Below are 194921 nucleotides of genomic sequence, written 5' to 3'. Positions count from 1 at the left end.
ACCACAATCTACTTAATTCGTTGATTTTTCCATTTTTGGGTGTAAAGCTTGTCACTCAGTTATCCTGAGTTACTTTGTCATGTGTTTAGTCTAAACTCCAGACCTTAAGTTAACACCGGTGAGTATTCCGTAGACTTAAAAAAAAGCTCATAGCTCAGTGCATCGCTGACTATTGACCATTGACAATTGACAATTGACTATTGACCATTGACAAATGAAAATTATTCGTTTAGAAAATATCTTTAAAATTTACGGTAGTGGAGAAACAGAAGTCAAAGCACTTAATAATGTGAATTTGACTATTGATGAAGGTGAATATTGTTCAATTATGGGGCCTTCTGGTTCTGGTAAATCTACAGCTATGAATATTATCGGCTGTTTAGATCGCCCCAGTTCTGGAAGCTACTATTTAGATAACGTCGATGTCGCGCAAATGAACGATAAAGCCTTGGCACATATTCGCAACAAAAAACTAGGGTTTGTCTTTCAACAATTCCATTTATTACCTCAACTGACAGCCCTAGAAAATGTCATTTTACCAATGGCTTATGCAGGAATCAATCCTCAAGAAAGACGCGATCGCGCTACTGAAGCTTTAATTAAAGTCGGCTTAGAAAAGCGTCTCAACAACAAACCCACCCAACTATCAGGCGGACAACAACAAAGAGTAGCGATCGCTCGTGCCATTGTCAACCGTCCCGTTGTTCTCCTTGCTGATGAACCCACTGGCGCACTCGATTCCCGCACTACCCAAGAAGTCATGGATATATTTAGTGAATTAAACGCCAGTGGAATTACAGTTGTCATGGTTACCCACGAACCAGAGGTAGCCCGTCAAACTCAGCGTATAGTCTGGTTCCGCGATGGTGAAGTCGTTCACTCCCACCTCACCCCAGCAGATTTAACTCAGATGGCTGTATCTTAGTGGGAAATAGCTAGGACTTACGCACCGAACACAAAAACCCTCACAAGGGTGGTCAAAAGTCAAAAGTCAATGGTCAAAATTCAAGTTTTTGGACTATGGACTATTGACCATTGACAAAAAGCATGAAAAATATCTGACACTGCGTAAGTCCTAATAGCTTACAAGCTAGGTGTTTTACCTGTCTGTGCTTGGGTTTCTACAGGTTTGACATCACTGTAGCCCATTTGGGATGCGATCGTCCGCAGCACAGACATTTGCGCTTCAAAATCTAATCCTTCTAGTTGGGAAAGCAGATTGTCAATTTTATCTGTAGTATCGTAATCTTCAGATAAATCAACTACCTTATCGCCCATTGCTTCCGCCCAAACATACCAAACCAACAGCTGATTATTTTCTTTTAACGCACCATAAGCACGAGAATAATCGCTAGCTTCACCATTAACAATTTGCCGCATAATTGCTAATTGTTCATCATCAGATAATTCCAAATAATCGCCTAGTAAAATTGGTGCTAAATTTGGTTCCGCAGCAGCAGGTGCAGCCGGAGTAATGGAATCTCCCATTTTTTCATAAACAAAATAAAACCAGGCTAATTTAGCATCAGTATCTAAGCTATTAAAATCTGCAACTACTTTTTGAGTTTCATTAGTTAAAGCTTGTGAAACGCTTTTATCTTTGCTTGCAGTCATGATTTATCTCCAAAGCAATTTAACATACTAAACTTAGGGTTAACAGAATTTAATAATCAGAATCCACTGCCAAGAGAAAGAGATTAATTTATAGCAATTTACAGTTTTTATCTACCTATTCATAGAGGTAAGAATATCTCTAAAGGAACCAAGAAGATCGGGGATCGTTTTGATACGATAACCTCAGCAATTGAAAAAATACTGAGGAGTAAATTTATGCCTGATGAAGTTAAGCCTAATGTTAACGAAGCTCCTACCCATGACGCACAGTTAGCAGCAGAAAACATCGCTGCTGGTGAAGAAAAAGCACCAACAGTAGATTTTGAAGCTGATTACGCCGCAGCACAGCAATTTAGCGTTAGTGAAATCGATCGCACAGGTGAAGGCGCAAAAGCCGCAGCAGCTGCAACAGCACCTAAATTAGAAGTTCCTAAGCCAGAAGAAACTAGATTAGAAACCCAAGCAACTGGTAATCCCGATGATTATGCAGATATGGCTAAGGAAGTCGCAGGTTCTAGAACAGAAGGTGTAGCCAGCATTGATGACGATTTAGTGCAAAAAGCTTTAGAAAAAGGGCAAGCAAAAAATTAATAATTCGTAATTCGTAATTCGTAATTAAAAACCAATACGGTTCAGTTAAGGATAATTGTAGGTTGGGTTGAACGAAGTGAAACCCAACAAACCGATGAACATGTTGGGTTACCCTGCGGGAAGCCGCTCCGCGTCTACGTTCCTCAACCCAACCTACGCAGCTTAAGGTTTTTGGCGCTAACTGAACTGTATTGAATTAAAAACTACCATTACGTAATTACGAATATACCAATTCAGTGGAAAATTTGAAATAATCTCCATATTTTCTCAATATTTTTTGGGTGGGCATTGCCCACCTATCTTATTATTTAAACAGGAATTATATATAGGATTACTATTTTATTTTTGAAAAAACTCAATACACTTTGATTCCTTCTTTCCTGTTCCCCGTTCCCTGTTCCCTGTTCCCCCCTATACAAATAATTTCAGCAATCAAAGCGTATTCTATACACAATTTGCAATCTCAACAGCTAATAAACCTCGCTAAAAATTACGAATTACGAATTACGAATTACGAATTACGAACTACATTTAAAAGCTCGCTGGGATGATGAATCAAAAAATCAGGTTTTTGTTTTTCTAGCACTTCTGGTGAATTAAAACCCCAACCTACTGCAATCACCTTAATATTAGCTTTTTTCGATGCTTCTATATCTCTAGTTTCATCGCCCACATAAATAACTTGTTGGGGTTTAATTTGCTTTTGTCTCAACACATTATTGATAATTGTTGTTTTCCCAAAAATTGTCACACCTGAATAAACAAAATCAAACAAACTTGCTAGCTCGTTAATTTTTAGGAACTCCGTTACATTATCTTGAGAATTAGAAGTAATAATCCCCAGTTTGTAACCATGCTGCTTGAGTTCTATCAATGCTTCTTGAATTCCAGAGATAGGTTTAAATTCGTGAATTTTATTTTTTAACTCTGATTTCACCTTTTTAACTAAAAAAGGTATCTTCAAAACCGAAATACCCGAATATTTAATAATCTCCCTTGATGTTAAATTCCTCAACAAAGCTAATTCTTGGGGAGAAATTTGCACATAACCAAACTCTAAAGCTAAACGATTAGCAATACCTACAAGCGCATCTAATGTATCTGCAATCGTGCCATCAAAATCAAAGATAATTACTTTCTGAGTCATTCTGTTGCCTGGATGCGTCTAGATTAGCACGGGCATTACGTCGTAACATTTCTGGTTTAATCCGCCGCAAAGCTGATGCTGGAAATTGTCGTTCCCACTCCTCATCTGTGATTTCTGCTAATTCTATCAGCTTCGGTGCCACATTCCCAGGATAAGGATGAAATTCTGCCACATCAGTCTCCTGAGAAAAACGGAGATTCCACGGACAAACATCTTGACAGATATCACAACCTGCAACCCAGCCATTTAAATGAGATTGGACGCTTTCAGGTAATGTTTCAGCGCGATTTTCAATTGTATGATAGGCAATGCAGCGATTAGCATCTACTACATAAGGACTAGTAATTGCACCAGTAGGACAAGCATCCAAACAGCGAGTACAGGTACCACAATGTTGCGTAGCGGGGCGATCGCTCTCTAATGATAAATTAGTGATAATCTCCCCTAAAAATACCCAAGAACCGTATTCTCGCGTAATTACATTCCCGTTTTTGGCAATCCAACCAATACCAGCCTTTTGCGCCCAAACTTTATCCTGTACCGGGCCTGTATCTGCATAATATATGGCTTTAACATCTTCACTTTGCGATCGCAACCAGATAGTCAAAGCCTTGAGTTTTTTATCCATCACCTTGTGATAATCTCTCCCCCAGCCATAACGCGAAATCTTAGCGTATTCCTCACCTTCTGGACGTTGATGTGGGGTGTAGTAATTTAATGCTACACAAATTAGCGATCGCCCTTCTGGCATCACTAAGTGTATATCCTGACGCTTGGGGTTCGCCATCCATCCCATATCGGCGTTGTAACCCAAGGCTATCCATGCTTGTAAACGTTGCGCTGCTATCTCGTCTACCCCATCTACAGCCGCAATCCCTACCTTATGAAATCCCAACTCCTGAGCTTTTTTCTTTACCACATCACTTGTGGTTATGCCAGAGTTATTCATTTATCTTATATAAATTTTGCCTAATGGCGGCACTTCAATTCTACTCTCTACAGTCAATACCTTAGTGTTTAATTTACTATCCATACCATTTGTAAATTTTATTTGCGGTTTATTAAGAAATGCTGCAAGATGTAAATCAAGAGGACAAGCAACCCAGAGTGATGCACGCCTCCTACTATTTTGCAGAAAACTTATAAAATTGACTGCGGTGCAATCATGACATTCACTTCTGATTCAGCCTCAACCCGTTTTTCTTCAGCTTTCAATTACAGCATCCAAGCAGGTGATGTTGTTACCTCCAGCATTGCTGTATTTAAAAGCCTCAATGTAGATGACCAACTAGCAGTACTGTGGTACGCATACACCGAAATGGGACGTTCCATCACTCCAGCCGCTACCGGTGCAGCTCGTTTACAATTCGCAGAAGGTCTGCTGCAACAAATTAAACAAATGTCTCATACACAGCAGTTAGAGGTAATGCGCGACTTAGCTGCTAAAAGAAATACTCAATTTTCTCGTTCTTATGGCGTTCTCGGTACCAATACTAAGTTGGCTTTCTGGTATGAATTATCAGAATTAATGGTTCAAGGAACAGTTGTACCCGTACCAGCAGGCTATCAAATCTCTCGTGATGCTGCACAAGTACTCAAAACATTAAGAGAACTAGATTTTGGTCAACAAATCACAGTCTTCCGCAAGGTAGTCTCCGACATGGGTATTGACCCTTTCGCTGACTAAACTTTTGGCAATTTGCAACTAAGAAAGGCAATGTTCGCCAGATTATAATTTGGAGAACATTGCCCAACCTACGGGTATATTAAAAATCACAGAGCAGTCTAGCATCAGTGAATTATTATTTTTCAGATCGTTAGCGAGAAACATAGATAACTTATTAAAACTACATCAAACGTCACGCCAAGACCCATATAAGTCTAGCGTTTGCGGATTATTTAATTAATGAGTAAAGTTAAACTATTACGAATTATTAATTATCCTACATTCAAGGTCTTAAGACTCTTTAGTCTACACCTAGTAGATTTTCAGTGGGGGTTTAAATCCCAGACTGAAAATGTCTTGAATTTTGAATTTTGAATTTTGAATTGTTATTCGCCTCTATCCGGAGAAAGACTTGCCAATAACAAAGCAATATATACCAATAGCAGCTTTTTTTTGTCTGGCTTTGTGATGAAGATGAATGTTTAGCTAGTCTAACAAAGGTAACTTTATGAAAGCTGCTGAATTCAAAGCGACAACAAAAACAGAAGAATTTTTTATCGAGGGAATTACAGAAACCACAATTGCGCGGTACTTTCAAACCCTCAACACCGGAGAATTTACAGCCACAGCAGCCTTGTTTGCTGAAGATGGTATCATGTATCCGCCATTTGAATCTGGTTTTGTGGGGACAGATGCGATCGCAACCTACCTAGAACAAGAAGCTCAAGGTATCAAAGCCGAGCCACAGCAAGGAATCACAGAAATTTTACCTAACGCACAAATTAAAGTCCAGGTAGCCGGAAAAGCCTTCACATCCTGGTGTGGCGTTAACGTCTTATGGCTATTTATTCTCAACCAGCAAAGACAAATAGTAGAAACTAGAATTAAACTCCTAGCTTCGCCGCAAGAGTTGCTGGCTATGCGTCGCGATTAAGCAGCTAACAGCCAATTCAAATCTTAATTTTCTTAGCTTTGAGAAACAGCAGTTTCCTGAAAAGCTCTAAATAACAATTTTCTCCCTAATTCCACATCAGATGGCGCACATTGCCAATCGGGGTGTGCTGTCATCAACAAACTATCTAAAGTTTCGCGATCAAATAAATGCCATACTGGTGCGCCATTGATTTTATCTTCTACTGCGTAACAATGATCGCTAACACAGTGAATTTGACAATCACTGGCCATTCTGGTCAAAGTCATTTGTTCTCCAGGCTCTAGAGAGCGGAAGCGCTCAATAGCTTGCTTCAGTTCACTTTTGCTAGATACTGTTAATCCCGGAATAGCTACTGTTAAATTACTGTTGCCATTCACTGCAACCCAATAGTGACGACTGGGGTCAATTCCCTCTAGCCAAGGTAATTCATCATCAAGGCGATAGCGTGGTGACAAACAAAATAAAACTTCCATAGGAAGAAACATGACTTAAGACTTTATTTCAGGTAAGTGTTAGCACCTAGCATGGTTGATCGATGCTAGATGCGATCGCAAGTCCTACCTTAAGTCTTAATAGTCTGATAAATAACACTAATAAATCAAATAAATTTAGCAAAAGTTATCAGTGTCGTTTACATTTCTCAATATTGGCAGAAAATTTAACTCACTAGTTCTGGTAAAGTAGCTTCTAACTTCAAGCAGTTAGCACCATCTACCTGTAACTGATACTCTACCTTATCCATTAACCGGTTCATAATTAGCCAACCATAGCCTCCTTCTTGTTTTTCCAGAGGATTTGGAGGAAAGTAGGTAGACATATCGAAACCTTCACCGTAATCCCAAACTTCCAAAGCAAGATCCCGGTTTTTCAATTCCAAACGCAGTAATACTGGTAAATTAGCCTGTTCCTTATGGGCATGACGTACCACATTAGAGTAAGCTTCTACCAAAGCTAGCCGCAAACGACTTGATTGTCGTGACCAATCAACCGATTCTCCTAACTGGATTTTTAAGCATCCTAACAACCAGTTTTCGACAATATTTAAAAAATTCAAGTCACTAGGTACATGTAGCTCACTTTTCATTACTTACAAAACCTCCAATGAAAGTATAGTTTGGTCATCTTCTTGAACTGGGCTGTTTGCCTGGATACGAGTCAATAAATCACTAAGATAAAGGGGTTTCGGTTGTTGTTGTAAAAGTTGCCAAAGACCGTCTTGATTTAGCATAGATCTGCTAGATACCTGACCATTATCTTCGGTATTTTTACATTTAAACACACTATTTGATACCATTGCTTCTGTAATTCCATCACTGGTTAGCAGCAATATATCATTGGAATTTAATACTAAGTTGCCAGACTGAGCTTGCCATTTCGGCAAGATACCTAAGGGAACGCTGCGAACCTTGAGATATTGTGGTTGTTCTAGTTCACTCCTAGACGACCAAAGTAAAGGATATATGTGCCCAGCATTAGCATAGACAAGTTCTTTAGTACTGGGGGTATAACATGCTAAGACGAGAGTGATAAAGCAATTGTTGCTAATCAAATCATCGGACATAGCATAATTCAGATTTTGCATGACTATATTTGGCGCAGCTGGTGTTTCTTGAGATAGTTCTCTGCGTAACACGGAAATCGCACTAGCCATAAACAAAGCTGCTGGTACGCCTTTACCCGAAACATCACCCACCGCTATCCATAAGTCGCCTTTGGGATGAACAAACACCTCAAAGAAATCTCCGCCTACTTCCCGCGCCGCATAGCAGCAAGCTTGTACTTTCGCCCCCTTAATATCAGGTAAACTTTGTCTGAGTAGGTTATTTTGAATTTGCCGAGCAACTTCTAATTCAGCGCGAATTTGGTGTTGTTTTTCTTGCAAGCGCTGATAGAGTTTTGCCTGAGACAAGGCTAAAGCCGCTTGTTCAGCCACACCCGCAATCAATTCGATGTCTTCATGCTGCCAAGAATGATCTTGCCCTTTTTGGTACAGAGCCAGTACAGCCAGCAGTTGTTGTTGGTAAGACAATGGCACAACTAATTGATGACAAGGATTTCCGTCATCTGTACCTTGAGTCAGTTGATACTGACGAGTTGCCAATACTTTTTCAATTAAAGAGCTAGGGTCAAATGTGTCTGTTAAGGCATTGAAATAAGGAGCTTGATAAGAGAAAACATCTGGCGTTAAGCAATCCCCCTCAACAGGCCTCAAGAAACAACAAGTAGTTTCAAATGTTTCGCCAATAGTTGCGACTATCTTTTGCAGCATACTGTCATAGTCTAAAGACTCGCGAATTGCTGTTGTCACGGCATTAAATAAAGATTCTCGCCGTAAAGCTCTGCGTAACTCTTGAGTTCTTTTTTTAACTAAGCGATAAGTATCAGTAGCTTGTTCAACCAGTGCCTTTAACCGTTGAGGATTCCAGGGTTTGGTGATGTACTTAAATACCTGACCTGAGTTAATTGCATCTACCAAGTCTTCGACATCAGTAAAACCAGTCAGCAAAATCCTGATTGTATCGGGAAAACGCTCTACCGTGCGGCTCAAGAATTCCGTGCCGTTCATTTCTGGCATTCTTTGGTCAGAAATAATCACAGCCATTTCGCCTTCTTTGTCTAATATTTCCAGTGCACTCAGGGCGTGATTGGCTTGATATACATCAAAATCCCGTCTAAAAGTGCGGTAGAGTAAATCTAAATTATCTGGCTCATCATCTACCACCATGAGCTTGAGTTTGCTTCCCTCGATTTCAGTCATATGTGACTTTAACTTTTTGGATACTGGTATTGAGCAAAAGTGTTATTTTTATGACACCTAATAAATAATGACATAATCAAAAATCAACACCATATAGTGTAGGCAAGCGATAACCACCAGAAAAGAAAGCTCTTTCCAGGGTATATAGCTAGCAGGCGCACAAATCAAATAGAAGTCCTATAGAAAAGATACCCACTTTGCACGCAAATATTTTGCTTGGGGTTGTAGATTTTTTATCATCCTTCGTTTCCGAACAGAAAATGGCTCAACTTCAACTTAGCCAACCAATCCCGAGCGCAAAGCACGAACTGCTGCTTGAGTGCGATCGTCAGCACATAGCTTGTTTAAAATATTTCGGACATGAGTTTTCACTGTCCCCACTGTGATGTAAAGCCTTTCTGCGATGACTGCATTGCTACAACCTTCGACAATCAACTGTAACACTTCTAATTCTCTTTCTGTCAGGATGTAAGGATCTATATGTTCTTGAGCCTCCCCAGTGCCAGAGTTATTAAAGTTATTTCGAGTCTCTAATGATACTAAATCTTGTTTAGCTGGATTTTGTTGTGCTTGTTGTAAGACAATCCTCGCGATCGCCGGATCTATCCAGGCATTGCCATTGTAAGTGACTCGCACTGCCTCTAGCAAATTATCAAATTTAATATCCTTCATGCAGTAAGAATCAGCGCCAGCCGCAAAAGCTGCAAGTACTGCTTCTTTATTATCTCTCAGTGTTAAAATTAATACCTTAGTTTTTAACTCTGAGCCATTACTCGTAGACTTTAACTCCCGCGTCAACTCAATACCATCTTTATCTGGTAAGCCAATGTCTACAATCGCAATATCCGGTTGTAGGGTTTTCAGCATTTTCAGACCTTCCGCAGCATTGGCAGCTTCTCCTACAATTTCAATTTCCTCTTTTTGCAGTAGTGCTGTCCGAATACCCACACGGGTGAGGTCATGATCTTCAATCAGAGCAATACGAATTTTACTCATAGTCAACTTCCGCCCGTTACACTACCTTAAACTGTAAAATCGAGTTTACTCAAAACTTGTAAGAAATGCAGTCACCAACATTTGTACAAAAATGTAGAAATGCTTTATGAGTAAGGCTAACACGTGAAGGTGCTACCAATGCCATAGGCATTCATTCTCTCAGGAAAGTGACAATCTCATCATAGAATTAAGAAAGCTAAACCCCAACTCAATGCAGTGGTTAGCAATTAAATTTATTGCGCTTCGGAGTCATTTGTCATTTGTCAGTAGTCAGTTGTTTTTGGATTGGTTTAATACCCCGTCCCCTTGTGAGTGGTATATATTTCTTTGCCACTGACAACTGACCACGCTCCTAAACTCCGCCCACAAGGGGATGGAGTTTTTATTTTGCTGATTATTGCTAGAGATTTACAACAATTACAGCACAAACACAACCACTAGGATCTTTAGGGAATAGGTAATTTTCAGATCCTTATTCTACCTTGCGCTGAGATATAGGAGTTGCGCTAGGCCCAAACACTAAAGCGATCGCTTCAAAATATCCACTGCCAGGAAAAGCTGGAAAGACTATTTTTTCAGGCTTTTAGCTCAAGCAGATACCACAAGGGGGTAACACACCTCTTTCTTATATCTTGCTGATACTGATAATTAATTTGGGATTAATGAAGGAGTTAAGATTTGCCTGGAGGTGACACTGATTACAGCCTGATAATAGAGAAGCTGCTACTTAAGTAGCTAGCATGAACTCTGAACCAGAGTTACATATACATACATTGCCCAATCTATCCAGAGCATTCTTTAGCGACTGGTAAATACTTACGAAGTTTGTACTTACCAAAAAGTATGAGTCATTGCCGATATTTCCAAAAATTTTCACCAGAGCGACTACCTATCTTAACATAAGATATTTTTCTTACTAAGAATAGGTAATATTTATGCTAATTCTCATTATTAGTTGGTAAAATCTATAGTATCTGGTATTAAAATCTAAGTTCACCCATCAAATAAAATTTCCATAGTTAGCATCAAATTTTTCCAATAAACTTATCAGAAAATTTATTGAGTATTATATGCATCACTATAAATTGCTGATAGCTAAAATAGCCTCAGACAATATATTAAAAAATTTGATAAACTAACCTTCGAGAGATTGTGGTGTGAGGCTAAAGTAAAAATCGTCTATGTCTAAATCGCCTAAAGCATTTTCAGTGTTGGGAATACCAGTTCATGTGATGCCTAACTATCCTGGCTGGTTGCTAGAATGCCTGCAACAAGGCAAAGGAACTCATGTAGTCACGCTCAATGCAGAAATGACTATGCAGGCAGAACGTAATAGTGCCTTAGCTAAAGTCATTCAAGATGCCGAGTTAGTGATTCCCGATGGAGCGGGAGTAGTTCTGTATTTGCGATGGTTGTTATGGCAAAAAGTGGAACGTTGCCCTGGAATTGAACTAGCAGAAACACTGTTGCGAGAATTGGGAAAACAACAGAACCCTGCTAAGGTATTTTTCTATGGTGGAGCGCCTGGAGTCGCGACAAAAGCCGCAGAATTCTGTCAACAAAAAACTCCTAGTTTAAATGTAGTCGGTACTCATTCCGGTTACCATTCTCCAGAAGAAGAAGAAAAATTACGGGAAACTCTCAGCCAATTACAGCCACAAGTAATTTTTGTAGGTTTAGGAGTACCGCGCCAAGAATTATGGATTGCTCAACACCGCTATTTATGTCCTCAAGCGATCTGGATTGGTGTTGGTGGTAGTTTTGATATTTGGTCAGGTACGAAAAATCGCGCTCCAGCTTGGTTAGGCAATAATAATTTAGAGTGGCTATATCGCCTTTATCAAGAACCTTGGCGCTGGCGTCGGATGTTAGCTTTGCCAGAGTTCGCCTTAAAAGCTTTTGTTTATCATTTGACGGCAAGAGGGGCAATTAGTTAGGCTTTCTCAAGCCATGAAACCGTAATACCAAAACTAGCACCAGCTGGTAGAGGCAAGATTCAGCCCAAGAATCACTGCCCTAAAAGTACGATGATTGTCAAAAGTGATTGCCGTTAGTGTAGCGGTAGCGACAGATGAGTATCACCCTTTTGGGGTGATAATTTTTTGGTGAATACATTTAGGCTTGTATATTCTTCAGCAGATAATTTCTGAGTAGTAATTTTTGCGTATTGCGGACAAAATAAATTTTTAATTTTGTATGGGAAATTTGAAATTCCCTGTTTCAATCTGGGAATCATTATTTTGTATGCAAATTCCCAGTTACACGATCTATATATTCCTAACTATTCAGTAATGCCGCTCTTAACAACTCAGGAAACCAATCACAACTTTATACATCCAGAAGGCAGAGAAACTGACCAGCCAAATAGTAGTACTAATCTCATATTGCAATTGCGTGCTGTCACAAAAACCTATGCTAATGGCTGTCACGCATTATTAGATGTGAACCTAGAGGTAAAACAAAAAGAATTTTTATTTATTACTGGCCCTAGCGGTTCTGGTAAATCAACTCTGTTGAAACTGTTTTATGGTGAAGAGTTAGCAACCCAAGGGGAAGTGATTGTAGATAATTGCAACATTGCCGCGTTGCGGGGCGATCGCTTGTCTTTATTAAGGCGACGTATTGGGATTGTCTTTCAAGACTATAAACTGATTCCCCAACGGACAGTAGCTGAAAATGTGACTTTTGTCCTGCAAGCTCAAGGATATACCAGAAAAGAAATTCAACGTCGTTTAGAACCTACATTAAAGCTGGTGGGTTTGGTTTCTAAAGCGAACTCCTTTCCCGATCAACTTTCTGGTGGAGAACAACAACGTGTAAGCATTGCACGAGCAATTGTTGGAACACCACCACTGCTTTTAGCGGATGAACCAACCGGAAACCTCGATCCAGATAATTCTTGGCAAGTGATACAGATTCTCCAAAAGTTAAATTCCTTTGGAGCAACAGTAATTGTAACTACTCATGATGAACAACTAGTACGTAGGTGCAATCATCCAGTAGTACAAGTCCGCAATGGTAGGGTATATCAAAAATAAGCCACAGTTATGAGTTAAATGGCTCTAGTTTGAAAATGGGCATGGGGCATTGGGCATCGGGCATGGGAAAGACAGATTTTTCTGTTTGGTTGTGGGTTTTTCCCATGAGGGACTAGCTTGAAAATAGCCTTGACTGTTGACTGTTGACTCTTAAGAGATGTTTTCATCCTTGGTTGTGTCAAAACCTGGAGTGAATAGCTGACTGGTAGTGAGTTGTTGACTGAATTTGTTCACTCATGCCTATATTTGGGCAATAAGAGAAGATTCTGAATTCTGTACAGAGGTTTCTAAGATGTCTGGGGATTCCCACCAACTGGGTTCAGAAAAATTTTCCTGCCGAATGGGAATCTCAATGACAAACTCTGCACCATTTCCTGGGCAAGAGATACAGTACAAAGAGCCACCATGTTTTTCAACCACAATTTGATGGCTAATTGACATCCCTAAGCCTGTTCCTTTACCAGCAGGCTTAGTTGTAAAGAATGGATCAAATACCCGCTTTTGTACTACTTCGGAAATTCCCGGCCCATTATCTGTAATCCGAATAGCAATGCGATCGCCTCCTACAACTTCTGTATGAATCCGAATTATCGGTGATAATTTATGGTCAAAATTCTGCTCATTTGCCATTAACTCTTCCAAAGCGTCAATTGCATTACTGAGTACATTCATAAATACTTGGTTCATTTTGCCAGCAAAGCACTCAACTGGCGGCAAATTCCCATAATCTTTAATCACTTGGATCGTTGGATAGCCTGGTTTCGCCTTCAAGCGATGGTCAATAAGCATCAGCGTACTGTTTAAACCATCGTGGATATTTACTTTTTTGACTTCAGCTTCATCATGACGGGAAAAGTTGCGGAAGGATTGCACGATTTCCTGAATCCGTTGAGTTCCAATTGCCATTGAAGAAACAATTTTAGGTAAATCTAAGCGGATAAACTCCAAGTCTATTTCTTTGGATTTCTTGGCAATCTCTGGCGAGGAATTAGGAAATTGAGTCTGGTAAAGGCTAATGAGGGCTAGCAAGTCTTCAATATAACAACTAGCGTGCTGAAGATTACCATGTATAAAGTTGACTGGATTATTGATTTCGTGTGCTACACCTGCTACTAACTGACCCAGTGTCGCTAATTTTTCTGATTGGATCAGTTTCACTTGAGCCTTTTGCAGATCGTGTAATGCTTGAGAAAGTTCTTTAGTTCTTTCGGATACTCGTTGCTCTAACTCTTGCGTTAACTTCTGTAATGCTAATTCTGCGGACACTCGTTCTTGAATTTCTTGTTGAAGACGTACATTTTGTTTCTCTAAAGCAATACTAATATTTTGTAGTTTCAAATGAATTTGGATACGAGCTAAAGCTTCCGCTTGCTGAAACGGCTTCGTAATATAATCTACAGCACCTAAAGAAAGTCCTTTAACTTTATCTACTGTGTCAGCCAGGGCAGTCATAAAAATGATGGGAATATGTTTTGTTTTAGGATTTGCCTTCAATCTCTTGCAAGTTTCAAATCCATCAATTCCTGGCATCATTACATCTAATAAAATTAGCTCTGGTGGTTCATATTCAATTTGCTTAATTGCGCTTTCACCACTAGTAGCAACCGCTACATCAAATCCCGCATCTGTTAAAGCTTCCGAAAGTACTTCTAAGTTTGTAGGAGTATCATCAACAATTAAAATTAAATTTGTGTCTGAATTCTGCATTATTTTATCTAATTTTTTTGTTAATAAATAGATTTTAGCAAACGCCAGGTAAAATTATTGATTTTTGATATATTTCTCCATAATAGTTTGAATTTTTTCTATTTGAAAGCTTTGCGCTAATTGTTGTAATTCTTGCACAAAAGGTCTAAATTTAGTATCTATTTTTTCAATTTGACTGAGTTGATTTTGTATAGCTTTAATGCGACCTTTTAAAGCTAGTTCATATAATTTTTGTAATTCATCAATTGGAGGTAGTACGACTTCTTGTGTAATTGGTGAATTTGTATCATTATCATCATAAATCCATTCTAATTCTAGATAGGTTTGTAGTTTTTCAAATAGCTCAGATGCTTGCACAGGCTTAGGAAGAAAGTCATCACCGCCTGCATCTAAACTCTTCTGTTTATCAGAGTCGAATACACTTGCGGATGAAACAATTATCTTGAGATGACTCCAATCAGGAGAATTTCGCAAGTGTTGGATCATCTCTAGCCCATTCATTCCTGGCATACTCACATCTGTAATAATTAAATTAGGTATAGATTCAGCTATTTTTTCTAATCCTTCTTGACCATCTTTTGCTTCTACAATTTCAAAACCAATAGGCTCAAGTAGATTCACTAATACAGAGCGATTTTCCCAACGATCGTCAACTACTAAAATTTTGCGTTTTTCACCTTGAAAACTAATAATCGTTCCTTGTTGCGAAACCTTAGATTTATCTGCCCATTCTCTAGATTCAGATATTTCTGCATCAAACCAGAAGATACTACCTTTTTCGGGTTGGCTTTCTACTTCTATAGTTCCGCCCATCATAGCCACAATTTTTTGGCTGATAGCTAAACCTAATCCAGTTCCCTCTGATTGTTTTTTAACGTTACCTACCTGCTCAAATGGTAAAAATATTTTCTCTAATTGCTCGCTAGTCATTCCTACACCAGTATCTTCCACCATAAAGCGAATTTGGTAGGTAGATGATTCATCTTGATAAGCATTTTTGATTTGCTGAATTTTGACTGTAAATGTAACACTACCTTTTTCCGTAAACTTAATAGCATTACCTAATAAATTAATTAAAACTTGGCGTAATCTTTTTTCATCAGCATGGATACCTATTGGAAGTAATCCGTCAGGCTGGTAAACAAAAGATATCCCTTTTTGCTCGGCTTTAATACGACAAATTTCAGAAACTGCTTGGAGGAAAGAAGGAAAATGAAAACTTGTAGGATACAACTCCATTTTCCGAGCTTCTATTTTCGATAGGTCAAGAATATCATTAATCAGAGTTAACAGATGTGAAGCGCATTGATTAATAATATTGATGCCTTTCTGCTGTTTATCTGATAAGCTTTTTGAAGCTTGCAAAATTTGGGCATAACCGAGAATTCCGTTGAGAGGAGTACGTAATTCATGACTCATATTAGCTAGGAATTCGCTTTTAGCACGATTGGCACTATCAGCTAATTCTTTAGCTTCCTTCAATTCCACAGTACGTTCTTCAACGCGCAGTTCTAAATCCTCAAAAGACTCTTTTAATTGAACCGCCATTTGGTTAAACGATTGTGCTAAAACATCTAATTCATCTGCATTTTCTAAATCTAATCTTTGTTTTTGAATACTATTAACTGCTACTTTGCTATCTTGAACCAAACGTAGTGTTCTCTGTGTATCTGCTTCTGCTAGTTTATGACATTCTTCTAGAATAGGTTGTAAACGTTTATTGAGTCTGCGAATAAACAGCGTGACAACTAATGCTAGTACCATACCAGCGCCTAAAGCACACCCAATAGTAATAAATAATACTGGAGTCAAAACAACTGATTTGGGTACTACAGCCAGCATCAACCAGTTTGTTTCTGGAACTCTTTGATATGCCCAGTAAGTACCCTCGGCTTGAATCAAACCAGCTTGATTTTTTCCGATTTTATGCCATATCTTTTTAAGATTGGGTAAATCCTGATATGTTGCTAAGATTTTGGCTTTTGTTGGATCGGGTGGATAAGCGAGAAGATTACCCTTCTCGCTGAAAATTGCGAAATAACTATTTCCCCAACTCGCAGGAACTTTCAGCTCGTTACTGAGGGCAGTTACGTTAATATCTAACCCAGCAACTCCAATTACTTTATGATTATCATTAAATATTGGAGCTGTAACAGTTGTCATAGTGACTCCTGTCCATTGATACGGCTCCAACCAAATAGTTTTTCCTGCTGCTACTGGTAATTGATAATATTCCTTCTCAAGGCAATCAAGGTCAACTTGGCAAACATCACCATATCGAATATGTTCGTATGGAAGTGGTAAAGTCTGACCTATTTGTCCAGGAGCGTTTTGGTCTAGCAAAAAATAAGGCCAATAAGATTGACGATCTGGCACTATTTGGAAGGCAGCTTGACCAAAGCCGAGAGCCATTGTTAAGGATGTTCTTTCCTGGAACATGTCAAAAATCATTTTTTTGTAGGCATCTGGATCTCTAGTACCCATGCGATCCATGCTCTTGACTACAGAAGCTAGATTTAGCATTGATTGTTTCGCCCTACCCAGTTGTCCTTCAATAGACAATACTTTTGTACTAAGATGACCTTGAATCTCTTCTTTAGCACGACTTTCCAAGGCTTGATAAAAGAAGTAGGACATACCACTTAACCCTATCAAAGCACTACTTAAGACATTGGTAAGTAGTGTTGAACCCAGAGACTTGGGTAAGTATCTTTTCATGCTTTTAAAATTGTGTATTGGATGCTGAATAGTTATTTTTTATCTAGGTTCTGGTACTCTCAAATCTCGCAATAGGTCATGTGGAACTGGGGCATGAATGAAGTTACTCTTAATAAAGTAGGAAAAATAAACAGAAAGTAGATCGTCATTGATTGGAAAATCGATAATTGAGCGGTTGATATCAGTACTAATATTGTTCCCAAAATCAAAATCAAATGCACCCAGTAATTCAAAAAAATTGTGATTTTTAAAGATATCTGCTATCGGAGCTAGAATATTTTCTGAGGACTGGCTGGAAATAATAAGTAACTTTTTATACCATTGTTTATAGGAGACCAACTGAAGTGGATAACCCATCCTACTAATTGCATCAACTAGATTTATCCACTCTATAGGTCTGCGATTGACTATATTGAAAGCTTGACCATAAATATTTTGCTGCTGTGACAGACTGACAATCATCTGACTGACATAGTCCACTGGTACTAAGTTCAATACTGCATCTATTTGAGGAGCAATACCCATTTGAATGCAACCTTTAATAATTTTTGTGACTAAGGAATTGGTTTGAGTAATACCTGTTTTGCTATGTCCCATAATATTGCTGGGTCTATATATTGATACAGGTAAACCTCTAGAATAGGCCATCATTACCAACTTCTCAGCAATGTATTTGCTTTGTGCATAACCACTAGAGTAAAATTTGCTGGGACTTATAAAATCTTGTTCTCTATAAGATTTAGTAATATGATTGCTATTGCCTGATGATAAAACATCTACTGTTGAGATAAAATGCACTGGCTTGATTTTAGTCTGGCTAGCTAAACGCAAAACCTCCTGTGTTCCCAAAACATTGACTGTTTTTAGAACTGGGTAGGGATAAATTAAGTTTACCCATGCTCCACAATGGTAAATCATATCAATCTTCTCTGTTAATCTGAAAAACTTTGCAGGTTCTATACCCATCTTTGGCTGACTTAAGTCTCCCAAGACAGGAATTATTCTGCTACTTAGGCTTTCCTCCCAGAGGTGGTAACGTTGTAAACTACTTTTAATTTTGGCTTGACCTTCTTCTATGCTGCTTGAACGGACAAGACAATGAATATCTGCACGAGTTTTATATAGTAGTTCATGCAGAAGAAAAGTTCCTAAAAAACCAGTAGCCCCTGTTAAGAAAAACTGTGGTATGGGATCTGCCAATATATTTTCAGGATAAATAGCTGGGTCTAGAGATAGCTCAGTTTCCATATCATTAAGTGGCTCAAGAGCATTTTTATCAAGTCTTATTGCATTAATAATTTCAATTAAACCTGCTATTGTAGGGTTTTGTAAAAACTTATCTAGAGGGATGTTTAGCTGAAACGCTTCGTTAACTTGAACAATTAGTTTAACGGCGAGAAATGAATATCCGCCTAATTCACAAAAGTTATCATAAACACCAACTTCTTCTATCCCTAGTAGCCGACTCCAAATCTGGGCAATTTGAATTTCTACAACAGTTACAGGTGCAACATAGCTTCCTTCCTGGGTTCGGTTCCATTGAGGAAGAGGTAGCGCGCGACGATCAACCTTGCCGTTAGGAGTCAAGGGTAATTTCTCTAATATGACGAAAGCTGAGGGTAACATATAATCTGGCAACTGCTTTTGTAGAAATTGCCTTAATTCTCTAGAAAAAGGAACTGAAAGCCTTTCAGGACTTGCCAACCCATTGGCAACAATATAAGCAACTAAGCGCTTGTTTCCAGTTGTAGCTTCTCTTGCTACAACTAATGACTCCTGCACATACGGATGTTTTTCTAGTACTGCTTCAACTTCACCAGGTTCAATTCGGAAGCCACGAATCTTTACTTGTTGATCGATTCGACCTAAATATTCAATATTGCCGTCTGGTAAATAACGAGCTAAATCACCTGTTTTATACAACCGCTCATCAGGGTTTGCGGAGAATGGATTATTGATGAACTTTTGTGCCGTCAGATTGGGATCGTTGAGATAGCCTCTTGCTAGACTGATGCCAGCAATATATAGTTCACCAGTAGCACCTACTGGAACAGCTTTTAATTGAGAATCTAGCAGATAAATTTGAGTGTTAGAAATTGGACGACCAATCGGCGGTAACAATTGCCAATCTTTAGGAGCGCCTACCAGCTTATAAGCAGTTACCACATGAGTCTCAGAAGGCCCATAGTGGTTATATAGAGTGCAATTAGGCAATTGATTAAACCAATTACATATTGCTTCAGTGATACGGAGTTGTTCGCCTGCTGTAATCACTTCTCGCAAACTTGCAGGTGCTATACCTCTAGACGCAGCAACATCTGCTAGATGTTGAAGTGCTACAAAGGGTACAAACAAACGCTCAATTCTAGCTTCATCGAGTAATTGCAATAAACATATCGTGTCGCGTCTGGTCTTTTCAGAGATCATCACAAGGATGCCTCCTGTTCCTAAAGTTGAAAAGATTTCTTGGAAAGAAACATCAAAACTGATAGGGGCAAACTGTAGCGTTTTTGCGCCCAAAGAGACAACTGATGTTTGAAATTGCCATTCTAGTAGATTAACTAGAGAGCAGTGGGTCATAGACACAGCTTTAGGTGTACCAGTGGAACCGGAGGTATGGATGACGTAGGCCAAATGGTCAGGAATGGTTTCACCAACAGGGTTAGTAATGCTGTATTTAGAGATTAATTCTCCATCAGTATCTAAACAGATAATGTTTGTCTGATATTTAGGCAAACTATTTATTAGATTACTTTCAGTAATCAGAATAGGTACTTGAGCATTTTCTAGCATGAAACGCAGGCGGTCTACTGGATAAGAGGAATCTATAGGTAGGTATGCTCCTCCTGCCTTTAGTATTCCTAACAGCGCAATTACCATATCTAGCGATCGCTCTATACAAACCCCTACTACAGTCTCTGGTTTTACCCCTAGAGTTCTTAGATAGTGTGCTAATTGATTAGCTTTTTGATTCAGCTGTTGATATGTCAGTTGCTCATTTTCAAAAACGACTGCTACAGCATCAGGGGTTTGTGATACTTGAAGTTCCACTAGTTGATGAATGGAAACATTTTTTACATTACGAAGCATGGATTTTTCCATATAACCAAATGTTGAACTGGAAATACTCAGAGTAATCAGCAGTAACCTTTTCAAGTCTGTGGCAGTGCATCCCTTAATTGTTTTCAGTACAGAGAATTTTTTTATTAGGCTACTTTGTATTATTTTTGACTTTGTTTATCGGTAATAATTTAAATACATCAATCAAAATAAAGAAAAAATCAATGTATGAATCATAGTATTACTAACTGGAATTAATAGCTTGAGTAATCTCACTAGATGCGGCGCAAACTAGCTTAGATACTATGGATATGAGATTTTGTGATAATTTTTCAGTGATTTTACGATTAAGAAAAAAGTGGTTTTCAAAAATCACTTAAAGTTTTTACTAGAATATTTAAAATCTTTATATTGAAGAATTCAAAAAAATGCCTGCAATTAAACTTCATGAAAATATTGTTGATAAATACAAAAAAATTATGTAAAACCTGATCTTATAACCAGGAATAATTTTCCCTATTTTTCACACCCTCTCCCTGGGGAAGTGAGTGAGTAATAGTTTATGGTGTGAGGCATTATCAAAAAGTCCTGGGGATTAGGGAGAAGGTATTTGGCAAAAATGTTTGAAAACTGCATAATTCTCAATTTTTACTGATTGAGAAGGTTTTTTTCAGCAATTTATCAATGATAAAGCCATGACTACTATTCTCAGAAGAGGCGAAAGCGGTAACCAGTGGGATCGTTTCTGTCAATGGATTACTAGCATTGAAAATCGGCTTTATATCGGCTGGTTTGGTGTATTAATGATTCCTACTTTGTTAACTGCAACAATTTGTTTCGTTATTGCCTTTATTGCGGCACCACCTGTGGATATTGACGGGATTCGCGAACCTGTCTCTGGTTCTTTGCTCTACGGTAATAATATTATTTCTGGTGCTGTTGTACCTACATCCAATGCGATTGGGTTGCATTTCTACCCACTTTGGGAAGCGGCTTCGATGGATGAGTGGCTATATAATGGCGGCCCTTATCAACTGATTGTTTTGCATTTTTTGATTGGCATCTTTTGTTGGTTGGGTCGGCAATGGGAGTTAAGCTATCGTCTGGGTATGCGTCCGTGGATTTGCGTGGCTTACTCAGCACCTGTAGCGGCTGCGACTTCTGTATTCTTAATTTACCCAATTGGTCAAGGTAGTTTTTCTGATGGGATGCCTTTAGGTATCAGTGGTACCTTTAACTTCATGCTTGTCTTCCAAGCAGAACATAACATTCTGTTCCACCCCTTCCACATGTTAGGGGTAGCAGGTGTATTCGGCGGTTCGTTATTCTGCGCGATGCATGGTTCCTTGGTATCTTCCTCTCTAGTTAGGGAAACAACTGAAGTTGAATCGATTAACTATGGCTATAGATTTGGGCAAGAACAAGAAACCTACAGCATTGTCGCGGCTCATGGTTACTTTGGACGTTTAATTTGGCAATATGCCAGCTTTAATAATTCTCGTTCTTTGCACTTTTTCTTGGCGGCTTGGCCTGTAGTTTGTATCTGGTTGACGGCTTTGGGTATCAGTACGATGGCATTTAATTTGAATGGTTTTAACTTTAACCAATCAGTGCTTGATTCTCAAGGTCGTACAGTTGCTACTTGGGCTGATGTGGTGAACCGTGCCAATTTAGGGATTGAAGTGATGCACGAACGCAATGCGCATAACTTCCCCCTAGATTTGGCTAGCGGTGAGGTAATACCTGTGGCTTTTGTAGATGCTGAGATTCAAGGTTAATCTTCGGTTAATATAATTTAACGGCGCTCTCTGATTAGAGGGCGCTTTTTTCGTGGAATCACAGATGCAGTCAGAGCAAGGAACGCTGTAGGCACAGGAATTACTCGGATGATGCTGAGTGATGAATAATCTGGGACAGCGATCGCATCTGGTGTCGCTGAGTACATTTCGGAAATTGTAACTGGCTTAGATTGATAAAATATGACATTTGCTATTTCAAAGGATTTTTAATCAACAATTCAATATAAGATGTGAAATTTAAATTCTCAAATCACAATGACCAACCTCACTCCTAATTCTAGTTTTAGTTTGACACTCCGCTTGCAGATTCCCAATCGTGTGGGGATGCTGGCTTCTGTTACCCAGGCGATCGCTGCTAATGGGGGACTATTAGGACAAATTGATTTAATCGAGCAAAGCCGCAAAGAGTCTACCCGCGATATTACTGTGGATGCAGCTAGCACTGAACACGCGGAAACTATTGTGCAAGCGGTAAAAGCATTACCTCACATTCAAATTGTGAATGTGTACGATCGCACTTTTAATTTACATCGTGGCGGTAAAATCAGCATTGCTAGCCGCATTCCCCTCAGAAGTGTTTCCGATTTAGCTATGGCTTACACTCCAGGGGTGGGGCGGATTTGTACAGCGATCGCCCAAAATCCTGAGGAAGTCTATAACTTAACCATCAAAAAGAATACGGTGGCCATTGTTACTGATGGTAGCGCTGTCTTGGGCTTGGGAAATTTGGGGCCAGATGCGGCTTTACCAGTAATGGAAGGTAAAGCGATGCTGTTTAAAGAATTCGCGGGTATCGATGCTTTCCCTATCTGCTTGGCAACCCAAGATACAGATGAGATTGTCCGTACAGTGAAAAATATTGCGCCGGTGTTTGGCGGTGTAAATTTGGAAGATATCGCCGCCCCGCGCTGTTTTGAAATTGAAGCGAGACTGCGGCGAGAATTAAATATCCCCGTATTTCATGATGACCAGCATGGTACAGCAATTGTCACCCTCGCAGCGTTATTTAATGCGTTGAAACTGGTTAACAAGTCACTTGCAGAAGTGCGGATTGTGATTAACGGTGCTGGGGCGGCGGGAGTAGCGATCGCGCGATTACTGCGTAAAGCTGGGGCTGAAAAAATTTGGATGTGCGATTCCAAAGGTATTCTCTCTCTGAGTCGGACTGACTTAACAGAGGAAAAGCGGGAATTTGCAGTTAAGGCTCAAGGTACCCTAGCTGGTGCTTTGCAAGGCGCAGATGTGTTTATTGGTGTGAGTGTACCCGGAGTTTTGACTCCAGAGATGTTGCAAGCAATGGCGAAAGATGCGATCGTGTTTGCAATGGCAAATCCGATCCCGGAAATTCAGCCGGAGCTAGTGACTAAAAATGTGGCGGTGATGGCGACTGGGCGTAGCGATTACCCGAATCAAATTAATAACGTGCTGGCTTTTCCGGGAGTCTTTCGTGGTGCCTTAGATTGTCAAGCACCGACAATTACCGCCACAATGTATTTAGAAGCGGCGAGTGCGATCGCGTCTTTAGTTAAGCCGGCAGATTTGGATCGGGAACATATTATTCCTTCAGTATTTGACGATCGCGTTGTCACTGCTGTATCTGCGGCGGTACAACAAGCAGCCCGTTTAGAAGGGATTGCGCAGAGTTGATTAATCAGGGGATGGGATGATTAGCCCATCCCCAAATGTTTATTCTGCGTTTACAAATTCTAAGTAGCTGTTACTGAGTTCTTTGACTGCTGCGTCGTAAAACTGCTTACCATGTTCTGGGGTAGCTAAGGCGGGATTGGAACCCATACGTCCATCTGGGTAATGCAGGCGAAAATCGGCTGCACTGTAAATTCTGTGTCCTTTGGCGACTTCTGGTGAGAGGGGTGCTTGCTTGATGGCTTCGGGATATACGAATTGGGTAACGGCTACTTCGCTAGGAGTGGCATGGGAGCCTTCTTGATCGCCGTATAATTCTTTAGCGAGTTTATATACTGAACTGCACATAAACCAGTTAGCAACTTGACATTGCACCTGATGTGCATTATGGATATGTAAGTCTTCTAAATGGGCGTAGGTTTCAGAGAAAGCGGCTTTGAGGGTGGCGATGTTACCGCCATGTCCGTTGATAAAGTAGAATTTGCGAAAACCTGCTTTACTCAAACAAGTGACATAATCTCGTACTACTTGAATTAAAGTACTGGGACGCAGACTTATAGTACCAGGGAAAGCGGTGTGATGTAGTGCCATGCCTACATTGATTGTCGGCCCTACCATAGCTTGAGTGGCTTCACCCACACCACGCGCGATCGCTTCTGCACAAATAGCATCTGTACCAATTAATCCGGTGGGGCCATGTTGTTCTGTGGAACCAATCGGCAGAATAATACCTGTAGACTGCTGTAAATAAGTTTCAACTTCAGGCCAGGTACTTAAATGTAGTAGCATTTTTAATTAACGTCCTCATCAAAATTGCTGTGGAAAGAAACATTGTTCTACTAAGTAGGATTGTGAATAATTAGCCTTCCACTAACATGATTGTCAATAACCCCACCTTACTTCGTTGAAGGTGGGGCTTGTAAGAACCAAATCTTACGTGTTTGACTAGCCCACTGAGGCACAACTTGGTACGCACTTCCGAATACTTCCCCAGTTCGGAGTATCTGCAAGACTATTTGGTTAGTCGTTGGGAAAGCCAAGCCATCTTAGTTGTGCTGGGCGAGGGGACTTAATACTTTACTCGGAGGTTTATCACCATGTTACGAGTACCAGTTTTATCGCCGTCAGGCAATCTATTAATGCCAACAAAAGCTAGTCGTGCTAGACGCTGGTTAAAAGAAGGGAAAGCGCGAGTTATATATAACGACCTTGGCATTTTTCAGATTCAACTAATTAGCTGCCCTAAAACTCAGAACACACAAGCTATTGCAGTTGGCATCGACCCTGGAAAGCTATACGCGGGTATTGGAGTGCAGTCTGCCAAATTTACTTTGTGGTTGGCTCATTTACATCTGCCATTCAAGACAGTTAAAGACCGCATGGAGCAACGCGCCATGATGCGGAGAGGACGTAGAGGCAGACGGATTAACCGCTCTATTGCGTTCAGTAAACGCGCCCATCGTCAAAAACGATTTGACAACCGTCGTCAATGGAAACTACCTCCAAGCATCCGGGCTAACCGCGAATTGGAATTACGAATCGTTGACGAATTATCGCTGATTTATCCCATTACCACAATTGCCTACGAAATAGTAAAAGCGCGTGGTGGCAAGGGATTTAGCCCTGTTATGGTTGGTCAAAAATGGCAATTAAAGAATCTGGCAGCTTATGCCAAGGTTAAAGAGGTTGAGGGTTGGCAGACCGCAAACATCAGACAGCAACTAGGATTGTGCAAACAAAAACATTCTAAGGGTGACGCAATCCCTGCAACTCATGCTGTAGACGGCGTTGCTTTAGCTTGTAGCACTTTCATCCAGTACGGCATGATTAACCGTCAAACAATGGGGTGGAGTGAGAAAGTACAAATCACGCCTGCGACCTTTACCATAATTCGCCGTCCCCCGGTATCGCGTCGCCAACTTCACCTTATGGTTCCAGCAAAGGGTGGAACTAGGAGAAAGTACGGTGGTACTGTAACTCGTCATGAATTCAGGAAAGGCGACTACGTTCAAGCCACTCAAGGGAACAAAGTCTATTTTGGTTGGGTGAGTGGCGATACCGAAAAACAAGTTTCCGTAAGTGATGCTTCTTGGAAGCGTCTTGGACAATTCACTGCCAAGAAAGTCCAGTTGGTTCAGCGAAGCACGGGATTAATCGTGCTGCCAACTAGGAAAATGTCAAGCTTGATGGCATCGAACCATCAAGTTTGACCCACTATCCCTCCCCACCCTGCTTCGCTGAGGGTGGGGCCTCTCGTGGAAAATTTGATGAGAATTGATGAATTTTAAGTACTGCTTGGTATAAGTGGGGAATTTTGTTAAACGCAGAGTCACGCGGAGGTTTACGCAAAGTTACGCTGAGTGTTTCTCTGGCGTTGCTATAAATTAATGAAATGGTGTATTTAGGATAAGAAGATGTGGGTTTTGAATTTGTGAGGAGATGAAGGCTAGTACATCACGGCGTAAATAAACATGCCATTCAAAATTAGCGAAATGCTTACTGTGTCTTAATTTTGAATTCCGGCTTGCGGTACTAGTAGTGTGATTTTGTGTTTAGTCAAAGTAATAATGCTTTTTGACATCGCTGATGATTTCCCAGGTACAGGACATTCCAGCTGGAAAGGTGACTAAATCTCCTTTACCCATTTGCACTGGTTGTCCGTTATCAGGTGTCACAATGACATCACCTGTCAAGAAGTAGCAAGTTTCTTGAGTATCATAAGTCCAAGGGAATTTGGACACTTCTTTTTCCCATATACCCCAGTTTGCTACTCCTAACTGTTGAAGGCGTTCTTGACTTGGTTGATGCTCAATTTTAATTTCCATGCGGCTATCTATCTAGTTTTAGCAATAAGATTGGATATCTTCTCCACATTTATCTACTAAATAGCATAGAGCGCGAAAACGCAAGCCAACAAATTGATCGTATAGGGGATTGAGCTTGCACATGGGGGGAATGTGGGCGATTTTGCGACCAAATACTACAACATCACGCTCAAAGGGACATTGAGCCGGAATTAGTTTAGCAATAAATTTGGCTAATTTTGGGTTTTGAATTTCTAGATTATCCAACCATTGACGTATTGGTTGCAATAAATCAAATTTTGGTTGTTCCGCGTTGCTAATGGGGCTAATAAAGGCGGAGAAAATAATAGGTTGATTAGTTGTTTTAATCATATTTATGAGTCACTTTTTTTGTTGTAGATGAACCAATAAGCAAGAGAAATTGTAGCTAGAAGTTCTAACTAGGTAATTTGATATTGTCCTTGGCAATAGAAATGCTGCAAGTACAACCAGCTACTTGGCGAGATAGCTGCTAGCAAATAGTGCAACTAATCATTATTTAAACGCACCATTCACTGGAGAACTGTCCAGTTAAATACAAAATAACAAAGAAATTATAAAGCTGGTATAGTTTAAAGTTATTGATTACTTATATTCTCCATACCAAACTTATATATTAAGTCTAAATCTCTAGTTAAGAAAATGCATAGTATCCTGAGATGGACTTATATCTATACAAGCGATGTTTTCCTCTTACTCTAGCCAGATTTCCTGGGGATTAGGCTAGATAATTCATCAGTTCTTAGCAGGCAAATATCTGGTTATTTGTTATCTTTATTACAAAACTTAATATAAAATTTATCTGGGGTACTAGTAAATAGACTTTTGCTTAGTTCTAGCTCATATAAGCTCATATAATACTTGGAATTAGGTAAGGGTATTCGGTTCAAAAAGTACATTTCTGTAACCATTAGGTTGTAGCTTGTGGAGTGATATTTTCTCAGTGTATACGGAGGTGAAAGTCAGAAGATGCAATGGAATAGATCCCCAGCTTTTTGAATCAGTCGGGGATCGTGCAGCTAGTTGAGGTGTGACTGCCGACTAATCTATAAATAATTGAAAAATTCAGTGGGAACTAGTCTTAATTCGCCGGATGTAAAGCGCTCAATGTTAATCCAGAGTGCGCGGTGGTGATGGTTTTCTGATTCAGAGAAGATTAAACTATCTAACTGATAAAATTTAGGGTCAACAAAATCGCATTGATAAAGTTGAATGATTTCATGTCCTTGTCTACCGTTGAAGATAAAAATATTTTCTAAACAACCTAAATAGTGAATATTAGTTAATTCTGCTTGAATTTCTTCTTGGAATTCTCGTTGTAAGGCTAAAATGCTAGGCTCGCCAAAGTCCACACCGCCTCCCAACGCGCGATAAAATGTAGATTGCTTTACAGGGTCGTAGCCTTCGGAGACAAAGATACGATCGCCATCTCGGATTAGTCCTAAGGCTAATACCCTGATTTCCCCTGATTTGCCCATTTTAGTCTCTTAATTAACTAATTATCGTAGATAGAGTAAGCCCGGCTATCACTATCTTCGACGGGCCAATCTTCGTTTTCACCGCCAATATACAATGCTTCAATAGTCACATATTCTTCACTAAGTTGGGTGAGGGCGTTAATTAAGATATCTATTGCGATCGCATCACTGGTTCCCAAATCAAACCAGCAACGCCCCCATTCACCTTCATACTCAAATTCACCCATATTATGCATTAGCGCTAGTAAGCTTTTGTCATAACCTTGGGCGTCATAATTCATGTAGCTGATTTCTAACCCGGTTTCCTGTACCTGAAGATTTTCGGCGTTAAATGCACCTAATTTACCCAGATAAAACCAGGAATTGAAAACTTCTTCTACATATTGTCTTTCTCGTGCTGAGGGAATAGTGGTGAATCTCAGCCAAATCCAAACATCAAAAGGATTAAATTCGCGAAATTGGATGTGCATTATCGGTATATATCTCCATCATCTGAAAATAAGCATAGCAGGTGAGGGGCATGGGGCATTGGGCATCCCTTCGGCTTCGCTCAGGGCGAGTGGGCATTGGGCATGGGCGATAAGAGGAATGAGGGTGACAACTTACAACTGTACGGGCGGGTTCACGGATATCTTCGCCGATCAACGATGATCTAAATAAACCCGCCCCTACTGACAACTGACAACTGACAACTGACAACTGACTAACCCAAACTTTTGAGGGTATCGTTGGCGCGGCTGCGTTCGGATTGGATTTGTTTGACTAAATCGGCGGGGAGTTGGGATTTTTTGCCTAAGGCTATGTCAAAATTGGCGATCGCATCTTGGAGTAGTTGACGACTGTTTTGTTGTCTTCCTTGTTCGTGGAGAATTTGCGCTTTTAGGTAATATACCTCTGGATTATCTGCTGTGGCTTTTACGGCACGATTGGCATAATCTAAGGCTTGGGAGTAATTTTTTAAGTCGCGGTAAGCAATGGCGATACCCCGATCTACTAAATACTGGGGTGCAGCATTTTTTTCTAGGCGTTGAATGGCTTCGTCTGGGTTAGTAAATGGGAGATTTACTGCTAACAGTAAATCCATATAGCCTTTAATGAGGTTCAATTCTGGATCGTTGGCAGAAATGGCTTCAGCTTTATCTAAATATTGATAGACTTGTCGCAGCTTACCTAAAGCTTGAGCCGCACCACCTGCACCTTCACGGGTAATAATTACTGCTCCCTCTAAAAAAGTGCCAACGGCTGTGTATAAATTACCGCGTAATGGATCGGTGGCAATTAATTTTTGTCCAGCTTCCAGGGTTTTTGTACTGTATGTAGCTAATGTAGCCACATCGTTATTGGTATAAGCTAAAGATGCCCGCATAGCATAGGCTAAGGGTTCGTTAGGTTCATTAGCTAGGGCTTGTTTGAGGTAATTTTCTGCTTCGGGATAGTTACCTTTTTGAAAAACTGCTCTAAAAGCTGCTTCTGTTTTGTCACCAATGGCGCGAGGGTTATTATCGCGGAAGGGATCGCCAGCAAAAGCCGGATTCATCGCCAGATGAAATGCGATCGCGGCGCTGAAAGTTGCTTGAGCCAAGCTGGTGATTCTCGCCAGTATGATTGATTGAGGAGCCGAAAGCCATTTAGTCATTTTCACCCTCAGAATAATTGCGGTTACTGTTTTGTTTTTCTAGTTGCTTATGTCACTTAGAATGCGAACAAATCTTTTTCTTAACCTTCTGCCTTTCTTAGCCAAAATTGCCTACAGAGATCGACTTTTGTAATTGTTGCAGGTTCCCTATAGCTTGTAACCATTGCTTGGGCGTAAGTCTGGCACAATGGAAAAGTTGGGCATTGGGCATTGGGCATTGGGCATGGGGAATGAATTATTCAAGCCTAAAGTTTAAAGCTCAAAGCTTAAAGCGGTAGGGTGCTGTGCTTTTCCACTCATCAAAGGATTGAGTATCTCGCCGGTTTCAATCAAGGATTCTAGCTGTTAGATTAAGGTTGGAAAGCAGGTTAGACTTATAAATTTTTGCGGAATTTTTGAGAATTTCCTGAATGCTCTTGTTGTAGTTAAGCCTAGTTGATTCAGTATATTCGGCAACTCTTTGGTAATTTTAACAAATGCTCTATCTTAGAAATCTGGTTTATCATCCCACAGCCTGCCCAACAGCGATTCTGAAAACAATTAACTTAGAATTAGCACCGCAACAGCTAGGTTTGATTATTGGGCCTAGTGGTTCTGGTAAAAGTACTTTATTAGAAATTTTATCTGGATTAGCTGAACCTACTTCTGGCGCAGTCTTCTGGCGCGAACAAGAATTGATTGCCGAACAGTTGCAACAATTGGCGGGGTTAGTCTTTCAGTTTCCCGAACGACATTTCTGTGGTGGTTCGATTTTAGAAGAATTACGCTTAGGACATCCGGAATTAGGCTCAGAGCGAGTGAGAGATGCGCTGAGTGAGGTAGGATTAGAGCATTTATCGCTATCTACACAACCCCATGCCTTGAGTGGGGGACAACAGCGACGTTTAGCTTTGGCGGTACAGTTAATTCGTCAGCCAAATTTACTATTACTCGATGAACCGACAGCCGGCTTGGATTGGTCAATGCGTCGTCAGTTAGTAAACTTATTAGCGAAACTGAAACAAGATTGGACTTTGTTAGTAGTCACCCATGATGCGGGGGATATGTTAGCGATCGCAGATTGTTGTTGGACACTGAATCATGGTGAACTAAAATCAGTCGATCCAATGGTATTGAAGGCGAAAGTGCAAGAACCACAACCTGCGGTGTAATTGGTTGATGGTTGACTGTTGACAGTTGACTGTTGACAGTTGACTGTTAACTAATGACCAATGACAAATGACCAATGACAAATGACAAATGACAATTTCCTAGAAATCTGGCAAGAAACTCTAAATTGGCAACCTAGTGCGCAGCAGCAATTAAAATTTCAGCAGCTTTATGAATTAATTCTCGAAGGGAATCGTCAGTTAAATTTAACTCGCATTACTGAACCGCAGGAGTTTTGGGAAAAGCATTTGTGGGATTCGCTGCGGGGAATTGTCTTAGAACAGCAATTTATTACTTCTGTTGATGAGGATGCATCTGTGATTGATATTGGCACGGGTGCAGGGTTTCCGGGTATTCCCATAGCGATCGCAGCGCCTAATTGGCAAGTTACACTGTTGGATTCGACGCGGAAGAAGATTAATTTTATTGACAAAGTCTTGACTGAATTAGCTTTAGATAATGCGAAAACTCTGGTAGGGAGAGTCGAAGAAATCGGCCAGGAAATTCAGCATCGCCAAAGTTATGATGTGGCTGTAATTCGTGCTGTGGGATCGCCATCTGCTTGTGCGGAATATACTTTACCATTGCTGAAGCGTGGCGGTTTAGCGGTGATTTATCGTGGTAATTGGATTGAGAAAGAAACCGCAGCTTTAAAAAAGGCAGTGAGTCAGTTAGGTGGTAAGGTAGAAGCGATCGCGCAATTTACCACGCCTTTAAGTCAAAGCATTCGCCATTGTGTGTACTTGCGCAAGATAGCCGCGACTCCTGCTAATTTTCCTCGCGCTGTTGGCGTACCGACACAAAAGCCGCTTTAAAATCATTCAAAATTCAATACACAGGCGTAAAATCCCTCGCTTATCCCGAAATATCGCCGTCACCCTACAAGGGTGCGGCTAATGAAACAAAGCCCACGGAGGTGGGCTTCGTAATGTTAGCCCCAGGCTTCTAGCCTGCGGGCGTTAATTCGGGTATGGGAGAGAATTTTTGGCTCTAAATTGAGCGATCGCAGTAACATTGAAATCTAACACAAGGGCGGGGAAACCCCGCCCCTACCAGAATCTTATTGAGATTACGTACAAAACCTCTCAAACTCTCATTCCTCTGTGGACTCTGCGTCCTCTGCGGTTTATTTATCCATTATTCTCATGTAAGTCCCATTACAAATTACTTAAATCTTGCGCATGACCGCAATGTTTACAATGCGGTAAGTGTTTGTAGGTTAACTCGTGACAATTTGGGCACTCCATATATTGGTAATAACCGCAGTGGGGACAATGGCGATCGCCACGGCGAATTTTCTTAGCGCAGTTGATACAGCGCGAGTTTTGGACTCGATTGGCTGCTTGTAATTTTGGGTTAAAAACAAATTGCTGAAAGAACTTGATAATGAGAAATCCTACCAGGGGAATCAGCAAGATGTAAATGTAACTGATGAGGAATAATAAGCCGCCAAAAATCGCGTTAATGATATCAAACAGGAATGTAAATAATGCACCTACTTGCAGAAATTCAAATATCTTGAGAATTAAGGGAATAAAAAAGATAATTAATAAATGCCAGCTAATTAAGGCAATTAATCCATATCTGCGGCGTTGTGCATAGCTGTGAACTAAGAACGCAATCAGAATTAGTGGCAGTAAAAAGAAAGATTGGAAACTTAGTTGAATGCTAGGATACCAAAAAGCTGCTTGCTTGTAGCCTTTTTCAACTTCAGCGAATTTATTCTCATCTTTGAGGAAAGCTAGATAACTAACACTCTCAGCTTTCGCTAATAATTGATTTTTGAGATTAGTAATTTCAGCTTTCAGCGTTGCAATTTGGCGGTTGTTTGCTTCTAAATTCTGTTTAGCTTTTTCTGCAGATACTTCATTAATTGACTGTGCAGAAGACTGTCCGGCAATTTTATCTAATAGTGTGGAGTCATATTGGGCGCGAATGTTCCGATTTTTTTGCTCTAGATTACTGATTTTATTTTGCTGTCCATCGATGGTTTTAATAATTTGTTGATTGGCAGAATTTTTTACCTTATCTTTGACATCAGCGTACTGTAAGCAAGTCGGAGAAACTTTACCTAAATGTCCGGTTTCAGCTTGTTGATAAATTTGCTGAAAACTCGGCTGATTTAAATTGTATGGTAATGCTGTACGAATAATTTCATAGTCTTTACTTTGATTAGTTTTCGTGCGGTAATTTTGCCATTCAGAATAACATGGGTAAGTTTGAGCGGGGCTGAGATGCCATCTACTGATATCATCTAACCCTGTAAAGACATTAACTAAGATAAAAATATCAATCAAGATAATAACAATCAAACTGACTGTATTTAAAGGTTGGTTGTTGATTGTTCTTGATTTACGAAATATTTGATTGAATAGACGGCGAATTCTGGCGAACATTTTATTTTTTTACATAAATAATAGATAAATTAGTAGCCAGTACTTGATTCCTGACTACTAATTTATGAGAACTTCAGCAATAAACGAATGTTATTTATTTAACAGAAGCTTGTCAATGCTCTGTTGTTACAGTTTGCCAACTATACCAATGTCTGACTGCTAGCCAAACGGCTGAAAGTAGCCCAGCTAGGCTGAGTGTTAGTCCGCTATATGGTACTAATAATCCCAATACTGGTATGACAGCGCCAGCAATTGTACATAGGATCGCAGCTAGGGAAGCACGACGGTTTCCTCCCAATCCCCACATTAAGCTGAGTAAGATGAGGGAAATCATTGTCCAAACTAACACAGGACTAATTAAGCGTCCTAAATAGGTGAGAGTCAATATACAAGCAAAGAATATTCCGGCGGCGATCGCTACATTTTTTAAACTCATTGGTAGCGATAAATAAAGCAAGATAATCCACCAAATAAATACGGCTGGCGCTAGCAATAATAAACGCGGGATAATCCCTGTATTGCGAACTGGTTCAGTGTTGGTAAATACACCAAAGGGATTTTTTACAGATACATTATCATCAAATACCCAAGTAAATACAGTGCTACCTTTTTCGGTTTTCTTATTAGTAGGTGCGATGCCACTAGCAAAATTAACTGGGCTAAAGTCGGCAATTGTAGTTAAACGAAACTTAGATAATAACTGTCCAGAAGCATTATAAACCCAACGCGGCCCCCCTTGGGCTTGATAGGTAACTTTTAAGGTTGTTTCTGCACCTGGTTCTAAACGAAAGGGAAAACCATAATCGCCAGGATTTTTTTGTGGTAATTGGGTTCCGTCTCGCTCTACTTTATATCTAGCTAGTAATGAGTAACCATTAGGCGGTGGTGCTTCAAAGAAAAAGCTATTAATATCTGTGAGTGGATTATTTACTTTATATTCAGCAGTGTAATCTACTTTATAAATAGAACTGCGTCCTTTCACATCTACATCTTGATTTAGCTTTACTTGAATTTGCGAGCCAGCTAATGTTAAATAGCGATTTACTTGTTGAGTATCGTTAACTTTAACTATTTTATCTTTAACTGTAGTTGTATAAGTGTATGGTTCTTTGACTACGTAGCGTATTTGTGGCGCTGTTTGTTCTAGTTTATCGCCAGCAACGGTTTCTGCAATTTGCGCAACTCTGGCTTGTTCCCAATGATGGTAACGATTGCTTAATGTGGAACAGAGAAAAAATCCGGGAATTAAGAGTATGATAATTAAGGCTAAATGCTGTAGTCCCTTGAGAATTTGTGCGTAGTTAATCGCCCATTCATTGAAGAAAACTGTTTGTGCTGTGGGATGTCGGCGTAAGGAGAAACTGATAAGTGCGATCGCTATTCCTAAGGCTATGACTAAAAATACAATTAAGAGCGAACCTTTAAGGGCTTGCGTACCAAATTGTATCAGCTCTTGCGGATGCGTTAAATCGGGTAATCCGGGGATACCTTGAGCAGAAGGATTCATTGATGAGTATTTGGATACTTTATATCACCAGACAGATGTATTCTGGTAAAAGTTTCTCCTAAATGTGACGATTTATATACGATAAGGTATGTGGTAGGGTTTGTTATTGCTGAGGGTACGTACTTTAATCTTGATGGTGCGTCGGTGCGTTGCGCTGCGCGACAACACACCCTACATTGACTTAATTTGTATTTCCTTGGCGTACTTGGCGTCTTTTCTGCGAGACGCTGCGCGTTCACGTAGTGTCTCGTAGAGAAGGCGGTTCATTTATTCAAATTACCTGCATCTCAGCAGAGAATTTATATAAAAAATTCCATTAAAAATAGGGGTAATTCTACAATTGAGAATTACCCCTATATTGATAAATATAACTGTATTTGCTTGTTGTTTATTCGCCCTAGTCGCCATCTTTGATTGACATACCGATGATGGAAAAAAGTGTTCTCTCTCACATAACGCACCTTGTGGATTAAAGAATTACTAATTAGACAATCAAGCTTTAGATACTGGTTTTAAAAATAGCCAAGCTACAAAAAATGTCGCAGCTGTGAATAGTTGCGTTAAATCTAAAGCTGATAAATAACCATCTGCAAAGGATGCAATACTGCGATCGGTAATTCCAAATACCCAAGATGAAAGGCCAAATAGCCAAATTCCATTCTTAAAGTATCCTAGAGCATCTTTAGAGTCTGATGTCTTTTGCTCTTCCATGTTCTTCTACTCCGTTGGTGAAGAATTTGTTGTTTCACCTGAACGGTGAATCTATATCTATATTAATAAATATTTCAGGCTATTGACTAAACTGCCAAAAGACACATATCCAATCTTTGACATTCCTCCTCATGGCCTTTTTATGGCGAAAGTGTGGCAAATGCTTGAGTCATCAGGCTTGTCAAGGCTGGAAGGGTGTAAAATTATTACAATATTTCTACAATAACTATATAAAAATTTAAATTTCTTAAGAAAACATGCCTCAACAGATAGATGTGTCAGAGAAAAGATTAGCGATGCAGCAAGTACGCAAGATATAGATAGCTGTTGCTTGCTTTCTTCATCTCTCAACTTTCAGAGTTCTGTCTTTAGATACTGAGCGCCTGCAGACAGAACTTAGTTAAATCAAAGAAGCGCCAAGATTTGAGCAATGACATCAATGACTGCAATCCAGTACCAAAATTTACCGCATTTTCCCCAAGCACAAGGTTTTGTACCAGAGTTAGGGCTGGTTTGCATTACCTTTGATAAACAAGTGCGTTTTCGGACGATGACGCGCACGCACTATTTAAAACTGACAAAGGAAGAACAAAAAAACGCGCTGAGAGAACTTTATCAAAATAATTTGCAGCGCTTGCATGATGCATTATCTTTTTGCGAGGAAAACAAGATTCGCTTGTATCGCATGTCTTCGGCGTTGTTTCCTCTCAGCGATATGGAAGATGAAATTGGCGCGCAGATTTTAGAAGAAATGAGTGCTGATTTAGGCAAAATTGGCGATCGCGCACAATCTTTAAATATTCGCATGGTGCTGCATCCCGATCAATTTGTCGTCTTGAGTTCTGATTCACCGCAAGTGTTACAAACTAGTATCAAAATTTTAGAACGACATGCCCGCACGTTAGATTTATTAAACTTACCGCGATCGCCTTTTTCGTTGATGAATATTCATGGCGGTAAATCGCAACGGATAGAACAACTGGTAAAGGTAATCTCGGAATTACCTCAAGCCATTAAAAGCCGCCTTACTTTTGAGAATGACGAATACGCCTACAGCGCTAGCGAGATTTTAACAGTCTGCAAGCAAGCTGGCGTACCAATGGTTTTTGATGCGCACCATCATGTTTGTCACGAAAATCTCGATAGTTACGACGATCCTAGTGTGGCTGAGATGTTTTACGCTGCTAGAGAAACCTGGGAAAATCCAGATTGGCAATTAGTCCATATTTCCAACGGTGAGACTGCTTTTAGAGATAGAAAGCACAGCGATATGATATCCGCTATGCCTACTGTTTATTATCAAGCACCTTGGATTGAAGTTGAAGCCAAACACAAAGAAGTAGCGATCGCTAATTTGCGCTCATGGTGGTTAATAGAGAATAATCACAAATGAGTAGTTTGTTCACAGGACAGTTTCACGGGGAATTGTCCTGGTCTTGGCGCGAAGTAATAATATAAAATATGGCGATCGCAATCGATTTTGGTACTAGCAACACAGTCATTGCTCGTTGGAACCCAGTCACCCAGCAGCCAGAAACCTTGAGTCTTCCTGGTTTATCAATACAACAAAGTCTCAATCCGCCACTAATTCCCAGCTTGGTGTATGTGGAAGACGCCAGCCAAGGTAAAGTATTAGTAGGGCAACAAGTACGCGATCGCGGTTTTGACTTAAAAGGCGAATCGCGTTTTTTCCGCAGTTTTAAACGTGGTATTGGTGCAGATATTCAAGGTTTCTTACCGGAATTAGACGGAGAAATCGTTACTTTTGAGAAAGTCGGTAACTGGTTTCTCAATCAAGTAATTGCAGAATTAGCACCTTTACAAGGCGGTTTAGATTCTCTAGTTTTAACCGTACCTGTAGATAGTTTTGAAACTTACCGTCACTGGTTAGGACAAGTTTGTCAAGCCCTTCCCGTGGAACAAGTGCGGATGATCGATGAACCGACAGCCGCAGCTTTAGGTTATGGTTTAGGCGATCAAGACATTCTCTTAGTGATTGATTTTGGCGGCGGTACTTTAGATTTATCTTTGGTAAGGTTGGATCGTAGCGCCCAAGCTAATACTAAACCTGTGGGATTTTTACTTAAATGGGGTAATAAATCCTTAGGGGAAGATTCCAAGCAAAAAGTCAAAACCGCCCGCGTACTTGCAAAAGCCGGACAAAATTTAGGCGGAACGGATATTGATACTTGGATTGTCGATTATTTCGCCAAAACGCAAGATTTAGCTGTAAGTCCTTTAACTACCAGATTAGCAGAACGAGTCAAAATTCAACTGTCAACCCAAACCCAAGCTAGTGAAGTCTATTTTGACGATGAAAGTTTTGAAAGTTACGAACTCGAACTTAACCGTGAGACTTTAGAAACTATTCTCAGAGAACACGCATTTTTTGACAGACTTGATGAGTCGATGACGAGTCTGTTACAGCAAGCGCGAAGACAGGGAATTGAACTGGCTGATATTAACGCCGTGTTGTTAGTTGGTGGTACAGTGCAGTTACCTGCTGTGCAGACATGGGTAAAACAATATTTTGACGCCGAGAAAATTCGCTGCGAACGTCCCTTTGAAGCGATCGCGCAAGGTGCATTACAAATTACCCAGGGAATCGAAATTAAAGACTTTCTCTATCATAGCTATGGCGTGCGCTACTGGGATAGACGCAACCAACGCCACAATTGGCATCCAATTATTAAAGCCGGACAAGCTTATCCCATGAGCCAACCAGTAGAATTAGTACTAGGCGCATCCTTAGAAAATCAGCCCAGCATCGAGTTAATCATGGGCGAATTAGGTGCAGAAACAGGCGGTACAGAAGTTTATTTCGATGGCGATCGCTTAATTACCCGGCGTCTCGACACTGGCGCAACTAGTGTCAAACCCTTGAACGATAAAGAAGGTGCGCGAAGCATCGCCCAACTATCACCCCCAGGATTTCCCGGAAGCGATCGCATTAAAATTCAATTTCAAGTTGACGAACAACGCTTTCTGCGGATCACCGTTGAAGACTTATTAACCAACGACACCGTATTAGAAAATCAACTTGTCGCTCAATTGAGTTAAGGTTGACGGTTGACGGTTGACTGTGAACTGATGTTTGGGGGTTTCCTTTGCGATGTCTACGCATCGCCTGACATTGTTAATGTAACGCCTGACATTGGGGACTTACAAAAAATAAATTACCCATATTCCGTAGTGCGAGCGTCTCGCTCGCTTTAGAACAGCAGCGAGCAAGACTTCGGCGTGAGCGCTCAGTCGAACGCTGCTCGCACTACAAATGGATTGGGTATTTAAAAAATTGGATGTCCCTTGTTAATGTATCGACTTACATTGTTAATGTAACGCCTGACATTGTTAATGTAACGCCTAAAAACAACAATGCAACAAATACACCCCGTAGGGGCGGGGTTTCCCCGCCCATTCGCCGCCCATTCGCCCCCATTCGCCCACATTAACCGCCCATTCCCTTATTACTAATCCGCAACCAGATGATGTGAAAATTTGGAAATTGATCAACCCTAGAAGCGATTAGGTTCATCCACTCCACATACATCTGGTTGATTTACACTACTTCATCGCCACGGCTTACCCCCACATCTAGATTACAAAGGGGGTAGGAAAGATGTATTCTTAGTTATCGCTGAGATATGGTTCAAATTGTACTAGGGGTAATTCAAGCGATCGCGTTACCTCCGGCGAAACTGTATTCACAGCATTCTCAGCCAACCAAGAATTACCTTCCAACCAAGGCGTCGCCAAAGTCGCTTCCGCAATCAGCAGCACCGACGCAATCATGAAGATGAGCGTAAACAACACAGTTTTCCACATACAAACTTTGCCATTTTGATGAGTGAGGTTTTATCTTTACTCTAAACCAACTATTAATTAAATCAAAAACTGGAAATAAATCATCATAACTTTGGTAGTCTACACAACTCTTATTTAATTTTTCGCAAACAAGCCAATATTATTTCATCATTTCTTCTTATAGTCTTATCCCCATTTGATTTATATAAAGCTAAATTTGTATTCCATTTACCAAACAGTCCACAGCCAGTTGATTTAAAAATTACAGTTAGAAAGTTGATAAAAATCTTTACACTCTTTTCATCTTGCCACTTTCTGCTAAAGTCTCTCATCCTCCAGAAATACTGTTAATTAATAAAATATATTTATATATAACTATAGTTATACATAAATTAAGCATCCCAGATATATAGCTCTATCGTTCTACTTTTTAGTGCTTCAGGATGAAGTAGAAACCACAAATCTAACCAATAAATTCAGTCGCCAGCCAGAGGCAAAGAAATTCCCTAATTTCTATAGTTATGTATAGATATTTGCAGTTGCTTTTATAAAATTTATGCCTCTACATAAACTCGAAGATTTTGAGCCTAATTACCGCGAAGTTTTTGGTGGTGAAGACGTTAAAGCCTTAGAACTCTATACTGAAGGTGGTGTGAGAGTAGGTTCTGTTGCTGATGCTTTAGTTGATGACAATGGACGCTTTCGTTATCTCGTAATTGACACCAGTTGGGATAGTGGTAACAAGAAAATATTACTACCTATCGGTTTAGCGCATATTCATTATGCTGAAAACCGAGTTTATGTTGATGGATTGAGCAAAGAACAGGTGACACGTTTACCTGAATATCGCGAAAACCTTGTTGTTAACGAAGATTACGAAAAAAATGTTCGTAATGTTTATCGTTCACCCAACAGCCAACTAGCTAACACACAAGAAACATCTAATTACGTTGCGCCTGAGTTATATGAATTGAACGCTCAGGATCAACAAACCTTTAAACTATACGAAGAACGATTAATCGCGAATAAAAATCGCGTCAAAGCCGGCGAAGTTTCCGTTGGTAAGCGCATAGAAACAGAAACCGCACAAGTTTCTGTACCCTTACAAAAAGAGCGCGTTGTTATTGAAAGAGTAAATCCCACCTCCGAAACCGTAGTAGATAGCCAAAATGTAAACTTCCAAGAAGGAGAAGTAGCACGCATAGAAGTTTACGAAGAAACTCCCGAAATTCGTAAAGAAACTTTTGTTCGCGAAGAAGTTCGAGTCACAAAAGTAGTAGATAGCAACATAGTAGAAGCACAAGAAACAATTCGCCGTGAAGAGTTAGACATTGATGCTTCCGGTAATCTCGATGTCAACGAAACAAATAAGTCTAGAGATACAGCTATTTAATTAAATTTCCATTTTGTCTCAGTACATCTAGCGGAAATTGTCATTTCAATAGTGCAGGTAAACTAGATTCTTGTTTTTACCTGCACTATTAACTATTGCAATCAACTTAATTCATTACCTAACAATAACTAAATCTTTAATTAATCGTAGGGTGTGTTGTCGCGCAGCGCAACGCACCAACAAAAAATTAAAAAATTCAGGTGCGTTAGCCTACTGGCGTGTCTAGACTAAAATAGTGCATTAATAAAACTCTTGTGGGATGGGCGTCTCGCCCGTCCTGGGCGGACAAGACTTCGGCGTGAGCGCTCAGTCGAACGCTGTCCACCCCACAAGAAAATTATATTGCAACATTTTAGGCGTGTCAGTCCACTACTAAATAATTAGCCTTTAAACATCAACAAAACTCCCAAACAAATACGTCTGAAGATGATATGTAATTCAGCCAAGGGAAAGAGGAATAAAAAATCACATCAAATTAATTTAGATAATAGCCAATGAAAAGTAAAAACCTGAGGGAGAAATAAAATGGCGCTTTATAAACTACAAGATTTTGACCCTAACTACCGCGATACTTTCCAAGGAGATGATATTAAAGGACTTGGCGTATATGCAGACGGTAGAGATGAAAAAATTGGTACAGTCAGCGATGTTTTAGTAGATGATGAAGGACATTTTCGTTATCTAGTTGTTGACTTAGGCTTCTGGATTTTTGGCAAAAAAGTATTGCTACCCATTGGACGCGCTCGCATTGACTATAACGTTGATCGCGTTTATGTAATTGGTATGACCAGAGAACAAGCTGAAAATTTACCAGAATTCAACGAACGTTCAACAGTTGATTACGATTATGAAGAACGGGTACGTGGTGTATATCGCAATCCTGTAGATGCAACATCTGCTGTTGATACATCAAGACCTTTAGATGCTTCTGCACCATTAGATACAGGTTATCAACCTAATTACAACCGCGATACTTACAATTACTCTCATGAACCTGCTTTGTACAACATTAATGAGGGTGATAATCAAACTTTGAAATTGTACGAAGAAAGACTAATTGCTAATAAGAAACGCCAAAAAGCTGGTGAAGTAGCAATTGGTAAACGTGTAGAAACAGAAACCGCAAGGATAGAAGTACCTTTAGAAAGAGAACGTGTAGTGATTGAGCGCGTCACCCCCACAGACGCAGGCCATCGTGTTGCTCCTGGGGAAGCTAATTTCCGCGAAGGTGAAGTAGCTCGCGTAGAAATTTATGAAGAAACTCCTGACATTCGCAAAGAAGCAGTTGTACGCGAAGAAGTAAGAGTAACAAAAGTTGTCGAACAAGAAACTTCTGAAGCTCAAGCTACTATTCGCCGCGAAGAATTAGATGTAGATACTACAGGTGGTCTACCAATTGAAGAACGTTAATCAACATATATCGATTGTTGACTGTTGACTGTTGACAAAATGTTGAGTGTTAGGGTGGGTATTCATCTACCGAAATATCAATATGGTAGGTATTGCTCACCTTACATATACTCTTATTTGTGTAAATTATAAAAATCATTTTTGAATTAAATTATCCAAAGTTAGCAAAATAAATTTGCCACATCATGAGCCAAACTCTACTAAATAAACCGGAACTAATTAATTCAGTAAATCAGAATCAAAGAGTTAATAAACTGATAAATAATTTGAGTAGTAAAGTCAAAAATTTCGCCGTACTAGATAAAAATGGCAAACTCATAGGCGAAGTCAAAAATTTAACTTTAGATGCGGAGAATCGCCTCAACTTAGTTATCTCTCAACGAGTAGCTAACGGTCAAGAATTAACAGATAAATATAAATCATTAAAATTACGCAGCAAAAGAATTCAGAGCATTGACAATCCTACGCAATCAATTTTTGTAGATTTAGAAAAATCAGAAATAGAAAATCTCCCAGAAAATTTCGCTAGTATTACACAAGGCGGGCAGATCATGTCAGATGGGTTTAATGGACAAGTGGCTCATAACACAGCTATAAATAGTAATCGAGAACAGAATTTAGCGACTACGAATAACTCGGAGATTCAAGAACAAGAAATTATTAAATTATTAGAAGAAAGATTAGTAGTTAACAGTAGTAAACGTAAAATTGGCGATGTCATTGTCCGCAAAGAAATTGAAACGCGGATGGTACAAGTCCCCGTGCGGCGTGAGAAGTTAATTGTTGAACAAGTGGGAGAAGAAACTACACAGCTAGCAGAAATTGATTTAGGCGGAGAGGAAATAGCTGGTATTGATTTGGCGCAAGCACAGACACCAGAAATTAACAATTTAGATAATGGTTTAAATAATGGTTTAACTGTTAACGGCTTGTTTAGTTCAGCGAAAATTGCTAGCTTGCTTTTAAATGCGATCGCTCTCGAAAAGCAACCCGGTTGTCAGCAGGTACGAGTCTCAATTGTGGTTGACAACGAGGAATACCGCCAAAAATACCAAGAATGGTTCGATCGCTGTTCTCAAAATCCAGCACCAAAAGCCTAGTCCGAATTTCTCAGTCAACAGTCAACCGTCAACAGTCAACCGTCAACAGTCAGCTAGTTATAGGGTGAGCATTGCTCGCCCTAATTTTTTGGTGTATATATTTGCTGAGTAGCGATCGCTAAAAACAAAACTAAAAATGTCAGCATTCCCGCTAAATATAAAGGATAGCCATAGGTGATCGGGTTTGATTGGTTAACGAGCATCGCTGCAATTACAGGCCCCACACCATTGGCAATGCTTAAATAAGAAGCATTCAATCCTAAAGCTGTTCCCTGTTGTTGAGGTTCAGCATTCAAAGAAATGAGCGCATTTACCATTGGCTGAACCAGAGAATTAAACAGAGAAAATAGGGCGCAGACGACAACAAAATAAATCAGATTTTGCCAAACTGGCATTAAACTAAATGAAAGACTACGGATAAATAAACCCAAAAATAATATTTTGGCTAAATTAAATTTGCGCGTGAGAATTGACACGCCCCAAGTCTGCATGATCACGCCCACTAAGCCAAACCAGAGAAACATCAGCGTTAAAGTTTGACTATTTTGCCCTAACACTTTTAAAAAGTATGGTTGAAAGGCGTAAGTGAAAATAGTAAAAGTCGTGCCAATAAAAAAGTTAGTAATTAATAAAATATTGATTTTGGGCATAAACAGACCTTTAACTAAATTCCCTAAACCAATATCAAAAATATTATGGGCTTTTTCTGCCTTATTTTTTAAAGTTTCTGGTAACAAGAAAATTGTCATTAACAAAGCTACAAATGCCACTAAACCAGAAACCACAAACCCAGCACCTAAGGAAATCTGCTGTGCTAATAAACTGGTAGCAGGCCCTAAAACAAAGCCTAGCCCTAAAGCTGCGCCATAAATGCCAAAACCTTTAGCACGATTCTCCGGCGTAGTGATATCAGAAATAATCGCTTGAGCTACCGAAGCATTCCCGCCTGTAATCCCATCGAGAAAGCGCCCGAAAAAGAGAATCGCTGCTGTTGGCGCTGTACCAGCGATGATATTAGCGATCGCAGTTCCCGCTAAACTAATAATCAATAACGGCTTTCTGCCAAAGCGATCTGAGAGTTTACCAATGACTGGAGTTGCAAAAAACTGTGAGATAGAATAAATCGAAAATAATAAACTAGTTTGCAAATCACTTAATTCAAATTGTTTGCCATAGAGATAGATAATAGGAATTAAAATCGTAAAACTGAGAGAATTAATAAAGGCGATTAAAGCAGTAATCCAAAAATATCGATTCATAAACGATAGATTAGCACCTGGTTGTAATTAGTTAATTCTTGTGGTCTCTTCCAATGAAATTTCGATTGCAGAAACTATTTCGCAAACAAGATTCACATCGACTCCAGCGAGTATACATCAAAATTCGGGACGGACAATTTAATATTGTAGGCTTGGGTGCTTGGTATTCTTACTGGCGCGACCCGTATCATCTTTTGTTGACAATTCCTTGGACGGGCTTTTTGTTACTAATTGCCGTGGCATATCTGGCGATTAATGCCATATTTGCTGTAGCTTATTTAGCAGGCGGAGACTGTATTGAAAATGCTCGACCTGGTTCTTTTGTAGATGTATTCTTTTTCAGCGTGCAGACGCTAGCCTCGATTGGCTACGGGGCGATGTATCCAAAAACACTGTATGCTAATACTATTGTCACCATTGAAGCGATCGCTGGTTTAATGGGTATTGCTCTCATGACAGGATTAGCCTTTGCACGATTCTCTCGTCCTACAGCGCGCGTAGTTTTTAGCCGTGTAGCCGTGATTACACCCCATGAAGGCGAACCAACATTCATGTTTCGTACAGCCAATCAACGGCGCAACCAAATTATAGAAGCACAGATGCGAGCTTACCTGATGCGCGATGAAGTCACAGCTGAAGGACACAAAATCCGCCGAATTTACGATCTCAAACTGCGACGGAATCAATCACCCAGCTTTGCATTAACTTGGTTAGCAATACATCACATCGATGAATCTAGCCCTTTGTATGGTATGACACCAGAAGTCTTAGCGAAAGCACATACTTCTGTTGTGATTTCTCTCAGTGGAATTGATGAAACAGTAGCACAGGTTGTTTATGCGCGTCATACCTATACTGCTAGCCAAATTCTTTGGAATTACGAGTTTGTTAATATCATGCACGATACAGAAGACGGACATCGCTATATTGATTACGAAGGGTTTCACGATATCTTAGCTCTCGATGCGTTAGAGGAAGAAAGTTAAATTTTAATCAGCCTTCTCAGTATTAACTTCTGGTAATGGTTTAACGACAACCCGACCATTTTCTACCACAGTACAATTTTTACCTACAGTTTTGCTGTGCTTATCGGCAATATCTTGACATTGCTTGTGGTGAGAGATGTTTTGTTCCTGTTGTTGATTGAGAGCAACTACACAACTAGGGCATGGTGTAGAGGACATAGAATTAATTTGATCTCTATATTTATTATCGCCTGCTTCACAAGTTACGGCGAAAAAATTTGCTCAAGCCCTCAAACACAAATAGGGGACTTCCAATTAAAAAAATACCCACGGGGGTAGGGGCACGGCACCGATAAAATATCGGTAATACCGAAAGTTTGTGTATGCCGTGCCCCTACAAGTTGGATAATTTATTTTTTGGAGTTCCCTAGTAGGGTGGGCATTGCCCAACGAAACTCTCCTATTTGCTCAGTGGACGCAGCGCTAATTAGGAAGCGTTTTGTAACTCAGCAGTGCGCACTGATAGCTGTTGTGTTTGGTTACCTCGTTGCACTTTCACCTGCAAAACTTGACCAAGGCGGCTATTGTCCACCACATTTTGCAACTGTTCCGCAGTGGTAATTGCTTGTCCATCAATTTGCACAATTACATCGCCGCGACGGATACCCGCAGATGCAGCCGGAGAGTTAGGTATAACTCGCATCACCAAAACTCCGTTAACTTCCGGAAGTTGAATGGAGGAGTTAGGGTCTGTATTGTTTTGTTTAGCTAGCTCTGATGTTAAACTTACCATTTGCACGCCTAAATAGGGGTGAGCAACTTTACCATCGCGTTGCAGTTGTGCGGCGATCGCTTTGGCTTTATCAATGGGAATTGCAAAACCAATCCCCATCGCGTCAGCACGAATAGCGGTGTTAATCCCAATCACTTCACCTGCGCCATTTAATAAAGGCCCGCCAGAGTTACCAGGGTTAATAGCGGCGTCAGTTTGAATAAATTCTAAGCGTTTATCTGTAATCCCTACTTGGGCGCTGGAACGCTTGAGGGTGCTGACAATCCCCAAAGTAACGGTATTATCAAAACCTAAAGGATTACCAACTGCGATCGCCCAGTCTCCTACCTGTACATTACTAGAAGAACCTAAAGGCGCAACTGGTAAATCGTTCCCAGCATTAATCTTAACTACCGCCAAATCTGTAACTTCATCAATACCTTGAACTTTACCGTCAAAGGTGCGACCATCTTTAAGTCTCACTGTCACGCGATCGGCTTTATCAACTACGTGAGCATTCGTAAGCACTAAGCCACTCTTGTCAAGAATAAAACCAGAGCCAAGACCGCGCAATTGCTCTCTAGATGGTTGTTGCGAGAAACCATCGCCGAAGAACTGGCGGAAAAAGGGGTCTTCCAAAAACGGATCGTTGCGACGAGTAATAGTGCGCTCTGTATCAATCCGCACCACTGCTGGCCCCACACGATTGACAGCTGCTGTCACAAAGCTGCTGCTACCAATCGCTGCTGTAGCTGGTGATTGACGTTGCGCCAGTAATTCAGGTTGATTTTCTGTAGTTAGCTTTGGTGCTGGTTCAGCTTCCGAAGGTAATACTCGCAGAGTACTAAAACTTAAGACAACTCCTAGAAATATGGCTAAAACATGGGAACTTAGTTGACGTATAGACAGGCGAAATTTGGCAAATCTCATAATCACAACCTAAATCTAGAAGCGTATTTGTTACTTAGTCGTGACAAATCTATTTAAACTTATTTTTACAGAATTGATGAGGGACTAGGGGCTAGAGGCTAGAGACTAGAGAATAAGTAATAAAAATATCACCTATCTGTTGTCATCCTTGCTATACCCAATCCTCAATTCTTAAATTGGGACGTAGCAGCAACTACCTGTAATCAAATTAATTGTATATTTAGCTCAAAAGCTATTATGGACATTCCCCATAGTCAGGTTCGGATTTCACGCCACTTTGTCAGTGGTCAGTGGTCAGTGGTCAGTTGTTAGTTGTTAGTTGTTAGTTGTCAGTTGTCTCCCTTGTCTCCCTTGTCCCCCTTGTCCCCCATCTCCCCATTCTCCCTTACCTTCTAGGCTAGTATCTTAGTTAGACCAACATTCTCATAACCCATGAATGGATTAAACAAATCACCGAAAAAATCCTTGACTACCTCCCAAACAGGGGAACATTCCCACAATCACAGCGCAGATAGCGAACATCTTCATTCTGAACATGAAGACTCAACTCATCCTCACGTTCATAGCGAAGAGTCTTTACGGCGGATTGTGAATCGGCTATCGCGTATAGAAGGACACATTCGCGGGATTAAGACAATGGTACAGCAGAATAGCCCTTGTCCTGATGTGTTATTGCAAATCGCCGCAGTTAGAGGTGCATTAGATCGGGTAGCGCGAATTGTCTTAGATGAACATCTAACTGAGTGTATTGCCAGAGCTGCAAAAGAAGGTAATATTGATACGGAAATTGAACAACTCAAAGCAGCTTTAGATCGGTTTTTGCCTTAGAAAATATTGGTCTATTTCCCAGAATCACACATTTATACTACATCTCTGGTAATTTATACTTATCAGGGTTATTGAGTATGCATAAAAAATGTCTTTAGCGAACTATCAATTTAACTACTCTTTAATTAAGAACGCCAATCAGCCAGTAATTCTGTTTTTACATGGCTTTATGGGTAAAATTGATGAATTTGATGAAGCGATCGCACTTTTATCTGGTGAGTATTCTTATTTAACCATTGACCTGCCTGGACATGGTCAAACTCAAGTTTTGGGTAGTGATGAATGCTATACAATGCCATACACTGCTCAAGCTTTAATTAATTTATTAGATGAATTACAAATTAATACTTGCTTTTTAGTGGGTTATTCAATGGGTGGAAGATTAGCTTTATATCTCACCCTCAATTTCCCCGAACGTTTTTCTAAAGTTGTATTAGAATCTGCTTGTCCCGGATTACCAACAGAAGCAGAAAGATTAGCACGCATTCAACAAGATTATCAAATTGGTAGAAAGTTAATCCGAAGTTTGGAACCAGAGGATTTTGCAGAGTTTTTAGCAAATTGGTATAGTCAACCAATTTTTGGTGATATCAAAAATCATCCCAAATATGAATTGATGCTCGAAAGTCGCTTGCAAAATTATCCTTTAGAATTGGATAAATCCCTACGCTTTATGGGTACTGGATATCAACCTTCTTTGTGGGATAAACTGAATAATCTCCAGAATCCTTTGCTTTTATTAGTTGGGGATTTAGATAAAAAATTTATCGATATCAATCAAAAAATGGCTGCAATTTGTCCATCTGCTGAGTTAAAAATAATTCCCAATTCTGGACATAATATTCATTTTGAAAATACCAGTGAATTTGTCCAAAATGTGAAAATGTTTTTCGGATAAATTGCATAGAGGGCATGGCAGTGCCAGTGCCCCTACAATATATCGTATTATTTATGCAAATTGGTATCACAAATAAGCGATGACAAATGACAAATCACAAATGACAAATCACAAATGACAAATGACAAGCTTCACCAAAAAATCCACAACTCAACGCGGATGATTAGACATATTTTCGCACTCTCTTTTTGTTACATAATGACGATAGCGAAACATGGCTTCGAGTTGTGCTTGAACTAACCAACCACTGAATAATTCTAATCCTTGTCCACCAGGCATAGCAAAAGAGATATCATCAGTTAACCGAGTTTTACCATTTTCATCGACAAATTCATGTCTGTGTATCCAACTTTCAAAAGGCCCGGATATTTGTTCATCAACAAATATGTGATTTTTTTCACATTGAGTATGACGCGCTAACCAAGTCAAGGGTAAAGGGCCGAGAAAAAGACGAAATTCTGTGATCGCACCTATCTCTAGTCCTCCTTCTCGACGCACAACTTGCACTGGTTGCCAAGGTGGAGTTAGCATTTGTAAAATATCTGTTCTTTCGTGAAATCTCCACACTACGTCTGGTGGTGCATTAATCACAGAGGTATGTTTAAAGTGCAGCATGGAAACAGAAACCTAAAATTCAACAAATAATTACTAATTTGTAATACCCTTCGGGAAGCCGCTACTCTTCGAGAACGCTCCGCGAACGCGTCTACGTAATTCGTAATTACAAACTGATAGCATCCCAAATTTATATTAAGTCACAACTTGATAATTGGGGACATCCAATTTTTTAAATACACAATAAATTTGTAGTGCGAGCATCTTGTTCGCTGGTGTTCACTCATCGTGCAAGATGCTCGCACTACGAAATATGGGTAATTTATTTTTGTAAGTCCCTTGGTGTAGTTGCTATTAAGTATTTACGAATTGTTAAGCTTCGGGTTCGCTGTCAATTTCAATATCCAAAGTATCTTCATCAATTCGCACATACAAAATATTTGGGTTACAGCAAACTTGACAATCTTCTACATAAGATTGTTGTCCGCCGGCGCTAAAATCTACAAAGGTTAAGTTTGGTTCACCGCAATAAGCGCAGTAATACTCAGCTGTTGTTTGCATTAATCTGTAAGCTAGGAATTTAATGGCTGAAGTTCTTTTGGCGATGAGTCAAAATAGCTTTTAGCTTCAGCCAAGTGTTTCAGTAGTGTAGACTGTGGTAGCGGCCCTTGCAAGTGATTCCAAGGTAAAATTTGCTCGGTTGACCAATTGGCATGGACATAAAAATCTAAGTCGGGAATTTGTCCTTTTAGCTGCTTAAAAGCGCGTTTGTAACTGCCTAAAGAATCGCCAAAGTTACGAGTAAGTTCTAGTAAGTGGGAGAGTCTGCGATCGCCTCTCGATAACAAAGCTTGGATAATAGACCAATTATAGCTTTCCGGGCGAAATTCTATACCCTGGGGTTTTAGCTGTTTTTGTAACATCTGCAACCGCTTTTCTGATTGTTTATTCACACCAAACCATTGAAATGGTGTATGAGATTTGGGTACAAAGGTGCTACATCCTAGTGTTAACCGCAATCCTGGCGCAGCTTTTTTAACATTGCGCATCATCGATACAGTTTGTTCTAAATCTTCCGGTTCCTCACCAGGTATTCCTACCATCCCGTAGAGTTTCAAACTCGTCAAACCACCAGCTTTGGCGTTAATTGCGGCTTGAATAATTTCGTCGTTATGCAACTTTTTATTGATGATGCGGCGTAATTTTTCCGAACCACTTTCTACAGCAATGGTAAGCGATCGCGTGTCTCGTTTGGCTAAAGTTTGCGCTAACTGCACGGTAACTGTATTGGTACGTACTGAAGCAATACTTAACCGCACATCATCATATTCAGGTTGACTGATATAATCGAGCAACGTCTCAAACTCTGGGTGCTGAGTCACAGAAGCGCCTAATAAACCTAACCGCTTGGTAACTTTTAAACCTCTCTCAATGGCTGGAATTAACGAACCTTCTAAACTCGCAGTTCTAAATGGTAAAGTAAGATAACTCGCTAAACAAAAGCGGCACATTTCTGGACAACTGCGTACCACTTCCACCATATAAATATTTTCCCATGCAGCCTTTTCTGTCACCACAGTTGAAGCTGAGAGAATATTTCCCCGATAAGTTTGCTTTTGTACTATAGCGGGAATTTCCCCAGATATGGGATTAATCGACTTTACAACACCATCTTGGCTGTGATATTCCACCGCATACAAACTCGGAACATAAATCCCTGGTACTTGCGCAAGTGCTTTTAGCTGAGTTTGGCGAGAAGCGTTTCTTACTTGCTTGTAAGCTGCGATAAAATCTCCTAACAGATTTTCCCCATCACCTAATAAAATCACATCAAAAAAATCTGCAAAAGGTTCAGGATTTGCAGTCAAAACTGGCCCCCCACCAAAAACTAGTGGATGCTTATCTTCTCGCAAAGATGCGCGAATCGGAACTTCTAAAAATTCCAGTAAATTTAAAATATTGACATAATCTAACTCCCAAGAAATCGAAAATCCCACAATTTCCGGATTTCTCGGAAGTTGTTCGTGAATATCAGTAAACAAGCGACTAACTTGTACATCATCACGCATCGCCAAATTTGCCCATACTACCTGATATCCCAAACTAGTAATTCCCACACTATACTCATTCGGAAAGGCGAAAATGAGCGGAATAGCATCAGTATTGGGAGTAGCGGGATTAAATAAAAGACGTTCAGCCGAAAATTTATCAATAGTCATTTGTTATTTGTTCTTTGTTCTTTATCTATCATTCCTATCCCTTAATTCCTCACCCTTGTATAGTATTTCATAAATTCCTCCCCGTACCTCTGCGTATACCTTTGCGTTCCTCTGCGTTTAAATTTCCCCCCTCAACACCCCACAACTTTCCCCAAAGCTGCACCTATCTCCTAACCTCATCTATATTTAATTTTAAGCCAGAGAATTATCAAATTAAAAAATAATGTCACAGCATTAGCCAAAATAATCGGCAATTGTTGGAGAATAATTCCATAGATCAACCATAAAAATATCCCCGTATTGAAACAAATTAACATAATAAACGAGACATCTTTTGCAGATTTATTTTGCCATATTTTCATCAATTGCGGTATGAATGAAACCGTAGTTATAGAAGCAGCCACTAATCCTAAGAATGTCACAAAATCCATTAATGCTACCCTTGAAAATATTGTGATGATTTGTTTTAGCTTGTTAAGCGCTCGCTCTTTCACGCCACTCTATAAATATTACTTATTTCAGCAAAATTTGCTACGCAGCCAGCCAAATTATTGAATTAACTGATATATTAATTTTTCTAGTTGGAAACATAATTTTTGTCCCTTTTCCCCCACTAGTCTGCCTCCTTGGCGAAAATCCACTATATAGTCGCGATTATTCATGTTTTGTATCATTTGCTCTGGGTATTTTTCCGCCAGTGGTGGTATCCTGAGAAATCATGCCTCTAATATCTACAAATCTATGTGACATCAACCAGCATTGTGATCTTAACCAAAGATTAACTACAGCATTTTACAACTGAGTACAGCCCAGAAATTAAACATCAATCTAGATGTTTGGCATTTCTTGGAGCAGTTTATCTTAGAGGATGTATGAGAAGTATTAAATATTGCGCTTGATCCCCCCTAGCCCCCCTTTTTAAGGGGGTAACCAGAGTTAAAGTCCCCCTTTTTAAGGGGGATTTAGGGGGATCTACAGGTCTTAAATATAACAGTAAAAAGTTTTCAGATATCCTTTTATGAAATTGTCTCCCATAGATCAAATTTAGCAGCTTTAAACAAGGTGCGAACCATCTACCTGTGCAAATTTTGTACATGGTTCCATAAAACTTGCTTCCAATATTCTTTCCTTTTTTCATCAATAAATTAAACTGGCTCAAAATCACCTACTCTTAGATGCTTTTCCAGAGCCTGCATATATCTTATTTTCGGTCATCAGGAGCATATTTTTGTTCAGTCCACAATTCTTGTTTGAAACATGCAAACAAAATATTTAGCCTCATTATTAACATTGGGTCTGACATTAACAACCGTACCTGTAATGTCATCTCCAGTCCAAGAAACAATAACACCAAACTTGTATGAACTGCAAAGTCCACTGATTAAGGTGATTTATTCAAAAGGTAGCTTGGTTGGTAAGCCTTATCTAAACTATCGAGACAGAAAACAAACATTAAACTTTTCTGGAGACCAAATCCGAACTACAGAAACAGAAATTGGTACACTGGTAACAGTGACTATTACTAAAACTGTAGATACTGGTTCTGTAACATTTAGCTTGCTTTTACCTGCTGTTAACTTAGGGACAAGCAAGCAAGCCAAAATAGAAACCAAAGGGATCACAACTGTGAACCTTTTTTCCACAATACCAGCATTTAAGCAAGGACAGAGACAGACATACACAGTTACCCCTTTGGTTGGTACAGCTAAATATGTCGCTTTTTAAAGTCATTTTCGGGCAAAAATAGGCTCTAGACATAGGGAGTAGAAATTCCCACTCCCTAATTTTTATGTTTCTATTGTTAAAACTACGTAAATTAGACAAGCCTCACCTACCTAATAGGTTTCACATTTTTACAATAAAACTTTGCCCAAGAATAGCGTTGTGGATCTTTTTTGAGTAGATAATTTACTACTTCTTGACGCTTATTCTCATCTTTAGTATTTTTTACTACTCGCCTGATTTCCGAATCCATATCTCTAGGATTAGCGCCTCGTTTGATTGCTTCTTCAAACCAATATTCTCCTTTTGAATATTGATATCGTTCAAAACAAATAGCGCCCATCAATGTGTAAGGATGATGACTTTTTGGTTGGTAATCAATTTCTAATTTCTTGATTTCTGCTGATTTATATTCCTGCTGCTGGTAAATATATTCATAAGTCTCAAAAAGTTCTCGCTCTTTTAACCAAGAAAACTCTATTTCGGTGATTTCAATTCCTAAATCAAATTTGCGTAAGATAAGATATAGAAGACTAGATGGTGATGAATCTGGATACTTAGTAGCTTTGTACTTCGATTTCAAGGTAGCAAAGTCTTTTAAATGATTTTGTAAATCTTGTTTCATATTCAAAAGTGTAATAATAAAAATATTATTCAACTTATTTAAGTTTAAGAAAAATAACCAATATTAGTAATGGTATAACTACTAAAAAAGTTGCATATCAAACAAAAAAATAAGGGAAAAAGTACTTTTCCCTTACCCAAATTATTTCAAATAGTCGCAAAGCTTATTGATTATTTTGTATTAGTCGCAGCTTGGAATTTTCGCCATTTCTCTCTTAATTGCTGCATATTAGGACTGTAGCCCCCATAACGCCAGCTAACATAGGCTTGGCAGATTTCATCTATGATTTCCGCATTGGCTGATGAATGATGCTGATAAGCAACTCTAGCGTATTCTAGGGGTGTTTGTGCTGGATGTTTGCCTAAACCTTTCTTAGCTGTCCATTGCAGCATTTGTTGATATAGGCTTTCCATTGGCGATAGTTTTTTCAACCAGCGCCTATTTAGCCATTCGCGCCACTGTTCCCAACCTAACCAACAAAAGAAAGCTGTAGTAGTTGACAGAATTAATCCAGTTAATACACCTAGCCACCCTTGAGAGAATAAAGCAAAAAACCAAGCGATCGCTCTAAAAATCTCTCTCAAAATTGTACCCAAGATATAATCAAACCAACCGCGAATCGGTGAGGGAACCCAACCGGCTACCCATTGCCAAAATTGACGCAAAACGCCAAATGTCTCCACATCTTCAATGGAAGGCGGTATTAAGGGATGATTGGGAATTGGATCGAAGGCAAACCAACCATATTTAGGGAAGTATACTTCGGTCATGGCGTAGGCATCTGTGTTCTTCACCACATACATCCCCGTGAAGGGATTAAACTCACCGGGGCTGAATCCCGCTACTAACCGCGCCGGAATCCCGATGGAACGCAGCATGACTGTGAGTACTGTGGAATAATGATCTGGGTAACCGCCTTTATGTTTGAATAAAAAAGCTTCTACCAAATCTTCGTTATCACTCAAATAAGGCAAATCTAAAGGATTTTCTGGGGTAAAGTAGTTTTGTTTTAAATATTGCGCCAAATACAAAGCTTTTTCATAAGGTGAATCTAGGCTTTTTGATGACTTGGCTACCCGTTCTCGATTATAGTTAGCGAGGATTTCTTCGGTACGTTGCCTCACTTTATCAGCAATCTTTGGGGGAATTTGCAGATAATATTGTTGAATTGACTGGGGATATTTAGTCGAAGCTTGTCCTAACGCAGTGCGATCGCGATATGGTACTTCAGAGACTACTGTATAAGTGAATCCTTCTGATAATTGTACAGGTGCGCGCAAGCCATTCTCTTGATCCACAGCGATCATCGGTGTGGGAAAGTAAAGTTCCTTGGGATAAGACAGCGCCGGAATTAAATTTGGTAAATCTGCTACTACTGTATAAGTTTGTACTATTTCTTGACCGTTACCAGCAATTACCGGGGTGTTGAGATTGATTTGCGCATTCCAAGGCGATCGCCTCAGAGTGGTAACATCATCATTGCGAGAAATTTTCCAGCCTTTACCTGTATACTGGTCAAATGCCAAGACTCGCCAAAAACCCGCAGCTTGCGATCGCACTCGCATCACCACCTTGGGTTTCATTGCTCCCCGCAGGTTTTGATTCATCTGGCTATTAAAGCCATAATAAAAATTATTATCTACAGTTCCTGGTTCGCCATTAGCACCTTGGCCATTAGCAGTACCACTACCACCTTGACCTTGATTATTCCCTTGACGCACATAACCAGGATTAATAATACTACGTCCTGTAAATTCCCCTTGAACATTAATATTAGAACTCACGGGAAAGGTGCGTAATTGATAGCCAGGTAATCTTGGCATCACAGCAAAAATTGCCAAGCCTAAGGCCACAATAATAGCAAACAATAAACAATAAAAAGGTAAAAGAGAAGACAACTTTTTCCCTTTTACCTTTTGTCTTTTAAAGTTTAACTTCTCCAAGCCCAGCCTGGATCGGTAGTCTAATACTAAAGTTGGCAGCGCGATCGCCAAAAATAACAGTAGCACAGGCGCAAATGCTAAAGTTTGGCTCAGGGTTGCCGCCACCCCTAGTAAAATTAACCCAATGACAATTGAATAGCCCAAATCCTTACGGCGGGGCGTATCAAAGCTATGAAGGATTTGCAGTTGAATTAATAATTCTGCCAAACTCAGTCTGGTATCATTTAATTCCCCTATCAAGCGACCAAAAAAAGCACCCAGTGCAACTAACATGCCAATGGCAATGCAAAATTTCACACTAGTATTGCGATCGCGGCGACTGCGGTAACTCCAAATTGCACCCATGAAACTTACAGGTATCGCCCACAGACTAAATTGAGTCTCGCCTGCAATATCTGTCGCCACAATTCCCATAATTACTAACGCTAGCACTAGCATTCGTAGGGAAATTGAATCTTCCACTGCTAAAAGCGGCGAACCCTGCTGATTTTGTCGCCGGTAGTCATCTGCTACAGGTAGACGCCAAAACTGATTGATCCTGGATAAGTTAAACATTTAAAGTACAAGCACAGCGATGATGTAGAGGCGAAGGAAACTATGTTGGTGATGGAAACCAACTACCCTACCCTACTCTATGGAAACGCCTTTAGCGAAGGGGAATTCCCTGAGGAGCATAGTAACCAATTAACAATATGCCTACGGGAATCTACTTGTCTTGTGCTAGGTTCTACCAATCAATATATATTTGCGTAGGCTTCCTCAATACCGCTTGTCGAAAAAAAAAAGATAAGTTTCAAAACCAGGAAATCATTAATTATCTATCGGCGTTTCTCAATGTATTGTGCTAGCAGTGATGATGTGCTGATATTGCGGCCTATGTTGTTGGGGTAATTAAAAACACCAGGGGCTGTTGTTCAATTTCCGGGAAATCCACTTCTAAGGTATAAGTTTGGTTGAATTGCTGGCAGTGTAATTCTACACTCAGGTTACCTGAATTAGCCGATTGACCGACTGCTCTGGTACCTTGTCCTTTGAGGGTGAAAACTCCTTGTGTGGGTAATTTACCTGCGACGCGGAGCTTGCCTGTTTGTCCCTGAGACTGATACTCTACTTTGAGTTGCAGCACACCTGCACTAGTCAGCCATTCTCTTTCCACCACTGGATTAGCCAGGGAAACTGGTATTGTCAAGTTATCTAACAGTTGTTTAGCTGCTATTAGGGATAACGCCATTTGTTGACTTTGTTCTAAATTGGCGTAATCGCGCTGAAGATCGGGCATAGTTTCCAAGGTTTCTGGAGATCGAACAGTTGTTCTCAGCACCAATCCAGCTATGTCATTTAAAGCTTGACCCTCGTTAGGGAATAAGTCCTCTACTACTTGGACTAATTTGGCTCCCAAGGGCAAGGAAGATGTCAACAAGACTTGACACTTTTCCAGCAATTGACGGAAAATGCTTTCCGGCAGAGCGATTGGTAAATTCAATTTAGACTGTTGCGCCACCCATCCCCAGGCGGGAACTAATACTAGCGATTGCTCGTCGGCGTAATCGGGATAGTCTAGTAATTGGGTTTCCCAAGGAAATAAAGGCGGCTGATTCTGAATTTGGAGTTGTAAACGACGTTTGAGGACAGCTTGAAAACGTTCTTGCACAGTAGGAATTTCTCCCAGTTGAAAGGTTTGGGGTTTTACTCCCGACTCTAGCTCACCACTAGTTAAGGTGGTAGCTTGTTTGAGAGGGTTGTCTACCCCGTCAATTTCCTGACGATCTACCGAGGACGACTCAAAGGTGGTGGCAGTATCTGCCAACACCCAAGATAGTAATTGGTGATGAAAGGATTCTGAGTCACTATTCATGAGTAGATGCACCCGATCCGGACACTAAAGAGTTACGAATTTCCCAAGCTTGTTCAAGAATTTTGAACCATCGTTTTTGTAATTGTGCCATAGACAAACCTAAAGTTTTAGCGATTTTTTCATCAGGTTGTCCTTGTTGCTTTAGATCCAGTAGCGATCGCTGTTTATCGTCTAGTTCTGCTGTATAAGCTTGCCACTGTTGCGGGGTTAAGCCTAAATTCGTCGGTAAGGAAGCTTCCAACCATTCATGGACTAGTTCCCAACGATGCAACAAGGCAAACCGAATTAAATGATATTTAAACCTCTGTTGTAAGTAATCCCTCTGACGAGGGGTTAAACCTAAAATTGACTCAATTTCCTGTGCGGAAAGATCTTGTAAGCGCAGAGTAAAGTAATCAGCACAATCAGTTTGTTGGCGCTGTTCTAAATAATTTAATAATTCTGTAATCACGACAGAGCGCAAGGTGTCTTCTTCTGGCTCTGGTTCTGCTTGCGTAGCCATTGCCGAACGCAATTGTTGTACGGCTGGCTCTTCCCAAGAACCATCAGGTTCGTTGGCACTACCTTCTGCCGCTTGTTCAATATCTACAGTCGTTTCTGGAGGTTGTTGTTGCGAGAAAGTTTGCGCTCGCAGGATAATCAGCTGCTGCTGACGCCCAGGCAAGGGAATGCGCCGCTTACCATAGCGTTCCGTAAATGCCATATATTCTGCCAATTCCAGCAGAGATTGGGGGCGATAGGCCATTGGCAGTTGATTTTCCCGGCGGAAAGCATTTAAGGCTTCCAAATAAAAACCTTGCAGGAAATCTTCAATGATCGTCAACCGCCCTTGATAACTCAATTGCCTCTGGGGAGGATTGATATAACGGTAGATAATCGCGCTTAAGGTGCTATGTAGTTCTACCCTACCCCGATTGGAACCCAGCTGATAATATCTCAGACACTGCTGTAGCCGATGTTTGGCTAAAGTCATGGCTGAGTTTTCCACAGAACCGGATGCTTGGATGCGTTTGCTTTCTTGGCAAATCCGGTAGACTTCGGCAGCAATACGTGTTGCCACATCGTGGCAATTTTGTTCCGAAGCTTTGGTTGATTGCTGAAGCTCCTTAAATAGGAGTTGAAATATCACCTCCACGCCGATAGAATTCTCTCCCTGAATAGTTGCGGTTGCGGCTGAATTCATAGTCTCTGTTTTTAAAAGACCCTAACATACTTAAACACAACCTGTACGACCGTGGGTGTTGGCTGGATGAATTTTGCGTATAAGCTAAACGCATACGATCCTGCATTCAGGATGTGGACTAAGTTTATGATTCCCATTTTGAGTGGGATTATTCACACTTGGTTTTGATGTTATAGCCATTACCCAAAAGCCGTGGACAAGTTATATGGATATAGACGCACAAATTCAATTGTTGATTGATAATGCACCCCAAGATGTTATAACACCACAAATTGTGGCAGCAATTGCCCCTGTTTTGCAGGCGATCGCTCATCAGTTACGTCACCCTCAGTATTATATTCTCCAAAGTTTGGATTCAGAGTGGGTTTTAACTACATTGAGCAATCGCGCCAACCGCAAATTAGCAAAGCGGGTGGTTTACGCTTTTCCTAGCTTACAGGATGCCACAGCTACCGCCAATGCTGGAATTGAGGCGCAGATAACAGCAATTGCTATTCCTGTGACTCATATTTTGTTCCAACTAATGGCATTAGAACCAGTAGACAGTATAGTTTTTTTTGAGACTCCTGGCACAACTAAAAATGCCATCGAGGTGTCACGCGCTGACTTACAAAAGCAAATTCAGAAACATTTACAAAAAAAGCGATCGCCAAATCAACTTCCCCCTGACATTGCGTAATGGGGCATGGGGCATGGGGCATTGGGCATTAAAAACAATTTTAGATTTTGGATTTGCGATTTTGGATTGTATTTGAATCTAAAATCTAAAATCCAAAATCTAAAATCTAAAATTCCTAGTCCCTAATACAGACGACTTAAAACATAGTCAGCCATGTTAATTAAGGCTTGACGCGGTTCTGAGTGGGGGAGAACTGTCATATGCTCTGTTGCTAGTTTGGCATGGTGGGCGGCTAATTCTCGCGCCTTTTGTATGCCTTGACTTTCTTGAATTAATAAAAGTGCTTGCTCTAAATCGCCTTCTTGGGCAAATTCCCGTTCAATTAGCACTTCTAAATATGGTTTTTCCTTTAAGGCAAATAACACTGGGGCGGTGAGATTACCACTTTTCAAGTCAGATCCGGCTGGTTTACCCAATGTATCTGTAGAACTAGTGAAATCTAAAATATCATCAACAATCTGGAATGCTAAACCCAGATGGCGTCCATAGTTATACAAATGCTGGGCATCTTCTGGGGAGACTTCGCTCAGTAACCCAGCTGCTTTAGAACTATTGGCGATTAATGAGGCAGTTTTGTAATAGCTTTTGTTGAGATAAGTCTCAATGGAAGTATTCGCATCAAAGCGATTTAGTCCCTGCTGGATTTCTCCAGCAGCCAAATCCATAATTACTTCTGAGAGTAATTTTACCACTTCCAAGTTATCCAAGTTTGCCAAATACCAAGAAGATTGGGCAAACAAAAAATCTCCGGCTAATACGGCAATTCGGTTACCAAACAAGCTATGAACGGTTGGTACGCCGCGACGCATCTGAGATTCGTCCACTACATCGTCATGCACCAAGCTGGCGGTGTGGATCATTTCTGTAATCTCCGCTAACCTTCGGTGACGCGGTGTAATGTCTTGTTCTAGCATGGTAGCTCGCGCTATGAGCAGAACGATCGCTGGTCTAATACGCTTTCCCCCAGCACCAAATAAATGTTCGGCTGCTGCATAAAGTATGGGGTGGCGATTTCCAACTAGCTGTTTGAGATTATCTGCTAGTATTCGCAGGTCTGCTTCCACAGGGGTAAACAGGGAGGTGGCTGGGGTCATGGATGGGCGGACTCTGGCTTAGATTAAGAAAGTTTACATATCCTATACTCATTTTAAGATAACCCAGGTTCAGCGCAACGTCTCAATCGGGGAATCCCTCAATCTCTCAAGCCCATACCTCAAGGCTTGAGGCTTTTCCAGAGATTTTGACAAAAATGATATTTTTTATGTCATACTTGATTAACTATTTTTATAATTAAAATGTATTGTAAGCTACTGAAAATAATCTAATTATTTAAATCTAAAATGTCTAAGTATTTTTACTCATAAAGTTGTATTTGCTAGCTCATTGGCATTCATTTGCTGACTCTAGTTAACAATTTTCAGGGAAAATACTTAGGTAATGATAATTAAGTATATTAAATGTATTGTTTGTAACCAGCTATGAATCTTGAGTTTCATTGAGTTCTTAGCTTTGGAGAAAGGTTTTAGCTACAAAATATCAATTTCCATAAACTATACTTTGTAACTTTTATCACCATAAAAGTTATGTATAATTTTTAGTCATTTAATAGATTAATTACTAAGTATTTATCTCAGGGTGACTAATTTTTGCGAGTTCAGTTAAGTCCTTGAGAAAATTTCAAATTTAGCTGCGAAGATGGCTTAAAAGTCAGGAACCTTGTGTTACGCTAAGATCTAGGGATTTTAAATTTTTCAGATATTCACCCGCCAAAGTTAAATTGCCGATAGGTGATTTAGCATACAGCAGTTGTGAGTCAATACATAGTCGCGGTGAAATCTAGGAAGTAATTCCTGAATTTATACTGGCGACCTGCGAAACTTTTTGGTAGAAGCTAGGCGCTACCCTTCGGGGAAATGCTCGTTTTGTCTTGACATTGAGCGTTGGCGTTGCTTTGCTAAATTGTGTATTCGCAGCCAAACGCGGACTAGGTAGAATGCTGAGGAGCGCAGCAAGGGATTGCTATTTGGCAATTTAGCTTGCTCTGAAATGTATAGTCTGCGCCAATAATTTCCATAATAAATCCGTTAGCCGTCGAGCGTTGTCACTCTACGGCGTAGTCTAGCATAGCAAATCGCAGCCAACAACAATTAGCTTGTTTGGCAAAGATTTTGCTGGGGTTATGAAATTGCTTATTCGTTAGATAAAGGTGCTGGTAGAACGATGATGTACGGAAACATGCCTATGATGATTTTTATGCTAGCTGCTGGATATTTGTTCACTGTCTACCTACTGTTAGCTTTAGCAAAGCGTACAGGTAAAAATACTGAGACTACAAATATTTCTTTTTCCCATAAGGGAAAACACGAACAAGAGTTATCAGTAACACCAAAGGTGAGTGAGGCTGTTAATAGTCAATAGTCAATGATGAATATTCAATACGCAAGAGTCAACAGTTAAGTCTTAACTGTTGACTCTTGATTTATGGTTGTTTATCCCAAAAATTCTTGTTATAGGTGGGAAACTTTAGCGTCGGTGAAGCAAACTTCTTCCACAAGGGGAGTATAGCCTAACCACTGCAATCCTGATTGAGCAAACTGCTGACCGCAACCGCTAACAGCAAAGCGAGTGGGTAATGGCGGATGGGTATTTCTTAAACCGAGAATGTCTAAATCTTGGGTACAAGCAGCGACTACATTCACCGCCGGATCGACGAGTTTAACATGAGCAGGAAGAAGCGATCGCAGTACAGGTGCTAGGTGGGGATAATGGGTACAGCCGTAAACTAATGTATCGATTTGTTGCTGGAGTAACGGCTCTAGGTAAGAACGTGCTACTTCCATCGTATAAGGGTCATGAATTCGGTTTTGTTCAATTAAAGGCACAAATTCGGGACAACCTACTTGCCAAACTTGAACATGAGGATCGATTTCTAATATGGCTTGCTTATAGGCATTACTTTTAGCTGTGGCTGGAGTAGCAATCACCCCAATCCGCTTACCTTGTTCTACAGCCGCTTTTGCACCGGGGAGAATCACACCCAGAATGGGTAAATCAAATTCCTCGCGAACGATATCTAAGGCTAAAGCAGAACTAGTATTACAAGCCATAATCACCATTTTGACCTGTTGCTGTTGCATCCAGGTCAAAATTTCGCGGACATACTGTAAAATTTCTGCTTGAGAACGAATGCCATAGGGCAATCGAGCAGTATCGCCAAAATAAATAACAGATTCGTTAGGAAGTTGTCGATAAAATTGTCTTAATACGGTCAAACCACCAACGCCGCTATCAAAGATGCCGATAGGCGCGCGTTGGGGTTCTTGTCCAGAAAAATTATTCAGATTACCTTCAAAAATGGAAGATGAATACACGGGCAAATATTGGGTTGAGGTTTTTTGAACTAAGATACAGGATTTAGTGGGTCAATGGTCAATGGTCAATGGTCATTAGTTATTGGTCATTGCTCATTGGTGAGAGAGAATATCTGTAAACCCGCCAATACAGTTATTCTCTTCTCTCGTCCAGTTATATCCGTTTGAGGTACCTGAGAATACCATTGGCGATCGCTTCAGCCATGCGACTTTGGTATGCTGGATTACCTAATCTCGGATTGTCTTCTCGACCAGTCATATAGCCAGTTTCTACCAAAATTGAGGGCATAGAGCTTTTTCTGAGGACGTAAAATCTGGCTTTACGGGTTCCTCGGTCTTTGATGGTACTAATATTATTCAGAATTGAATTGCGGACTGTTTCGGCTAAAGCATAACCACTGTCGTAATAATATACTTCTAGACCATTGACATCAGAGCGTTTATCTACAGAATTGGCGTGAATACTGACAAACGCAGTCGCATTGACTCGCTCGGCTATATCTACCCTTCCCTGAAGTTCGACAAAAAAGTCAGCATCTCTGGTGAGGACGACTTGTACACCATTCCGTTCTAAAATTCTCGCAACTTGAATTCCAATCGGTAAAACTACATCTTTTTCTAACAACCCACCTAAACCCGGTGCGCCGGAGTCTTTACCGCCATGTCCAGGATCAATTACTACTAATAATTTACCTCTGGGGACTGATGGGCTGGGGCCTGGCTGGGATACAGTTGGCGGATTATCTGTGACGGGGTCTGGTAATTGTCCTTGATTTGGTAGTGGTAGTGGAGGTAAAACTACGGGGGGAGTTCTAGGCGCTGTGACTGAACGCGATCGTTGTAATTGTAGAGCTATCAGCTGACTACCAACTTGGTTGAGTTCGCCAATTTGTACCCCAGCCGCTGGTTGAACATAAACAACTACAGTATTCGCTTCTTGGGGTTGGACTCTCACCCTCAGAATCGGGCTATTAGCATCTAACGCAGGCCCGGTGACTCTGGGAGACAATTTAGCATTGTTAATGGTGATGCGAAATAGACCACTTGTTCTATCCCATCCACCTGTAGCTGATAACTGTTGGTCAGCACGAATCAACAGTTGAGTCCCATTTCCTCCGAGTTCGATGGCTTGAATTGTGGCTGGAGAGTCGGTATTAGAATTTACAGGTGCTGGATTATTATTTCCTGGTAATCGCACCACACCACTGTTGGGTAAAAGCACAAAACCGCCCATAGTACTGCTAAGAGCGCGCCAATCAGGGCTATTGCTGTCTACCCGCATGGTCATGCGTACTACAGGAGGTTGTGATGGCAATTGGCTAAAGATAATCCGATTGACACCATAGCGGTTAATCAAGACATCGCGCTGCTGTAGTTGTGGGGATAAAGAAGCGCCTGTAATATCAACATTAATGGCTTTGCGATCGCTTGTGCGATTGACTTGAATTGTCGGGGTACCGCCGCTAGTGCGGATGAAAAATCCATCGCCTGTTACCCGTAAGTTCTCAATTTGCGTCGCCCCAGTAGCAGTGTTAACGGCGGTGCGGTCATTGATAGGGGTAATCGGCCCGGTTTTAACTACGTTGTTATAAACATTAGTTGATGGATTAGTTGGTTGTATTGGCGATGTATTAGAAGGAACTACCACCCCCGATCCATCTGGTTGCGGCCTGTTAGCGTCAGCTAAGACTGCTACTTGCTCAGGTTTAGGGTTAGGTAATTTTACTGTCCAACGGCTGGGGCTAAGGCCTGTAAATTTTACCTGTTCCGGGTCTATGGTATAACCGGGAGCCAGTTCAACCACAATGCGGGTTGTTTCTGGGTCAAATTGACCGACACGCACTGACTGAATCGCACCACCTACAGACTGAGTGACTTGGGGACGCCCAAATACAGTTTGTGGTAAATCAATTACCAACCGAGTGGGGTTGAAGATCAGCTGTGCTTTAGGTTGCACGCCACCGGCAGTGTTGATTTCTAATACATTTTGATTAGCGTCAAAACGCCAAGATTCTAGTCTCGCTGCAAAAACCGGCGACGACAATATGAGGATCGTTCCAAAAGTACCGGGTAGTAACCAGTGTAATTTCACAGTTTTTTCTCCTAATTCGTATTTATGGGAGCCTTTCGGCTATTAAAATGTCGTCCGTTCCTCACACCGTCACCGCCCACACTAGAGATTGAATGCAGCAAAACATTTCTCGCTGAGATTAAAGACACAGCTAATGGCGAAGCATTGTAACATATCTTTGTAATTCTGCCATGCTGCTACCATTGCTAATTTTTAGCCAAGAAATTGTCAAGGGACACCAGAAAAAAGATAACTAAAGTTAAGCTGATGTAATCAATCCAAAATTGTTGTTAATTTGTTTTGATTGTTAGTAGTTAATGCACCGAGTGTAAAAATAAAACTATTATCAACTGGGTTGTTAAGGCTAGTGACAGCTACTCTTTAATATTTAGAAAAATATTGATGAATGGGTGTGCCGAGGAGTAAAGATGAGATTAATTTCCTCGGAAATAGAGGCGGTATTTTATAATTTTTTTGCAGCAATAATGTTTTGGGGCATGGGGCATCCTTTCGACTTCGCTCAAGGCGAGTGGGCATTGGGCATTGAGAATGGGAAGGAAGACAAGGAAGACAAGGGAAGGAAGAATAATGACAATTGTACAGACGCGATTGATCGCGTCTCTCACAAATTACAAATGACAACTGACAACTGACAACTGACTATTGACATTTTATTGAGTAATTGACTGATGATTTGATGACCCTGATGTGAGAGAAAATAAGTAACCTTTAAGTGAAATTACCCAAAAGTTACTACTTATTTTCTTATCTTTGTCGTAAGTACTGGAGAATACCGCGAGCGATCGCTTCTGCCATTTGATTTTGATAACTTGAAGTCTTTAAATTGGCAACATCTTCCCGACCCGTTAAATAGCCGGTTTCTACCAAAATCGAGGGCATAGAACTTTTTCTCAGGACATAAAATCTGGCTCGTCTGACTCTGCGGTCTCGGACATTCACGCTTTGGAGAATGCTGTTATGAACTGCGCGAGCTAAACCTAAACCGTTGTCGTAGTAGTAGGTTTCTAAACCACTGACTTCGGGACGCCCCAATCCTACTGAGTTAGCATGAATACTCACAAATACAGTGGCGTTTGCTCTCTCTGCCATTTCTACCCGCCCTGGTAGGCTGACAAAATAGTCAGAGTTTCTTGTCATAATCACTTGCACGCCATTTTGTTGCAAGATTTCTGCTACTCTTCTACCAATGGGTAGGATAATATCTTTCTCTCGCACTCCACCAATGCCAATTGCTCCTGGGTCTTTACCACCGTGTCCGGGGTCAATAACCACTACAGCTCGTCCAATGTTTGGGGGACGGGAGCCTGGCTGAGGTGCGGGTGGCGGATTAGGAATGCTGGGATCTGGTAATGTGTTCCCAGGTGATGGTAAGGGTGGTAACCCTATGGGCGGTCTCACTTGGGAAGAACGCTGTAATTGCAGTGCCAAAAACCCGTTATTTTGGTTGAGTTCGCCAATTCGCACTCCCGCAGCAGGTTGAATTAGAACAACTACAGTATTCGATTCTTGGGGTTGCACTCTCACCCGTAACACTGGGCTATTAGCATTTAATGTCGGCCCGGTGACTCTAGGAGATAATTTGGCATTGTTAATGGTGATGCGAAACAGACCACTGGTTCTATCCCACCCACCTGTAGCTGATAGAGGCTGATCGGCGCGAATCAACAGTTGGCTATTATCGCCACCGAGTTCGATGGCTTGAATTGTTGCCTGGGAATCAGTATTAGAATTTACTGGAGGTTGATTATTTTCCGGTAATCTTACTGTACCCTTATTGGGCAGAACCACAAACCCACCCACGCTGCTGCTACTAGCTCGCCAATCGGGGCTATCGCTATTTACCCGCATGGTCATGCGTACCACAGGCGGTTGAGATTGCAATTGGCTAAAGGTAATGCGATTGACACCATAGCGGTTAATTAAGACATCACGCTGCTCTAGTTTGGGAGATAAAGCTGCACCGGAGATGTCGATATTAATTGCTTGGCGATCGCTTGTGCGATTAACTTGAATTTTTGGGTTACCACCGCTAGTGCGAATGAAAAACCCATCACCTGTCACTCGTAAGTTCTCAATTTGAGTTATCCCAGTGGCAGTGTTGACAACTGGAGAAAATTCCGGTCTAGGTCTATTACCCGGATCGGTTGTAACAGCGTTGTAAACATTATTATTGGGCGTAGGTGATTTAACTACTTCTAATCTCGGTAATTGCACTAGCCATCGACTAGCGCTAATACCCGTAAATTTTACCTTTTGGGGATCTATTGTGTAACCAGGAGTGATTTCAATTACTATGCGGGTTGTTTCTGCGTCAAATTGACCCACACGAATCGACCGAATCGCCCCACCTACTGTTTGGGTTACCTGGGGACGCCCAAATACAGTTTGTGGTAAATCAATCACCAAACGAGTGGGATTGAAGATGAGTTGTGCTTTTGGCTGGACACCACCAGCCGTATTAATTTCTAGTTGATTTTGGTCGCTATCAAAACGCCAAGATTCTAGCCTTGCTGCTAAGGTTGGTGACGATAGCAAGCAGATAGTCCCCAAAGTACTAGGTAGTAACCAGTGTAGTTTTACAGCCATTTCTCCTAATTCGCATTCATGGGAATAGTCAATATTTCAAGATATTGGCAAATTGTCACACTTTCACCACCAAAATTTAGCTGTTGTTGCCTGATGAAACTTGAGCGCCACAAGCACAACATAGATAACAATGTATAAGTTTACACGTTTATTGCGCTTCTCTTGTCATTTGTTAGAGACGTGATTAATCGCGTCTGTACAATCGTCAGTTGTCAGGAAACGCCATGAATTTATTCTCTTGGTTCAGGCAAGAAAAAACTGATTTTTTCAGGCGGGTGCTGGGTCATCCCTAATTGCGCGAAACTTAACGGAAGTGGCGAGAGAAAATCGGAACAACCTGGAAACCGATCGCCTTCCGAAGGTTGATTGTCATCATAAAAAACTAAAATTGACAATCTTAGGGGACGGCGTAAGCGAGTGAGAAGTTTCCTAGTATCGCCGCTAAATCCCTAGATACTTCGGAGAATACTGACACAGAATGCTCAACAACCAACCTATTAGCGATCGCAATTAGTAACTGAGTTCTGAGCAAAAATGATTCAGAACTCAGTCTTAATCTACCTTAAGGTGAAATCAACAGGGGGTTTCTACCCAAGGCGGATCGTTAACTTTCGCGTAAATCAGTTTCCGACTCCAGCAACGCAGGTTTTTCTATGGTTAAAGATGGAGCAGCACCATCTAAAATTAGTTTCTCTGAGTCTGTTGCTGTGTCTGTGTCTGGAAAGACAAACCGTAACAAGGGAGGCGCTAAAAAGGTTGTCAAGATTACCATCATGATAATTGCTGCACCTAGCGGTTTTGAGAGGGCACCACTAGCCGCACCAACACCAGCAAATACTAATCCAACTTCACCCCTGGGAATCATCCCCACACCAATTGCCAACCTGTTGATTTGTGGTTGACCAAACACCGTTAAGCCCGTAATCACTTTACCGATAATGGCGACTAAAATCAGGAAAGTTGCCATCACTAAACCTTCACGATTGCTGGGAATGGCTGGGTTTAATACGCCTAAATCTGTTTTTGCCCCAACGACAACAAAGAAAATGGGGACTAACATATCAGCGATGGGAATCACTTGCTTTTGCAGTTCTTTGCGCTTATCTGTTTCTTCCAAAACCAAACCAGCCGCAAAAGCACCAAGAATTGCTTCTAATTGAATTACCGCCGCTAGATATGCCATCACAAAGGCAAAGATAAATGCTGGGATAATCAATTCACCTCTGGTTTTGAGCCGATCGACAATGGCGACAAAGGACTTGTTAAAAAAATTACCTAGTAGGATCGCACCCAGTAAAAAAGCAGTGGCACTAATAATCAAATAAATGACTTTAGTTACATCTACTTCACCATCTTTCGCCAAACTTGCAACCACTGCTAACACAATAATTCCCAGTACGTCATCAATTACCGCCGCACCAAGAATAATCTGTCCTTCTTTAGAATTGAGACGACCAATTTCTGAAAGTACCTTGGAAGTAATACCAATACTTGTAGCCGTCAAAGCCGCCCCAGCAAAAATTGCTGGTACAGCACCCACACCAAATAAAGTCATTAATCCAACAGTACCCGCAGCAAAGGGTGCTACTACCCCTACTACCGCCACAATAGTAGCTTGGATACCAACTGCCATTAAATCTTTTAAGTTGGACTCCAAGCCAATCTCAAATAGCAGGATAATCACGCCCAATTCTGCTAAAACCGAAATCACCTCTGATTGCGCTGTAAATACGCTATCAGCCGCTTGTGGGCTTAATCCAGCAGTGCTTTGCAGGAAGGAAATAATTAACGAACTAGAACTATCTGTACCAGCTTCAGGAAATACCAAAAGGTGTAAGACAGAAATACCAACGATTACACCACCAACGAGTTCGCCTAAAACAGGCGGTAAACCAACTCGATTGGATAACTCCCCACCAACTTTGCTAGCGAGGTAGATGACTACTAAGCTCAATAGTACTGCTGCGACTACCATTGAGCTATCTGCTGTTTCTGTTGTGCTTGCCAGCAGAGGAAAAGAGAAGTTGACTGCATTTAAAAGCTGCATTGGTTCTGTAATAATCCTTCTCTTTAATTTTTACTCTTTTATCCGAAGTAACTTTTTAGAGATTTTCGCTAAATTGGCATGAAATTGAGATATTAATTGGTGTTATTTGTCAACCGCATCAGACATTGCCAAGCTAAATGCACATATTTCCCACCTAATAACCTATGCCCAATGCCCAATTTTTTAGTTTCCAAAAATGTAACCATCCCAATTTTTGACTTGAGCAATGTCACAGTAGGAATACACAAATCGTATCTATTCAATTGGTGTCAATTCGGGAGAATTGTGCAAATCTCTTGATGGCGGTTAACTATTAACAGTTGACCGTTCAATGACAATTGCTTAGATATACCATGACAAACATCTCTAATTAATTATTCCGAGGAGTGCACATCTTATGTCTAGAGCCGCTTTATCCGGTTCCCAATTTCGTATTGGTAAATTTTGGCAAACTTTACCTTTAGCAATGCTTGTCTGTGTAACTTTTATGCAACCTGGATTGGCACAAGAAAAGGAAAAATTATGGCGCACACTTACTGTTAGCGGTAGGGGTATGGAATCAATTCCGACTACTTTATCTTTAGTCAGTTTGGGTGTAGAAATTCAAGGTAAAACAGCCCAAGAGGTACAAGAAGAAGCCGCCCGTCGGTCAGCAGCAGTGGTAGCTTTACTTAAGAGTCGGAATGTGGACAAGTTGCAAACTACAGGTATCCGCTTGAATCCAGTTTATAGTTATACGAATAATGTGCAGCGAATTACTGGCTATGCGGCTAGCAATATTGTCAGTTTTCGGATTGCTACAGATAAAGCGGGTACATTATTAGACGATGCGGTAAAGGCTGGAGCAACACAAATTAATGGTATTAGTTTTGTTGCTACTGATGAAGCGATCGCATCTGCTCAAAAGCAAGCTCTCAAAGAAGCCACTCAAGACGCCCAAGCCCAAGCTCAAGCTGTGTTTAGTAGCTTAGGTTTGAATTCTAAGGAAGTGGTAAGTATTCAAATCAACGGTGCTAGCGCCCCACCACCTTCACCTGTATTAATGCGTTCTGAAGCCTTCAAAGCTAATAGTGCAGATGTCTCTACCCCCATAATTGGCGGCGAACAGCAAGTAGAAGCATCGGTAACTTTGCAAATTAGTTATTAGTCAGTTGTCAGTTGTCAGTTGTTAACAGTCAACAGTCAACAGTCAACAGTCAACAGTTAACAGTTAACAGTCAACAGCATGAGAGTGTTGACTGTTGACCAAATATTTAGAAATTTTCTGGCGAAAAATCTCCTCCGCCCCCTTCATTATCGCGCTTGGAACCTAATAATTCTAGCTGGTCTACTCGAATGACAGGCATAGAACGGCTGGCTCCGGTTTGGCGATCGCTCCATGTGTCAAACTTGAGGGAGCCTTTAATGCCAATTAAGCTACCTTTGCGTACATAATTACCCGCAATTTCTGCTGTTTTATCCCACAATTCTAAGGTGAACCAATCAGGCTCATCTCGATTTCGCGATCGCCTATTTACTGCTAGTGTCAATCTACACTTCACACTACCTGACTCAAAATATTTAATATCTGGATCGCCGCCTACACGACCAACAAGGGTGACAATATTAATACTCATGGGTTTCCCTTTCAGTACATACGTACTTATCTATCTTGAATTCCATCATAGCGAATTGTGAAACTATTGAAAATATGTTAAAGATTTAGCAATAAAGTTGTATCGAAAAATGATACAAAATACTAGGGATGAAGTAGAAAACTATACGGATATATTGTTGCACTCAAAGAAGATCGAAAAATATTAGGCTGACAGCCAGTGAAGATTCTCAAAAAATATCCAAAAAAATATCTATCTTTACTGGACTAAGGATCAAAAACGTAATAAAATCCAGCACGATTAACTCTAACCGTCGTAGTCATCAAGTATCGCAAATAGGGGGCGTAGGACGCGTGGGTCTTTTCAGGAACTTTCGCTCATCGTGGGATATGGGTATCGACCTCGGTACTGCTAATACCCTCGTTTATGTATCAGGTAAAGGTATTGTACTCCAAGAACCTTCGGTAGTAGCTATCGATCAAAACGAAAAGATTGCACTAGCTGTGGGTGAAGATGCTAAAAAAATGCTCGGTAGGACACCAGGAAATGTGGTTGCTCTTCGTCCTTTGCGCGATGGGGTAATCGCTGACTTTGACACAGCCGAGCTGATGTTAAAGAGTTTTATTCAACGTGTGAATGAAGGTAGGTCATTGATTCTACCACGAATTGTCATTGGTATTCCCAGTGGTGTCACAGGGGTAGAAAGAAGAGCTGTCATGGATGCAGCTTCCCAAGCTGGAGCCAGAGAAGTTTATTTAATTGATGAACCAGTCGCCGCAGCCATTGGTGCAGGATTACCAGTAGCCGAACCAACTGGTAACATGATTATTGATATTGGTGGTGGTACTACAGAAGTTGCAGTACTCAGTCTCCAAGGTACAGTACTGAGCGAGTCAGTAAGAATTGCAGGCGATGAACTCACAGAAGCAATTCTGCAATATATGAAGAAAGTTCATAACTTAGTAATTGGGGAACGGACTGCTGAGGACATCAAAATTCGCATTGGTTCTGCCTATCCGACCAATGATGATAATGATTCCATGATGGAAGTCCGGGGCTTACATTTACTTTCTGGTCTACCACGTACTGTAACTATTAAAGGCCCAGAAATTCGTGAAAGTATGCTTGAACCGCTATCGGTGATTATTGAAGCGGTGAAACGGACATTGGAACGCACACCTCCCGAACTAGCAGCAGATATTATTGACCGGGGTATTATGCTGGCTGGTGGTGGTGCTTTACTCAAAGGCATAGATACACTCATTAGTCATGAGACAGGTATCGTCACGCATATCGCTGCCGATCCTTTATGTTGTGTGGTTTTGGGAACAGGTCGTGTTTTGGAAAACTTCAAGCAACTGGAACGGGTATTTAGCGGTCGTTCTCGGAATATGTAGCAAAAATATCAGATATTGGATTCTAAATATCTAGAATTCTCTATCTGATATTGGGTTTTATATAAATAGAAGCAAACAACCAAAAATTTTTCAAATTATATAAACATATAAAAATTAAGGTATGGATAAATGGTGTTACTACGTCGTTGGTGGGATCGCAAAAGCTTACAGCTAGGATTAGTTGCTTTGGCATTAGGTAGCGCTTGGGTATTACGCGAAACCCAAGGTGCTTTACTGCTAGAAATGTACCAAGTAATTACTCGTCCAGCACAAATGTTACAAGCCGGGCCAACCCCTGAAGAACGCCTCAGAGATGCCCGTTCCTTGGAGTTGCAAGCGCGAATCGTAGATTTAGAAAGCCAAAACAAAAAGCTACAAAGTTTGTTGGGTTATGTCACCAAAGAACCAGTTGCATCACGCCCAATTCCCGCGCGGGTATTAGGACGTAGCGCCGATCATTGGTGGCAGCAAATTACCCTAGATCGGGGTAGTAATTCGGGAATTCAAGAAGGCTTTATTGTCAAAGCGGAAGGTGGGTTAGTCGGTTTAGTAGAAAGCGTTACGCCTAATACTAGTCGGGTGTTACTGATCAGCGATCTCAAGAGTCAAGTGGGTGTCACAATTAGCCGGACATCGGCTAAAGGCGTTTTGCGCGGCGATTCTTCAGCTGAGGCTGTGTTGGAATTTTATGAAAAAGTTCCCAATGTTAAGGTGGGTGATTTTGTCTCTACATCAACCTACAGTCAAAGGTATCCTTCTGGTGTAGCAGTAGGGAGAATTAAGTCTCTAGATTTAAAGAAACTACCTGCATCAATTGCCAAAGTAGAACTTTTCCCGCCAATTAGGTCTTTAGATTGGGTGGCTGTCTACCCCAAACCAGAAGAACCGATTCCAGAAGCAGAAAATTCCCAACCGCCAACTAACCCACAACCGCAAAAGTCGAATTAAATTCCCCCCAAGTCTTGTAACACCATGAAGATCCCTGTATTGACTGGTCGCCGCCCAAAAAAATCAAAATCACCTGCGCGGAGAAAATCGCGAATTCAAATCCCGCCGATGGCGCGTTGGCATCCGCGTACTCGTCAGTTTGTGGATTGGGGGGTGACAGTTGGATCTGTGTTGTTATGTTTGTTAATGTTGCCGACTCGCTTACCAGGGATGGAGTTATTGGGGATCGGGCCTAATTGGTTGTTAATTTGGGTGGTAGCTTGGAGTGTGAAACGCCCTGTATGGTCTGGGTTATTGGCAGGTATAGTTATGGGGTTACTTCAAGACGCTATGACCTCGCCTCACCCTACCCATGCTTTATCTCTGGGGATTGTGGGCATGTTGACGAGTTTGCTGCAAAAGCAGCGTTTCATTGAGGAAGACTTTATTTCCATCGCTTTAATTGTGTTTGCAATGGCGTTTATCTGCGAGACAATTTTTGGCTTAGAGTTGACTTGGGCAGGCGATCGCAAAGCTGAATATATTTGGACATATTTTCAGCGTGTCGCCCTAGCTTCTGCCATTCTCAGCAGTTTGTGGGCACCTGTAGTTTATTATCCGTTAAATCGTTGGTGGCAAGAGATGAAGTTATTTGAGCAATCTTGAAATTGCTTGATTTAATCACAAAACAAAGCCTGCAAAAGCAGGCTATTTTTATGTATATTCAAGAATAATTGGTATAAAGTGTACTTATTTAGGAAGGCTTATGGAGGGGATCAAAATTCAGCAGACTGCCCAGCAAGCATTTGACTACCTGGCTAAAGGATGGGCAACAGGGAATTTTCAACCGTTTATTGATATGCTGGCGGATGAGGTGATGTTCTGGCTACCGGTTGGTCAGCAGCGAGATACACCTTTTGGTTATGAGAATAAGCAGCAGCTAATTGCGAGATTCCAGGCGCGTACAGAAAGGGGCGATCGCCTGATTTTTAGTCAGCCCAAAAATATTATCAGTAATGATACTAGCGTGATAGTTGAGTTTGAAACTCAGGGAACCATTCGCAACCAACCTTTTACAGGAAACAATGTTATTTCCTTTGATATTCAAGATGACAAAATAACTGGCATTCGCGAATATTTTGGCGAAATAGATTAAGCGCTATTATTAAATTTGCTGCTTGCCAACCCAAGTAACTTTTTTACTTACACTAAAGCCATCTTCAATGGTGTGGTCTTCAAAAGAACCTACTCTTGATTGAATCACAATCCAGCACAAATCCTCTGTATCTGAAGTATTTCGCAGACATCTCTCACCTTGGGGATCTACTCGCACAACAGTTCCTTCTCCTAATGGAAACACAAAATCATCAACTTGAAATTTGCCTTCCCCGCGAATAAAGATGTAAATTTCTTCATTTAGGCGATGCTTGTGATAAAAAGGTACTGATTTTTTGGGTGCGAGGTTGTTCACCGAAATTTCTGCACTGGTGAGATCGAGTATCTGGTTGAGAAATACCTTACCCTCTACTTTGATCGGGAATTTTGGGGTTTCAAAGGTAAATTGCCGTAATTGCGAAAACGATCCCAAATCAGTCACAGCAAAGTTTTTGCCAGTTCTAGCAGTTGGTGAAACTTGAGTCATTGTTATCTCTTTAACTTGTAACTTGCAACTTGCAAGCTAATATAGCAAAACTCACTTGTAAAATGCAAGTAAGTAGTAAATTTAGTTTTAGCAATGTCTCAATCTCGCCGTTCACCTTGCCCAATTGCTTGTTCGCTGGATTTAATAGGCGATCGCTGGACGCTGCTAATTATTAGAGACATGCTATTTTTTAAAAAGCAACGCTTTGACGAGTTTTTGGAGTCTCCTGAAGGTATTTCTACTAATATATTGACAAATCGCCTAAAATTTCTGGAAGAAGCAGGTTTAATCGAGAAAAAACCATACAGCAACCATCCTCGGCGGATGAATTATCAATTAACCGAGCGAGGAAAAAGCCTTCGTCCTGTACTGAAAACCATGATTGCTTGGGGATTGAAGAATATTCCGGATACAAGGATTCCTGATGATGAACAGGGTTAGCAGCAGAGGGGGAGAATAAAGTTTTCACAAATCAAATATTTTTGAGCGATCGCAGATATTATGAAGAAATTGGGGAGCGCGATCGCTGTTTTTCTCGGTAACTCCGGGGTGTTTGTTTTGTCCAGCGTTTAAAAGCACGATGAAAAGCGCTAGGTTCAGAAAATCCTATTGACAGATGAATCAATAGTCACTGTCAGCCACACAAATTCCCTTACATTTAATGCCATTTGTCGCTGTACGCAGACAATGGGGACAAAGAATTTTTTCGGTTTCGGGTACGAGATTGGTGCTGGTGCTTGTTTGTGGTTTGTCTTTATCGGTTTGAAGGCTCACGGTTATCGAGGTAAGTTAACTAAGTACAGCTTTGCATAAAATCCTGGCTGATTGCGGGGGGAAACTTTAACGCAAAAGGGCGCAGAGGTACGCAGAGAATGAGCTAGGAATTAATGAAATTTTTGTACTAAGGACAAATGACAGCCTCAGCCAGTTAGCTTTGATTTCACAGAGCTACTTAAGACTCCTTGAGAAGATGCTTAATCATATTGTCTTTGACCATTAACTGCCGTAGTACTTCTAAAAGCAATTTTTGTGATTCTTCTTGACTCAATGCTTTAATCTGTTCTTCGTAAACTTTGAGGTTGAATTTCTGTTCTAAATTAAGGTCTATCGGCATATCCATAGGTTTGACTCTCTGGTGTGTCGAAATATGAGTTTGATTATTCTGCTGCAAATTAAGTTAACAAAAGTTACATGGTCTTGACAAGTGGGTAGTTTTAGACGTTAACGAATAAACGAATTTGTCAGAGACGCGATTCATCGCGTCTGTACAATTGTCAGTTGTCCCCCTTGTCCTCCTTATCCCCCTTGTCCCCCTGCCCAATGCCCAATGCCCCATGCCCAATGCCCAATGCCCCATGCCCAAAATCTCTAACTCAGGATGGCTCTAGCAGTTTTATAATTAACTATGATTGGGTTGCTCAACTTGTTGTTTGGAGTTAGCGTTTGATTTATGGATGCAATGGAGTTTTTTCAACTAAGTACAGGTAAGTGGCGATCGCAGCGCACGACTCACCACTTAGCCTTTAAGCGTTCTGAAGCTGGGGAATCAAATATCTTGGTTGAAGCGCTGGGAGCCGATCATCCAAAAGTGATTGAAATTTGCGAACTTCATCAAGTTGACCCCAAGCTGGCTATTGGTGGTGCTTTTGTATCTTGGCAAGGTGCAATGGGCTGGGATCGGGAAGATGAAAACCATGAAGGTTCGACTGTCTTCTCGCTGATTCCTGATGCCGATAACCCCCGTCAAGGTTCGTTGTTGCGCGAACGGGGTTATGCGGAAATCGTTCCTGTTGCTGGGCGCTATGAAATGGATGAAGAGGACGCCTTAGTTCTGATCACCGAGTACGAAACCATGAGTTCCATTGAGAGATTCTGGTTTGTTAGCCCTAGCATTCGGATGCGTACCAGTACAGTCAAAAGATTTGGTGGTTTTAGCACCGCTACCTTCTGTACAGAGTTCCGAGTAGGAGATGTTTCAGATACCTCTAATTCCAATGAGGCTGATCTCTCAAACCAGAACCCTGAACAGATAAGCAATGCGACCGAATCCACAGAATACTTCTCACTCTTTGGTTGGTAAATTAATCATCACCACCAGTACCGATCCATTTACGCGAGGGCTAGATTATCTTTATGGAGTGAGAAGTCTAGCTCTCGATGCAGAGATGATTGATGTGGTTTTTGATATGGAAAACCGCAAACCTCTGTGCGTGTGGATTGGCGAGCATATTGAGGCGGTGAACGCAAAACTCGAAAACTATCTTCAGGCTTGCCACGATTGTTTTCATCCTTGGGAACAACCTGCGATTCAAATCTTTGCAGCGCCAATTGCGCAGTCTTTTGGTATTGATGGCTTGTGCAATCTGCAAACCAATCCGATTACCATCCTGATTGATGTGGGAAGAGTATTGCCAGCTGACTGGCTGCTCTTAGTTGTCCATGAATATGCCCATGCTCATGCGGGTTCCCCAGGACACCACGAAAAATATGCGCGATCGCTTTCTCACCTCTGCTTGGGATTAGGGATTGCGCCCCCTGAATCTATTAAGGAATCTCAGCTGCGATTTTATCCTGATTACCGCCCCACTCAGAATCCCCTAGCTTTTTGGCGGGGAGAATCAGCAGTTGGCTATTAACAGTAGCGCTTCAGTTGATAAAAGTCAGACTGTTTGTAGCATTCCAGATTAATTACGAATTATGAACCACGAATTACCAATTATTCTGGATTGTTAAGAAATACTGCTTTCTCCCGCAATTTGAAAGGTTAATTTCTGACACAGGCTTATTCTGTATTTTGAGATTCCGAATCTGGATAGCAGTTAAATGACTGCGAATTAGAAGCTGTGGCGATCGGGTGCGACTAACTCGACTCACCAAAGCCGGAATTTTGCATGTCAGCTTACAGCATAGAGGTATTTATCATGTCAATTCCTTTGTTGGAGTATGCTCCCTCATCTCAAAACCAGCGTGTTACTGGCTTTGAGATCCCTGGTGATGAACAGCCCAGAATTTACACAACAGATAACCTGCTGTCAGCTACAGAAATGGATGTTTTGATTTTGGCAGCTTATCGCCAAATTTTCCACGAACAGCAGATGCTGTCTAGCAATCGCCAAATCTTCCTTGAATCTCAACTGAAAGCAGGACAAATTACAGTTAAAGAGTTTATTCGCGGATTAGTTTTATCTGATTCGTTTCGGCGGTTGAATTACGATGCTAACAATAATTACCGTTTTGTCGAACTCTGTGTACAACGGGTTTTAGGACGGAGAATTTATAGCGATCGCGAAAAACTCGCTTTTTCTATTGTGCTGGCGACTAAAGGAATAGTCGGCTTTATTCAAGAGTTGCTCAACAGCGACGAATATCTGGAAAACTTTGGTGATAATACAGTTCCTTACCAACGTCGGCGGGTTTTACCCCAGCGTTCTCAAGGCGAATTACCTTTTGAGAGAATGGCGCGTTATGGTGCTGATTATCGCGATAAGTTACCACTTGTAACCGTCGGCTATAAGCCTGTTCAAAGATTGACTTTACAAACCTTCTTACGCAGTCCTAATAGGGATTTGGTTTTATTAACCTTAGGTTCTGGAGCATCTTTGATCCTGGCGCTATCCTTACTCACCTTATTTGGTTTATTCCCTCAACTTTTCCCCTACTAAGCAATTCGCTAGTACTTGACGCCCAAAATATTGCTGAATTTGTAGTGAGGACTTTAGTTTTGAATTGGGCTAAAGTCCTCACTACAAACTTTAATTATTTATACCAATTTGAAAAAAGAATGCAATAGATAGTAGCGGACTGGCATTGCCATGCCCTCTAGAATAGATTAATGTGCTGCAACTCCTAATTGAACACGGCAACTAAATTTGTGTATCTATCGTCATCGCAATTACACAACTAAACTTATTTATATTTGTTATGAAAACCAAAGCTACTATTTGGTCTATTGCTTCAATAGTAGGTGGATTGACGCTAGCCATTACTTTTACACATCAATATATTTTAGCTGATTCTCCTGGTAAATTATCTCCATCACAATCTGTATCTCAATCATCAACTATCCCCAGCAGTGTGAGTTTAAATATTCGTCAAGATATGGCGAAACGCTTAAATTTAAAACTAGGCGATGTCCGGGTTGTGAAAATAGAAAATAATATATTTGATTCTTGCTTGAATCTGCCAGCAGCTAATGAGAAATGTCAAGAAATTGCTTTGAGAGGTTGGGCTGTCAGCGTTATCGGTGGTAAACATCGGTGGTTATATCATGCTGTACCACCAAAGATTTTGCGCAATAATTTTCGGGTTAATGGCTTAGAAAGCTTACCTAAAGATGTGCGCCAAAAAGTCATCAGCAATGCTACATTACTCAGCGAACCACCAGTAGGTAAGATAAGAATCACGTCTGTTGAAGCAAAAGAATGGAAAAATAATTGCTTAGACCTTCCTAAGATATATGAGCGCTGTAATTCGACAAAAACCCCTGGATGGTTGATTACGCTCAAAAGCGATAAACCAAACTCGAAGGAACCACCAAAATGGGTATATCGCAGCGATTTAAATGGGAATAGATTTGAATTAGATATAGTTGCTAGTGTGGGGAATATACCTGAGAAAACAATTGCAGATATTTTAGCTGATGCGGCAAAACGTTCCCAAATTTCGCGATCGCTCTGGAAAGTTGAGCGAGTTCAAGCGGTAAAATGGGGAAACTCTGGCGACGATAGCCCATCTATGCCAATACAAGGCGCGATGCCTAATATCGAAAATATCTTTGGTTGGAAGGTGGAAGTTTCATCACCAAAACAGCAGTGGGTGTATTTTGCTTTGCAAAACGGATTTCAATTTGATGCGCCCAAAAGCGTACCGCCTTATCTGGTTAATGAAGCAATTAAAATGGCGGTTGCACAATCTGGTAAACCTGCTGATAGTTTTAAGTTTCATTGGGCTGAACAAATCACTTGGAATGATACTTGTTTAGGTGTAACAATTAATAAACCAGCTTGTGAGAAAATTTCTGTTCCTGGTTGGACTATTAATTTGATGGGACAGGGTGAAAATTCTTTTATTTTGTCTACCTTCCACAGTCGTTTAGACCGAGATGTGCGATTTAATGGTAGTAATCCTTGGTTTCCACCACCAGTAGCTAATCCCCGTTGAAGTTGCAAATATAGTCAACAGTTAGTAGGGGCGGGTTTATTGAGAATTATCGTTGATCAGTGAAGATATTTGTGAACCCGCCCGTACAACAGTCAACAGTCAACAGTCAACAGTCAACAGTCAACAATCAATATTTGAGCTAGATTTTATCGCTTTATAAAGCCAATATTCAACTGTATGTAAACGCTTGCCACCTAAATTAATTTTGTCATATTCTGTAGCAATTATTCCCCCCAAAGATTCAGGAATTTTCCGACTAGAAATATTACGTTTATCTACTGGATAACGCAAATATTCGTAATCTAAATTTTCTTCTGCCCATGCTTTCAGCGCCGAAATTGCTTCTCTGCCATAATAATTGCCATGTGCAGATTTTTTTGTCCATATTCCTAATTCAGGCGTATTTGTATTAATAGCATGTAAGCCAGCACAACCGATAAATTCTTTTGTCTCTTTGAGCAAAATTACTAATATTAATTCAGTACCATTTTCTGTCTCTTGAATTGATTGCCTAATAAATTTATCGGTTTGGGCAATATTTGCTGAAGGAACTGCATAGGTATACTCAGTTACTTCTGGTGTAAATTCCTGAAATATGATTTCTCGATATGCAGGTGAGATGGGTACTAACAGTAGACGCTTACTTTCAATTTGCATATTTATGTATTAAATAAAATCGAGTTTAACTATAAACAAATACCGTTCCTTTAACGCCAAAAGCCATAAAATACGTAGTAGCGTGACAAGCTTAAAATGTTGGGTTAAAACAATCTAGAAAATCCACAAACAATAAACATAGTCTTTAATTACTCAACCCAATAAATTAAGCTTGCTGCGCTAGTAGGTTGGGTTGAGGAACGAAACCCAACATCAAAGCCACTGAAAAGTATTGAATTATAAATCCAATAAGCAGCTTAGGTTGCTTATTGTTACAGTAAAACTATAGCAATCCTATATGAATTGTGAAAATATTTTTTTAATGAACCGCCAAGTACGCCAAGTACGCCAAGGATAAGAGAAGAAACTGAGAGTTTATAAATTTAATAAAGGTATAGTCAATGGGTTTCTATTCACAGTTTATCGCTCCGCGACTTATAGATGCAGCTATGTCTAGTCCTACATTGTCTGCATATCGTCGGGAAATTCTAGCAGATGTCACGGGAGAAGTGCTAGAAATTGGCTTTGGTTCTGGAGTCAACCTATCTTACTACCCAGAACATCTACAAAAGCTCATTACAATCGATGCAAATCCCGGAATCAATAAGTTAGCGCAAAAACGTATTCAATCTTCTCATATTCAAGTCGATAATCGAGTTCTCAATAGCGAGAATTTACCAATGGCTGATCACACTTTTGATAGCGTCGTCAGTACCTTTTGTTTATGTAGTATTACCAACGTTTCTCAAGCGATTAACGAAATTTATCGAGTTCTCAAACCAGGTGGAAGGTACTTTTTTCTAGAACATGGATTAAGTGATGAATTAAATATTCAAGTTTGGCAACATCGCTTGAATTCCCTCAGTCAACTCATTGGTGACGGTTGCAACATCAACCGCAATATCAGACAGTTAGTTGCAGCACAGTTTGCTAATTTGACGGTTGAGCAATTTTACATTCCCAAAATACCCAAAATCTCAGGATATTTATATAAAGGTGTTGCCGTTAAATAGCAGTTAAGTAGCTAACTTAAACGATTAGAGGCGCAATATTTTACGTTTCGACAATTATCTTCAAACTTTTAAAAAAAATATTCATATTTATTGACGATCGGACAGAAGCAATTTAATGATAAGTTTGATGTCAGTAAGTATCTAGAAAGATAATTTTTACCACACTTTGTGGATTAGTTGCAGCTCATCTAAGTGTGTGCGATCGCACCTAATATCCTTTGAGTAGAGTATAAAGTATATCCCTATATCCAAACTATATATTTATGCGATCGCTGGCAGTAATGTATGTACAGAGACAAATTTCTCCCGTAAAAGTTATGGGAGTATTGGTTACATTACTGCTTACCGCTTGTTCTTACGTCAAGCATAAACCTGAATCTATATTTAGAAATACTACAGCAGGTGCATTTAAAGTAGCAATTATTTTACCAGGCCCAATCGACGATGAAAGTTGGAATCAATCAGGCTATACAGGATTAAAGTTAATTCAAAAGCAACTGGGCGCAGAAATAGCTTACACTGCTAACGTCACTACAAATAATGCAGAAGCAATTATCCGCCAATACGCGCAAAAAGAATTTGATTTTATTATTATTCATGGCGGTAACTATGTAAAGGCATCGGAAATAGTTGCTAAAGAATTTCCTCGCAGTAGATTTGCCATTGTTGGTAGTTATGGCGGTAATAATAGCAATTTAGGAGCCTTAGCATTTCGCAGTAATGAAGTTGGCTATTTAGCTGGAGTAATTGCTGCTTTAAAAACTCAAACTCATAAAATTGCTTTTATTGGTGGGGAACCTTTATTAATTACTAAAGAACAAGCAATATTATTAGAGCGTGGTATTAAAAATACTAACCCGAATATTAATGTTTCGATTAACTGGGTAAATAGTTGGCGAGATCCAGATACCGCTAAAAGCATTGCTCAAGCGCAAATTGCTAAGGGAGTGGATATTTTAGTTACAGATGCAGATTTTGGTAATCTTGGCGCGATTCAAGCAGCTGCTAGCCATAAATCAGTAGGGGTAATTACTTGGATGTATGCGATTGCTGGCGATGAGGATAAATATCAATTATTTGCAAATAATATTATTACTCGTGTAGTACAACAAGTACCCCAATTATTATTAGAAGGAGCAACCTTAGCACAGCAAGGACGTTGGGAAGGAAAGCAATATAAATTTGGATTTTTAGAGGGTTCTCAAGAATTAACCTCATTTAATAGTTCATTAACTCCTAAACAAACAGAACTAGTGAAATCTATTAAGCAAGATATTATCACTGGCAAAATTGATGTTTTTCCTTAAGGAGTAGTGATGAAAAAACACCAACCTACTCATACCTCACATCAAGCAGTATCTGGATTATGTTCTATCACCAATAAATTACGATATGGTTTAGTGTTGCTTGTATTTATAGTTCTGTTATTAGTATCTGGAACATTAACTTATCTTAGCTTTAAAGCTCAAATGCAACAAGTAGAAGTTGCACAACAAGAAGTTTCTCAAGCAACAGCAGCAAAAATTAATGCTTATTTAGATGACTTACAACGCAAACTTAGCTATTTAGCCAGAGTGCAAGGTTTAACTGATTTATCGCCAGAAATTCAACAAAAATTTCTGACAGCTTTGACTCGTCATCATAACGCCTATGAAACAGTAGCAATTTTAGATAATCAAGGTAAAGTTACCTCTATAGTTTCCCCTTATGAACAAGTCAACCTCAATAATATTGCGCAAACTCCTTGGAGCTTATACGCTCTTAAATATCAAGAAGATTTTGTCAGTCCAGTAGAAATAGATGCGGTTACCAAGTTACCAATGGTAACATTAGCCGTACCAATTCGGAACACCCAAGATGAAGTTAATGGTGTATTAATAGCGCGGATAAATCTGAAGTTTCTCAGATTTTTTATCTATCAAACTCATGTGGGTAAAACTGGTTATGCTTATGTGATTGATAATCGTAATTATTTAGTCGCTGCCAAAACAGAATTTTTAGAAAATTTAAAATTTCGAGATTTATCCGAGCAAATATTAATTTTGCGATTACATAAATCAAATGCAGACAAATGTTTAGCTAAATATCCCGGTTTAAAAGGTGTAGAAGTCATCGGTGCTATAGCACCAATTACTAGCTTAAGATGGCAAGTAGTCGTTGAACTTCCTATAGATGAAGCTTATGCTCCCATTCGTCAGATGCTCGTATTTATGGGTGCTGCTGTTTTCGTCGCCACAGCAGTAACTGTAGGAGTAGGTATTTACCTGCAAAGACAAATTGTTTTACCTTTACAGCGATTAACAACAGCAGCAGCCAGAATTAGTCAAGGTGATTTAGATATCCAAATCAAAGTCTTTCAACGTAATGAAATGGGAGTCTTAGCCAGTACATTTAATCAAATGACTTTGCAGTTACGAGAACTAATTCAGGATTTAAGCCAAGAACGTAACTTTGTATCTGCTGTTCTCGATACAGTTGGCGCTTTAGTCATAGTCGTAAATCACCAAGGGGAAATTGTTCGCTTTAATCGTGCTTTTGAGGAAATCACTCAATATAATTTTGCTGAAGTAGCAGGTAAAATATATTGGGATATCTTTGTAGTGCCTGAAGAATTGGAAATATTTAAATCTGAATTTCAGCGTCTGAAAAAATTACAAATACCGCAAACATCGGAAAGATATTTATTAACCAAGAATGGAACAAGACGATTAATTGCTTGGTCAACAACTACTTTATTAGATTATGCTGGAGAAATCAGTTATGTAATTGGTACTGGTTTAGACATTACAGAACGCAAGATAGCGGAAATTGAATTATATCAAGAGAGAGATTTTAATACGACAATTGTGCAAACTACTCCAGCTTACTTTGTCGCTATTAATCCCGATGGCACAGTGAGAATGATGAATCAAGTAATGCTTGATGCGCTGGGTTACAATCTTGAAGAAGTTGTCGGGATGAGTTATCTGGAAAATTTTATCCCCCCAGAGCAGCAAGAAATGCTCGCAGAACTTTTTGATTCAATAAATACACAAAAACTATTAGCTATACAAGAAAATTATGTATTAACCAAAAATCAAAATAAATTACTTGTTGATTGGCGCGGTAAATCAATTTTTAAAGAAAATGGAGAACTTAATTTTCTCTTTGGGTTAGGAATCGATATTACCGAGCGCCGCAAAGCAGAAATTCAATTAAAAATTATTGCCGAACGCGAGCGATTAATTGCCGAAATTGCTTTAAAAATTCTCCGTAGTCTGAATTTAGAAGAGATTCTGCACACCACAGTTACAGAAGTGCGGCAATTTCTCCAAGCGGATAGAGTATTTATTAGTAACTTTAATAATAATTCAAACTGGAGAATATTTGCTGAATCTTTGGAGACAAATAGGGATTCGGTGATGGATTTATTTTTTCCAAATAATGATGGTATTCAAGAATTTATAAATTTGTTTTTTCAAGGTAATTTACAACAAATTGATGACATTAGCCAATCCCAAATTTCATCTAAGTATGTCTATTACTTTGATAAATATCAAGTAAAATCTTCTTTGGCAGTGCCAATTATGGTAGGTGATGAGTTTTTTGGTATGTTAGTTGCACATCAGTGTTCTTCAGTACGTCATTGGCAGCAAGTAGAAATAGATTTATTACAACAATTAGCTACACAAGTAGCAATTGCAATTCAACAAGCAAAGCTGTTTCAAGAAATTCAGACACTTAATGTAACTTTAGAACGTAAAGTAGAAGCTAGAACTGCTCAACTACAGCAAAAAATGCTGGAATTACAAGATTTGTATAAACGTCAAGATGAGTTTTTACATGCTGTATCTCATGACTTACGCACTCCCATTACAGGAACGTTGATGTTACTCAAACATTGGCAACAATTACCCGTTGAAAGTATCTCTTTACCGCGTAATATTTTAGAGAGAATGATTGAGAGTGGTGAACGTCAACTGAATTTAATTAACTCTTTATTAGAAGCTCATATATCAGAAAGTAAAGGAATCATCCTTAATTGCGAGCCGATAAAGATTGCCGAATTAGTAACCTCTATTACGGAAGATTTAGCATCATTATTAGCAAAAAATCAAGCAACTATAAACAACTTAATATTATCGGATTTACCTGTTGTAATTGGAGATCCTTTACAACTAAGACGGGTATTTGAAAACTTAATTAGTAATGCGCTAAATCATAATCCTCCTGGTTTGGAAATTAATTTAAAAGCCAGTTTAGCAGGGGAAATAATTTCTTGTTTAGTAGAAGATAATGGCATAGGGATGAGTGAAGAAGAATCCAAGCAAATATTTGAGCGCTATGCTAGAGGCGATCGCGCCCGTTCTACCGGTATTGGTTTAGGATTATACTTGTGTCGCCAAATCATCAGCGCACATGGCGGAGAAATTGGCGTTAAAAGTAGTCCTGGTAAAGGTGCAACCTTTTGGTTTACCCTACCTTATGGGGAAAAAATTTAGGGATTTGCTAGGTATTTTTTGCATTGTTGTGCTGCTACGCATTTAAATCGAATATACTCGATATAGGCGCGTAAAAACTGAATTCTGTAAGGTGTTGCATTTACAATGCTTTCTCAAAGTAGTCAGCAGGATGATTGCGCGATTTACTGTATATAGTCATAACTTTTAATACTCATGCAATATGGAGATTGCTGTTGATTCGATAACAATAGACTTCAGGAAAAATACTGTTATTAGCTGTTGAGCCGATGCTGGGTATGATGATAATAATTGCGATCGCAAGCTGCTTTTAAGAGATTAGCGACAGAAATACAACATCCCAGAGTCTATCTAGCAACAACGAATCTGCAAAACTATCGCCAGACTCAACTATAAATACTGAAATACCGAAGTTTAGTGAGAGTAAATATATCCCAAAATTTGTGATCTAGATCGCACTGAATTAATATATCTTAACTTGACATTATAGTAGTGATTCCGTAGACACACTAATGTCAAACTTTGTAAAACCTTGTTATTTTAACAACAGTTAATTATAGCAATCCAAAAATCTTATTTAAAAATATGCTAACTACCACCTCAAACCCAATGCAATTAGAAACTGTTTTAGATCACATCTTTGCTATTCGCCGAATTACACGCCAGGATCAGCGTCTGTTGATGTCCACACTGCTATCTAAAGAAGATTTAAATGAACAAGAAAAATCGCAAATTAGTCGAGTTTTTAATGCTTTGCAAAGCGGACTAATTAAAGTTGTCGATTAATCTATCCATCTCTCGTACTTTAAAATTTAACATAAACCTGACAATTTTCTCTTCAAAATAACATTTTTTATCTTCGTTAGCCTTTTCTAGCATTGCGTCATCAAACATCGCGCTTTTAAATTTCCGAACATCTAGCCATAGTCAGAAGGTTTTGGGAAAATTTTCGTGCAAACTTAATTTGTACACAGGCATGAAAAATCGCCAACCTTATAGATGTTTGTGGTATTTATCCTAATCTAATTAAAAGTAGTTTTTTAGATAAGGCAATTTTTCGCGGTAAGGATTTGCAAGACTTAAATCAGCGTCGCGAACAACTGGAGAATGTTATCAAAAATCCTGTAGTTGAAAAGCCTGAGGACGTAGCTAATGCTATATGGGATGCAGTTGAGAATAAAAAATCAGAAATCCTAGTTGGTTCTGCAAATTTTTCCCAAACTATTTACCGCTTATTTCCTGGCTTTATCAAGTGGATTTCACAAAAAACATTAAAAAATCAAGATTTTTCTCCAACAGCTAAATCTAAAATAACCAATTAATGGAAACTAGAGGTTATTCAATCTCAATTCTAATGAGCCGCTACTACCTCTATAGGGAGGAATTGTCTGATTTTTATTACCTGGAGAGGTTCGCTGTGGTGTGGGAGTGGGGCTGGGATTTAAAATAGTATTTGGTGATATAGATTGATTCGCTGATTGTAATTCCTCCTGCAAAAGTTTCTGATAAATTCGCGGTAAAGAACTACTAATAGAATTGGTTTCTATCCCGTAGCCAAGACTTGTCCAAGTAGGTGATAAACGCTTTAAAACATCCTTTAACTTACCTTGATACAGCAGTTGGGTAATATCAACTCCCCAAACTTTAGAGTCAATTAACCAACGGTAAACCACCACATCTTGATATTCGGCTTCAAAACTATAAGCCACCCAAAACATAAAATTCATCGGTTTTGGATGATAGCGTGGTGCAATTCGATACCAGGTTGTATTGATAATTTGGTATCTTCCCGCAGCAGTTGAGCAATTGCCTTTATTCGGGCCAGTAACAATAGTCACACAAATTTCTGGATGGCGGCTGAGGTCGCGTACCTGCTGACCGCCATAAAGTAGAGAATAGGGACGATTACTGTTGGCTTCGCTGGCGGAAATCGTTCGCATTAAGGCGCGGATATAAGGATCGCCGCCTTTCATCACCAGGGGTGGTTGTTTAGCTTCAAAGATAGGATCGCCTGGCGATCGCAATTCTCCATTGATATACCATTGAAATAAGTATACAAAGCCGAGAAGTGCAGCTATCGGGCCAATTAGTTTTTCAACACCCTTAAATTTAAAATTTTTCAGAGTTTGACTCCTTAATATTTGCTTATTAGCTAACAACAATAGTCAAGGCGATATTTTCGTCAAGATTAACCGCAGCAATGCTGCAAATTGTGTGAACTTGACAATTGATAACTGTCTCCAAAGGCGTGAATTTTGTCCAGACAGGTTAAACCCATCCATGTTAACGCAAGATTAAGCAATCTATAGTCAGATCAGGCGACGTTAGCAAATAATTCACCAAAACTTTTAGCTAGCGCATCAGCTTTAGAGATAATCTCGGTAATTTTATTTCTTGCGCCTGGTTCAAATAGTGCTTCCACGCAAACTTGGGCAACTTTCTGCCGAGGAATGCTACCATCGAACAACGTATCAGCACCCTGCATCACTATTGGGTTGGAGTTATCTTCATTCTTCAACCCACCTGGCCGCACAATGGTATAAGTTAAACCACTTTTTTGCAAGTACTCCTCAGCTTGTTTTTTCCATACCAAAATTAGCCAAAACAAATTTAAGGGATGGAACAACAAAGAAGTACACAAAGAAGTCACCAAGACAAAATGTTCTATTTGCTTGGCTTTAGCAGCATCTACTAAATTTTTTGTGCCTTCAAAATCTACCTTGTAAGGCCCTGTAAAATCAAAACTGGGTTTTGCACCAGTGGCGCACAGCACAACTGTACTATCACCTAAAGCCGCCGTCAGGGTTTGGGGATTTAAGACATCACCCACTACCAAATCTACCTCAGCCGGCAAAATCCCTTGAGCTTTTTCAGTATCTCTGACTAAAGCACGGACGGGTATGTTGCGCGCTATCAGTTCTTGTACGATGCGGCGACCTGTTTCACCGGTGGCCCCTGCTACAAATGCTTTCATGATAAACGCTATCCTGGGAAACTAGTATGTAATTGTTCAGTTCTTTATTGTAGTGATTCTACGAAGTCCATGACAGATTCATGAGGATTCCATCAAAATAGGATCTTAGTGCGATATGACCCACGCCAGCTGGGAACGATTAATATAGACCAACGCCAAAGGATACAGGAACGCATTTATGCTTTCAAAAAACGGCGAATATCAATCATTAGAAATAACAGAAACAGTTTTACCTGTAGCGTCTCATCTCACAGAAGCTGACGACGCACTCACAGGAGTATCTATAGCAACGCCAACTAAATTTTATGGTTGCTACAGCGATTATATGGAAATGTCTGCACCAGCAGTCATAGTTGCTGAGTATTTGAATACTCATGCTTCATGGTTTGCACGCTGCGCTGAACCCATGAAAGTGCAACCTCTGGGAGAAAATGGCTATGCTTTAATAATCGGCCGTTTTGGTTCTTTTGGCTATGAAGTTGAACCGAAAATCGGTTTGGAATTATTACCAGCCGATAAAGGAATCTACCGTATTCGTACTATACCCATACCTGATTACCAAGCACCCGGTTACGACGTAGATTATCGAGCATCAATGAAATTAGTAGAAAATTTGGCTGAGGTTCCCGGTAAATTTGCTGAAGTGACAAGAGTTGAGTGGGAATTGGATTTGACTGTAGATCTTCACTTTCCCCGGTTTATTCAGCGATTACCCAAGTCTTTAATTCAATCTACAGGCGATCGCTTACTTAACCAAATCGTCCGTCAAGTTTCTCGGCGCTTAACTCGCAAAGTCCAAGAAGATTTTCATCAATCTTTAGGCATCCCCTTTTCTGCTTCTAAGAAAAAGCGGTAATACAGTCAACAGTCAACAGTCAACAGTCAACAGTCAACAGTCAACAGTCAACAGTCAACAGTCAATAGTCCATAATCCACAATCTATTGACTAATGACCATTGACTAATGACTAATGACTAATGACTAATGACTAACTATGCATTTGTGAGAATTTTTTGCACAATTTGTACCCCAGTGACTGCTTGCCAAGCAAATAGTCCTAAAAGAGTAAAGTTTAATAAAATATGTGTCATTCTTGCCCAATTTGCTCCTTTTTGCATATAAGGAGATAGAGCAGCAGAAAAAGCAATCAGGGTAGTCATCCCTAAACCTGCTAACAGGTGAGGGCCAACAAACAATTTGCCATTATTAATGTAGGTTACAGCCATACCACCAACCGAACCCGCTACCATTAGACCCAAGAGTATAGAGCCAATTTGGTAATGTTTAATGTTATATCTACCTTTAATTAATTCTTTCTTTTCGTCGCCCTGTGCATTTCGAGTACGTTGTACTTGTAGCCCCAGATAAGCAGCATAAATTGATACTGCAAGTAATAACCACATCAGCAGTGGGTGAAAGAAGTTCAGCCAATACTTGGTAGATTGAGAAAGTGCCAAATCCATAGGTTAATCGCTCGATTATTAAATCTTCATAAAAATTAGCATAACTCTATTTCTTTGGATTCGCGGTATAAGGTTCAAAAGAGACTAGGGGTTAGGGAAGATGGATTTTTATTGTTGATTGTGAATTAGTTGGTGGAGTCTCTTGCAAAAGTGGATAAACAATTTCAGACTGAATTGTGAGGCTAGATCAACAATAACCGTCTGTGCGGAATTTCTCGATGACAGAAAACAATGATATGTTGCTGCTTGCGGCGGCTAAAAGCGGTGATATCAAGCGGCTGAATGCGCTACTGGCTGCTGGTGTAAATGTAGACTCGTGCGATCGCGATGGGACGACAGCGTTAATGTTCGCGGCTAATTTAGGTTACACGGAAATTGTGCGATCGCTCCTAGATGCTGGGGCGAATATTAACCTACCGAGAAAACGTTACCGATTGACAGCTTTAATGCTAGCTGCTAGCGCCAAACAGCTAGATATTGTCAAGCTTTTGATATCTAGAGGTGCAGATGTCAATGCTACCAATGAAGATGGTAGTACAGCTTTAATGGCAGCCGCACTTAAAGGTTATGTGGATATAGTCAAAGTTTTACTAGCTGCTGGTGCCCAAGTTAACATCACAGATAAAGATGATGATACAGCTTTAAAGCTAGCAGTCAAGCAGGGACATGCAGCCGTTGTTGAAGCATTTATCCAAAATGGTGCAGATGTCAATACCCAAGATGTAGAAGGTGAAACACTGTTAACAATCGCCGTAGACTTGGGACATTTAGCAGTTGTGAACACACTTGTAGCGGCTGGAGTTGATGTCAACGCAGAAAATCAAGATGGTGGAACTGCACTATCAGCCGCAGTCGCCGCAGGGAACGTAGAAATTGTTACCGCTTTATTAGATAAAGACATTGATATCAATCACCAAGATAGTGATGGTGAAACAGCTTTACATATTGCGGCTGTGGAAGGCTATTTAGATATAGCACAAGCCTTGCTAAATCGAGGCGCAAATGTACATATTAAAAATAACCTGGGCGATACACCCATGCTATTAGCTGCGTTACAAGGACACAGCCAAATCGTAGAAGCACTTATACGCCACGGTGGAGACATTCATGACAAAAATCTGGGTGAGATACCTTTAACCCTAGCTGCATTCCAAGGACACAGCCAGACAGTAAAAGTATTATTAGATAACGGTGCCGATCCTAACATCCCAGCAGAAGACGGAAAAACAGCTTTGTTAAAAGCAGCACAACGTAATCATCCAGCAATTTTGCGCCTATTAATAGCCAAAGGCGCGAATATGAATTTTCAAGACTCAGCCGGGGCTACAGCATTAATGTGGGCGGCTTCAGGAGGTTTTCAGCAGTCAGTACAAGCATTAATTGAAGCTGGGGCTGATGTCAATTTAAAAAATCGCGGTGGTTATACTGCTTTAATGATTGCTGACTTTAATGGATTTAGAACTATCGTGCGGAGTCTGCAAAAAGCAGGAGCGCAAGAGTAATTTTAGATTTTAGATTTTGGATTTTGGATTGTTGATTACAAGCTTAAAAGGCTGTTTCCTATTCCCTATTCCCTATTCCCTGTTCGCTGTTCCCTGTTCCCTGTTCCCTGTTCCCATCTATAGATTTGAACATTCCCACTCGCGACTGATTTAACCTCTATCTGCAATTGCCAAACTTGCAGTGTATGTAGGCTTGTCAAAATTTACAAGCATAGAGAGGTGAACAGCATGGTTGAATCTTGGATAGTGATTGGGGCTGTCACATTTTTTATTGCACTTGGTAGTTTCTTCATCACCCCTCGTGATGTTAAATGGTTTGCATTGTTAAGCCGTCCCCAATGGCTAATTTTTGAGCCATTAATACCCCTAATTTGGACAATAATTTTTGTTTGCGGTGCAGCTTCAGCTAATATTGTCTGGCAAAAAAATCCAGGAAGTACAATTACTTGGTTGCTAATGGGTTTGTATCTATTATTAGAGATAATTACCGTGGCTTATATACCTCTAATGTTGCGGTTACGTAGTCTAGATGTAGGAGAAAAGATTGGGCTAGCAGGTTTAATTTTCAGCGTGGTGTTGGCGGTTTGTGTTTTTCCAATTTCTTGGCTAGCCGCGCTATTACTGCTTCCTTATTTAGTATGGAGTCCTATCGGGACATACACAACTGATGAGTTAAGACAGCTAAATCCTGAAGATGCGTAAGTCGTGAAACAATGCGACAGATGGTAGGGGCATGGCAGTGCCCATTGGTGTCAACTTAAGTTCAAAACCTTTCTCTATCTCGTTTCCAGCCAGAGGCTGGAAATGCGTATTGCGAGGCTCTGCCTCGAAAGCTGATAAATCGAGGCAGCAGCCCACAGATTTTCGCTCCCACGCAGAGCATGGGAGCTAGATGAAATGGGGGTTTCACATTAAGTTGACACAGGTGGGCACTGCCATGCCCTTTAGAATATATTAATGTGCCACCAATGCTGTTTAAATTGGGATGAGGCTCATCATGCGATCGCGTGACAAATCAACCAGCCTTTCACATCATTATAATCACGGTTGAGATACATATTTTATACCGACTATAATTGCTAAATTAACGATTTGAAAAAAATATAAAATTTAGCCATGACAAGCGGTATATATATAATGACTAATAAAATTAACGGGCGTAGATATATCGGCTATAGTGAAAATATTGAGTATCGTTTTGAAGACAACAGGAAAGTACTTCAAAACGGTAAATTCACTCCAAGTCATATACTGTTAATCAATGACTATCAGCAGTTTGGAGAAGAAGCTTTTATTTGTGGAATCTTGGAAGTGACTGTTAATGACTCCTCACTGATGAATAAGAAAGCCGAGAACTGGAAAAATATAATTAATCCTGAATACAATCAATAAACGAGTTAAACTATTAGAAAAATAATCATTAAGCAGCTTGAAACTTAATCGATGAAAGTCAGAACCGCTACCCCTGAAGATGTTTCGCTGATTTTCTCATTCATTCAAAAGAAAGCCGAATTTGACCGCAATATTGGCGCTTTTTCTGGTGTTTTACAAGTTTCAGAAGACAAAATCCACAAAACTCTATTTAGTGCAATTCCCTTTGCTTACGTTTTATTCGCAGAGATTGCACAACGCGAAATTGGATTTGCTTTATACGGATTTAGATACTCGTCATTTGCAGGACAACCGAGTATTTGGCTAGATGATTTATATGTAGATGATAACATGAGAAGCCAAGGAGCCGGAGCAGCTTTGATGAGTCGTCTTGCGGAAATAGCCAAGCAAAATGATTGTACTCATATTGCTTGGAATGCTGATGCTCGTAACAGTCGCGGTTTAAGTTTTTATCATCAGTTAGGTGCAAAAATTACCGAACAGAAAGGTAATCGCTGTTTTTTAATCTGGACTCCATAAGCGATCGCTTTTCTTCAAAATTATAGCTTTTAACTAAGTATTAGTTAATTAATTATTCATACTTGCATGGACTGTATTTTTACATAAACTTACTAGTGGAGAAAATGCGATCGCTCTCACCACTTAAAACCCCCATGCCCAATGACGCCAGTTGCTTCAACGGGGGGAACCCCCGCAACGCACTGGCTCCCCAATGCCCAATGCCCAATGCTCTATCAATGATAATGATAAACATTTTCAATAAATCTTATATTTTTATAAATAATCTAGCAGACTATACTACCGCTAAAGCCTCTGTTTAAGGCTGTTTCCCCACCCCTGACAAGCTAAATTCTCAGCTTGACTTATGGATTAGGTTACGAGAAACTTACTAAAGACCAATGTACAGACTTGCAAAATTAATAATTTTTGTAAATTTTCTGAGATATATATTTTGAGAGATGGAACATTAGTTAACAAATGGCAACTTTGTATCTAAACTAAAAATGTTCCGAAGGCTATATAAATAGCCCTCTGCTAAGGCAGTACAATTCAAGCGTACTAATCGTGGTTGGCCAAGAGCATGGAGACATTAGAATTCATAATTTATCCAGATGGTCGGGTACAAGAGAAAGTCACTGGCATTATAGGTGCTTCTTGTGCTGAAGTCACAGCCGCTATAGAAGAGCAGCTGGGACAGGTACTTACTAATGAGCCAACCTCTGAGTTTTTTGCCACTATGGTACAGCAAGCCGGTGTGGCTAATACGCAAACCGCTTTGAGTGATTGGTAATTGTTCAAAATAGTTTAGTGTCGTTAATTCACCACCACCATGTCACATTTTAGCCAGATTAAAACTCAAATCCGTAACCTCGAATCTTTAAAAGATGCTTTAACTGAATTAGGTATAGACTGGAAACCAGGCCCCCGTGAGGTACGTGGCTATCGCGGTCAAACCCATCCTGCGGAAGTTTCCATTGAGCAAGAAAATGGCTACGATATCGGCTTTAGATGGAATGGCCAAGAATATGAATTGGTGGCTGACTTGCAATATTGGCAACAAAATCTTTCTGTTGATGGATTTTTGCGCCAAGTAACTCAGCGTTATGCTTATCAAACAGTGGTCAAAGAAACCGCTCGTGTTGGCTTTCAAGTTGCGGAACAAAAACAACAAGAAGATGGTTCAATTCGTCTGGTAGTACAACGCTGGAGTGCGTAATGGATGACTTTCTGCCGTCACCGGAAGGACAAGAAGACAACCGCACCGGTTTAGAACCAGAGTTAGGCGGTTTTTTAAGAGATGCGCCCGAACGCTCTGGTTTAGAACCAGAATTAGGCGGAATGCTGCGTCAAAAGGGTGTTTATGTTGACGAAATCACCTGTATTGGTTGTAAGCACTGCGCTCATGTTGCTCGTAATACCTTTTACATTGAACCAGATTATGGGCGATCGCGTGTAGTTCGTCAGGATGGAGACGCAGAAGAAGTTATTCAAGAAGCAATAGATACTTGTCCAGTAGATTGCATTCACTGGGTGGATTACACCGAAATCAAAAAATTAGAAGAAGAACGTAAATATCAGGTAATTCCTGTTGTCGGTTATCCAGTGGATCATGCTGTTGCTTCTACAGAACGGCGGCGTAAAAAGCAAAAATCAAAAACCAAAAAATCCCGTTATTAAATGAGAATTCCTCATGCATAATTAAGGATTCGACATCAATTATTGGGAAACTTAAATCTGTTTATTTATCCGCCAATCTTCTAGAATTCAATTAAGAATTCCGAATTTTTAAAATATCAAATGCAATGCAAAAATTCAGGGCTGGTTTTCCCAGCCTATTTTATTGTGCTTCTCTACGAGACACTACACAAATGCGTGTCAAAATTTAGGCACATCAATTATATTGTAGAGGGCATGGCAATGCCATGCCCCTACCATCTGTCGCATTCTTTTTTTTAATTGGTATCAGTTGTTGAAAGGATGTAGTCTAATACACAAACCCCTTGTGACATGGTTTAAATTGTCACCAGAACAGGCTCAATACTAACTACCTTTGAATAACAATGTTTGAATTTTGAATTTTGAATTTTGAATTTTGAATTGGTATTAACTAGTTATTCCCCAAGTAAAAGTTGAGTCTACGGAAAATTTCAAACCACTTTAGTTAACTGTAAGAAATAGCTAAATGGTAAAGCAATTTACCGCAATTACTCAAACTTCTACTAAGAAAAACTGATTTTCTCAATGGCATTAGACTTTCCCTAAATTATTAGTTTTCTGGGAAAATTTGAACTTTACCATCAGGAGTAAGTACAGCTCGCATTCGCATATTTTGCCCAGCTTTATTAGCTGAAACAAAAGGCGCTCCGATATTAGGCATTCCAGTATTTTCAACAAATTCTCTGGCTGCTTTATTTAAAGGAAAAATGCGTTCAATGGTACCGTCAACATTTACCATCAAACTATACTCTAGGGTTTGTCGCAATCCAGAAGGTGGTTGCCAGCGTTTTTGGAGATATTGTCTAGCTTCTGATATCTGAACTGTATCAAATAATGTGCTATCGCTGGTTGGCTGGTTAGATGAGACTGTTTGGCGTTGATTCCGCAATCTCTCAGCTAAGGTGCTACCAGTTGTGACTGTAGAGGTAGTAGATGCAGGATTATAATCTCCATCTACCTTGGCGGAACTGGCTATTTCATTGGGGACGGTGGGAAGTGGTGGCGCTGTTGTGACAACATTTGGGTTAACGCTGCCTCTGTTAGCAGTTAAGCTGGGTGGTAATTCTCGCCTTTTAGGTAGAGCTAGTTCTGCTGGGTTAGTTGTACCTGGACGGTTAGCTGTGGGATTTGGTTGAATGGCAATTTGCTGTCCGCTAGTAGAGGCTTTAAAGGGAGAATTCGCCGTCAGAGTTGGGCTAGTTGGTTCAGGTATGCCAAATACACTAGAAGCCGCAGATGGTTGATTGCTTTTAGGTAATTTGGAATTAGCTGTTGTTTGAGCGGTCGGGAAGCTAGAATTCGGTAATGTGGCTGATGGATTGGTAAGGGTAGAACTAGGCGCTGTTGGCAATGCGGTAGGTACTACAGGTAATGGTTGAGTAGAACCTATTGGTGGTACTGGTGGTAAATTGTCTGGGGGTAAAAGGCTCGCTTCTGGATTGAGGGATGATGGCGAGGGTTGCAGAGCAATTTCTGATGAATCTGTAGTAGTTTTTGTAGCAACTTGCTGTTTTGGCTTGGCATTATTCACATATTGCCAGGTAATAGGTAATAAACCTACACCTAATACTAATACTGCTGCTGCGGGTGCCCAAGTAGGGAAACGCACAGTTGAACTCCGAGTATTTTCGAGACTTGGCAACGCCATGATATCTGCTGAGTATTCATCTAAGGCAGTTGCTAAATCAAATAGTTGCAGCAAACTAAGCTGTATTACTGGCCCGGATGTCTGATTAGCTAGGGAACCAAGGAACAGATTGTGAGTTAAATAGCTACTTGGCTCTAAATATATTTTTGTTTGTGGTAGATAAGTAGGAAAAGATTTGATTGATTTAGTAGTAGCTGGTACAGAAGAAGCGGCAAAATCTGATAATTCACAATTATCAGCTACTTTACTAGAATCTTGCGGCCCGGTAAAACTGAGCCAAAAACTTTCTGGAGATTGGTGCAGAAATTGCTGTACGTAACTAGTGACAGCATCACATAAAGCTTCAAGTTGATCGCGATCGCCCCGAATTGGGAATCTGCTTTCTTCTGGCAGTCGCGGATCGTCAAAACGCAGCTCAAAGCTTAACTGCTTGAGGACAGTTTTGCCCATCCACCGAGACAAAGCTGAGTCTTGCGCGAAGACTTCTAGCGTACAAGTGGGGGGTGTGTAGCGACGAATGACAGAATTTGATAGAGGCATGGCAGAAACTGCGAAGGAGATGATTGGTGATTTTGGATTTGGGATTTTGGAGGAGCAATCGAAAATCGAAAATCTAAAATTGCGTGGAACGATCTATAAGTGCTAACCACAAACGGCGATGCCCACCGGGGGCGCTGTAAAACAGTAAATCTACCAGCAGTTTGAGTGCTAGATGGGTGAGTAAATCAGTGGAAATTTTATCGTCCTCTTCCATGCGCTCTTGGTAAGTGTTGCAAAAAGCATCAATATAATCGCCAAGTAAAGCGGTTTGGTGAGGTTCCTGGTGATTTTCCGCCATTTGTTCTAATAAACCGACAGCACGACGAATTAATTCTTGGTGCTGTTTGGCAAGGTAGCAGATGATGAGAACTAGCGATCGCGCTTCTTCTACATCAAGTTTTTTGCGTCCTCCTTGTCCTTTGCGTAGCGGATTTGACTGGCGCAATCGCCACAAAGCCACGCGATCCGGCACTCTTGACTCCAAATTCAGCTCGATTGCGGCCGAGAGCATCGCCTCGGAACCAATGCCAGTCAATGTTTCGAGCGCCAACAGCACTAAGTCCAATTGGGTTTTAATGTTATCCCACTGAACCGTGTTCGGGGCTGGGAGTTTAATTAAATCCTCCCACTGGGAATTTGGAGTGGCTGAATTAGTGGCCGAGTGCATAACTTTTAGCATAGGTGATCGGGCTAATAAGGACGGTTGCTGTTACCTATTTTGAAACAGACTCTCAAGCCTTGAGGTTAGTTTCCTCTCGCTATATCAGTCAGAAGGTAAGGCTTGCTTTGATCGTTTTGGTAATCAGCATGTATCTCTGTCTTACTGTGAAGTACCCCAACCTGCTTCTCTGCGAGAGGCTGCGCCAACACTGAGGTTGGGGCTTCCAACTCTTAGATCAACTCAGGGACGGTCTTATTCGTCATGCAGAGTTTCCCACTTCATCGGCAGTTGCCATGTTAGGTATATCGGCAGGATATCCGACACTAAAGTCGGTGATGGTCTTACACTCCCTCAGTAGGCAGTCGCCCGTCTTCCACAGGCGATAAATTTTCTTTGTGCCGTTTGGTTTTTACGGACTATGGATGGAGTGCCATCCAAGGTAATACCACATGGTATCTTGCACTCTTGTTTTTTGGATGCATGATAGCAAACGGTGAGCGAGTTCATCAACGTGCAAGGACTACTTCTCTAAACACCTGGCTAACAGTCAACAGCCCATGCCTTACCATGTAGACCTATGTTAGTTGTTTTAATGATAGCATAAATGTATCACTACTATGGATACATTTATGAAGGAAAAATCTATCAGAATTAGACTATCCCAAAGAAGATACGACAAACTCAGGCTTTATGCAGAAACTAAAGAAAAAACAGTTACTCAATTGGTTGAGGATTGGATTGACAGATTATCAATCCCAAGGATTGACGACTCCGACGCTCGCGGACTTGCTAACGCTCCGCTATCAAGCATCCCACTCCCTAATCAACCTGACGCTTGATTAGGGGGAGTGGGATGCCTTCGTCGTCCAAGCGTCACTACCCCACCCTACTACGCCCGTGGGTGGGGACTTCCGCGTTAGATTAAATCTGCCTTTCTTTGGTCAATCCACATAGGCAACGGTAACACCGCTACCACCATCTACTTGTTCTGCTGCTTCGTATTTGCTGACTCTGGGGTGCTGTTGTAAATAGGTATGCACCCCTTGCCGTAGTTTCCCTGTACCGTGTCCGTGAATTATCCATATCGGGCCTATTGCTTCGGAAATTGCCTTATCTAACAATAATTCAGCGTCAGGTACCCGTTTTCCGCGCAAATCTACTGTATTTTTAGAAGTCCGAATTGCTAAGGCTGGTGGGGCGGCTGGGGTAACTGGTGCGGGTGCTGGTTTAGATTTGACAGTTGGTTCAGCTTTTTGACCATCTAAAGATTCTACGTCTTCGAGTTTGACGGTCATTTTCATGATGCCAAAACGCACGGTCAAATCTCCATCTTCATCGGGAGCCACTAATACTTCTGCTGTTTGCCCAAACTGAGACAGCCGGATGCGATCGCCTACTTTGGGCATAAATCCCACTTTGGGTTTGGCTGGTGCTGCTGGCTGGAATTTCTGCCCTATTTGATTAAGGGCGTTAGTGGCTTGCTGGGCATCTTGGGCGGTGGGTGTACCTTGCTGCAACCGCCGGATGACTTGGGCAATTTCACCTTTAGCTTGGGCGATCGCTTGTTGTACTGCTGCTTCTTGAGAAGCTTTTAATGTCCGTTCCCTTTCTTCTAAATTGGCAGCTTTGGTTGATACTTCCTTATATAACCGTTCTGCTTGCTGCAACAATTTTTGAGCTTCGGCTGCTTTGGTTTCTTGGCGGCGGCGTTGCGCTTCTAACCCAGCAATTACTTGGTTAACTTCGTCGGTTGCGCCTCCCAGGTGAGTTTTCGCCTGTTCGACAACTTCTAGTTTTAAACCTAAGCGCCGAGCAATTGTCAAGGCATTAGAACGTCCAGGAATGCCCCACAACAAGCGATAAGTTGGTGATAGGGTACTTTCGTCAAATTCGACTGAGGCGTTTTCAAAACGCTCATCTTCGTATTTCAGCGCTTTCAGTTCACCAAAGTGGGTTGTAGCTACCGTCAGGCGGGCGTGGTTAGCTAAATGTTGCAAAAGGGCGATCGCTAAAGCACTACCTTCTGCTGGATCGGTTCCTGCCCCTACTTCATCTAGTAATACTAGGGATTGGGCATGGGGCATTGATGATTCTTCTTTGTCCGCAGTCCCTGGTTCCCCATTGCCCAAAGCCTCTAAAATCCGGCTAATCCGGCGAATATGACCGGAAAATGTCGATAAACTTTGCTGTAATGATTGTTCGTCACCTATATCTGCTAATACTTGGTCAAACCAAGGTATTTCTACAGGTTCGCGGGCGGGAATAAATAAACCCACCTTCGCCATTAATGCCGCCAAAGCTAAAGTTTTTAAGGTAACAGTCTTACCGCCAGTATTTGGCCCGGTAATTGTCACTACCCGAATTATCGGATTAATCAGCAAATCTACGGGGACTACTGGTGAGCTTTGCTCGTGTTGATGCTGCCACACTAACAACGGGTGACGCAGTTGGCGTAAGGTAATACTTTCTTGCTGTTCCCAGCTAATAAATCTGGGGGGATTTGCACCTAACCAAAAACTGTAACGCGCCCTAGCTGTAGCCAGATCCAAGGTAGTCACAATTGCTAATAACCTTTCTAAATCTGGTTTAACTGCGGCTACTTGTTCTGTTAAAGCGCGACGAATAACTTCTTCTTCTGTTTGCTCTCTTCTAATGGCTTGGCGTAATTGGTTACCTACAGGGACGATGCTGTTCGGTTCCACATACAGCGTAGCCCCACTGGTAGAGGTATCGTGGACAATACCGGGGATAACGTCTTTGTGTGTCGCTTTTACCGGGATGACATAGCGATCGCCTCTTTGGGTAATTAATTGCTCCTGGACAGCGCTAGATTTAGCTTGTAAAATATTTTGCAGCTTTTGCGTAATTTGACTGCGTAATCTCCGCAAGTCAGTGCGAATTTCCCCTAATTTTTGGCTAGCGCGATCGGTTACCTGTCCCCGTTCGTCGATACAACGGTGAATTTCCTGCTCAAGTTCGGGATAAGTGCGTAAATCGGCAACCAACTCCGTCAAGATGGGTAAATCTTCTTGGTTGTCAATTATCCGCCGTAAATTCCTACTGCCAGCTAATGTAGTAGCGATCGCTAACAGTTCATCTCCTGCCAAAATCCCTTGTAGTTCTGCTCGTTCCAGAGAATCCCCAATATCTTGAATTCCCTCAAACGATAAACTGGGGGAGAGACGGCTTTCTAGTTGGTAAACTTCCTTTGTTTGCTCCAACAACTGCGTACTTTCCCCTTGAGAGTCGGGAATTTTTAGCTGACGTGACGCGATCGCCCCTAACTTAGTTGCCGCAAAAGTCGCAAGATGCTGGCAGAGGCGATTCCATTCTAATAGTTCTAAGGTTTCAGCTTGGATCAAGGCTTCATTATCTAATCTCAATCTATGGTAACAATTCTGGCTGCCAGATAGCTGAACCTTGTTGCAGTTAATGGCAATAGAAAAAATTTGGAGAAGATATCAACGGCTAAAGAGCTAGAAAGACTAACAGCAGCTTTTATTCTGTTTGCGGCATCGTAGTATGTATCTGCTGACGTTGGGCAACTTGCATCAATAATCTTAATGCTTCATTAACTGCTTCATCATTGGGAAAAGCTTGAGCAACATCAGGATCTAACAGCACTAAGTTTGTTGCTGTACGATATCGCTCAACATACTTACCCTTAATACCTCCTGTCATTTGGGTAAAGTCGTACTCAGGACTTAACTCGTCTTCCATTTCGTTCTCAACTTCCTTCTTCATAAAACTTCCTCTCCTGTCGGGTAGCTTTTCGGGCGCTGATAATTCGTATTTGTTCGCCTCTATCAGTATGTGCAACCACTAAAAGTTCTCTATATCGAGACATCTCAATGATAATGTAACGATTTTCTCCTATGGAATGAGCCGGATCGGGAAAAGTTACAGATAGTGGATCGTTAAATACGGTTGCAGCTTCCTGAAAGGAAACACCATGTTTATCAACATTGAGCGCTGCTTTGTTTGGGTTCCATTCAAATTCCATGTAGAATACTTACCACTTTCAGCTATATCCTAAAGGTAAAAAATTATATTTTTCGGAAAATTAACCTAGACAAAGCCATTTCTCATCATTGAAAAGTCAAGAACACGAATAATGCCCAATGCCCAATGCCTTATTTTCATCCTTCACTGCTAAAATAGCAGCTTTATTGGTAACAACTGGCACATCAAGCTAATTATTTTCTAATTAGCAGCCTGAACAATCAACTGCAACAGCGATCGCACAGAAACTAATTAACAAATTTCGGTGATATTTGTCCCTGTGGATAGTGACAGTAACTTGAAAAAAAATTGCACCAACTTTGCCCACAATTTGATACCCTAGCTTAAACAAAGATTTGGGAAAAGTTACAGCGTGGACATTCAACTTGGGCGGGGCAAAACAGCTCGGAGAGCTTACGGAATTGATGAAATTGCACTAGTACCTGGCAGGAGAACACTCGATCCGAGTTTGGCAGATACCAGGTGGCAGATTGGTAACATTGAGCGAGAAATTCCCATCATTGCTAGTGCGATGGATGGTGTAGTAGATGTGCGGATGGCTGTAAAGTTATCACAGCTAGGAGCATTAGGAGTTCTCAATTTAGAAGGTATCCAAACTCGCTATGCTGACCCAGATCCAATTTTAGATAAAATTGCGGCTGTGGGCAAAGATGAATTTGTCCACCTGATGCAAGAACTATATGCTGAACCAGTAAAGCCGGAATTAATTGAAAAGCGTATTCAGGAAATTAAACAACAAGGTGGAATAGCCGCAGTCAGTGCTACACCAGCTGGAGCCAGTAAATATGGCGAAGTTGTAGCCAAAGCTGGAGCAGATTTATTTTTTGTACAAGCTACAGTAGTTTCTACAGCCCACCTCTCACCAGAATCGATTGCGCCCTTAGATTTGGCAGAATTCTGCCGGACAATGCCCATTCCGGTAATTTTGGGCAATTGTGTAACTTACGAAGTGACATTAAATCTATTAAAAGCCGGAGCGGCTGGCGTACTGGTAGGAATTGGCCCTGGTGCGGCTTGTACCTCTCGTGGCGTATTGGGTGTAGGCGTACCTCAAGCAACTGCGATCGCCGATTGTGCCGCCGCACGGGATGATTACTATCAAGAAACTGGTAACTACATTCCTGTAATTGCAGATGGTGGTTTAATCACTGGCGGAGACATTTGCAAATGCATTGCTTGCGGTGCTGATGGCGTGATGATTGGTTCTCCCTTCGCCAGAGCCGCCGAAGCTCCGGGACGGGGTTATCATTGGGGAATGGCTACTCCTAGCCCTGTCTTACCTCGTGGTACCCGGATTCGCGTTGCTACTACTGGTACTCTAGAGCAAATCCTCATCGGCCCTGCTGGATTAGATGATGGTACTCATAATCTTTTAGGAGCCTTAAAAACCAGTATGGGTACTTTAGGAGCTAAAAATATCAAAGAAATGCAACAAGTTGAAGTTGTGATTGCTCCTTCTCTACTCACTGAAGGCAAAGTCTACCAAAAAGCCCAACAACTAGGTATGGGTAAATAAAAGGGCGCTTAGGCTAGGGGCTAGGGGCTAGGGGCTAGGGATATGGAAAAAATCGCTGTTGACAAACAACCATTGACCATTGACCATTAACTCTTGACTCTTGACTCTTGACTCTTGACTCTTAATTCTTAATATCCAAATTCTTCAAGAAATTTTTCCAGCATTTTCAACAATGGCTGGAAAAATTACATATGTCGCCTACAATAGAGATAGCGGAGACGCATGTTTCCGTTCACTCCTCACACCACACTCCGCCCGGACTATGTTCGGGCGGTTCCTTATGTTTTTATAAATAAATATTCAATAGCTTCTTTGCAAATGTACATCCTTCGCTTCTAAGCAGCTGTTTTTGCTATGGTAGAATTTTCACGAAACTCAGAAATATAATTGGCAAAGGTTTTTAGGCATGTCAGCAGCCGCACAAGTCACAGATTCTACGTTTAAGCAAGAAGTACTCGACAGTGATGTACCTGTTTTAGTTGATTTTTGGGCACCTTGGTGTGGCCCATGCAGGATGGTAGCTCCTGTTGTGGATGAAATTGCCCAGCAGTACGCAGGTAAGATAAAAGTCGTTAAAGTCAACACTGATGAGAATCCTAATGTTGCTAGTCAGTATGGCATCCGCAGCATTCCCACACTAATGATTTTTAAAGAGGGGCAAAAAGTCGATATGGTCGTTGGTGCCGTTCCTAAAAGTACATTAGCTACCACGTTGGAAAAGTATCTTGATTCTTCTTCTTCTTCTTGAATCTCAATTGGTAGTAAAATCCTGTTGATTTTTCCCTTGGTTCTAACTTTTAGGTCAATTTTTGTAAACAAGTTTGCGAGGCGCGAAATTTCGCGTCTCTATCAAACTGTTTAACGTAATTACTGCTGTTGTTGAACCTATCCTGAGCAGAACTAGCGGAAATATTAATGCCTTTTGCGATCGCCTAGCTACCATTGACAACAGATGGAAAGCCGAACTCGCTTGAAAATGGGCATGGGGCATGGGGCATGGGGCATGGGGCAGAGGAAAGATAGATTTTCATGCGTGGTTGTGCCAAAACCAGGCGTGAATGGCTAGCTGGAAAATAGGGGCGCTGAGGCTAGGAAAGGTTAAAAAAGCAGGGGTTCGAGGGGGATTAATGAATTTTTTATGTGTTCTGGTGTACGCAGTTCATAAAGCTACTTAAACAGCTTTTTAATTGTTTATTTTGCTGAAAGTCCCTGGCGAGATTTCTACAATCAAAATTTGCTCAGAGGAATTTTGATTTTAGCGACGCCAAGCATCTCATAGAGAAGCGTTACTAGCGCCTTGGTTAATCCTTAACCACAGGTGCTTTTTAGTGCGGTATATCAAAACTGTTATTCATCAACAAACCTGGCAAAAGTTGATACATAGCGCTCCAAAATTAGATAAAATATAGTACCATTGTGGCAGCGGTTATCATGGCTTCATCTGCGTCGTTTGATACATTAGAGTCTCTCCAAGCGGACATCGCTGAATTAATCGATCGGTTACCGACGTTAAAAAATCAGCAACTCATCAAACAGGCACTGGCTACCATAGTGCGTCTAGCTGATAGTGATATTGAGCGTCTGGATTGGAAAATATTGTCGGCTGCTTTAGCAGACATGGAACGGGGTTTTCAACTCTTTTATGCCTACCGACACATCCGTAAAGTAACTATTTTTGGTTCGGCTCGCCTAGCACCAGAAACCCCAGAATATCACATGGCTATGCAGTTTGCGCAGGCTGTTACCAAGCTGGGATTTATGGTCATGACCGGCGGTGGCGGCGGTATTATGCAAGCAGGCCATGAAGGTGCAGGACGAGAAAATTCCTTTGGCTTAAATATTCAATTACCTTTTGAGCAGCAAGCGAATCCTTTTATTGAAGGCGATTCTAAGCTGATTCACTTTAAATATTTTTTCACGCGCAAATTATTTCTATTAAAAGAAAGCGATGCTGTAGCCTTATTTCCTGGCGGTTTTGGCACTCAAGACGAAGCTTTTGAATGCATGACATTAAGCCAAACAGGTAAATTTGGCCCTGTTCCGCTAGTGTTAATAGATCATCCTGGGGGCGATTACTGGCGTTCTTGGGGTGAATATATCGATGAACAGCTAGTACAAAAAGGTCTTGTCAGTCCTGAAGATCCGAGTCTTTACACGATTACAGACAGCGTAGATGTAGCTTGCGAGGCAATTACCAGATTTTACCAGGTTTATCACTCTAGCCGCTATGTAGGCGATCGCTTGGTCATTCGTCTGACAACAGATATATCGGCAGCTGAAGTAGAAAAACTCAATGCTGACTTTAGCGATATTCTCGTGAAAGATAAAATCGAGAAAAGTCAGGCATTATCCCAAGAAGGACAGGATGAAACATTAGGATTACCTCGTCTTGTTCTCTATTTCAATCAACGGGATTTGGGACGCTTATATCAGATGATTGCTGCAATTAACCAGATGGGTGTGCATACAGTCGAAGAAACAGGTCATCCAGAACGCAAGTAAAGCAGAGGGGTGGGTTTACCACCCTTTTAATTTAACTAGTACATGAATAGCACCAAAATTTATCAGTATTGATGCGGAGAATTTTTACTTTTATCTATATTTGTCTACATAAAAATTTAGTATAATTACGTACCCTAACAACAAGCCAGAAATCAATTTTTAGCTGTATGATAAACAGCAAATAGATGTCCTAAAACAGGTAATATTTCATCCTCAACAGGTGGACAATTACCTAAAATGAGGACTAAACTAACTGTTGCAGATTCAGCCTTCTGCCTAAAGATAGAAATTCGACCTTATTTTAAAGATTTTATGTGTCAACCTTGTAGCTTTACTCATAAAATCAAAAATAAGGCGATGTTTTGCATAAACATACTAGCCTAAATAAATTAAATGAGTTCCTTAACAAATCAGGGTGGAAAATTTATCACTAAATTAAAAATGGCAGATCGAATAAACGATATCGCTTGGCAAGCACACCAAGGTAGCGTTGCGGCGATCATTCAAATATTGAACGAAAAACTAGTTGCTTCTGGCGTGCGAACTAGAGCTATTTTCTCAGATGGGGTCTTACAACTGCTGTGTGAGGCTCAAACAGTCGATCAACTAGAACAATCTACTGTAGTGCAAAAAATTCGGCAAATTCTTGAGTCTATTGCACCGCGTAATATCCGCCGGGTGAATATTAACAGTCGGATTGTCAGGGAACAACAATTACTTTGGTTAACGGAAATTTATCGCGATCGCGATGGTCAATTGCTTTGGTCAGAGGAAATTACATTACCACAACCAGGTCTAATTCAGCAACTAATTAATGATTTTCAAAACCTCAAAGAGACTAAGAGTGAACTAGCTCAAGTCAGCTTACCGAAGCCAAATTCTTTGCGATTTGTCATCTTTAAAAGAAGACATCGCCGCAGAACCCAAAATAGGTTCTTGAGTAAAAATATACCAAAGCGCTCTTTGCCAATGGAGGTATTAAAAGTCTCTGGCTTATGCTTACCACTGCTGTTGCTAGTTTGGGGTGCTTACAGTTGGTTAGAAGGAAAACAGGAAAGCTCTATTTCTGCACAAACTTCTCAACCCTCATCTGTCAATCTCCAAGGCGCAACTGTTTCCAATCCCAAAAATACTACTCTTTCTGCAAAAGACCCCTTCAAAGACGCAGTGCGGATTGCTAATCAAGCTTCTGCATTGGGGAAAACAGCCGCAACTTCACAGCAGCATTCAGAATTAGCTAGTAAGTGGCGAGAAGCTTCTAATTTAATGAATCAGGTGTCACCTAGCCACAGTCGCTATCAAGAAGCACAAACCCGCGTTCAGCTATATAAAAAATATGCAGATGCTTCTCAAAACATAGCGAATAAAAAAGCAGCACCAGCCGCAAATCCAAATGTCAGCAAAACTGTTACCATTCCTGCAGACGATCCATTTGCAGTCGCAGTGCGGATTGCTAATCAAGCTTCTGCATCTGGGAAAACAGCCACAACTCCCGAACAATGGTCAGCTTTAGCTGCACAATGGCAACAAGCTTCAGATTTAATGAGTAAGGTGTCATCAAGCCATAGTCGTTATCCAGAAGCACAAAGCCGCGTTAAGTTATACCAGCAATTTAGTGAGGCGGCTCAATCGAAAGCGCAAAAAGGTCAGTAATGGAATTATCTCAAGATGGGGAAATTTACCTCCCCATCTTTTAAAATTGCACCGCAGAGGACGCAGAGGCGCAGAGACAATATGGAGTTAGTTGTTAGATAAATAAAGTAGAAAAAATTGCGATGAACAATATCAATTTTCGTAGGGTGTGTTATGCCGTAGGCTAACGCACCTTAAATTGTTTTCTAATAGTTAACATCTGGTTACCCCCTTTTTGAAATTCGTAAGCAACAGGCTGAAGCTGAACATCAAATCCTTGATTGGAAAACTTTTGAATCACTGGCTCAAGATAGGGTGATATTTCACAATTAAGTTTCAATAAGGGAAAAATCCGCACCTCTGGAGAAATTGTCAGCAGAGAATCAATAGATGCAATGTGAAAATCTAACGATAGTTGCTCAGAATAAAGAAAGAGTAAATGGGAACACACACATAACTCAAATTGATTGTTGGCTAGTTCTAGATGTGGTAAAGATTGGGGTAAGTAGCGCCCTTCTTTTCTACCAGTTTCATAGTCCGATAAAAATTTCTCCATTGCAGCCAAACGGGCATAACCAAGTTCATCTGCATTGCGAAAGTTCTTCCAAATGTAGTTATTTGAATTTTGTTTAACTTGTGTTATTACTGACTCGTAAGTTTCTTGAACTCGTTGTTTGATTTGTTGAGCAGCAAATTCATAGATAGGATCAATCGAAACAACTGAATATCCGAGTTCTGTCATTTCAGCATTGAAGCTTGCAGGGCCATCACCACACCCAAGAATCGATTTCTTCAGATCTGCATCTGATAAAGCAAACATCAGCTTGTACTCTTCAAGAGTTCTACCCCAAGGGACAACATTATCTAATTTCATAAATACTGACCATAAATTACCAGCCTGTAGCTTGTATTATCGCTCTTTGGTAGGGCACGTTGAATTGTTTTTGGTGCGTTTACTCCCTGAGACAACACACCCTACATTTGACTTCAGAACCTATATTCTCGCCAAAGTTTATCCATATATTTTAGAGGGCATGGCAATGCCATGCCCCTACTGTCGCATTCTTTTTTTAAATTGGTATAAACACAAGACTGATGCTTATAATCCAACTATTTCAAAGCAAAAAAATACAGCAGATTGCCAGTTAGTGAGGTACAGATTATCGTTTATTGTAGGGGCACTGGCACTGCCATGCCCCGAAGCGCGTACCTCATTTACCGGAAATATGCTGTATGTAGAGACAATAGAATTATGCCTCTACATAATATAAAAACTTAATTGATGAATTTACCTAAATACTCATCTCTAACATCCGTTGCATTGGACGCAAAGCTGCTAATCTAATATCTTCAGACATGGTGATTTCCGGAGTACGATTTTTCATCGCCCAATACACTTTTTCTAAAGTATTTAACCGCATAAACGGACATTCATTGCAATTGCAATTATTCATTGGTGGCGCAGGAATAAACCGCTTTTGAGGAGCCAGTTTTTGCATTTGGTGAATGATTCCTGGCTCTGTAGCCACGATAAATTCCTGTGCGGGGCTGTTTTGACAATAGGTGAGTAAAGCTGCTGTAGAGCCAATATAGTTGGCGTGGCGCAAGATGCTAGTTTCGCATTCTGGGTGTGCGATCGCTTCTGCTTCGGGATGGGCTATTTTTAACTGGACAATTTTCTTTTCTGAGAAGGTTTCATGGACAATGCAGCTACCATCCCACAGCAGCATATCTCGTCCGGTTTGCTCTATGACATAACGCCCCAAATTGCGATCGGGAGCAAAAATAATCGGCTGATCCTTCGGAATTTGCTGGACAATTTTCACAGCATTGGAACTGGTGCAGATAATATCGCTCATGGCTTTAATATCCGCAGAGCAGTTAATATAAGAAACCACTAGGTGATCGGGATGGGCGGCTTTAAAGGCTGCAAAGGCTTCCGCCGGACAACTATCGGCTAAAGAACAACCAGCATTTAAGTCTGGTAGCAGTACCAATTTATCAGGATTGAGTATTTTTGCTGTTTCTGCCATGAAGTGAACGCCAGCAAAAACGATCGCATCTGCATTAGTATTAGCTGCGGCTTTAGCTAGTTGTAATGAATCCCCAATAAAATCTGCAATATCCTGGATATCTGGCTCTTGATAGTAATGGGCTAAAATCACCGCGTTGAGTTCTTTTTTGAGGCTTTCAATCGCCGCAAATAAATCCAGTGGTAGTACACCCGGATGGGTTGTTTCTCGATCGACAAGTGCAGTTTTAAACACAGTTAGGGGTTACTTAAGGTTGCAAGTATTTGTGCTGTGGATTAATTATAGTAGTTTTTACCAAAAAATATAGTGGTTTTCACCAAAAATCCTAGAAGCTTTATGGAAGCGGCGGAGAACTTTATCTTTGCTTGGGGAAACAGAGATAGTTGCTCCGCCGCTTTGGGCATGGGGCATAGGGGATGGGGCATTGGTGTAAGGGAACTCCAAAAAATAAATTATGCCAAATTGTAGGGGCGGGGTAACCCCGCCCCTACGAGTTGCGGGTTTGGTAAGTTAATGATTGGAATATTTTTTTATTTGGAAGTCCCTAAACTGAAAATACAACTCTTATTCCACGTTCTGCCTATGCTCATTGTTAGCAAGAGGCAAGAAACTGGATTTTCCAAGGCTTTTAGCTTAATTTAATAACTAGGGGCATAGTCAACAAACTACCAATGCCCAATGCCCCATGCCCCATGCCCCAATATGTGTGCAAATCCTCCTGAGTTGCCTATCCTAAAAGTAGACGGCAAGGACAGTGGCATGACCAGTGAGATAACAAAATCAACAAACCTGAAAATAGCTGTAGTTGGCGACGTTCACGACCAATGGGAAGAAGACGATGGAATTGCACTCAAGCATTTGGGTGTGGACTTAGTGCTGTTTGTGGGGGATTTTGGCAATGAGTCGGTGGAGGTGGTGAGAGCGATCGCTTCTATTGATATTCCCAAAGCTGCTGTAATGGGCAACCACGATGCATGGTACACTGCCACAGAATGGGGACGGAAAAAGTGTCCCTACGATCGCACCAAGGAAGACTGGGTTCAAGAACAGCTCGATTTATTAGGTTCCGCCCATGTCGGTTATGGGAAGTTGGATTTTCCCCAGTGGAATTTAACTGTAGTTGGGGGTCGTCCTTTTAGTTGGGGCGGGCCAGAATGGAGATATGCTGACATCTGCAAAGAACGTTACGGTGTAACGGATTTAGAAGAATCAGCAAATAAAATTGTGGCTGCGGTCAAAAGTGCTGCCTACGATACGATTATTTTTCTGGGACACAACGGGCCTAGTGGCTTAGGCGATCGCCCAGAAGATCCCTGTGGTAAAGACTGGCTCCCCCTTGGCGGCGATTTTGGCGATCCCGATTTGGGCGAAGCGATTTCCCAGACTCTCAACGCTGGTAAAACCATTCCTCTGGTGACATTTGGACACATGCACCATAATCTGCGGCACACGAAAAAGGAGTTACGCAAGCCTTTGCTAAAAAGTCCAGAAGGAACAATTTACTTAAATGCGGCTAGCGTACCCAGAATAGTGGAAATTCAAGGCAAAAAGCGGCGTAATTTCTCTTTAGTCACCCTAGAGGCGGGTGTGGTGTCCCAAGCCTCCCTAGTTTGGGTAGGTGACGATTACCAGATAGTGTCCGAGGAAATTTTTTACGAGCGATCGCGTCCAGTAGTGCAATCTGCGTAGATGTGAGATATAGTATTATCTGTCAGCTTTTGTGCTAATCTATGAAAGCCTGTGCATAGCAGATACACAAAATGCTAGACAGTTTACTGGAGAGGTGGCAGAGTGGTCGATTGCGTCCGACTTGAAATCGGATGAGGCTAAAACCTCCGGGAGTTCGAATCTCCCCCTCTCCGTTTTTCAGATAAGGTAAAAATTTAAAGAATTAGAGGTTGATCTGAATTAGTCATAAACTGATCAAACTCTTGAAAGTTTTCAAATTGCAGTGTTTTGCCGAACTTTTCGGCAAGCTCTGCCAGAGCTTGAGTTGTAGATTCTATATTATTCGACGTTAATCCCGCATCTATTGCGGCAAAACAGGCATCAAACTCCATAGAACGAGCCTGGAAGTTAGCTTCAAAAAGATGCTCAAACTCATCTTGTTGTTGTTCCATAGCTTGACAAGCTGCTTGGCACATAGCCACTACTCGTTCAGCTTCAACTTCTTCTAGGCGAGCCTGTTGAAAAATAGCAGCAGCAGATTGATAGATACTCGCTGCTATGAGATAGCCTGCCATGCTTCCTACTATTGCACCAACAGGGCCAAAAATAGCACCTGCTGCTGTGCCTGCGTACAGACTATATGTAGTACAGGTTCCAGTCTGACCGACTCTTTCTATTAACTCCTCAGTTGTAATTTCTCCTTTAGCAAAGCTGTAGACAGATGCTCCAACATCAATCACACCAGCAGCAATAGTAACTGCAACATTAGATTTAGCTAATGCTTTAATACCTAGCTTAGTAGCTCCATACCTGATTAGTGTACCTCCTACACCTGTAGTAGCACCACGCAGTCCAGAATGACCTGCATCTTTAACAGTGCTAACAATCGCATTTTCGGCAGTATTTTCGCCTTTGAAAACAGCATAGCTGTTTTTTACTGCTGAAATTACTCCACCAACTACGAATCCAGCGACTGCTGCGTTAGCTCCTGTAATGGCTGCTTCTTTAGCAACATACTTTGTTTCGGTGATAGCTGCGTAAATATCAGGATTTTTGGCAGCCCAAAGGTTCTCTTCATAAGATGTACCTTCCGACTGGATTTTCTCTGCTTTCAGCCTATCTGTAGTATTTTTAGCTGTATCTGCATATTCTTCTGCTTTGATAGTTCCGGATTGTGCGCGTTTTTCAGCTAGTTGCCTCACTTTTTCAGCATTACCATCAGGCACTAGTTTTTGCATTCCCTGATACTTCTGATTGCTGATAGCATGAGTCAGGTTACTAGCTTTCTCCATAGACTTAGCTTGAACTTCTTCGATCACTAGATTACCCTTCTTAATCAAGATATCAGCAACAGCGTGAGGTTCACCCTCAGCAGCTGTTACAACTGCCTTGAGCGGGGAATTGTTTAAAGCAGCATCTGCATTAAATTTAGCTGCTTCTATATATTCAAATAAATTCCCTTGTGAAATTTTAGGGTCAACTGCTCCCAACTTTTCGGCAGCAATTCTGAACAAATCCATTCCTTGCTTTATAGCATCAGTTGCTGCTGCATTTTGTTGAGCTTCTACAGCACCGTAAAGACCAGATGCAAAAGATGTTGCAGAATAAACTGATTCTTGATTTTGGGCATTTTTAGGCATTTTTGATACCAATACAAGGCGAGTTTTTTAGTAAAAAATTCTAGGCAGAAAAAACAAAACTCCTAACTTAAAACCTTTATTTTAGTCAGGAGTAATTGAGGCTACAACTTAAAGCTTTTGAGCCATCATTAATAAATTAGGATTGACTCAAGAATGACTGTCCTTGCTTTAAAGCTTTATTGGAGCTTTCATCCAAAGCCCCATCTTTGGTGAGTAGCGGAGTTTCTAGTAAAAGCTTTAGGACTTGAGCAAACTGAACGGTGAGATATACTTGACGTTTTTGTGACTGATTATATTTAGCGAAATCTTTACCTGAGGCAATAATTGTACTTTCCAAACCATCTAGTACGGGTATCATAGCTGTTGACAGTCGCATGATGACTTCATCAAATTTGTTGGCTACTTTGGTGATGGCATCTAAAACACTAATAGCCTTTTCCATTTCTTTCGCCATCTTATCTGCTTCTGCCTTATAGCTGCGAGCCTTCGCTAGATTTTCACTTGCTTTTGCAGCCATTAACATACCACCAACAGCTAAGACAGGGCCTGCTACTATTCCGCCAAGGACAGCCATACCTCCAGCCATACCAAATCCACCAGCAGCGATTGAGCCTCCGCCAAACCATGCCAGAGTAGCATTAGTAGCAGCAGCACCTGCAAGTGTACTAATCGCAGTTCCGGTTGATGCGGAGGCAAGCATCATAACACCTCCATAACTAGCAATTCCTGCTAATGCTCCTGCTCCAACTGCACCAGCTCCTCCTACGACAACTTCGTGTGCTTTTAATGCAATATCTTTCATCTGAGCTAATTCATCCCTAGTAAAATTAGCCGCGTTAAACTCATCTGTATTCGCTTGTCCGGTTAACTCAACGTTTTTTAATTGCTCATAAAGCTTCACGAAACGTCCAAGTTGTGTATCCCAGACTTCCAATTTGAGTTGTCCTAAATGCTCTAGTGTTTCGGTTGTTACTTGTCGTGAAGACTTTAATTTACGTTCTGCACGCTCATAAACTACCTGTGCATCACGTTGTAAATTCTTGGCTTTTGAGTTATCTGAGTAAGCATCTACTCCTTTTTTAGCTCCAAATAAGCCTGCTCCTAAAGCTGCTGCACCTAGAATAAAAGGTAGAACCATGTTTACCTCACCAATTAAATCGTTATATTTATAATTCCCAATGAATAAATAATTTTCTAAGTATTTAGACTATTTAAAATATACCTAAATAAATATAGCATTAGCTGTTGCAAGATTTTGTACCATAATTGAAGATTTTTGCCCGAAATCAAATGTATTAGCGATTATTACCTATAGTTTTATACTGTCCCAACTGAGCGAAACGAATTTCAATCCGTCGGCGCTTGGGATTATCGCTTCTGTCTGGTGGCGCAAATCCTCGATCGTCTGGTAGCAGCAATTGCGCCGCAGAATAGGCTCGAAATTTTAGCTGCTTGAAAAGTCCTGATTTTTGTTGACGTTGCACATTTTGTAGTTCTTTTACTACTGCTAAGGCGCGCATTAAACCTAAATCGGCATTAGAACCTGGACATAAAATCGAAACATCGCGATTACGAGTAGCAACTTCTTCTAATTTTGTATCTAAATTCCCGCCGTTTTGATTACTACATTTTAAATAACCAACTTCTTCACCATCTGTATGACCGATAACTTCAATAACATCAACTTTTTTATTACTATTTTCAATTTGTTTAATATTATTTTCAATCTCTTTTAAAATAATGCCATTTTGACCAATATCGGTTTTTAAATTACGTGGTAAAACTGCGCTACCAGAAGGAAATTCATATTTTGCTGATGGTAGTTCAATAATTGTTGGCTTTTCATCTGCACCAGTTCCTATCTGAACATCATTATTTTTTGAATTTCTTGCTATTACTAATAATAACAGTAGCGTCATAATCATAAAAGCATTAGACATTAAATCTGTAAAAGAAGTCCAGATACTAAAAGTATCATTCATCGGTACAGTTCTTGTTCTTCTTGGCATATTATTTTCACCGTTTAGGTTTAACTCAAGATTATTGTAATCTTGCTAATGCAGTTACTAAATTAGTCATATTAGTTTGAATTTGCTGCATAGCTTGATTGTTTTGCTCAAATTTTTCAGTAATATTTTGTAATTGATTAATTTGATTATTTAATAGCGATGCATTTTGATTTAATGCTGAGACTAATTGCGTTATATTCGTCTGAGAAGCTTGTGTAGTATTTTCAATTACTCCCACCAAACTTTGCAAGCGATTATTGTGTGTACCAACTTCGCCAGTGTGGTGCGTTAAAGATGTTGTTAACTGGGATACATTAGTGTTGAAAAATTGGCTGCTTGTTGACAGTGTATTGGCATTTTGCACCAGGCGATCGCTTACTTGCGTGAGGTTTTGTTGATTAGTTTGAATTAAGTTTTGGATTTGTAAGGAATTATTAACCAAAGTCTGACCAATAGCTTTTATATTATCTGCATAGTCTTGTAATTTATCTATGGCGTTATCAAAAGAATTTGTTGAGTTACGTAGAGAAGTTGTGATATCAGAGAAAGTGGTAGTTAACTTTGCTAAGTTGTTAGTTGCACTGCTTAAAACATTAGCGCCTGTTTGCATCGACTGCGAAGATTGATTCGCTACAGCTTGGAAATTATTCGCAGATGTATTAAGTGTATTTGTTGCTGTGGTGACAGCACTTTGAAAATCTTGAGTGCTTTTTGGTAAAGTGGTGATAAAACTATTTAAGCTTTGAGAATATTTATCGATAGACTTGATTAAAACTTCTATCTTTTCTACTACAGTTGGCTGATTTTGCGATAGCAAGAAATCGTTATCTAGGTAATCTTCTAAAGAAATCAGCAGTTTATCTTTTTCTATATCTAAATCATAATTCGGATGAAATTTCGTTAAAAACACGCTTCCTGCTAAAGCTGCAAGACTACTCACAAACGCGATCGCCATTGAACCGATAATATCTGGTAAGGCTTGTTGTAATTGCAGTTCGCCGCCAGTATTTCTCCCGATTAAGAATAAATTCATTGTAATTCCCAAGAATGTCCCTAGTAAACCGAGAGCTAAAAGGGAGTTGGGAAGTAACTGATAGGAACGCTTATGTCTTTCCCAAATTTTTAATTCTGGATTTTCACTACATCTTTTTTCTATTAAAGCTACTTTATTAATTTTCTCTAATTGGTACTTGCTAATACCTTGAACTTTCTGGATTAATTCAGCCTGAATTTTTTGTTCAATTGTATCTACTTGTTGAAGTAAATTTTTCTTTAGTCTGACACCATCAATCGTAGATTTAATAGTTAAAGTGACAAAACCTAAAACTATTAAATAAGGAAACCAAGGTATAGATGAAGGCTTAATTAAGTAAAGTAATAATAAAACTGCACCAATTATTAATACACCAGAACGTATTGAAAGTTGATTCATAATTTAGCAATTTTTAAAATAAATTAGTAGATGACCTATATGTAATAAAACTTCTCAGTGTGTAAAATTCATCATAACATGTATTTTGTAGTATAAAATATGTTACATACTTGACTTAATGCTTGTATCACTAGAGTTTTAGCCATGCTAAACATAGATAGTTAGGGTGCAGTAGTGAAATATATTTGCTGATACGGCAGACAGAGTAAGTATTTTTTAATGGAATTACTAGGGACAATCTCTGCTAGGGTACTGTCAGATGAATACAGGGATATCTAAAATTATCGGTGGACGTTATGAGATTGTTACATTACTTGGCGAAGGTGGTTTTAGCAAAACTTATCTAGCGAATGACTTGTTACAATCTGGAATGCATTATGCAGTTAAGCATTTTACGTTTTCTAGTACTAAAGCAAGTGCGGTGAATACAGCTAAAAATCTCTTTCAACGAGAAGTAAATATTCTGCAAAAATTAAACGGACATCCGAATATACCGAGTTTCTTTGAATATGTAGAAGAAAATCAAGAATTCTATTTAATTCAACAATATATCCAGGGAAATACTTTAAGTGAAAAAATTCAATCTCAGCAAAATCTCGAAGAATCTGAAGTTATCCAAATTATCGATAAATTAATTAATATTCTCGAATTTGTCCATGAAAATAATATTATTCATCGAGATATTAAGCCAGATAATATAATTATAGATAAAGACGATAATTTATTTTTAATTGACTTTGGTGCTGTCAAAGAATTTATTGCTCAAAATACTCAGCTACAAAAACCAGGAACACAAATATATACCCAAGGCTATGCACCAATAGAACAAATGCGAGGATATCCCCGATTTAATAGTGATATTTACGCGCTAGGGATGACTGCTATTGAAGCACTCACAGGTTTAGAACCTCAAGCTTTAACCTTGGATATTTACGGAGAAATTGTCTGGAGAGATAAAGCAGAAGTTAGCGATTGGTTAGCAAATATATTATCAAAAATGGTTCGCTATGAATTTAGTACTAGATATCAAACAGTTATCGAGATAAAACGAGATTTAAATCCAAATCAATCTGCAACAAACTTAGTACCAACACAAGCGATCGCACCATCGCTTAATATATATCAAACAAGCAATGAATCCACAAGTAATATGATTCTTTATACAATCATGGGTGTGTTATCGATTGTAGCAATTCTGTATGCGGCTGGATTACTACCAGGAACAAGAAATACTCAGCCCAAGAGACAACAAGCTTTATTGCTAGAAACAGCTTTAATTTCTAATGTTTAGATATAGCAATACGCTGCTAAATTAAATCATGGTATTATTACCAATAAATCCCTTGACAAGGTCGAACAATGGCTATCTTAAATCTTCTACATATACCCGATGATTTATATGAACGATTGCAAGAGTTAGCTCAAGCTGAACATCGCTCAATTGACGCTCAAGTTATTACAATATTGCAGAATGCTTTGGAAACAAAGACACAACAAACAGAAGAAGAAAGACGCAAAAACGTCCTGAAACTTTTAGAGGAAAGTAGTAGTCGTCGTCGCGTAAATCCAGCAGACTTTGGATTACCTGATAGTACTGAACTGATTCGAGAAGACCGCGACAGATGACAAATACTCTCAGATGTGTAGTAGATACTAGTGTGTGCATCAAGTATTTTATTGCTGATCCACTAACTGCTAAAGTTAATCAACTTTTTGGACATCTCGCTAATCCACAGACTGAAATCTATGTCCCAGACCTGTTTTACATCGAGTGTGCCAACGCTTTGTGGAAATACGTCCGTGCTAAGTTGTATACTGCTAGTGAGGTACAAGCAGATTTAGCTACTATTAAAGCTTTCCCGTTACATGTTGTCTCCACAGTCGATTTGATGGCAGATGCAGTTACTATGGCTTTAAATTATGGCATTTCAGCCTATGATGCTTCTTATGTTGCGCTTTCACAACAAGTAGGTGCTACTTTGCTGACTCTCGACGGTAAACTAGTCAGAGCATTAAGTACTTCATCTTTCGATATTTGCTTGTTTAATGATTTTGAGGTACCACCCTTACCTTAATATTAGGCTCATTTCAGCATAAATTATTCCTGCACGACCTCAACTAATTCCTCAATCATTACGTCAAAAGTGCGTGCTAACTTCAAAATTGCGGTAAAATCTACAGTTGCTAGTCCAGGCGATCGCGCGTAGGTTCTGAGAGTACTATACACCACACCAGAACGGTCAGATACCTCTTTCAGCGTCCAACCCCTCTCCGCAGCAAATTCTCTAATCTTTAACCGAACCATTCCCATAATTTACTTGACAAATGACTTATATGAGTCGTTTAATAATTATAGCTTAAATAATAACAATCGCCCTCTGGCCTGGAAAACTAAAGGGCGATTGCGTTGAAGTTGATCGCGTACATTCTGTTTACACAGATGTTCTCTGTGAGAACGATACGCATTTCCTTTAAACAGAAGGCATTCCCTTTAAGCAGAAATCCCATTCTTTTTAAACAGAAATTTAGTCTTATGTTATCATCCCTCAAGCCCAAAGCGCTTGTCATCCGTGAATCAAAAATTATTCATAAATCAGCGATCGTTCATCCGTTAGCGCGATTTGTCACCGAAGAGGCGATTTGTTTAAGATTCCAAATTAATCGTGAAGATATATATACAGTGGAATGCTGGCGCTACATAATTTACGTTCATGGTAAAGGCGTGAGTAAATTTGTGAGCTATGCTGATTTTCCGCCGATTTTGGGTGTAAAAGCACCGACGCAAAGCGATGTTGCAAAATGGCGTAGACGCTGGCGTAAGCAACATGAACCCCATCGCCACAAGCAAGCGCCTCATTGGTGGGGAGAATTTTTTATTGATGAATTCTCTCAAGCACACTCAGAGGCTATGTTACATAGTTGGGTAGAACTAGTTGAGTCGATTCAATTTGCTTTTAATGCAGAAAAGTTAGCAGAATTGAGAAATCGCTATCAACAAGAAAAATTGCTTTTGCGGAGCTAAAACACCTAAAGCTTTGGACAGGGGTAATAGATAAAAAATATTTGCAGTTATGTAATGGAATTGTTAATGGATAGGATTATCTCTATTCATGCTGTGATAGCGTTGTTAACTCAGGCGATCGCCTAGCTGATAATTCAGTTTTAATATCTAATGCGCAAAAATAATTAACAGTTAAATATAATACTGTATGTATAATCAATATTTATGGCGACCAGTACCAAGATGACGGGATTATTACACAAGACATAAGTCGCCAAGTAGCCCAAACGAGGCGTTATTATGAAGCATGAAAAAATCCACAAATCTTCTTCCAGAAAATCCGCAACTCAGGAAGGAAGTATTTCGCAGTTAGCTTTGCGCCCGAATAATATCCAAGCAAAACAGAATTCCCAGAAACCTCCTACACAGGAAGAAATAGAGAACGAAGCTTTCAATCAGGATAAGCAGGAAGCCTTTGGACTACAACTTAAGGAAAAGTATGGCGCGATCGCTCCTGAAGAACAAGCAAGATTAGGCCTGTTGCAAGCCAAGATGGATGACTTCTGGGTGCAGAGATGGGAAAAGCGATCGCACTTAGGTCACAACTTTGCTAATATTCCCATTCATGCTCCAGATAAACAAGTATCAGCACCGATACAGCCTCATCTACCACCTTTCCAGGCAAAATTGACCATTGGGGAGCCTGGGGACAAGTATGAGCAGGAAGCAGATCGGGTAGCATCCCAGGTGGTAGAACAGATAAATACACGATCTGCGGCACAGTCAACTCAAGGACAGTCGGTACAGCGTCAGGAAGAACCGGAAGATGAGAGTTCACCAGTGCCTGTTAAGCAGGAAGTGACATCAATTCAACAGTTACAAGCAGTAGTGGAGAAGTTGAAGGGTGAAAAAAATTGGGGAGGCGACAACTATGGATCTCAATGGCAGTGTAACGATATCAGTGATTTGCTATGCGAGTCTGTGCAAGGATGTACCAGAGAGTCTACGAGTGGATACACGTTAGTGAGAGGAGGAGTAATACCAGGTGGACAACGTGAAGGAAACACGATTAGTCATGGCACAGAGGCATTTTGGTATTTCGAGTCGTACCACGCTTACGTCAACGTTGAAAATATAGGGCGTTACGATCCAACATTTAACCGTAGCGTTTCAGATGGCGATATTGTGGTCGGTGACAAGAAATATAGCGATGAGAGCAGGGTTGAGTTTGAATATTACAAATTCCCAGGAGAGAAGTATGGCACACCAGATGAAAGTGGCACGTTGCATATCTACAACAGTTATTTAGAGCTTTCGACGGCTGTGGATGACCCCTCAACAGAGGTCGGAAAATTTTGGGGTGATGATGAGTCATCGGTTGCAGACGCTAGCGATGTGGGACAAGGCTGATCGGTGAGAAGTGCGATCGCGGGTTGGAAAAACTCAAAGAGCGATCGCAGATCTTGTAGTGCGATCGCTCTCTCCATAATCACCAAAAATGCGATCGCCTCTATGACGATAAAATAAACGCATGGATATTGTTTATCGCCTACAAGGTGTTGAGTTTGAGTGGGATAGTAATAAAGCCCAAAGCAACATCGAAAAACATGGCATTACTTTTGAAGAAGCCACAGAGGTTTTCTTCGATCCCTTCTACCAAACTGGTGATGCAAACCCGATTAATGCTTCTAATAGCGAACAACGCTCTTTTATCATAGGGTATTCCCTTGAACAACGCTTGTTGCTTGTAGTTTATGTAGAACGTGGATTACGAACCCGCATCATTTCTGCTCGTCCTGCTACTCGTACAGAGAGAAAACTTTATGAACAACCCTGAAGAAGAATTTATATTACAACTGCATTCACGCCCACATGAAACAGTATCTCTAGAAATCCCTAAAGATACCTTAGAATCGCTGAAAAAAATAGCAGACAGTCGAGATATGTCTTGTGAAGTATTAATTAAATTTTATATTGGGCAAGGTTTACGCCAAGATTTAGCTAAGTTATTTTCTAACCGCGTGCTAGAGGCTACTGCGCAAGTTTTGGCACGACATATTCAATCAGAAGCAGAAATTTCAGATATTTTACAAGAAATTCGCTCCCAAACTAATTGTTAGTTCAACACTATCGCTGTAGCCAGATAAATTAGAACATCAAGCTAAGATAAAACCCTGACAATACAAGGCTTTTAACTCAGTCAACAGTCAACGGTCAACAGTCAACAGCTATACAATGAAAAGCAAACTATCCTAATACAAAGACGCTTTCTTGCTGTAAAAGGAATTAGCAAGAAAAGCGTCTCAAAAATGAAAATCAATTGTGTGATGAATAAAAGCAGCTATTGGTCAGCTTTTTGACTAGCACGATTAGCACGGGCTTCAGCTGAAGCCATCACTTCATCCATATTTTCTAAAACTTCACCGGGGAAATTCTCTAAAACTCTGGTAGAAAGTGCAACTCTTCCCTTACCTTCATCTAAGTCAATAATCACTGCTTTGATTGGCTGACCAATTTGAAATACTTTATCTAGAGACTCAATAAACTTTTGGCTGACTTGCTTAATATGCAGTAAAGCACTGACACCATCTAAATCGATAAATACGCCAAAAGGTTTAATACCTGTGACTTTACCTTCCACTAATTGACCGAGTTCTAATAAGCTAAAGCTGCTAGAACGGGTCGCTAGACGCTGGGACAGGATCAGCTTTTTGTTATTGCGGTCTACTTCTAAAAAACCAGCAGTGAGAGTTTGACCTTTGAGTGCTTCTAAATTATCACGCTCAATCAAGTGCGATCGCGGAATAAATCCCCGCAAAGATTGAATATCCACAGTCACACCACCTTTATTTACCCCAGTCACCCGCACTGGTACAGTCTGGGAATTTTCCTGCATTTGCGCCAATTTTTCCCAAATATGCTTAATTTCTAACTGTTTGCGCGACAGCATTACCTGTCCTTCTGCATCCTGCTCGCGGATAATTAAAAACTCTAGTTCTTCTTGCAGTGGTAAAACTTCAGATAAATCGGTAACTGCTCTCAAAGAAGCCTCATCACGGGGAATAAAAGCTGACGATTTACCGCCAATATCAACATAAGCGCCATCAGGGTCAAGCTGGAACACTTTACCATGCACTATCTGCCCTTTTTGAAACTGGTAATCGTGTTTTTCTAGCGCTTTGGCAAAATCGTCCATTGTAAATGGCGAGTTGGCTGTTTGAGAACGTTTCGATTCGGAATTCATGACGTTTGAAGATAAATTAATATTTGTCAGTTGTCAGTTGTCAGTTGTCAGTTGTCGGTTAGTTTGGTTTTTTGGTTTCCAAAATTCACAACTAGAGAACCTTCTGGATCTGTTGTTTTGGGCTAACTGCTGACTATTGATGGCTGACAACTGATGGCGGAGGTTTTTAGGCCAGTTGACCAAAGAGTTGTTTTACCTGCTCCCAAGCATCGGCTGCAACTTTAGGATTATAGCTGGCGCGACGGTCACAGAAAAATCCGTGATCAGCTCCATCGTAGCGAAAGACACGGTGCGCAATTTTGTATTTTTCTAACGCTCCTGCAATTTCGTCTACCTGTTCCGCAGGAATACTAGCATCTTCCATACCAAATAAGACATAAAGTGTACCTTTAATATCTTGAGTACGGGTTACTGTCGGTTCACCACCCCCTGGTGTACGGGTAGTAATTCCTGCACCATAAAAGGAAGCAGTAGCTTTGATATCTGGTAGGGTAGCAGCAAGATATGCTACATGACCACCAAAACAAAAGCCAATACAGCCAAAGCTATCTTTTTTAACATTTGGCAGGGTTTTGAGGTAATCGATTGCCGCTTGAATATCGCCCAATAACTCAGAGGCTTTGGTTTGCATGGCATAGCCTCTACCAATTTCGATATCTTCAGAAGTATAGCCAGTTTCAAAGCCCGGTGCTTGGCGTTGGAACAATGCAGGAGCGATCGCCACATAACCCTCTTTGGCGATCCGTTCTGTGACATCGCGAATATGCTCGTTCACCCCAAAAATCTCCTGCAACACGACAATTGCTGGGTAAGAACCTGATGCCTGTGGTTGTGCTAAGTAAGCTACTATTGAAAGATTATCTTGAGAAATTTGAACTGTTGTGGTGTCGATTGCTTGCTCTGTCATAATAGTTTTTACCAGGGTTGCACGAACATTTGATATAAATATGCCAGTATCTCGAAGCTTTCTGCCATCAGATTATCAACTAACAAAAGTCAGTATACGAAAGATTTTCCTTAGAGAAATTCCAAGTAGCAGATGCAGCTGGTAACATGCCGCTATTAGCACTTAAGAGGTTTGGTGATGATTCAGTTCCGTATTCAGCCAGACAGTGAAATTCCCGCATCCACCCAGCTGTTTAATCAAATCCGGTTTGCGATCGCTTCCCGGCAATATCCACCTGGGTATAAACTACCAAGCACGCGGGCACTGGCAATGCAAACAGGTTTACACCGCAATACAATTAGTAAAGTTTATCGTCAGTTAGAAGAAGACGGATTTGTCGAAAGTCTAGCTGGTTCGGGGATTTATGTCCGCGCCCAAGGACATGAGGGTGGTAGCAAATTGCAATCACCAATCCTCAAACAACATCCCGAAGCAGATAAAATTGTCCAGCAAGCACTTGATGAACTACTTTCTCAAGGCTGTTCGCTGTCGGAAGCGCGAGAATTATTTTTAGCAGAAATAGATTGGCGCTTGCGTTGTAGCGCCCAAGTGCTTGTAGCTGTACCTACTTACGACATCGGTGCAGGGGAGTTAATGGTTTATGAATTAGAAAAAGACTTGCGCATACCGATCCAGTTGATCCGAATGGAAGAATTATCATCTGTTCTAGATAAAACTTCCTCGGCTACAGTCGTCACTAGTCGGTATTTTATTAGCGAGGTAGAAAGCATCGCCGCGCCAAAAGCGGTGAGGGTGATTCCTCTAGATATCTATGACTATTCTAAAGAACTCAACCTGCTGAAAACCTTACCTAAAGAAAATTGCGTCGGCATAGTTAGCCTGAGTTCTGGAATCGCCCGCGCGGCTGAAGTGATTCTTCATGGGTTGCGGGGAGATGAACTACTGGTGATGACTACCCAACCAAAAGACGCTTACAAACTGCAAGCGATCGTTAAGCGGGCTGAGGTAATTATCAGCGATCAACCGAGTTTTGCCCTAGTGCAAGCAGCAGTACAAGCTGCTGCGGAAGATATTATTCGTCCGCCTAAGTTGATTAAGGTTGATAATTATATTGGTGCTAAGTCGATTAATTTATTAAAACGGGAATTGGGTTTAGGTTAATTTTTATCTCTGTGTCCTTTGTGGTTATTTTTGCTCGCCCAAAGGCGCAGAGAAAAGAAATTAGGAGAGCGATCGCATTCCCCAACCAAGAACGCCTCATCTCTCCCAGCTTCTCAAACTTGGATTTAACTGCTGCACAAATTCTGGCAGGACGATAAAATAATTCGTAATTCGTAATTCGTAATTCGTACAGCGAATTGCAAGTTAGTGAGGTACAGATAATCGTTAATTGTAGGGGCATTGGCACTGCCATGCCCCGAAGCGCGTACCTCATTTACCTAAAATATCCTGTAATTCAAAATTAATTATTCTGGATTAGCGATCGCTATTTAAATTTTAGTAATTAAATAATATTTTGACGCCCTGAGTAAATTAGCTATTTTCTAAATTATTAATTTCTCAAACAACAGTAAACCGAATGCAATTTACCCAAAAATTATGAATTACGAATTAGTAATTATTAAAGGTTGTAATCATGGCTTCACCATTTCCGGGGATGAACCCATATTTAGAGAATCCCTTATTTTGGTCAGAAATCCACAATCTGCTCATAGCCGCTATTTTCCGAAAATTGAATCCCCAATTGCGTCCTAAATATAAAGTTGCCATTGAAAAGCGAATCTACCAAACAATTGATGAAGATTCTTTACTAGTTGGTGTTGCTGATGTCGCGGTGCAGAATACGCAACAAAAATCATCACCAGAACCAGTTAATATTGCTGTCGCATCACCATCTATCGCATCTGTAACAGTTGATGTTCCTATGCCAGAAACCGTCAAAGAGACTTACTTAGAAGTGAGAGATGTAGCTACGCAAGAAGTCGTAACTATAATTGAAATTCTCTCGCCAAAAAACAAACGTCCAGGTGAAGGACGAAATGCATATACAAAAAAGCGGTTACAAGTTTTAGGAAGTTATACCAATTTAGTAGAAATTGATTTGCTGCGAGATGGAAAGCCAATACAGCAACTACAAAATAATTTGCAAACTGACTATAGAATCTTGGTAAGTAGTGCCACCAAACGTCCTAAAGCCGATTTATATCCATTTAATTTACCAAATCCTATACCTTCTTTTCTGTTACCTTTACGTGAAGGTGATACAGAACCTTTAGTAGATATTCAAACCTTAATTAGTGAACTCTACGATGAAGGTAATTATGATTTAGTGATTGATTATAGTCAAGAACCTGTACCTGGGATTTCACCAGAAAATTTAGCTTGGTTAGATGAGGTTTTAAAAGTGAAGGAATTGAGGAATTAAGAAATTAATAAATTTAAATTCCTAATAGCAATTAATTGAAATTTTAACTTTATTTTCCCAACGATTAAGCGTTGAATATGTGTTTCAATCCCTAATAGGGAGTAAATGAAATTTCAACAACCTTGGCATCTCTCCTAAACTGCAAGATGAAAATGTTTCAATCCCTAATAGGGAGTAAATGAAATTTCAACGCTTTTTTTAAATCTTCTGTATCAACTTCAAGATGTTTCAATCCCTAATAGGGAGTAAATGAAATTTCAACATCCAAGGTGCAGCAGCTTTAAATCAGGCAAAAACAGTTTCAATCCCTAATAGGGAGTAAATGAAATTTCAACAAAATAGATTTCAAGCCTGCTCCCCATTACTGCTCTTGTTTCAATCCCTAATAGGGAGTAAATGAAATTTCAACTCCATGCAGCAAGTTTGAGAGCATCTTCTTTCACAGTTTCAATCCCTAATAGGGAGTAAATGAAATTTCAACCTGCTGGTAGATATCCTTTACTTACCAAAGAAGAAGGTTTCAATCCCTAATAGGGAGTAAATGAAATTTCAACTGCGGAAGCCTGAAAGTTAAGCAATATGAGGTTTTCAAGGTTCTGGTGCGCGGACGAGTAAATCATAACACAAGCAATAGAGAACAAGCAAACCAAAAATCGCTGAAAGCCTTGCTGTGTAAGGTGCGCGGGCGATAGATAAGTAATTAATCTGTGAAAGTCTTACAGATAAGGAGTTTCAGCTATGTGTGCCAAAATCCTATTTTCCACACCTACCCATCCGCGCATTCAGCATAGAAAATCGTCATTTCCTTAATCAACTCCTATGGGAATTTGCAAAAACTCCCCAACACGCCGCAGGTAAGTAGACGCATCTTCTAACATAGGGAAATGCGCTGTATCGGGAATCATCGCAAACTCAACCTTATCATTCATCGCCGCAGCTTGTCGCCCCATTGCAGCCGGAATAATCTTGTCATACTCCCCCGCAACTAACAGTACTGGTACTGTCAATTTAGCAAATTCCTGGGGCATGACTTCCGATTGGGCTTTACTCACAGAAGTAAAAATTGTCCCTAAAGCCGCATCATAATCAGCTTCGAGAAAATCTTGTAAAAAAGCTTGGCGTTCTGCTTTGGGTATGGAGCGATGCAGAAACCTCGCCATAAACATCCTGTCAACAAAGGGTATTTTTCCTAACCACTGAGGACGAAATTTCACTACATAGCCGCCAAATTTATGAAAAGCTGCAAAGGCTTTTTCGTCGTACTCAAAAATTCCGCTACAAGTCAAAATTCCCCGTTCAACTTTCTGGGGATAGCGGTTAAAAAACAAAGCTGCAACTGATGCGCCCATCGAGTGAGCATTAATATAAACAGGCTGAAGCTGCAATTCTTCTAACAATGCAGCCAAATCATCAGCATATTCTTCTAATTCATAAGTTAATTCCTGAATTGCTGCTGCTTCTTCAACAAGCGATCGCGATTCGGCAACAGATTCGCTAGCTTGGACTATACTTGGTTTACCACGAGAACGCCCAAATCCTCGTAAATCATACAGCAAACAATCAAATTGATCTACTAAAGCATTAGCTGTACTGCGCCAGTACCTAGCCGAACCAGCCCAACCGTGGATGAAAACCATCACTGGCTTTACCCAGGAATTAGATGGTTTTCTCACCCACTCGTAATAATGCTCAACACCACGAACATTAATGTAAGGCATTTATCATTTGTCCTTTCTCTTGTACAGACGCGATTAATCGCGTCTCTACTCTTGACTACTATGCCGATTCTGGCTTGGGTAGGGAAGAGGGATGTACTAAAAGTTCGGCTGTGGAACGCTTCTCTACCATTTCTCGTGTCACTGTACAGCGAGTTACGTCTTTACGAGATGGTAACTCATACATGACATCTAACATCAGTTCCTCGACAATGCCCCGTAATGCTCTCGCACCAGTTTTCCGGCGATAGGCTTCTTGCGCGATCGCTCGTAAAGCTTCTGGTTTAAAGTCTAATTGGACATTATCCATCTTCAGCAGTTTTTGGTACTGCTTAACTAAGGCGCTGCGTGGTTGGGTGAGAATCGCCATTAAAGCTTCTTCATCTAAGGGATCTACCACGGCTACCATCGGTATCCGCCCGATAAATTCTGGAATCATGCCGAATTTCACCAAATCATCCGGTTCTAGATACCTTAGCGTATCTGCTGCCCGTTTTTCTTTGGTTTGCCCTTCTCCAGGTTGTACAAAGCCGATTGACTTTTTGCCCACTCTTTGATCTACAACCTTCTCTAAACCTACGAAGGCTCCACCACAGATAAACAGGATGTTGCTGGTGTCAATCTGGATGCAATCTTGATAGGGATGTTTCCGGCCGCCTTGGGGTGGTACATTAGCGATCGTGCCTTCGAGCATTTTCAGCAAAGCTTGCTGTACGCCTTCACCAGAGACATCGCGGGTAATTGAAGGGTTCTCACTCTTGCGGGCAATTTTGTCAATTTCGTCGATGTAGATAATTCCCCGTTGGGCTTCTTCCACATCCAAATCTGCCACCTGTAACAGTCGGAGCAAGATGTTTTCCACATCTTCGCCTACATAGCCTGCTTCTGTTAAAGTTGTGGCATCAGCAACTGCAAAGGGGACATCAAGAATTTTGGCTAGGGTTTGCGCTAAGAGTGTTTTGCCACAGCCAGTAGGGCCGATTAACAAAATATTCGACTTTTGCAGTTCTACAGCGTCTTCTGTCCCTGGTTTACCGCTGGCTTTAGACTGAACTATTGCCAGCCGCTTATAGTGGTTGTAAACCGCCACTGACAGGACTTTTTTGGCTTCGTCTTGACCAATAACATGTTCGTCTAGATACTTTTTAATCTCTCTAGGCTTAGGTATTTGGTTAAACGAAAGACTGGAAGAGCGGGTACGGCGTTTTTGCGGAGGCTCGGACTTAGGTGCTGGTTGCGACGCGGCCGCACCATTAGTATCGAGTAATTCCTCATCAAGTATTTCATTACACAAGTCAACGCATTCATCGCAGATGTAGACTCCCGGCCCTGCGATCAATTTACGCACCTGCTCTTGAGACTTGCCACAAAACGAACATTTTAAATGGGAGTCGTACTTAGACATACCAGCCTCTTATTTCAGAATGGTGACGTTTTCCCCTGGTGTGGGAATATTTTGTCTGGAAATGACTTGGTCAATCAAACCGTAGGTTTTCGCTTCTTCTGCCGACATAAAAAAGTCGCGTTCTGTATCTGCTTCAATTCTTTCTAAGGGTTGACCAGTATGCTCAGACAGTAACTGATTTAATTTACCCTTAATGTAAAGAATTTCTCTGGCTTGAATTTCGATGTCAATGGCTTGCCCTTGCGCACCACCAAGCGGTTGGTGAATCATAATCCGAGAGTCGGGTAAAGACATACGCTTACCCTTAGTCCCTGCTGTGAGCAAAAATGCCCCCATGCTAGCGGCTAACCCAAAACAGATAGTTACAACATTAGGACGGATTTGTTGTATTGTATCATAGATTGCCATGCCTGCGTAGACCGAACCACCAGGAGAATTAATGTATAGCTGAATGTCTTTTTCAGAGTCTTCAGCATCCAGGAATAATAATTGAGCAACAATCGAATTGGCAACAGCATCATCGATTGGCGTTCCCAAAAAGATAATCCGCTCTCTAAGCAGGCGGGAGTAGATATCAAATGCCCTTTCTCCCATACCCGATTGTTCTACCACCATCGGTACAATGTTGTTTGGGCCGCTCAAGTGAGAATTGATATTGATTCGACTTAAGCTGTTAATTGGGTAATTTCCCGACTGCGATAAAAGCATAAAAAAACATTTGACAACTAAGTGGGACAAACATCGAAGCAGCAATACGCTGTCTCTTTCACTAATTTAGATTTTTATTTGGGCTATGTGTTAACCATTATGCCTTATCTAAATTTTTCTCGTGTAACCCAGTATCTCGCGAAGATAGCACCAGATGTGGTGATTTCTTTAACATTTGTTAACCATTCTAGCGGGAAATTTGGGATGTGGGGCATGGGGCATGGGGCATTGGGCATTGGCTAGAGACGCGATTAATCGCGTCTCTACAATTGTCTCCCTAATGCCTATTCTCCTTCAGTTGCAGCCGCTTCGCTAGTTTCTGCTGTGCTTTCTGATTCTGCTTCTGCTTCTACTTCCTCGTCTGGGGTAGTTAAAGAACCTTCAGGAACAAGTTCAACTGTTGAGTGTTCTAAAAGCCAGTCCATGATTTTGTCGGTGGCTAGTTCGTTTTCCACGACTGAACGCAGTCTATCTTCGTCTACTTCTTCGTCTGGGTACTCCTGAATTAACTCTGTGACTCTAGCTTGAATTTCTGCGTCTGTCACCTCGAGAGATTCGCGTTTGCTGATTTCCCGTAAGGCGAGGGAACGTTGTAGGCGTTCAATGGCTTCATCGCGCGATCGCGCCCGTAACTGGGAAATAATATCTTGGGTGAATAATTTCCGCACATCCAATCCTTGCTGCGACAGCCTGATAGCTGTTTGTGTCAGCATAGCATCGACTTCTTGCTCAATTAAAGTTCCGGGTAAGTCAACTTTAACCTGCTTCAGTAGTTCTGCTAATAAAGCTTCTTGCTGATTGGTTTTGGTTTTCTGTTCTGCTTCTTTTTGATAGCGCTCTTCTAAAGAAGCTCTTAATTCCGCTAAGGTATCAAAGTCGCTGACTTCTTGGGCAAAGTCATCATCTAATTCTGGTAATTCTTTTTCCTTAATTTCCTTCAGCGTCACGGTAAACACAGCTGGTTTACCTGCTAACTCTTCATTGGCATAAGGATCGGGGAATTGAGCAGAAATTTCTTTGGTTTCCCCAGGATTCATGCCCACAATCCCAGAGACAAATCCGGGAATAAACCGATCCTCGTATAATTCCACTTGAAAATCAGAGGCTTCACCGCCGGGAATCGGGGTAGGTTCTGCGGATTCGTCTTCACCCTCAGGTTTAGCCAATACGCCTTTAAAATCTAAAACCGCAGTATCGCCAATTTGGGCTGCACGCCCTTCCACGGGAATCAAAGTGCCGAGTTTTTGCCGTTCTTGATCGAGAACTTCATCAACGCGAGCCGGATCGTATTTAATTTCCTCAGCTTTGGCTTGTAAGCCTGTGTATTTCTCTAGCTCGATTTCTGGTTCTACATCCACAGCCGCAGAAAAAATTAACGGTTGCCCTGGTTGATAATTTTTAATTAATTCTTCAAAGTCAGAGCGTAACTGAGGTTGCCCAATAGCTTTAATGTCTTCTTGTTTAACAGCTTTTTCTATGCCATCTTGAATTAATTCTTCTAGGGCAGCGGCTTTAATCCGAGTGGTACCTAGTTGCTGTAGCAATATTTGCCGAGGCACTTTGCCTTTGCGAAACCCAGGAATATTGGCGGTACTGGCTAGGTTTTTAATTACCTGTTCGTAGGTTTGTTTGGTAATCTCTGGTGTAATCTCTATTTCCAGCCCTATTTGACTGGCGGGAAGTTTTTCCTGGGTGACTTTCATGCTTTGTCTCTGAATTTCTGGTATTTTTAACTCCGAGTACAGACACACAGGCGATCGCTCGCTGCTGTTCGTTGCTATCTCTTGGCTGGATCGGGGATGATGAGAATCCTACTCTCAATCTCTGCCCGGCAGCAGAGATCCAGTGTACTGCTAATGGCAAATGACTGAACACTTTAGTGCAATAAGTTTACCCATCGCCTCCATCCTCAAGACTGTTGCCCGATCCCCAACCATAAAGTTATCTACTGATATTGGGGGTTGCACACTCCATATCTAAGCACATAAGTGGATTTATGATTCAGAGGGCTAACAGCGTGATATCCTGGTCTTCAAGTAGAAATTTGCATTTCCAGTTGGGATTTATTGGCACCGATGGCACTACTGCATCGCTCAGTTGATTGTTTTGCTGGTTTTCGTTCACTTGGATCATAGTACATCCATCATCTAGACAGCACAATTTCTCAGACAAAATTGGTGACTGAACTGGAAAATTATGAAACCCCAACAATAATTAATTACAGAATTTTAATTCTTTGATCGCTAATAAATTCGTTGTATAATAATATAACTTAAATAAAAGTAACAAAATATGAATGTCAGCAAAAGAAAGTAAATAAGCAAAAAGCCAAGCTTGACTAAATTTATTAAAATCAAAAAATCTTAAACAATGTCCATTGGCAAAGCCTTTGGAAGCATAAAAAAGCAATAAAAATATATTTAATGTTAATCGTTTTTACTATTACGATTTCTTAAGGAAATAAGTTTTGTATTTTTTGCATCTGTTCAATAAATCATAAAATAACCTCTTAAAGGAGGAAGAAAGGTTGTCTAAATCCTATAATGTAGCTATTTTGGGCGCAACTGGTGCCGTGGGCACGGAGTTGTTGGAATTACTGGAAAGTCGGAATTTTCCGGTAGCAAATTTAAAATTGTTAGCCTCCGAGAGGAGTGTAGGGCGCACAATCTCCTTTAAAGGAGAAAGTTTAGCAATAGAGGCGGTAAGCGATCGCGCCTTTGAAGGTATAGATATAGTCCTCGCCAGTGCTGGCGGTTCCACATCTAAAACTTGGGCACCAAAAGCCGTAGAACAAGGCGCAGTTGTCATCGATAACTCCAGTGCCTTCCGGATGCAAGAATCTGTACCTTTAATCGTTCCAGAGGTAAATCCCCAAGCCGCAGAGTCCCATCAAGGCATCATTGCCAACCCCAACTGCACGACAATTTTAATGGCAGTGGCAATTTGTCCGTTACATCAAATTCAACCAATCAAAAGGCTGGTAGTAGCCACCTATCAATCTGCCAGTGGTGCCGGTGCCAAAGCAATGGCAGAAGTGCAAACCCAATCTCAGGCGATTTTAGACGGCAAAACCCCAGTTGCCGAAGTATTACCTTATCCGTTAGCATTTAATCTCTTTCCCCACAATTCCCCCTTAACCGATTGGGGCTATTGTGAAGAAGAAATGAAAATGGTTAACGAAACCCGCAAAATCTTTGGTAACCAACAAATAAGAATTACTGCCACTTGTGTGCGGGTTCCCGTACTTCGCGCTCACTCAGAAGCAGTTAATATAGAATTTGAGACCCCTTTTAGCCCAGAGTCAGCTAGAGAAATTTTAAGCCACTCTCCTGGAGTTAAGTTGGTAGAAGATTGGCAGGCAAATCACTTCCCCATGCCAATTGAAGCCACTGGTCGAGATGAAGTTTTAGTAGGCAGAATTCGTCAAGACATTTCTCATCCTTGTGGCTTAGAACTATGGCTATGTGGCGATCAAATCCGTAAAGGTGCAGCATTAAACGCAGTGCAAATTGCTGAGTTATTAGTAGAGAAAAATCTACTAAAACCATTAGCTATTAGTCATTAGTCATTGGTCATTAGTGATTAGTCAATTGTCATTAGTCATTAGTCATTGGTTTTAGACAACTGACAACTGACAACTGACAACTGACAATTATGAAATAAAACCACCAAGTGACAAACAATAAGAAGGATAATCAGGAGTAGAAAAAGGGTGGGAGATTTTGGTAGAGTTTTAACCGCTATGATTACGCCGTTTAAAGCAGACGGTAGTGTCAACTATGATGTAGCGGCAGAACTAGCAGCACATCTAGCGAATAACGGTACAGATACATTGGTGGTATGTGGTACAACAGGTGAATCTCCTACCCTGACTTGGGATGAGGAGTATCAGCTGTTTGTGGAAGTGTTGCAGGCGGTAGCAGGAAAAGCCAAAGTCATCGCCGGCTGTGGTTCTAATTCCACCAAAGAAGCGATCGCCGCCACCCAAAAGGCAGCTAAAATAGGAGTACATGGGACTTTACAAGTTGTGCCCTATTATAATAAACCGCCCCAAGCTGGACTTTACCAGCACTTTCAGGCGGTAGCGCAAGCCTGTCCCGACTTACCTATCCTGTTGTATAACATTCCCGGTCGTACTGGACAAAACCTCAGTTCAGAAACAGTTGCCCGGTTAGCGGAGATTAATAATATTGTTGGTATAAAAGAAGCTAGTGGTAGTTTAGACCAAGCCAGTGAAATTCGCCGCTTGACACCAAAAGAATTTCAGATTTACGCTGGAGATGATTCTTTAACTTTGCCTTTGTTAGCGATCGGTGCTAAAGGTGTGGTGAGCGTAGCTTCACATCTGGTAGGCAACCAACTACAGCAGATGATCCAAGCCTTTGGTGTGGGAAAAATTGAGGTGGCGACTGAAATACATCTGCAACTTTTTCCACTGTTTAAAGCTTTATTTTTAACTACAAATCCCATTCCCGTAAAAACAGCATTAAAAATTCAAGGTTGGGAGGTTGGTTCAACTCGGCTACCGTTATGTGAAGCTGAACCAGAAATTAGTCACAAGTTAGAGGTGGTTCTCAAAGAACTTAGTTTAATCTAAGTACCAGCTTGTTACTTGCTAGCAAGTTCAGTGTTACTACAGATACATAAGAAACAAGGAAAATACATAATTTTTACCAGGTACAGTAGCAATGCCTGTGTTACGACTGAATAGCTATAATATGAATCCTTCAGCGTAAAATCCATTTTTATTGAACAAACAATAGAAAAATCTGATTTAAACTAGGCTGCTTTGGGAATGTCCGGATAAGACAGCTAATGTTGTCTTTGATACAAGATGCTAACTTTATTAACTTAAATTAACCACAAACAACAATTCAAGGAGCAAATGGCTAAAAACGATACAAGCTCCGCCCTAAAAATTATTCCTTTGGGCGGATTACATGAGATTGGTAAAAATACCTGTGTTTTCGAGTACGACGACGAAATTATTTTATTAGATGCAGGTTTAGCCTTTCCCACAGAGGCGATGCATGGTGTAAATATTGTCCTGCCAGATACTACCTATCTCCGGGAAAATCGCCATAAAATCAAAGGCATGATTGTTACCCACGGTCATGAAGACCACATAGGCGGGATTGCGTTTCACCTCAAACAATTTGAAATACCTGTAATCTATGGCCCCAGACTAGCAATGGCGATGCTAGAAGGGAAATTAGAAGAAGCTGGAGTACGCGATCGCACAGAGTTAAGATCTGTTTTACCCCGCGATGTTGTCAGAATTGGCAAATCCTTCTTTGTCGAATACATTCGCAACACCCACTCCATTGCTGATAGCTTTACCGTAGCGATTCATACACCCATAGGTATAGTTATCCACACAGGAGATTTTAAAATCGACCACACCCCAGTGGATGGGGAAAAATTTGACCTACAACGATTAGCAGAACATGGCGAAAAAGGCGTGCTTTGTTTGTTGAGCGATTCCACAAACTCAGAAGTACCCGGATTTACCCCTTCAGAACGTTCTGTCTATCCCAATCTTGACCGGGTATTCGCGCAAACCCCAGGACGATTATTTGTCACTACCTTTGCTTCTAGCGTCCATCGCATCAACATGATTTTGGAACTGGCGCAGAAGTACAACCGCACAGTCACAGTTGTCGGTCGTTCGATGCTGAATTTGATTGCCCATGCGCGTAATCTAGGCTACATCAAATGTCCCGATCATCTGTTGCAACCGCTACATACTGTCCGCAGTCTTCCTGATGAGAATGTGTTGATTCTGACTACAGGTTCTCAGGGCGAACCAATGTCCGCAATGACGCGGATTGCGAATAAAGAGCATCCCCATATTAAAATTCGCCCAGGGGATACGGTAGTATTTTCCGCTAACCCGATTCCCGGAAATACCATCGCCGTTGTAAATACTATAGATAAACTGATGCTTCAAGGCGCAAACGTAGTCTATGGACGGGAGAAAGGAATTCACGTTTCAGGACACGGTTGTCAAGAAGACCAAAAACTGATGATTGCTTTAACCAAACCGAAGTTTTTCGTACCATTTCACGGCGAACATCGGATGTTAGTGAAGCACGCGCAAACAGCGCAAAGTATGGGTATTCCCGAAGAAAATATGGTGATTCTCCAGAATGGCGATATTGTGGAGTTGACAGAAGACTCAATTCGTGTATCTGGTAAAGTGCCATCCGGAATTGAATTAGTAGATACTACTAGTTCTGGGATGGTTAGCGCTAAGGTATTACAAGAACGCCAGCGCATGGCTTCGGAAGGGATTGTTACTATCGCCGCAGCTATTGATTGGAGTGGTAAGTTATTAGCCAAGCCAGAAATTCACCTTAGAGGTGTGGTAACTAGTATAGAGCGATCGCTCCTGCAAAAATGGGTACAACAGCGAATTGAAGAAATTTTGGGCGTTCGTTGGTCAGAATTTACACAACCCGGTGAAGGAGAGCAAACGGAAGTCGATTGGGGTGCTTTACAAGGGATGTTAGAAAGAGAATTGCAACGCTCTATCCGTCGGGAACTGCAATGTCAACCTACAGTAACATTGTTAATGCAGATTCCTGATGAGCCACCTGTCAAAGTCAGCGATGGAAGAAGACGCCGGCCTAGGACTGCTGCTCAGGTAGCATCGTAAGGTATTTAGAATTACAATTTCACGCAAAGGCGCAAAGACGCAAAGTTATTTCTGAGTGTCTTTGCGTTTTGGCGTGAGAAAAAATAAGGTACTGCCGATAAATGTAGATGATTTTCGGTTATATACTTTTCTGTGTTGGATGCGATCGCACTAGCGCAAAAAAGTTGGATTTTTCTTAGACTTTAATTATGCTATGTAAATTAATAGTCCTGGGAGGTAATCTCCATGACCACAACGCCAATTAAAATTAGTACTCTTGAAGAATACCAGAATTTTGATGATGGAACAGATAAGCATTATGAACTTCAGGATGGGGTACTAGTAGAAATGCCTCCTGGTACTGGTAAACATGAAGCGATTATCACTCTACTATTAATCAGCTTCTTTTTAGAAATTCAAAGAATGGGTTTACCTTTACAACCCCGTCCTAATGGGACAGAAGTGTTGACTAAAAAACAACCCAGGCGGCCTGATATTTGTGTAATTACTAATGAGCAAGCTCAAAGTATTGAGAATACTTCGGCTATTATCAAAACTCCGCCACCATTGTTAGTTGAAGTTGTAAGTCCGGAGTCTGTTGACCGGGACTATAAGCAAAAAACTGCTGAATATGCAGCTTTTGGTGTATTAGAATATTGGATTGTTGACCCTCTAGAAAATAAAATAACAGTGTGCTTATTAGACAACAGTATTTATCAGCAATCTGTATTTACTAATGACCAAAGGATTGTTTCTCAAACTTTTCCCGAAATAAACTTGACAGTTCAGCAGGTGCTTTCAGCTTAAATTTTTGAAAAGAATGAATTGAGTAATCAACATATCATCTTTGATTACTTAGTGAATCCAGAGGTAAGTCAAGATTAAAGTACATAATGTTAGGGGTACACCAAACCGTAAATGGTCGATAAATGTTAACTTATAGCCTAAATTTTTAGCAGCTTCGACAACTATTAAGTTAGCAACTGAACCAAATATAGTCAGATTACCTGCTAATGTAGATCCGGCTGCTAGCAATAGCCAATATTGGGTATTATCCTTGGGGATCAATGGATGCAATAAGAGTACAGCCGGAACATTGGAAATTAGATTAGATAAAATAACAGTTACACTCAAAAAACTTGCAGGATTATTGACTGCATGAGTAAAGAATTGCAATAAATTTAATTTTTCTGTAACTCGCGTCAAAATAAACAAGCCGGAAAACATTACTAGCAAATTCCAATCGATTCTTTGGAGAATGCGCTGTGGTTTAATTCGTCGCGTAATCAACAACAAACTAGCAGCAACTAAAGCCGACTCTGCTAGAGGTAAGCCAACAGTAAAGGCGATAAGTAATCCTGTGGTGATGACTAATGTTTTATTAAATAAAGGTTTGTAAATCCGATGATTTCCAGATGCTAATTGCTGACAAGCCTGGGTAGAACGAACATCAGGATAAAGTAACCATAGCAAGCCTATCTGAATCACTAAGCCAATTAAGGCGACTGGAGCGAGTGCGCGAAGGAAATCTAGGTAGGGAATTCCAGAGAAAGAACCTATTAAAATGTTTTGAGGATTACCACTTAAAGTGGCTACAGAACCTATATTAGTTGCACCTGCGATCGCTAGTAAATAAGGTATGGGATTTAAACTCAAGGCTTGAGTTAAGCCTAAAACCAATGGTGTAAAAATTAACGCTACTGTATCGTTAAGAAACACCGCCGAAAGGAAACCGCTACCAAAGGTTAAAGCTATCAATAAGCCAAGAGGACTGCGGGTAATGCTCAATAATATAGAGAGCGATCGCCCAAAAAATCCAGCGTAAGTTAGACTAGCATTGACTACCATCATACTCAGCAAAAATACGATGGTGTTAGCATCAATAGCTTGCCATGCTTCTGTTAAATTTACAGCGCCCAGCGCAATTAAAAAAGCAGAACCCACTAGGGCAATTGTGGCACGGTTCATGCGTAATCCAGGAATGTACCCCAACGCCAACCCCAGGTAAGTTAAGCCTAGTACGCCATAGATTGCAAATTGTCGGATAATCACTCGCGTTATCTAGTCTTGGAGGGGACAGGGGCTAGAAAGTAGGAGAAAGAGGAAAAGAAATTTTCCCTTGCTAGTTGACATATATAACAGCACATGGTAGAAAATTGCTGTCAAGCTAATAACATTTCTCCAAAATCTTGCTATATCATTCACCCCATCTTTACTTCCCTATAACCTTGTATCTGTTTAATTGTTACAGACAGGCAGCGCAATAGTATTCTGCATCAGCTTTCAGATTTGTATAGAATCTAGCAGTTAGTATTTTTACTCAGCGTTATACTATCTAATAAAGTTTTGTAACAAATATTGCGAAATCAATCCAAAGATAGATGTCTTCACTAAAATCTTAACTATGTCAAGTTATGAACAAGATCGGAAGATCACACTTCCGATTTCGGGAAAATTGCGTTTAACTTGACGTAGCTATAAATTAGTTCCGATTTAAGTGGCTACGGATAACAATCAGATTGCATCTAGTAGAAACAAGATTTTTCCGGGAACAGTCTAAGCCACTATGTATATGTTCATCGTAAAGGTGAATACCCTCCATCAAATAGAGGAGTAACCATGAAGGTATTCGATAATACCACAAAAAGAATTTTCTTGGCAAGCTGGGTATCTATTAACCAAGCAGAAGCTACTAATACCCCAGAAAACCAGCTGCCACATCCTGCTACTAAGTCTTCTGGCGATATCCTCCAGCCCCTACGACAAAAAGTAGACAGCATTCAAGTACGCGATCGCAAATTGGCGCACCGCTTGTGTCAGTTAATTCCGGCTCAGTGTCCTTTTGAGCGTGATGTTAAGTTATTTGGCAAAACTTTATTTCATATTCCGCCAATGTGTAAGCTGAATCCTTTATATGAGGAAGTAGTTGGCTTACGTTTCCGGGCGTTATGCTATCTAGCTGATGAATGTGGAGAGGATATTTCTCAGTACTGTTAGGGACTAGGGACTAGAGACTAGGAGCTAGAGAAGAGAGATTTTCTGGTGATTAGTTGATTTGTAAGTTGCAAGTTATTATTTCTCAAATCTGAGTCAATAAATTAAACAAGAGTCCAGAATTAAAGCAAGCTGCTAGTTAATTCTGGACTCTTGAGCAATTTGATAGCAATTTGAAAACAGAATGCGACAGATGGTAGGGGCATGGTCGATGCCCATACGTGTCAACTTAAATTAAAATGCTTACCCCACAAGCCTTTTACCCCTCCCCTCACCCCTCCCCTTGGCAAGGGGAGGGGAAGTTTTGGCTTTAGACAAAACTGGGGTGGGGTAACGCGGAGCTTAATGGTAGGCGATGGAATGAAAAATCGAGTCTTGGCAAGGGTTTCTCGTTAAGTTGACACAGGTGGGTATTGCCCATACTTGTCAATTTGAGCTAGAAATAGCTTTACTCTAAGCTTCCTAATCCGCCTGAGAATGAATTCTCAGGCTAATAGCCCAAGTCTACTGAAGTAGACTCAAGATTTTGAGGATATTTAGTCATCTTCAGATGACTTTGGCTATTAGCAAGGAACTTCAGTTCCTTGTGGTAAGCGGCTTTAGTGTTAAGTTGACACCAATGGGCAATGCTATGCCCTCTAGAATATATTGATGTGCCGCTCAGACTAATTTTTGATCCGCCTTACTTGCCATTTTTGAATAGCTTCTTGCGCATCTTCATAAGCAGATGTCATTTCTGGAATTAAAGCTGCAGTCTCAATTGCTGCATTCAGTTCCCCTTTGACAGCGCGATTTTTTGCCAAATCCAAAATTTTCTCGCTCCATTGATTGATGGATTTTTGAGCAACATCAAAGCCTGGTTGTCCTGGTGGAACTTTCTTGGCTACTTCAATAGCACGATTATATGTAGATGCTTGTCCTGGTCTAATTAAAGCATTAGCAGCATCTAAGAGAGTTTTATTACTAACATACTGCTTGGCTTCTAGTCGCCATTGGTTAATCAGTGCTTGGGCTTTGGGATACAGTTCTTCTTCTTTAGTAATTAATTGTGCCGCAGCGATCGCATTTGCATACTGTTTTTGTTGGGCGCGACCTTCTGCTAAATCTAAAATCATCCGACTCCAGATTTTAATGTCTTCTTGGGCTTGTTCGTAAAGCGGTTCCCCTGATTGTATTTTCCGCGCAGTAGCGATCGCTAAACTTAAATCGCTGGCTTGAGTTTCCCGCAAAGACATTTTCGCCAAGTCCAATACAGCTTGATTGCGCTGTTGCGATTCGGAATTCGCAACTGTGGCTGTAGATTTAGCTGTAGGTGTTGGTTTTGGCGTTGGCGATTGAGTTGGTGGTGTTGGGGTAGTGGAATTAGAGACTGCGGTAGTATTGGGCAAATTAGTTAGGTCTTTCGCCTCATTAGTCGCCGTATTAGCCGATGTGGTCAATACTTGAGACGTTTTCAATCTGGTTTGATTGCGGAGAAAAACTACTGCAACTAAACCTAAGATTAATAAACTTCCTCCTAGCCACCACAAAAGCTGGCTCCAAAATGATTTTTGTACCTGAGTCCCAGGTGCTTGAGAGATAAAACCTGAGGAAGAGGTGGGAAGAGAATGTTCCTCATGACTCGTCTGTGATGCAGCTGGGAGTACCTGGGATTGCTTTTGTGTCACTGATGGGGAAGCTACATTCCCCGCAAACCCTTGGGCTGCTTGATTTGGAGATTTCTGGCTGATGGCTGTAAATTGTGGCGGCTTTCCTGGGGGAGATTTGGGACTAATAGTAGTTTCTAACCCAGAAATTGCTTGATTATTGTTCGTTGTTTGAACTTTTGTGGCAGTTTTGGCAGAATTCACAGCGAGAGAAGGTGCTGCACGGGCTACCGCAAAAGATTCTTCAGGAAAAATAACGTTTCCTACGTCGCTTCTAGCTGGTGTAATCTTACTGCGCAATGGCGGTAAAATTACTTGCTGCTGTGATGGCACAACCGCAACGGGATTTTGTGCTGGTCGCCAATGATGCTGACATAATTCTGGGGTGAGTATGCTCAGTTGATTGAGTAAATTCCCCAGGTTACTACCATGCCCAGAACCTAAAGCTTGTAATAATGCTGCGGTGAAGAATCCGTGACCTAGTTCTCGGCTTTCGTGGGAAAATTGCTCTGGTTGGCAAGAAAGAATTGTTGCTAATTGTAGCTCTTGAGCAAGTTCGAGAGTTTCTTGACCAACGGGAGCATCAGCTTGGGTACCAAAAGCGCGGTTGATATCCAGGATGAGTAATACATTTAACTCAGTTAGCTGCAAACTCTGTAAGAGCGATCGCAATTCTATGCCAGTTTCCTGAACTAAATCGGGATTTCCCTCGACCGGCATTAAATAATCTTGTCCCTTGTGGTTAATAGCATAGCCGCTAAAGAATAACCAAAGATAGTCCTGTGGTTGCCAATAATTTGCGGCTAAATCCTCTAATAACAGCAGGATATTCTCGCGCGTCGGATAAGTAGATTTGTCTCTCATTATCGGTGGCGAGGTATCCGTCATCAGTAGGCAGTTTTGCGGTAAAAAACCTGCCTCTGTAGCCAAAAAGTCTTTCAGCGCTTCGGCATCGGCTTGAGCGCAACTTAAAGGTTGAAATAAATGATATTGATTGATGCCAATAGTAATCGCCCAGTAATTTACCATCCCCTCTGTGTCGCTTCTTGTTTGCTTGAAATTGCTGTTGGCTTTGCCCAAAAAACAAAGTTAACCTATGTCTTATAGTCTAGGAGATTCTTAGCGTCACCCTGATAGTATGTGATTTTTATTACATAAAATAGCCGGAAATTACTTTCACTCAATTTAAATTAAAGATTCTGTAGACAGGAGCGAAAAAATCATGAGTAGAAGTGTTGCTCATCAACTATCATCGATCATTTCCTTTTCAGTTATTAGCCAAATTGCCAGAAAAATCCGGATAGTTCAGTTAGGAGTTTTGCTATTTTCGGCGGTTCCGGTGTGGTTTGCTTATGAGGCGATCGCCCCGCAGATGGTGAGAGCTTACACAGCCAGAGTTGACTTGGCAATCGATCGGCTACCAGAGGAAACTTACGAAACCATACTCAGAAGGGCAGAAGCAGTAGCCAGAGCCGCAGCTCAAAGGAGCTTCGACCAAGATATTTTAGTTACAGATGTATCCGTAATTGTCTCCGTACAAAGTCTAGGAGCGATCGCCCCAGTTTTAGCCTTAGAAGTAACTCGTCAACAATGGCGTACTCGTCCCGATGCGCAACGTTGGGCAACTTATTTTAAAACAGCGCGATCGCTTTTGTTATTTGACCCCAAGCCCACAGAGAAAAAGTAGGGAAGAGAGACAAGGGAAGGGAGACAAGGAGGACAAGGGAGACAAGGAGGACAAGGAGGACAAAATCAATTCAAAATTCACGCATTCAGAAATATTTTTGACTTTTGACTTTTGACTTTTGACTTTTTATCCCCCATGCCCCATGCCCAATTCCCATTTTTATGTTGCCAGTGTCAATTGATGGCTTAGAATAAAAAGGTTGTCAAGAATTGCGATATCCGCTATCATGGCTGTTCCAAAGAAGAAAACATCTAAGTCTAAAAGAGATAAACGCCGAGCTAACTGGAGACATAAAGCTGCTGTTGAAGCGCAAAAAGCTCTTTCACTAGGTAAGTCGATTTTGACTGGACGCTCTACATTTGTCTATCCAACTGCTGAAGAAGAAGAAGAAGCAGAAGACTAATAATGTCGATAGTTAAGAAAGGCACGAACAGCGCTGTTAAGTTGGCGCTTTTTCGTTGCTTTTCTCATGGCATTATCCATACATAGTTATAGTTAATTGAACAATCTCCATTAACTATTGCCTATGGGTGATGAGCAAATAATTTATCGAAATTAAGCTATCTGTAGTTTCTGGATTTTTAGTATTCTGCGCAATTGGTATTTTATGTCCTTTTTGAGTAGCGCAGATGCTCAAATCCTTAGAAAATTATCTCAAGAAAACCAATTATCTTGAAAAATTAATTTTTCTGAGATTATGTTAGGAAAATTTTTTCAGAAACCAGAGCAAGAAGATAACGAACGGGTTCCGCCTGGTCAATATTTGGCTAAAGGCTTTCCCGTTTTAACTTATGGTGCAACACCAAAGATAAATATAGAAGAATGGGAATTTAAAGTTTGGGGTTTAGCCAAACCTGCTACTTTTACATGGGCAGATTTTATGGCTTTACCTCAATCTGAATTCACAGCAGATTTTCACTGTGTGACGCGCTGGTCTAAACTTGATGTTAAATGGACTGGGATTAAAGTTACAGACTTTATGAGTTTGTTAGAGGTTGATCCCCAATCAGTTCATGTAATGGAACATTGCTATGGTGGCTACACTACTAACATCTCAATGGCAGATTTTGTCCGAGAAGAAAATTTCTTTGCTTTTCAACTATTTGGTGAACCTTTACCAGCAGAACATGGCGGGCCGATGCGCTTAGTTGTTCCCCATCTTTATGCTTGGAAAAGCGCTAAATGGATTAATGGTTTAGAGTTTCTCAACAGTGAAGAACTGGGTTTTTGGGAACGTAATGGTTATCACCAACGGGGTGAACCTTGGGCGGAAGAACGGTATAGTTATTAATTCGTAATTCGTAATTCGTAATTCGTAATTCGTAATTAATAAGAATTGCTGAGAAATACGCTAAGAAGGACGCTACCCAGCATCTCCGGTTTTTGCTGGGTAGAACCCTTATATTTGAAAGAATATTATAATTCCAGTATGCGAATCATTGCTCGCAGTACTTTACGGCAATTTTGGGAAATACATCCTGATGCCGAGCAGCCACTCAAAACTTGGTATGATGAAGTTTCTCGTGCAGAATGGACTAGTCCGACAGATATTAAAATTACTTATCGAAATGCCAGTATTATTGCTAATAATCGCGTAGTTTTTAATATTAAAGGCAATAAATATCGCTTAATTGTTCACGTTCGTTATGACATTAATATTGTTTTCATCCGCTTTGTAGGTACGCACTCTGAATACGATAACGTAGATGCGGCAACAATTTGAGGTAATGTGTATGCTCGAACTCCGACCAATCCGAAATGAAGCTGATTATCGTGCTGCACTTGATGAAATAGAAAGATTATTTGATGCAGAACCTAATACAATAGAGTGCGATTACTTAGAAGTTTTAACAACGCTAGTAGAAGCATACGAACAACAACACTATCCAATTGCAGCACCAGAACCGATAGAAGCTATTTTGTACTATCTTGAATCTCGTGGTTTATCTACTCACGATTTAGAACCTATTATTGGAAGTGTGGAAGAGGTTGCAGCAATTTTAAATCGCCAGCAACCACTAACATTAGAGATGATTCGGCGTTTAAATCAAAAATTAGGAATTCCTGCTGATGTGTTGATTCAACCATACTCTCTCATGAAAAATTCAGCTTAATCCTCTTCTATAACTTTGGAAAGAGAACAATAAATGTAGGTTGGGTTGAACAGAGTGAAACCCAACAATACCAAAGTTTTCGGGTGTTGGGTTTCGTGCCTCAACCCAACCTACACCTAAATTGGTAAAAGTTTTGAAAAATAAGGGTTTGAGATTTTTATTTGGCGACAGTGATTAAAGAGGGTTAAAGCAAAATGTGAATTAATTAACCCAGGAATCGCTTGAGGAAAGCTAACTTTCCTTGATAGGGAGCGTAACGCCAATTTAAATCAAATAAAAACGAGTTTTGCAAGACGCTTTTGCGGTGGGAAAATGTGTCAAAACCAGCTTTACCGTGATAACTACCAATACCACTATCACCCACGCCGCCAAATGGTAAAGATGAAACACCATATTGCATGATTGTATCGTTAAGACAAACTCCACCGGATGTAGTTTCCTGCAAAATGCGCTGTTGCAGGTTTTTGTTTTGCGAAAATAAGTATAAAGCTAGGGGTTTTGGTCGAGAGTTAATTAGGGCGATCGCTTCTTTGATGTCATCATATTCAATAATGGGTAAAATCGGCCCAAAAATCTCTTCCTGCATAATTGCATCATCTAAAGAGACATTCTCAAGCAATGTAGGAGCTATATAAAGTTTCTCCGGGTTCGTTTCTCCACCAATGAGAACTTCAGCCTTTTTTAGAAGATTTACTAATCTATCAAAGTGTTTTGCAGAGATTATACGAGCATAATCAGGACTCGTTTCTGGGTTATCTCCATAAAATTCTTTGATAGTTTTTTTCAGTCCTTCCACTAAATTTGTTTTGAGTTTTTTATCAACTAAAATATAGTCGGGGGCGATACAAGTTTGTCCAGCATTGATAAACTTACCCCAAATAATCCGCTTAAGGGTGTGTTCTAAATTAATTTCCGTATCTACTATACAAGGGCTTTTACCACCTAATTCTAAAGTAACTGGTGTCAGGTGTTTTGCTGCCGCTTCCATGACAATTCTGCCGACATTTGTACCACCAGTAAAAAAGATATAGTCAAATTTTTCTGCTAACAGATTTTGACTGGTTTCTACACCACCTTCTACTAATGCAATATATTCTGGAGCGAAATATTTAGCAATTATCCCAGCTAGCAAACTAGAGGTATGAGGCGCAAGTTCTGAAGGTTTGAGAATTGTACAATTTCCCGCCGCGATCGCACCAACTAAAGGTGCAATCATTAAATTAAATGGATAGTTCCAAGGGCCGATAATTAAAACTACTCCTAAAGGCTCTGGATAAACCTTAGCTGAGTATTGCAAAAATTCAAGAGGAACGGCGGCTTTTTGCGGCTTAGTCCAATCTTTGATATGCTTAATTGCGTAATCAATTTCTTTATATACTAAAATTTCTGTAGCATAAGTTTCAAATTCTGGTTTATTTAAATCAGCTTTTAACGCTTGAATAATTGCTTGTTCATTTTCTATAACAGCTCGTTTCAAAACTTTAAGTTGTTCTATGCGAAAAGCAATATTTTTAGTTTTACCAGTTTGAAAAAATTCGCGCTGTTTACGAATAATATCGTTGATAGAAATTGATGATTCAGTAATCATGTTTTTTATAGAGGCTAGGGAAGGGGGACAAAGAGGACAAGGAAGATAATTGTACAGACGCGATGAATCGCGTCTCTAACAAATGACAAATGACCATTTGCTCATATTTTTACAGGTAGCATAACAATAAATACGCTACCTTTAGCCAACTCAGATTTAACTAAAATATTTCCTTGATGAGCTTCAACAATTCGCAGGGAAAGATACAGCCCTAAGCCACTACCAGAACTCTTGTGACTTCCTTGGCGAAAACGCTCAAATAATGTGGTTTGTTCTTCAGGTGAAATACCGGGGCCTGTGTCTTCTACTTCAACAATTAGGAATTCACTAAAAGTGGAATTTTCCACAGCATTTAAATACGACTTTTTGCTGCTTTGGGTTGTTGAACCAAGATGAATATTTACTGAGCCAGAATCGGTAAATTTTATGGCATTACCAATTAGGTTAGTAAATAGTCGATGTAATTCTAAGCGATCGCCCATAACTGAGTTGATGGTTAACTCTTGAGCAATTTCTAAATTCATCGACAGTGATTTTGCTTCAGCTAAAGGTGTTAATTCTCCCACCACCTCCTCTAATAACTGGCGGAGGTTCACTGGTTGAAATGCCAAGGTTTTGCGACCAGCTTCAAAGCGGTAAACTTCCAATAGGGTATTCACCATTGACAGCAAATTGGTGTTGCTACGCGCCATGATCGCGATCACTTCCTCCATTTGCGGCGATAATGCTCCTAAAGCACCCTGCTGAAACAACATGAGGACGCGATCGGCGGCTACTAGGGGGGTGCGTAAGTCGTGGGTGAGACGGGAAACAAAATCTTCGCGCTGACGAGCAATTTCATCGCGTTCATCGATACTGTGTTTTAAGCGTAAGAGCGATCGCACTCGTGCTAGCAATTCATCCACCGTCACAGGCTTGCGGATAAAATCATCAGCACCTAAATCTAATCCCTTAGCAACATTTGGCGCATCGTGAGCAGTAATCAGCAGTATGGGGATATATTGCTGCATGGCAGTATTTCCACGTATACGCCGAGTAACTTCGTAACCATCCATTCCCGGCATCATTAAATCCAGCAATACCAAGTCACAAGGAGATGCTTCTAGTTGTGCTAAAGCCGAAGCACCATTTTCTGCTGTGCTAACTGTGTAGCCTTCTTCCTCCAAAATAGTTTTGATTAAAAACACATTATCTGGAGAATCATCTACCACTAAAATTTTGTCAGAGCGAGAATTTTGTGAGTTCATGTAGCGGGTCTCGGTAAAATTTTCGGCGTTTGTAATCTTAGATATATTTATATCAATTTTAGTTAACCTTCTCTTGAATAAAGATTATTTACCTAAAAGCTGCAATAGATTTTTTTATTTTATCTTATATAAGATTTACTAGTTTTTCTTAGGTCAATAATTACTTGCTAATTTAAATATTTTGGGTTAAATTTTCAAACTAAATGGGTAGCTAGTTGATATATCGTAAACATTTTGATAGTTGGACATAGACACAGGTTTAGCTGCGAAAGTAAGCCTTGAGCCTGTGCCATATTCTCCCTATTTGATACTAATCATTAATTTCTGAATTACTCTCTTGTACGGATTCAGGTAGATATTTTAGAGGTTTTTTGAGCAAAACCCAATTGAGATACAGTGCTAGAACCTGCATTTTCAGGAATTGGTTCAGGCGTTGATAGTTATTATCCTTCAAAACCCAAGCCCAGAATTTTTCCAGCAGTAGCCCCAGAATAATTTCTACAGACTTGTTGATAACTAGGGGAATTAGTGTTTCGAGCATTGCGATCGCCTCAGTAAGCAATAGTGTATTTACGCCCTTCTAAAATCCCTCAAACTATGTAATTACAAGGCTTCCTGGGTGTGTGAGTTATGTACGCGGTAAGTATAACTTTTGTTTTACGTCGTTAAAATGGGTAAAAAGTTGTTCATCAAAATATGGTCAAGCGATCGCTTCAGGCTTCTCATCAAGGTATTCAGTCTGCAAAGTTAGCTTTAATCGACAAATTTGGAACACAGCAAAAGCTAGCGGACGCTTTATCCGTTACCCGTCAACCAGTCAATAAATTTTTTAACCGTAAGCCTGTTGATAGCAGCTTATTTGTTGAAATATGCAAAAAATTGGGGCTGGAGTGGCAAGAAATTCAAGAAAATCGACAATCTGAAGTAAAACAAGCCTCAGAGCAAGAATCTGATATTGATGCCTTAGTTCAAGAAATCCGCGAACAGGTTAAACCCAGCATTAAAGAAAAGTGTGGAACAATGCGGGTGCTAGATATGCCCCAACCAATAGAGTTAACGGGTGAACGGGGTATCTATACCAATGTCAACATTCTGGAGAAAATCACCGGACGTAGGCGATTAGATATTTCTGAACTGTTGCAAAACTCTGAGCCAGATGACTTTGAGCGGTTTGGACTTAACAGAGTTAAAGAGAAGCGAGTACCAGGAATAGAAGCAGTACAGCAGCATCAAAAACTGATGGTGTTAGGTAAACCAGGCGCAGGAAAGACTACATTTTTGAAGTATTTGGCTATGCAATGTATTGAGGGTCAGTATTTGACAAATCGAGTTCCCTTATTCATCACTCTGAAGGATTTTGCAGAAGCGCCCAAACAGCCAGATGTGTTGGAATATATTGCTCAACAATTGGCGTTTTGTGGAGTACAGGATGCCAGTTTTAAAGCAGACCAGCTTTTAAGACAGGGTAAGCTATTGGTTTTATTGGATGGCTTAGATGAAGTCCGAGAGGAAGATACAAAACGTGTCTTACAGCGAATTAGAGATATTTCCGATCAGTTTCATACAAATCAGTTTGTCATCACCTGTCGGATAGCTGCCAAAGAATACACCTTTGAAAGGTTTACAGAGGTCGAAGTATCAGATTTTGACGAAGAGCAAATTGCAATTTTTGCTCAAAGCTGGTTCCGGTTAAGCGATCCAGTGAAGAGCGAAAGGTTCATTCAAAAACTTAAAGATAATGAGCCAATTCATGAATTAGCAACTAATCCATTATTACTAACCCTACTATGTCTAGTATTTGGAGAAAGCTCAGATTTTCCAACTAATCGCTCTGAACTTTACAAGGAAGGAGTAGATGTTTTAGTGAAAAAATGGGATGCCAAACGCAATATTGAGCGCGATCAAGTTTATAAAAATCTGTCGTTACACCGCAAGTTAGATTTGTTGAGCCAAATTGCCCTAACTACTTTTGAGCAAAAGGACTACTTTTTTAAACAAAAAACTGTTGAAACTTATATTGCTGAATTCATTTACAACTTGCGCGATGCTTGTACTGAATCCAAAGAATTAGAACTTGATAGCGAAGCAATTTTGAAGTCTATTGAAGCTCAGCACGGTCTAATGCTTGAACGAGCAAAGGGCATATATTCCTTTTCTCACCTAACTTTTCAAGAATATTTCGCTGCAAGAGAAATCGTGGCTAATTATACATGGGAAATTTTGGTTAGACATATAACAGAGAAAAGGTGGAAAGAAGTATTTTTACTAAGTATAGGTATGATGCGAAAAGCTGATGATTTTTTACGTTTAATAAAACGAGAGATTGACGCAATTTTAGCTGGTGATGAGAAGTTACAGCAGTTTCTCATCTGGCTTAACAAAAAATCTATTTCTGTGAAAATTCCATACAAGCCTTCCGCTGTTAGAGCCATTTACTTCGATTTTGAAATACTGCCTTGTTTTAATGGTTATTACCTTACTCTTCCATATGCGCTTGATTCACGCTTATCCGACGATGAAGAATTAATTTTTAACTTTGATTATTATGACAATGAAGAGTTGCGTGAAATTGCCATAGATCATAATCTTATAAATTGCTTATATAATGCTATAAGTTTTGAGTCTAAACACTTAGATCAGGTTGAAGCTTTTCTTTATAGTACTTTACGTTGTGTTACTGAGTTCAATCTTCAACATTTACTAAAGCAGCTTTATGAACAATTACCGACATTAGAAGAAGATGAAAATCAATGGAAAAATAAAGCTCAATATTGGGCTGAAGATTTAAGGAAAGTAATGATAAGATGTTGCGATATTGGATATGATTGGCAGTTTACTGATGCTCAAAAAGAACTCTTATTAAATTATTATAATGCTAATGAGTTGCTAGTTAATTGCCTGAATAGCGATTGTTATGTAAGCCGTGAAGTAAGACAAGAAATTGAGGATAATTTACTGTTACCAATGAGTGAATTGAAAAAGAAAAGCTAGAAATTTGGTATAGCCAAGTGATGTTCGCTAATTTCCACACGTAATACTGTACAAAAATTTCTAGCATTAATCCTTAATGCTCATGTTCTTAGGAAAAGTGATCGCTCACTCTCCAGTAGTAAGATGATCTAATAATTGCTGAAATTCTGATGTGGAAGGAATTGCGATCGCACTCTCACCACAAAACAGGCGATCGCTCATTCTCCAGAACTAATATTATCTAAGAGTTGCTGAAATTCTGATGTTGAAGGAATTGCGATCGCTCTCTTCAAAAGCGTCTTTAATACCGATGGTTCTTCTATGCCATTGATAGCTTCCACAATAGCACTTGGCACTTCTCCAAAGCGAGTTTCTAAAACTTCAATCACGCTTTCTCTAGCAGTTTCAATAATCCCTTCTTCTTTTGCTAGACGTTCAATACTAGTTACGTACCGCATTCTATTTGTCTCCTCGTAATTTCTCACTACTGTTTTGAAACTACTTGCCAATTCTTTTGGCAAAACCATCACCCAATCGATAAACCGAAATAATTCTTGAATATATTCTCGGCTATATCCCCTTTCAAAAAGACTTCTGACTAGGCTTAGTTTCCACTGTAGCCGACTTTCTGGGTTTCGTTGCGTCGCTTTGGTTTTGAGATGCGCCATCACAATTATCCCAAAGGGGTTGGTGGTTTGCTCTAGAGTTTCCCAAGTTTGTTCATAGTCCAATAACTTCGCTATGGGAAACTCTAAGCTGATGCGACATCCTCCCAGTTGATAGCCGTAGCTGGAGGGTCGCCAATTTGCTTGTTCATCGGCTAATACCGCCAAGCTGATGACTCGCTTTTTATGGCGGTCAAATAAGCGGTAATTGTAGGTGTACATCCGTTCGGCAAATTGGCTGTCATATTGTCCTTGGACTTCTACGTGAACCAATACCCAAGCTTCCTCACCATCCAGTAGCCAAACTTTGGCGACTTTATCAACGAAACGCCGCCCAATTTCTGCATCAGGTTCTAGCTGTTGCAGTTCTGTGTCCAGAAATTCATAAGGTCGCGTCCAGTCAATGGCGGTGTAAGCTTGTGTGAAAAAGAATTCCAGAAAGCGGGTAAAATATAGCTCAATGATTTCTTTCCAAGGACTATCGTAATCTGTAGATTGCTCGGTCATGGACTAAAACAAAAAGTATCTTTGGGCCATTGGTAAAACTGTCGCAGGTTCACAAATCAACAATTCGCCATCAGCCCTAACTTCATAGGTTTCTGGATCTACTTCAATATGGGGTAGTGCATCATTGAGCTTCAAATCTCGTTTAGTTATTTGGCGTGTCCCGGAAACTGCTACGGCTGATTTTTTCAAACCTAAATTGCTGGGAATTTCTCTTTCTAACGCGGCTTGAGAAACAAAAGTTAATGACGTGGCGTGACGCGCACCCGCAAAGCTACCAAACATCGGTCGCATGTGTACTGGTTGCGGTGTGGGAATGCTGGCGTTAGCGTCGCCCATTTGCGACCATGCAATCATTCCGCCTTTAATGACTATTTCTGGCTTCACGCCAAAAAATGCTGGTCGCCACAAGCACAAATCTGCAAGTTTCCCCTCTTCTACTGACCCCACATACTGGGCGATTCCGTGGGTAATGGCTGGGTTAATGGTGTACTTGGCAACATATCTTTTTGCTCGAAAATTGTCTGCCCTTTGCTCATCTCCCTGTGGGTTAAGGATTCCCCGTTGCACCTTCATTTTATGAGATGTCTGCCAGGTGCGAATTATTACTTCCCCTACCCGCCCCATTGCTTGGGAGTCAGAGGAAATCATGCTAAACGCGCCTAAGTCGTGCAAAATATCCTCGGCGGCGATGGTTTCCCGACGGATACGAGACTCAGCAAAGGCGACATCTTCCGCGATCGCAGGATCGAGGTGATGACATACCATCAACATATCCAGGTGTTCGTCTAAAGTATTGAGGGTGTAAGGGCGTGTGGGATTGGTGGAAGATGGGAGAACATTCGCCTCGCCACAAACTTTGATAATATCTGGTGCGTGTCCTCCCCCTGCGCCTTCAGTGTGGTAGGTGTGGATAGCACGATTTTTAAAAGCTGCGATCGTATCTTCAACAAATCCGGCTTCGTTGAGGGTGTCGGTGTGAATTGCCACTTGTACATCATACTCATCAGCGACGCTGAGGCAAGTGTCAATAGTGGCGGGTGTGGTTCCCCAGTCTTCATGTAGCTTTAACCCCATTGCACCAGCTGCTACTTGTTCAACAAGTCCTTGGGGTTGACTGGCGTTACCTTTACCTAAAAATCCTAAGTTCACAGGAAACGCATCAGCAGCTTGCAACATCCGGTACATATTCCAAGGGCCAGGGGTGCAGGTAGTGGCGTTTGTCCCTGTAGCGGGGCCTGTACCACCGCCAATCATGGTAGTAATTCCGGATGCGATCGCAACTTCTATCTGCTGCGGGCAAATAAAATGGATGTGGGAATCCACACCTCCAGCTGTGAGAATCATCCCTTCCCCAGCTAAAGCTTCGGTTCCCGGGCCGATAATAATATCGACATTATTTTGAATATAAGGATTTCCCGCTTTACCGATTTTAAATATTTTGCCATCTTTAATCCCAATATCGGCTTTAACTACACCCCACCAATCCAGAATTAAAGCATTTGTAATTACTAAATCTACAGCACCATCAGCGTTAGAAATGGGCGATTGTCCCATTCCATCGCGGATGACTTTACCGCCGCCAAATTTCACTTCATCGCCATAGGTGGTGAAATCTTGTTCTACTTCAATAAATAATTCTGTATCCGCAAGTCGGACGCGATCGCCTACTGTGGGGCCATAGGTTTCTGCGTAGGCGCGACGAGACATATTGTAAGGCATATTACATTCCTGGTAAATGAGAGTAGAATTGAGTTTAAACGCAAAGTAGCGCGAAGGTAAGCGCAAAGGTACGCGGAGTATGGATGAGAATGATTTGAGTGGGGCGATAATTGGTTGTGGGATGCGAGTGCATACAGCATTGGGGCCGGGGTTGTTGGAGTCAGCTTATGAGGAGTGTTTGCATTACGAATTGAAGAAGAGAGGATTTAATGTTGGTCAACAAGTTCCCGTACCACTGGAATATGAAAGAGTGCAATTAGATTGTGTATATCGATTAGATTTAATAGTAGAAAATAAAGTAATTATTGAAATTAAATCAGTAGCATCTATTCACCCAATTCACTCCGTACAACTTTTAACTTATCTCAAACTCACTAATTGCAAACTCGGACTCATTCTCAACTTTAACGTTCTCCACCTCAAAGACGGCATCAAACGTGTCGCTAACAAACTCTAACTCTCTAACTTTGCGTACCTTTGCGTTTCCCTTTGCGCCCCTCTGCGTTAAAAACCTCTTCCTTTAAAGTCCTCCATTAACTCTGCCATTAAATCCATAAACCTGACGCATACCAACCAGAGGTACAAGAGTAATTTCCTTTTCATCCCCTGGTTCAAAACGAACTGCGGTACCTGCGGGAATATCCAGACGCATTCCTCGCGCTTGTTCTCTATCAAAATTTAAGGCAGAGTTAACTTCAAAAAAGTGAAAATGTGAACCGACTTGTATCGGGCGATCGCCTGTATTTCCTACTAGTAATTTAATAGTTTCACGCCCAGCATTTAACTCAATTTCTCCATCTGGCGTAATAATTTCCCCTGGAATCATACCTTCCTCCCTGACAAATTAACGAATCGGATTATGCACAGTCACTAACTTTGTCCCATCAGGAAAAGTTGCTTCTACTTGCACTTCATGCACCATTTCCGGCACACCTGACATCACATCATCTCGCGTTAACAAAGTAGTGCCATAACTCATTAATTCCGCAACAGTTTGCCCATCTCTTGCACCTTCTAAAATTGCAGCAGAAATATAAGCAACTGCTTCAGGATAATTTAATTTCAAACCTCTATTTTTACGTCTTTCTGCCACTAAAGCAGCAGTAAAAATTAACAACTTATCTTTTTCCTGTGGGGTAAGTTGCATTGTTCCTCCTCTGTGCTTCGTTCAAACCTGCCAAACTCTAGGTACACAGCTACCACGACTCAAAAAATTAACCCGTAGCATTTGCCAAACAGACGTAAACCAGTTTCGCACCTCAGACGACGAAGCACCGCGATATCTACATAAAAGTCCATGTTGGAGTCGCGACACTCCCACCTCTCCTGCACCATCCCATAAATTACGGGCTTTTGCCACTATTTCTGAGTCAACTGGATTACCCACCCAGACTAGACTACCTACAATTGGTTGTCCAGCCAAGCCGTGGGGACTGTGAAAAACTTCCTCGCTACCAGGTAAATATTGCCGATCGATCCACAAGGGTACACCTTGCTGCCAAATTTCGGTATGCGATCGCCATTCTCCTTGCAAAAACTTTTCTCCTCTAGCACTGCGCCCTAATCGGGTAATTTCCCAGCCTATCCAACTGGCTTCGGTTGCTAATTCTACCCGTAAATCTTGCCGATAAATCGCACTATTAAACAAAATTGTTTCTTGGGGTAACCACTCCAAACAAGCGCCAGCATCTACTTTAATGTCGATAGTTTGTCTGGCTTGCAGTCCATTACTGCGGTAGATTTTACTAGCGGCAGCTGTAGTGATTAATGCTTGTGCGTGGGGTTGGAGGTGAAAATTAAGAGACAAGCGATCGCCTCCCACAACTCCCCCAGCCGTATGTAAAATGACGCTATGACAGACTTTTTCGCCTTCTGGATAAAACGGACGCTGTACTTTTAGCGGTGCTTGCTGGTGGTTGTAAATTAGCTGGGTGGTATTTTTGCGATCGGCGTAGACTAAATTAAGTTTGCCATGCCAATTATTAGCAACTTCTTTTTCGAGAATTTCACTCATTAATTTTGTGTAGTAGCAGGGGTAATAATCTCACGCAAAGGCGCAAAAGCGCAAAGTTTTTTCTGAATGTTTTTGTACAGAGCGAAAAATTAAGCAAGATTATGCTTGTGCTAGTCAAAATGTCAACTTGTGCGATCAAGTATGTAAACAGAACCGCTTTTTAATGAACTGCAAAGACGCAGAGAAAATAGAGATAATTTTCATGTCTGAACATTGAAACCTGTTACTTTGGCTGAGTTTCCGGGAAATCTATAAATGTAGTCCAGAAAATTTCCCAGTTAATCATAAATTATGACAGCCAAAGTGATTAGTATCTGCAACCTCAAGGGAGGAGTAGGTAAAACTACTATTGTCATGGCATTAGCCGAATATTTAGCAGGTGATACCATGTATAAAAAGCGTGTACTTGCTATTGACCTTGATCCTCAAAGTAATTTGACTAGTGCTTTCAATGTCTGAAGATATTTGGGAAAAAGAATTTGAAAGTAAAAAATTGACACTGCCTTATTTATTTAAAGATCCTGAATATTTTTTGGAAAATATTAAAAATGAAAATTTTATAGTTAAGCAAAATATTTCAAATGTTAGAAACAGAAATTCTTTTGCTCACTTACATCTGATACCTAGTAGCCCAAGGTTATTTGAAATTCAGGAACAATTGCCATCAGGCTATTATTCTTTTAACTTTAAACCCGTTGAGCTTATTCGTACAATCCTCAAACCTTTATTGAATAATTATGACTATATTTTAATAGACTGTGCCCCAAATATTAACACAGTAGTTAAAAGTGCCTTTCTAGCTAGTAGTGCTTGTATAATACCCTGTGTACCAAACCGAATGTCAATTCATGGATTAGATTTATTACTTGAACATATTGAAAAGTTTAATAGAGATTATGTACATAACTTAAAACCACTAGGAACATTAATTTCTCGTTACAACCGAACTATAGCCCAAAGTGAAAATTTAAACTCTATTATTGTTAATCCTTTCTATCTACCAGTTTTTGAAACGAAAATTTTAGAAAGAGCAAAAATTGCAGAAGGTTTAGAATTGAGTAATTATTTGACATATAAACAAAAATATGATGATTCTCACGAATCTATGGTGAAGTTAGCTAAAGAAGTGATTCAGAGAGTAGGTAAATAATGGAAGCATCACAAATTGCAAATTTATTAAGGGCTATTGCAGAACTTGTAGAATCCGATCCGCAAGTTGCCAAGGCTGTAGAAAAATGTTTAGCTAATAGTTTAAATGCTCATAAAAGTAAAGATTCATCCGACGTAAAACAAAAGCAGCCAAATCCAAGTAAAAATTTAGAAAATGGCAATATTATCATTGCTGAATGTCGGCAAATTTTACGTGAACAGGGTGAAGAACAACTAAGGATTTACTTAATTGAGTTAGGGGAGCAGGTTAGAGAATTATTGAAACACGGCCAACTTGACCGAAATCGCTCTATACGTCGCCGGAAAGATTTAAGTAGTATTATTGAGCATATTATTCAGGAATTGCAAGCTCAAGATAAAAGTGGAAAATTACTTGCAGCATCAATTTCTAAAAAGTGATTTGGGTGTTACACGATATCAATTTATTTACTATAATTCTGCGATTTAATAACACAAAAAAACAGCCGCCTCCGCAAGGGAAGCAGCTGTTTTGACAAATAGGGGGCTAGAAAGTATTAGTAATCGAAGTCGCCGCCACCCATTCCACCGCCACCAGCAGGAGCAGCATCTTTGGGTTCTGGCTTATCAACTACGATGCATTCGGTTGTCAACACCATACCAGCGATGGAAGCTGCGTTTTGCAGTGCAGAACGAGTTACCTTAGCGGGGTCAACAATACCAGCATCAAACAAGTCAACAAACTCGTTGGTTGCAGCGTTGTAGCCAACATTGAATTCTTTTTCTTTCACACGTTCAGCAATTACAGCGCCGTTTTGACCTGCGTTTTCAGCAATTCTCTTCAGAGGTGCAGGTAAAGCACGAGCAACAATCAACGCACCGGTTAATTCTTCACCAGAGAGGTTGCTATTAGCCCATTCTTCCAGTTGAGGAGTTAAGTGAGCGAGGGTTGTACCACCACCGGGAACAATACCTTCTTCTACAGCAGCTTTGGTAGCGTTGATAGCGTCTTCTAAGCGCAGCTTCTTATCCTTCATTTCGGTTTCGGTTGCTGCACCGACTTTCACAACTGCAACACCACCAGCCAACTTAGCTAGACGTTCTTGCAGTTTTTCTTTGTCGTAGGAAGATTCGGTTTCTTCAATTTGACGGCGGATTTGGTCAATCCGAGCCTTAACAGCAGCTTCGTTACCTTCAGCAACAATTGTGGTGTTGTCTTTGGTAATGGTGATGCGGCGGGCTTTACCTAAGCTATCGAGCTTGGTGTTATCCAATTTTAGACCAGCATCTTCGGTGATCAGTTGACCGCCGGTGAGGATAGCGATATCTTCCAGCATAGCTTTGCGGCGATCGCCAAATCCAGGGGCCTTAACAGCAGCAACGTTGAGTACACCACGCAGGCGGTTAACTACCAAAGTTGCCAAAGCTTCTTTTTCAATATCTTCAGCAATGATTACTAAAGGACGACCAGCACGCGCTACTTGCTCAAGTACGGGTACGAGGTCTTGTACCAAAGCGATTTTCTTATCGGTTAACAGGAGGAAAGGCTCATCAAAGACAGCTTCCATCCGTTCTGCATCGGTAGCAAAGTAAGGAGAGATATAGCCTTTGTCAAAGCGCATCCCTTCGGTGATTTCCAATTCGGTGGTCATGGATTTCCCTTCTTCTAGGGAAATTACGCCTTCTTTACCCACCTTATCCATTGCTTGGGCAATCATCTGACCGACTTCTTCGTCGTTACCAGCAGAGATTGAACCAACTTGAGCAATAGCTTTGGAATCTTCTACAGGACGAGCATGTTCAGCAATTTTCTCTACTAAGAAGTTAGTAGCTTTGTCAATACCGCGCTTCAACAAAATTGCATTTGCGCCAGCAGCAACGTTGCGTAAGCCTTCTTTAACGATCGCGTGGGCTAAAACGGTAGCTGTGGTGGTACCATCACCTGCAGCGTCGTTAGTCTTAGAAGCAGCTTGGCGAATTAAAGATACGCCAGTGTTTTCAACGTGGTCTTCTAATTCAATTTCTTTGGCAATGGTGACACCATCATTGACGATTTGGGGTGCGCCAAATTTCTTCTCTAGCACGACGTTACGACCTTTAGGGCCAAGGGTAACTGCCACAGCTTCTGCTAGAATGTCCATGCCTCGCTCAAGGGCGCGACGGGCGTTTTCGTTGTAGATAATGCGCTTTGCCATAGGTGTCTAATTGAGGGAGTAAATCAAGTAAATCAAGTTTGTCTGTAAATTTTGGTAATAGATCGCTAGATACCGGGCACGCTCGCCGTGCCACAGGCAGCAAAACCTATTAGCTCACAACTGCTAAAATATCTTTTTCAGAAAGCAGGACGTACTCTTCAGTGCCTAGCTTGACATCAGTGCCAGCATACTTAGAGTAGAGAACTTTGTCACCGACTTTGATTTCGAGTTCTTGACGAGAACCGTCATCATTGCGCTTGCCAGGGCCAAGGGCGACCACTTCGCCTACTTGGGGCTTTTCCTTAGCGGTGTCGGGCAAATATAGACCACCTGCGGTCTTTTCTTCGGAGGCGCTCACTTTCACGAAAACGCGATCGCCTAATGGTTTAACTGTAGAAACGCTTAAAGATATTGCTGCCATATTAATTTCTCCAGAGTTAGCACTCTCAACTCCTGAGTGCTAATTTACCGAAGACCAGCGTACAATGGCAACATTTCCTTGTGTACGGGTTCCCGAACTAGGGGCAGAGGGTATGGGGCAGGGAGGAGGGAAGGGAGCAAGAGTAAATAACAAATCCCCACGCTCCATCACAAATGACAAATGACAAATGACAAATGACAAAATGACAAATTATCCAATGCCCAATGCCCCATGCCCCATGCCCAATACCCACTTATCGATACTCTTCAAACATATACTTAAGTATAAATACTTATTTATTGTAAAACTTCAGGTTCTGTTTCTTAAGTTACGAATATTTTTATATCCACAAATTTATTTGCAAAGCTAGGAAATTGTTATAGAACTGTAATCAGGGAGCCGCTCGATGAGTGACAATACAGTGATCCAGTGCAGCCATAAAATCCCCAAAACCACTCAATTTCTAGACAATAAAGCTTGGCGTAATTGTGTAGAAACTGTAGGACTTGCAAAGATTCAAAGACATATTTCCCTTTGTCCTGAACAGACAGTTAGCCACTGCTGCTCAAAACAAGCTAGTCTGGAATCCGGGGAATACTTAAAAAAGCGATTGCCCAAGCCCAAGCGCTATCAGTTGCTAAACAGTAATCCCACTTGTACCTTTACCTTGAAAACTCAAGTCAATAGCTTGCGGGTTTCTGGTTCTAGACCGATAATGGTGGTTTACCCGGATGGTGTCTGGTATCGTCAAGCAACCCAGGAAGCGATCGAGCGGATCGCCCAAACACTTGATAGGCATAATGGTGGTGGAAGAATATGCATTTTTAACCCATCAGTTGCCAGAAACTTCTCTGGTTGCTTGTGAATATCTGAGCAAGGCTTAACATCCGAAGGATTTCGTAATTAAGTAGTAAGCGCTCTGAAGCGGTGGTTGGTTTTGAGCTAGGGTCATCTTCAGCCAATACTGATCTTGTGAATCGGAAGGATTATTATTTAATCAGCATTTTTTCACCCGCCACTTTCAAAGCGATATATAATAACGCATTATAATTACTACTGCTCTACGTATCCTTACTGGACTAACGCCTATAAGTTAGTAGTTTCCTAAACAGTGGTTTTCACTGGTAAAACTTCCGACCTGCATTAGGCAAGTTAAGTGGGAAAGACAACATCTCAAATAATCCACCATAGAGGATAAATATACAAGACCTTGATGGACCGAAGCGCGACAAGTGCCACTGCTATGAAAGAGCCCAGCATGAAAGATCACAAACGACTTCTACTGATTGATGATGACCCTAACCTCATCTTGCTGGTGAAGGATTACTTGGAATTCCGGGGATATGAAGTCATCACCGCCGAAAACGGAAGAGAAGCTCTAGAAATTTTAGAGCATGATGTTCCAGATATGATTATCTGCGACGTGATGATGCCGGAAATGGACGGATACACTTTTGTAGAACAAGTCCGGCAAAATGAACGTACTAGCTGGATTCCCGTTCTATTCCTTTCAGCTAAGGGACAAAGCGCAGACCGAGTGAAAGGTCTCAATAAAGGTGCTGACGTTTATATGGTCAAGCCCTTTGAACCAGAAGAACTCGTAGCGCAAGTAGAATCTTCCCTGAAGCAAACTATCCGTTGGAAAGAACACCAAGCAAAAGGAGGGGAAAATGGTTCCCGTATCCAGGTTCCCTTCGACGTACAGCTAACTCCTACTGAACTGAAAGTAGTACAGTTTGTGGCTAGGGGTTTAGCTAACCGCGAAATTGCTGAAGAATTAAATGTTAGTCAGCGTACCGTTGAAAGCCATGTGTCCAACATGTTGGGCAAAACCAATCTCCATAACCGCACTGAATTGGCGCGGTGGGCGATTGAAAATCAAATGGCGTAAATAGCTATCAGCATTCAGCCGTCAGTTTTTAACTGTATATTTGACTGCTGATAGCTGATAGTTTACCTTGGTATCCTTCTGCTCACAAGATGAATTAGCGACAAAATTTCAACCCAATTCGTACAATTTTGGCATCTAATTCCCAGACCGATAACTTATGAATTGTGAAGCATGAGATTAAATTTCCTAATTGCTACTTCATAATTCATAACTCACAATCGAGTCCCGGCTCCCTAATTCTGGCGACTCTACCATTTTGATGAAGTACAAATGCGGAATCTTCACCCGCACTTGCAATTTTTTGGGTAAAATTGGTGATTTTGCCTGTGGATTATGAGTATTTTCTGGCTCACAAGTTGATAATTCTCTCTGTTTTCATGAATTCACGGCCTTTGAGTGAGGGCAGACTTGATGGATGATGTAAATTTGCCCCATCTTGGCTGAGATGATGGAGAGATATGACTATTATCGATAGGTAGCACTCGCTTGTTTATCTCTGAGTCAAGGTCAGCATCGCCTCATTGTGTTGCACCATGAAAATGAACTAATCACCCCTACTTTGTTGAGGGGTGATTTTTTATTTATCTGATGCGTCTAAGTTTCTCAACTCAACCTACTGGCGTGGCAAGGCTAAAATGTTGCAAAAAAATGTAGGTTGGGTTGACGTAAGGAAACCCAACACCAGCATCTATGTTGAGTTGCTGAAATTCATGTTGGGTTTCGCAAAGCCTCAACCCAACCTACATCTAATGTACTATTTTAGTTGTGTCAGTCCACTACATCCACATCATATTTTTTGTGAAATGGTATCACGCAGAGGCGCAAAGACAAGCCAGTGCGTTGGGCGGCTTTGCCGACTTGTAGACACCCGAAGGGTGGCTTCCCGGAGGGTAGCAACTGGCGTGCAGAGAGAAGAGGGAGTTTTTGTATTCTCTTGCTTTACGCCTTTGTGGTTTGGAGTCAGTTAAAACTCAGCATTTTGTGGGGTACGAGGGAAGGGTATGACATCCCGAATATTTCCCATTCCCGTCATGAATTGCACAAGTCTTTCAAAACCTAAGCCAAAACCTGCATGGGGAACTGTACCGTAACGCCGTAAATCGAGATACCACCACAAATCTTCTGGTTTCATTCCTTGGGCTATAATGCGGCGTTCGAGAACATCTAAACGTTCTTCCCGTTGGGAACCGCCAATGATTTCACCAATTTTTGGCGCGAGAATATCCATTGCTCGCACGGTTTTTTCATCATCGCTGAGGCGCATATAAAAAGCTTTGATTTGTGCTGGGTAATCGGTGACGATGACAGGCTTTTTAAATAGTTGTTCGGCTAAATAGCGTTCGTGTTCTGATTGTAAATCTAAACCCCAACTCACGGGATAATCAAACTTCACATCGGCTTTTTCTAACAGTTTGATGGCATCTGTATAAGTCAGGCGTTCAAATTGATTATTAATAATATTTTCTGCCGTTGCTAACACAGAATTATCAATTCTTTGATTGAAAAATTCCATATCTTCCGGGCATTTTGCTAAGACATATTCAAATATATATTTGAGAAATGCCTCAGCTAAATCCATATCGCCTTCTAAATCGCAAAAAGCCATTTCTGGCTCAACCATCCAAAATTCGGCTAGGTGGCGGGAAGTATTAGAATTTTCGGCGCGGAAGGTGGGGCCAAAGGTGTAGACGTTACCAAACGCCATCGCCATAACTTCGGCTTCTAACTGTCCGCTAACGGTTAAATAGGTGGGTTTACCAAAAAAGTCTTGGCTGTAATCTACTGCTTGGTTGTCTGTGCGGGGAATATTTTTTAAATCCAAGCTGGTGACGTTAAAAAGTTCACCTGCGCCTTCGCAATCGCTAGCGGTGATGATGGGTGTGTGTACCCACAAAAAGCCTCTTTCTTGGAAAAATTGGTGAATTGCAGCCGAACAAGCGTTACGAACGCGGAAAACTGCACCAAAGGAATTAGTACGCGATCGCAAATGTCCAATAGTACGCAAAAATTCAAAGGAGTGGCGTTTCTTTTGCAGTGGGTATGTTTCGGGATCAGCTTCTCCGTAAAGTTTCAGCTTCTCGGCTTTGAGTTCAATTCGCTGTCCTTTACCTTGAGAAGCGACTAAAACCCCAGCGACTTCTACCGCCGCACCTGTATTTAAATTTTTGATAGTAGTTTCATATTCTGGGACATCCTCGTTAATCACAACTTGTAAATTAGCTAAGGATGAACCATCGTTAATTTCAATAAAAGCAAATCCCTTCAACTCGCGTTTTGTCCGCACCCAGCCTTGAACTAAGAGAGACTCATCAGGTTGACCACTACGTAATATTTCTGCAATGCGTCGGTTCAGCATCTTATACAACTTATTTTTAGCAACGTCAAGAATACGGATATTAGAGAATCTTAACAATTATCCCCAGTGAAAATCCAAAATTTCCCATAGGTTCAAGGGAGACAAGGAGGACAAGGGGGACAAGGAAGAAAATGGATTATTGACCATTGACCATTGACTATTGACCATTGACCAATGTTTTATCTCACCCAGGACTTTAATATCCAGCCTATGATAACGCCCATTCCCCCAAAGCGGACGGCTTGCCAGAAAGGTTTCTTGAAAGTACGCCAAGAAAATAACTGGCTTTCTAGATTTATTTCTAGCACTTCCAATTGCTGTTTAATCTGCCGTAACTCGGCTTTGATTTCTGAGGTGGGGTTTTTAGATTGCTGTAAGTCTTGACGACGCTGTTGTAGTTGTGCTTTGTGTTCCTTGTCGCTTTGTACTTGATTGTAACGTTCTTTTAAGGAAACAAGCGATCGCTCTACTTCTTGCAATTCCTGTACAAATTCTGAGTCGGAATTATCCTCTGGCGAAGAATGCGAAAACTGTTGAGGCGGCTTCATTTTGCAATAGTAAACTATGATTAAATGTGAGTCTGCCAATAGTCAATAGCCTAAATTTAGACTATCGATTTACTCAGCACTTAGCACTCAGCATTTAGTACTCAGCACTTAGAGTCATGTCTCAACCTACCCAGCTGCCCAAAACCAGTCAACTGAATGAATTTAGCACTTTGGAACTAGCCCAAGCCCTCATGGAGAGGTTAAGCATTTCCCCTAATGATTGGCATCGCCTCAAGTCTAACCGCAATTCTCGCGCACGGGAACAAGCCGCAGCCGCAATTGTCTTTCTTTTAAAAGATCAGCCACAAGAAGCACTGGCTAGATTAGAACAAGCCACAGGTTGGTTAGATCGTTCTATTTCCGCACCCCCCTGTCCGAGTCATGGGGAGAAGAAGTCAGCCGATTGATTTGAGAGGACAAAGAAGACAAGGAGGACAAGATATATAGGGCAAAAATATCAATTTTCCATGCCCAATGCCCTAACTTTAACGCCGCAGAGATAGCCGAGGTCGAGTTTCTAGCTGTTTGCAGAGTCTCAATTCTGTGCCTTTGCGGTTCCACTCTACCTGATCGAAAATTTGATGGAGAAGGCAAAGGCCTCGACCACTTTCGGCTTCGTCTGGTGGCAGATAGTCTACTGGATCGATGTCACAATCAGCATCGGCAACGGGTGCAAAGCCTCTGCCTTGGTCTGATATAACCCACCAATATTGATTATCTATTAACGAAAAGCGAACTACAACTGTTTTACCAGGATCGAGATTATTGCCATGTTTGGCTGCGTTGACTAAGGCTTCTTGCAGCCCTAGCCGCAGTTCTGCTTGTAGTTGTTCGGGAATTTCTGCCAAGAGTAGATCTAAGATTGGACACAGATAAAGGGTTGAGGCAAAACTAATAGTGCCCCAATAACGTCCAACTGGACGGAGCGAGATGGTAATCACAAGAGAAACCCCATAGCTTTCAGTTAGCTAGACATCAGTTTGCTAATCAGGCACCCTGATAAAAGTTGAGGTGGTCATGTTGCCTTCAAACTTGCGTCTTTAAAACTAAATATTGAAAATGCTAGGGAGCATTGACTCCACTTATGAAATGCTGATTGCTAAATATTTAAATCGGTTCAGAGAAAACTCTAAATACAGTCACTAACTCAAAAATGCTGGGATTTATAAATAGCATTTTACGTTATGTCTGTGGGCCGATTCACCATTGAAACAATCTGTTTCATAATTTTTAGAGTCTATGCAACGTCAGTTTTTTAAAGAAATTCAAACTTATTTTTAGCTTAATTCAATTTTAGCATTTTTACTATGCAATAGACTACAAATTTAAAATTTGAGTTTTTTGTCAAGGTGGTAGTACCCCTGTTTTAATGTGATAACACAAGAAAAGCAGCGGCTTCTACATGCGCAGTTTGGGGGAAAAAATCTGCTGGCTGTACTCGTTTGAGCGTATAAAGTCCATCTTGACAAAGTAATTGCAAGTCACGAGCTAGGGTAGATACTTTACAGCTGACGTAAACAATTTGGGATGGTTTCACCTGCCGTAAAGTTTCGATGACAATGCGATCGCATCCTTTGCGCGGCGGATCAAGTAATACCACATCTGGGACATTTTCCATCTGTGGCAGCAATTTTTCTACTGCTCCAGTGTGGAAGCTGACATTATTAATTCCATTACATTGCGCATTCAAAATTGCTTGTTGTACCGCCTCTGGCTGTACTTCTAGCCCGGTTGCTAGACGGACTTGTTTCGCCAAGGGCAAAGTTAAAGTCCCAATTCCACAGTAGGCATCCACCAACACCTCATACCCTTGAAGATTCAGCTCTGACTGAATTACTTGCAACAGTGCCTCTGCTGTTTCAGTATAAACCTGAAAAAACGTATCGGGTAGTATTTGGAATTCCAAATCAGCAAATTTTTCTCGCAAATATGGCATACCCGCAATACAGCGAGTCTCCCGTCCAAAAATCGCATTTGTGCGAGCTGGGTTGCGATTTAAGGACACTCCTACCAATTTGGGGTAGCGTTTTAGCCATTCTTGGGCTTGAGTTTCGATTCCTGGTAAATTCCAATCTTTAACTACCAAAGTTAACAAGATTTCCCCGGTGCGGCGTCCAATACGTAAACCGAGATGGCGAATTTGTCCTTGGTGACGTTGTTCGTGATAAATTTGCCAACCTCGATTTTGAATATCCTGCTTAACTTCAGCAAGTATGGGATTTAATCGCGAATCTTGGACGGGACATTGATTTAAGTTAATTAAATGATGGCTAGCTTTTTGGTAGTAACCCGCTTGTACCTGCCCTGTAGCTGATTTATCTAGGGGATATGTAGCTTTGTTGCGATATCCCAAATCAGAATTAGGGACAAGTACGGGATCTACAGGTGGTTGTTTAAAACCGCCAATGCGTTCCAAGGCTTGAATAACTTGATTGCGCTTGGCCGCTAATTGAAACTCATAATTAATATGTTGCCATTGGCAGCCGCCACATTTATCAGCCACAATGCAACTAGGTCGTTGACGGTGGGGCGATGGTTGCAATAACTGTTGCAACTTACCATGAGCATATTTCGGTTTAACATGTACCAACCGCACGATCGCGCGATCGCCTGGTACAGTATCGGGAATAAAAACTACGCGATCGTCATATCTGCCGACACCATCACCAGTGTCGCTCAAATCCGCGATCGTCACTTCAATTAATTCACCCTGTTGCCAAATTTTGTTAGTCATTAGTCATTAGTCAGTTGTTAGAGACGCGATAACCCTTGTCTGTACAAGTATCAGTTGTCATTTGTCCTCATCTCCCATGCCCCATGCCCCATGCCCCATGCCCAATCATGTAATTTCAATACATACCGGCTTTTAGCCCTTCACTTGTGTACCTCAGAGTCGTTAAACTAGCAAATAATATTTCGCGTGATTGCAATAATCATGACTGTAATTAGCCAAGTTATTCTCCAAGCCGACGACGAACTGCGTTATCCCAGCAGTGGTGAACTAAAAAGCATCCAAGCTTTTATGCAAACCGGTGTAAAACGCACCAGGATTGCTAGCACTCTAGCTGAGAACGAAAAAAAGATTGTTCAGGAAGCAACCAAACAATTATGGCAGAAGCGTCCTGACTTTATTTCTCCTGGTGGCAACGCTTATGGCGAACGTCAGCGTTCTCTGTGTATTCGTGACTTTGGCTGGTATTTGCGCCTGATTACCTATGGCGTACTTGCTGGTGACAAAGAGCCAATTGAAAAAATCGGTTTGATTGGCGTGCGGGAAATGTACAATTCTCTGGGCGTTCCCGTACCTGGAATGGTAGAAGCGATCGCTTCTCTCAAAAAAGCCTCCCTTGACTTACTTAGTGCAGAAGATGCAGCAGAAGCAGCACCATACTTTGATTACATTATTCAGGCAATGTCTTGATACAAAGTGTGCGCACTTTCAAGTAGTAGATTTTTTATCTACTGAGCGTGAGTGCTAAATCTCAGTACTCAAATTCGATAACATTCCTAATTTGATCATACTATCCCCACAACAGGTTGTGGCTGTGGCAAGTTCTCTGTCAAGTTATCAACCATTTGTGGGGAAATTTTATGGTTGGTCAACGGTCAATGGTCAACGGTCAACAGTCAACGGTCAACAGTCAACAGTCAACAGTCAACTGACAACTGACAACTGACAACTGACAAAACAACAAAAAACCGACAGTCTTTGATAAAGACTGTCGGCAAATATTGTGTTCCCTATTAATGACTCGGCTAGAGTTCAGTTATAAGGAAGTATTGCAGCTTGATCTTGGTTGAGAGACGATCTTAATCATGAGTGCTTGTGATTGTTATCACTAGATGGTCACAGCCCGTCTGTATCTATTTAAGCAATTGCTTGCGATTCCAAGGAAAAAGCACATCGCGACAATAGGAACTGTAATTTAAGTCACACAGTCTTAAATTATGTAAACATCGATTTAGATTCAGGAATATGCATCTTTACGCTAAAAATATCCTGATTGGCGCAATCCTATTAACATCATCTTTGGGTTGTGCAGCACCAATCAATAGCCAACCGTCCTCAGATGTTAGTGCTACACCTACAGCTACTGGGGTTCCAACCAGTTATAACTCAACCAACAATCGACCAGCCACTAAAACTGCCACTATTAGTGTAGAAGGGGAAAAAGTCCCTGTTACCCTCAAACTGTATGACCAATACAGCGATTTATTTACCACTTACTTTCCCGATAAAGAATTTATCGCTGAAGGTTTGAGTTCTGGTGAAGGTACAGGAGTCAGGTTTATTGCTAATTTTGGCGGTAGCAGAAATGAGAATGCTTATGTCCACATTGCTTTTTTAAATGATGTCAAAACGCTAGATCAATTAAAAAACTTTGTGAATGGTAAAAATGGTTTAATTGCATCGAATAAATGGCGGGTTGTTAACCGCAATCAAAAGGTTGCTTATCCTTGGGCAAAAGAAAAGATTGTTTTCAGTTACAGTAAAGATATAGTAGGCAGTCTGTACCTTGGGCAGCAAAACGGTAAGGTTTTCTATGTTATTACCCAGTTTCCTGTAGAATATGGTGATGGCTTTCCACCTAGAGCAGATTTAATTTTGCAGAATCTGCAAGCAACTGGTGTGAAATAAATTATGCTGCAAATATGGAAGTCATATCTAAATATTATTTGTATCAATTGCAAATAATATTGGCGGCTAATCAATTGATGCTTAATACCACAACATTGTTATGGTATTAAGCATTTGTTGTATTTTGATTTCATATTCAAAAATTTCAACAGTAGATTTATCATCCATATTCCTTTAAAATTTGCTTGATTTAATCCAGAATTGGTGAAGAGAGATTAACTGGTAATAGAGATAATGAATCAACTGAAGGCTTGCACCTTGACGTTTTTACTGGCTGGATTTGTGTTTCCCCAACAGAGTCTTGCTGCTAATGTACCACCGCTTTCAAACCAGCTTAAACAAGTAATCCAGTGGTTTACGGGAAAATTTGATAATTCTCAAAATGTAGCCAGCAATCCAGCAATACCATTGATTAATATGCGGAATTGTTCAGTACAATTAGCTGGTGGTGGGACTGATGGTACAGAAAGTGTTTATTTAGAACAGCAAAGTGCTGTATTTAATCGAGTCCGCTTTTATTCTTTTGGCTTAGGCAGTGGTACGATTAAGCTGGGTATTCGTAGCTTTATCAATTCCAGCAGTTTGAGTGGAATTTGCGATCGCCCTCCATCCCAAAGAATTATCAGCCAGGATAATCTCGCAACTGCTGTATGTAGCCTCAATCTCACCTATGAACCAAATCGCTATGTGGGAAATAATGCACCAAACGGTTGTCCGACAATCACCGGCGGTAAGGTAGTATCTGATGTTTCAATTCAAGCCAACAGCATCAACTCATTAGACCAAATTTTTGACAGCAGTGGTAAGTTGTTAGCTGGTTCACGTATAAATTTTCAGCGCCTAGCTACGGTTCCTGAATCTTCACCTTTAGCAGGATTTGCGATCGCAGGTACTGGTTTGATATTCCTAAACAGGAGAAAGCAAGCGGGAAACAAGGTTAAATCAGTTAAACAATCATAAAAATCAAGGGTGCTGATGCACCCTGTTATTTTTGGATATTTGAGAGAAAGTGCTGTGAAATCAAGTAAGAGGCGCGATATGCTGGCGAAGCCATTGAGTAAATTCATCTCGCCTCAACTCACCAGATGCTACTTGCAAAATTACCTGTTCTTGTTCATCTACTGTGGCTTTAATCTCAAAACCGTTCAAAATTAAGAAAACTTCCATTGCGGCGTGACCGATGCGTTTATTACCATCAATGAAAGGATGATTCTTGATGAGTGAAAAACCTAGCGCTGAAGCCTTTTCAATTATAGTTGGATAAAGTTCCTCTCCGCCAAAAGTCATTGTTGGCTGCGCTAAAGCTGATTCCAAGCTACCAAGGTTAGCAATACCTGCTGAACCACCAGACTGCTGGATGATGCGATCGTAAAGTTCTAGGACTTCTGTTAAAGTCAGATATCGCATTATGCTAGCCGCTTGTAAAGTTCAGCATTTTTATTGAGTACATAATCCATAACATCTTTAAACGATGTTTCTGGCTGATTGAGCAATTCTTCAACACCCATTAACACTAATTCTTCTACTGATATACCAAGACGAGTAGCTTTTTGTTGTAACTTCAGCAAATGATCATCGGGAATGTTGATTGTAATGGTATTCATGGTTTGATCTGAGGCTTGAAGATACCAATAATGTAGCACTGTAACTTATATCCCAAAAGCGCGATCGCACTTTTGGGAGTTTAGTTATGAGAAAGCGATCGCATCGAAATTATTGATAACTGCCAAATATTTCAGCAATTAATTTTACCATTGCCTTTAACTTTGTCCATCATACATTCATGTTCATGATTTTTGATTTTGTGACTTAAATCTACCTGCAATAAACTCTCGCTTATTTAAATGTTTAGTCTTACGTTTGGTAACTCGCTTTCGCCACATACAGAAACTGGATTCTTTCATTTGCTGTCGCATTAAGATAATTACCTGTTTCTCTTTTAGCCCAAATTGAGTTTCAATAACATCAAAAGGCGTTCTATCTTCCCATGCCATTTCAATGATGCGATCAATAGTTTGCTGATCAAAATTTGGTAACTTCATGATGAGAGCTTGTCAGGTCAATTCGAGCTATATCTATTTTACTTGAGGCGGCAGAGGGAGTAAGTAAAAAGTTGAATAAGGGTGTCTGCCGAGATATCCACAAAATAGGACAGGTTATAAGGAACTTCCAAATAAAAAAAATATTCCAATCATTAACTTACCAAACCCGCAAATTGTAGGGGCGGGGTAACCCCGCCCCTACAATTTGGCATAATTTATTTTTTGGAGTTCCCTAAACTGAAAACTTCGGTTTCTTAAGGATGGAACATAAATGATAAAACTCAAACTTGCTATTATTGCGATGGTAATCGTCATATTCTCTTTTCCCGCCTACTATTCTAAGTCGGTTCTCGATTGGGCAGCAGAAGCAGGTGGATTTGGTTCTTGCTCTTGGTGTTCCCAAACCCACCCTTTCTACATAGCAACAAACCAGGAAATAGCTGACTTTTTTACTCTTTGTTGTCTTACCGGAGGACTAATAATTTCCACCTGGGTTATGCTGCTCAATTTTGACAAGAATAATTGAGTAAGGGACAGATGGGTCAGCGTCTTTGCGCTACTGGCGAACTTCTCGGTTTAACCCAAGAGCAATTTATTGATCAGTTACCTGCATTTGCATCATTTAAACCGATAGAATAATGCTCTGTCCTTTTGGTGCATTATTTCCATGACCGCCAAATCCTCTGCTCCCTTTTCACCCAAAGAAATCGCCGCCGAAGGTTTGAAACCAGAAGAATACGAGGAAATTGTCCGACGGTTAGGGCGACACCCTAACAAAGCTGAACTCGGCATGTTTGGGGTGATGTGGTCAGAGCATTGTTGTTATAAAAACTCCCGCCCTTTACTCAAACAGTTTCCTACAACAGGCCCCCGCATTTTGGTTGGGCCTGGTGAAAATGCTGGTGTTGTAGATTTAGGCGACGGATTGCAACTTGCATTTAAGATTGAATCCCATAACCACCCCTCAGCAGTTGAACCTTTCCAAGGTGCGGCGACGGGAGTCGGAGGTATCCTCAGAGATATCTTTACAATGGGTGCGCGTCCCATCGCTTTATTAAATTCTCTGCGCTTTGGTTCCCTAGAAGATGTGAAAACTCAAAGGTTGTTCCAAGGTGTTGTGGCTGGGATCAGTCACTATGGTAATTGCTTAGTTGGTGATGAAACATTTATTTGGCGCGATCGCAATGGCGTCAATTTCGATAAGATTGGCAACTTTGTCGAATCGCGGTTGAGTGGAAATGTTACCACTCTAGAATTAGATGATGCGATCGCAGTTGAAACTCTTTCCTTAGATCCTGATACACACGCTAGTTGTTGGCAGCGTGTCCGGCGGATTTTCAAGAGACGCACTCAAACCCTGGTAACTATCAAGACAAATCTTGGTCGTACTCTCACGGTGACACCAGATCATCCGATGTTAGTCCAGTCCAAGGGTCAATGGGATATCTGTACTGCTCAATCTCTAAAAGTGGGTGATGAAATCCCCATTCTGACTGCTTTACCAGAAAGCGATCGCGCCGAAGAAATTCCCCCACTGGATTTAATATCTACGTTGAATCCAGAAGATGCCACTGGTAAAGATGTGTATGTGGAACTTCCTGGAACTTGGCAACCCACAGCAGAAATTCGCACCGCGTTGCGATTACTCGAACCTTCTGCGGTTAATCGTCATCAGTATTTGAAAGATGGTAGGCTACCTCTAGGATATTTTCTCGCCTTAGAATCCCTACTCAAAATATCCCGTAGCGAAGTCCGCCTGTTCCGTCGTGGCAAAGCCAATTATATGCGGGCGGTTATCACCCCTGATGAAAGTTTTGCACGTTTACTGGGCTATTACCTCTCAGAAGGATGTGTTTCTCAAAATGGCAACACCTATAAAATTATTTTTACTTTCGCTCTCCATGAAAGTGAATATATTGAAGATGTTGTCAGCGCTTTAAAACATTTGGGATTACGCCCATGTGTGGAAAAACGAACTTCAACAATTGCCGTTTATGCTACTTCTTGGCTGTTGGGGCATATTTTGAAAAATGTTTGGCAATGCGGTTCTGGTGCAAGTAATAAAGCTTTTCCCAGTTTTGTGTTCACATGGCCAAGTCATTTACAACGTGAAGCCCTCAAAGGTTTACTCAGAGGCGATGGTTCCTTAACTACAAAAACTCATGGCAATCATGCCAAAATCTCCTTTGCGACAACTAGCCACAAGTTGTTTGAGCAAACTCTGATGCTAATTCAAAATCAAGGCGCAATTCCTTACATTTATCAACGACCAGCATCAACAGGAGAGATAGAAGGGCGCAAGCATAAAAGATTACCATTATGGCAGTTAGAAGTTAACAACTTTGCTGGGTTAACAGCCTTAGCTAATGTATTTTCTGAAGAAAGAACGGCAGAATTAGCTACTGCCTTGGCACGCTATGACGGAACAAAATATTCTTTCCCTCGTTTCCGACAACCTGCAAATACCCTAGCAGTTGTCAAAATTACCAGCATAGAAACCAAAAACGTTGATGAATGCAATGTCTACGATGTAGAAGTAGATAATACTCATCTTTTCGTCACTACTTCCGGTATCGTCACCCACAATTGCGTTGGAGTTCCCACTGTTGGCGGTGAAGTGTACTTTGACCCCGCCTATTCTGGAAACCCCTTAGTAAATGTCATGGCGTTGGGATTGATGGAAACGCCAGAAATCGTCAAATCTGGCGCTTCTGGGATTGGTAACCCCGTGCTGTATGTCGGTTCCACCACGGGACGGGATGGTATGGGCGGCGCAAGTTTTGCTAGTGCAGAATTAAGTGATGAATCCATAGATGATCGTCCGGCGGTGCAAGTTGGCGATCCATTTTTGGAAAAGTCGTTAATTGAAGCTTGTTTAGAAGCGTTTAAAACAGGTGCAGTTGTCGCCGCCCAAGATATGGGTGCTGCGGGTATTAGCTGTTCGACATCTGAAATGGCTGCTAAAGGCGGCGTTGGGATTGAACTCGATTTAGATAAAATTCCGGTGCGGGAATTGGGGATGATTCCCTATGAATATCTGCTTTCGGAATCCCAAGAAAGAATGCTGTTTGTCGCCCATAAAGGACGAGAACAGGAGTTAATTGATATTTTTCACCGTTGGGGACTTCAGGCGGTTGTCGCGGGTACGGTGATTGCAGAACCGATTGTACGGATTCTGTTTGAAGGGGGAATCGCCGCCGAAATTCCGGCGGATGCTTTGGCAGAAAATACTCCCCTATATCATCGGGAATTGTTGGCGGAACCTCCCGAATATGCGCGTCAAGCTTGGGAATGGAAGGCTGATTCTTTACCTACCTGCAATACTGCGGGGATTGAAATTGATGGAAGTCTGCAAAGTTGGAGTGATATTTTGTTAACTTTGCTGGATACTCCTACTATTGCTTCTAAAAGCTGGGTTTATCGTCAGTATGACCATCAAGTACAGAATAATACGGTGATTTTCCCTGGTGGTGCTGATGCGGCGGTGGTGCGCTTACGTCCTTTAGAACCCCCCCCAACCCCCCCCGTAAACGGAGGGGGCAAAAAAGCAGTGGCGGCGACAGTAGATTGCAATCCGCGCTATGTTTATCTTGACCCTTATGAAGGTGCTAAGGCGGTGGTGGCTGAAGCTGCACGCAATCTTAGCTGTGTGGGTGCTGAACCGCTAGCGGTGACGGATAATTTAAATTTTGGCAGTCCAGAAAAACCTATTGGTTATTGGCAATTAGCAGAAGCTTGTCGCGGTTTAGCTGAGGGTTGTCGGGAATTGGCTACACCTGTCACTGGTGGAAATGTTTCTCTTTATAACGAAACTCTGGATTCCCAAGGCAATCCCCAGCCGATTTATCCTACCCCAGTTGTGGGTATGGTGGGATTAATCCCGGATATCAGCAAAATTTGCGGTCAAGCTTGGCAAAGTGTTGGCGATGGGATTTATCTTTTAGGTGTGCTGCCTACATCTGATGAGAATTTGGGCGCTTCCGAATATTTAGCCGCAATTCATAAAACTATTGCTGGTAAACCCACCAAGGTGGATTTTGAGTCGGAACGCCGGATTCAAAAAGTTTGCCGTGAGGGGATTCGTGCTGGTTGGATACGTTCAGCCCATGATTGTGCTGAGGGTGGATTAGTAGTGGCTTTAGCTGAATCTTGCATTGCTGCTAATTTGGGCGCACAAATTACTCTAGATATCTCAGCTAATCAATCAATCAGGTTAGATACTTTGCTATTTGGCGAAGGTGGGGGACAAATTTTAGTGTCTGTGAGTTCAGAACAACAAGAAATTTGGGAATCCTACTTACAGGAACATCTCGGTCAACAATGGCAAAAACTAGGCACTGTGGTTAATTCAGAGATGGGTTTGGGGGTCTTAACCTCTGATAACCAAACCTTAATAACCGCTAGTATCAACGATATGAGCGATCGCTTTTCTGATGCGATCGCTCGACGGTTAGCAGTTCAAATAACTACCCCTAGTTAATTCGTAAAATCCCCCCTATCCGAATTACTAACCTCAATTAGCATAATTACGGTACTGTTTTAATGGAGAGTTAAAGTTTTGTTAAGAAAACTCTAGCTCTCCACTCGCATCAATTTTGGATTGCGAATTTTAGAGACTGATACAAATTTTCTCAAATTTCTCAAATCTCTAAGACTGCCAATTTTGATATCGCCTAATCCCAGTGACTTGACACCACCACCAGGAGCAAAGCTAGCATGATTCCCTACGATTCCACTATGGATGACTACCCCCAACAATCAAGCAACCAAATCAATCAAGAAGATCGTCCCGACAAGCCAGAAGAAGCTTGTGGTGTTTTTGGTATCTACGCACCAGGAGAAGATGTTGCTAAATTAACCTACTTTGGATTGTATGCACTCCAACACCGGGGTCAAGAATCAGCTGGTATCGCCACATTTGAAGGTACAACAGTCCACCTCCATAAGGATATGGGGTTGGTGTCTCAAGTCTTTAATGAATCGGTTCTGCAAGAGTTACCAGGTAACTTGGCTGTGGGACACACCCGTTACTCAACTACAGGTTCTAGCCGCAAAGTTAACGCCCAACCTGCTGTAGTCGAAAGTCGTTTAGGAAAAATAGCATTAGCACATAATGGTAATTTAGTCAATACAGTGCAGTTGCGGGAAGAATTGCTGCAAAGCCAATGCAACCTAGTAACCACAACAGACTCAGAAATGGTTGCATTTGCGATCGCGGAAGAAGTCAATGCAGGTGCTAATTGGGTAGATGGCTGTATTCAAGCTTGTCGTCGTTGTCAAGGTGCTTTTAGTTTAGTGATTGGGACTCCTGATGGGGTAATGGGAGTACGCGATCCTAATGGGATTCGTCCCTTAGTTATTGGTGTATTAGCAGGCGAACCAGATCGTTATGTCTTAGCCTCGGAAACTTGCGGTTTAGATATCATTGGCGCAGAATATCTGCGGGATGTCCTACCAGGAGAGTTAGTTTGGATCAATGAAGAAGGTTTAACTTCTATTCAATGGCAGCAACAATCCCAGCGCAAGTTGTGTATCTTTGAAATGATTTACTTTGCGCGTCCGGATAGCCTGATGCATGAGGAAACTTTGTACAGTTACCGGATGCGTTTAGGACGAAGACTCGCAGCAGAATCGGCTGTTGAGGCTGATTTAGTCTTTGGCGTTCCTGATTCGGGGATACCTGCGGCTATTGGCTTTTCTCAAGCTTCTGGTGTCGCCTATGGTGAAGGATTGATTAAAAATCGTTACGTAGGACGCACCTTTATTCAACCAACTCAAACCATGCGCGAATCTGGTTTGCGGATGAAACTCAACCCGCTTAAAGATGTGCTAGCAGGTAAGCGAGTGGTGATTGTGGATGATTCTATTGTTAGAGGAACCACCAGCCGCAAATTAGTCAAGACTTTGCGCGAAGCTGGTGCTGTGGAAGTACACATGCGAATTTCTTCGCCACCAGTCACTCATCCTTGCTTTTATGGGATTGATACCGACACCCAGGATCAGTTAATTGCGGCGACTAAATCAGTAGCCGATATCGCCAAGCAATTGGAAGTTGATAGCCTCGCTTATTTAAGCTGGGAAGGAATGCTAGAAGCAACCAGAGAAGATACCAATAGTTTCTGTTCTGCTTGTTTTACAGGCGATTACCCTGTGGCGATTCCTGAGCAGGTGAAGCGTTCTAAGTTGATTTTAGAAAAGGCGACAGTTTAGGCGGTAAGGGAAGGGAAGGGGGACAAAAAATCAATCCCCCATGCCCCATGCCCTATGCCCTATGCCCAAGCTAAAATAGGAAAATACCCCAAGAAAAATCTCTAATGAACCAGCAGATAAGTGAGAGAGTGCGCTGGACTAACGCTGATTTGAAGTTGTTTCCAGATAACGGAAATCGCTACGAAATTATTGATGGGGAATTATTGGTGACGAGAGCGCCTCACTGGAAACATCAAAAAACTTGTGTCAGAATTAGCGGGGTTTTGGATAACTGGTCACAAGTTAGTGGCTTGGGAGAAGTTGTGATAGCTCCAGGCATAATTTTTGACGACAATGATAGCGTAATTCCTGATGTTGTTTGGGCTAGCAACGATAAACTAGCTACTGTGTTAGACGAAGCGGGACACTTGACTGCTGCACCAGAATTGGTGGTAGAGGTGCTATCTGCGGGGATGGAGAATGAAAAACGCGATAGAGAACTTAAACTAAAGCTTTATTCATCGCGGGGTGTCAGGGAATATTGGATTGTGGATTGGCGCAAACAGCAGATAGAAGTCTATCGCAGAGAACAAGGAATTTTAAAGTTAGCCGCAACTTTGTTTCAGGATGATGAATTAACGTCACCGTTATTGCCTGATTTTAATTGCGCGATCGCTCTTTTGTTTAAATGACAAATTTATCAAGCGATCGCATCACATAAAGCTTAAGCCTCTGGTTCTATACCCAAGGCTCTTAACTGTTCGGCTAATCTGTCTGCGCGTTGGCGTTCTTGTTCAGCACTTTCGCGTTCCTGTTCAGCGCGTTGGCGTTCTTGTTCGAGGCTTTGAGAATTTTTGGTAAATATGCTTTCAAATTAGCAGATCCTGAGCTTATGCAGCATTGCTGAATCAGGATTTGCCAAGAAAAACAGTACGATTGTTCTATTATAGACGCAGTAAAGATAGTATTATTAAGGACTGTTTCACGCCTTCCTCACAATCAGCTTGCCGATATGTCAGATCAAAAGCTAGCCGAATCCTTAAATGGACATCTTCCGCACAAGAGCCACCTCAACCAGAATACTATCCGGATTCGGGGTGCTAGGCAGCATAATCTGAAAAATATTGATTTAGAATTACCACGCGATCGCTTAATCGTGTTTACTGGCGTTTCTGGTTCGGGTAAGTCTTCTTTAGCCTTTGATACCATTTTTGCTGAAGGACAACGCCGTTATGTAGAATCCCTCAGCGCCTATGCGAGACAATTCTTGGGACAATTGGATAAGCCTGATGTCGAAGCGATTGAAGGCTTAAGTCCGGCGATTTCCATCGATCAAAAGTCTACTTCCCATAACCCCCGTTCGACAGTCGGGACGGTAACAGAAATTTACGATTATTTGCGCTTGTTGTTTGGGCGCGCAGGTGAACCCCATTGTCCGATATGCGATCGCTGTATTTCGCCGCAAACCATTGATGAAATGGTAGATCGGATTATGGATTTAGGCGATCGCACTCGCTTTCAAATTCTCGCCCCTGTAGTCAGAGGTAAAAAAGGTACGCATCGTAAACTGTTATCTAGTTTGGCATCTCAGGGTTTTGTACGGGTGCGCGTTGATGGCGAAGTCAGAGAATTATCTGATTCCATTGAATTAGACAAAAATTTTATTCACACAATTGAAGTAGTTATTGACCGCTTAATTAAAAAAGATGGTATTCAAGAACGTTTAGTTGATTCACTTTCTACCTGTCTTAAACTATCAGGAGGAATCGCCAATATTGTCATCGGTCATGCTCAAGAACAAACCACCAATGACCCAGAAGAGGAATTAGTATTTTCTGAAAATTTTGCATGTCCTGAACATGGGGCGGTAATGGAAGAATTATCGCCGCGATTATTCTCCTTTAATTCACCTTATGGCGCTTGTCCTCACTGTCATGGATTAGGCAGTTTAAAACGATTTTCACCTGATTTAATCGTACCAGATATTGAAGCGCCAGTTTATGCCGCTATTGCCCCTTGGTCAGAAAAAGATAATTCTTATTATTTAGAATTACTTTATGCTTTAGGACAAGCTCACGGTTTTGAATTACAAGTACAGTGGGGTAAATTAACTCCCGAACAACAACAAATTATTTTGTATGGAGAAGAAGCAAATACCGCAGCCGAACGGAAACAGAATTTTAAAGGCGTAGTTCCTATTCTGCAAAGACAATATGAAGGTGGTTCCGAGTTAATTAAGCAAAAATTAGAAGATTATTTAATCGATCAGCCCTGCGAAGTTTGTCACGGAAAGCGATTAAAACCAGAAGCTTTAGCGGTACGTTTAGGACAATATCAAATATTAGATTTAACTGGCGTTTCCATTCGTGATTGTCGCCAGAGAATTGAACAATTAAAATTGAGCGATCGCCAATTTCAAATTGCTGATTTAGTCCTGCGAGAAATTAAAGCTAGATTGCAATTTTTACTCGATGTCGGCTTAGATTATCTCACCCTCGACCGTCCCGCCATGACCTTATCTGGTGGCGAAGCTCAACGTATTCGTCTCGCCACACAAATCGGTTCCGGCTTAACAGGAGTTCTTTACGTTTTAGACGAACCAAGCATAGGTTTACATCAAAGAGATAACAGCAGATTACTCAACACTTTAACCAAATTACGCGATTTAGGTAATACTTTAATCGTCGTAGAACACGATGAAGAAACCATTCGCGCAGCTAACTACATAGTTGATATTGGCCCTGGTGCAGGAATTCATGGCGGTCATATTGTCGCCCAAGGTGATTTACAAACTTTGCTAACAGCAGAAGCTTCATTAACAGGTGCTTATTTATCAGGAAGAAAGGTAATTCATACCCCAGCAGAACGCCGCGAAGGAAACGGACGCAGCTTAATAATTAAAAATGCCCATCGGAATAATTTAAAAAATATCGATGTTGAAATTCCTTTAGGTAAACTCGTCGCTGTTACTGGTGTTTCTGGTTCAGGAAAATCTACATTAATTAACGAATTACTTTACCCCGCATTACAACATCATTTAACAAAGAGAGTTCCCTTACCTAAAGAATTAGAAGAAATCAAAGGCTTAAATTCTATTGATAAAGCCATAGTCATAGATCAATCACCAATCGGAAGAACGCCTCGTTCTAATCCCGCAACTTATACGGGTGTTTTTGATGTGATTCGGGATGTATTTTCCCAAACAGTAGAAGCCAAAGCCAGAGGTTATAAACCCGGACAATTTTCTTTTAACGTTAAAGGCGGACGTTGCGAAGCATGTAGCGGACAAGGTGTAAACGTCATTGAAATGAACTTTTTACCCGACGTTTACGTACAATGTGAAATTTGTAAAGGCGCGAGATATAACCGCGAAACTTTGCAAGTGAAATACAAAGATAAAAACATTTCCGACGTTCTTAATATGACCGTTGAAGAAAGTTTAGATTTCTTCCAAAACATTCCCAAAGCTGTAAATCGCTTACAAACTTTACTTGATGTTGGCTTAGGTTATATTCAACTAGGTCAACCAGCAACCACCTTATCTGGTGGCGAAGCACAACGTGTAAAATTAGCCACAGAATTATCACGCCGCGCTACAGGTAAAACACTTTATTTAATCGATGAACCAACAACAGGATTATCTTTTTATGATGTCCACAAATTACTAGATGTAGTGCAACGTTTAGTAGATAAAGGTAATTCAATTTTAGTAATTGAACACAATTTAGATGTAATTCGTTGTGCCGATTGGGTGATAGATTTAGGCCCAGATGGCGGTGATAAAGGGGGAGAAGTAATTGCAGCCGGAACACCAGAAGAAGTTGCGAATAATCCTAAATCTTACACTGGGGAATATTTACGTCAGGTTTTAAAGCAGTATCCACCACAGCAATTACAACCTGTTTCCAAAAAATAAATTATCTAGTTATGGGCATAATATTACGTGCCCATAATATTGATAATTATTTCTAATAATAATTCTCTATAAACTTGCACTAAATGATTACCTCTCTTTTTCTTGGCGTACTTGGCGTACTTGGCGGTTCATTTATAAAAATTTAAGTGCATCGTCACAGAAAAATATTATGAAAAACTCCACCCACAAGGGGATGGAGTTTTTGGGCATGGGGAATGGGGCATCGGGCATGGGGAAGAAATTACCAATGCCCAATGCCCAATGCCCCAAGCGGCGGGGCGGCTATCCCTCTCCACCCACAAGGGGATGGAGTTTCCCGCCGCTTTCAATAAATTAGTGAGATTAATTTACAAAAATAACACAATATAAGTGTAGGGGCAAGGCAGTGCCTTGCCCTTAATAATTAATGCTGCTCCAATACTATTTAAATCAGTATTAATCTATTGTGAGTACTGAACTTTGAATACAATAAGACCAATCAATACAACCAGACCTAAACCTCTGCGAAAATAATTAACACCGTCAAATAATTCCAGCCACGCCCAAGTAAACAAAGAGCCAGTTGCAACTACATCTAACACTGTATGGAAGGTACCATTTGTAAATACGAGAGACAGTAAACTACTAACTATCCAAACAATCAGTGGTGGATTTGGTGCTTGAGCTATAACAATATTGCCTTCTCGATCGCGGAAAGTTTTATCAACTAATGTATTGTCCATAATTTCAAATTTAATCGCAAATCTTCTCATCAGATTAAACCATTTAATCAAATGCCATCTCACCTATCTAATTGCTGAGATAATAGATGCAAACCCTACTTATATATGCATATATTAAAAGGCATAGCAGACAAAATGAGCTATAGTTGCTCGCTGCATAAAAACATATTTAAATCTAAGTTTTCTCTTGAGCGCCTAACATTTGTAAAATTTTATCTCCCCGATCTAAATCGCCAACTAAGCGGCGAATAGGATGCGGCCAAACTTTCACCAGGGTAGGGGTAGCAGTTACCTGATCGATTTCTGCTTGTTCGGGATTAGTTAAAACATCAACAACTTTAAGCGTATAGGGTTGAGCGAGCGATCGCTCTAATAATTCGTGTAAATTATGTAAAATCTTTTCTGTGGTTGCACTATGTCCAGCGACAAATAAGCGCAGCACGTAAGCTTGAGTTTTTACTGGGAGATTTTGTACCTTCTTCGCTACCCGTTCACTCTGAAAAGTCGGTTCAGCAATATCTAATTGCACAATCAAATCATGATCTTCCCAAAGCTGGGGAAATGAAGCGCGGTAAGTTGACAATACCATGCGATCGCACAATCCATCAGGCCAGGGTGCTGCTTGCCACACTAAATCCCCTGTACCAAAAATCGCATTTAATACAGCCTGATGTTTTAACACTGCTGGATAAGCTTCCGCAAAAGTTCTGACTTGTTGTGTGCGCGGATCTAACCAATGATCGACAGTCGCAGTATAACAAGGCACTAAAAAATGAGGTGGTTCTACTAAGTCTAAAATTTCCTGTAAAGCAGCGCACAAATGCAAATGCCATCTACCTTGTTTACTAGGGTCGATGGTATAAATCAAATCTCCACCGGGTGTAAATAGAGCAATACCTTTAAATAGCTGATTTTGGGATAGTTTGCCTTGATTCAACGTCTTTCAGAAAAATAGAGAAATTAATTATGGGCATTGGGCATGGGGCATTGGGCATGGGGCATTGGGCATTGGGCATTGGGCATTGGGCAATAGTTTCTCCAACTTCCTCTGCCTCCTCTGCCTCCTCTGCCTCCTCTGCTTCCTCTGCCTCCTCTGCCTTGTTCTAATTAAACTCTGCCTCGGAGGAATTGCGCCATTTCGTTAGGAGTTGGTGACATTTCCAAAGCGGTTTCTTCAGTGATTCGCCCGTCTTGGTAGAGGTTGTATAACGACTGATTCATCGTAATCATGCCATCAAAGCTGGCTTGTTTCATCAGTTCGCTAATTTCATCGTACTTACCGTCTTTGATCCACTCCTTAATTGCCTCAGTGTTAATTAGGATATCGTGGAATGCCGCCCGCTTACCATCTGTGGTGCGGCACAAACCTTGGGCAATTACGGACACTAGAGACTCAGAAATTGCCACCCGCATGGCTTCCTGTTCGTCCCCAGAGTAAAGATTTAATATCCGCTCAATGGTCTTAACCGCGCTATTAGTGTGCAGGGTTCCCATAACTAAGTGACCTGTCTGAGCGGCTTTTAAGGCGGTATTCACTGTTTCCTTATCCCGCATTTCACCCACCAGAATCAAATCTGGATCTTCCCGCAAAGCTGCTTTTAAGGCGTTATCAAATTTGCGGGTGTGCATTCCCACTTCGCGCTGTTTAATTAAGGATCTTTGGCTGCGGTGAACAAATTCAATCGGATCTTCGATGGTAATGATGTGCTTCGGCATTTCTTTATTGATATAGTCAATCATTGCCGCCATCGTTGTAGATTTACCAGAACCAGTAGGCCCGGTTACCAAAATCAACCCTTTATGAACGTGACAGATATCTCGAAATATCGGAGGTAAGCGCAACTGATCGATGGTTAAGATTTTTAGCGGAATTAACCGCAATACCATTGCATAGCCTTTGAGGGAGTCAAAAATATTAATCCGCACGCGAGCAAATTCATACTGTGTTGCGCCGTCAAACTCTAAATGCTCTTGAAATCGCTGAATTTCTCCTTCTGTTAACACCTCCCGCATCCAACTGATAAAGGTTTCTTTATCAGTTTCGGGATAACTTGTCGGTTCAATTTCCCCTCGGTTGCGAAAGCGGGGTACTTCACCTACACCCAAGTGAATGTCAGAAAATCCTTTATCGTAAGCTTCCTTAATGATGAATTCTAAAGTCAGGCTGGGGGTGCTGTTTTGTTTGGGTGCAGCATTAGGGATTGGTGGTGGAGTTCCCGGACGATGAGTTGTTCCTGGGTTAGGAGTTGGTATCGGCGGTGGTGGTGCAGCACTCATTCCTGGAGCGTTTGACAGATCTAATGTTTGTGTAGCTTGACGTTGGGTGCTTAAGGTTGGCGGTGCTGGTGGGGGTGGCGGTGGCGGTGGTGGTGGTGGTGCTGGACGTGTAGCAGCTGAATGAGGACTTGGTGGACGCTGTAAGTCTGTCATATTTCTTTACAATGAAGAGAACAAAACATAAATTAGTCAGAAGTCACCGTAAATCGGCTGAAGGTGCTTCTGCGTTGAATCGTCTGTGTTTGTGAATCAATTCCTGTGGAGCGCTAGCGTCAGTATTTTTTATTACTTTCTTTTTGACATCGATTATTCCAATTAATTTTTATATATTATCTATACACCTGTTTAACATACTTAAACCCTGCATAAACATCAGGGATAATACATATAAATATATGTATTTAAATTAACTTTTGTTTTTGTTCGATATTTGCGGCTGTTTAAATGAGAAAGTTCATCTCAGATTTAGATAAAAGTGGATAGCAATTAACAGCACAAAACATTAGCAGATATTTTATGCACACACATCTGAGAATTATGAGAATAGTAGTCTGTTAATATAAGAAATGTTAAGCGCTATCGTCCTTAAAGAGCGATCGCACATCTTTCCAGCAGAGTTCGTTGAGCTTCTATACCTGAAGATAGATGTTGATACCAAGCATTTTCTCTATATGTAAACTGGGCTTTACATTCATAATTACAAAAAATTAACTGTAAAGTTTAGTAAAGAAATGCTCATTTAACGAATAGGTTTTTATATACTTAACTTCTAATTAATAGTTTCAGTTTCTTCGGAAACCGAAAAAATTGCAGTTCAGTTTTTGCTCTGTATTTGGGAGGAAAAGTCATGGTTTCGGCAGATAGCTCTAATCTCAATAAGACCTACTCCTTGTTAACGATCAAAAGTTTTTTGATCTGGACTTTCACATTGGCAGTATGTTTGTTAGTTGTCGGATTTCCATTAGTTGTTTTGATGGCTACGGTCGGGTGTCTGTTGTCGATTGTGTTGCAATCTGTGATGCCTGTTAGTGCAGTTTTGTTAGTAGCAGGCGGCTTGATTTTATTTAATATCATGGCAGTCGTATTTGCGGCTGGAATACTAACTGCGAAAGGAGTTCATCCAAAAGAAATTAAATGGTTAAGTTGGTTGCATGGAGAAGCAGAACAAATTCAAACCACCGTATATGCTTCTTGCCCATTAACTTGTGAAATCAAAATGTAATTAATAAATTCGACAAACAGTACATCTGCCCGGTTCAGCCGGGTTTTTTCATGTTTAATTGTCAAGAGTCAATAGTCAATAGTCAATAGTCAATAGTCAATAGTCAATGGTCATTTATCATTTGTCATAAAAAGGTGTCGGGCAAACCATTCTTTCTGGGGATGGAATGAGCTTAAAAGTCATTATTATTACAATACCTCTGCCAATTTACGAGGGTTCAACGCCTGTAGAAACGGTATGAATACGTCCTAAAGAAGTGAGCTTGGCAAAAATCTGGGTTAATAAAATAGGCTCAGGCATTTCCGGAAGCATTTTTAAAATTTCATGGACATATCGAAAACCACTCTGGGTGAGCCTTAAGGTCAATAATGCCGGAGTCGGGATTAAGGAGACGAAAATCAGCGAGAAGGTGATGGGATAAATTGACCATAAAGAATGCTAGATTAACAGCATTAGTGACAGCAGTTGGGCTTAAGTTCATGAAATCTTCCAGTCCCCAAAACTGCTTGGCATCTCGAAAATTGAATTCGATTTGAAAGCGCAGCTTGTAGTAGTCAATTATTTTCTCAGATGACAATTTCAGGTCGCTAGAAAATAGAATCACATGGCTGCAAGCATTAGTTTGAAGATTGGTTTTGACTAGAATAACTACATTCAGAGCTTGGGCAAATTCTTTGTGAAGTAAAGTCGCTTGATAAACGTCAGTTTGAATATCCTCATCAATGGTACTTTTACATAAATAGTTGTTGGGTATATTATGATAGTCAATTTTATCTCCGTATTTACGACGAGAGCGACTATTGGGGTCAGGGCTTTGATAAGGTATATATAATGCTGCATCGTAACGAAGTTTGGAAATTATGTGCAAATTAACTTGGCGAGCCATCTGCAAGGCATTATTGTTCCCAAAGTGACCATCTAATACTAAGTAAGTAAGCGGAATAAATTTAGCTAATAAATTAAATAGCGACTTAATCATCATCTGGATTCGCAGTAATTCAGATGTGAGAATTACCTGGGTTTTATTCTTGTTTTTACTCCCTTTTGGTCGTCCACGCCCACGTTTCTCTTGCTGTTTTATTTCTTGGGTTGGTGACTGGCTATTTTTTTCTATATCGCTCTTTATCACTTGTTCTATCTGAATTGGAAACGAGTGCCTTTTCTCCACACTTACTAACGATAATGTAAAAAAAGATAGCCCTGATATGGGTTTGCTAGCTAGACTAGAAAAAAATCTATCTAGCCCATAAGTTTGTTTACCTGATTTACTTATTACAACTTCATCTCCTGCCAACAAATATATCTCATTTGCACGAAATAAATGCTTGCGAAAGAATACCCAAAACAACGTTGCCCAAGGTATTACTGTATGAAAGAATCTCAACATCGTTCGATAACTGCCACCACTACCTGTCCAACGAGAAATTCCCAACATCGTGACTCGGCCGCTCATTGCTAACATGGCCTGGATTATCAGGTTCAATTGCCGCATTGTCGTAGCATTTATTTGTGGTAGCAGGCATTGTAGCAGTGATAGGATATCTGGCATGGGCGTAAGAGTGGTTTTTGAGTTGTCGTTGTGAGAGACAATAACTCTACTACAAAGCGCCCTCTCTCTTCACCCTCTGATTTTGGCTAAGGTATTGTTATTAGTCATTTATTATTTATTGGTCTTCCTGGCGTTATCCCCTTCATCTCTTCATTTCCCACATTCCCCTCATTTTCTTGTAGGTAGTTTACTATTGACTATTGACCATTGACCATTGACCATTGACTAATGACTAACCAAAAACGAGTTTATATAATCCTTGGTACTCGTCCGGAGGCGATTAAACTAGCTCCGGTAATTCAAGTCTTTCAAAGGTCTCCAGATTTTGAGTCACAAGTAATTTTGACTGGACAGCATCGGGAAATGGTTGAGCAAGTAATGCAACTATTTGACCTGAAAGCAGATAATGACTTGGAGATTATGCAGCCTCAGCAATCTTTGAGTGATATTACCTGTCGCAGTTTGCGGGGTTTAGAGGCGCTGTTTCATCAACGCAAGCCAGATTTAGTCATAGTTCAGGGAGATACGACTACAGCTTTTGCGGCGGCTTTGGCAGCATTTTATCAAAAAATTCCCGTGGGTCATGTGGAAGCTGGGTTACGAACTGATGATTTGTTTAATCCTTACCCAGAAGAAGCTAACCGCCGGCTGATTTCCCAAATTACGCAATTGCACTTTGCACCTACACCCTTGGCTGTGGAAAATTTAGAGCGTTCTGGGGTGTTGGGTGAAATTCACTTGACGGGGAATACTGTAATTGATGCGCTGTTAAATGTGGCTGCAAATCAACCAGCTTGTAATATACCTGGGTTGGATTGGTCATCTTACCGCACATTGCTGGCGACAGTTCATCGCCGGGAGAATTGGGGAGAACCACTACAAGGAATTGCGCAAGGGTTTTTACAGATATTAGATAAGTTTCCTGATACAGCGCTGCTATTACCATTACACCGTAATCCCACAGTAAGAGAACCATTACAAGCGCTGTTGGGAAATCATCCGCGAATTTTTCTGACAGAACCTTTAGATTATGCAGAATTAGTGGGTGCGATCGCGCGATCGCATTTCTTACTCACAGACTCCGGCGGTTTGCAAGAAGAAGCGCCTAGTCTTGGTAAGCCTGTACTAGTGCTGCGGGAAACCACAGAAAGACCGGAAGCTGTGACGGCGGGTACAGCTAAACTAGTAGGAACGCAAACACAGAACATTGTAGCGGCGGCATCTGAGTTACTGAGTAATTCTGTAGCTTATGACACAATGGCTAATGCGATTAATCCCTTTGGCGATGGTAAAGCGAGCGATCGCATTTTGCAAATCGTCAAAAATTATCTAGGAATTAGTTAGATCGCAATAGATACAGCAGATTGCCAGTTAGTGAGGTACAGATAATCATTGATTGTAGGGGCACTGGCACTGCCATGCCCCGAAGCGCGTACCTCATTTCAAGGCATCAAAGTATCAAAACACCTACAATAGTTATAAGTTGTTTAACAAAGAGAATATAACTTGCAGATTAGACATATATTTCTAGATAAATAATAGCTTTTGGCTGTTAGGGCGTCAGATATGAAAAGTTAGCTGTAAATACCAAAAAATCAAACTTTTGTTGACAACTATTGACTATTAATTATTAACTAAAATGCGTAATTTTCTGCAACAAACCTTTGCTAGCTTAGTTGGTAGCTTACTCGGATTGATTATTTTCAGTGGCATCAGCGCTACTGGACTATTATTATTATTGTTTGCGGCTGCTAGTTCCAGCGAATCCGGGCCAGAGGTAAAAGATAAGTCGGTAATAGTTTTTGACTTATCAATGAATATTACCGATGGCGAACCCAATCCCGATCCGATTTTTCAAAAGGCGCTATCTGGTGTGGAAGAAAATAGAATGGGACTGCGCCAAGTTTTGGAAACTTTAGAAAAAGCGCAACGCGATTCGCGAATTGTGGGTGTGTATTTGGATGCAAGCCGCACGGGTGCAAGTAATAGTGCAGGCTATGCATCTTTGAAAGAAATTCGCCAAGCACTAGAGAAATTCCGCGCCTCTGGGAAAAAAGTCATCGCCTATGGTAAAGATTGGGAAGAAAAAGAATATTACCTCAGTTCGGTAGCGGATACGGTGGTACTTAATCCTTTAGGATTGATGGAAGTTAACGGTTTAAGTTCGCAACCGATGTTTCTTGCAGGTGCGTTAGAGAAGTATGGCGTCGGCGTTCAGGTTGTGCGCGTAGGCAAATTTAAGGGTGCTGTTGAGCCTTTTATTTTAAAACAATTAAGTCCAGAAAACCGCCAACAAACACAAAAATTATTAGATGATGTTTGGTCAGAATGGCGCAATGCAGTGGGAGGAAGTCGCAAACTGACGCCGCAAAAGTTACAAGCGATCGCAGATAATCAAGCTATATTAGAAGCCTCTACAGCTAAATCTCAGGGTTTAGTAGACAAAGTCGCTTATGTTGATGAAGTAGTGAGCGACTTGAAAAAGTTAACCAACAGCGATAAAGATGATAAAACTTTCCGCCAAATTAGCTTAAGCGATTATGCCCAAGTTCCCGCCAAATCTGTGGGTTTAGAACGCAATTCCAAAAATGAAATTGCGGTAGTTTATGCAGAAGGCGAGATTGTTGATGGTAAAGGTGGTGATGGCGAAATTGGGGGCGATCGCTTTGCTAAAATTTTCAACAAATTACGTCAAGATGATGATGTTAAAGCTGTAATCTTGCGTATTAATAGCCCCGGTGGTAGCGCCACAGCTGCTGAAGTGATGCAACGGGAAGTTAAACTGACTCGTCAGGTAAAACCAGTAGTTGTCTCAATGGGAGACATGGCTGCATCTGGTGGTTATTGGATTGCTAGCGATTCCAACCGGATTTTTGCTGAACCAAACACGATTACAGGTTCAATAGGTGTATTTGGCTTACTGTTTAACGGGCAAAAGTTAGCCAATAATAACGGTATTAGCTGGGATTCTGTCAAAACTGCCACCTATGCTGACAGCCAAACGGTATCTCGCCCGAAATCACCCCAAGAATTAGCCATTTATCAACGCAGTGTCAACCGAATTTACAATATTTTCCTCAATAAAGTTTCCCAAGGTCGGAAACTACCAGAATCTAGGGTAGCAGAAATTGCCCAAGGCCGGGTTTGGTCGGGGACAGCAGCTAAAGCTATTGGTTTAGTTGATGAAATTGGCGGTTTGAATACAGCTATAGAATATGCTGCCAAACAAGCCAAATTAGGAAAAGACTGGCAAGTTAAAGAATATCCCCAAACTAGCAGCTTTGAAGAACGCTTTTTTGGCATATCTTCTACTGAAGAAGGGAAAACTATTTTTGGCATAAAATCCCAACAAATCAAGCCATCAAATCCCCTCACGGCTGAATTTCAAAAACTGCAACAAGAATTAGCAACTCTACAAAAAATGAACGATCCCCAAGGTGTTTATGCTAGGTTACCGTTTAACCTAAAAATTGATTAGTAATAGAGGGCATGGCATTGCCTATTAGTGGCAACTTAAGATAAAAATAGCCTCACTCTTAGCTTTGCCGCCCGCCTGAGAATGAATTCTCAGGCTAATAGCCCAAGTCTACTAAAGTAGACTCAAGATTTTGAGGATATTTAGTCATCTTGAGATGACTTTTACTATTAGCAAGGAACTTCAGTTCCTTGCGGTAAGCGGGTTTCGCCTTAAGTTGACACCTATGGGCAATGCCATGCCCTACCATCTGTCGCATTCTTGTATAATCCTATGCCCCATGCCCAATGCCCCATGCCCAATGCCCAATGCCCCATTACAACAGCTCATTCATCATTTCTAATAAATGCTTGAGTCTGACAGGCTTGGCTAAATATTTATTCGCACCCGCTTCTAGACAAAGTTGCTCATCACCAGGCATAGCTAAGGCTGTAAGGGCAATAATGGGAATAGCTTGGATTGGTGTATAAGCACGGATTTGCCGAATGGCTTCTAATCCGTCCATCTCTGGCATTTGAATATCCATCAAAATTAAATTAGGCTGATGTCGTTTAGCCATTTGCACAGCTTCTACACCATTGCGAGCCAGAATCACCCGAAAGTTGTGTGCTTCCAAATAGCTCATGGTGGTGGTGATATTAGCTTCATTGTCTTCTGCTAACAATATGCTGGGTTTTTGTGATGATTCCATAGCTGCAATGACGAGAGCAGTGTGCAAATTTGGCTCTTGTACATTCGCGAAAATTTGGCTGAGTGCTTGGTAAAACTTTTGGCGCGATAAAGGCTTTAAAATATGTTCCACAGCACCTAACTCTAAACTGCGCGATCGCTGATCGACTACAGAAATGACAATTACAGGTATATGCTGCGTTTCGGAATGTCCTTTTAATTTCGCTAAAACTTCCCAGCCAGAGCAATCAGGTAAATATATATCTAAAACAATCACATCTGGTTTGACGCGCAGAGCTAATTGCAATGCTCCTTCGCCCACTGGATGAATAACACTGGTTGCCCCCATTTCCGCTAAATAGTGCTTAATTTGACTGGCAGCAGCCGTAGAATCCTCTACTACTAAGGCTTGTTGCATGGATATATCTTGCAGCATTCCTAAATCGGAGAGTAACGGCAATTCATCCTGACTCAGCAAGGGATGCCAAGGTAAGATGACTATAAAGCAACTGCCTTTACCTAGTTGACTTTCTACGCGAATACTTCCCCCATGCAAATCGACAATCCGCCGCACTAGAGATAATCCCAAGCCTGTACCGGGATATCTTCGTGACAGGGAACTGTCTAACTGCACAAATGGCTGAAACAGCTTGCTCATATCTGCCGCCGCAATGCCAATACCAGTATCTCTAACGCGAAATTCTACCGCTTGTTCTAAGAAGTTCATGCGCACTTCTAAATTAACGCTACCACCATCGGGGGTGAACTTAACAGCATTAGCTAGCAAGTTAACTAATACTTGCAGTAGGCGACGCTCATCTGCTTCGACTTCGGAAACAGATTCTTCAATGTCACAAGTAAGTTGAATTTGCTTGTTTCGTGCTTGTTGCTTAACAAAGTTCAGACTAGATTCGCACAGGGGATGAACTGATACAGAAGTCAGTCTCAACTCCATTTTGCCTGACTCAATTTTCGAGAGGTCTAAAATATCGTTAATCAGCTCTAGTAAATGTTGACCGCTTTGTTCTACTGTATGTAAAAACTGGCGTTGTTGAGCAGTTAAGCTACCAAATACTTCTTCTAACAATAATTCCGCCATGCCCAAAATTGAGTTTAAAGGCGTGCGTAATTCATGACTCATGCTGGCAAGAAATTCATCTTTGAGGCGTGCGGCTCTGGCTAATTCAGCATTGGCTAAACTGATACGTTCGCTACTGCGGCGGAGTTGTTCTTCTGCCCGTTTGCGCTCGGTAATATCATGATTAATTTCTAAAATTTTTACCGAGTTTCCTTGCTCATCTTTCTGTAACACCCAGCGACTAGCAACGATGATGGGTGTATGATTGCGGTGTACTTGGATAAGTTCGCCTTCCCAGAAACCTTGAGCAGATAATTCGGCTTCTACCTCAGCTGGCGATCGCGGAAATTGCGTTTGCAGTAGTTCATGCGCTCTTTGTCCGCTAGCTTCCGATGCAGTCCAGCCATACATTCTTTCTGCACCTTTGTTCCAGAAGGTAATTCTGCCATCCAGATCGCGGGTCATTATGGTATCATGGGCAAGATATAATAACTGCGCCTGCTCTTCTAAAATTTTCTGGGTGCGTTGTCGCTCTGTTAGTTCCTGTTGCAATTGGGCGTTGACAGTGGCTAATTCTCCCGTTCGTTCCGCAACTCTTTGTTCTAAAGATTCATTTACTTCTTGTAATAAAGCTTCTGCCCGTCGGCGCTCGGCTAATTCATGCTGTGCTTGCTGATACAACTCCGCCTGTCGTAAGGCAATACCTAAATGAGTTGCCAATTCTTGCAGCAAACTTACTTCTAAAGACTGCCATTGGCGGGGTGCTTGACAATGATGGGCAATCAACATTCCCCACAGATGGCCATCTTGTAAAATCGGCACCACCAAATTTGCCCTTACCTGTAAATTTGCGAGTAAATTCACATGGCAAGGATCGATACTACCATCATAGATATCCGGCTTGATGGTGACAAGTCCTTGGCGGAAGGGATTAATATATTTCTCACTCAGACAAGGATCGAAGTGAGAAGTGGAGAATAAAGGTGTCCAGCCTGCTGCTACCGATTCTGTGGTGACAATTCCCGTTCCGTCTGACTGTATCCGGAAAATCAGCACGCGATCGCTTTTGAGAAATTCCCTGACTTCATTGACAGTGGTTTGTAAAATTTCCTCAATGTTTAATGATTGATGGATTCTTTGGGTAATTTGGGAAACTAGCCTGTCTTTTTCAATTCGCAGTTGCAGTTGAGATTGTAGCTGTACTCTAGCGATCGCCGAATTCACTGCGAAGATTAACCGATCTGGCGTAATCTGATCCTTAACTAGATAATCCTGCGCCCCAGCCTTCATACTTTGCACTGCGATCGCTTCACTACCTTGCCCAGTCACCACAATCACAGGTAAATAGTTCTCAGAAGATGGCGGATGCAATCTCGCAATAAATTCTAGTCCATCTAAATCTGGCAAGCGGTAATCTAGTAACACCACATCTGGCTGATATTGCTGCCATAACTCTAAACCTTCTTGACCTAGATTTGCTTCCAGAATGTTGTATCGGTAATCTTTATCTCGCAACAAACACCTTCGATACAGTTCTCGGTCTTCTGGCGAATCATCCACAATTAGTACAGTGCGCTGATGCTGACTCATGTTGAATTATCTGGGTAATCAGGCAAAGTCGTGACTTCAAACCAATAATCCAGCAGTGTTTGGATGTCTCGCTTCAATTGGGCAAAGTTAATCGGTTTAACAATGTAGCTATTGACTCCGTATTTGTAGCAATCCTGAATATCTTTAGGATTATTGGATGTAGTGAAAACAACGACAGGAATGGTCTTTAAACTATCATCTTGTTTTATCCGATGCAATACTTGTCTGCCATCAGTGCCTGGTAAATTGAGATCGAGAATAATCATTGCTGGACGAGGAGCAATTTCTAAATTATTGTATCTACCAGTGCGATAGAGAAAAGACAAAGCCTGTTCGCCATTAATACAGCGATGAATGGGAATCGACAATGGCGATCGCTGCAAAAATCTCTGGATAGTTTCAAAATCCTCATTGCTATCTTCCACAATCAGCAACGGCGGAGTATGTCTGAAAATCGTATCAGTCATAGGCAGGGGGTAGGGGGCAGGGG

Annotated in this window: 178 protein-coding genes, 1 tRNA gene, 4 pseudogenes and 1 CRISPR repeat array; of the genes and pseudogenes, 93 read left to right on the top strand and 90 right to left on the bottom strand. The window is 40.9% G+C overall.

Annotated features, from left to right (window positions below; all coding sequences use genetic code 11):
* The first annotated feature begins 214 nt into the window (after positions 1 to 214).
* A complete protein-coding gene (locus tag AACW45_RS06495) occupies positions 215 to 925 on the top strand; it encodes an ABC transporter ATP-binding protein (RefSeq protein ID WP_199331068.1) in 711 nt (236 codons plus the stop codon).
* 158 nt (positions 926 to 1083) lie between these two features.
* Here the strand turns inward: AACW45_RS06495 and AACW45_RS06490 are convergent, their stop codons facing one another.
* Positions 1084 to 1614 carry an orange carotenoid protein N-terminal domain-containing protein gene (locus AACW45_RS06490; protein WP_190632229.1) on the bottom strand — a complete coding sequence of 177 codons (531 nt, stop codon included), beginning with the start codon at positions 1612 to 1614 and terminating at the stop codon, positions 1084 to 1086.
* Between the two features lie 216 nt (positions 1615 to 1830).
* Between AACW45_RS06490 and AACW45_RS06485 the strand changes: the two genes are divergently transcribed.
* Positions 1831 to 2205 carry a hypothetical protein gene (locus AACW45_RS06485; RefSeq protein WP_190632227.1) on the top strand — a complete coding sequence of 125 codons (375 nt, stop codon included), beginning with the start codon at positions 1831 to 1833 and terminating at the stop codon, positions 2203 to 2205.
* A 511-nt stretch (positions 2206 to 2716) separates the two neighbouring features.
* Here AACW45_RS06485 and AACW45_RS06480 read toward each other — a convergent pair.
* On the bottom strand, positions 2717 to 3352 hold the full coding sequence (locus AACW45_RS06480) for an HAD-IA family hydrolase (protein ID WP_190632224.1): 636 nt from the start codon (positions 3350 to 3352) through the stop codon (positions 2717 to 2719).
* Entirely contained in the window at positions 3327 to 4301 is a 975-nt protein-coding gene (gene queG, locus AACW45_RS06475; RefSeq protein WP_190632222.1) for a tRNA epoxyqueuosine(34) reductase QueG, read from the bottom strand. The genes AACW45_RS06480 and queG overlap by 26 nt, the downstream gene beginning before the upstream one ends.
* A gap of 216 nt (positions 4302 to 4517) precedes the next feature.
* Here queG and AACW45_RS06470 point away from each other — a divergent pair, with 216 nt between their 5' ends.
* Together AACW45_RS06470 and AACW45_RS06465 are read left to right on the top strand one after the other, a co-directional pair.
* Positions 4518 to 5039: an orange carotenoid protein N-terminal domain-containing protein gene (locus tag AACW45_RS06470; RefSeq protein ID WP_190632220.1), complete on the top strand. Its 522-nt coding sequence runs from the start codon at positions 4518 to 4520 to the stop codon at positions 5037 to 5039.
* Positions 5040 to 5526: 487 nt separating this feature from the next.
* Positions 5527 to 5952 carry a nuclear transport factor 2 family protein gene (locus AACW45_RS06465; protein WP_190632218.1) on the top strand — a complete coding sequence of 142 codons (426 nt, stop codon included), beginning with the start codon at positions 5527 to 5529 and terminating at the stop codon, positions 5950 to 5952.
* Positions 5953 to 5984: 32 nt separating this feature from the next.
* Here the strand turns inward: AACW45_RS06465 and AACW45_RS06460 are convergent, their stop codons facing one another.
* The 4 genes from AACW45_RS06460 to AACW45_RS06445 all read right to left on the bottom strand — a co-directional run bounded on the left by AACW45_RS06460 (position 5985) and on the right by AACW45_RS06445 (position 9706).
* The gene (locus AACW45_RS06460; protein WP_190632242.1) at positions 5985 to 6425 is read right to left on the bottom strand and encodes a hypothetical protein; all 441 of its coding nucleotides are present in this window, start codon (positions 6423 to 6425) and stop codon (positions 5985 to 5987) included.
* Between the two features lie 185 nt (positions 6426 to 6610).
* Positions 6611 to 7036 carry an ATP-binding protein gene (locus AACW45_RS06455; RefSeq protein WP_096645078.1) on the bottom strand — a complete coding sequence of 142 codons (426 nt, stop codon included), beginning with the start codon at positions 7034 to 7036 and terminating at the stop codon, positions 6611 to 6613.
* A gap of 3 nt (positions 7037 to 7039) precedes the next feature.
* On the bottom strand, positions 7040 to 8710 hold the full coding sequence (locus AACW45_RS06450; protein ID WP_190632215.1) for a SpoIIE family protein phosphatase: 1671 nt from the start codon (positions 8708 to 8710) through the stop codon (positions 7040 to 7042).
* 276 nt (positions 8711 to 8986) lie between these two features.
* Positions 8987 to 9706, bottom strand: coding sequence for a response regulator transcription factor (locus AACW45_RS06445; RefSeq protein ID WP_190632213.1), 720 nt, complete (start codon positions 9704 to 9706; stop codon positions 8987 to 8989).
* Positions 9707 to 10887: 1181 nt separating this feature from the next.
* On the opposite strand from AACW45_RS06445, the gene AACW45_RS06440 reads away from it, so the two are divergent.
* Positions 10888 to 11643, top strand: coding sequence for a WecB/TagA/CpsF family glycosyltransferase (locus tag AACW45_RS06440; protein ID WP_190632210.1), 756 nt, complete (start codon positions 10888 to 10890; stop codon positions 11641 to 11643).
* Positions 11644 to 11997: 354 nt separating this feature from the next.
* Positions 11998 to 12744, top strand: a complete 747-nt coding sequence (ftsE, locus tag AACW45_RS06435) for a cell division ATP-binding protein FtsE (protein WP_190632208.1) — start codon at positions 11998 to 12000, stop codon at positions 12742 to 12744.
* A 240-nt stretch (positions 12745 to 12984) separates the two neighbouring features.
* On the opposite strand, the gene AACW45_RS06430 is transcribed toward ftsE, so the two are convergent.
* Genes AACW45_RS06430 through AACW45_RS06420 form a run of 3 tightly spaced genes read right to left on the bottom strand, consistent with a single transcriptional unit; the run spans position 12985 to position 20259 of the window.
* On the bottom strand, positions 12985 to 14451 hold the full coding sequence (locus tag AACW45_RS06430; protein ID WP_190632206.1) for a hybrid sensor histidine kinase/response regulator: 1467 nt from the start codon (positions 14449 to 14451) through the stop codon (positions 12985 to 12987).
* Between the two features lie 54 nt (positions 14452 to 14505).
* Positions 14506 to 17169 (bottom strand): hybrid sensor histidine kinase/response regulator, encoded by a 2664-nt coding sequence (locus tag AACW45_RS06425; RefSeq protein ID WP_190632203.1) that lies wholly within the window; start codon positions 17167 to 17169, stop codon positions 14506 to 14508.
* A 39-nt stretch (positions 17170 to 17208) separates the two neighbouring features.
* Positions 17209 to 20259: a non-ribosomal peptide synthetase family protein gene (locus AACW45_RS06420; protein WP_242045553.1), complete on the bottom strand. Its 3051-nt coding sequence runs from the start codon at positions 20257 to 20259 to the stop codon at positions 17209 to 17211.
* A 665-nt stretch (positions 20260 to 20924) separates the two neighbouring features.
* Between AACW45_RS06420 and psbA the strand changes: the two genes are divergently transcribed.
* Positions 20925 to 22007, top strand: a complete 1083-nt coding sequence (gene psbA / locus AACW45_RS06415; RefSeq protein ID WP_190632199.1) for a photosystem II q(b) protein — start codon at positions 20925 to 20927, stop codon at positions 22005 to 22007.
* 17 nt (positions 22008 to 22024) lie between these two features.
* Here psbA and AACW45_RS06410 read toward each other — a convergent pair whose 3' ends face one another.
* Entirely contained in the window at positions 22025 to 22174 is a 150-nt protein-coding gene (locus AACW45_RS06410; RefSeq protein ID WP_190541234.1) for a hypothetical protein, read from the bottom strand.
* A 109-nt stretch (positions 22175 to 22283) separates the two neighbouring features.
* Between AACW45_RS06410 and AACW45_RS06405 the strand changes: the two genes are divergently transcribed.
* Positions 22284 to 23675 (top strand): malic enzyme-like NAD(P)-binding protein, encoded by a 1392-nt coding sequence (locus tag AACW45_RS06405; RefSeq protein WP_190541237.1) that lies wholly within the window; start codon positions 22284 to 22286, stop codon positions 23673 to 23675.
* 39 nt (positions 23676 to 23714) lie between these two features.
* On the opposite strand, the gene AACW45_RS06400 is transcribed toward AACW45_RS06405, so the two are convergent.
* Positions 23715 to 24461, bottom strand: a complete 747-nt coding sequence (locus tag AACW45_RS06400) for a creatininase family protein (protein WP_190632198.1) — start codon at positions 24459 to 24461, stop codon at positions 23715 to 23717.
* 308 nt (positions 24462 to 24769) lie between these two features.
* Here AACW45_RS06400 and AACW45_RS06395 point away from each other — a divergent pair, with 308 nt between their 5' ends.
* Positions 24770 to 25882 carry an RRXRR domain-containing protein gene (locus AACW45_RS06395; RefSeq protein WP_190632196.1) on the top strand — a complete coding sequence of 371 codons (1113 nt, stop codon included), beginning with the start codon at positions 24770 to 24772 and terminating at the stop codon, positions 25880 to 25882.
* Positions 25883 to 26224: 342 nt separating this feature from the next.
* Here the strand turns inward: AACW45_RS06395 and AACW45_RS06390 are convergent, their stop codons facing one another.
* From AACW45_RS06390 to AACW45_RS06370, 5 genes are all read right to left on the bottom strand, one after another.
* Positions 26225 to 26497, bottom strand: coding sequence for a cupin domain-containing protein (locus tag AACW45_RS06390; protein ID WP_190541243.1), 273 nt, complete (start codon positions 26495 to 26497; stop codon positions 26225 to 26227).
* An 18-nt stretch (positions 26498 to 26515) separates the two neighbouring features.
* On the bottom strand, positions 26516 to 26848 hold the full coding sequence (locus tag AACW45_RS06385; protein WP_190632194.1) for a Mo-dependent nitrogenase C-terminal domain-containing protein: 333 nt from the start codon (positions 26846 to 26848) through the stop codon (positions 26516 to 26518).
* 713 nt (positions 26849 to 27561) lie between these two features.
* On the bottom strand, positions 27562 to 27993 hold the full coding sequence (locus AACW45_RS06380) for an NUDIX hydrolase (RefSeq protein WP_190632191.1): 432 nt from the start codon (positions 27991 to 27993) through the stop codon (positions 27562 to 27564).
* Between the two features lie 17 nt (positions 27994 to 28010).
* On the bottom strand, positions 28011 to 28463 hold the full coding sequence (locus tag AACW45_RS06375) for a DUF3531 family protein (protein ID WP_096645056.1): 453 nt from the start codon (positions 28461 to 28463) through the stop codon (positions 28011 to 28013).
* Between the two features lie 233 nt (positions 28464 to 28696).
* Complete coding sequence (locus AACW45_RS06370; protein ID WP_190632189.1) at positions 28697 to 29629, bottom strand: Sll0314/Alr1548 family TPR repeat-containing protein; 933 nt, start codon at positions 29627 to 29629, stop codon at positions 28697 to 28699.
* A gap of 476 nt (positions 29630 to 30105) precedes the next feature.
* Here AACW45_RS06370 and AACW45_RS06365 point away from each other — a divergent pair, with 476 nt between their 5' ends.
* Positions 30106 to 30780 carry an ABC transporter ATP-binding protein gene (locus AACW45_RS06365; RefSeq protein ID WP_096645052.1) on the top strand — a complete coding sequence of 225 codons (675 nt, stop codon included), beginning with the start codon at positions 30106 to 30108 and terminating at the stop codon, positions 30778 to 30780.
* 81 nt (positions 30781 to 30861) lie between these two features.
* Positions 30862 to 31593 carry a 16S rRNA (guanine(527)-N(7))-methyltransferase RsmG gene (rsmG, locus tag AACW45_RS06360; RefSeq protein ID WP_190632186.1) on the top strand — a complete coding sequence of 244 codons (732 nt, stop codon included), beginning with the start codon at positions 30862 to 30864 and terminating at the stop codon, positions 31591 to 31593.
* Between the two features lie 342 nt (positions 31594 to 31935).
* Here the strand turns inward: rsmG and AACW45_RS06355 are convergent, their stop codons facing one another.
* From AACW45_RS06355 to AACW45_RS06345, 3 genes are all read right to left on the bottom strand, one after another.
* Entirely contained in the window at positions 31936 to 33174 is a 1239-nt protein-coding gene (locus AACW45_RS06355; protein WP_190632184.1) for a hypothetical protein, read from the bottom strand.
* A 112-nt stretch (positions 33175 to 33286) separates the two neighbouring features.
* Positions 33287 to 34681: a hypothetical protein gene (locus AACW45_RS06350; protein WP_190632182.1), complete on the bottom strand. Its 1395-nt coding sequence runs from the start codon at positions 34679 to 34681 to the stop codon at positions 33287 to 33289.
* Positions 34682 to 35173: 492 nt separating this feature from the next.
* A complete protein-coding gene (locus AACW45_RS06345; RefSeq protein WP_190541271.1) occupies positions 35174 to 35392 on the bottom strand; it encodes a hypothetical protein in 219 nt (72 codons plus the stop codon).
* A 439-nt stretch (positions 35393 to 35831) separates the two neighbouring features.
* Between AACW45_RS06345 and uvsE the strand changes: the two genes are divergently transcribed.
* Together uvsE and AACW45_RS06335 are read left to right on the top strand one after the other, a co-directional pair.
* Entirely contained in the window at positions 35832 to 36785 is a 954-nt protein-coding gene (gene uvsE, locus AACW45_RS06340; RefSeq protein WP_190632180.1) for a UV DNA damage repair endonuclease UvsE, read from the top strand.
* A 68-nt stretch (positions 36786 to 36853) separates the two neighbouring features.
* Positions 36854 to 38452 (top strand): Hsp70 family protein, encoded by a 1599-nt coding sequence (locus AACW45_RS06335; protein WP_190632178.1) that lies wholly within the window; start codon positions 36854 to 36856, stop codon positions 38450 to 38452.
* 567 nt (positions 38453 to 39019) lie between these two features.
* On the opposite strand, the gene AACW45_RS06330 is transcribed toward AACW45_RS06335, so the two are convergent.
* Positions 39020 to 39217 (bottom strand): hypothetical protein, encoded by a 198-nt coding sequence (locus AACW45_RS06330; protein ID WP_190632176.1) that lies wholly within the window; start codon positions 39215 to 39217, stop codon positions 39020 to 39022.
* Between the two features lie 535 nt (positions 39218 to 39752).
* Between AACW45_RS06330 and AACW45_RS06325 the strand changes: the two genes are divergently transcribed.
* The 3 genes from AACW45_RS06325 to AACW45_RS06315 all read left to right on the top strand — a co-directional run bounded on the left by AACW45_RS06325 (position 39753) and on the right by AACW45_RS06315 (position 43099).
* Positions 39753 to 40589 (top strand): DUF2382 domain-containing protein, encoded by an 837-nt coding sequence (locus tag AACW45_RS06325; RefSeq protein WP_190632174.1) that lies wholly within the window; start codon positions 39753 to 39755, stop codon positions 40587 to 40589.
* Between the two features lie 525 nt (positions 40590 to 41114).
* Entirely contained in the window at positions 41115 to 41999 is an 885-nt protein-coding gene (locus AACW45_RS06320; RefSeq protein WP_190632172.1) for a DUF2382 domain-containing protein, read from the top strand.
* A 185-nt stretch (positions 42000 to 42184) separates the two neighbouring features.
* Entirely contained in the window at positions 42185 to 43099 is a 915-nt protein-coding gene (locus AACW45_RS06315; protein WP_190632169.1) for a YsnF/AvaK domain-containing protein, read from the top strand.
* 80 nt (positions 43100 to 43179) lie between these two features.
* Here the strand turns inward: AACW45_RS06315 and AACW45_RS06310 are convergent, their stop codons facing one another.
* Positions 43180 to 44358 carry an MFS transporter gene (locus tag AACW45_RS06310; RefSeq protein WP_190632168.1) on the bottom strand — a complete coding sequence of 393 codons (1179 nt, stop codon included), beginning with the start codon at positions 44356 to 44358 and terminating at the stop codon, positions 43180 to 43182.
* A 53-nt stretch (positions 44359 to 44411) separates the two neighbouring features.
* Here AACW45_RS06310 and AACW45_RS06305 point away from each other — a divergent pair, with 53 nt between their 5' ends.
* A complete protein-coding gene (locus AACW45_RS06305) occupies positions 44412 to 45344 on the top strand; it encodes an ion channel (RefSeq protein ID WP_190632166.1) in 933 nt (310 codons plus the stop codon).
* A gap of 3 nt (positions 45345 to 45347) precedes the next feature.
* On the opposite strand, the gene AACW45_RS06300 is transcribed toward AACW45_RS06305, so the two are convergent.
* Positions 45348 to 45542 carry a hypothetical protein gene (locus tag AACW45_RS06300; protein ID WP_190632163.1) on the bottom strand — a complete coding sequence of 65 codons (195 nt, stop codon included), beginning with the start codon at positions 45540 to 45542 and terminating at the stop codon, positions 45348 to 45350.
* Between the two features lie 268 nt (positions 45543 to 45810).
* Positions 45811 to 47025 carry an HhoA/HhoB/HtrA family serine endopeptidase gene (locus AACW45_RS06295; protein WP_190632161.1) on the bottom strand — a complete coding sequence of 405 codons (1215 nt, stop codon included), beginning with the start codon at positions 47023 to 47025 and terminating at the stop codon, positions 45811 to 45813.
* A 432-nt stretch (positions 47026 to 47457) separates the two neighbouring features.
* Here AACW45_RS06295 and AACW45_RS06290 point away from each other — a divergent pair, with 432 nt between their 5' ends.
* Both AACW45_RS06290 and menH read left to right on the top strand, forming a co-directional pair.
* Complete coding sequence (locus AACW45_RS06290; RefSeq protein WP_190632159.1) at positions 47458 to 47853, top strand: metal-sensing transcriptional repressor; 396 nt, start codon at positions 47458 to 47460, stop codon at positions 47851 to 47853.
* Between the two features lie 88 nt (positions 47854 to 47941).
* A complete protein-coding gene (gene menH, locus AACW45_RS06285; RefSeq protein ID WP_190632157.1) occupies positions 47942 to 48751 on the top strand; it encodes a 2-succinyl-6-hydroxy-2,4-cyclohexadiene-1-carboxylate synthase in 810 nt (269 codons plus the stop codon).
* A 150-nt stretch (positions 48752 to 48901) separates the two neighbouring features.
* On the opposite strand, the gene AACW45_RS06280 is transcribed toward menH, so the two are convergent.
* The 4 genes from AACW45_RS06280 to AACW45_RS06265 all read right to left on the bottom strand — a co-directional run bounded on the left by AACW45_RS06280 (position 48902) and on the right by AACW45_RS06265 (position 51956).
* On the bottom strand, positions 48902 to 49366 hold the full coding sequence (locus tag AACW45_RS06280) for an SRPBCC family protein (RefSeq protein ID WP_190632154.1): 465 nt from the start codon (positions 49364 to 49366) through the stop codon (positions 48902 to 48904).
* A 312-nt stretch (positions 49367 to 49678) separates the two neighbouring features.
* Positions 49679 to 49867: a CPXCG motif-containing cysteine-rich protein gene (locus tag AACW45_RS06275; RefSeq protein WP_096605456.1), complete on the bottom strand. Its 189-nt coding sequence runs from the start codon at positions 49865 to 49867 to the stop codon at positions 49679 to 49681.
* An 11-nt stretch (positions 49868 to 49878) separates the two neighbouring features.
* Positions 49879 to 51525, bottom strand: a complete 1647-nt coding sequence (locus tag AACW45_RS06270; protein ID WP_190632152.1) for a B12-binding domain-containing radical SAM protein — start codon at positions 51523 to 51525, stop codon at positions 49879 to 49881.
* Positions 51526 to 51701: 176 nt separating this feature from the next.
* A complete protein-coding gene (locus AACW45_RS06265; RefSeq protein ID WP_190632240.1) occupies positions 51702 to 51956 on the bottom strand; it encodes a SemiSWEET transporter in 255 nt (84 codons plus the stop codon).
* An 826-nt stretch (positions 51957 to 52782) separates the two neighbouring features.
* On the opposite strand from AACW45_RS06265, the gene AACW45_RS06260 reads away from it, so the two are divergent.
* Complete coding sequence (locus AACW45_RS06260) at positions 52783 to 53250, top strand: hypothetical protein (RefSeq protein ID WP_199331067.1); 468 nt, start codon at positions 52783 to 52785, stop codon at positions 53248 to 53250.
* A gap of 106 nt (positions 53251 to 53356) precedes the next feature.
* On the opposite strand, the gene AACW45_RS06255 is transcribed toward AACW45_RS06260, so the two are convergent.
* The 4 genes from AACW45_RS06255 to hetZ all read right to left on the bottom strand — a co-directional run bounded on the left by AACW45_RS06255 (position 53357) and on the right by hetZ (position 58853).
* Positions 53357 to 53872, bottom strand: coding sequence for a hypothetical protein (locus AACW45_RS06255; RefSeq protein WP_190632150.1), 516 nt, complete (start codon positions 53870 to 53872; stop codon positions 53357 to 53359).
* Between the two features lie 170 nt (positions 53873 to 54042).
* Positions 54043 to 56370, bottom strand: a complete 2328-nt coding sequence (locus AACW45_RS06250; protein WP_190632148.1) for a transglutaminase TgpA family protein — start codon at positions 56368 to 56370, stop codon at positions 54043 to 54045.
* Positions 56371 to 56689: 319 nt separating this feature from the next.
* Positions 56690 to 57670 (bottom strand): PatU, encoded by a 981-nt coding sequence (locus AACW45_RS06245; RefSeq protein ID WP_190632147.1) that lies wholly within the window; start codon positions 57668 to 57670, stop codon positions 56690 to 56692.
* Positions 57663 to 58853, bottom strand: coding sequence for a heterocyst differentiation protein HetZ (gene hetZ, locus AACW45_RS06240; protein WP_096645028.1), 1191 nt, complete (start codon positions 58851 to 58853; stop codon positions 57663 to 57665). Before hetZ ends, AACW45_RS06245 begins: the two co-directional genes overlap by 8 nt.
* A gap of 205 nt (positions 58854 to 59058) precedes the next feature.
* Between hetZ and AACW45_RS06235 the strand changes: the two genes are divergently transcribed.
* Complete coding sequence (locus AACW45_RS06235) at positions 59059 to 59532, top strand: hypothetical protein (RefSeq protein WP_190632145.1); 474 nt, start codon at positions 59059 to 59061, stop codon at positions 59530 to 59532.
* A 122-nt stretch (positions 59533 to 59654) separates the two neighbouring features.
* Here AACW45_RS06235 and sds read toward each other — a convergent pair whose 3' ends face one another.
* Positions 59655 to 60626, bottom strand: a complete 972-nt coding sequence (gene sds / locus AACW45_RS06230; protein ID WP_190632143.1) for a solanesyl diphosphate synthase — start codon at positions 60624 to 60626, stop codon at positions 59655 to 59657.
* A 1126-nt stretch (positions 60627 to 61752) separates the two neighbouring features.
* Here sds and AACW45_RS06225 point away from each other — a divergent pair.
* Positions 61753 to 61950 carry a hypothetical protein gene (locus tag AACW45_RS06225; RefSeq protein ID WP_190632141.1) on the top strand — a complete coding sequence of 66 codons (198 nt, stop codon included), beginning with the start codon at positions 61753 to 61755 and terminating at the stop codon, positions 61948 to 61950.
* An 89-nt stretch (positions 61951 to 62039) separates the two neighbouring features.
* On the opposite strand, the gene murI is transcribed toward AACW45_RS06225, so the two are convergent.
* Both murI and AACW45_RS06215 read right to left on the bottom strand, forming a co-directional pair.
* A complete protein-coding gene (murI, locus tag AACW45_RS06220) occupies positions 62040 to 62903 on the bottom strand; it encodes a glutamate racemase (protein ID WP_190632139.1) in 864 nt (287 codons plus the stop codon).
* A 154-nt stretch (positions 62904 to 63057) separates the two neighbouring features.
* Complete coding sequence (locus AACW45_RS06215; protein ID WP_190632137.1) at positions 63058 to 64995, bottom strand: N-acetylmuramoyl-L-alanine amidase; 1938 nt, start codon at positions 64993 to 64995, stop codon at positions 63058 to 63060.
* 24 nt (positions 64996 to 65019) lie between these two features.
* On the opposite strand from AACW45_RS06215, the gene AACW45_RS06210 reads away from it, so the two are divergent.
* A complete protein-coding gene (locus tag AACW45_RS06210) occupies positions 65020 to 65145 on the top strand; it encodes a hypothetical protein (protein ID WP_277880313.1) in 126 nt (41 codons plus the stop codon).
* A 257-nt stretch (positions 65146 to 65402) separates the two neighbouring features.
* Positions 65403 to 65627, top strand: a complete 225-nt coding sequence (locus tag AACW45_RS06205) for a hypothetical protein (protein ID WP_190632135.1) — start codon at positions 65403 to 65405, stop codon at positions 65625 to 65627.
* Between the two features lie 112 nt (positions 65628 to 65739).
* Here the strand turns inward: AACW45_RS06205 and AACW45_RS06200 are convergent, their stop codons facing one another.
* Both AACW45_RS06200 and AACW45_RS06195 read right to left on the bottom strand, forming a co-directional pair.
* The gene (locus AACW45_RS06200) at positions 65740 to 67581 is read right to left on the bottom strand and encodes an N-acetylmuramoyl-L-alanine amidase (protein ID WP_190632133.1); all 1842 of its coding nucleotides are present in this window, start codon (positions 67579 to 67581) and stop codon (positions 65740 to 65742) included.
* A gap of 604 nt (positions 67582 to 68185) precedes the next feature.
* A complete protein-coding gene (locus AACW45_RS06195; protein WP_190632131.1) occupies positions 68186 to 69628 on the bottom strand; it encodes a cation:proton antiporter in 1443 nt (480 codons plus the stop codon).
* A gap of 397 nt (positions 69629 to 70025) precedes the next feature.
* Between AACW45_RS06195 and AACW45_RS06190 the strand changes: the two genes are divergently transcribed.
* Positions 70026 to 70775 (top strand): SIMPL domain-containing protein, encoded by a 750-nt coding sequence (locus tag AACW45_RS06190; RefSeq protein WP_190632129.1) that lies wholly within the window; start codon positions 70026 to 70028, stop codon positions 70773 to 70775.
* A gap of 106 nt (positions 70776 to 70881) precedes the next feature.
* Here the strand turns inward: AACW45_RS06190 and AACW45_RS06185 are convergent, their stop codons facing one another.
* Complete coding sequence (locus AACW45_RS06185; RefSeq protein WP_096645017.1) at positions 70882 to 71244, bottom strand: single-stranded DNA-binding protein; 363 nt, start codon at positions 71242 to 71244, stop codon at positions 70882 to 70884.
* Between the two features lie 368 nt (positions 71245 to 71612).
* Between AACW45_RS06185 and AACW45_RS06180 the strand changes: the two genes are divergently transcribed.
* The 4 genes from AACW45_RS06180 to AACW45_RS06165 all read left to right on the top strand — a co-directional run bounded on the left by AACW45_RS06180 (position 71613) and on the right by AACW45_RS06165 (position 74703).
* Positions 71613 to 72620 carry a rod shape-determining protein gene (locus AACW45_RS06180; protein ID WP_096645016.1) on the top strand — a complete coding sequence of 336 codons (1008 nt, stop codon included), beginning with the start codon at positions 71613 to 71615 and terminating at the stop codon, positions 72618 to 72620.
* 129 nt (positions 72621 to 72749) lie between these two features.
* Positions 72750 to 73568 carry a rod shape-determining protein MreC gene (mreC, locus tag AACW45_RS06175; protein WP_190632127.1) on the top strand — a complete coding sequence of 273 codons (819 nt, stop codon included), beginning with the start codon at positions 72750 to 72752 and terminating at the stop codon, positions 73566 to 73568.
* A 24-nt stretch (positions 73569 to 73592) separates the two neighbouring features.
* On the top strand, positions 73593 to 74213 hold the full coding sequence (gene mreD, locus AACW45_RS06170) for a rod shape-determining protein MreD (RefSeq protein WP_190632124.1): 621 nt from the start codon (positions 73593 to 73595) through the stop codon (positions 74211 to 74213).
* Between the two features lie 100 nt (positions 74214 to 74313).
* Positions 74314 to 74703, top strand: a complete 390-nt coding sequence (locus AACW45_RS06165) for a nuclear transport factor 2 family protein (RefSeq protein ID WP_190632123.1) — start codon at positions 74314 to 74316, stop codon at positions 74701 to 74703.
* 9 nt (positions 74704 to 74712) lie between these two features.
* Here AACW45_RS06165 and AACW45_RS06160 read toward each other — a convergent pair whose 3' ends face one another.
* The gene (locus tag AACW45_RS06160) at positions 74713 to 75189 is read right to left on the bottom strand and encodes a cupin domain-containing protein (RefSeq protein ID WP_190632121.1); all 477 of its coding nucleotides are present in this window, start codon (positions 75187 to 75189) and stop codon (positions 74713 to 74715) included.
* 93 nt (positions 75190 to 75282) lie between these two features.
* Here AACW45_RS06160 and AACW45_RS06155 point away from each other — a divergent pair, with 93 nt between their 5' ends.
* A complete protein-coding gene (locus AACW45_RS06155) occupies positions 75283 to 75630 on the top strand; it encodes a winged helix-turn-helix transcriptional regulator (protein ID WP_190632119.1) in 348 nt (115 codons plus the stop codon).
* Positions 75631 to 75810: 180 nt separating this feature from the next.
* Here the strand turns inward: AACW45_RS06155 and AACW45_RS06150 are convergent, their stop codons facing one another.
* Positions 75811 to 75963: a hypothetical protein gene (locus AACW45_RS06150; protein WP_339385075.1), complete on the bottom strand. Its 153-nt coding sequence runs from the start codon at positions 75961 to 75963 to the stop codon at positions 75811 to 75813.
* A gap of 178 nt (positions 75964 to 76141) precedes the next feature.
* Positions 76142 to 76309: an NblA/ycf18 family protein gene (locus AACW45_RS06145; protein ID WP_190632115.1), complete on the bottom strand. Its 168-nt coding sequence runs from the start codon at positions 76307 to 76309 to the stop codon at positions 76142 to 76144.
* Between the two features lie 330 nt (positions 76310 to 76639).
* Between AACW45_RS06145 and AACW45_RS06140 the strand changes: the two genes are divergently transcribed.
* The 4 genes from AACW45_RS06140 to AACW45_RS06125 all read left to right on the top strand — a co-directional run bounded on the left by AACW45_RS06140 (position 76640) and on the right by AACW45_RS06125 (position 80349).
* On the top strand, positions 76640 to 77269 hold the full coding sequence (locus AACW45_RS06140) for a phycobiliprotein lyase (RefSeq protein WP_190632113.1): 630 nt from the start codon (positions 76640 to 76642) through the stop codon (positions 77267 to 77269).
* Positions 77226 to 77825, top strand: a complete 600-nt coding sequence (locus AACW45_RS06135; protein WP_199331065.1) for a hypothetical protein — start codon at positions 77226 to 77228, stop codon at positions 77823 to 77825. Before AACW45_RS06140 ends, AACW45_RS06135 begins: the two co-directional genes overlap by 44 nt.
* A gap of 285 nt (positions 77826 to 78110) precedes the next feature.
* The gene (locus tag AACW45_RS06130; RefSeq protein WP_190632111.1) at positions 78111 to 78851 is read left to right on the top strand and encodes a phycobilisome rod-core linker polypeptide; all 741 of its coding nucleotides are present in this window, start codon (positions 78111 to 78113) and stop codon (positions 78849 to 78851) included.
* A 259-nt stretch (positions 78852 to 79110) separates the two neighbouring features.
* A complete protein-coding gene (locus AACW45_RS06125) occupies positions 79111 to 80349 on the top strand; it encodes a hypothetical protein (protein ID WP_190632109.1) in 1239 nt (412 codons plus the stop codon).
* A gap of 120 nt (positions 80350 to 80469) precedes the next feature.
* Here the strand turns inward: AACW45_RS06125 and AACW45_RS06120 are convergent, their stop codons facing one another.
* Positions 80470 to 81006: a GNAT family N-acetyltransferase gene (locus AACW45_RS06120; protein WP_190632107.1), complete on the bottom strand. Its 537-nt coding sequence runs from the start codon at positions 81004 to 81006 to the stop codon at positions 80470 to 80472.
* 401 nt (positions 81007 to 81407) lie between these two features.
* On the opposite strand from AACW45_RS06120, the gene AACW45_RS06115 reads away from it, so the two are divergent.
* The 5 genes and pseudogenes from AACW45_RS06115 to AACW45_RS06095 form a co-directional block, all read left to right on the top strand.
* A complete protein-coding gene (locus AACW45_RS06115) occupies positions 81408 to 82019 on the top strand; it encodes a class I SAM-dependent methyltransferase (RefSeq protein WP_190632105.1) in 612 nt (203 codons plus the stop codon).
* 263 nt (positions 82020 to 82282) lie between these two features.
* Positions 82283 to 83326 (top strand): BMP family protein, encoded by a 1044-nt coding sequence (locus tag AACW45_RS06110; RefSeq protein ID WP_190632103.1) that lies wholly within the window; start codon positions 82283 to 82285, stop codon positions 83324 to 83326.
* A 9-nt stretch (positions 83327 to 83335) separates the two neighbouring features.
* Positions 83336 to 86500, top strand: coding sequence for a PAS domain S-box protein (locus AACW45_RS06105; protein WP_190632101.1), 3165 nt, complete (start codon positions 83336 to 83338; stop codon positions 86498 to 86500).
* Positions 86501 to 87064: 564 nt separating this feature from the next.
* A complete protein-coding gene (locus AACW45_RS06100; RefSeq protein ID WP_190541394.1) occupies positions 87065 to 87265 on the top strand; it encodes a hypothetical protein in 201 nt (66 codons plus the stop codon).
* A 209-nt stretch (positions 87266 to 87474) separates the two neighbouring features.
* Positions 87475 to 87801 (top strand): annotated as a pseudogene (locus AACW45_RS06095) (hypothetical protein); the annotation flags it as partial.
* Positions 87802 to 87951: 150 nt separating this feature from the next.
* Here AACW45_RS06095 and AACW45_RS06090 read toward each other — a convergent pair.
* Positions 87952 to 88620, bottom strand: a pseudogene (locus tag AACW45_RS06090) (glycoside hydrolase family 24 protein); the annotation flags it as partial.
* 173 nt (positions 88621 to 88793) lie between these two features.
* Positions 88794 to 89453, bottom strand: a complete 660-nt coding sequence (locus tag AACW45_RS06085) for an SDR family oxidoreductase (protein WP_190632085.1) — start codon at positions 89451 to 89453, stop codon at positions 88794 to 88796.
* Positions 89454 to 89631: 178 nt separating this feature from the next.
* On the opposite strand from AACW45_RS06085, the gene AACW45_RS06080 reads away from it, so the two are divergent.
* Positions 89632 to 90309, top strand: coding sequence for a DUF1997 domain-containing protein (locus AACW45_RS06080; RefSeq protein ID WP_190632083.1), 678 nt, complete (start codon positions 89632 to 89634; stop codon positions 90307 to 90309).
* Between the two features lie 136 nt (positions 90310 to 90445).
* Here AACW45_RS06080 and AACW45_RS06075 read toward each other — a convergent pair whose 3' ends face one another.
* Positions 90446 to 90916, bottom strand: coding sequence for a DUF4079 domain-containing protein (locus AACW45_RS06075; RefSeq protein WP_190632081.1), 471 nt, complete (start codon positions 90914 to 90916; stop codon positions 90446 to 90448).
* Positions 90917 to 91134: 218 nt separating this feature from the next.
* On the opposite strand from AACW45_RS06075, the gene AACW45_RS06070 reads away from it, so the two are divergent.
* From AACW45_RS06070 to AACW45_RS06040, 7 genes are all read left to right on the top strand, one after another.
* On the top strand, positions 91135 to 92418 hold the full coding sequence (locus tag AACW45_RS06070) for an ankyrin repeat domain-containing protein (RefSeq protein ID WP_190632078.1): 1284 nt from the start codon (positions 91135 to 91137) through the stop codon (positions 92416 to 92418).
* 228 nt (positions 92419 to 92646) lie between these two features.
* A complete protein-coding gene (locus AACW45_RS06065; protein ID WP_190632076.1) occupies positions 92647 to 93120 on the top strand; it encodes a TspO/MBR family protein in 474 nt (157 codons plus the stop codon).
* Between the two features lie 414 nt (positions 93121 to 93534).
* Complete coding sequence (locus tag AACW45_RS06060; protein ID WP_277880312.1) at positions 93535 to 93810, top strand: GIY-YIG nuclease family protein; 276 nt, start codon at positions 93535 to 93537, stop codon at positions 93808 to 93810.
* 51 nt (positions 93811 to 93861) lie between these two features.
* Positions 93862 to 94329, top strand: coding sequence for a GNAT family N-acetyltransferase (locus tag AACW45_RS06055; RefSeq protein WP_190632072.1), 468 nt, complete (start codon positions 93862 to 93864; stop codon positions 94327 to 94329).
* Between the two features lie 562 nt (positions 94330 to 94891).
* Positions 94892 to 95101, top strand: coding sequence for a DUF2997 domain-containing protein (locus AACW45_RS06050; protein WP_096644982.1), 210 nt, complete (start codon positions 94892 to 94894; stop codon positions 95099 to 95101).
* A gap of 39 nt (positions 95102 to 95140) precedes the next feature.
* Positions 95141 to 95527, top strand: a complete 387-nt coding sequence (locus tag AACW45_RS06045) for a DUF1257 domain-containing protein (protein ID WP_190632069.1) — start codon at positions 95141 to 95143, stop codon at positions 95525 to 95527.
* On the top strand, positions 95527 to 95988 hold the full coding sequence (locus AACW45_RS06040; protein ID WP_190632067.1) for a ferredoxin: 462 nt from the start codon (positions 95527 to 95529) through the stop codon (positions 95986 to 95988). Before AACW45_RS06045 ends, AACW45_RS06040 begins: the two co-directional genes overlap by 1 nt.
* Before the next feature lie 589 nt (positions 95989 to 96577).
* Here AACW45_RS06040 and AACW45_RS06035 read toward each other — a convergent pair.
* The 5 genes from AACW45_RS06035 to AACW45_RS06015 form a co-directional block, all read right to left on the bottom strand.
* Positions 96578 to 98215: a DUF4335 domain-containing protein gene (locus AACW45_RS06035; protein WP_190632065.1), complete on the bottom strand. Its 1638-nt coding sequence runs from the start codon at positions 98213 to 98215 to the stop codon at positions 96578 to 96580.
* A gap of 73 nt (positions 98216 to 98288) precedes the next feature.
* Complete coding sequence (locus AACW45_RS06030) at positions 98289 to 98894, bottom strand: DUF3038 domain-containing protein (RefSeq protein ID WP_096644885.1); 606 nt, start codon at positions 98892 to 98894, stop codon at positions 98289 to 98291.
* A 923-nt stretch (positions 98895 to 99817) separates the two neighbouring features.
* Positions 99818 to 102238 carry an endonuclease MutS2 gene (locus AACW45_RS06025; RefSeq protein ID WP_190632233.1) on the bottom strand — a complete coding sequence of 807 codons (2421 nt, stop codon included), beginning with the start codon at positions 102236 to 102238 and terminating at the stop codon, positions 99818 to 99820.
* A gap of 136 nt (positions 102239 to 102374) precedes the next feature.
* Positions 102375 to 102620 (bottom strand): hypothetical protein, encoded by a 246-nt coding sequence (locus tag AACW45_RS06020; protein WP_190632063.1) that lies wholly within the window; start codon positions 102618 to 102620, stop codon positions 102375 to 102377.
* Complete coding sequence (locus tag AACW45_RS06015) at positions 102604 to 102879, bottom strand: BrnT family toxin (RefSeq protein WP_190632060.1); 276 nt, start codon at positions 102877 to 102879, stop codon at positions 102604 to 102606. Before AACW45_RS06015 ends, AACW45_RS06020 begins: the two co-directional genes overlap by 17 nt.
* A 372-nt stretch (positions 102880 to 103251) precedes the next feature.
* On the opposite strand from AACW45_RS06015, the gene AACW45_RS06010 reads away from it, so the two are divergent.
* Together AACW45_RS06010 and trxA are read left to right on the top strand one after the other, a co-directional pair.
* On the top strand, positions 103252 to 104415 hold the full coding sequence (locus AACW45_RS06010) for a GuaB3 family IMP dehydrogenase-related protein (RefSeq protein WP_190632057.1): 1164 nt from the start codon (positions 103252 to 103254) through the stop codon (positions 104413 to 104415).
* 382 nt (positions 104416 to 104797) lie between these two features.
* A pseudogene (gene trxA / locus AACW45_RS06005) lies at positions 104798 to 105163 on the top strand (thioredoxin); the annotation flags it as partial.
* A 54-nt stretch (positions 105164 to 105217) separates the two neighbouring features.
* On the opposite strand, the gene AACW45_RS06000 reads toward trxA, so the two are convergent.
* The gene (locus AACW45_RS06000) at positions 105218 to 105406 is read right to left on the bottom strand and encodes a hypothetical protein (RefSeq protein WP_190632054.1); all 189 of its coding nucleotides are present in this window, start codon (positions 105404 to 105406) and stop codon (positions 105218 to 105220) included.
* Positions 105407 to 105846: 440 nt separating this feature from the next.
* Here AACW45_RS06000 and AACW45_RS05995 point away from each other — a divergent pair, with 440 nt between their 5' ends.
* Together AACW45_RS05995 and AACW45_RS05990 are read left to right on the top strand one after the other, a co-directional pair.
* Positions 105847 to 106917 carry an LOG family protein gene (locus tag AACW45_RS05995; RefSeq protein ID WP_190632051.1) on the top strand — a complete coding sequence of 357 codons (1071 nt, stop codon included), beginning with the start codon at positions 105847 to 105849 and terminating at the stop codon, positions 106915 to 106917.
* A 441-nt stretch (positions 106918 to 107358) separates the two neighbouring features.
* Positions 107359 to 108570, top strand: a complete 1212-nt coding sequence (locus AACW45_RS05990; RefSeq protein WP_306414986.1) for a hypothetical protein — start codon at positions 107359 to 107361, stop codon at positions 108568 to 108570.
* A gap of 163 nt (positions 108571 to 108733) precedes the next feature.
* Here the strand turns inward: AACW45_RS05990 and AACW45_RS05985 are convergent, their stop codons facing one another.
* Both AACW45_RS05985 and nadA read right to left on the bottom strand, forming a co-directional pair.
* Positions 108734 to 109423: an SAM-dependent methyltransferase gene (locus tag AACW45_RS05985; protein WP_190632048.1), complete on the bottom strand. Its 690-nt coding sequence runs from the start codon at positions 109421 to 109423 to the stop codon at positions 108734 to 108736.
* 418 nt (positions 109424 to 109841) lie between these two features.
* A complete protein-coding gene (gene nadA / locus AACW45_RS05980) occupies positions 109842 to 110816 on the bottom strand; it encodes a quinolinate synthase NadA (RefSeq protein WP_190632046.1) in 975 nt (324 codons plus the stop codon).
* Between the two features lie 525 nt (positions 110817 to 111341).
* Between nadA and AACW45_RS05975 the strand changes: the two genes are divergently transcribed.
* Both AACW45_RS05975 and AACW45_RS05970 read left to right on the top strand, forming a co-directional pair.
* Positions 111342 to 112271 carry a TIGR04168 family protein gene (locus tag AACW45_RS05975; protein ID WP_190632231.1) on the top strand — a complete coding sequence of 310 codons (930 nt, stop codon included), beginning with the start codon at positions 111342 to 111344 and terminating at the stop codon, positions 112269 to 112271.
* 88 nt (positions 112272 to 112359) lie between these two features.
* Positions 112360 to 112444, top strand: a tRNA-Ser gene (locus AACW45_RS05970).
* Between the two features lie 21 nt (positions 112445 to 112465).
* Here the strand turns inward: AACW45_RS05970 and AACW45_RS05965 are convergent.
* The 4 genes from AACW45_RS05965 to AACW45_RS05950 form a co-directional block, all read right to left on the bottom strand.
* Positions 112466 to 113890 (bottom strand): hypothetical protein, encoded by a 1425-nt coding sequence (locus AACW45_RS05965; RefSeq protein ID WP_190632044.1) that lies wholly within the window; start codon positions 113888 to 113890, stop codon positions 112466 to 112468.
* A gap of 136 nt (positions 113891 to 114026) precedes the next feature.
* Positions 114027 to 115028 carry a hypothetical protein gene (locus AACW45_RS05960; protein WP_190632042.1) on the bottom strand — a complete coding sequence of 334 codons (1002 nt, stop codon included), beginning with the start codon at positions 115026 to 115028 and terminating at the stop codon, positions 114027 to 114029.
* Between the two features lie 157 nt (positions 115029 to 115185).
* The gene (locus AACW45_RS05955; RefSeq protein ID WP_190632040.1) at positions 115186 to 115899 is read right to left on the bottom strand and encodes a flagellar motor protein; all 714 of its coding nucleotides are present in this window, start codon (positions 115897 to 115899) and stop codon (positions 115186 to 115188) included.
* A gap of 31 nt (positions 115900 to 115930) precedes the next feature.
* Positions 115931 to 117331 carry a methyl-accepting chemotaxis protein gene (locus AACW45_RS05950; protein ID WP_190632038.1) on the bottom strand — a complete coding sequence of 467 codons (1401 nt, stop codon included), beginning with the start codon at positions 117329 to 117331 and terminating at the stop codon, positions 115931 to 115933.
* A 259-nt stretch (positions 117332 to 117590) separates the two neighbouring features.
* On the opposite strand from AACW45_RS05950, the gene AACW45_RS05945 reads away from it, so the two are divergent.
* The 3 genes from AACW45_RS05945 to AACW45_RS05935 all read left to right on the top strand — a co-directional run bounded on the left by AACW45_RS05945 (position 117591) and on the right by AACW45_RS05935 (position 119406).
* Entirely contained in the window at positions 117591 to 118622 is a 1032-nt protein-coding gene (locus tag AACW45_RS05945) for a serine/threonine-protein kinase (protein ID WP_190632036.1), read from the top strand.
* 68 nt (positions 118623 to 118690) lie between these two features.
* Positions 118691 to 118957: a FitA-like ribbon-helix-helix domain-containing protein gene (locus tag AACW45_RS05940; protein ID WP_190632034.1), complete on the top strand. Its 267-nt coding sequence runs from the start codon at positions 118691 to 118693 to the stop codon at positions 118955 to 118957.
* Positions 118954 to 119406, top strand: coding sequence for a type II toxin-antitoxin system VapC family toxin (locus AACW45_RS05935; RefSeq protein ID WP_190632031.1), 453 nt, complete (start codon positions 118954 to 118956; stop codon positions 119404 to 119406). Before AACW45_RS05940 ends, AACW45_RS05935 begins: the two co-directional genes overlap by 4 nt.
* 23 nt (positions 119407 to 119429) lie before the next feature.
* Here AACW45_RS05935 and AACW45_RS05930 read toward each other — a convergent pair whose 3' ends face one another.
* The gene (locus AACW45_RS05930) at positions 119430 to 119642 is read right to left on the bottom strand and encodes a helix-turn-helix domain-containing protein (RefSeq protein WP_190632029.1); all 213 of its coding nucleotides are present in this window, start codon (positions 119640 to 119642) and stop codon (positions 119430 to 119432) included.
* 222 nt (positions 119643 to 119864) lie between these two features.
* Between AACW45_RS05930 and AACW45_RS05925 the strand changes: the two genes are divergently transcribed.
* From AACW45_RS05925 to AACW45_RS05910, 4 genes are all read left to right on the top strand, one after another.
* Positions 119865 to 120353, top strand: a complete 489-nt coding sequence (locus tag AACW45_RS05925; protein ID WP_190632027.1) for a hypothetical protein — start codon at positions 119865 to 119867, stop codon at positions 120351 to 120353.
* Positions 120354 to 120632: 279 nt separating this feature from the next.
* Positions 120633 to 121742, top strand: coding sequence for a hypothetical protein (locus AACW45_RS05920; protein ID WP_190632025.1), 1110 nt, complete (start codon positions 120633 to 120635; stop codon positions 121740 to 121742).
* 121 nt (positions 121743 to 121863) lie between these two features.
* Positions 121864 to 122169: a BrnT family toxin gene (locus tag AACW45_RS05915; RefSeq protein WP_190632022.1), complete on the top strand. Its 306-nt coding sequence runs from the start codon at positions 121864 to 121866 to the stop codon at positions 122167 to 122169.
* Complete coding sequence (locus AACW45_RS05910; protein ID WP_190632020.1) at positions 122156 to 122452, top strand: hypothetical protein; 297 nt, start codon at positions 122156 to 122158, stop codon at positions 122450 to 122452. The genes AACW45_RS05915 and AACW45_RS05910 overlap by 14 nt, the downstream gene beginning before the upstream one ends.
* Positions 122453 to 122673: 221 nt before the next feature.
* Here AACW45_RS05910 and AACW45_RS05905 read toward each other — a convergent pair whose 3' ends face one another.
* Both AACW45_RS05905 and AACW45_RS05900 read right to left on the bottom strand, forming a co-directional pair.
* Positions 122674 to 123576 carry a S1 RNA-binding domain-containing protein gene (locus AACW45_RS05905; RefSeq protein ID WP_190632018.1) on the bottom strand — a complete coding sequence of 301 codons (903 nt, stop codon included), beginning with the start codon at positions 123574 to 123576 and terminating at the stop codon, positions 122674 to 122676.
* 166 nt (positions 123577 to 123742) lie between these two features.
* Entirely contained in the window at positions 123743 to 124483 is a 741-nt protein-coding gene (locus tag AACW45_RS05900) for a dienelactone hydrolase family protein (RefSeq protein ID WP_190632016.1), read from the bottom strand.
* 177 nt (positions 124484 to 124660) lie between these two features.
* Between AACW45_RS05900 and AACW45_RS05895 the strand changes: the two genes are divergently transcribed.
* From AACW45_RS05895 to AACW45_RS05885, 3 genes are all read left to right on the top strand, one after another.
* Positions 124661 to 125644: a GntR family transcriptional regulator gene (locus AACW45_RS05895; RefSeq protein WP_096644906.1), complete on the top strand. Its 984-nt coding sequence runs from the start codon at positions 124661 to 124663 to the stop codon at positions 125642 to 125644.
* Between the two features lie 20 nt (positions 125645 to 125664).
* Positions 125665 to 125802: a hypothetical protein gene (locus AACW45_RS05890; RefSeq protein ID WP_190632014.1), complete on the top strand. Its 138-nt coding sequence runs from the start codon at positions 125665 to 125667 to the stop codon at positions 125800 to 125802.
* 317 nt (positions 125803 to 126119) lie between these two features.
* The gene (locus AACW45_RS05885; protein WP_190632012.1) at positions 126120 to 126908 is read left to right on the top strand and encodes a DUF4058 family protein; all 789 of its coding nucleotides are present in this window, start codon (positions 126120 to 126122) and stop codon (positions 126906 to 126908) included.
* A gap of 81 nt (positions 126909 to 126989) precedes the next feature.
* A CRISPR array of direct repeats spans positions 126990 to 127462; the repeat unit is 37 nt; unit sequence GTTTCAATCCCTAATAGGGAGTAAATGAAATTTCAAC.
* Between the two features lie 252 nt (positions 127463 to 127714).
* Here AACW45_RS05885 and AACW45_RS05880 read toward each other — a convergent pair.
* The 4 genes from AACW45_RS05880 to tig all read right to left on the bottom strand — a co-directional run bounded on the left by AACW45_RS05880 (position 127715) and on the right by tig (position 132439).
* Complete coding sequence (locus AACW45_RS05880) at positions 127715 to 128626, bottom strand: alpha/beta fold hydrolase (RefSeq protein WP_190632009.1); 912 nt, start codon at positions 128624 to 128626, stop codon at positions 127715 to 127717.
* A 58-nt stretch (positions 128627 to 128684) separates the two neighbouring features.
* Positions 128685 to 130028: an ATP-dependent protease ATP-binding subunit ClpX gene (clpX, locus tag AACW45_RS05875; protein WP_096644909.1), complete on the bottom strand. Its 1344-nt coding sequence runs from the start codon at positions 130026 to 130028 to the stop codon at positions 128685 to 128687.
* Positions 130029 to 130037: 9 nt separating this feature from the next.
* Positions 130038 to 130736, bottom strand: coding sequence for an ATP-dependent Clp endopeptidase proteolytic subunit ClpP (gene clpP, locus AACW45_RS05870; protein ID WP_190632007.1), 699 nt, complete (start codon positions 130734 to 130736; stop codon positions 130038 to 130040).
* A 284-nt stretch (positions 130737 to 131020) separates the two neighbouring features.
* Positions 131021 to 132439 (bottom strand): trigger factor, encoded by a 1419-nt coding sequence (gene tig, locus AACW45_RS05865; protein WP_190632005.1) that lies wholly within the window; start codon positions 132437 to 132439, stop codon positions 131021 to 131023.
* Between the two features lie 824 nt (positions 132440 to 133263).
* Here tig and AACW45_RS05860 point away from each other — a divergent pair.
* The 4 genes from AACW45_RS05860 to AACW45_RS05845 all read left to right on the top strand — a co-directional run bounded on the left by AACW45_RS05860 (position 133264) and on the right by AACW45_RS05845 (position 138180).
* Positions 133264 to 134301, top strand: coding sequence for an aspartate-semialdehyde dehydrogenase (locus tag AACW45_RS05860; protein ID WP_190632003.1), 1038 nt, complete (start codon positions 133264 to 133266; stop codon positions 134299 to 134301).
* Between the two features lie 147 nt (positions 134302 to 134448).
* Positions 134449 to 135333 carry a 4-hydroxy-tetrahydrodipicolinate synthase gene (gene dapA, locus AACW45_RS05855; RefSeq protein ID WP_190543756.1) on the top strand — a complete coding sequence of 295 codons (885 nt, stop codon included), beginning with the start codon at positions 134449 to 134451 and terminating at the stop codon, positions 135331 to 135333.
* A gap of 288 nt (positions 135334 to 135621) precedes the next feature.
* A complete protein-coding gene (locus tag AACW45_RS05850; RefSeq protein ID WP_190632001.1) occupies positions 135622 to 137394 on the top strand; it encodes a ribonuclease J in 1773 nt (590 codons plus the stop codon).
* Positions 137395 to 137619: 225 nt separating this feature from the next.
* On the top strand, positions 137620 to 138180 hold the full coding sequence (locus tag AACW45_RS05845) for a Uma2 family endonuclease (RefSeq protein ID WP_190631999.1): 561 nt from the start codon (positions 137620 to 137622) through the stop codon (positions 138178 to 138180).
* A gap of 48 nt (positions 138181 to 138228) precedes the next feature.
* Here the strand turns inward: AACW45_RS05845 and AACW45_RS05840 are convergent, their stop codons facing one another.
* Positions 138229 to 139425 carry an anion transporter gene (locus tag AACW45_RS05840; protein ID WP_190631998.1) on the bottom strand — a complete coding sequence of 399 codons (1197 nt, stop codon included), beginning with the start codon at positions 139423 to 139425 and terminating at the stop codon, positions 138229 to 138231.
* A gap of 567 nt (positions 139426 to 139992) precedes the next feature.
* On the opposite strand from AACW45_RS05840, the gene AACW45_RS05835 reads away from it, so the two are divergent.
* Positions 139993 to 140370, top strand: coding sequence for a Mo-dependent nitrogenase C-terminal domain-containing protein (locus AACW45_RS05835; protein ID WP_190631996.1), 378 nt, complete (start codon positions 139993 to 139995; stop codon positions 140368 to 140370).
* A 662-nt stretch (positions 140371 to 141032) separates the two neighbouring features.
* Here the strand turns inward: AACW45_RS05835 and AACW45_RS05830 are convergent.
* On the bottom strand, positions 141033 to 143042 hold the full coding sequence (locus tag AACW45_RS05830) for a caspase family protein (RefSeq protein ID WP_190631993.1): 2010 nt from the start codon (positions 143040 to 143042) through the stop codon (positions 141033 to 141035).
* Positions 143043 to 143235: 193 nt separating this feature from the next.
* Between AACW45_RS05830 and AACW45_RS05825 the strand changes: the two genes are divergently transcribed.
* The 5 genes from AACW45_RS05825 (at position 143236) to AACW45_RS05805 (ending at position 145814) form a co-directional block, all read left to right on the top strand.
* A complete protein-coding gene (locus AACW45_RS05825; protein ID WP_190543719.1) occupies positions 143236 to 143700 on the top strand; it encodes a hypothetical protein in 465 nt (154 codons plus the stop codon).
* A 226-nt stretch (positions 143701 to 143926) separates the two neighbouring features.
* Positions 143927 to 144103 (top strand): 50S ribosomal protein L32, encoded by a 177-nt coding sequence (rpmF, locus tag AACW45_RS05820; RefSeq protein WP_096644922.1) that lies wholly within the window; start codon positions 143927 to 143929, stop codon positions 144101 to 144103.
* Between the two features lie 294 nt (positions 144104 to 144397).
* Entirely contained in the window at positions 144398 to 144991 is a 594-nt protein-coding gene (locus AACW45_RS05815; protein ID WP_190631991.1) for a sulfite oxidase-like oxidoreductase, read from the top strand.
* A 138-nt stretch (positions 144992 to 145129) separates the two neighbouring features.
* Complete coding sequence (locus tag AACW45_RS05810) at positions 145130 to 145423, top strand: type II toxin-antitoxin system HigB family toxin (RefSeq protein ID WP_190631989.1); 294 nt, start codon at positions 145130 to 145132, stop codon at positions 145421 to 145423.
* A gap of 10 nt (positions 145424 to 145433) precedes the next feature.
* On the top strand, positions 145434 to 145814 hold the full coding sequence (locus AACW45_RS05805) for a helix-turn-helix domain-containing protein (protein ID WP_190631986.1): 381 nt from the start codon (positions 145434 to 145436) through the stop codon (positions 145812 to 145814).
* 205 nt (positions 145815 to 146019) lie between these two features.
* Here AACW45_RS05805 and AACW45_RS05800 read toward each other — a convergent pair whose 3' ends face one another.
* The 3 genes from AACW45_RS05800 to AACW45_RS05790 all read right to left on the bottom strand — a co-directional run bounded on the left by AACW45_RS05800 (position 146020) and on the right by AACW45_RS05790 (position 149190).
* Positions 146020 to 147402 (bottom strand): aldehyde dehydrogenase, encoded by a 1383-nt coding sequence (locus tag AACW45_RS05800; protein ID WP_190631984.1) that lies wholly within the window; start codon positions 147400 to 147402, stop codon positions 146020 to 146022.
* A gap of 101 nt (positions 147403 to 147503) precedes the next feature.
* Complete coding sequence (locus tag AACW45_RS05795) at positions 147504 to 148649, bottom strand: hybrid sensor histidine kinase/response regulator (RefSeq protein WP_190631981.1); 1146 nt, start codon at positions 148647 to 148649, stop codon at positions 147504 to 147506.
* Positions 148650 to 148959: 310 nt separating this feature from the next.
* Positions 148960 to 149190 carry a hypothetical protein gene (locus AACW45_RS05790; RefSeq protein ID WP_190543699.1) on the bottom strand — a complete coding sequence of 77 codons (231 nt, stop codon included), beginning with the start codon at positions 149188 to 149190 and terminating at the stop codon, positions 148960 to 148962.
* A 155-nt stretch (positions 149191 to 149345) separates the two neighbouring features.
* On the opposite strand from AACW45_RS05790, the gene AACW45_RS05785 reads away from it, so the two are divergent.
* A complete protein-coding gene (locus AACW45_RS05785) occupies positions 149346 to 151640 on the top strand; it encodes an NACHT domain-containing protein (RefSeq protein ID WP_190631979.1) in 2295 nt (764 codons plus the stop codon).
* 197 nt (positions 151641 to 151837) lie between these two features.
* Here the strand turns inward: AACW45_RS05785 and AACW45_RS05780 are convergent, their stop codons facing one another.
* Both AACW45_RS05780 and ureC read right to left on the bottom strand, forming a co-directional pair.
* Complete coding sequence (locus tag AACW45_RS05780) at positions 151838 to 152791, bottom strand: transposase (RefSeq protein WP_190631977.1); 954 nt, start codon at positions 152789 to 152791, stop codon at positions 151838 to 151840.
* 3 nt (positions 152792 to 152794) lie between these two features.
* Complete coding sequence (gene ureC, locus AACW45_RS05775) at positions 152795 to 154510, bottom strand: urease subunit alpha (protein ID WP_190631975.1); 1716 nt, start codon at positions 154508 to 154510, stop codon at positions 152795 to 152797.
* Positions 154511 to 154589: 79 nt separating this feature from the next.
* Here ureC and AACW45_RS05770 point away from each other — a divergent pair, with 79 nt between their 5' ends.
* A complete protein-coding gene (locus tag AACW45_RS05770) occupies positions 154590 to 154967 on the top strand; it encodes a GxxExxY protein (protein ID WP_190631973.1) in 378 nt (125 codons plus the stop codon).
* Between the two features lie 63 nt (positions 154968 to 155030).
* On the opposite strand, the gene AACW45_RS05765 is transcribed toward AACW45_RS05770, so the two are convergent.
* The 3 genes from AACW45_RS05765 to AACW45_RS05755 are packed head-to-tail and all read right to left on the bottom strand — an operon-like array spanning position 155031 to position 156524.
* A complete protein-coding gene (locus AACW45_RS05765; protein ID WP_190631971.1) occupies positions 155031 to 155336 on the bottom strand; it encodes an urease subunit beta in 306 nt (101 codons plus the stop codon).
* Positions 155337 to 155354: 18 nt separating this feature from the next.
* The gene (ureA, locus tag AACW45_RS05760; protein WP_190631969.1) at positions 155355 to 155657 is read right to left on the bottom strand and encodes an urease subunit gamma; all 303 of its coding nucleotides are present in this window, start codon (positions 155655 to 155657) and stop codon (positions 155355 to 155357) included.
* Positions 155658 to 155678: 21 nt separating this feature from the next.
* Positions 155679 to 156524, bottom strand: coding sequence for an urease accessory protein UreD (locus AACW45_RS05755; protein ID WP_190631966.1), 846 nt, complete (start codon positions 156522 to 156524; stop codon positions 155679 to 155681).
* Positions 156525 to 156815: 291 nt separating this feature from the next.
* On the opposite strand from AACW45_RS05755, the gene AACW45_RS05750 reads away from it, so the two are divergent.
* From AACW45_RS05750 to AACW45_RS05740, 3 genes are read left to right on the top strand one after another with little or no spacing between them, the layout of a single operon-like run.
* A complete protein-coding gene (locus tag AACW45_RS05750; protein WP_277880311.1) occupies positions 156816 to 156983 on the top strand; it encodes a ParA family protein in 168 nt (55 codons plus the stop codon).
* A complete protein-coding gene (locus tag AACW45_RS05745) occupies positions 156976 to 157674 on the top strand; it encodes a ParA family protein (RefSeq protein WP_277880310.1) in 699 nt (232 codons plus the stop codon). The genes AACW45_RS05750 and AACW45_RS05745 overlap by 8 nt, the downstream gene beginning before the upstream one ends.
* A complete protein-coding gene (locus AACW45_RS05740) occupies positions 157674 to 158093 on the top strand; it encodes a hypothetical protein (RefSeq protein WP_190631964.1) in 420 nt (139 codons plus the stop codon). The genes AACW45_RS05745 and AACW45_RS05740 overlap by 1 nt, the downstream gene beginning before the upstream one ends.
* Positions 158094 to 158209: 116 nt before the next feature.
* Here the strand turns inward: AACW45_RS05740 and groL are convergent, their stop codons facing one another.
* Together groL and groES are read right to left on the bottom strand one after the other, a co-directional pair.
* Complete coding sequence (gene groL, locus AACW45_RS05735) at positions 158210 to 159847, bottom strand: chaperonin GroEL (RefSeq protein ID WP_190631961.1); 1638 nt, start codon at positions 159845 to 159847, stop codon at positions 158210 to 158212.
* Positions 159848 to 159956: 109 nt separating this feature from the next.
* On the bottom strand, positions 159957 to 160268 hold the full coding sequence (gene groES / locus AACW45_RS05730; protein ID WP_096644939.1) for a co-chaperone GroES: 312 nt from the start codon (positions 160266 to 160268) through the stop codon (positions 159957 to 159959).
* A 406-nt stretch (positions 160269 to 160674) separates the two neighbouring features.
* Here groES and AACW45_RS05725 point away from each other — a divergent pair, with 406 nt between their 5' ends.
* Both AACW45_RS05725 and AACW45_RS05720 read left to right on the top strand, forming a co-directional pair.
* On the top strand, positions 160675 to 161133 hold the full coding sequence (locus AACW45_RS05725; protein ID WP_242045554.1) for a ferredoxin: 459 nt from the start codon (positions 160675 to 160677) through the stop codon (positions 161131 to 161133).
* Between the two features lie 348 nt (positions 161134 to 161481).
* A complete protein-coding gene (locus tag AACW45_RS05720) occupies positions 161482 to 162159 on the top strand; it encodes a response regulator transcription factor (RefSeq protein WP_010997804.1) in 678 nt (225 codons plus the stop codon).
* A gap of 964 nt (positions 162160 to 163123) precedes the next feature.
* Here the strand turns inward: AACW45_RS05720 and asnS are convergent.
* Together asnS and AACW45_RS05710 are read right to left on the bottom strand one after the other, a co-directional pair.
* Positions 163124 to 164515, bottom strand: a complete 1392-nt coding sequence (gene asnS / locus AACW45_RS05715) for an asparagine--tRNA ligase (protein WP_190631959.1) — start codon at positions 164513 to 164515, stop codon at positions 163124 to 163126.
* A 179-nt stretch (positions 164516 to 164694) separates the two neighbouring features.
* Positions 164695 to 165063 carry a hypothetical protein gene (locus AACW45_RS05710; protein ID WP_190631957.1) on the bottom strand — a complete coding sequence of 123 codons (369 nt, stop codon included), beginning with the start codon at positions 165061 to 165063 and terminating at the stop codon, positions 164695 to 164697.
* A 116-nt stretch (positions 165064 to 165179) separates the two neighbouring features.
* Between AACW45_RS05710 and AACW45_RS05705 the strand changes: the two genes are divergently transcribed.
* Positions 165180 to 165470: a DUF6439 family protein gene (locus tag AACW45_RS05705; RefSeq protein WP_190543639.1), complete on the top strand. Its 291-nt coding sequence runs from the start codon at positions 165180 to 165182 to the stop codon at positions 165468 to 165470.
* 78 nt (positions 165471 to 165548) lie between these two features.
* Here the strand turns inward: AACW45_RS05705 and AACW45_RS05700 are convergent, their stop codons facing one another.
* Together AACW45_RS05700 and rlmD are read right to left on the bottom strand one after the other, a co-directional pair.
* On the bottom strand, positions 165549 to 166004 hold the full coding sequence (locus AACW45_RS05700) for an ATP-binding protein (RefSeq protein WP_190631955.1): 456 nt from the start codon (positions 166002 to 166004) through the stop codon (positions 165549 to 165551).
* Between the two features lie 425 nt (positions 166005 to 166429).
* The gene (rlmD, locus tag AACW45_RS05695) at positions 166430 to 167797 is read right to left on the bottom strand and encodes a 23S rRNA (uracil(1939)-C(5))-methyltransferase RlmD (RefSeq protein ID WP_190631952.1); all 1368 of its coding nucleotides are present in this window, start codon (positions 167795 to 167797) and stop codon (positions 166430 to 166432) included.
* A 201-nt stretch (positions 167798 to 167998) separates the two neighbouring features.
* Here rlmD and apcD point away from each other — a divergent pair, with 201 nt between their 5' ends.
* From apcD to AACW45_RS05675, 4 genes are all read left to right on the top strand, one after another.
* Entirely contained in the window at positions 167999 to 168484 is a 486-nt protein-coding gene (apcD, locus tag AACW45_RS05690; protein WP_096644945.1) for an allophycocyanin subunit alpha-B, read from the top strand.
* Positions 168485 to 168608: 124 nt separating this feature from the next.
* A complete protein-coding gene (locus AACW45_RS05685; RefSeq protein ID WP_339385074.1) occupies positions 168609 to 168740 on the top strand; it encodes a hypothetical protein in 132 nt (43 codons plus the stop codon).
* Between the two features lie 299 nt (positions 168741 to 169039).
* A complete protein-coding gene (locus AACW45_RS05680; RefSeq protein ID WP_190631950.1) occupies positions 169040 to 169702 on the top strand; it encodes a hypothetical protein in 663 nt (220 codons plus the stop codon).
* A gap of 234 nt (positions 169703 to 169936) precedes the next feature.
* A complete protein-coding gene (locus AACW45_RS05675; RefSeq protein ID WP_190631948.1) occupies positions 169937 to 170662 on the top strand; it encodes a chromophore lyase CpcT/CpeT in 726 nt (241 codons plus the stop codon).
* A 60-nt stretch (positions 170663 to 170722) separates the two neighbouring features.
* On the opposite strand, the gene AACW45_RS05670 is transcribed toward AACW45_RS05675, so the two are convergent.
* From AACW45_RS05670 to AACW45_RS05660, 3 genes are all read right to left on the bottom strand, one after another.
* Entirely contained in the window at positions 170723 to 171109 is a 387-nt protein-coding gene (locus AACW45_RS05670; protein WP_190631946.1) for a type II toxin-antitoxin system death-on-curing family toxin, read from the bottom strand.
* Positions 171109 to 171306, bottom strand: coding sequence for a DNA-binding protein (locus tag AACW45_RS05665; protein ID WP_190631944.1), 198 nt, complete (start codon positions 171304 to 171306; stop codon positions 171109 to 171111). The genes AACW45_RS05670 and AACW45_RS05665 overlap by 1 nt, the downstream gene beginning before the upstream one ends.
* Positions 171307 to 171489: 183 nt before the next feature.
* A complete protein-coding gene (locus AACW45_RS05660) occupies positions 171490 to 171744 on the bottom strand; it encodes a TIGR03643 family protein (protein ID WP_190631942.1) in 255 nt (84 codons plus the stop codon).
* Positions 171745 to 172015: 271 nt separating this feature from the next.
* On the opposite strand from AACW45_RS05660, the gene AACW45_RS05655 reads away from it, so the two are divergent.
* The 5 genes from AACW45_RS05655 to uvrA all read left to right on the top strand — a co-directional run bounded on the left by AACW45_RS05655 (position 172016) and on the right by uvrA (position 181849).
* On the top strand, positions 172016 to 172270 hold the full coding sequence (locus tag AACW45_RS05655; protein WP_190631939.1) for a hypothetical protein: 255 nt from the start codon (positions 172016 to 172018) through the stop codon (positions 172268 to 172270).
* Positions 172271 to 172411: 141 nt separating this feature from the next.
* On the top strand, positions 172412 to 176224 hold the full coding sequence (gene purL / locus AACW45_RS05650) for a phosphoribosylformylglycinamidine synthase subunit PurL (RefSeq protein WP_190631937.1): 3813 nt from the start codon (positions 172412 to 172414) through the stop codon (positions 176222 to 176224).
* Positions 176225 to 176460: 236 nt separating this feature from the next.
* Positions 176461 to 177954, top strand: coding sequence for an amidophosphoribosyltransferase (gene purF / locus AACW45_RS05645; protein WP_190631935.1), 1494 nt, complete (start codon positions 176461 to 176463; stop codon positions 177952 to 177954).
* 104 nt (positions 177955 to 178058) lie between these two features.
* On the top strand, positions 178059 to 178625 hold the full coding sequence (locus tag AACW45_RS05640; protein ID WP_190631933.1) for a Uma2 family endonuclease: 567 nt from the start codon (positions 178059 to 178061) through the stop codon (positions 178623 to 178625).
* Positions 178626 to 178945: 320 nt separating this feature from the next.
* Positions 178946 to 181849 (top strand): excinuclease ABC subunit UvrA, encoded by a 2904-nt coding sequence (gene uvrA, locus AACW45_RS05635; RefSeq protein ID WP_190631931.1) that lies wholly within the window; start codon positions 178946 to 178948, stop codon positions 181847 to 181849.
* A gap of 440 nt (positions 181850 to 182289) precedes the next feature.
* Here uvrA and AACW45_RS05630 read toward each other — a convergent pair whose 3' ends face one another.
* From AACW45_RS05630 to AACW45_RS05620, 3 genes are all read right to left on the bottom strand, one after another.
* Positions 182290 to 182571 carry a hypothetical protein gene (locus AACW45_RS05630; RefSeq protein WP_190631928.1) on the bottom strand — a complete coding sequence of 94 codons (282 nt, stop codon included), beginning with the start codon at positions 182569 to 182571 and terminating at the stop codon, positions 182290 to 182292.
* Between the two features lie 175 nt (positions 182572 to 182746).
* Positions 182747 to 183508 (bottom strand): circadian clock KaiB family protein, encoded by a 762-nt coding sequence (locus tag AACW45_RS05625; RefSeq protein ID WP_190631926.1) that lies wholly within the window; start codon positions 183506 to 183508, stop codon positions 182747 to 182749.
* Between the two features lie 170 nt (positions 183509 to 183678).
* Positions 183679 to 185001 (bottom strand): type IV pilus twitching motility protein PilT, encoded by a 1323-nt coding sequence (locus AACW45_RS05620; protein WP_190631924.1) that lies wholly within the window; start codon positions 184999 to 185001, stop codon positions 183679 to 183681.
* A 694-nt stretch (positions 185002 to 185695) separates the two neighbouring features.
* Between AACW45_RS05620 and AACW45_RS05615 the strand changes: the two genes are divergently transcribed.
* Positions 185696 to 186070 carry a hypothetical protein gene (locus tag AACW45_RS05615; RefSeq protein ID WP_190631922.1) on the top strand — a complete coding sequence of 125 codons (375 nt, stop codon included), beginning with the start codon at positions 185696 to 185698 and terminating at the stop codon, positions 186068 to 186070.
* A 207-nt stretch (positions 186071 to 186277) separates the two neighbouring features.
* Here the strand turns inward: AACW45_RS05615 and AACW45_RS05610 are convergent.
* Positions 186278 to 187619 (bottom strand): annotated as a pseudogene (locus tag AACW45_RS05610) (transposase).
* A gap of 228 nt (positions 187620 to 187847) precedes the next feature.
* Here AACW45_RS05610 and wecB point away from each other — a divergent pair.
* Both wecB and sppA read left to right on the top strand, forming a co-directional pair.
* Positions 187848 to 188963 (top strand): non-hydrolyzing UDP-N-acetylglucosamine 2-epimerase, encoded by a 1116-nt coding sequence (gene wecB, locus AACW45_RS05605; protein ID WP_096644958.1) that lies wholly within the window; start codon positions 187848 to 187850, stop codon positions 188961 to 188963.
* Between the two features lie 295 nt (positions 188964 to 189258).
* On the top strand, positions 189259 to 191097 hold the full coding sequence (gene sppA, locus AACW45_RS05600) for a signal peptide peptidase SppA (protein WP_190631917.1): 1839 nt from the start codon (positions 189259 to 189261) through the stop codon (positions 191095 to 191097).
* 94 nt (positions 191098 to 191191) lie between these two features.
* Here sppA and AACW45_RS05595 read toward each other — a convergent pair whose 3' ends face one another.
* Genes AACW45_RS05595 through AACW45_RS05585 form a run of 3 tightly spaced genes read right to left on the bottom strand, consistent with a single transcriptional unit; the run spans position 191192 to position 194898 of the window.
* On the bottom strand, positions 191192 to 191353 hold the full coding sequence (locus tag AACW45_RS05595; RefSeq protein WP_190631916.1) for a hypothetical protein: 162 nt from the start codon (positions 191351 to 191353) through the stop codon (positions 191192 to 191194).
* 57 nt (positions 191354 to 191410) lie between these two features.
* Positions 191411 to 194431: a response regulator gene (locus AACW45_RS05590; RefSeq protein ID WP_190631914.1), complete on the bottom strand. Its 3021-nt coding sequence runs from the start codon at positions 194429 to 194431 to the stop codon at positions 191411 to 191413.
* A complete protein-coding gene (locus AACW45_RS05585) occupies positions 194428 to 194898 on the bottom strand; it encodes a response regulator (RefSeq protein WP_190631912.1) in 471 nt (156 codons plus the stop codon). Before AACW45_RS05585 ends, AACW45_RS05590 begins: the two co-directional genes overlap by 4 nt.
* Between the last annotated feature and the right edge of the window lie 23 nt (positions 194899 to 194921).

Origin of the sequence: Calothrix sp. FACHB-168 (genome assembly GCF_963889195.1) — a bacterium.
Taxonomy (GTDB): Bacteria; Cyanobacteriota; Cyanobacteriia; order Cyanobacteriales; family Nostocaceae; genus Aulosira; species Aulosira anomala_A.
The sequence above is the reverse complement of the archived record's forward strand: the minus strand, read 5'-3'. Positions and strand labels throughout refer to the sequence as shown.

Coding starts and splice junctions, on each gene's coding strand:
- AACW45_RS06225 (WP_190632141.1), top strand. CDS start 61,753: ATGATGTACGGAAACATGCCTATGATGATTTTTATGCTAGCTGCTGGA.
- AACW45_RS06030 (WP_096644885.1), bottom strand. CDS start 98,894: ATGCTAAAAGTTATGCACTCGGCCACTAATTCAGCCACTCCAAATTCC.
- AACW45_RS06300 (WP_190632163.1), bottom strand. CDS start 45,542: ATGTCCTCTACACCATGCCCTAGTTGTGTAGTTGCTCTCAATCAACAA.
- AACW45_RS05800 (WP_190631984.1), bottom strand. CDS start 147,402: ATGATTACTGAATCATCAATTTCTATCAACGATATTATTCGTAAACAG.
- AACW45_RS05720 (WP_010997804.1), top strand. CDS start 161,482: ATGGACCGAAGCGCGACAAGTGCCACTGCTATGAAAGAGCCCAGCATG.
- AACW45_RS05640 (WP_190631933.1), top strand. CDS start 178,059: ATGAACCAGCAGATAAGTGAGAGAGTGCGCTGGACTAACGCTGATTTG.
- AACW45_RS05805 (WP_190631986.1), top strand. CDS start 145,434: ATGCTCGAACTCCGACCAATCCGAAATGAAGCTGATTATCGTGCTGCA.
- ureC (WP_190631975.1), bottom strand. CDS start 154,510: ATGCCTTACAATATGTCTCGTCGCGCCTACGCAGAAACCTATGGCCCC.
- AACW45_RS05680 (WP_190631950.1), top strand. CDS start 169,040: ATGCATCTTTACGCTAAAAATATCCTGATTGGCGCAATCCTATTAACA.
- AACW45_RS05660 (WP_190631942.1), bottom strand. CDS start 171,744: ATGAAGTTACCAAATTTTGATCAGCAAACTATTGATCGCATCATTGAA.
- AACW45_RS05850 (WP_190632001.1), top strand. CDS start 135,622: ATGGCTAAAAACGATACAAGCTCCGCCCTAAAAATTATTCCTTTGGGC.
- rsmG (WP_190632186.1), top strand. CDS start 30,862: ATGACAAATGACAATTTCCTAGAAATCTGGCAAGAAACTCTAAATTGG.
- ureA (WP_190631969.1), bottom strand. CDS start 155,657: ATGCAACTTACCCCACAGGAAAAAGATAAGTTGTTAATTTTTACTGCT.
- mreC (WP_190632127.1), top strand. CDS start 72,750: ATGGTGTTACTACGTCGTTGGTGGGATCGCAAAAGCTTACAGCTAGGA.
- AACW45_RS06185 (WP_096645017.1), bottom strand. CDS start 71,244: ATGAGTATTAATATTGTCACCCTTGTTGGTCGTGTAGGCGGCGATCCA.
- AACW45_RS05995 (WP_190632051.1), top strand. CDS start 105,847: ATGGCTTCATCTGCGTCGTTTGATACATTAGAGTCTCTCCAAGCGGAC.
- AACW45_RS06390 (WP_190541243.1), bottom strand. CDS start 26,497: ATGGAAATTAAAATTGAGCATCAACCAAGTCAAGAACGCCTTCAACAG.
- AACW45_RS05795 (WP_190631981.1), bottom strand. CDS start 148,649: ATGAACTCACAAAATTCTCGCTCTGACAAAATTTTAGTGGTAGATGAT.
- AACW45_RS06365 (WP_096645052.1), top strand. CDS start 30,106: ATGCTCTATCTTAGAAATCTGGTTTATCATCCCACAGCCTGCCCAACA.
- AACW45_RS05955 (WP_190632040.1), bottom strand. CDS start 115,899: ATGCCAAGAAGAACAAGAACTGTACCGATGAATGATACTTTTAGTATC.
- AACW45_RS06420 (WP_242045553.1), bottom strand. CDS start 20,259: ATGCTTCGTAATGTAAAAAATGTTTCCATTCATCAACTAGTGGAACTT.
- AACW45_RS05595 (WP_190631916.1), bottom strand. CDS start 191,353: ATGCGACAGATGGTAGGGCATGGCATTGCCCATAGGTGTCAACTTAAG.
- AACW45_RS06245 (WP_190632147.1), bottom strand. CDS start 57,670: ATGAATAGTGACTCAGAATCCTTTCATCACCAATTACTATCTTGGGTG.
- AACW45_RS06425 (WP_190632203.1), bottom strand. CDS start 17,169: ATGAAAAGATACTTACCCAAGTCTCTGGGTTCAACACTACTTACCAAT.
- AACW45_RS06085 (WP_190632085.1), bottom strand. CDS start 89,453: ATGAAAGCATTTGTAGCAGGGGCCACCGGTGAAACAGGTCGCCGCATC.
- AACW45_RS05810 (WP_190631989.1), top strand. CDS start 145,130: ATGCGAATCATTGCTCGCAGTACTTTACGGCAATTTTGGGAAATACAT.
- asnS (WP_190631959.1), bottom strand. CDS start 164,515: ATGCTGAACCGACGCATTGCAGAAATATTACGTAGTGGTCAACCTGAT.
- AACW45_RS06290 (WP_190632159.1), top strand. CDS start 47,458: ATGAATGGATTAAACAAATCACCGAAAAAATCCTTGACTACCTCCCAA.
- AACW45_RS05950 (WP_190632038.1), bottom strand. CDS start 117,331: ATGAATCAACTTTCAATACGTTCTGGTGTATTAATAATTGGTGCAGTT.
- AACW45_RS06000 (WP_190632054.1), bottom strand. CDS start 105,406: ATGCCCCATGCCCATTTTCAAGCGAGTTCGGCTTTCCATCTGTTGTCA.
- uvrA (WP_190631931.1), top strand. CDS start 178,946: ATGTCAGATCAAAAGCTAGCCGAATCCTTAAATGGACATCTTCCGCAC.
- AACW45_RS05620 (WP_190631924.1), bottom strand. CDS start 185,001: ATGACAGACTTACAGCGTCCACCAAGTCCTCATTCAGCTGCTACACGT.
- AACW45_RS06195 (WP_190632131.1), bottom strand. CDS start 69,628: ATGCAGCTTTTAAATGCAGTCAACTTCTCTTTTCCTCTGCTGGCAAGC.
- AACW45_RS06015 (WP_190632060.1), bottom strand. CDS start 102,879: ATGGAATTTGAATGGAACCCAAACAAAGCAGCGCTCAATGTTGATAAA.
- AACW45_RS05910 (WP_190632020.1), top strand. CDS start 122,156: ATGAACAACCCTGAAGAAGAATTTATATTACAACTGCATTCACGCCCA.
- AACW45_RS06110 (WP_190632103.1), top strand. CDS start 82,283: ATGCGATCGCTGGCAGTAATGTATGTACAGAGACAAATTTCTCCCGTA.
- AACW45_RS05790 (WP_190543699.1), bottom strand. CDS start 149,190: ATGCTCGAAACACTAATTCCCCTAGTTATCAACAAGTCTGTAGAAATT.
- purF (WP_190631935.1), top strand. CDS start 176,461: ATGATTCCCTACGATTCCACTATGGATGACTACCCCCAACAATCAAGC.
- purL (WP_190631937.1), top strand. CDS start 172,412: ATGACCGCCAAATCCTCTGCTCCCTTTTCACCCAAAGAAATCGCCGCC.
- AACW45_RS06345 (WP_190541271.1), bottom strand. CDS start 35,392: ATGGAAGAGCAAAAGACATCAGACTCTAAAGATGCTCTAGGATACTTT.
- AACW45_RS06020 (WP_190632063.1), bottom strand. CDS start 102,620: ATGAAGAAGGAAGTTGAGAACGAAATGGAAGACGAGTTAAGTCCTGAG.
- AACW45_RS05920 (WP_190632025.1), top strand. CDS start 120,633: ATGAAGCATGAAAAAATCCACAAATCTTCTTCCAGAAAATCCGCAACT.
- AACW45_RS05750 (WP_277880311.1), top strand. CDS start 156,816: ATGACAGCCAAAGTGATTAGTATCTGCAACCTCAAGGGAGGAGTAGGT.
- AACW45_RS06160 (WP_190632121.1), bottom strand. CDS start 75,189: ATGACTCAAGTTTCACCAACTGCTAGAACTGGCAAAAACTTTGCTGTG.
- menH (WP_190632157.1), top strand. CDS start 47,942: ATGTCTTTAGCGAACTATCAATTTAACTACTCTTTAATTAAGAACGCC.
- AACW45_RS05655 (WP_190631939.1), top strand. CDS start 172,016: ATGATAAAACTCAAACTTGCTATTATTGCGATGGTAATCGTCATATTC.
- AACW45_RS05945 (WP_190632036.1), top strand. CDS start 117,591: ATGAATACAGGGATATCTAAAATTATCGGTGGACGTTATGAGATTGTT.
- AACW45_RS06455 (WP_096645078.1), bottom strand. CDS start 7,036: ATGAAAAGTGAGCTACATGTACCTAGTGACTTGAATTTTTTAAATATT.
- AACW45_RS06205 (WP_190632135.1), top strand. CDS start 65,403: ATGAGATTAATTTCCTCGGAAATAGAGGCGGTATTTTATAATTTTTTT.
- AACW45_RS06350 (WP_190632182.1), bottom strand. CDS start 34,681: ATGAATCCTTCTGCTCAAGGTATCCCCGGATTACCCGATTTAACGCAT.
- AACW45_RS05940 (WP_190632034.1), top strand. CDS start 118,691: ATGGCTATCTTAAATCTTCTACATATACCCGATGATTTATATGAACGA.
- AACW45_RS05930 (WP_190632029.1), bottom strand. CDS start 119,642: ATGGGAATGGTTCGGTTAAAGATTAGAGAATTTGCTGCGGAGAGGGGT.
- AACW45_RS06485 (WP_190632227.1), top strand. CDS start 1,831: ATGCCTGATGAAGTTAAGCCTAATGTTAACGAAGCTCCTACCCATGAC.
- AACW45_RS05745 (WP_277880310.1), top strand. CDS start 156,976: ATGTCTGAAGATATTTGGGAAAAAGAATTTGAAAGTAAAAAATTGACA.
- AACW45_RS05935 (WP_190632031.1), top strand. CDS start 118,954: ATGACAAATACTCTCAGATGTGTAGTAGATACTAGTGTGTGCATCAAG.
- AACW45_RS05740 (WP_190631964.1), top strand. CDS start 157,674: ATGGAAGCATCACAAATTGCAAATTTATTAAGGGCTATTGCAGAACTT.
- AACW45_RS06450 (WP_190632215.1), bottom strand. CDS start 8,710: ATGACTGAAATCGAGGGAAGCAAACTCAAGCTCATGGTGGTAGATGAT.
- AACW45_RS06180 (WP_096645016.1), top strand. CDS start 71,613: ATGGGTATCGACCTCGGTACTGCTAATACCCTCGTTTATGTATCAGGT.
- AACW45_RS06410 (WP_190541234.1), bottom strand. CDS start 22,174: ATGTACTCAGCGACACCAGATGCGATCGCTGTCCCAGATTATTCATCA.
- ftsE (WP_190632208.1), top strand. CDS start 11,998: ATGCCGCTCTTAACAACTCAGGAAACCAATCACAACTTTATACATCCA.
- AACW45_RS06330 (WP_190632176.1), bottom strand. CDS start 39,217: ATGTGGAAAACTGTGTTGTTTACGCTCATCTTCATGATTGCGTCGGTG.
- AACW45_RS06320 (WP_190632172.1), top strand. CDS start 41,115: ATGGCGCTTTATAAACTACAAGATTTTGACCCTAACTACCGCGATACT.
- AACW45_RS06490 (WP_190632229.1), bottom strand. CDS start 1,614: ATGACTGCAAGCAAAGATAAAAGCGTTTCACAAGCTTTAACTAATGAA.
- AACW45_RS06070 (WP_190632078.1), top strand. CDS start 91,135: ATGACAGAAAACAATGATATGTTGCTGCTTGCGGCGGCTAAAAGCGGT.
- AACW45_RS06035 (WP_190632065.1), bottom strand. CDS start 98,215: ATGCCTCTATCAAATTCTGTCATTCGTCGCTACACACCCCCCACTTGT.
- AACW45_RS06135 (WP_199331065.1), top strand. CDS start 77,226: ATGCGACCGAATCCACAGAATACTTCTCACTCTTTGGTTGGTAAATTA.
- AACW45_RS05815 (WP_190631991.1), top strand. CDS start 144,398: ATGTTAGGAAAATTTTTTCAGAAACCAGAGCAAGAAGATAACGAACGG.
- AACW45_RS06260 (WP_199331067.1), top strand. CDS start 52,783: ATGCAAACAAAATATTTAGCCTCATTATTAACATTGGGTCTGACATTA.
- AACW45_RS05985 (WP_190632048.1), bottom strand. CDS start 109,423: ATGAAATTAGATAATGTTGTCCCTTGGGGTAGAACTCTTGAAGAGTAC.
- AACW45_RS05705 (WP_190543639.1), top strand. CDS start 165,180: ATGTCTCAACCTACCCAGCTGCCCAAAACCAGTCAACTGAATGAATTT.
- AACW45_RS06165 (WP_190632123.1), top strand. CDS start 74,314: ATGGAGGGGATCAAAATTCAGCAGACTGCCCAGCAAGCATTTGACTAC.
- AACW45_RS06370 (WP_190632189.1), bottom strand. CDS start 29,629: ATGACTAAATGGCTTTCGGCTCCTCAATCAATCATACTGGCGAGAATC.
- AACW45_RS05670 (WP_190631946.1), bottom strand. CDS start 171,109: ATGCGATATCTGACTTTAACAGAAGTCCTAGAACTTTACGATCGCATC.
- psbA (WP_190632199.1), top strand. CDS start 20,925: ATGACTACTATTCTCAGAAGAGGCGAAAGCGGTAACCAGTGGGATCGT.
- AACW45_RS06375 (WP_096645056.1), bottom strand. CDS start 28,463: ATGCACATCCAATTTCGCGAATTTAATCCTTTTGATGTTTGGATTTGG.
- AACW45_RS05585 (WP_190631912.1), bottom strand. CDS start 194,898: ATGACTGATACGATTTTCAGACATACTCCGCCGTTGCTGATTGTGGAA.
- AACW45_RS05965 (WP_190632044.1), bottom strand. CDS start 113,890: ATGCCTAAAAATGCCCAAAATCAAGAATCAGTTTATTCTGCAACATCT.
- groES (WP_096644939.1), bottom strand. CDS start 160,268: ATGGCAGCAATATCTTTAAGCGTTTCTACAGTTAAACCATTAGGCGAT.
- AACW45_RS05900 (WP_190632016.1), bottom strand. CDS start 124,483: ATGACAGAGCAAGCAATCGACACCACAACAGTTCAAATTTCTCAAGAT.
- AACW45_RS05885 (WP_190632012.1), top strand. CDS start 126,120: ATGGCTTCACCATTTCCGGGGATGAACCCATATTTAGAGAATCCCTTA.
- AACW45_RS06235 (WP_190632145.1), top strand. CDS start 59,059: ATGGATATAGACGCACAAATTCAATTGTTGATTGATAATGCACCCCAA.
- AACW45_RS06355 (WP_190632184.1), bottom strand. CDS start 33,174: ATGTTCGCCAGAATTCGCCGTCTATTCAATCAAATATTTCGTAAATCA.
- AACW45_RS06400 (WP_190632198.1), bottom strand. CDS start 24,461: ATGCTACTACATTTAAGTACCTGGCCTGAAGTTGAAACTTATTTACAG.
- AACW45_RS06145 (WP_190632115.1), bottom strand. CDS start 76,309: ATGGATATGCCGATAGACCTTAATTTAGAACAGAAATTCAACCTCAAA.
- AACW45_RS06130 (WP_190632111.1), top strand. CDS start 78,111: ATGTCAATTCCTTTGTTGGAGTATGCTCCCTCATCTCAAAACCAGCGT.
- AACW45_RS05845 (WP_190631999.1), top strand. CDS start 137,620: ATGACCACAACGCCAATTAAAATTAGTACTCTTGAAGAATACCAGAAT.
- AACW45_RS06315 (WP_190632169.1), top strand. CDS start 42,185: ATGAGCCAAACTCTACTAAATAAACCGGAACTAATTAATTCAGTAAAT.
- clpX (WP_096644909.1), bottom strand. CDS start 130,028: ATGTCTAAGTACGACTCCCATTTAAAATGTTCGTTTTGTGGCAAGTCT.
- AACW45_RS06255 (WP_190632150.1), bottom strand. CDS start 53,872: ATGAAACAAGATTTACAAAATCATTTAAAAGACTTTGCTACCTTGAAA.
- AACW45_RS05665 (WP_190631944.1), bottom strand. CDS start 171,306: ATGAATACCATTACAATCAACATTCCCGATGATCATTTGCTGAAGTTA.
- AACW45_RS05710 (WP_190631957.1), bottom strand. CDS start 165,063: ATGAAGCCGCCTCAACAGTTTTCGCATTCTTCGCCAGAGGATAATTCC.
- AACW45_RS06140 (WP_190632113.1), top strand. CDS start 76,640: ATGGATGCAATGGAGTTTTTTCAACTAAGTACAGGTAAGTGGCGATCG.
- AACW45_RS05915 (WP_190632022.1), top strand. CDS start 121,864: ATGGATATTGTTTATCGCCTACAAGGTGTTGAGTTTGAGTGGGATAGT.
- rpmF (WP_096644922.1), top strand. CDS start 143,927: ATGGCTGTTCCAAAGAAGAAAACATCTAAGTCTAAAAGAGATAAACGC.
- AACW45_RS06405 (WP_190541237.1), top strand. CDS start 22,284: ATGACCAACCTCACTCCTAATTCTAGTTTTAGTTTGACACTCCGCTTG.
- AACW45_RS05880 (WP_190632009.1), bottom strand. CDS start 128,626: ATGCCTTACATTAATGTTCGTGGTGTTGAGCATTATTACGAGTGGGTG.
- AACW45_RS06040 (WP_190632067.1), top strand. CDS start 95,527: ATGGATGACTTTCTGCCGTCACCGGAAGGACAAGAAGACAACCGCACC.
- AACW45_RS05835 (WP_190631996.1), top strand. CDS start 139,993: ATGAAGGTATTCGATAATACCACAAAAAGAATTTTCTTGGCAAGCTGG.
- AACW45_RS05990 (WP_306414986.1), top strand. CDS start 107,359: ATGGCAGATCGAATAAACGATATCGCTTGGCAAGCACACCAAGGTAGC.
- AACW45_RS06125 (WP_190632109.1), top strand. CDS start 79,111: ATGAAAACCAAAGCTACTATTTGGTCTATTGCTTCAATAGTAGGTGGA.
- AACW45_RS06210 (WP_277880313.1), top strand. CDS start 65,020: ATGGGAGCCTTTCGGCTATTAAAATGTCGTCCGTTCCTCACACCGTCA.
- AACW45_RS06065 (WP_190632076.1), top strand. CDS start 92,647: ATGGTTGAATCTTGGATAGTGATTGGGGCTGTCACATTTTTTATTGCA.
- AACW45_RS05615 (WP_190631922.1), top strand. CDS start 185,696: ATGGTTTCGGCAGATAGCTCTAATCTCAATAAGACCTACTCCTTGTTA.
- AACW45_RS06305 (WP_190632166.1), top strand. CDS start 44,412: ATGAAATTTCGATTGCAGAAACTATTTCGCAAACAAGATTCACATCGA.
- AACW45_RS06075 (WP_190632081.1), bottom strand. CDS start 90,916: ATGGATTTGGCACTTTCTCAATCTACCAAGTATTGGCTGAACTTCTTT.
- AACW45_RS05770 (WP_190631973.1), top strand. CDS start 154,590: ATGGATGAGAATGATTTGAGTGGGGCGATAATTGGTTGTGGGATGCGA.
- AACW45_RS06120 (WP_190632107.1), bottom strand. CDS start 81,006: ATGCAAATTGAAAGTAAGCGTCTACTGTTAGTACCCATCTCACCTGCA.
- AACW45_RS05975 (WP_190632231.1), top strand. CDS start 111,342: ATGACCAGTGAGATAACAAAATCAACAAACCTGAAAATAGCTGTAGTT.
- AACW45_RS06465 (WP_190632218.1), top strand. CDS start 5,527: ATGAAAGCTGCTGAATTCAAAGCGACAACAAAAACAGAAGAATTTTTT.
- AACW45_RS05590 (WP_190631914.1), bottom strand. CDS start 194,431: ATGAGTCAGCATCAGCGCACTGTACTAATTGTGGATGATTCGCCAGAA.
- AACW45_RS06280 (WP_190632154.1), bottom strand. CDS start 49,366: ATGCTGCACTTTAAACATACCTCTGTGATTAATGCACCACCAGACGTA.
- AACW45_RS05785 (WP_190631979.1), top strand. CDS start 149,346: ATGGTCAAGCGATCGCTTCAGGCTTCTCATCAAGGTATTCAGTCTGCA.
- uvsE (WP_190632180.1), top strand. CDS start 35,832: ATGACTGCAATCCAGTACCAAAATTTACCGCATTTTCCCCAAGCACAA.
- AACW45_RS05755 (WP_190631966.1), bottom strand. CDS start 156,524: ATGAGTGAAATTCTCGAAAAAGAAGTTGCTAATAATTGGCATGGCAAA.
- AACW45_RS06055 (WP_190632072.1), top strand. CDS start 93,862: ATGAAAGTCAGAACCGCTACCCCTGAAGATGTTTCGCTGATTTTCTCA.
- AACW45_RS05905 (WP_190632018.1), bottom strand. CDS start 123,576: ATGAATTCCGAATCGAAACGTTCTCAAACAGCCAACTCGCCATTTACA.
- AACW45_RS06325 (WP_190632174.1), top strand. CDS start 39,753: ATGCCTCTACATAAACTCGAAGATTTTGAGCCTAATTACCGCGAAGTT.
- sds (WP_190632143.1), bottom strand. CDS start 60,626: ATGACCCCAGCCACCTCCCTGTTTACCCCTGTGGAAGCAGACCTGCGA.
- AACW45_RS06270 (WP_190632152.1), bottom strand. CDS start 51,525: ATGACTATTGATAAATTTTCGGCTGAACGTCTTTTATTTAATCCCGCT.
- AACW45_RS06460 (WP_190632242.1), bottom strand. CDS start 6,425: ATGGAAGTTTTATTTTGTTTGTCACCACGCTATCGCCTTGATGATGAA.
- AACW45_RS06100 (WP_190541394.1), top strand. CDS start 87,065: ATGCTAACTACCACCTCAAACCCAATGCAATTAGAAACTGTTTTAGAT.
- apcD (WP_096644945.1), top strand. CDS start 167,999: ATGACTGTAATTAGCCAAGTTATTCTCCAAGCCGACGACGAACTGCGT.
- AACW45_RS06080 (WP_190632083.1), top strand. CDS start 89,632: ATGCTTTCAAAAAACGGCGAATATCAATCATTAGAAATAACAGAAACA.
- AACW45_RS06385 (WP_190632194.1), bottom strand. CDS start 26,848: ATGATTAAAACAACTAATCAACCTATTATTTTCTCCGCCTTTATTAGC.
- sppA (WP_190631917.1), top strand. CDS start 189,259: ATGCGTAATTTTCTGCAACAAACCTTTGCTAGCTTAGTTGGTAGCTTA.
- clpP (WP_190632007.1), bottom strand. CDS start 130,736: ATGCTTTTATCGCAGTCGGGAAATTACCCAATTAACAGCTTAAGTCGA.
- AACW45_RS06445 (WP_190632213.1), bottom strand. CDS start 9,706: ATGAGTAAAATTCGTATTGCTCTGATTGAAGATCATGACCTCACCCGT.
- AACW45_RS06200 (WP_190632133.1), bottom strand. CDS start 67,581: ATGGCTGTAAAACTACACTGGTTACTACCTAGTACTTTGGGGACTATC.
- AACW45_RS06470 (WP_190632220.1), top strand. CDS start 4,518: ATGACATTCACTTCTGATTCAGCCTCAACCCGTTTTTCTTCAGCTTTC.
- AACW45_RS05630 (WP_190631928.1), bottom strand. CDS start 182,571: ATGGACAATACATTAGTTGATAAAACTTTCCGCGATCGAGAAGGCAAT.
- AACW45_RS05830 (WP_190631993.1), bottom strand. CDS start 143,042: ATGGTAAATTACTGGGCGATTACTATTGGCATCAATCAATATCATTTA.
- AACW45_RS05925 (WP_190632027.1), top strand. CDS start 119,865: ATGTTATCATCCCTCAAGCCCAAAGCGCTTGTCATCCGTGAATCAAAA.
- AACW45_RS06430 (WP_190632206.1), bottom strand. CDS start 14,451: ATGCAGAATTCAGACACAAATTTAATTTTAATTGTTGATGATACTCCT.
- AACW45_RS05765 (WP_190631971.1), bottom strand. CDS start 155,336: ATGATTCCAGGGGAAATTATTACGCCAGATGGAGAAATTGAGTTAAAT.
- AACW45_RS06190 (WP_190632129.1), top strand. CDS start 70,026: ATGTCTAGAGCCGCTTTATCCGGTTCCCAATTTCGTATTGGTAAATTT.
- AACW45_RS06310 (WP_190632168.1), bottom strand. CDS start 44,358: ATGAATCGATATTTTTGGATTACTGCTTTAATCGCCTTTATTAATTCT.
- AACW45_RS05825 (WP_190543719.1), top strand. CDS start 143,236: ATGAGTAGAAGTGTTGCTCATCAACTATCATCGATCATTTCCTTTTCA.
- mreD (WP_190632124.1), top strand. CDS start 73,593: ATGAAGATCCCTGTATTGACTGGTCGCCGCCCAAAAAAATCAAAATCA.
- groL (WP_190631961.1), bottom strand. CDS start 159,847: ATGGCAAAGCGCATTATCTACAACGAAAACGCCCGTCGCGCCCTTGAG.
- AACW45_RS05725 (WP_242045554.1), top strand. CDS start 160,675: ATGAGTGACAATACAGTGATCCAGTGCAGCCATAAAATCCCCAAAACC.
- rlmD (WP_190631952.1), bottom strand. CDS start 167,797: ATGACTAACAAAATTTGGCAACAGGGTGAATTAATTGAAGTGACGATC.
- wecB (WP_096644958.1), top strand. CDS start 187,848: ATGACTAACCAAAAACGAGTTTATATAATCCTTGGTACTCGTCCGGAG.
- AACW45_RS06155 (WP_190632119.1), top strand. CDS start 75,283: ATGTCTCAATCTCGCCGTTCACCTTGCCCAATTGCTTGTTCGCTGGAT.
- hetZ (WP_096645028.1), bottom strand. CDS start 58,853: ATGAATTCAGCCGCAACCGCAACTATTCAGGGAGAGAATTCTATCGGC.
- AACW45_RS06380 (WP_190632191.1), bottom strand. CDS start 27,993: ATGGGCAAATCAGGGGAAATCAGGGTATTAGCCTTAGGACTAATCCGA.
- AACW45_RS06395 (WP_190632196.1), top strand. CDS start 24,770: ATGTTACGAGTACCAGTTTTATCGCCGTCAGGCAATCTATTAATGCCA.
- AACW45_RS06495 (WP_199331068.1), top strand. CDS start 215: ATGAAAATTATTCGTTTAGAAAATATCTTTAAAATTTACGGTAGTGGA.
- AACW45_RS06275 (WP_096605456.1), bottom strand. CDS start 49,867: ATGCAAACAACAGCTGAGTATTACTGCGCTTATTGCGGTGAACCAAAC.
- tig (WP_190632005.1), bottom strand. CDS start 132,439: ATGAAAGTCACCCAGGAAAAACTTCCCGCCAGTCAAATAGGGCTGGAA.
- AACW45_RS06060 (WP_277880312.1), top strand. CDS start 93,535: ATGACAAGCGGTATATATATAATGACTAATAAAATTAACGGGCGTAGA.
- AACW45_RS06050 (WP_096644982.1), top strand. CDS start 94,892: ATGGAGACATTAGAATTCATAATTTATCCAGATGGTCGGGTACAAGAG.
- AACW45_RS06265 (WP_190632240.1), bottom strand. CDS start 51,956: ATGGATTTTGTGACATTCTTAGGATTAGTGGCTGCTTCTATAACTACG.
- AACW45_RS05780 (WP_190631977.1), bottom strand. CDS start 152,791: ATGACCGAGCAATCTACAGATTACGATAGTCCTTGGAAAGAAATCATT.
- AACW45_RS06335 (WP_190632178.1), top strand. CDS start 36,854: ATGGCGATCGCAATCGATTTTGGTACTAGCAACACAGTCATTGCTCGT.
- AACW45_RS06440 (WP_190632210.1), top strand. CDS start 10,888: ATGTCTAAATCGCCTAAAGCATTTTCAGTGTTGGGAATACCAGTTCAT.
- AACW45_RS06045 (WP_190632069.1), top strand. CDS start 95,141: ATGTCACATTTTAGCCAGATTAAAACTCAAATCCGTAACCTCGAATCT.
- AACW45_RS06105 (WP_190632101.1), top strand. CDS start 83,336: ATGAAAAAACACCAACCTACTCATACCTCACATCAAGCAGTATCTGGA.
- queG (WP_190632222.1), bottom strand. CDS start 4,301: ATGAATAACTCTGGCATAACCACAAGTGATGTGGTAAAGAAAAAAGCT.
- AACW45_RS05895 (WP_096644906.1), top strand. CDS start 124,661: ATGATTCAGTTCCGTATTCAGCCAGACAGTGAAATTCCCGCATCCACC.
- AACW45_RS05675 (WP_190631948.1), top strand. CDS start 169,937: ATGAATCAACTGAAGGCTTGCACCTTGACGTTTTTACTGGCTGGATTT.
- AACW45_RS06480 (WP_190632224.1), bottom strand. CDS start 3,352: ATGACTCAGAAAGTAATTATCTTTGATTTTGATGGCACGATTGCAGAT.
- AACW45_RS06115 (WP_190632105.1), top strand. CDS start 81,408: ATGGGTTTCTATTCACAGTTTATCGCTCCGCGACTTATAGATGCAGCT.
- AACW45_RS06295 (WP_190632161.1), bottom strand. CDS start 47,025: ATGAGATTTGCCAAATTTCGCCTGTCTATACGTCAACTAAGTTCCCAT.
- AACW45_RS06250 (WP_190632148.1), bottom strand. CDS start 56,370: ATGTTTAACTTATCCAGGATCAATCAGTTTTGGCGTCTACCTGTAGCA.
- AACW45_RS05960 (WP_190632042.1), bottom strand. CDS start 115,028: ATGGTTCTACCTTTTATTCTAGGTGCAGCAGCTTTAGGAGCAGGCTTA.